The organism is Saccharopolyspora sp. NPDC049357, assembly GCF_040677225.1.
Lineage (GTDB): Bacteria > Actinomycetota > Actinomycetes > Mycobacteriales > Pseudonocardiaceae > Saccharopolyspora.
The window spans coordinates 1-227,396 of record NZ_JBFAQJ010000001.1; the positions used below are offsets into that span (position 1 = coordinate 1).

Below are 227,396 nucleotides of genomic sequence, written 5' to 3' on the forward strand. Positions count from 1 at the left end.
TCATGCGCCGCCTGCTGCGCGACGTCGCCGAGAACCGCGAAGTCGGCGACGTCTCCACCCTCGCCGACTCCTCGGTCATGGACCTCATCTCCAAGAACCTCCACACAGGAGACTGACCCCGCCACCGGGGGTGGCCGGGCGACCTTCGCCGCCCGGCCACCGGCCTTCTCGACCAGCCCGGCACCTGGTCGTGGTTGAAGAACGCGGCGGAGCCGCAGTTTTCAGGTGTGGGACTGAACTCGCACCGCCCTCCTCGTCGGTCGGTGCCGCGGGTGTGGAAGTTCGGGCGTGCGCTGAGTTCTCGTACCGCGGACGGCTCAGCGTGCGCACCGCCGAGGACAGCTCGCCCCGTGGTCGAGGTAGCATTCCTGCGATGATGCTCGCGCGCATCGCAGGACCAGTCTCCGCGATGCTTGTCAACCACCCGAACGGCGCTGGAGCCGCGCGGGGCCTCGATGGCTGTTGTGCCGAGGGAGCCGCAGTGGTGATGAGCGAGCACCTCGAGACCAGACCCGCGGCCCGAACCGACCGCCGCCTGCACCGATGATCAACGCGAACCGGCAGCTCTGGGCGCTGCTCGGCCACGCCGCGCTCACCCAGCTCATCACCTTCGTCCTGCGTCCCGCCACCACCTACCGGGCGCTCGAACTCGGCGTTCCGGCCTCGTGGCTCGGCGTGCTCTCCGGCAGCTTCGCACTCGTCCCGCTGGTGCTGGCGCTGCCGGCCGGGCACATCGTCGACCGGCTCGGCGAACGACGGGTGATGCTGGCCGGCAGCCTGCTGATGTGCGCCGCGGGCACGTTGCTGCTCGTGCTCGGCCACACCGTGCCCGGCCTGATCGCCGGGAGCATCGTGCTCGGCACCGCGCACCTGGGCGCGATCGTCGGGCAGCAGGCGCTGGTGGCCAACAGCACGACCACGGGCCGGATGGACTCCGCGTTCGGCTACTACACCTTCGCCGCCTCGCTCGGCCAGGCCGCCGGTCCGCTGATGATCGTGGCATTCGGCGGGACGAAGGCGATTCCGGACACCGCACCGATCTTCCAGGCGGGCATCGCCGTCGCGATCGCGCTGGTCGCCCTGACCTTCGCCATCGAGAGCACGCGGACCGAACGCGGCCCGGCCACCACCGAGGACGTCGGCGTGCGCCAACTGCTTCGGCTGCCGGGACTGGCCGGAGCGCTGCTGACGGCGTGCGCGGTGCTCGCCGCCGTCGACATCTCCCTGGTCTACCTGCCCGCGCTCGGAGCCGAGCGCGGGATCGCCTCGTCCCTGATCGGCACGCTGCTGGTGCTGCGCGCCGCCTCCTCGATGGCCTCGCGGTTCTTCCTCGGGCGGCTCTCGGAGGCGATCGGGCGCCGCCGCCTGCTGATCCTGAGCATCTTCGGCGCCGCCGCGGGCATCAGCGTCACCGCCGCCCCCGCACCGGTGTGGTTGCTGCTCCTGGCGGTCACCGTCGCCGGTTTCGGGCTCGGCGTCGGACAGCCGCTGACGATGTCCTGGCTCGCCGAGTCCGCCCCACCGGGCGCTCGCGGCCGCGCGATGTCGTTGCGGCTCACCGGAAACCGCGCGGGCCAGGTCATCATCCCCGGAGCCATCGGGATGGTCGCGGCCGGCCTCGGAGCGGCGGGCGTCCTCTGGGTCACCGCCGCCGGACTCGCCCTCACCGGCGTCCTCGCCCGCAACCTCCCGGTCAACCGCTCGTGACCGGCCCCAGATCAACCACCGGCTCCGGCCCTCGTCGATCCGCTGCGGCGGAGCGCGGTGCCACGCCCGCGTCATGAACACTTCACCGACTGGCCAACCGCAGGAACCCGAGAACGTTCCGCGGGCCGTCGAGCCTGGGCCCATGACCCCGACCTCCCGACGCACGCGCCGCTCGCCCGCTCTCGCGGCGGGACTCGCGATCGCGGCCGTCCTCCCGTTCCTCCCGACGAACAGCGCCGACGCCGAGGGCGACCGGCTCCCGCTCGGCGACCCCGATCTGGCCGAGACGCGATCGACGCGCGCGCTGGCCGAGGGCGTCGCACTGACGCGGATCGTCCGCGGAACCGAGCCCGCGCCGCCGGACCAGATCAACACCACCACCCGCGGCCCCTGGGTGGTCAACGTGCTCACCATCGATCCCACCAGGGCCCAGGGCCGCGTCGAAGCGACCTACGGTCCCGATCTCGCGCCGGTCGAGAAGACCACCGACCTGGTGCGCCTCTCGGGCGCCGTGGCCGGGGTCAACGCCTCCTTCTTCACCTTCTCCGCGAATCCGCAGTACCCCGGTGACCCGGTCGGCCTGGGCGTCTACGGCGGGAAGCTGCTCAGCGAGCCGACCACCGCCGAGGCCGAGGCGGATCTGATCGTCGACAGCAACAGCGACCAGGTCCTCATGGGCCGGACCGCCTGGTCCGGGTCGGTGCGGAACCGGCAGACCGAGGCCACCATGCCGCTGGAACACCTCAACCACCCGCCGGTGGTGCCGTCCGAATGCGCCGAGCTGCCCGACCAGACGCAGTGCGCCCAGCCGGGAGACGTGGTCCTGTTCAACCCCGAGTTCGGCCCCACCCCGTCCGGGGCCGGCACCGAAGTCGTGCTGGACCAGCGCGGATGCGTCGTGCGCAGCTCCGCGACGCGCGGCACGACGCTCGCGGCCGACCAGACCTCGCTGCAGGCGACCGGGCAGGACACCGCAGCACTGCTGGCGATCACCGAGCGGGGCTGCCTCGAGAAGTCCTCGACCTTGACCGACGAGAACGGCGACCAGGTCGACCTGCGACCGGGCCTGTTCGGCGTCAACGGCCGCTACCGGCTGACCGCCGACGGCGAGGTGGTCGTGCCACCGGGTTCCGGTGACTTCTTCGCGCGCAACCCGCGCACCATCGCCGGAACCACCCCGGACGGCACGATCGTGCTGGCCACCATCGACGGCAGGCAGACCACCAGCGTCGGCACCACGATGGACGAGACCGCCGCCGTCGCCCAGGCGCTGGGCCTGACCGACGCGGTCAACCTCGACGGCGGCGGCTCCACCACCATGTCGGTCGACGGCGCCCTCGCCAACAAGCCCAGCGGCAGCGAAGAACGAGCCGTCGGCGACGCCCTCGTCTACGTCGAGGACTAGGACGCCGCGTGGAATCGCCCGTCCCGTCGGACGGGCGATTCCACGCGATGAGTCCCGAGGCCAGAACCTCCGGCGGTCATCTCCCCGCGCGCTCGACCGCGATGCCGCGCACGGACTTGAGCTCCGAGACCAGCTCGGTGCACACGTTGACCGGCCACTGCGGCAGTTCCAGTCGCGTCTTGCCGAGGTGCACGTGCACGGGTGTGGTCCCCTTGTGCGCGGTCAACGTCTGCTTCAGCTCGCTGATCACCTCGGCGTTGAGCTTGCGGGAATCGGCCTTGAGCACCAGGGGCGGTTCGCTGCCGGGGTCGGTCTCGGCCGCGGTGATGTCGATCGGGACGGCGTCGGAGGCGAACACGCTGATCTCGCCCTCGCGCTCGTTGACCCGGCCCTTGACCGCCAGCGCGTTGTCCTCGACCAGGCAGTCGGCGAACATCTCGTAGGACTTCGGGAAGAACAGCACCTCGATGCTGGCTTCGAAGTCCTCCAGCGTGACGATCGCCCAGGGCTGACCGTTCTTGTTCAGCCGCCGCTGGATGCCGGAGATCATGCCGGCGATCTTGGGCTGCTGCTCCTTGCTGCCGTACCCGCTGGGCTCGCGTTCGCCGCCGACGAGCTCGGCGATGCTGGTGTCCTGGTACGGAGCCAGCAGCCTCTCGGCACCGTCGAGCGGGTGCGCGGAGACGTAGAGCCCCAGCATCTCGCGCTCGTAGGCCAGCAGCTGCTTGCGCGGCCACTCCTCGTCGGTGAACTGCAGGTGCGCCAACGGCGAGGTCTCCTCGCTGGGACCGGCGTCATCGCCCCCGAACAGGTCGAACTGCCCCATCGCCTGCTGGCGCTTGAGCCCGATCACCGCATCGACCCCGGCCTCGTGATGGGCGTTGAGCGACATCCGGGTGTGGCGCAGCGAGTCGAACGCACCGGCCTTGATCAACGACTCGATGACCCGCTTGTTGCACGCGGTGATCTCGATCTTGTCGAGGAAGTCGGAGAACGACGAGAACTTCCCCTTCTCGTCGCGGGAGGCGATGACCGATTCGACCACGTTGGCGCCGACGTTGCGAATCGCGCCCATGCCGAAGCGAATGCGCCCCTCGACCGCGGTGTGCTCGGTCATGGACTCGTTCACGTCCGGCGGCAGCACCTGGATGCTCATGCGCCGGCACTCCGACAGGTAGACGGCCGTCTTGTCCTTGTTGTTGCTGTTGGCGGTCAGCAACGCGGCCATGTACTCGGCCGGGTAGTGGGCCTTGAGGTAGGCGGTCCAGTAGGTCACCAGCCCGTAGGCGGCGGCGTGGGACTTGTTGAACGCGTACCCGGCGAAGGGAAGGACGGTCGCCCACAGCTGGTCGATCGCGGCCTTGGAGTAGCCGCGCTCCTTCATGCCGGCCTCGAACCGGGCGAACTGCTCGTCCATCACCTCCTTCTTCTTCTTGCCCATCGCGCGTCGGAGCAGGTCGGCTTGTCCGAGGGTGTACCCGGCGACCTTCTGGGCGATCGCCATGATCTGCTCCTGGTAGACGATCAGACCGTAGGTCTCGCCCAGGATGTCCTTCAGCGGCTCGTCGAGCTCCGGGTGGATCGGTTCGACCGGCTTCTTGCCGTTCTTGCGGTCGGCGTAGTCCAGGTGCGCGTTGACGTCCATCGGACCCGGCCGGTACAGCGCCACGCACGCGACGATGTCGCCGAACCGGGTGGGCTGCATGCGCTTGAGCAGCGACTGCATGCCACCACCTTCGAGCTGGAACACTCCCAGGCTCTCGCCCCGCCCGAGCATCTCGTAGGTCGCGTCGTCATCCAGCGGGATGTCGAGGGGTTCGACCTCGACGGCGTGGTTGTTCTTCACCATCCGCACGGTGTCGTCGATGGTGGTCATGTTGACCAGGCCCAGGATGTCGATCTTGAGCAGGCCGACGTCTTCGCACTGCGGGCCGTCCCAGCCGGTGATGATCTCGCCGTCGTCGCGCTTCCACAGCGGCAGCACGTCGAGCAGCGGCTCCCGCGAGATGATGTGCGCGCAGGCGTGCACACCCGCGTTGCGGATCAGGCCCTCCAGCCCGCGGGCGGTGTCGAAGATCTTGCCGATCTGCGGATCGGTCTCGATCAGCGAGCGGACCTCGGCGGCTTCCGGGTAGCGCTCGTGGTCGGGGTCGACGATGCCCGACAGCGGGATGTCCTTGGCCGCGATCGGCGCGGGCAGCGCCTTGGAGAACTGGTCGGCCAGCTGGAAACCCGCCTGGCCCATGTGCACCCGAGCGGCGTCCTTGAACGCGGCCTTGGTCTTAATCGTGCCGTAGGTGATGACCTTGGCGAAGAACTCCTCGCCGTACTTCTCCTTGGCGTACTGGATGACCCGCTCGCGCTGACGCTCGTCGAAGTCGATGTCGATGTCGGGCGGCGAGTCGCGCTCGGGGTTGAGGAACCGCTCGAACAGCAGCCCGTGCTGGAGCGGATCGATGTCGATGATGTGCAGCACGTACGACAGCAGCGCGCCCGCCGCCGAACCACGGCCCGGCCCCACCCGGATCCCGTTGTTCTTGGCCCACCGGATCATGTCGCCGACCACCAGGAAGTAGGAGCTGTACCCCTTCTCGGTGATGACCTTGAGCTCCCACTCGAGCTGGTCGCGGTACTCCTGGGTGAAGCTGTCGCCGGAGAAGCGACTCGGGATGAACGACTCGACCTCGTCGCGCAGCATCTCCACGTCGGTGCGGCCGGCCTCGACCTTCGCCTGCGGCATCCGGTTGTGCGCGGCGAACGCCTCCTCGTAGCCCTCCACCATCTCGGTGATCAGCAGCGTGCTGTCGGCCGCGCCCGGGACCTCGGTGTCCCAGTACTCGCGCATCTCCTCCGAGCTCTTGATGTGGTAGCCGTCGCCGTTGAACTTGAACCGGTCGGTATCGGCGATCATGGAGCGCGTCTGCAGGCACAGCAGCGCGTCGTGGTGCCCGGCCTGATCGGAGGTCACGTAGTGGCTGTCGTTGGTCGCCACCGTCCGCAGGTCCAGCTGCTGGGCGATGTCGAGCAGCTCACCGCGGATGTTGCGCTCCATCTGGATGCCGTGGTCCATGACCTCGATGAAGAACCGGTCGGCCCCGAAGATGTCCTTGTAGTCCGAGGCGGCCTGCAGCGCCTCCTGCTTCTGACCCAGCCGCAGCCGGGTGAGGATCTCCCCCGCCAGGCACCCGGAGGTGGCGATGATGCCCTCGGCGTGCTCGGCGATCAGCTCCTTGTCCATGCGCGGCTTGCGGAAGAACCCGTCCATGCTGGCCAGCGACGACAGCCGGAACAGGTTGCGCAGGCCGGTGGAGTTCTGAGCGAGCATCGTCATGTGCGTGTAGGCACCGGCGCCGGAGACGTCGCCGCTCTCGCCGTACTCGTCGACCTCCTTCTTCCCGGTGCGCGCACGCGCGCCCCAGAACACCGGCTTCTTGTGGAACCGGCTCTCCGGAGCGATGTAGGCCTCGATGCCGATGATCGGCGTCACCCCGGACTTGACGGCCTTCTTGTAGAAGGAGTGCGCGCCGTACATGTTGCCGTGGTCGGTCATCGCCACCGCGGGCTGTTCGAGCCGAGCGACCTCGGCGAACAGCGCATCGTGCTTGGCAGCACCGTCGAGCATCGAGAACTCGGTGTGCACGTGCAGGTGAACGAACTGATCAGACACGCGGGCGTCTCCGGCTGTGATTCGAGGACTGGACGGAGGAGAACTCTATCCGTCCAACGCGACGCTCCCTCGCATCACCACGCCTCGTGTTGCCATCCAGGCAGGACGCCCCTGACCAGGCAGTTCACGCATTTCCCCACGTCCGGGCGTGTTGCCCGCGTCACCGGACCCGGCTAGGCGGTGAGCATCCGCGCGGGCGGCGTGATCGCGGTGCAGGCCGCCAGGTGAGGTGCCCGGTCCAGGGCGAGGTCAGGACTGCCGGCGCGCACGGCGCGCTCGACCGCCGGTTGACCGGCGATGAGGACGATCCGCAGCCCTCGATGCGGGGCGTAGGTGTTCGCCGCGGAGAGCAGCTCCAGTCCGGCGACGCCGAGGAAGGTGACCGCCGTGAAGTCGAGGACGATCGAGGTGTGCTCGACGAGCAGAGCGGGCCAGAGCAGACCCGCCAACTCTCCAACGTTGCTGGAATCGATGTCGCCCGCTGCGGTCAGCACCGTCAGATCGGCACGCGGGCGGGTCAGCTGCACGTGCAGTCCAGGCGGTCCGGACACCTCCGTGGCCGGTGCGGTGCGTCGTTCGTCGAAGGTGACCAGCGCTGCGTCCTGGACGCGGGTTCGTGCTGCGGTCATGTGCTGCTCCCGGAGTTCGCGGAACCGGCAGGGCAGGCGTGGTCGTGGAGGCGAATCGACGAGGGGAGCAACCGCGAAACACCGACGCCGCGTCGCCTGAACGGTGAGCCTTCTGCTCAACCAGCTAGGCCAATGCTACTCCGCTCATTCGGGTTCGAAACCCGGTGGAAGCGCACCCGGTCCCATCTTGCCGAGATCAGCGGGCCGGAGCCGGTACAGCTGCATGGGCTGCCCGAAGTACTTTCCGGTCTCGCCCACCCACTCCATGCCGTTGCGGCGGATGGTCGACACCGCGCGGGTGTTCTCCGGCCGCACGACGGCGTAGAGCTCATCGGCGTCGTTGCTGAACGCCCACTGCGCCATCGCGTAGGTCGCCTCGCTGGCGTAGCCCTGCCCCCACGCCTCGGGATGCAGCTGCCACCCGATTTCGAGGTCCTCGCCGCCCGGCGGCAGCGGCAGCAGCGTCCCACCACCGATCACCACGGCATCCTCGCGTCGCTCAACGCACCACCGCCCGGTGGGAGGTTCCGCCCGCAGGTCCTCGACGATCCACTGCCGCAGCAGCACCCGCATCGCCGCCAGATCCGGGACTCGGTCCATGATCGGGCTCAGCCAGCGGGCGACATCGGCGTGCCCGAAGACCTCGAAGGCCGCGGGCACGTCCTCCATCTCCCAGCTCCGCAGGATTAGCCGGTCCGTGACCAGGCGTTCAGCCATGTGGCCAGCCTAGCGGCGCGCCCGTCAGCCGGAAGGGACATCAGTCCTACGACGGGGCACCCGTCGAGCCGGGCATCGAAGCCGCCAAGGCCCTGATCAAGGACTTCCGGCGTAGGCTGAGATCAACGAGGTTCTCGGCAACGTGAGCGGTCCAGCCCGCAGTCCCGGGGGTCAGCACCGGTCGTCGACCGACCGGGAAGGAGTTCCGCCATGGGACCCGACCAGCGTCCGGGAAGCGCCGCACGCCTCACCCTCAAGCCCGCGAGCAGCTCGCGGGGATTCGTCGACGGCGCCTGGTGGCCGCGTTCGACGGACCCGGCGACGGAGTTCACGTCGCTGCTCACCGCGCTCACCGCCACCTCGGGACCGATGACCCGGCTCGCCTACAACCTGACCGCGTGGAACCCGGCCCCCAGGAAGCTCCGCGTCCAGGGGCACCAGGTGCGCCTCGAAGGCTTCCGCACGCTCGACCGGCGCACGGTCAGCCTGACGGACCCGAGCGGGCACCACCTGGTCCTGCTGCTCATCCCCGCCGACACGACCGAACCCCGCGGGAACGCGGCCCTGGCGAGGGCGGCCGAGCACAACAGCGTCGCCTCCCCCGCCGAGCTGCTGGCCGATGATCCGACCTCGACGGAGGAGTCGTCGGAAGCAGTTTGGGAGAGCGAAGGAGGCCACCTGCTCCCGAGCTGACGGATCCACACCGGATCTCTGTCCACATAAGACTCCGTGGGCGGAGCCGCTGCTGCCGCGTCGTCCAGGAGTAGTAGACCGGAACTGTCCCAAAGTGCTAGTCGATCGGGCCTCGCGGCCGATCCGCGGACCCGACCGCGAGTGCGACTGTCTCGCACGTGAATTCGACGACGCAGATCATCACCAGCGAACACGATCCTCCGAAGCGGGCGCACCAGGTCAGGCTGGTCGGCCTGGACGTGGCGCGGGGGCTCGCGGTGTTCGGCATGTTCGCCGCGCACGTCATGCCACCCACCGCCTGGCCGTCCGCACTCGCGGCCGGCCGCGCGGCGGCACTGTTCGCGGTGCTCGCCGGGGTGTCGATCTCGCTGCTCAGCGGCGGATCTCAGCCCTTCGACCGGAACCGGATGCGCGGCGCCAGGGTGCGCATCGCCGTCCGCGCGGTCCTGCTGTTCCTGCTCGGCATCGCGCTGACCACGCTTCAGGTGCCCGCGATGGTGATCCTGGCGTTCTACGGGGTGCTGTTCCTGCTCTCGATCCCGCTGCTGCGGCTGCGCGCGGGTGCGCTGGCGATCCTGGCCGCGGTGCTGGCGATCGGCGCACCGCTGCTGTCGTTCGCGTTGCGGAGCGGGATCGACACCAACCAGCTCGGATACGCCCCGAACTTCGGCGACTTCGGTTCGGCGGAAGGACTGTGGACCGTCTTCCACGGCGTGCTGCTCACCGGGGCGTACCCGGTGCTGACCTGGCTGCCGTTCCTGCTCATCGGCATGACGTTGGGCAGGCTCGACCTGCTCGCGGTGCGCGGCAAGCTGATCGCCTCGGGCGTGGGCCTGGGAGCGCTCGGCTACGGCGGCTCGTGGGTCGCGATGAACCTCTTCGGTGGTGAGGAGAGCCTGCTGTCGACGCTTCCTGACGGGCTCCCGCCGGAGATCCTCGACGCGGTCATGTCGTCCAGCCTGGGGACCGCGCCGACCACGTCCGCCGTCTGGTTGCTCACCGCCGCCGCGCACAGCGGCACCCCGTTCGAGATCATCGGTGCCGGCGGGGTGGCCATCGCGGTGATCGGGCTGTGCCTGTTCGGTCAGCGACTGCGCGGGTTGCTGCTGCCGATCTCCTCGGTCGGGGCGCTCGCGCTGACCGCCTACGCCGGGCACCTGCTCGCCCTGACGGCGTTCGGAGCCGAGCAGCTGGGACGGCTGAGCGTCGAGAACCCCTACGCCCCCTGGCTGGTGCTGGTCGCCGCGACCGTGCTGATCACGACCGCCTGGCGGGCGCTGCTGCACCGCGGCCCGCTCGAATGGGCGCTCCACCACGCCTCCACCGCCCCAGCCCGCTTGATCGCGCGCTGACATCACGAACACCGGCCGGGGCGCGGGAACCACCTCCCGCGCCCCGGCTTGTGGGGGCGAACCCGAGTTGATTTCATTCACCACTGAAACCACAGATGCCCCAAATTGCATCGACCACCGCCCGGTTCGTGAGCCATGCCACTCGCGATCGCTTTTATGTCCTAGGACATTTAACGTCGTCGGGGTGGCGCGCAGAGAACATCCCGAGGCGATCGCCGGGTCCAGCGCTGCGGAGATCGTCGAGTCGATCCGCAGGCTGATCAACTCCGGCGGTTTGGCGAAAGGTGCCGCGCTGCCGCCGATCCGCGGGCTCGCCGCCGACCTGGGGGTCAACCGCAACACGGTCGCGGCCGCCTACGCGCAGCTGGCCGCGGCGGGGCTCGTCGAGACGCGGCGTCGGGGTGGAACCGTCGTGCTCGGAGTTCCCGCGCTGGACGGCGAGGGCCGCGGGGCCGCTCGTGAGCTGGTCAACCTCGCCGACGGCAACCCGGCGACCGAGCTGCTGCCCGATCCCCGGGCGGCCTTCGGCTCCGGGTACGTGCCGGCGTTGTACGGGCATCCGCCGATCAACGAGCGCCTGGCGGCGTGGGCCGACTCCGAGATGGCCCCCGAGGTCGGGGCCGTTCCGCGCGGGCTCGTGCTCACCCACGGCGCGGCCGATGCGGTGGAGCGCCTGCTCGGCGCGCACCTCACTCGCGGTGATGCGGTGGCGGTCGAGGATCCGTGCTTCCTGTCGAGCATCGGCACGATGCGGCTGAACGGCTACCGGAGCGTTCCGGTGGCCGTGGACGCGGACGGGATGACGCCGGAGGGGCTGTCCCGGGCGCTGGAGGTCGGCGTTCGGGCGGTCGTGTGCACGCCGCGGGCGCACAACCCGACCGGCGCGAGCCTCACCGGCGAACGCGCCGACGAGCTGCGAGAACTGCTGTCCCGGCACCCGGAGGTGCTGGTCATCGAGGACGACCACTTCTCGGCGATCTCGGCCCGGCCCTACCACCGCATCACCCCGGCGACCGCGCCGCGCTGGGCCCTGGTGCGGTCGATGTCGAAGTTCCTCGGACCAGACCTGCGACTGGCGTTCGTGCTGTCCGATGAGGACAGCGCGGCCCAGTTGAGCGCACGGCTGAGCTCGACGGCGGGCTGGATCAGCCACGCCCTGCAGCACATCGTGGCGACGATGCTGCACGACGAGGAGACCGCGCGGCTGCTGCGGCACGCCCGCGACACCTACGCCGAGCGCCTGCGCTCGCTGACCGGTGCGCTGCACGAGCACGGCATCCACCTGCCACCGGACCGCGACGGGCTCAACGCCTGGATCCCGGTGGGACGACGGGAAAAGCGGCTGATCGACGCGCTGGCCGCGCGCGGCTGGGCGGTGCGAGGCGGTTCCGACTTCGCGATCACCGAGCGCGGCGCGGGAGCGCTGCGGGTGACCACCTCGAACATCAGCCCGCAGCAGGCTCAGGCGTTCGCCGCCGACCTCGCCGCGGTCCTGCACTCGAAGAAGGGAACCTGAATGTCCGCTCCGGACGAGCACGCTCCCTTCCCACACCACCGACACCTGCTCCGCGCAGCGCTCCACACCGCGCTGCCGGCCTGACCTTCGGGAGGATTCATGTTCACCGGTCTCAGCGCGTTCCCGCTCACGCCCATCACCGAGCGCGGCATCGACGAGGAGTCCTTCGCCGGGCTCGTCGAGCGGCTCGCCGCTGCGCGCGTCGATTCGATCACCGCGCTCGGCTCGACCGGCTCGTACCCGTACCTGGACCGCGCCGAGCGCGCCCGCGCGGCGCGACTGGCCGTCGACCACGCGGGAACGATCCCGGTGATCGTCGGCATCGGGTCGCTGCGCACCCGCGACGTCCTCGAACTCGCCGAGGACGCCCAAGAGGCGGGCGCTTCGGGCGTGCTGCTGGCGCCGGTGTCCTACCAAGCGCTCACCGAGGACGAGGTGTTCGGGCTCTACGAGGACGTCACCGCCGAGCTCTCGGTTCCACTGGTGGTCTACGACAACCCCGGGACCACGCACTTCACCTTCACCGACGCCCTCTACGCCCGCATCGCCGAGCTCCCCCACGTCGCCTCCATCAAGATCCCCGGGGTGCCCACCGACCCCGGAGCAGCCGAGCAACGCGTCGCCGCCCTCCGCACGTCGCTGCCGTCGGTGACGGTCGGTGTCAGCGGGGATCCGCTGGCCGCAACCGGTCTCAACGCCGGGTGCCACACCTGGTACTCCGTCGTGGCCGGGACTCTGCCCGAACCCGCCCTGGCGATCACCCGCGCGGCCGAGGCCGGTGACGCGGCCTCGGCCGCCGCGGAGTCCCAACGGCTGCAACCGCTGTGGGAGCTGTTCGGCCGCCACGGCAGCCTCCGCGTGGTCTCCGCGATCGCCGAAATCCTCGGTCTCGTGGGGCATCCCAACCTGCCGCGACCGCTGCGCGAACTGCCCGACGACGATCGCGCCGCGGTCGCCCGAGTCGTCCGGCGACTCGAACTTCGCTGAGGGTGGTTCGGGAGGCGATGACCGAGGAGAGCACGACCACGCGAACCCGCAGCGGCGCCCTGCTGCGGTACGTCCTGGCCGCGACCCTGGCGCGCACGGCCGACGGTGGCGCGGTCGTGGCCATCGTCCTGCTCGTCACCACCAGCGGAGATGCGGGCTGGCTGGCCGGTGCGCTCGGCGCCTGCATCACCGCACCGCACCTGCTCGGCCCCTTCGTGGCTCGCAGTCTCGACACGGCACGAGACGGCCGCCGCGTGATCGCGCTGGCGAGCGTGGTCCACGGCGCCACGCTCGCCGCGGCAGTCCTGCTCTACCCCGTGGCGCACGCGCTCGTGCCCGCGGTGCTGCTCATCGCCTCCGGTCTGCTCGGCCCGCTGCTGACCGGAGGCATCAGCAGCCGGTTGCCCGCCATCGCCGGTCCCAGCCGCACCAGCCAGCGCCGGGCGCAAGGATGGGACGTCGCCACCTACGGCATCGGCGGCACGGTCGGGCCGAGCGTCGTGGCAGCGGTCTCCGCCTGGGCCTCACCGCTGACCGCAGCTCTCGTGCTGGCCGCGGGCACCTGCCTCGCAGCCGCTTTCGTGATGCTGCTGCCGCCCTCACCACCGGCTGCCGACGCCCGGGACGTGCCGCGTCCGGCGCGCACGCTCGCGGTGATGCTCTCCACCGGCCCGCTGCGCCGGACCCTCTACCTGACCATGATCGTCGCGTTCAGCGTGGCCGCCCTGCCGATCACCGCGGTCGCGAGCACGGGTCTGCTCGGCACCGGCGCCGCAGCCGCCGGAATGCTCACCGCCGCCTACGGTCTGGGCAACCTCGCCGGATCCGTCGGAGTCATGGCCCGCCCGCTCGAAGGCAACGCCGACCGGCTCATGACACGGCTGGCCGCCGTCGTGGCCGTCACCCTGGTCGCAGTCGTCCTCGCCCCCTCCTTCAGCCTCGCCACCGCCGCCTACGCGACCGCCGGCATCGCCAACGGCTACTTCTTCGCCTCGACCCTCGCAGCCCGCAACGAGTACGCCCCTCCCGAGATGCGCGGTCAGGTCTTCGTCTGGACCGGCGCGCTCAAGATCACCGCCGGCTCCGCGGGCACAGCGCTCGCCGGAACCATCATCGGCCCCGCCGTCCACCTGCCCCTCGCGCTCGCGATCGCACTGACCGCCGCAGCGGCCCTGGCCTCGACGACCGAGCGCCGATGCGCAGGATCGATCCGGTAACCCTGGATGCCTCGGTCACCGACGTGGCATACTCCGCTCCCCCGCTGGGAACCGATCGAGGAGAGGCGCGGTGGAGGAAGTTCCGAGTTGGGTTCCTTCGCAGATCGACTGGAACCAGCCGAGCGTGGCGCGGATCTACGACTACGCCCTCGGCGGCGCGCACAACTTCGAATCCGACCGACGGGCCCAGGACGCTGCGCTGGAAGTCTTCCCGTACCTCAGCGACGCGGCCAGGGCCAACCGCGCGTTCCTGCACCGCGCGCTCCGGTTCTGCCTCGACCAGGGCATCCGGCAGTTCTTGGACCTCGGCTCCGGAATCCCCACGGTCGGCAACGTGCACGAGGTGGTCCAGGAGGTCGATCCCGAGTCCCGCGTCGTCTACGTCGACCACGATCCCGTCGCCGTGGCGCACGCCCGCAGCATGCTCACCGCCAACCCGCGCGTCGTCATCCTCAGCGAGGACATCCGGGCACCGCACAAGATCCTCGAACACCCGGACACGCTGCGGCTCATCGACTTCCAGCAGCCCACGGCCCTGCTGATGGTCGGCATGCTCCACTACGTCAACGACGCGGCCGCACCCCAACGCCTCCTGCGCGACTACCAGGCCCCCATGGCACCCGGCTCGTACCTGATCGCCTCGCACCTCACCAGCGACCTGCCCGAGATGCGGGCCGCGGCCCCGTTCTTCGACGACAGCCGGAACCCGATGACGCTCCGCAGCAGAACCGAGATCGAGAGCCTGCTCGCCGACTTCGACCTCATCGACCCGGGCGTCGTCTACACCGTCGAGTGGCGCCCCGAGACCCCGCCGGGCGACCACCCGGAACGCTCCGCCTGCTACGCCGCAGTAGCCCGCCCACGCTGATCATCCCGGACTCCGAACTGCGCACTGCGCAGCCGCATGCCGTCACCCACCCAGGAGTCCCTACCCAGGTGACGATTCGACGACCTCACCGGCCTCGGCGTGGTTGATCGCCCGGGCCAACCCGAGCAGTCTCGGAGCCGAGAGCACAGCGATCGCTATGACGAGGACGGCCGCTCCGATGATGACCGCACGCAGTGAGGTCATCGAGGCGACCGGACCCGCGAGTGCCGCACCGAGTGGCATAAGTCCCCACGCCAGCACCCGGTGCGCACTGGTCACTCGCCCCATCAGCGATCGTGGCGTGAGCCGTTGACGATTGGCCGAGGAAAGCACGTTCCACGCGCCAGCACCGACGCCCATGACCAGGTACGCCACCCAGGCAACCCACTGAGATCCTCCGGCACCCAAGGTCGCGATGCCGACGGCCAGAACAACGAGAGCGCAGATCATCACCCGCCCACTGCCCCATCGCAGCGCCAGCCTGGACGCGAGCGGCGCTGCAGCGAGCGCTCCGACCGCGGTGCATACGAGCAAAGTAGCGACCGACGCCGCCGGAAGACGCAGCGAATCGATGGCATAGAGGAACGCCACGGCGTTGACTCCGCTGGTCACGAAGGCGGTCACCCCGACGACGCCGACCACCACCCGCAGCGTGCGCTGCCGCACGAGAAACCGCATGCCTTCGAGAACCTCAGTGCGCAGCGCTGTGATCTCCCTCTTCTCCGGTCGTTCGATGCGGACGCTCACCGTCGCGGTCAGAAGCCCCGCGACGACGAACGTGATTCCTACGGCAAGAAAGCAGAATTCCGGCCTCCACGCGAACAACCCCGCGGCGGCCAAGGGGCCCGCGATCTCCACCCCCGCGGTCTCTGCGCTGACCACGCGCCCGTTGGCACGCTCTAGTTCAGACCGACCGGCCAACGTCACCAACAGCGTCTGCCCGGCAGCGTCAGCGAAGGTCTCCGCGCTGCTCAGCATGAACGCGCATACTGCCAAGACGGCGACGTTCGCGCTTCCCAGCGTGATCAACGCGCCCAACGACAAGGTCAGACCGCTGCGGACAACGAGGCTGAGGATCAGTGTGGTCCGCGGAGGCCACCGATCTACAAGCGCCCCGGCGGGCAGGGCGACGACCAACCAGGGCAACACCGACGCCACCGCCACGATCGACACCGACAGCGGATCGCGAATGCTCACCGCGGTGAACAACGGCAACGCTGCCGTGAGCACCCCGTCTCCAATCGACGAGGCACCCCATGCCGCGAGGAGACGCCGGAACGCACGGCTACGGAGGCCCGTCGCCGATGCACCCATTTCGCTCACGCCTCGTTCCCCTCCACACGCTCACAGCTGTTCACCGCGGTCACAGAGCCATTGCCGGTACCGGCCAGCGGCGAAGGCGCGCCGGGGCCCACCACGCGAGGTCTCCGACCCGAACCACCAGGCCGTGTTCGATGAGAAGGGCGACCGCAGCGGGGTCACACTCGTTCGGGTTCAACCCGGCGGCGAGTTGGTGCACAACGTCTTGCAGGTAGGGCTCATCGATCGTGTAACAGTCGAGCACGCCGGATCGTCGATCACGGATCTGGATGAACCCAGGTCCCTGCCGCAAAACGCATTTCCCCGGATGGAACGCGGTGCACCACGCATCTACCTCAGCACTCGTTCCCGAAGGCGGAGGTAGATGCGCGAACCACTTCCACTCGAGCGGAATCGCGGCAGCCGTCCACTCGACCGGCATGCCCCAAGCTGCCAGTTCGCGAAGCAGATCGAGAGGCCGGCGGGCCGTGTCGTCGGTCAGCCCGATCGGCTCCGTGAACACGACTCGACGGATGCGGTCTGTGAACAACGCCTCCGCCTGCTCGGGCGCCGCAGTCGAAATTCGTTGACGCATCACCGGTTCGCGACCGAGGCGACCTCGGTGGTGCAAATGAGCTTCGATCTCCACGCGTTCACCCGACCCTCAGCTGCCGCTGATTGTTGGCTTCGGACACGACGTGCACGTAGTGCCCGTCATCGGTGAAGACCAGACCGAGTGCCAGCCAGGAGTTCAACGTGTCCTGGATTCCCGGGCCGAATTGCTTCTGGAGTGTTGACAAACCCCTAGGGCGATCAAGCAAATCGAACACGGCCACATCGGTGCCGGCCAGCACGAGTTCGTGCTGGCCGAACCCGGGACGGTCGTCCGTGATCACGATCTCGGCATCCATCCGCACACATTCCAGGGCGCTTGCCGGATGAGCAGCCCGCCAGGCATCCGCAGCATCCAACAAGTGCTTTTCGGCATCGGCCCCGATTCCTGCGGGCTCACTGGTGAACAAGTAGGCGATATCGGCGAGTTCTGCAGATGGCAGATCGTAGTTTCGTGCGTACTGGGGGTCAGGGCTGCGCTCCGAGAAACCCAGGTCCAGGCGGTCGAAATAGGGACTGAAACGCTCCAGGGCAATGCGATCCGCGCCGTCCATCGGCGGGAGATGGTGCAACGCAGTCATTTGATCGAGCACAGCAATGTAGTCCGACTCCGACTCGCCAGGGAATCCGTACAGGTAGTTCCACATCACGGTGAGGCCCAGCGAACTGGCGTCACGGAGAAACCGCACGTTCTGGCAGCCAGTCACGCCCTTGTCCATAATCCTGAGGACGCGAGTGCTGAGGTTCTCGATGCCTGGCTGCACCTGGACGATGCCGGCATCGACGAGCAGGCGCATCTGATCGAATCGGAGGTTAGACTTGACCTCGCATTGGATCCGCAGATCGCACCCGGATTCGACGAGTGCGGGCAAGACCGTGTTGAGGTAGCTCATGTCAAGGATGTTGTCCACGAGGTAGATATCGAGCACCTGGTGCTGAGCCACGAGTTCGAGCAACTCGTCGTAGAACCGCTTCGGGCTCTTGCTGCGAAACTCCATGAAAGCCCCGTTGAGACCGCAGAACGTGCAGTGGTGCTTTTCTCCCCACCAGCAACCACGGGATCCTTCGACGACCAACTTGGGTTCCACCTCGGTGGATGCAGAACAGGAAGAGTGCCGGTCGAAGTAATCACCGAAGTCAGGCGAAACGATGCTCCCCGGCGGTAACGGGGCAGCGCTCGGCGCATTCGCTCCGGCCTCCGACTTGTGACGCCAGCACAGCCCCGGAATCTCCGGAAAACCGTCACCGGAAGCGAGAGCGTCAAGCAAAGCTGGGAACGCAGCCTCACCTTCCCCGCGGATGACGAAGTCGACGAACTCGAAGTTCCGATGCCAGGCCGCGCCCTGCGGTCCTTCGCAGTTCGCCCCGCCCAGCACAGTCCGCAATGCAGGATCGATCCGCTTCAGCTCACGAGCCAACGCAAGCGAGGCCGCATTCTGCTGAAACGTCGTGGTGAGGCCCACGAGAGCGTTGGCGGACTCCGCCAGGTTCTTGGCATAGGTCGAGATCCAATCCGGCACGAGCTCGTGCAGTTGAACGCACAGCCGAAGCTGCGCCTCGTCGACGTCTGCGCGATGCGCCGCCCAAAACTCCTCGACACGCCATGCCCGATCGTCGTAGAGCGCAGACGTGAAGACCCAGTCACCACAGCCCTGGAAGTAGCTGTCAAGACTGAAGAAGTCGTACTCACGCAGGCTGGCGCCGAACTCTCCGTGCATCCAATCGAAGAAATCGAGGTTCGCATCCACGACAGTGACTCGATGATCCCCGCCGCGTTCGGCAGCCGCTTTAAGTATTCCGCATGCCAGTGACGGATACGAAACCGATGCCCACGGCATGTTGACCAACATCACGTCCACTCGATCACACCTCCGACTCGGACAGCGACGACTGCGAAACGGGGTGGAGCGGCGAGGCATGCGTGCATCCCACAGCCGCCCCACTTATCCGCTACTTCGAGATCCGCACGCCGGTGGTGCCGCCGCCGATCACGTGCGGGGAGTTGTGCACCGTCTTCTTCTTCATTCGCTCACCCCCTCAATATTTCGATCTTGGGCCGCAGGCATCGTTTACCACGCGGCCAAGCATTGAACCTGGGGAGATGGATCAGTTGCGAGGTTCGCGACTCTACCAGGGGTGACAGCGGACCCAATCCCAAAACGACCAATCTTCCGCGCGCACGGAACCTTGTTTTTCACTCATTTCCCAATAACCCGAAGGCCGTATCAAAACGAACAGATGGACTTGGCTAGAATTGCATCACAGCACCCGAAAAGAGCAGCATTGCTGCCACAAGATTTGAACGTTCAACGTCCGACGTCAACGCGATCCGCGCTGAAGACAGCACTGATCTCACACACCCATCTCACCTCAAGCAGGCGGATCACATTTTCTGGAGACGCAGCGGCCCTGGCCTCGACGATCGAACGATCACGCAGGCCACCGCCTCGAGAACAGCGCAGGCCACGAGATTCCTGCGCCGCGATCATGAAATAGACTGCCACGAAGACAGTTCGGCCGCTCGGCGCTCCCGTCAGCTCTTGTCGGTTTCGGCCGGGTCGAGGTCGGCGTGGTCCTGGGTGGCGGCCCAGCTGGCGAGCAGCTTCAGCGCATCCGCGGTCGGGCTGTCGGCCGGTGCCGTGTAGATGTTGAGCGTCAGGCCCGGTTCCGAGGGCAGTTCCATCGACTCGTAGTCCAGGTCGAGCTGCCCGACGACCGGGTGGCGCAGGCGCTTGCGGCCGCTGCGGTGCAGCTGCACGTCGTGCGAGGCCCACCGCTCGCGGAACAGCTCGCTCTGCGTCGACAGCTCCCCCACCAACTCGATCAGCGCGCGGTCGTGCGGATTGCGACCCGCCTGCAAGCGGAGCATCGCCGCGGCGTCGTTGGCGACCTTGTCCCAGTCCACGAAGAAGTCCCGGGCTGCCGGATCGAGGTAGACGAACCGCGTGGTGTTCGCCGGCCGCCGGGGATCGGCCAGCACCGGCGCGTACAGCGCACGAGCGAGGTCGTTCATCGCCACCACGTCGTGGCGGTCGTTCCGCACCCACGCCGGGGCGTCGCTGATCGCATCGAGGACCTGCTGCACGGTCGCACGCACGCTGGTCGGCACGCTGGTGCGCCGCCGACGACCAGGCCCGGCCGCACGAGCCAAGGCGAACAGGTGCTCTCGCTCGGCCTCGTCCAGCTGAAGCGCCCGCGCCACGTTGTCCAGCACGCTCTCGGACGCACCGGCCAGGCTGCCGCGCTCCATCCGGACGTAGTAGTCCACCGAGATGCCCGCGAGCATGGCGACCTCCTCGCGGCGCAGGCCCTTGACCCGCCGATTTCCGCCGTAGGCCGGGAGTCCTGCTTTCTCCGGTGTGATGCGCGCCCGCCGCGAGCTGAGGAACTCGCGGACCTCCGCGCGGTGGTCGGTCTTGCCCATGCACCCAACGTAAGCCGCTCACCGCAGCACAGCCAGGTACTGGCATTACCCGGGAGAACCCGGTGGGTTGCCCGGTACGAGGCACCGTGAGGCCTGGTGCGGCAGCTACCGCGTCCGATCGCGACGGAAGCCCGCTGAAGGCGATTGCGCTTCAACGGGCTTCCTCACCATCACGTGAGCGACGAGCCGGGTGCCGACGCCCCCGCGCAGGTCAGAGACCGACCATGGACATGCCCACGGGGTTGTAGCGGTCACCCCTGACCCCGGTCCGCGCAGCCAGGGCGTCGAGGTCGGCGACCTCATCGGCCGACAGGGCGACCCGAGTGGAACCGGCGTTCTCGTCGATGCGGCCGGGACGGCGCGTACCGGGGATCGGGACGATCCACGGCTGCTGAGCCAGCAACCAACCCAGAGCGATCTGACCTGGGGTGACGCCCTTGTCCTCGGCGAGCCTCCGGACCTGGTCGACCAGCGTCTGGTTGGCGTCGAGGTTGTCGGCGTCGAAGCGCGGGATGGTGTTGCGGATGTCGCCCTCGGCGAACTCCGAGGTGCTCACCGTGCCGGTCAGGAAGCCCTTGCCGAGCGGGCTGAACGGCACGAAACCGATGCCCAGCTCCGCGCAGGCGGGCAGCACCTCCGGCTCGGGATCGCGGGTCCACAGCGAGTACTCGCTCTGCACCGCGGTCACCGGGTGCACCGCGTGCGCGCGGCGGATCGTGCCCGCACCGGCCTCCGACAGCCCGAAGTGCCGGACCTTCCCCGCCTCCACCAGCTCGGCCACCGTCCCGGCGACGTCCTCGATCGGCACGTCCGGGTCCACCCGGTGCTGGTAGAACAGGTCGATCACGTCGATGCCCAGCCGCCCCAGCGACTCGTCGGCGACCCGGCGGATCTGCTCGGGCCGGGAGTTCGTGCCGACCATCTTCCCGTCCTGGATGTCCCAGCCGAACTTGGTGGCGATCACGACCCGGTCCCGCAGCGGCCGCAGCGCCTCGCCGACGAGCTCCTCGTTGACGTAGGGCCCGTAGACCTCGGCGGTGTCGAAGAAGTCGATGCCCGCTTCCTCGACGGCGTAGCGGATCACTCCGATCATCTCGTCGCGGTCACCCGGGTTGGGGCCGTAGCTCTGGGACATGCCCATGCAGCCCAGACCGATCGCCGAGACCTCCAGCCCCTGGCCAAGCGTGCGCGTGTGCATCGTGCGGTTCCTCCTCATGCTTCCGGGATCTCGATGCCGAAGTTCTCGCGGGTGATCTCCTCCGGCTCCGGTCCACCCCGGATTCCGGTGTCCAGATCGTCGATCGCCGCGAGTTGTTCAGCCGTGAGCTCGAAGTCGAAGATCTGGAAGTTCTCCGCGATGCGCGTCGGGGTGACCGACTTCGGAATCACCTGGCGGCCCTGCTGCAGGTGCCACCGCAGCATCACCTGCGCCGGAGTCTTGCCGTGCCCGTCGGCGATCTCGCCGATCACCGGATCCTCCAACGTGGACCCCTTTGAACCGTCGCGGTAGAAGGTGATCCCGCCGATCGGCGACCAAGCCTGGTTGAGGATGCCCCGTTCGGTGTCGTAAGCCAGCAGCTCGGACTGGCGGAAGTACGGGTGCACCTCGATCTGGTTCACCGCAGGCACCACGCTGGTCTCGCTCAGCAGCCGGTCCAGGTGGCCGGGCATGAAGTTCGAGACACCGATCGCCCGGACCTTGCCGTCGGCGTGCAGCTTCTCCAGCGCCCGGTACGCCTGGATCGTCAGGTCGAACTCACCGGGCAGCGCCTGGTGCAGGATCAGCAGGTCCAACTGCTCGACGCCGAGCTTGCCGACCGCCTTGTCGAAGGCGTGCAACGCCGCGTCGTAACCGTAATCGGAGATCCAGACCTTGGTCTCCAGGAACACCTCGTCCCGGGACAGACCCGAACGACGAACCGCCTCACCGACCTCGCGCTCGTTGCCGTACGCCGCAGCGGTGTCGATGTGCCGGTAACCGACCCGCAACGCCTCCTCGACCGCCGCGGTCGTCTCCTCCGGCGCCGACTGGAAAACGCCGAACCCGACCGACGGCATCACCACATCGTTGTTCAGCCTGAACGTCGAAATCGTCATGCCCTCGACGCTAAGCCCGCCGCGACCTGCCTGGGAGTGTCCACTGAGCCAGGTACTCCCAGTCCCCCCCGATCCGATGAAATCTTCACGGTCGCTTCATTCGGTCGACGTGCCGTCATGGTGCCGGGTGCAGAGCGCGGCGGAGCGCGTCGCGGGTTTCGGTGGCTTGGCGCTGGGACACCGCCGCACCCGTGAGCACCGTCGAGCGGTGGAAAGTGCCGGGGAACAGGTGCAGTTCGACGGACACGCCCGCGCGCAGCAGGCCGGAGGCGTAGGCCAAGCCCTCGTCGCGCAGCGGATCGTTCTCGTACACCGACACGTAGGCCGCGGGCAGGCCGGACAGGTCGTCCGCGCGGGCCGGGGCGGCGTACGCGGGGATGTCCCCGTTCCAGCCGCGCAGGTAGTGCCGCCAGCTCAGCACCGCGTCGTCGTGGTTCCACAGCGGTGTCGCGTCGAACGTGCGTGCCGAGAACGTCTCGACGCGGTCGTCGACCTCCGGGGCGTCGAGCACCTGGAAGCGCACCGGCGGGCCGCCCCGGTCCCGGACAAGCATGGTCAGGGCGGCGACGAGCCCGCCACCCGCGCTCATGCCGTACACCCCGATGCGCGCGGCGTCCACGCCCAGCGGCTCGGACTCCGACGCGATCCAGCCGAGCGCGGCCTCGCAGTCCCGCAACGCCGCCGGGTACGGATGCTCGGGGGCCAGGCGGTAGTCGACGGCGACGACGACCGCGGGCACGTGCGCGCACAGGTCCACCGCCTGCGCGGTGAGGGAATCCACGCCTCCCATCACGAACCCGCCCCCGTGCAGCAGGAGCACGGCGGGCAGCGGGCCGGGCGCGTCGGACGGGCGGAAGACCCGGACCGGCACCGGCACGCCCTCGGCACCCGCAACCTCGTGGTCGGTCGTGGTGACCTCGCCGGGCACCTCCTGCGGAACGTTCGCGGCCAGCTCCGCCATCCGCGCTCGAGCGCCGTCGAGGTCGTGGATGTGCAGGTCAGGCAACGCGGGCACGGCAGCGGCCAGTTCGGGATCGAGATGCACGGTGCGCCCCCAGGTGCGGGATGACGCCACGATCCCACCGAACCAGCCCGACCCGCCACCGCTGCCGCTCGCTCTAGCTCCCGCCGGAGAGGGCCGGGGACGTTGCGGCCTCGACGAGGACTCCGCGGAGGAAGTCGACGAGTTCCTCGTGGGCGTCGAGCGGGAGGACGTGGGCCACGTACTGGTCAGGACGGACGACCACGAGGGCGCCGCGTTCCCTGTCCAGACCGCGCAGGTCGAAGACGTCGGTGGCCGGGTCGGGGCAGAAGACCTTCTCGTAGTCGACGAGCTCGAACGGTCCCTTGCGCGGCAGGAGGACCGACGGCAGGTCGTCGACCGCGATGTCGCGATGTCCCTGCTGCAGCACCGCCCGGACGTCGATCACCGAGTCGGGGTCGGCACCGGGTGGGGTGAACCGGGCGATCGGCGAACCTCCGGAGGCCAGGAACCGGGCCAGATACCGCAGCCGGGAGTCGGCACTTCCCGGGTGGGCGCGGTCGGCGAACGCGTAGAGGCGCCAGGCGCCGTCGGCGCGGGCCGCGTGCCCGAGGTGCACCGGCTTGGCGTCGGCCAGGCGGATCACCGGCGCCGAGTGGAACCGCATTCCCAGCGGGAACCCCTCCGCCAGACCCTGATGAGGTGATGCCGCGGTGAGCGGGGAAGGCTGGTAGCGCACGGCGACCCCGGCGGTGAACCGGCCCTGCTCGCGGAAGTAGTGCTGGAACTTCTCCGGATCCGCGCCACCCTCATCGCCGTCCGAGCGGGCGCTGAACAGGCCCGCGAACTCGCGGTCGAAGTCGATGAGCTGCTGGGCGACGGCCTGCCGCTCCTCTGAGTAGGTGCGCAGCAGTTCGGGGCGCGACGTGCCGCGCAGCACCGTGCCCAGCTTCCACCCGAGGTTCCATGCGTCGGCCATCGAGACGTTCATGCCCTGCCCGGCCTTCGCGCTGTGGGTGTGGCAGGCGTCGCCGGCGATGAACACCCTCGGCTCACGCGCCTCGTCCGCGTCGTCGAAGCGGTCGCAGAGGCGCTGGCCGATCTCGTAGACCGCCCACCAGCCGACGTGCTTCACCTCGATCGAGTAGGGGTGCAGGATCCGGTTGGCGACCGCGGCGAGCTTCTCCGGCGTCGCGCTGCGGTCGCGCAGCATCTCGGCGTCGCGGTCGTTGTCGAGCTCGATGTAGAGCCGCACCAGGTACCCGCCTTCGCGCGGGATGATCAGGATGCTGCCCTGCTCGGAGTGGATGGCCGACTTGAGCCGGATGTCGGGGAAATCGGTCACGGCCAGGACGTCCAGCACACCCCACGAGCTGTTGGTCGCGTCCCCCTCCAGGCGGCGGCCGATGGCCTCCCGGGTCCCGCTGCGCGAACCGTCGCAGCCCACCACGTACTTGGCCCGGATCGTCGAGGTCTCGCCTGTGGGCTCGAAGTTCTCGACGTGCTGCAGCGTGACCGCGACCGGGTGCTCGCCGTCGGTGTCGACCTGGACGTCGGTGGCGTGCAACCCGTAGTACGGCTCGGCTCGACTCGCCGAGCGGCTCATGTGGTCGCGCAGGTAGGCCAGCATCCGGGCCTGGTTGACGATCATGTGCGGCATCTCCGAGATGCCCTCCTCCACGTCGTCGACGCGCCCGGCGCGCACGATCGCGCCGCTGCCCTCGGGGTCCGGCCGCCAGAAGCTCACCTCGTTGACCTGGTAGCCCTCGTGGATGAGCTGGTCGGCCAGGCCGAACGCCTCGAACATCTCCACGGTGCGGCAGGCGACCCCGTCGGCCTGGCCGACTTCCAGCGGTCCGTCCCGCCGGTCGACGATCACCGTGCGGAGCTCCGGGAACTGCGCGAGCTGGGCAGCCAGGACCAGGCCGGCCGGACCGCAGCCGATGATCACCACGTCAGCGGTGTCCGGCAGCCCGGGAGGCCGCTCCGCGACGGACGGGTGGGGCTCGTCCACGAACGGGTCGCCGGGCTTGTAACCGTCAAGGTAGAACTGCACTGGTCTGAACTCCTCTTCGCGTCGAACTCCGCGGGCCTGGGGCGCCCGCTGAGCTCCGCCCGGAGCACCGGGTAGCGCGTTCCACCCTGCGACGGACCTCGACTGAGGAACAGGTAGTTCTGCTGTGAAGAATTGCCCGGTTCCGCACGCGTGAGCAACCGGAGGCCGTGGTCAGCGCTCGTTCAGGTCCTTCTCCAGCGCGCTCGCGACCGAGGCGAGGATCGCGACGATCGGCCGCAGCCGCCCTCGGTCGTACCGCACGCTGGGCATCGAAACCGACAACCCAGCGATCGCAGCACCCTCCGGAGAACGGACGGGCACGCCGATGGCCACGACCCCGCGCTCCGAACGCCCCTGGTTGAGCGCGAATCCGTTGCGCCGGACCTTCGCCAACTCCCGGCGCAGCGCGTCCAGGTCGGGCAACTCGGTCTGAGCCGCACCGGCGTAGGTGGAGTCGAGCTCGTCGTCGGTGAGCTCGGAGAGCAGCAGCAGACCCGCGGTGGTCTGGTGCGCGGGGAAGACCATCCCCTCGCGGGAGCCCACCCGCAGCGCCTGCTGGCACTCCGCGCAGGCGATGAACCGGGTGGTGCTCCCGGTGCGCACCGTCAGGTTGACCGACTCCCCCAACTCGTCGACGAGCCGGTGCAGGTGCGGCAGAGCCGCCTGCCGCAGCCGGGAGGCCGTCGACCGCGAATGCGAGGCGAGCTCCAGGACAGGACCAGGGCGGTAGACCTTGCTGTCGTCCTGCGCGGCGAAATCCCGGTAGACGAGCATCGCCAGCAACCGGTGGGCGGTCGATCGCGCGACACCCAGGCGCGCAGCAGCGTCGGCGACGCTCAGACCGCCTTCGAGCTGCAGGATCGTCGCCAGCCGCAACGCGTGATCAACGCTGGCGATGGCGTACACCGGGGGCTGCTTCATCTCCGTCGCCATCAACCCTCCGCTTCCGATTCTGCCATGCAGAATACCCGATTCCAGAGCCGTGCAGCCGCTCCCGCGCAGGCCATGACCGACTGGCCGAAGGACTCCCTGCGCAACCGCGGCCCGGTGATCGCCCAGCGGTCAGACCGTGCACGGCAGGACCAGCCGGGACGGGTGCTGCGCGTCCCGGTAGACCTTGTGGGTCACCGGGTGCCCGACCGGCAGGTGGAAGGCGTCCGGCGGGAGCAGCGCGTTGTGCGCGTCGGCCAGCGGCTCGGCGTTGGATAGCTCGGCGACCAGCCGGTGCCCGGACAGGAACGTGGCGGCGAACGGGTAGAGCCGCAGCACGTACTCCTCGACCTCACCGGGTTCGACCGGCACGGCGCGGGTGCGCGGGTGGTGCGGGTCGCCGTCGGTGGTGCGCTCGTCGAGTTCGCGGTGCGATGCCACGAGGAACGCGAGCAGATGCTCGACGTCCTCACCGAGTCCTGGCACGGCACCATCGGCCGCCGCTGAGCACCGCAGCTGTCGGGACTCGCAACTCCGGTTATCCTTCGCCCCGTGGAGAGTGACGGCATGAAAAGATCGGGCAGGCGCCACGTTCGAGAGGAGTAGCGGTGGGCCTTCAGAACTCCGCAGACGACGTGGCCGTCAAAGCCGCTGTAGCTGCGTTCGCCGATGGATGGCACACCCCACATCCCCACGCCTGGGACGATCTGCTCGCCGACGAGGTGAAGCTGGTCCAGCCCTTGCTCCGAAACCGCGTGGGTCGGCACGCTCTGGCGGAGGAGTACGGGAGGCTGATCGAGCTGGTCCCGGACCTGAAGGGCCAGGTGACCCGGTGGACTGCCGACGGACGCACTGTGCGCATCAGCTTGCTTCTCACCGGAACTCTAGGCCGGTGGCCCCTCCACCTCGAAATCACAGATCAACTCACGCTCGACGACGATGGCCGCATCAGGTGCCGACGCGCGAAGTTCAACCCGTTCCCCGCGGTAGCGCTGCTCGCTCGCCAGCCGGCGTTGTGGAGGCACTGGTGGCATTCCGGGGTTGGGCCGATGCTGACCCGGCGCAAGTTCCTGCCGCACGATCTCGAACGCATCCCGACCGCCTCCCTCGTACGGGCACTGGCTCTGGGCGGGCTGTTCCTGGCGGCTTCGGCCTGGCTGGCGAGTTTCCTATCGGATGGCCCACGCGGCGAGTACCGCGAGTGACGGTAAGCAACTTCGCCACCAGACCGGGCTCTTCGTCGCGCTCTCTCAGCCCCCGCAGCGCATTCCAGCGAGACGTCGATGCGAGGCCGGTGATTTCGTCCATCGGCCACTCCATCGCCGGGACCGCACTAGCTCAGCACAGCGACCCCAACCGATCACACCACCGACCGTGATCGCGAACATCCGAGCCCGGTCGGCTAGCCGAGGCGGAACATCTTTCGGAGGAGTCTGCTCGCAGCTCCCGGTTTCGACGTGCAGTGGCATCGCTGGGACTTCGGCACTCCTCCGAGTACCTGCTCCACGTGCTGGCCGCAACCCGCGTAGGTCGGTTTGCCGCAGGTGCGGCAGTCCACACGACGACACATGATCATCACTTCTTTCTGGTTCGTGCCCCCGTTTTTCGGAAGCAGGCGGATCTCAGCCCAAGGCCGAGGGGTTGACGATCGCGGCCGCAGCGACGAACGCGGCGACGGCGAGGACGACGAAGGCGAAACCACGGCGCACCGCGGAGGCGTTGAGCCTCGTGGACAGCCGTGCCGCCACGAGGGAGACCACCAGGGCCGACGTGGCGAACAACAGCAGCACCCGGTGATCGATGCTGTCGACCGCGTCCAGGTGGGCGGTGAGCCCGGCCGCCGAGTTGATCAGGACGACGACCAGCGACGTGGCGACCGCTTGCTGAGCGCCCAAGCCCAGCAGCAGCGTCAGCACCGGGACGACGATGAAGCCGCCACCGACGCCGAAAAGTCCGGTCAGCACACCGACGGCCGCTCCGGCGAGCACTGATTTCGGCACGCAGGAACGCCAGTTCACGCGACCGTCTCGGGCACGGCAGGCACCGGAGTGGTTCTCGTCGCCGCGCAGCATCCGGACCGCGACGACGATCATCAGCGCTGCGAAGGCCAGGAGCAGCCAGCGCTGCGGGAAGAGCCTGCCGAGCGCGGCACCGCCGAAGGCGGCGGGCACCCCGGCCGCACCGAAGAGGAGCGCGACCGGCCACCGCACCGACGCGCGACGCTCACGCGGCAGCAGACTGCCCAGCGAGGACAGCGCGATCACCGCCAGCGAGGTCGGAACGGCCGTCTGCAGGGGTTGTCCGACGCCGTAGACCAGGGCCGGCACGGCGAGGATCGAACCTCCCGCCCCGAGCAAACCCAGCACCAGCCCGATCGCGGCACCGAACACCACCGCCAGGTACAACGAAACCACCTGTCCCGGGTGCCCGGGTCAGCTCTGGTCGGTCATCGGAACGCCCGCCTCGGCGGCGGCGCCGAACGCGTCGTCCACGAGCACGACAGCGAGATCGCGGGCCTCCAGCAGCGAAGCCGCAGCGGTGGCGCGGTAGCCGCTGCCGCAGTGCACCCACACCGCACCTGCCGGGATCTCGCTGATCCTGTCCTTGAGCTCGTAGAGCGGGATGTGCACCGCGCCGGTGACGTGCGAGGCCGCGAACTCGTTGTTGGTGCGCACGTCGAGCACCACCTCCGGCGCGGGCTTCCCGTCGGGATTGCCGTCCAGAGCCGCGGCCAGGTCCGCGAAGGTCGCGGTCGTGGTGCTGCGCAGTTGACCTGGATCGGCCGCGAGCTGCTCGGGGCTGCCCACCGCCGCCGCGGCGAACTTGTCGATGCCGATTCGGGCGAGCTCCCGCTGCGCTTCGGCGACCTGCTCGCGGGACTCACCGACGAGCGTGATCGGGGCTCCCCAGTCGATCATCCAGCCCAGCCAGGTCGCCATCGGCCCGTCCAGGCCGAGGCCGACCGTGCCCGCCAGGTGCGAGACGACGAAGGCCTTGCGGGAGCGAAGGTCCACGACCCACTCACCGTGCTGGAGGCGGCGCCGCAGCTCCTCCGGTTCGGCGCGCGCCGGCTCGCGCAGATCGAGCGGTTCCGGACCGGCCGTGTTCTGCGCACCCATGTGCGCGTAGTAGGCCGGGTAGGCGTCCAGTCCGGCCAACGTCTGCTCGACGAAATCGCCCTCGGCCAGCACCAGGGCCGGGTTGCTGCGCTTCTGCTCGCCCAAGGTCGCCGCATCACCGGACGCCTGCGTGGCCGAGCAGAAGCTGCCGAAGCCGTGGGTCGGCCAGATCTGCGCCCCGTCGGGCAGGATCGCCGCGAGCTTGCGCGCGGAAGCGTGCTGGTGGCGCGCCAACTCCTCGCTGTGCTGCGCTCCCAGCAGGTCGGTGCGCCCGGTCGTGCCGAACAGCAGCGAACCTCCGGTGAACACGCCCACCGGACCGTTCTCGCCCTCCAAGGCGTAGGACAGGTGGTGGAAGGTGTGCCCTGGCGTTGCCATCGCCCGCAGCCGCATGCGCGATGACAGCTCCACGACGTCCCCGTCGGACAGCGGGCGCCGCTCGAACGGCACCTCGTCGGCAGCGGCAACCCCGTACTCGGCACCGGTCAGCCGAGCCAGTTCCAGACCACCGGAAACGTAGTCGTTGTGCACGTGGGTCTCCACGACCAGCGCGATGCGGACACCGAGCCGTCCGGCCGCGGCGATCACCCGATCGACGTCGCGCTGCGGATCGACCACCACCGCCACCTGGCCGTCGGTGGCCAGGTAACTGCGATCGCCCAGCGAGGACGTCTCGATCACCTCGACCGCCAGGCCACCGGACGAGCGGTCCTCCTGCTTCACCGGGTTCCTCTCCGTCACCGCCATGCACCCTCTCGATCTCGTAGCCGGCGTCGGCCCGCGGCACCGACGCCGGAAGCGCGTTCGCATTCAATACCCACGGGGGTATCCATCGGTCACACATATCCGCATCCAGCGAAGACGGGCAGCCTCAGGCGAGCGCCAAGAACAGCCGCTCCAGCTCCTGCTCCGTCATCGGCGGTTCGTCGCCGTCGTCGCGAGCCTGCTGGCAGTAGCGCATCCCGCTGGCCACGATCTTGAACCCGGCGCGGTCCAGAGCACGCGAAACCGCCGCGAGCTGGGTGAGCACCTCAGCGCAGTCGCGCCCCTCCTCCATGGCCTCGATCACGCCGTTGAGCTGACCGCGCGCCCGGCGCAGCCGAGTCAGCGCATCACCCACCATCTCAGGCTTCATCTCCACGACAACCATCTCCCTTCGACACCTCCAACCTACATTACCCCCGGGGGTATTCCCACCGGGGCAGTGCCATCGAGGAGATCAGGCGTGCGGATTCACGGGAGATCGGCCAGCCGGCCAGGCGGCGGATCGAGTGGACGTCGCCGAGGTCCCGGCGGTCCTCGGCCTTGACGCCCGTCGCCCCAGATCGACCACGGGAGGTTCGCCGGCGTTCCACACGCCGGCGAACCTCCGGGTTCGGTTCACATCAGCCCTGCGGCCGGCTGGCGACGGCGCGGTTGTCGGCCGCGTCGTGCTCGGCTTCGATCTGCTCGAGTTCGGCCGGTCCTGCGCGCAGGACAGCGTTGGCCCTGTCGACGTCGAAGTCCTTCTCCCACTTGCCGATGACGATCGCGGCGACGGCGTTGCCGAGGACGTTGATGAACACGCGGCCCTCGTTGAGGATGCGATCGATGCCGACGATGAGGGCGAGGGCGGCCAGCGGCATGTGGCCGACCGCGGTGATCGTGCTGGCCAGCACGATGAACGCGCCGCCGGCGATCCCGGCGGTGCCCTTGCTGGTCAGCATCATGACGCCGACCATGACCAGCTGCTGCTGCCAGGACAGGTCGATGCCCAAGGCCTGGGCCAGGAACAACGACGCCATCGTCAAGTAGACCGCCGACCCGTCGAGGTTGAACGAGAACCCGGACGGGATGACGATGCCGACGACCGGCCGCCCGATTCCCATCATCTCCAGCTTCCGGACCAGCTGGGGCAGGACAGCTTCGCTGGAGCAGGTCGACAACGCGACGAGCAGTTCGGCCTTGAGGAACCGCATCAGGCCGAACAGGCTCAGCTTGCAGGCTCGCATGATCGCGCCGAGCACGACGATCACGTAGACCAGGCAGGTCGCCGTGAACAGCAGGATCAAGTAGCCGAGCTGCTGCAGACTGCCCGCGCCGTAGGTGGCCACGACGGTGGCCAGAGCGCCGAAGGTGCCGAGCGGCGCCAACCGCATGACCCAGCCGACGATGCGGAACACCACTCCCGACAGGGCCGAGATCCCCCGGGTCAGCGGCGCTGCCTGAGGACCGGCCATGTTCAGCGCGACGCCGAAGACGATCGAGACCACCAACGCCGAGAGGATCGCATCTCCGGTGATGGCGCCGAACAGGGAATCGGGGATGAGGCTGGAGACGAACCCCGTGAAACTCGCGTGCTCTTCGGTGACCTCCGCGGGGATGCTGCCCGCGTCCAGGGTCGCGGGGTCGACGTTCATCCCCTCGCCCGGCCGGAACACGTTGCCGACCACGAGACCGATCAACATGGACACCAGGGACAGCACCAGGAAGTAGCCGATCGCCTTGGCCCCGATGCGACCTGCCTTGCGCAGGTTGTCCATCGCGGCGATGCCCGTGGTGATCACGCAGAAGACCACCGGGACCACGATCATCTTGACCAGGGCGATGAACCAGTCGTTGAGCGGCTTGAGGTCATCTCCCACGGACGGGAACGCCAGGCCGACGGCCACACCCAGGACTGCGGCGACCACGACCTGGAACCAGAGTTCGCCCATCAGCTTGCGAAAACGGGATCGCTGCGGGCGATCCGGGACTGTCGTAGACGACATCGTTGTTGCTCCCTTGCACGACGTTGTGGGCGGGTGGAAACCGATCGGGAGGCCGGTGCCGGAGCACCTGGCCCGCGGAGCGGGACCGCAGGTGGCGGCCCCGCCGTGGCTCAGCTGTGCAGCGCGCGCAGGACTTCGTGGAAGGCGGCCTTGCGCTCGAATCCGATGCCGGGCGTTTCGGTCAGGCCGACGTAGCTGTTCTCGACCACCGCACCGTCGGCGAACCCGCCGGTCGGCTGGAACTCGCCCGGGTAGGACTCGTTTCCGCCGAGCTTGAGCGCTGCGGCGATGTGCAGGGAGAACTGGTGGCCTCCGTGCGGGATGCAGCGTCGCGAGGACCAACCGTGCTGCTTGAGCATCTCCTGGACCCGCAGGTACTCGGTGAGCCCGTAGCTCAACGCGGGATCGACCTGGATGTAGTCGCGATCCGGACGCAGACCCCCGTAGCGGATCAGGTTGCGCGCGTCCTGCAGCGAGAAGAGGTTCTCACCGGTCGCGACCGGGCCCGCGTAGTGCTCGCAGAGGGAGGCGTTGAGCTGGTAGTCCAGCGGGTCGCCGACCTCCTCGTACCAGAACAGGCCGTAGGGCTCGATGGCCTTGCCGTATTCGAGCGCAGTCGCCAGGTCGAATCGGCCGTTCACGTCGACGGCCAGGCGCGAGCCGTCACCGTCGAGGACCTGCAGCACGGCCTCGATGCGTTCGAGGTCTTCGGCGAGGCTCGCCCCGCCGATCTTCATCTTGACCACGCTGTAGCCCTGGTCGAGGAACCCCCGCATCTCGTCCTGCAGGTCGCGCAGGGTCTTTCCGGGTGCGTAGTAGCCGCCCGCGGCGTAGACGAACACCGAGTCATCGGGCTCACCGTCTCCGTAGCGGTCCGCGAGCCAGCGGTGGAGGGGCTGGTCGGCGAGCTTCGAGGCGAGGTCGAACAGCGCCATGTCGACCACGCCCACAGCCACCGAGCGCTCGCCGTGCCCGCCGGGCTTCTCGTTGCTCATCATGAAGTCCCACGCGCGGGTGGGATCGAGCTGACCATCCTCGGCGAGCAGCGCCTCCGGGTCGGCGTCCAGCAGCCGGGGAACGACCCTGCGGCGCAGGATCTCCCCGGCGCTGTAGCGGCCGTTGGAGTTGAACCCGTAGCCGACCACCGGTTCGCCGTCCCGCATCACGTCCGACACGACCGCGACGATGGAGCAGTCCATCGAGCTGAAGTCGATCCAGGCGTTGCGGATCGACGAGCTGATCGGGACGGTGCCCTCGTGCACTGCGGTGATCTTCATCGGACCACTCCTCGTTGTAATTTATAAATTGCACGCCGATGCTAGAGTCGGGACGAGTTCCAGCACAACCCCTGATTCAGCGCGGAGGAGAAGCGAGAGATGGGCGGCGCGCACGCGTTCTCCAGCAAGGGCGACGTCGCCTACGTCGAGCTCCGCGAGCGCATCCTCTCCGGAACGCTGCTGCCCGGATCCCGGCTCGCCCAGCACGAACTCGCCGCCGAACTCGACATGAGCCTCACCCCGCTGCGCGAAGCGGTCCGCAGGCTCAGCAGCGAAGGCCTGATCGACCTCGACTCCCAACGCGACGCCCGAGTGGCGAGCATGAGCGCCGGTGAGGCTCGCCAGCTGTTCGAGGTCCGCCTCTCCCTCGACCCCACGGCCGCCGAGCTGGCCGCTGAGCGGCGCAGCGACGACGACCTCGCCAAGCTGCGCGCAGCCGCAGCGCGCCTGCTACCCGTCACCCGCGCCTGGGGCGAGGAGGCGCTGACCGCGCACCGCGCGTTCCACCGGGCCCTCTACCTGGCCTCGCGCAACGACGTGCTGATCAGGATGCTCGACGACCTCTGGGACAAGTCCGATCGCTACCGCCGCATCGGCCTGGAGCTGCCGCCCGGCGAGGAACCTCGCACGCGGGACCACCGCGAACACCACGACCTGGTCGACCTCGTCGAAGCCGGCGATGGCGCCGGTGCGCGAGAGCTGATGCGCGCCCACATCGAGCGCAGCCTCACCGGCTCGGCGATCGACGCCCTCGAACAGCGCGAACGCCGCACCGCAGGGGAAACGACCTCCGAAGCCAGCTGACGGCACCGGTGGTTCGCGATCCTGAGATCGCGCGTGCGGCGGCGAATCCCGGCGCTCGTCGCGGTTTCCCTCTTGAACCCGTCCGGATTCCGCCAAGGTCAACCGTTCTCGTCGGTGACATCAAAGACCGCGGCGGGGCGACTCCAGATCGAGTCGCCCCGCCGCGGTGTCCCGCGGTCAGTGCCCGCCGACCGGCTCGACGTAGCCGCCGGTGAACACCGAGTCCGGCGGCGGATCCACCAGCGGGCCCGGCAGGGCGAAGTCGACGGCACCACCCACGGCATCGGCCGGGGCGCCGGCCCGCTGCTGCTCGAGGTAGCCGGCGAGCTGCACGCCCGGTGCGCCCTGAACGGTCATCGTCCGGCGGTGCTCGAGGAAGGGCAGGTCCACCGAGCCGCCGCGGACCGTGACGGTCTGACCGCTGGGTGCCGCCATGGCCCACCAGTCCTGGTTGTTGTCGGTGACGCGCACGCCGATGCGGTGACCGGCGGGCAGCTTCCAGTCGGCACCCCAGAGGCGCAGCGGAACGGTCGACTCACCCGCCTCGCGCACGAGGTGTCCCTGGCGCGTGATCAACGGTCCCGTGCCGTCCGGACCGAGGTCGTAGACGTCGACCACCAGGTTGGCGTTGGGCATCGACGTCGTCACGTCGATCGAGGCTGCCGGTGAGCCCGAGAGGTGCACGTCGTGCGGCAGCGGATTCGACACGGTCCACACCCCCGAGGTCACGGCCGGATCGGTGGGCTGTCCGGACGAGGAGTTGGCCGCGGTCGAGACCGACTGGGCGTGGTCGACGTAGGTGCCGCCCTTCAACGGCGTCCGGAACTCGCTCATGTCCGCCGCAGGCCACTGGGCCTCCGAGCGCCACGCGCCGTCGTTGGTCTGCACCGCGTGCGGCGGGTCCGGGACGGCCGGCGCCTGATCCTTGAGGAAGCGGTCGTAGAAGCGCATGACCTCGTCGAACCAGCCCTGACGCCCCATCTTCAGGCGACCGGTCTCGTCGACGTCGTTGCCGCGCACGTGCTCCCACGGGCCCAGCCAGCTCCGCTCGTAGCCCGGGTGGTTGTCCAGGTACTCCTGCATCCCGTCGGCGACCGTGTTGTTCTCGGTCAGGCCCTGGGTGAGGAACAGCGGCACGTTGGACCCCACGGCACCGGGGATCAGGTTGCGCTCCTGCCAGAAGGCCGAGTCGTGCCTGTCATCGCCTGCCTGCTGCGCGAAGTTCTGGGCGAGGCAGACCGGATCGCTGAGGCTCTGGAGGTTGTACCGAGGAGCATCGGTGATCGGGCCCGGTGTGGCGGCGATGCCGTCGTAGAGGGCGGGCGTCGCGACCGAGTTCAGCCGGCGCATCCCGTCGCCGTAGAGGTACCGGTAGTCGTCGTACACCGGTTCCTGGCTGACCACCGCGGCCAGGCCCGGAGGCCGTTCGTTGACCCCGACCAGCCCGGTCAACCCGTCGTAGGACTTGCCGTACATGCCGACCCGGCCCGTCGACCACGGCTGGCTCGCCGCCCACTGCACGGCGTTGACCACGTCCGCCTTCTCGCCCGGTCCCGACCAGTCCAGGCAGCCGGAGGAGCCGCCGAAGCCGCGCAGGTCCACCATGACGAACGTGTAGCCCTTCTCCAGCAGCCCGGAGCCCTCGACGAAGTCCCGGAACCGCTCCGATGGGCCGTCGTTGGGCCCGATCGGGTCGTACGGCGTGCCTTCGACAGCCCCGGCGGGCCCGGTCTGACCGGAGTGGTTGAAGTAGGGCCCGATCGAGAGGATCACCGGCGTCTTGTCGGTGGGCTTGGAGCCCTTGGGCCGCAGGACGTCCGCGTGCAGCGTCGCCTCGCCCGCGCTCGACGGGGAGGAGATCCACGCCTCGCTCCACTCCGCGTCCGGGTACGCCACGCCCGACGCCTGGGCCGGCGGCACCGCAGGCACCATCACCGCCGCGATCGCAACTGCGACCACCCCAGCGCCTCGACGGCGCCTCGACTTCCTGGTCAACGCCCGCTCTGTCATGCAGCGACCACCCTCCCGGCACTGGTGCGCACGGCACCTCGCCCGGATGAACTCAACGTCACCCGGCGGATTCGTCCGGGTGACGCTAGAGGATCGAACGCCGCGAGTCAGGAGCCTTTTTCACACCGTTACCGGTTTCGAACTCCCGGCGTTTCCTCCGATTCCAGGACAGGTGTCCGAGGGTGATGGCACAGTGTCGATCACTGATCGAGAGGCGGCGGATTTAATGGGCGACTACTTCGAGCGGATCGTCGATGTGGAGGTCACCGGCGAGGACGCCGGGCGGCTCGCGGAGCGGATGGTCGACTGGATGGTCTCCGAAGGCCTGATCACGCGTGAGATGTCCAGCGACCGGGTGTTCAGCCACCCCGTGGACAAGGGCTACGTGCGAGGCCCCAACTGGGCGCGAGCCGTTGACGACTCCTCGAACCCGGACTGGTTGCCGGGCCCGGTGGCCGTCATCGTCGGTCGGGCCCACTACGTCGGCGGTGAGGGGATCGACTCGGCCTCGAGCGCCTTCTGCCCGCGGTGCCAGAGCGAGACGGTGGTCATCAACTACCCGACGGAGTACGAGACGAACAGCGAGGTCTGGCAGCCGTTCGAGGACGCCATCGCCGCCTGGGAGGAGACCGGTGAGGGGGCCGCACCCTGCTCCGCCTGCGGCGCCTCCGTCCCGGTCACCGAGTGGCAGTGGAATCCCGCATTCGCCGTGGGCGCCCTGGCCTTCGACTTCTGGGACTGGCCATCGCTCTCCGAGAGCTTCTGCGCCGAGTTCAGCCGACAACTCGGACACCGCACCGTGGAGCACGGGGGCAAGATCTGACGGGAGACCCCCGCGACGAAGTTCCCGCGGAGTGCCGCACGGGACATCCGCCACCGCTACAGGGCGGAGCCGAACAGCAGCGGCACCAGCGTGTACATGACCAGCATGATCAGCACCAGCGAGAGCGCGTTGAGCCAGACGCCGGCCCGGACCATCTGCTTGATGGAGACCTCGCCCGAGCCGAAGGCCACGGCGTTCGACGGGGTGGCCACCGGCAGCATGTAGGCCGAGCACACCGCGAGGGTCACCGCGATGGTCATGAACAGCGGGTCCAGGCCCAGGCCGACGGCCACGGCACCGAAGATCGGGAAGAACGCGGCCGCGGTGGCCGTGTTCGACGTGAGCTCGGTCAGCGCGAGGCTGACGACGACGACAACGAGGAGCACCAGCCAGGACGGCACGCCGACGAGGCCGCCGACCTGCCGGCCGAGCCACTCGCTGAAGCCGGTGGCGGTGAACATCGCCGACAGCGACAAACCGCCACCGAACAGCAGCAGCAAGCCCCACGGGATCTCCTTGGCCGCGGACCAGCGCAGGAGCGGAGTGCCGTCACCGTTGGCGGAGCGCTTCTCCGCAGGAACCAGGAAGCAGGCGACGGCGGCGGCCATGGCGACCTGGGTGTCGGAGATCCTGCCGAGGAACGGCAAGGCCTGCGCCACGACCGGGATGTCAGCGATGAAGGGCACGAAGACCCAGAACGAGATCGCGAACAGGAAGATGGTGCCCACGCGGCGTTCCGGCGTGGTCATGCGTCCGAGCTTCGCCAGTTCGGACCGGATCATCTCGGCACCGCCGGGGATCTCGTCCACCTCGGCGCGGAAGACCAGCTTGGTCAGCACGAGCCAGGCCACGAAGAGCAGGACGATCGCCCACGGAACGCCCACCAGCATCCAGTGGCCGAACTGCAGGTCGAAGTCGTGGGCCTTGCCGAGGTAGGCCTTCATCAGGGCCATCGGAGGTTGCCCGATCAGGGTCGCGGTCGATCCGATGGTCACGCCGTAGGCGACGCCCAGCAGCATCGACGCGGCGAACTTCTTGCCCGCGGCCTGCTCGTCGACCGAGCGCACCAACCGCAGGATGGACACCGCGATCGGCACCATGATCACGGCCGTCGCGGTGTTGGACACCCAGGCCGAGATGAAGGCGGATGCGGCCATCAGACCGAACACGATCTGAGCAGGCCGGGTGCCCACGGCCCGGATGGTCAGCAACGCCACGCGCAGGTGCAGGTTGGCCTTCTCCGTGGCCAGGCCGAGGATGACGCCGCCCAGCACGAGGAAGACGACCGAGTCCGCGTAGGGAGCCGCGACCTCCTTCATGCTGGCCATGCCGAACATCGGGAACAGGACCAAGGGCAGCAACGAGGTCACCGGGATGGGGGCGGCCTCGGTCATCCACCAGATCGCCATCCAGAGCGCGCAACCGGCCACCGCACGGCCCTCGAAGGGCAACGAGGACGGCAGGACCAGAGCCAGCACCAGGCCGGCCACCGGTCCCAGGGCCAAGAGCCACCAGTGGCGCTTGCCAGCGGAGTCGAGAGCATCGCCCTTCTGCTCCGCAGCCGCGGCGGCGGAGTGCTCCGCGGTCCCGGTCCCCGCGGCCGATGGCCGCGAGTCCGACTCCCCACTCAGTGGGTTGCTCATTGCTTTGCCCTCGAATCCAAGCTGGAAGAGACGTTGGTGAGACCACGTGAATCTGAGATCTACCGAACCGTAAGCGCCTGAATCACGAAGGTGAAATACATGTTTCCGCCGGATTGATACATGCGGTGTCTCAATAGGTCAGATCCCCGCCCGAGCCGGGTTCGCCCGCAGTGCTTTTGAGCAACCTCGAACGGACAGTCTCCCCGACCTGTTGCGCCTCAGCACCTCGCAGGGGTCAGTCGCGGGGCCGGAGCGTGCTGATCCAGCGGCGGGTGTCGGCCGGGTCGATGACGTCGTCGAGCTCGAAGGTGGTGGCCGCGCGCAGCGCGCGGCCGCGCTCGTAGGCCTCGGCGACCAGGCTGTCGTAGAGCTGCTGCCGTGCGGCCTCGTCGGGTGCGGCTGCGAGCTCCTTGCTGTAGCCCAGCCGGACCGATCCCTCCAGACCCATCCCGCCGATCTCACCGGTCGGCCAGGCCACGGTGAACTGCGGGGCCCGGAAGGAGCCGCCGGTCATCGCCATCGCGCCCAGCCCGTAGCCCTTGCGGAGCACGACCGCGCCGAACGGCACCGTCAGGCGAGCGCCGAGCACGAACAGCTCGCCGAAGCGCTTGACCGTCGCGTCCTCCTCCGCCTGCGGTCCCACCATGAATCCCGGTGTGTCGCAGAGGGAGACGATCGGCAACCCGCCCGATTCGCAGAGCGTCAGGAAGTCGGCCAGCTTGTCCGCCGCCTCGGCGTCGATCGCGCCGCCCAGGTGGTGACTGCTGTTGGCCACCAGGCCGTGCGCCACGCCCTCCACCCGGACCAACGCCGTCACGATGCCCACGCCGTAGTCCGGGCGCAGCTCCAGCACCGAGTCCACGTCGACGATGGCGTCGATGGCGCTGCGGACGTCGTACGCGCGCAACCGGTTCTCGGGCACCACGTGCCGGGCCAGCCGCGGATCGGGCGCCTGCCACTCGACGCCCTCGCCCGGGGTCAGCGGGCTCTGGAAGTACGCCAGGTACCGGCGCGCCAGGTCGACGGCGTGCTCGTCGTCCCTGGCGACCAGGTCGACGACACCGTTGCGGCGCTGCACGTCGATGGGGCCGATGTCCTCGGGCCGGTACTCCCCCAGCCCACCGCCGGAAATCATCGCGGGCCCGCCCATGCCGATGTTCGCCTCGGGGGTCGCGATCACCACGTCGCAGGCACCGGCCAGGGCCGCGTTCCCGGCGAAGCAGCGACCGGAGGCGATCGCCACCGTCGGCGCAGCGCCGCGCAGCGAACCCAGCAGGCGGAACGTCGGAACGTCCAACCCCGCAACGACATCCACGTCGGTGTCGCCGGGTCGGCCACCACCACCCTCGGCGAACAGCACCACGGGAACCTCCCGATCCCGGGCCACCCCGAGGATCCGGTCGGTCTTGGCGTGGTTGCGCATCCCTTGCGTCCCGGCGAGCACCGTGTAGTCGTAGGAGATCACCACGGCCTCGGCCGCCGCCCGGCCGAACCGGTCCGCGCCGATGGTCGCGACGCCGCCGACCAGCCCGTCGGCCGGAGTGTTGGTGATCAGGTCCTGTTCGGACCGTCGGCTGCGCTGGGCCGCGAGCACCAGGGACCCGTACTCGACGAAGCTGCCCGGATCCACCAGATCGCTGATGTTCTCGCGCGCGGTCCGGCGACCGAGGCGGTGACGCTTGGCCACCGCCTCGGGGCGCGCCGAGTCCTGGGTGATGGCCTGCCGCTCGCGCAACTCGTCGAGGTCCGGCCGGGAGGAGTCCAGATCGAGCTCGAAGGCCGATTCGGCCTCCACCTCGTCGGTCCGCGCGAACACCAAGAGCGGATCGCCCGGAGCCACCGTGCGGCCCGGCGGCACCAACGGGCGCACCACTCGCGTCGCGTGTTCGGCGGACAGGACGTGCTCCATCTTCATTGCCTCCAGCACCGCCAGCTGGCCGCCCGCGGGAACCTCCTCGCCTTCATCGGCGGCCGAGACGACGGTGCCCGCCATCGGGGCGCGAACGACCTCCTCCCCCGGCCCCAGCTCCAACGCGGTGCCGGATGAGGGCGCGGAGGTGCTCGCGCCCGCTTCGGCCACCAGTCGTTCGACGTTGTCCGCCAGGAACGCGGTGCTCACGGGACCCGCGCGCAGCTCGTCGTCGGCGAGCAGGGCGCGCAGGAAGGGGATGTTCGTGGCGGCCCCGTCGATCGCGAACTCGCCCAAGGCCGCGTCGAGCTTGGCGAGCGCGGTGGTGCGGGTTCCCGCGCGCACGATCACCTTGGCCAGCAGGGAGTCGTACCGCGGGCTCACGACCAGGCCCGGCAGACCGAAGGTGTCCACGCGGACTCCCGGCCCGGTGGGCGGGGTGAACGTCGTGAGCGTGCCCGCGGTCGGCGCGGCGCCGCCGTCGGCGGTCATCGTCTCCAGGTTCACCCGGGCCTGCACCGCCGTGTTCGCGACGGCCGCGGGTTCGCCGCGAACACCGGACGCGTCCGCCACCACGCCGTCCGGGAGCGCGAGGTCGTGCAGCCCGGCTCCGTCCGCGAGGGCGAGCTGCGCGGCCACGAGATCCACGCCGGTGATCTCCTCGGTGATGGTGTGCTCCACCTGGATTCGGGGGTTGACCTCCAGGAACGCTAGCTCCTCGCCCCGCACCAGGAACTCCACCGTGGCCAGACCGCGGTACCCGAGGCTTCGGCACAACCGCACCGCGGCCTCGTGCGCACCACGACGCGCCGCCGGATCCAAGCCTGCTGCGGGAGCGATTTCGAGCAGCTTCTGGTGCCGCCGTTGCAGGCTGCAGTCCCGGTCACCGAGCGCCAGGGCCGCCGTGCCGTCCGCGACCACTTGGACCTCGACGTGCCGGGCACCGTCGAACAGGGCCTCCGCGAACACCTCTCGGTTCCCGAAGCCCAGTTCGGCCTCGTCCGCGCACGCCCGGTACGCCTCGTCCACCGCAGCGGCGTCGCGCACCACCCGCATGCCGCGCCCGCCACCACCGGCCAGCGCCTTGATCATGATGCCGCCCGGGTTCTCGGCGAGGAACGCGCGCACCTCCTCGACCGTCGCGGCACCGGCGGTGGCGGGCAGCACCGGCGCGTCCACGGCGACCGCGGCGGCGCGGGCCGACACCTTGTCGCCCAGGGTCTCCAGGACCGCCGGATCCGGTCCTGCGAAGCCGACCTGCGCCGCGGCGCAGGCTCGCGCGAATTCCGCGTTCTCCGAGAGGAACCCGTAGCCGGGGTGCACGGCGTCGGCGCCGGACCGCGCGGCGGCGGCCAGCACCGCCGCGTGATCGAGGTAGGCGGCCGGACCGGCTCCGGCCAGCGGAAACGCCTCGTCGGCGGCGTGCACGTGCGGCGTGTCCGCGTCGTCCTCCGCGTACAGGGCCACGGTGCTGACCCTCATCTCGCGCGCGGTGCGCACGACGCGCAGCGCGATCTCACCGCGATTGGCGATCAGGAGCTTCTTCATCGTCACGAACCCCTCGGTCTACGCGCGGTCACGGGCGGCGGGCAGTTCTGCGGCGCGGTCGAGCAGTTCGCCCTTGCGCACCTTGCCCGTGGCCGTCATCGGCAGCTGGTCGACGACGACGAATTCGGGCACCTTGTACCCGGCCATGTTGTCCTTCGCCCACGCGCGCAGGTCCTCGCTCGCGGCGCTGCTGTCCACCACCACGAAAGCCACCGCCACTTGGCCTTTCGCGCGGTCGGGACGAGGCACCACCGAGACCGACCGGATCGCCGGGTGCAGGCGCAGCAGGGCTTCGACCTCGGACGGGAACACGCTCATCCCGTTGGTCTTGATCATCTCCTTGGCGCGCGCCAGGTAGTGCAGGGCTCCCCACTCGTCGAGCCGTCCCACGTCGCCGGTGTGCAGCCAGCCGTCGCGGATCGTCTCCGCGGTCGCGTCGGGTCGGCCGTAGTAGCCGGTCAGGATCGACGGGCTCCGCACGATGATCTCCCCCGACGTGCCGACCGGCACGGGATCACCGGAGTCGTCGACGATCAGCACATCGGTGCCCGGCACGGGCAGCCCGCAGAACACCGGGTCCGCGTGCAGGTCCCGATCGCCGTCCTGGAACCCGAGCGTGAAGGTGTCGGCCGTGTGCGTCTCGGTCATGCCGTACGACGCCTCCCTCAGGACGCTGCCGGTGGCGTCCCGCCACCCCGCCCTGACCTCCGGGGTCAGCTTCAGCACGAACGAGACCGCGAGCGCGTTGCGCAGCGACGACAGCCGCTCGCCCTCGAAACCCGGCTCGTCCATCAGCTCCACGTAGTTGTCGACCGTGGCGACCAGGTCGGTCACGCCGTGGCGCTCGACCAGGGTGACGGCCGTGGCCGGGTCCCAGCGCGTCATCAGCACGACCTGCTGGCCGTTGACCAGCGGTTTGAGGACGCCGAAGTCCTCGCCGGCGATCCAGAACACCGGCAGGAAGTTCAGCGACACGACACCGGGATCGCCCACCTGCGTCCCGCCGGCCGCGCTGGCCGTCGCCGCCGTGTAGACCATGTGCCGCTGGGTGTGCTCGCAGCCCTTCGGCAGCCCGGTCGTCCCGCCGGTGTAGTTGAGCGCCGCCAGCGCGTCGGGATCGCTGGGCCGCGCTTCAGCGGGCGCCGAGGCGCTGATGTCGGCCCAGTCCGAGCGCTCGGCGGTGAGCTCGAACGGCACCGGCACGTCGGGTTCGGCCGTGAGCAGGTCGGCGAGACCGGTGTAGGCCACGTGCCGCACGGGCGTGTCGCCGCGCACCGATTCCACGAGGTCGGCGAACTCATCTTGCGCCAGCAGCACCGTCACACCGGCGTCGTCCAGCTCGTACCGCAGCTCGTGGCCCCGGAACATGGGGTTGATCGGCACGTGCACCGCGCCCGCCTTGAGAACGCCCACCATCGCGATGAGGAACTGGGGGCAGTTGCTCAGGAACACGCCGACCCGGTCCCCTGCCGCCACACCGCGTTCGCCGAGCCATCCGGCGAAGCGGTCGCTCAGCTCGTCGTATTCGGCGTAGGTGATGTCGCGGCCGTAGAACGAGATCGCGATGGTGTCCGGGCGGGTCTTGGCCCAGTGCCGGAGGTGTTCGGGCAGAGCGGGAACCTCGACGGGGTGCACGACGGTGCCCGGCACCTGCTCCGGCCAGTTGGCCGCCTGCAGGCGGCGGACCTCGGCTAAAGCCTCTTCACGGCGGGACGACGGCATTCGGGCCTCCTACGGTTCGGGCCGCGAGTCGGCGACGACGCCGACGGCGCGCTCGGTGAGCCGGATGTGATCGTTGATGAACTGCTCGCGGTCCTCGTCGGGAGCGTGACCGAGGCGGGCGGCGCCGCGGACGATCGAGTCGCTCAGCATCGACACCAGCTGCTGGGGTGGCACGCAGGGATCGATCGTGGCCGGGTCCAGCCCGGACAGGTAGTTGGTGAAGCGCCGCTCCAGCCGACGCCGCAGCGTGCTCCACAGCGCGTCCACGTCGGGGTCGACCCCGGCACGGCTGTCGATCTGCGCCACGAGCGACCCGTTGGCGAAGATCGCCTCGGCGAACGCGCGAGTGGTCGACCGCAGCACGGTGACCGGCGGGAGGGACTCGATCCCGTCTAGCTGCTGGGTGGATTCGAGCTGGGCGCAGACCTGCTCGGTGACCGCGAGGAACGCCTCGTCCTTGGACCGCAAGTAGGCGTAGAACGTCGGGCGCGAGGTCTGCGCCCGAGCCGCGATCAGCTCGACCGTGGTCGCCGTGTAGCCGAGGTCGTCGAAGCACGCGGCGGCGGCAGCGAGCAGCTCCTCGCGCCGAGGGCCCGACGTCTCCCGGCGATTGGCCCGCGCGCGCTCCTGGGCATCACTTGTCGTCACGACTCCATTGTCGTGACCTCGGTGCCGACCTTCGGCGCGCGCCCGGGAAGCGGACATCAGGGGGTTGACAAGCCTTGTCCGGGAACGGATTCCGGGTCGTCGCAGGCCGATGCCGGATGGCCGACCTCGGGGATGGATGTGGTCAAAGCAGCCCCTCCGGAACGAGTGACGGCACGTGATCCCGACCAACACTCGTTGACGTTGACGTCCATGTCAATACGCGAGCCGCACCGCACCCGGATCCGGCCGAGGAAGTTCGACAAGTGCCGAATTCGCGGTGCCGACGTCCATTCGCTTTACCGGGTTCATCGAACGTACCCGCCGACTGACGAGGCTGGCTGTTCCGATCGTTCTCACGTGGAGTCGCACATGGATCTCTCTCGCAGGCAGTTCGTCAACCGCTCGCTGCTGGGCGGCATCGGGATCGCCCTCGTCGGCAACGTCGGAGCAGTCACCGCCGCCGCCCCGGCCTCGGCCGAGAACGGCCAGCCCGCCGGTTACGGGCCGCTGGTACCCGATCCCGCGGGACTGCTGTCGCTTCCCGCCGGGTTCAGCTACAAGATCGTCACCGAAGCCGGCAAGACGAAGCTCGAATCCGGCGAAGCCACGCCGCAGAAGCACGACGGCATGGCCGCTTTCATCCGCCCGGACGGCGGCAGCGTGATCGTGTACAACCACGAGATCAAGGTCAGCCAGAACCCCGAGTTCCCGGTGCCCCGGCTCGACGGCCTCACCTACGACCCGGTCTCCCCCGGCGGCTGCACCGTGGTCGAGGTCGACGCCGAGGGCAACCGCGTCACCGAGTACGTCGCACTGGCCGGCACCTCCACCAACTGCGCGGGTGGCCGCACCCCGTGGAACACCTGGTTGAGCTGCGAGGAGACCGAGGACAAGGCCGGTGAGAGCGGTCAGCAGTTCGACCACGGCTACACCTTCGAGGTCGACCCCTACAACCGCGAGGCGAACCAGAACCCGAAGCCGATCAAGGCGCTCGGCCGGTTCTCCCACGAGGCAGCCGTCGTCGACCCGAACACCGGGCACATCTACCAGACCGAAGACGCGTCGGGCCCGAACGGCCTGTTCTACCGCTTCACCCCGCCTGCCTCCGCACTGCCGCTGGGCCCTGGCAAGCTCCGCGCGCTCGGCGACGACGACGGCACCTTCGAAGCGATGAAGGCCGCCGACAAGTCCGGTCAGCACGTCGACGACCTGTCCCGCGCGACCGAGGTCGGCACCACCTACGGCGTGACCTGGGTGGCCGTGGCGGACCGCGCCGCGGCCACGACCTCGATCCGCGAGCAGTTCACCGACGACCAGATCACCCGCGGGCGCAAGCTCGAAGGCGCCTGGTGGGGCGACGGTGGAGCCTACTTCGTCTGCAGCTACGCCCGCCTCGAAGACAGCCCGGGCACCCCGCACGACGGTCAGGTGTGGTTCTACAACCCGCGCAACCAGACCATCGAGCTCAAGCTGCGCTTCGAGTACGACCAGGACGACAGCGCCAGCTTCGACGGCCCCGACAACATCACCGTCTCCTCCCGCGGCAACGGCCTGATCCTCGCCGAGGACGGCGACGGGCAGCAGCACCTGTTCGGAGCGACCTTCGAAGGCCAGACCTACCCGCTGGCCCGCAACGAGATCAACACCGGCACCGACGCCGAGCCCGAGTACAGCGAGTTCTGCGGCCCCGTCTACTCCCCCGACGGCAACACCCTCTTCGCCAGCGTCCAGACCCCCGGCGTCCTCTACGCCATCACCGGCCCCTGGGACCGCCTGCACAACGCCTGACCCACCCCACCCCTGCACCGGTGACGCCCCGACCAGAACGTCCCTGGTCGGGGCGTCACCGCTGACGCAACAACCGCACTCACCCGGCGAACGCTGAACCACCGCACCGCCGCGTTCCACACCGGCTTCCCCGATCACCGCGGCAACCGGGGACCGGGGTCTCGGGTTTTCGGTGCAAGTGGTCGTGTCTCACCGCCGGCTAGGTTCCCCGATTTCAGTGGAAGTCCTCTCTCGGATTTCCATGGAACTCGGAACCCGGATTTCCTCTGAAATCCGGGAAGCCGGGTGACCACCACGGGCCTGGACGGCCCCACCCCGTGATCGGGGACCCGGATTACCGCCGTGATCGGGTGCCGGAAAACCGCGGTAATCGGGTTTCTGATTACCACGGTTTTCCCGGGTGCCGGGCGGGAGCCGGTTGTCAGGGTGCTGGGGTGGTGTTGCGGATCTCCTCGCGGAGGACGTCGGGTCGGTCGCTGATGATGCCGTCGACGCGGTTGGCGATCAGCGTCCGCATCAGGGCCGGGTCGTTGACCGTGTACGGGTTGATGCGCATGCCGTGCTCGTGAACAGCGGCGACGTACTCCGGGGTCGCGGCCGAGTGGTGCGGGTTGACCTGGTTGGAGTAGGTGGCCACCTCAGCGAGCTGGTCGGTGGTCGGCGCACCCAGCACACCCACCTGGACCGCCGGGAGCAGGCCGTGGAAGTGGCGGATGAAGTCCCAGTTGAAGCTCTGCACCACCAGGTGCTGCGCCATCGGGTCGGGCTGCATCCACTGAGGACGCTGCTGCAGCTCACCGGCGATCCGCTCGGCGATGCCCGGGTAGAGCTCCGGCGCCTTGGCCTCCAACAACAGGCCGGACGCGGTGAGCTCCAGCTCGTCGAGGACCTCGGCGAAGGTGGGCACGACGGCGCCGGCGTAGCGCGGGTCCTTCCAGGAGCCCGCGTCGAGCGTGCGGATCTCCTCCAGCGTGAAGTCCGAGACCCGCCACGGCGCCCGGTCGGGGAACTTCTGCTCGACGTCCGTGGTGCGCGACAGCGTGGTGTCGTGGATGACGACCAGCTGCTCGTCCTTGGTCTGCTGAACGTCGATCTCGACGAGGTCGGCCCGCATCTCGGCACCCAGCCGGACGGCCTCCAGGGTGTTCTCCGGCGCGTAGGCGGAAGCCCCGCGGTGGGCGATGTTGGTGACGGTGGCGGTCGGCTCCGCTGGAGCCGCGGTCACCGCCGTCGTCACCGTCATCGTCGTGAGCAGCGCGGCTGCGGCCACCGCCGCGACCCGGTGCAACATAGGTCGATCCCCTCGTCAGCGCCAGTTTTGTCCGGAAAGACGGGAGAATACTGCGGACATCCGGTATCGCGGACCTGATCGCCGCCTGGCCCACCGGTGTCGCGCGCCTGAACGTTGCACCGCAACCGCCGAAACCGCCACGCTCCAGACCCACCCCGGAACGCGACATCGGTTGATCGTGCTCAGCCCAGCAGACCGCGCGGCCGGGATTCAGCCGGCGAGCTGCGGGTACAGGGCGGTCAGGTCGGCGGACAGTCCTGCCTTGACCCGCCGCGAGAGGTCGTCGGCGAGCACCTCGTGCGCTCCCACCTGGATGCCCTCGACCGCCAGCCGGGCGACCTCGGCCGCACTGACCTTGGGGGCGTCGACCCCGGCGGCCATGTCGGTGTCCACGTACCCCATGTGCAGGCCGGTGACGGCGATGCCGCGCGAGTGCAGCTCCAGGCGCAGCGAGTTCGTCTGCGACCACAGGGCGGCCTTGGAAGCGCTGTAGGACCCGCCGTTGCCCAACCAGGACAGCACCGAGTGGGCGTTGAGGACGTGACCGCCGCCGTTGCGCTCGATGATCGGCACGAAGGCGCGGGAGACCAGCAGCGGGCCGTAGAAGTTCGTCTCGAACTCCCGCCGGATGTCCTCGATCGAGGAGCCCAGCATCGGAACACCGACGGAACCGCCCGCGTTGTTGATCAGAATCGTGACGTCCCCCGCCTGCTCGGCGACGGCGGCGACGGAGTCGGGGTCGGTGACCTCCAGCCGCACCGGCACGGCGTCAGGATGTGTCACGGTTCTCGGGTCGCGGGCCGTGGCGTAGACCTTGCTCGCACCGCGCGCGAACAGCTCCTCCACGAGCGCCTTGCCGATGCCGCGGCTGCCGCCCGTGACGAGTGCGACGGCACCTTTGATCTCGGTCATCTTCCAGCTCCAAACTGCGTGAGATCCAGCCCGGACGAGTCAGTCCAGGGTGACGACGACCTTGCCGTTGGCGCGTCCCCGCTCGACGTGCGCCATGGCTTCCAGGAGGTCGGCGAAGGGGAAGGTCCGGTCGAGCACGGGGCGCAACGTTGCGCTGCCGTAGAGGTCGGCCAGTTCCGCCAGCTGAGTCCCGTTGGCGCGCATGAAGAAGAACGAGTAGCGCACCCCGAGCTTCTTGGCCTGCTTGCGGATCTTGCGGCTCATCAGCGACAGGACCGGCTTCAGCACGGGGCGGCCCAGTTGCTCGGCGAAGGCGGGGTCGGGCGGGCCGACCACGCTGATCGCCAGCCCGCCCGGCTTGAGCACCGACAGCGACTTCTCCAGGTTGGCCCCACCCAGCGAATCGAGCACGACGTCGTAACCGGCGAGCACGTCGCTGAAGTCCGTCGTCCGGTAATCGATCACCTCGTCGGCGCCGAGTTCCCGCACGGCCGCGGCGTTCTCGGCGCGCGCGGTGGTGGCGACGTGGGCACCCAGGTGCTTGGCCACCTGAACGACGGTCGAACCCAAGCCGCCGGCCCCGGCGTGCACGAGGACCTTCTGCCCGGCCTCGACGTGGGCGAGGTCGACGAGGGCCTGCCAGGCCGCCAGCGCCACGAGCGGCACCGCGGCGGCCTCCTCGAACGACAACGACCGGGGCTTGTGCGCCACGTCGTCCTCGTCCATCGCGATGAACTCCGCGAACGCGCCGATCCGAAGATCGCGAGGCCGGGCGTAGACCTCGTCACCGACCTCGAACCGGCGGACCGAGGCGCCCACCTGCGTCACGACACCGGCGACGTCGTGACCGAGGACGAAGGGTCGCTCGTAGCGCAGCAGCTGCTTGAACTCGCCGTTGCGGACCATCTTGTCCAACGGGTTGATCCCGGCCGCCCGGACCTGGACGAGGACGTCCCGCTCTCCCGGCACCGGGTCGGGCACGTCCGCCGCGCGCAGACCGTCCGCACCGTAGGACTCGACGACGAACGCCTTCATCGCGACCTGCCTCCTGCGCTCACCCGGCGTCGAGATCACGCGCCATTGAATTACGACCGTACTCCATTTAAACTAGCACGGACCGCCAGCGGCGGACCAGCACGTGCGGAGGAGGAGCGGTGCGGTACGACAAGGAGCACAAGGACGCCACGCGGCGGAGGATCATCGAGACCTCCGGCCGCCGGTTCAAGCAGGACGGCCTCGACGGCTCCGGAGTCGCCACGCTCATGAAGGACGCGGGCCTGACCAACGGCGCCTTCTACAAGCACTTCACGTCCAAGGACGACCTCGTCACGACCGTCGTCGCGGAGCAGCTGACCGGGCAACGAGCGATGCTCGACGAACGCGCACCGGACAGGGCCGGCGTCGAGCGGTTCATCCGCGACTACCTCTCGCCCGGGCATCGCGACGCCCCCGAGCGCGGCTGCCCGTCCGCAGCCCTGCTCGACGAGATCGCGCGCTGCGACGACACCGTCAAGCAGGCCTACACCGACGGCCTGGTGACCATCGCCGACGACATCGCCGCGCGGATCGCGCCGGACGACCCGGACTCGGCGCGCACGCGAGTCCTCAGCCTCTTCGCCACGCTCTTCGGGACGCTGCAGCTCGCCCGCGCGATGGCCGACCCGAACCTCTCCGATGCGATCCTCGACCAGGGCATCACCAACGCCCTGGCCATCCTGGACGACGCGACCCGGAACTGACACGCACCACCAGCGAACGGATTCGACCATGACCACGACCACTTTCGCCGACGTCAGCCGGATCGACGAGATCTCACCGGGCGTGTACACCGCCGACGCCGATCCGGAGTGGACCATCGGCGGCAAACCCAACGGCGGCTACCTGCTCGCGATGCTCGGACGCGCGGCAACGCAGTCGGCGACGCACCAGCACGTGCTCGCCGCCAGCGCGCACTACCTGAGCTCCCCCAAACCCGGTCCCGTCCACCTCGCCACGGAGGTGCTGCGAACCGGGCGCTCGGCGAGCCAAGTGCGCGCCCGCATGACCCAGGACGACACCCCCTGCGTCGAAGCCACGTTCACCATCGGAGCACTCGCGTCGGACGCGACTCCGCAGTGGAGCGACGGCATGCCCGAACCGGCGTCCTTCGCGCAGCACGACTGCGAGCCGGTCAACGGGGCTCGCGGCGTGGCCATCATGGACCAGGTCGACCTGCGCATCCATCCGGACGACTTCGGTTTCAGCCGGGGCACCCCGACCGGCTCCGGCGTGCTGCGCGGATGGCTCGAGCTTCCCGAGGGGGAGCACTTCGACCCGATCTCACTGCTCTACGCCGTCGACTCCTTCCCACCCGCCACCATGAACATCGCGATCACCGGCTGGGTGCCCACCCTGGAACTCACCGCCTACGTTCGGGCGCTGCCCGCACCCGGCCCGGTGCGAATCCTGCACAAAGCGCAGCTCATCGACGACAACCGCGTCGACGAGTCCTGCTTCGTCTGGGACAGCCGCGACCGCCTCGTCGCCCAAGCCACCCAGCTCGCGGGCATCCGCCTCAACCCACCTGAATGACCACCACACCGGGACAGGAGGAAGTCATGCCCACTCGACCTCGCACGGTGGCGTTCGACGTCGTCGAAACGCTCATGTCCCTGGAACCGCTGCGGCCCCGGTTCGCAGACGCGGGACTCGCCCCCGAACTGGTCGAGCGCTGGTTCGACCGGCTCCTGCGCGACGGCATGGCCCTGACCCTCGCCGGTGACTACGAGCCCTTTCCCGCCGTCGCCGCGGCAGCGTTGAAGACGCTCTCCCGCGGCGACCTCGACGACGACACCATCGCCCACGTCCTGGCCGGGTTCCACGAACTCCCCGCGCACCCCGATGTCGAACCCGCCATGCGCACGCTCGCCGACGCGGGCATCTCCATGGTCTGCCTGAGCAACGGCACCACCGAGACCACGACCCGATTCCTCGAGCACAACGCACTCGATCACCACATCGACCAGGTCATCAGCGTGGCCGACGTCCACAGCTGGAAACCGCCGGTCCGCGTCTACGACCACGCCCTCAGCCAGATCGGCCGCGCCCCGCACGAGGTGGCCCTGGTGGCCGTGCACGCGTTCGACTGCCACGGCGCCAAACGAGCCGGACTCACCACCGGCTGGGCCGACCGCCTCGAAGGCGTCTACAGCGACGTGTTCATCCCGGCCGACGTCGTCGGACACGATCTCGTCGACGTCGCCCAGCGGATCGCCACGCTGCCCGAAGCCGGACAGGACTCGTGAAGGCGAGCGATCGTGCTGATCAACTGCTCAGCACGATCGCCACGACCGCGGCCAGCGCCACGATCGCGAACCCGGCCGTGAGCCCGATCAGGACCGGATGCCGCAGGTGCCACGGCACCAACCCCGGTCGCCGCCGCTCCAGCTCCTTGGCCGTGAGCTCACCGCGCAGCTCCACCACCGGGCGCCCGAGCCGTTCGAGCAGGCCGGCCAGCTCCGCGCCGTCGTAGGTCTCCTCGCGGATCGCCAAAAGCCGCCGCCGGTCCCGATCGACCAGGAAGAACCAGGTCTTGGCACCACCCTCCCCGGCGACCACGACCCGCACGCGCAGCACCTCGGCTACCTCCGCCAACGCCACCCGCCTCCGAGGCGCGCCGAACGCGGTCTGGCTGATCTCGTCCGCCGTGAGCAGCAACCGCGTCCGCAGCATCAGGACCCACACCAGCCCGAGCACGAGGACCGTCAACACCCCGCGGAACGCGTACCCCGCCCCGTCCGCCTGCGGCACGGGAAATCCGAAGAAGGTGAGGGCCCCGAGCACGGGGCTGAGGCACAGGGCCATGATCCGCCGCCACCGCGCCACCCGCACCGTCAGCCGCTCGACCTGCTCAGCAGTAGTCACGCGGGAAGACCTTAGCGGGCGCTCGCGATGCTGCTCCGACCGATGGTCGTGCTGCTCGACCCGGGATCCGAAGCGTGGACTGCGAACGATGACCTCCGACTCTGGTCGCTTCGCCGCGCCGGCGCTGGACTGAACCGCGACACCGAGAGACGGGGATGATCAGTCGTGGTGAGGTTCAACCAGAGGATGCCCGCCGGAACCGACGCGATGGCGGACCTAGCGGCCTTCCCGCTGGTGGAAGCGCTCTTCGGTCGCCGCTCCCGGCGCTTCGCCGTGGGCGCCGAGATCCCCGACGGCCCCCTCGCCTACCGCTCCCGGCACGAACCCCTTTCGCTCACGGAGCTCGAACGGATGCTCGTGCTCAGCGCGATGGGCGGCACGACGGGCTGGCACCACTCGATCACCCGGCACGCCCGCTACGCACCGCACGTCTCCAACTACGCCGGAGGAGCGGCCGGGCGCACCTTCCCCTCCGCGGCCGGGTTCCACACCGCCGAATTGTTCTTCACCGACGACTCGGGCCTCTACTACTTCCCCACCCGCGACGCGGGCGCACTGGTCGACCCGGCGGTCGAGGAGGTCACCCCCGAGCTGATGGTCGAGCGCCACCGCGCGCGGTCACAACAGCTTTCGACCGCGAGGCTGCACCTGCCCGCCGAGGAGCCCCACCTCGAGGGGCACAACACCTGGTGCGTCAACGTTCCCGGCTCGCTGCTGGTCATCCCGGTAGCCGACCTGGCACAACACCTCATCGCCGTGCTGTGCTTCTTCGTCCAGAACGGCTACGCGATCTACGACGACATCAACGACCGCACGATCCCCGGCCTCGACGAGTTCAGCGGACTGGTCGACGTCGACGAGCCGTTCCCGCTGACCTTCACCGAGCAGTACGCGCTCACCGAAGCCACGGCCGAGCTCGCGACCGCCTGCTACGCGGGTGTGCTGATGCTGCAGGCGATGGGACTCGGCGGCTGGATGTTCGACGGGATCGACCGATTCTCGATGCTCGGCGCCTCGGGCGATCCCGACGTGCCCGGCCTCGGATTCCGCTACGACGAGGACGAGCGCTGGTCGACGCCCAACCCCACCGGCCGCGAAGGGGTCTTCGAGGCCTACTGCCCACCTCACCACCCGGACATGAGGGCGGCGGTGGAGGCCTTCGCGGAACGCAAGTTCGGACCCGGCGGTCCGTTCCACCGCGACACGCCGGGCGCCTGGACCGACAGCCCCGGGTTCCGGGGGAGCGCCCAGGTCCACGACGATGCGTTCAAGGCCTGCGTGGCGCTCCAGGCCCAGTACCTCTTCGACACCTTCGGCAAGTTCCCCGCAACGGTGCCAACGGTGTTCATCCTCAACTACGTCCAAGCCCACCACCTCGACCTGGACTTCTACGACCACTTCTTCAAACCCGGCGCCTACCTGCGCACGCACGCCACGCACATGCGCGAGTGGCACGACCGAGGTCACGACGCCCAGTGAGGGGCGGAGCCCACGCTGACCCAGCCCGAATCCGCCCGGTCCACTTCGATTCGGACGCGCCCCCTCCGGTCGCAGCCGACCATCACCCTCATGGAGCACTCCCGGGTGGTGTGCCCGGTTGCGTAAGATCGCTGCCCGCGATCACGATCCACCAGGGGGGAACGATGCCAGAGCACCGGTTCGGCGAGCACCTCGATGCGTCCGCTGATCCGACCGGTTCCCGTGATGCCATCGGGCTTTCGAAGCACGAGGTCAACATCTCGCTGCCGAATCCGGCACGCATCTACGACTACGGCCTGGGCGGCGACCACAACTTCGCCTCCGACCGGGAGGCGTTCCACAAGCTGCTGGAGGTCGATCCCGACGCGCGGACCGTTGTCCGCTCCAACCGCGCATTCCTGCGTCGCGCCGTGCGCTTCTGCCTGGAACGCGGCATCACCCAGTTCCTCGACCTCGGTTCGGGCGTTCCGACCGTCGGCAACGTCCACGACGCCGCGCACGAGATGAACCCCGATGCCCGCGTGGTCTACGTGGACAACGAACCGATCGCCGCCGCGCACACCCGGCGCCTGCTCCAGGATCAGCCCAACACGGCGATCATCGAGGAGGACCTGCGCGATCCCGAAGCCGTGCTCAACGCACCGGAGACGGCGGGACTGCTCGACTTCTCGCAACCGGTCGCCTTGATGATGGCCGCGGTGCTGCACTGGGTCGGTGATGACGTCACCGACCTGCTCGCCCGGTACCGCCGGGGGCTCGTCCCCGGGAGCGCGCTCGCGATCAGCCACCTCACCGATGAGGACCTGCCGGAACAGATGCGCGAGGTCGAAGCGATCTTCGACGAGACGAGCGTTCCGGTCACCTACCGGCCCCGCGCCCAGGCCTCCGAGCTGTTCACCGGATTCGACATCGTCGAACCCGGAGCCGTGTACTGCTCGGAGTGGCGCTCAGAACCCCACGAAACCCTCGCGGAACCGGAGCGGACCAAGATCTGGGCCGCCGTCGGCATCAAGACCTGACTCCTCGCCAACCACGGGACCGTCGAGGCGCGACGTGCGGGCGGTCAGGTTTGGTCGGATGCTGGGGACGCTCACCCTCGGGGAGCGTCCCCGTTCTGTCGACACGGAAGGAACCGGAATGACCACCACGCGCACCGCACACACCACCTGGGAAGGCAACCTGGTGGAAGGAACCGGCACCGTGGCCCTGGACTCCTCCGAGATCGGGCAGTACCCGGTGTCCTGGCCGTCCCGCGCGGAGCAGCCCAACGGCAAGACGAGTCCCGAGGAGCTCATCGCCGCCGCCCATTCCAGCTGCTACTCCATGGCGCTCTCGAACGGACTCAGCCAAGCCGGCACGCCGCCCACCAAGCTCAACACCCGAGCGGAGGTCACCTTCACACCGGGCGAGGGCATCACCGGCATCCACCTCACGGTCCAGGCCGACGTGCCCGGTGTTGACGAGGACGCCTTCCGCAAAGCAGCCGAGGACGCCAAGGCCAACTGCCCCGTGAGCCAGGCCCTCGCGGGCACGACGATCTCCCTCACAGCCTCCCTGGCGTCGTGACCCCGCCGCCGGTGGCCGAGCGAGAAACGCCCTCGGGCCGGTGACTTCGGGCTGAACGTCAGAGTCGCCGTTGCCTCGACGCCACGGCAGCCGCCAACGCGGCCGCACCGACCGCCGCGAGGGCCAGGGCACCGTGGCGTTGCGACGCCCACAGCTGCCAACTGCGGGTCTTCGACTTGTCGTCGAACACACCCCGTGCTCCGTAGTCGCGGCCCGAATCTCCGTCGGCGGGTGCCCACAGGTTCGCGGTCCGATCAGGATCGGCGACCACGTCCGTCTGCTGGGCCGCGACACCGCAGCGGGCGAGGTAGCGGTCCAGAGCTCCCGGCGCGAGCGCGTTGGCGATCAAGGTGGCCACGGTGCTGCCCCCGCACCAGTACTCGCGACGCTGGGGGTGGTCGGCGGCGTGCACCACGGCCCGGGCGGCCACCTCCGGCTGGAAGATCGGTGGCAGCGGCTGCGGATGCTTCGGCAACCGCGACAGCACCCAGGAGAACTGCGGCGTGTTCACGGCGGGGAGCTGCACCATCGTCACCCGCACACCACTGCCCTCGTGCAGCAGCTCGCACCGCAGCGACTCGTGGAAGCCCTGCACGGCGTGCTTGGACGCGCAGTAGGCCGACTGCAACGGCACTCCCCGATAGGCCAGCGCTGAACCCACCTGCACGATCGTTCCTCGATCGCGCGGACGCATCCGTTCCAGCGCCGCGTGCGTCCCGTGGACGAATCCGAGCAGGTCCACTTCCACGACGCGGCGGAACTCCTCCGGAGCGATCTTCGAGAACGGTGCGAACACCGAGGTGAACGCCGCGTTCACCCAGACGTCGATCGGGCCCAGACGCTCCTCGACCTCGTCGGCGGCGTCGCTGACCTGCTCCTCATCGGCGACATCGACCTCCACGGGCAACGCTGCGCATCCGGCGGCACGGACCTCCTCAGCAGCCGCCTTCAACCCGGTGCCACCCCGAGCCAGCAAGGCCACGCCCCGAGCACGCCGAGCGTATTCGCGGGCCACGGCCCGCCCCACCCCACCGGTCGCACCTGTGATCACGACGACCTGTGACCGCGCTGCGGTTCGCACTCCCGCACCTGCCTTCCTGCCGCCGAAGGTGAAGTCACGATCTTTTCCATCGCGCAGCAGCACTCGCGCCGATCGCCTCCGGGCTACCCGCGAAACCGTCACCGCAACACCGGGCCGGCGGACGCGGGCTGGTTTGCGGCCATCGCCCCTTCGGGTAACTCGACGGGCGTTCGAGCAGCACGTGTTGGGAGGTAATCATGGCGCGCGGGACACGTGGCGAACACGAGCCGACTCCGGCAGAAGGTGAACCGGTGACGCAGATCCCCGCCGCAGGCACCGACGACGACACGTCCTACGACGAGGGCACCGGCGACCGGATCAGGCCGGACGCGGAGGAAGCACCGGAAACCGAACAGGGCGAGGGCAAGGCGACCCATCATCTCCCGGCCGACATCCCACCGGGCGAGATTCCGGAACGGTGAGCCCTGCCGCTCGAAGGCGGGGTTGATTTCAGTCATCGCTGACGCGACGACTCCCATCGAACGTGTGCCCTGAACGAGATGTTGACGCACCCGGAACGCCACCCGCACCATTGCGTCATTAGCACCGAGGTGCGCTATGGGCAACACGGATTCCCGCGTCTCCACCCCGCCGCGCGGTGCGCTGATCGTCTGGAGGGCCCGATGAGGATCCTGGTCGCCGACGCCTTCCCCGAGGAACACCGGAACCGACTCGCCGCAGCGCACGACTGCGTCTACGAGCCGGACATGACCGCCGACCAACTGCCCGCGGAGATCGCCGGGTACGAGTCGCTGGTCGTGCGCAGCACCCGCGTCACAGCTCAGGCGCTGGAATCCGCCCACGCGCTGCGGCTGGTGATCAGAGCCGGCTCGGGAACCAACACGATCGACAGCGACGCCGCCTCCCGCCTGGGCATCCACGTCTGCAACGTGCCCGGGCGCAACGCGATCGCCGTCGCCGAGCTCGCGTGCGCGCTGCTGCTGGCCATCGACCGGAACATCGCGGACGGCGTGGCCGACCTGCGCGCCGGCAGGTGGGACAAGAAGCGCTACTCGCACGCGCGCGGGATCTTCGGTCGTGACGTCGGCGTCGTCGGGCTCGGTCAGGTCGGCCTCGCGTTCGCCGAACGCGCCGCCGCGTTCGGAACGCGGGTGCACGCCGTGACCAAGCCCGACCGCGACCGGCAGACCCTGGAACGCGCCCAGGACATCGGGATCACCTTCGTCGACGACCTCCCCGAACTCGCGCGCACCTGCGACGTGCTGTCGCTGCACGTGCCCGCCACCGACACCACCAGGCGGCTCGTCGACCGGGAGCTGCTGGCGCAGGTGCGCCCCGGCACGATCATCCTCAACACCGCGCGCGGCGACCTGATCGACGAGGACGCGCTGATCGAGGCGATGGACACCAAAGGAGTGCGTGCCGGGATCGACGTCTACGCCGACGAACCCGCCACCGGCACGGGCACCTTCCGGTCGCGCCTCGCCGCACACCCGAACGTCTGCGGCACCCACCACATCGGAGCGTCGACCGAGCAAGCCCAGGCGGCCGTCGCCGCCGAGGCCGTGCACGTGATCGAGGAGTACGCGAAGGCGGGCACCGCCTTGCACTGCGTGAACCCGCAACCCCGGGAGTTCGCCCCGTCCCTCCCCGCGAACGACCGGTCATGAGCACCCCGCGCACCGAGGCGACCGACGCAGGAGTCATCGCGCGGCTGCCGCGCGGCCTCCGGGTGGACCGCCGTGGCGGCGAGAACCCGGCCGGTGCGACGCAGATCCGGGAAGCGCTCGACTCGGGTCGGTACCAGCGCATGCCCGGTCCGGCCGCGGTCGTCTACCGCATCGCGAACGAGAACCACCAGCAGACCGGTGTCGTCGTGGAGGTCTCGGTCGAGGAATACCGGGCCGGTCGGATCCGGCCGCACGAGGCCACCCAGCCCGACCGCGAACGGCTGCTGGAGGAGTTCACCGCGAAGTCCGGGATCGAGCGGACGCCCGTGACTCTCGCGCACTCCCCGGACCGAGTCCTGCGCTCGGTCACCGAGAGCGTCACCCGGACCGAGCCCGACGTGGACCTCACGGCCGCAGACGGCACGCGGCACACGGCATGGTTCTCCCGAGACGCCGTTCTCGCGCGGGCCACCGAGCTGGGCCTGCGCGGCCTCGACGCGCTCTACATCGCCGACGGCCACCACCGGATGGCCGCGGCCCAGCGCTGCGCCACGCGCCACCACGTCGACCCGGACCACCCGGCCGCGTTCACGCTGGCCGCGCTGTTCCCCGCCGACGAGATGCGGGTCTTCGGCTACCACCGCTGCCTTCCCGCGTCCGGTGAATCGGCTGCACGGGTGCTCGCGAAGCTGGGCTCCTCGGCGGTGCTGGAGAGGTGGGATGGGTCCTCGGCGGCGATCCCGGAGCCGGGTGTCGTGGTGGTGCGCTTCGCCGACGAGGTCTACCGGCTGAAGCTGCGGCCGCGCGGCCCGGACGGGCACGTGCGCACCTCGCTGGACATCGTCTCGCTCGACGAGGAAGTGCTGCCCGAGCTCGGGATCTCACCGACCTCGTGCGGCAACGGCCCGCCCGAGAGCTGCCGCCACCCCGCCGACGGGGCGGTGCTGTTCGCAGCCCGCCCGCCCAGCGTCGAGCAGATCATGGCGGTCTCCGACGCGGGCCTCCTGATGCCACCGAAATCGACGTGGTTCGCGCCCAAACCCGCCCCCGGCCTGTTCCTGCGCGACCTGACCGACCCGACGTGAACCGCCGATTTCCGCGTCGTTCCTCGGTCACCGATGCGTAGACCTTGATCTCGGTGGGTACGTCTGGAGGACGAGCACCCCACCGGGAAAGGACGAAGCCATGATCACGCTCGGAATCGTGCTCCTCATCGTCGGATACCTCACCGGTGTTCAGATCATCTGGATCCTCGGCATCGTCGCCGTCGTCCTCGGCGCCGTGCTCGCCATCGCCGGCCGCACGGGCCACGCCATCGGCGGCCGACCCCACTGGTTCTGAGCACGTGCAGCCCACCTCCGACCTCGAGAGGAGCGGCCGACGAAATCCGCTGCACACCCATCACTTCCGGCAGGCACATGACCGGAACGCGCAGAGATGCCCCGGCCCAGTGGTTCCTGACGCGCACCGAGCGCGGCAACCCGTGGTCGAGGCTCGACGGCCTCGGCCCGGGCAACGTCGCGTGGTCCGAGGGCAACCTCGCGCACCCCTTGATCGACGGTGCGGAGTACTTCCCCCGGCTCATCGCCGAACTGTCCGACGTCCACGCCGGTGACCAGGTCTACCTCTCGGCGTGGATCGTCGATCAGGACAAGCGGCTCGACGGGACCGGAACGACGATGCGGGCGCAGTTCGCGCGCGTGCTGCGCGAGGGCGCATCGGTCCACGCGCTGCTGTGGTGGCCCTACCTGGACCTCGACCACGACCTCGTTTCCGCCAACCGGGATTTCGCCTCCTCGTTGCGGGAGATGGGCGCCGGCGTGGTGCTGGACCAGCGAGTTCGCCCGGCGGGCTGTCACCACCAGAAGTTCCTCGTCATCCGGCGCCCGCGGCGTCCGGAGACCGACATCGCGTTCCTGGGCGGGATCGACCCGTGCCCGAGCCGGTTGGACGAGCACGAACATCGCGGTGACGGCGACGTCCAGCACTCCATCGACAACGAGCGCTACGGCGAGCGACCGGCCTGGCACGACGCGCACCTCCAGGTGCGGGGCCCCGCGGTCGACGACGTCGAGCACTGCTTCCGAGAACGCTGGCAGGACGCCGCGATCCGCCTGCGCGGGCCGCTCGCCCGGCTCCGGCGCCGCTTCGGCCCCGGCGAGCCCGAGGCCGAGGATCTTCCCGAACGGCTGCCCCGACCCGCTCGCAGCGGGCCGCACTCGGTGCAGCTGCTGCGCACCTACCCGACCAAACACCCTCCGTACCTGTTCGCCAGGAGCGGGGAACGCAGCGTCGCGAGGGGCTACGCCAAGGCCCTCCGGCGCGCCCGGCGACTCGTCTACGTCGAGGACCAGTTCCTCTGGTCACCGATGGTGGCTGAAGCCTTCGCCGCGGCACTGCGCCGCGAACCCGAGCTGCGCCTGGTCGCCGTGGTGCCCGCTCACCCCGAGAAGGGCGGCGCCGTGGAAGTCGCCACCTGCGATGCCGCGCAGGACAAGGCGCTGAAGCTGCTGTACGAGGCCGGTGGCGATCGGGTCGACGTCTTCGAGCTGGAGAACGACAGAGGACTCCCGACCTACCTGCACTCGAAGGTGTGCGTCATGGACGACAGCTGGGCGGCCGTGGGATCGGCGAACCTCAACCGCCGTTCCTGGACCTACGACACCGAGCTGACCGCAGCGGTGCTCGACGACCGGCGACCGGCGACCGGCTTCGCGCGCGAACTGCGCCTTCGGCTGTGGCGAGAGCACCTGGGACGGGAGTCCGGGGACGACTCGGGACTGACCGATCCCCAGAAAGGCGTTGAGGTGTTGCGCAGCGCCGCAGCAGAGCTCGACGCGTGGCACGAATCCGGGCGGAGCACACCTCGCCCACGTGGGCAATTGCGCAGCCACCCCCGGCGCGCGAAGTCCGCGGCAACGCGGTTGTGGGCGGTCCCCCTGGGCCGACTGATGATCGACCCCGATGGCCGTTCGTTGCGAGCGCGGCTGGCCGACTGGTCTCGCGGCCGGTTCGCATCGAGCCCGGCTCACACGTCCGACCACGCGCCGCCAAGCCCGGAACAGCCTCGTGAGCCGCCGGACGAAGCGGAGGTTGAGTCGCCCTCGCCACCCCAGGCCTCGGCCTCTCGACGAGTTCCTAGTCGGTGAGCGTCCGGGACGTGCCGGTCGGCTGGTGGATCAGTCCTGGTCCGACTCGTTCTCGCTCATCCGGGCGTGGACCGCGTTCCAGAGCGCTTCCACCTCGGCCTGGGCCGAGGCGACTTCCGAGAAGTCCTCGCCTGACCGCTCGTTCAGCGCATCGGCGAGACCGGCCAGCACCTGGGAACCCTTCATGCCCGCACTGGTGAGCGCCAGAGCGAGCCCGTCCGGAAAGCGCGGAGGCGAACCCGCCTCACCATCGCTGTCTTCGGAGGAATCCACCACGCTCCCCCAAGCCGCGTCGAGCTGCCCCAGAGCGTCGAGCACGTTGCGCCAGATCGTCAGCTGCTCGACATCGGGGTCCGGTGTCCGCTCGCTCATCGACCTCGTTCCTCTCGTGGAAGGACTGCGGACCGAGTCGCGAACCGGCTGCACGCGAGCACATCGGCCATCGCCATTCGTACCACGCTCAGCGACGTTGGCTCTGCCCGTCGACGGCTGCTCCACGTGCGGAGCGCGCTCGCCCCCGCTGTCAGGTGCTGTTCGGTTGCCGCTGCTGCGCTCGGGTACCCGAACGGGGTGCGCGGACACACCAGAACTGGAGGGACCCATGCCGCAGCGAGAAGCCGGCGCCGAGGCGTTCGTGCCCGCGACCGGTGGTCTGTCCGCGATGGAGAGCGCGGTCCAGGCCTGCCGGGGATGCGGCCTCCACGAGAACGCGACCCAAGCCGTTTTCGGTCAGGGCGCTGCTCGAGCTCGGGTCCTGCTGGTCGGTGAGCAGCCAGGTGCTTCCGAGGACGTGGAGGGCCACCCCTTCGTCGGCCCCGCCGGGCGCACGCTCGACCGGGCGTTCCGCGAAGCCGGTCTGCGCCGCGACGACGTGTACCTGACCAACGTGGTGAAGCACTTCAAGTTCGTCCCCGCGGAGAGGGGGAAGCGGCGCATCCACAAGAAGCCGAGCGTGGGCGAGGTGCGCGCGTGCCTGCCCTGGTTCGCCGCCGAACTGCGCCTGGTGAAGCCGGAACTCGTCGTCTGCCTGGGCGCGACCGCGGCCAAGGCGCTGTTCGGTGAGTCCTTCCGCGTCACCCGCAACCGCGGAGTCCTGCTCGACTTCCCGGAACGCTTCGAACTCGGCGAGCACGGCCCGGACTACGTCCTCGCGACGGTGCACCCCTCTTCGGTCCTGCGCGCCACGGACCGCGAGGCCGCGTACCTCGACTTCCGGAACGATCTCCGCACCGCCTCGGACGCGCTCCGGTGATGGTCGCGCGCCACCGCGGCCGGGCTCACCTGTCGGTGATCAGCGGGTACACGCCGTCCTCGTCGTGGACCTCCCTGCCCGTGAGCGGCGGGCTGAACACGCAGACCGCGCGCATCTCGGTCGTCGGGCGCAGCTGGTGGTGCTCGTGCCCGTCGAGCAGGTACACCGTTCCGGGACCGAGCTGGTAGATCTCGCCGGTCTCCTGGTCGGTGAGCTCACCTTCCCCGTGGGTGATGAACACGGCCTCGACGTGGTTGGCGTACCAGAAGTCGTTGACGGTGTTCGCCTGGAGCGTCGTCTCGTGCACCGAGAAGCCAGCGCCGTGCTTGGCGAGCACGAGGCGCTTGCTGCGCCAGTTCGGTGTCTCGACATCGTCTTCGGTGCCGGTGACGTCGTCGAGGTCGCGTACGAACACGGTGTCCTCCCAGGCCGAACGGTCTGGGCTCCCGCCCAGACCACGCAGCACGGTTCCTACCCCGGACGCGCCGTCTCGAAACCACGGCGGCTCAAGCGCGGCGGGGTTTGTGCCGCGCCGCAGCCGGGAATCACAGCGGTTGAAGTGGACCCGACGTTGGGGAGCGAGATCCGTGCCTGCAGGTCAACGCGAGACGGGTGAATGTCACGTGGTGCCGGACCAGCGCGCAGGTGGCTGGAAGGTCACCGGTGCCGGTGCTGAGTTCCACGTTCCACGGCAGTGCGACGCGATCGACGAGGCGTGTTCGCAGCTCCGCCACGGCGACGGCGGAGCGGTGATCATCCACGGACTTTCCGGTCAGGTGCAGGACCGGCGAACGATCTGAGAGGGGCGTCGGTGGTCGACCCCCGTGCTCAGGGCTGGGCGCGCCGGATCGAGATCCGACCGGCGCTCACCCGGGTCTCGTACCGCGGCTGCGGGAAGACGGCCGGGCCGTTGACGACCTCGCCGGTCTCCATCTCGAAGCAAGAGCCGTGCCAGGGGCACACCACCCGGTCACCATCCCGCTCGCCCTCCTCCAACGGGCCTCCGGCGTGGCTGCACACCGCCGCGATCGCGACCGGTGCGCCCGTGCGGGAGCGCGCGAGCAGCACGGACTCACCGTCGACCTCCAGCCGCATCAGCGCATCGGACGCCAGGTCTTCCTCCGCGAGGACGTCGGTGAACTCGGCAGGACCGGTGTGCGCCGCGTCGTGGTTGACCCGGACGCTCATGCCGTAGCTCAACTCGCCTCCGATGTGAGCCGCGATCGAGGACAGCGCGAAGGCTGCTCCGGAGCTCGCCTTGGCACATCGACGACTGCCCCGCACGCGTCCCACGAGGGACGCGATGTTCAGCACGAGGCCGCCAACGTTGAGCAGGGCGTGCGCACTCGCGACCCGCCTGGTCTCACCCATGAGGTCACGCCAGTCGGAGGTGCCGGTCAGCGCCGCGGGCAGGGTCGCCAACACCCCCACCGCAAGCGCGCCGTCCGCGGCCTCGCCGCATCGTTGCGAGCCCGTGAGCGACTCGGCGGCATCGAGGATCAGCGCCGTCGCCATCGCCCCCACCGGGACGTCGGTCAACGCGGGGTGCAGCGGAGCGCCCAGCCAGGTCCCGTCCAGGAGGTTCCTCAGCGGCATGGTCTTGCGAAGCGCGTCGCGCACCAGCGGCTGGAGCTTGTCCTCGACCGGGTCCAACCAGGTCAGTCGTCGCGCCAAGCGTCGTCCGACCATCTCCTGCTGAGGCATCGGCATCTCCTTGTTCGACATCCGCTCCGGGACTCATCACATCGAGGGCTCTGCCGGCGCAGGCGCTGCGGAGCGGGCGCCCACCCATGGTGGGTCGTAGGGCGCCGCGCCGCACTCGAAGAACCGGTGCGATCGACGCTGCAACACCCTTCAGAGCGTTGCGGCGTGGTCCGGCACGTAGGTGTAGTGCTCGCGAGACGGCCGCCGACGCCCGGACAGCGGCGGCAGAGCGGGCAGCTCGAACCGAGGACGCGGTACCTCGCTGTACGGCACGGTCGAAAGCAGGTGCGCGATCACGTTGAGCCGAGCGCGGCGCTTGTCCTCGCTCTCGACCAGGTACCAAGGGGATCGTGGAGTATCGGTTGCTTCCAGCATCTCGTCCCGAGCTTCGGAGTACTGCTCCCAGCGAGTCATCGACTCCAGGTCCATCCGGGACAGCTTCCACCGCCGCATCGGATCCGCGTTGCGCTTGCGCAGACGTCGTTGCTGTTCGGTCCTGCTCACGGAGAACCAGTACTTCCGCAGCAGGATCCCGTCCTCGATCAGCAGTTGCTCGAACACCGGGCACTGCCGCAGGAAGCGCCGATGTTCCTCATCCGTGCAGAAGCCCATGACGTGCTCCACACCCGCGCGGTTGTACCAACTGCGGTCGAACAGAGCGATCTCGCCCGCAGCGGGCAGGTGCGCGACGTAGCGCTGGAAGTACCACTCCCCGCGCTCCCGCTCCGTCGGAGTCGGCAGCGCGACGATGCGCGCCACGCGCGGGTTGAGGTGCTCGGCGACTCGTTTGATCGTGCTTCCCTTGCCAGCCGCGTCCCGTCCTTCGAACACGACCACCAGCCGGGCTCGCTCCTGCCGGACCCATACCTGCAGCTCGACCAACTCCGCTTGCAAGCGGAACAGCTCCCTCTCGTAGATCGCACGTGGCAACCGCTGCGGCCTGTCTTCCTGGTCACCACCGACCATGCCCATCACCTCCTCGTCAGAAACGCCGACCAGGCGCTGCCCAGGTCGGACTGCGGACGAAGACCACCGGACCGGAGTGGCAGTCGAACGTGTTGAGCGCCGTGTGCCGCCTCATGCGCTTACGCCTTGCCCGCGCGGTTGTCCGCGCTGGGACCGGCTGCTGCGTTTCTCTCTTGTCCCCTGCGCACGGCGTTGAGGACGGCCTGCAGGACGAGTCCGAGGAGGAGCAGGTCGGCGAGCATCTGGACGGCGACGACGAGGCGCAGGGGCTCAGCGACGGGGTGGATGTCGCCGAAACCCACGGTGGCGAACACGGTGATGGTGAAGTAGAGGGCGTCGCTGCGGGTCAGCGGTTCGGAGAACACCGCCGGGTTCGTCTGCGAGGCCAGGAAGTAGCCGGCGGAGAAGATCAGCAGGAAGGCCGGGATCACCAGGGTCAGCGTCTCGAGAGCCCGCAGCCCGGGATTGCGGGAGCGCACGATCGCGCGAATCTGCCACACGATCAGCCCGGTGATCGCCGCCAGCCCGACCAGCAGGCCCAGCAGCGTGTAACCACCGGGCCTGGCTGTGAGTGGCAACAGGTAGTAGACCGCGACGAGCAAGACCACGGTCAGCGTCGCTCGGATCGATACGACGATCACCCGTCGCCGCGGCGTTCGGGTGACAGGTGACGTCGGTGGCACGATGGTCGCGCCGCTCATGCCGGCGGGGTCGCCACGTCGGCGGGCTTGGGACGATGGGGGATGCGGAAGTGGCGGCGGGGTCGACGGCTCTGCCTGGCCTGCTTGTCCTTCTTGGTCTTGGGGGTCGCCGGTTCGGCGCCGAGCAGGGCCTCCACCCATTGCGCGCGGGGGTCGGCGTCGACCAGAACGGCCTTGACCAGCAGGGTGAGCGGGATGGCCAGCAGCGCGCCCAGCGGGCCGAGGATCCAGGCCCAGAACAACAACGCCAGGAACGTCACGGTAGCCGACAGACCGACGGAGTCGCCGATGAACCGCGGTTGAATCAGCGACTGGATGACCAGGTTGAGCACGCAGTAGACCACCACGACCGCGAGCGCGAGCTGCCAGCCGCCGGTGAGCAGGGCCAGCAGGGCCGGGGGCACGAGCCCGATGACGAACCCGATGTTCGGGATGAAGTTGGTGATGAACGCGAGCACGCCCCACAGCACGGCCAGCGGAATCCCCATGATCGCCAGCGCGGTGGTGTCGAGCACCGCGACGATCAGCCCGAACACCGCTGTGACCCCCAGGTAGCTGCGGGTGCCGTGGGCGAAACCCGCCAGTGCGGTGATCATGTGCGGGCGATCCTTCGCGATCATGCCTATTCGGCGGGCAGTGCCGCCGGACTCCGCGGTCAGGAACAGCAACAGGGCCAGGATGAACACCAGGCCGCTCAGGATCGAGCCAACGCTGGAGAACACTGCGCCGATCTGGTCGGCGAACTTGCTCAGATCCGCTGAGCCGGCCGTGTCCCGGGATTGGGCGGGATTGATACCCAGCTTGGTCAGCTGGGCGGACAGCGAGGCCACCAGCTGCTGTGCCTTCCCGGAATTCTCGGCCAGCAGTGCGCCGAGCTGGCTCACCGAGGCGGCCAGGAACGCCGTGAGCGCCAGCAACGACCCGAAGATGACCACGAGCAGTGACAAGACGGCTGCCCACGTCGGCCACCCCTTGCCCTCCAGCCAGGTCTTGATCGGGTACACCGCGATCACGATCACCAGCGCCAGCAGCAGTGGCCCGAGCAGCCACGACACCCAGTACATCCCGGCCACGGTGACCACCGCCGCAGCCGCCCCCAGCAGGATCACCACACCCCGCGGCAAAGCCGCACCCCCCGGACCCTGGCCGGGACCCGTTGGGCTCCCCGCCGATCCCTGCCCGCCGACGCCGGGTCGGCCACCGCTGTCCACCATCCCCGCTCGCTCCCTTGCTCCTCGAGTCGCGGAGCCACGCGACTCAGGCGACACACCGAACTCGGGTCTGATCGCCTAACCACGGCCGCAGGGCGGCGTGGGCGGCAGCGGCGGGATCCGTTCGGGATCTCGTGAGCTGCCGCCTGCCACTACTCGAGACGTCACCGCTCGGTCTGGGCGCTCCAGGTCGCGATCAGCGCGTAGATGATGAGCACGTCGATCACGAGCAGAAGGATCGACCAGATCGGGAAAGCCGGAAGCCAGGCCAGCTGCACGATCATGTTGACCGCCACCAGCCCGACCCCCACAGCGCGCGCCCAACCCGGGGCATTGCCCAGCAAGGACAACCCGGTCGCCAGCACGAGCGCGCCCATGATGATGTGCACGAATCCCCACGCGGCGAGGTCGACGGCCAAAACCGCGCCTCCGACGGAGACGAAATAGGTCGGGGAGAACAACGCGGCCAAACCTTCGATCACACCGAATCCGCCGAGCACCGCCATCATCACGCCGCCGAAGCGCACCCAGTCCATTCCCGCGCCCGAGCCCTGGATCGCCCCACCGTATTGCGAGCGCGGCTTGGGCACGGCCCCGCGGCCCTCCGCGGTCCGTGTCTGCTGCTCGGACATCGATACCTCCAGTTGTTCCCGACGGTCCGACTCCATCGCGGAACCGCACACCGCTAACGTGCGCTTGAACGATGAGTGCGGCCAGTGCCAGAAGTCCCAGCCAGACGGCCACCCCGGCCCCGCGACCACCTGCCCGGACAGACCTCAGCCGCAGGCTCTTCGCAGTCGGCTACGCGCTGGCTCGCTCATCACGCGCGGACGTGCCGACGGGCTTCAGCGCGCAACGATCACCGGGCAGGGCGAATGCTGCAGCAGTTGCTGGCTCGTCGATCCGAGCAGCAAGCCGGTGAACCCGCCACGCCCCCGCGCACCCACCACCACCAGTTGCGCATGCTGGGCGTGCTGGAGAAGCGCTCGGGCGGGTTTGTCGTGGGACACGTAGCGGTGGACCTCGACGTCGGGGAACTTCTCGCACCAGCCCGCCAGCTGCTCGGCCAGCCACCGTTCCTGGTCGGTCTGCGCGCTGTCCCAGCCCTCCCCCTCGGACCACCACGCCGCCTCCGCATCGATGGAGTTCCAGGTGCGCACCGCTCTCAACACCACACCGCGCCGCGCCGCGCATTCGAACGCCGTGGTCAACGCCGCTTCGCCGGTGGAGGACCCGTCCACTCCGACGACGACCGGGGCTTCGGGCACCGCTGTGCCGGGGCCGCGGACCATCGCGACCGGGCAGTGCCCGTGAGCGCTGAGCGCCACCGCCACCGACCCGACCACCAGCCCGGTGAACCCACCCAAACCCCGACTGCCCACCACGACCAATTGCGCCTCGTGCGACTCGTCGACCAGCACGGCCCCCGCCTGTCCAACATGGATCTCGGTCTCCACCCGCAGGCCGGCCACCTCCGACTTGGCGACATCGGCCGCCCGGTGGAGCCACTCCTTGCCCTGGCGCTGCGCGGCCTGGATGTACGGCACGGGAAGTGGGTAGCCCGGCAGATCGGGAAGGTAGACCAACGAGAGCACGTCGGCGTACACGATCCGCAGCCGCGCGTTCCTGCGATGCGCCTCAGCCGCAGCCCACCGCACCGCGTGGACGGCCGACGACGAGCCGTCGACGCCCACGACCACCGGTTTGAGACTCGGATTGCTCATTTCCACTCCCGAGAGGCGACGGTTGATGCGTCAGATCAGCCGATCTTCTTGGCCCAGGCGGCCATCCCTGTCCCGCAGTGCCTGAACGCCGAGTCGATCGACTGCTGACCGATCGGTCCACTGCCGAACAACCAGATGTGGCGTCCGAACTCGCTGCCGCGCACGGGTCAACCGAGAACGGGATCCACAGCTTCAGAAGCCCGTGTCCCTTCCGGACCGACTCCCCCGAGTTCGAAGCCGCTGGGGATGATCAGGACGGGACACCGCGCGTTGTGGATGCAGCGCAACGCCGTGCTTCCCAACATCGCACGGGTGCCGTGTCCTCTGTCGCCGAGGACGAGCATCGTGGCGTCTGCCGACTTCTCGGCCAGCACATCTTCCGGGTGCCCTTCCACGAGCTCTTCACGCAACTCGGGCGTGGACGCGCCCGCCAGGCACTCCTCGACGACGCGGTTCAGTTCCCGCCAGTGCCGATCACGAACCTCGTGGGGCGCCAGCCTGGGGTTCATCATCAGCGGGGCGGGGCCGGCCAGCACCGAGTGCGACTGCCACACCATGATCACGACGACCGAAGCGCCACGCGCGCGTGCCTCCCGCAACGCCCACTCCAGCGCACGACGACTCGCCTCCGAGCCATCCACGCCTACGACGAACTTGCTCGCGATCACAGCGATCTCCTCGCTCCGATGACCTCGCCCCGCGGAGAAGGGCCGCCCGCGGAGGGCTGCTTCCGACTCAAGAGTGGGCTTCGCACCGCACTCGGATAAGGGCATTTGGTCGTGGTGCGGACCTCACCGCGGGTCGTCAATCGTCAGCCCCGTCCCGGCCCGGTCCAATCGGACTCGACGTGCGCCCACTCCCACTCCCAGCGACGCCGGGCCCAACCGTCGGCGACCGCGCGAACGGTCTTCATGATCCCGGCGCAGCCGAGGAGGCCCAGAACGAGCACACCGACCGCGGTGCCCGTCGCTGATGCGCTGCTGGTGGCCTCCGTCGGCGGGGTCGGCGCCACGCGGTCAGCACCGTCGACCGACACCGGCACGCGACTGCCCACGTGGCTGCTGGAGGGCACCTCGGCACGCTCAGCGCGCGGGCGGCCGTCGTGGCCCGTCCACCGGACATCAGCGCGCACGCTCGCACCTCCGCCGGATTCGGAGCCGACCACCTCAGGGGCTGAGGTCACAACGGCGTCGACCATCCGGTGGTTGCTCATCGCAGCGGCGGCTTCCCGTCGTTGGGCGGCGTACTCGGACTCGCCGGAGGACAGGGCCAGCAGGGGCACGACGGTCAGCGCCGCGACGAGCAGCCCGAGCATGGCCACGGCCACGGCCACATCCACCGGACGCCGCACCGGGTTTCGCCGCATCCCCAGCGCGTGCACGAGCCAGCTGATGCCCGCGAACCGGTACCGCTCCTGCATTCCCCTCTGCTCCCCCATGACGAACTCCGGGTGCACGGCACACGGTGAGCACCATCGGACATCAACAACAGGGCATTTCTTCCCTTTCACCAGCGTGATCACGAAAAACGCTGCCACTTGATTACTTTCGACCATGCCGGGAAACCGGAGAAGCCCCACCATCACAGTGGGGCCGCCGTCCGAGCGCCCGTAGCGGCCCACGACCGGCACGCAGGATCGAACCGCTGTTCGCCGACGACACGAGCCGGGGCATCCGAGACACCCGGGAGGCTGCGATGGACCAACAGCACCAGTACACGATCGTGGTCGGCGTGGACGGCTCGCCCGCGTCGAAGTCAGCGCTGCGCTGGGCGGCTTGGCACGCCGACCAACTCGGCGGGACTCTCGCCACCCTCATGACCTGGGACGTCCCGCTGATCTACAACTGGGAAGTCCCCGACAGCGACGACATCTCCCGGCGCACCGCCGCAGCACTGGACCAGATCATCACTGACGTCCTCGACCCGGACTCCGACCTCGCGGTCAGCAAGAACGTCGCCAACGGTCACCCGGCGAGCGCTCTGCTGGACCTGGCCGAGGAGGTGGGTGCCGACCTGATCGCGGTCGGCCACCGCGGGCACGGCGGCTTCACCGAAGCCCTGCTGGGCTCGGTCAGCCAGCACGTCGTCCACCACGCGCGCTGCCCGGTGGTCGTGGTCCGCGACAACTCCCGATGACCGCGCGGCGCCACCACCACCTCGCCCGCGGGGACGACCTCAGCAGCGAGGGCGCAGAGCTGTTCCGAGATCGCCCGCGTGGTAGCGGCAGCGCGTTCTTCGAGGTCACGCACGAACCGGCCGAGAAAGGAAATGATCGTGGAGACACCACCGACTAGCATCTCACGGCGGAAGTTGCTGTCGATCTACCTCAACGACCACCTCGCCGGCGCCACCGGTGGCGTGGAGCTGGCCGCTCGTGCCGCGCGTGCCAACCGGGGACGAACACCCGACATCTCGGCGCGCGTCAGGGCGTTGAGCGAGGAAATACAGTCCGATCGCCGAAGTCTGCGGAACATCATGGCCGTGCTCGGCACCAGAACCGCGCACTACAAGGTCTTCGCGGCGTGGTTGGGCGAAAAGGCCGGTCGGTTCAAACCGAACGCAGGGGTGTTCCGGCGCTCGCCGCTCAGCGCGTTGATCGAGATCGAAGCCCTCTACTTGGGAGTGCAGGGGAAGACGACCGCTTGGCGGACCCTCCTCGCGGCTGCCGAGCAGGAACCCGACCTCGACGCGCAACACCTGCGAACGCTGCTCGATCGCGCCCAGCAGCAGCTCACCGAGCTCGAGGACCTGCACCACGAGATCGCCACGCAGGTGTACGGCGCGCGCGGACACCGGCCGTCGTGACCGGGTTTGGCCATCTCCGCTGCTGCCAACCCAATGGGTGCGAGCGGAAATCCGCGACTAGGAGGATCCCATGGCCGGCGAACCTGAAAGCCCGGTGAAGGACAAGAACTACAACCTCATCACCGTGTTGCAGCTGTCCTTGCACCACGCGTGGATGCTGGAGCAGTACGTCAAGGATGCCGAGTCGCAAGGCGACGAGGAACTCGCCAAATGGCTGCACCGGATTCAGGAGAACAACGTGAAGGCCGGTGAGCAGGGCAAGGAGATGCTGCTGAAGCGACTGCAGCACGAGAACGGTTGAGAGCAATCAGCCCCACAAGAAGCGCTGGACCGCGGTGCCCCGGAGAACCGGGGCACCACCTCTTCTCCGGGCGGATGACGAGAGGGCGGGCCCGCTGGCCAAATGCGGGCCCCCAGCCGCCCGTCAGGCCAGTTCAGGGTGACCGAAGAACGTGGCGAAACCGCTGGGCAGTTGGCTGAGAACGTGGTTGAGCTCGCCGCCATCGATGCTCTCGGTCACCGTGGTGAGCACGGCGCTGACGTCCCAACGGGCCGTCTCGGTGCTCGCTCCTCCCAAGCGCGCGGCGACTGCGCCGGCGAACTCGTCCGGTGACAGGTCGTGCATGGGGCGTTCCTCCGAGCGCACGGCGTCGGCCAGATCACCGGGGAGTTGCGCGGCGAGGTCCTCGGCCTCCTCAGCGGTGATGCGGGCACCCAGCACACCCAGAACACAACGCGTGACGTGGTCGGCGCGCTCGGTCGACTCGTACTCGCCGAGCCGGCGGACGTTCGCGATGAACTCGTCGTACTTCATGACGTACCTCCGCAACGCGGTCGTGCATTGCCACCTCGAGGGTTTCCACCAGCCGCCGGACGGGAAACAACCGGATTGACGACGGAGGATCAAGACGAGCCGGAGGCGAAGTCCAACCGCTGCGTGGAGCTGCATCGTCCGCACATGCTCGCCTAAGCTCCACCGCCCGGTACTGCGTCAATCCCTCAACGTGGATGTCGGCGAACGCGGCGGTGGCGGTACCGGCCGCCACCGCCGCATCTTCGAACTTCTCCTAATGGCGAGGGAACCGGCGAGATCATCGGTCCTCGGTCCGGGTCGGTTCCGCGCTCACCGCGGCGACCTCGACTTCCTGCGGGGGTTCCTCGGGCGCTGCGTGGGCACCGGAGACCGGCGCCCGGGCACTGGTGGGGCCGTGCTCGTCCCGGAGGGTCTTGTAGAAGGCCGCGCAGATGCCGACCAGGATGATCGCGAAGGGCGTCCCGGTGAGCACCGAGGCCTTCTGCAGCCCGTCGAGGCCACCGGAGACCAGCAGCACCGCCGCGACCCCGGCGAGCAGCACGCCCCACAGCTGCCGCACCCAGGTCTTGGGGTTCGGCTCGCCGCCCGTGGACAACTCGCCCAGCACCACCGTGCCCGCGTCGGCGCCCGCTACGAAGAACACCCACAGCACGATCAGCGTGATCACCGACATGATTCCGGCCATCGGGTACTGCTGGATGAACACGAACATCCCGGCCGCGGGGCTCTCCTGAACGGTCCGCGCGATATCACCGGCCAGACCGCTGCGCGCCAGCTGCAGCGCGGCGCCGCCGAACACCGCGATCCAGATCATGCTCACCAGGCTGGGCACCAGCACGGTGGCCGCGACGAACTCGCGGATCGTGCGACCGCGCGAGATGCGCGCCATGAACAGACCCACGTACGGGGCCCAGGCGATCCACCAGGACCAGTAGAAGACGGTCCAGCTGCCCATCCACCCGTTGTCCGGGCTGAAGGCGTCCAGCCGGAAGCTCATCGGCAGGATGTTGCCCAGGTAGTCGCCGAGGCCCTCGGTGAAGGCGTTGATCTGGGTGACGCTCGGGCCCACGACGACGTAGAAGATCAGCAGGACCGGGGCGATGAGCATGCTGATGTTCGACAGCCACTTGATGCCGTGCTCGATCCGCGTCGTCGCCGAACCCATGAACGCGGCCGTGGTCAGGGCCAGCACGATCAGCTGCACGACGATCCCGGTGGGCAACCCGAAGGTCTCGCCCAGTCCCGCGGTCATCTGCAGGCCTGCCTGACCCAGCGCCACGGCGATGCCGAACACCACCGCCAGCACCGCCAGCACGTCGATGACCTTGCCCAGCGGTCCGTCGACGCGATCGCCGAGCAGCGGCCGGAAGATCGCGCTGAGCAGCCCCCGCTCGTTCTTGCGGTGGGTGAAGTAGGCCACGGCCAGGCCGGCGACCGCGTAGATCGCCCACGGGTGCAGCGCCCAGTGGAAGAACGAGTACTGGATCGCCACCCCGGCGGCTTCGTCGCTGCCGGGCGGAGCGAGACCGAAGGGAACGTCGACGTAGTGCGACAGCGGTTCGGCCAGGCCCCAGAAGATGATCGCCGGACCCATCCCCGCCTGGAACATCATGGCGAACCAGGACAACCGGCCGAATTCCGGCTTGTCCCGATCCGCACCGAGCTTGATCCGCCCGTAGCCGCTCAGTCCGAGGTAGATGACGAACACGAGGAAAATGTTCGCGGTGAGCAGGAAGAACCAGCTCAAATCCGATACGACGTAGTCGAAGAGCTGAGTTGTCACGGTCCCGAACCCGTTGGGGTCCACCGCTCCCCACAAGACGACCAGCGCCGAAACGGCGATCGATACCGCGAAAACGGTATGATTCGTCGCACGTTTGTTTTGCGATGTTTTCATTTTGAAACCCTGATTCACCAGCTTGGAGAACTTCGGCACGAGCGGAATGCATCGCCACTCCCGCGTGGGGAACGACGAGTTTCGACGGGTGTGATGAACCTCCTCACAGGACGCCCGCACAGGGCGTCGCCGGCCGTCGATGCGCCGGCATCACGATTTCATCCTGCGCCGCTGACTCAAGCTCGGCGCGGCCCGCGCCGGAAGCGATGTGACACATCCTGCACCGTGGCAGCAGGACCTCTTTCGTTGTGTGCTTCCGCAGAGGTTCTCAGCTGTGCACCGCTCGATCAAACAGATCGGGGAAATCTGGCTAGACGAATTTTGAAAGGCTCCGATAAAGAGCCTCTATCAGCGCTGCAAGTCGGCGGTCCCATGCCGATTTCAGGCACCATGCGCTCGCCGCGCAGAACCGTCCCCCGCAACCCAGCACGAGCGACGAGCTCCCGGTGACGGACGCAACCGCTTCCGAGAGTTGCCGTTCACCGCCGAACGCGATTTGCTGGCGAGTTCGGTTCACCCGGTGGCCAGGACCTTTCGGCGATGTCGTCCTCAAAGGACACTCGACCGGTGATTGTGGTTCGGTGGTCGTGGAAGTTCGGCGCTCACGCGGCCCGAGCCGCTCCGGCGGGTCCTGCATGAGCCGAGAAGGACGTCAACCCGTCCGGCCGCTGGGCCACCTGCTCGACGGCGTAGTCGTTGAGCAGGTGGCCCGGTCAACCACCTTCGCGGTTTCGTGGATCGACTGAATTTCGTTCGGCAGCAAGTAAAGAGCAGTTCTTTCGATCCGGAACCCGTCCATGATGCGCCTGGTGGCGGAGAAGTGGCGGGTTGTCGGTGTTTCAGCTCGGCAGCCGGGCGCCCTGGCGGTCGAGTTCGCCTCGCACTGCGGTGTTCTCGACGTCACCGTCACGGGCGATGAAGGCCGCGGCGACGCCTGCGGCCTGCCCGGTGGCGAAAGCGGTTCCCATGACTCGCAGGGACGCTCCGGCGCCGCGGTCACCGTCGACGGTGCGCCCACCGGCGACCAGGTTCTGCGTGTTGCGGCTGCGCAGCACGCCGAGCGGGATCCCGTAGTAGCCGGGGTCGGCGATGTAGTTCCACTCCACGGGCAGTCCCGGGCCGGGGTGGGACTCGATCGGCCAGGCGCCCACCGCCACTGCCTCCTCCACCGGTCCGGGCTGCAGGACGTCCTTCTCGGTCAGCTGCTCCCGGCCCACGAGGTGGCGGGACTCCCGGGTGCCCAGTTCGGGCCCGGTGCTGACTATGTAGGCGTTGCCGCAGCCCGGCAGACCGCGGACGACTGCGAGGTACGCCTGCGCCTGCTGCCGGGCGCTGCGCTCCGCGCGACTCGTCTCAGCGGCATCGCGCGCGTCGTACCCCTCATCGGCGAGATAGGTGATCAGGTCCCCGGACACCGGCATCCGCGCGATGAGGCCCGTCTCACCGGTGAGGCCCTGGGCGCCGTCCTCCTTGGCCGCCCGCACAGCCGCGGCGAGCGCGTCGCGCGTGACCGGCGCATCGGCGGGAATGCCGCCGAAGCGAACGCCGAGCGTGCCGTTGAGAACCCACCCGTCGTTGCCGTAGCGGACCTCCGCGCCGCCGTGGTGGGCCAGGTCCGCCTCGCCGGTGGCGTCGACGAACGCCGCGGCCGCGTGCTCGTGCACCCCGGAGTGGTCGGCCACCCGCACCGCGGTGATCCGGTCGTCCTCCCGCTCGGCTTCGAGGAGGTGGGAGTGCAGCAGCACGTCGACGCCCGCGTCGTGGCACAGCTGGTCCGCGACGCGCTTGACGGCTTCCGGGTCGAATACGACCGCGACCGCCTTGAACCGCTGCGGCTCGGTCACCGCGCCCAGTTCTCTCAGCCCGGCGAGCATCTCCTCGGCAACTCCGAACGTGACCTGCCTGCGGTCTTCGGTGTGCAGTCCGCAGTAGGTCACCACGTTCCGCAGCGTGGCCGCTCCGCCGAGGCAGGGGCCGCGGTCGATCAGCAGCGTGCGCGACCCCGCGCGGGAGGCTCCGATCGCGGCCGCGATGCCCGCGGAACCGCCTCCTGCGACGATGACGTCGTAGTTCTCGATCACCCTTGGATTTCCTTTCCTACCGGGCGGCGGCTTCGGTCTTGACCGCGGACATCGGTTCGGTCGACCGGTTTTCCCGGACGCCGAGCATGAGCACCATGCCAAGCAGCGGACCGGCGGCTAGGGTGGCGAAGGCCAGGAAGAACGACTGCGTCGCCTGGAACACCGCACCGAGCACGACCGGAACGATCGTGCTGCCCAGCTGCCAGAACGCGTTCGTGGCCCCGGCGGCGGAGCCCGCGAGCCGCACTCCGGCGAGCTTGGGGATCAGCGCGACCATCAGCGGGCTGTAGCCGTAGGCCGCGACTCCGAGCAGCGGTGCCATCCAGAGGAATCCGGTCAGGCTATCTCGGGTTCCGAAGCCCAGCAGCGCCACGACGAAGGCGCCGAGCACGATGGCGGTGGGGATTCTCCGTCTGTCGCCGAATACGTCGGAGACCAGGCCCATGAGGGGTTTGGCGACGCTCGCCGCGATTCCGAAGATCACGACCACGATTCCGGCCTGCACCGCGGAGATGTGACTTCCCTTGACCATCAACGCGTTGGACCACGTGATGAACCCGTACGTGCCCCACAGGCCACCGAAACCGGCCAGTCCGAGCAACCACAGGTCGCGGTTGCGGGCCAGCGGACGCAGGTTCGGCACCTCCCGCGGTGCGCTGGTGGCCTGCGTGCCGTTGCGGAGCAGCGCGAAGCACAGAACCGCGACGACCATCGATGCGGCACCGAACACGTGGTAGGAGGTGCGCCACCCGGAGGCGGCGATGAGGCTCGGCACGACCGCGTTGGCGATCACGGCACCCAGCGAGGTGGCCGTCATGAACACGCCCATGGCGAATCCGCGGTCCTGGGACGGGAACCACTGCGAGATCAGCTTGACCCCGGCGGAGTAGTCGCATCCCGCGAACACGCCGACCGCGGCTTGGAAGGCGATACCCGTGGCCATCGAGTCGGTTTCGCCGAACAGGACCATGAAACCGCCTGCGGCGAACAGCGAGCAGCCGATCACCACGCGGGGTCCGAGCCAGTCGGTCAGCACCCCGCCCGCGGCGTTGGAGATGACGTAGCCGACGTAGTACCCGGTGGCGAAGACACCGAGTCCGGCGAGGGAGACACCCAGGTGTTCGCCGACCGACACCGAGGCCGGCCCCCAGGTCGACCGATCCACCGCGGTCATGGTGAACGCCGCCCAGGACAGGGCGAGCACCACCCAGCGGTACGGCCGCCGGTCGATGACCGGCTCCGAGGTGAGACTCATCGTTGAGGCCCCTTCTTCGACACTGCGACACCTGCCTGTCAGACATGCCCGGTGCCGCGTGCGGCGATTGGTCACGCGGCCCGTCCGCACGCCGGGACTGCGTAAGATCGAGGTAGAACTCCGACTGCAGATGAGTAGACCGCGTTCGCGCGGAGCCGTCCAATACCCGTTGTCAAGACATGCCATGCCTGCCAGGCATGGCATGGAGAGTGAGGAGACCGATGGAGCTGCGCCACCTCCGGTACTTCGTCGCGGTCGCGGCGGAAGGGTCCCTCACCCAGGCGGCGGAGCGGCTGCACCTCACCCAGCCGTCGCTGAGCCGGCAGATCCGCCAGCTCGAGAGCGACATCGGCGCGGCCTTGTTCGAGCGCAACGCGGCAGGCACGTCGCTGACCCCTGCCGGGGTGGCGCTGCACCGGCACGCGTTGCTGCTGCTGCGCCTCGCCGACGCCGCGCCCGACATGGCGCGCTCCGCGACGAGCCACACCCGCGAAGTCGTGCACATCGGCGTCCCACCGGGCTTGCCGGAGAGGTGGCTGCTCGACGTCCTGGCCGCGCTGGAGACCGAGGTCCCGCACGCCTCGATCACGTTGATCGAGGCCGGCAGCTCCGAGCAGCTGCGGATGATCCGCGAGGGCCACCTCGACATCGGGATGGTCCGCGAACAACCGGCCGGCAAACTGCGCGGCACAGTGCTGTTCGAGGTGCCCTTCGGCGTCGCCGCGCGCCCCGGGCACCCCCTCGCCTCGGGAACGACCTGCAGGATGCAGGACTTGGACAACCTGCGCGTCCTCGCCCACGGCCGGCAGCAGGTCCCCGTCGTCGACGACCGGCTCGTCATGGCGGCGCACGCCGCGGGCGCGGTGCCGCTCTGGCAGTTCACCCAGTTCTCCGAACACGCCCTGGCCTGCGCCGAAGCGGTCAAGGCCGATGCGGTGCTGCTGGTCGAGCACTCCGCACACCGGCTGCTGCCGGACTGGCCCTGGCTACCGCTCACCGAGCCGGAGCTGCCCCTGGTCACGTGGCTGGCCTGGCCCGCCGAGACCCGCGCCGTCGTCCGCGACATCGCCCGCGTCATCCCTCAGCGGAACTGAAGCCCGCTGCGCGAACCCATGCCCCTTTGAGCCCCAGCTGCGTCCGCGAGAGACGCCCGTGCATGAAATCGCAGCAACTGCAACGTATCGCGGTCTCGGAGTTGCATTTCGTCGCCGCTGCGGAAGCCCGCGCTTCACGCCTGCTCCAGATCCACACCAGACCAGGACACGCGCGGAGAACGGCGCCGGCATCTCGAAGCCCCGCACAGACCACGCACTGACTATAGTCGGATATAGTCAGCCTTGCCCACATCCCCTGGCACTGTGAGACGAGGCGTCATGACCGCCAGCACCGGCACGTCGTCGCGAATCGCGGAGCGCCCCGGAGTGGTCCTGTTCGTGGCGTCCGCGGCGGTGTTCCTGGCGAGCCTGGACCTGTTCATCGTCAACATCGCGTTCCCGGACATCCGGCTGGCGTTTCCCGGCAGCAGCCTGGCCACCTTGTCCTGGGTCCTCAACGGCTACACCGTCGCGTTCGCCGCCCTGCTCGCGCCGGCGGGTCGCCTGGCCGACCGGTACGGCCGCCGGCTCGTCTTCCTCATCGGCCTCGCGGTGTTCACCGTCGGCTCCGCCGCATGCGCCTTCGCTCCTTCGATCCCGCTGCTCGTGGCCTTCCGGGTGCTGCAGGCCGTAGGCGCGGCGCTGGTCATGCCGACCTCGCTGGCGCTGTTGCTGTCCGCGTTCCCACCGGCACGCCGCGCAACCGCGGTGAGCACCTGGGCCGCGGTCGGCGGCGTGGCCGCAGCGCTGGGGCCACCGCTGGGCGGTCTGCTCCTGGAACTCTCGTGGCGCTGGGTGTTCCTGGTCAACATCCCGGTCGGGCTGCTCGCCCTGCTCATCGGTCCCCGCGTGCTCAAGGAGAGCCGCGACACCGGCTCCGGGGTGCCGGATCTGCTCGGCGCGGTCGGCCTGGCGGCCGGCGTGGGTGCGCTGGCGTGGGCTCTGGTCTCGGGCACCGACCACGGTTGGAACAACCCCAGCGTGATCATCGGTTTCGCGGTGGCGGCGCTCAGCCTGCTGTCGGTGACGCTGAGGTCGAAGCGGCACCCCGTTCCGGTTCTGGACCTGCCCTCGCTGCGCGTGCCGACCCTGTGTTTGGCGTGCCTGGCGATGCTGCTCTTCACGGCGGCGTTCGCGAGCATGCTGTTCGGCAACGTGCTGTTCCTGACCGGGCTGTGGGGCGAACCCGCGATCATCGCCGGGCTCTGGCTCTCCCCCGGCCCCGTGATGATGGTGCTGGTGTCGCTGACCCTCGGCGGTCGCCTCACCAGCCGACTGGGGCCGGGGGCGACGGCAGCGCTCGGCAGCCTGCTGTTCGCCATCGGCGCCGCGATCTGGCTGTCCAGGCTCGGCCCGTCGCCGGACTACGCAGGCGGCTTGCTGCCCGGGCAGCTGTTCACCGGCGCGGGAGTCGGGCTGGTCATGCCCAGCCTCTCCGGCGTGGTCGGTCAGGTGCTGGCGCCGGAACGATGGGGCGCAGGCTCCTCGATGATCAACACCGCGCGGCAGATCGGCGCGGTGCTCGGCACGGCGGTGCTGGTCGTCCTCTACGACGGGACCCCCGACCTCGACGCCTTCCGCCGCGGCTGGCTCTTCCTCATCGCCGCGACGCTGGCCAGCGCCGCGGCAGGATGCGCGATCGCCGCCCGCCGGAACTCCCACGACAACTACGAGCCCTCCGAGGAACACGTGCCGACCACCTCCGCGGGCACTCGCTCCCCCACGCAGCGATGACCCTGCAACGCCGGGAGCCATCCAGGACGTCGTGCCCTCGTCGGCTGGCTCTACCGTCGCAGAGCCAGCGGTAACCTGGAGGCATGGCGATGAAGTTGGGCGGGCCGCTCGCGGACCGCGACGAGTGGCGGGCCACGCACTGTTCGGTCGACCTCGCCCTGTCCGTGGTCGGCACGCGAACGGCCATGCTGCTGCTGCGCGAGGCCTTCTACGGCACCACCCGGTTCCACGACTTCGCCAACCGGGTCGGCATCACCGACGCGGCGGCGGCCGGCAGGCTCAAGGAGCTGGCCGACATCGGCGTGTTCGAGAAGCGGCCCTACCGCGAGGAAGGTCAGCGCACCCGCTACGAGTACCTCCTCACCGACATGGGACGGGCGCTGCTGCCCACCCTGCTGGCGCTGATGCAGTGGGGCGACACCTACCTGCAGGACGACGGAGGTCCGCTGCGGGTGGTCGAGGAGAGCACCGGCGAACCCGTGCGCGTCCAGGTGTGCGGCCCGGACGGTTCTGAGGTCCCGCCCGAGGACTTGTGCGTCCTGCCGGCCCGACGTTCCCGCAGCCGCACGCGTTAGCTCCTCCGGTGCTGCTGAAGCTCGACCCCGGCGGAGCCGACCGGCTCACGCGATGACCTCCCCGACCGGCAGTACTCAGAGGTCGGCCAGTGCGGAGATCGGGTCTTCGATGGCGTCGGCGACGAAGCGGAGGAAACCTCCTGCGGTGCCGCCGTCGCAGACCCGGTGGTCGAAGACGAGTGAGAGCTGGACGATCTGCCGCGGGACGAGATCCCCGTTCACCACCCACGGCCGCGGCAGGATGCGTCCCACGCCCAGGATCGCGACCTCGGGGTGGTTGATGATCGCCGCGCTGCCGTCCACGCCGAGCACCCCGTAGTTGTTCAACGTGAACGAGCCACAGCTGAGCTCGGTCGGCGTGGCCGACCCGTCCCGAGCCGCCGCGGTGATCCGGCGGATCTCGCCGTCCAGTCCGCGCATGCCGAAGAGGTGAGCTCGACGCACCGCGGGGACGACGAGACCGCGCTCGGTCTGCGCCGCGATTCCCAGGTTGACCCCCTCGATGTGCACGATCTCGCCGCGGTCGGTGTCAACCCGGGCGTTCAGCTCGGGGAAGCGGGTCAGACCGGCGACGACGAATCGGGCCACCATCGCCAAGATGCCCGGAGCTTCGGCGGATTCGCCGAGCGAGGATCGCAACTCCAGCAGGGCGGTGGCGTCGACGTCGACCCAGGTCGTGGCTTCGGGGATCTCGGTACGGCTGCGGGTGAGCGTGTCGGCCACCGACTTGCGCAGTCCCGTCAGCGGCACCCGATTCCCGATCGTCAGGCCGGTGCGCGGGTCGCTTCCGGTGTCGTCCGCAGGAGCCTCCCGCACCTGCGCGGCAGGGCGCTGCGCGAGGGATTCGACGTCGCGCCGGGTGATGAGACCGCCGGGCCCGGTTCCGGTCAGCTCAGCGAGGTTCACGCCGCGCTGGCGTGCCAGCCGCCGGACGATCGGAGACTGCACGGCCGGACGGTGCGGTTCCTGCGCGGCAGGGGCCGGTGCGGGTTTGCGCCGACGGCGGCGGCCGGAAGGCCGGTTCCCGGTGGTGCCGTAGCCGATGAGCACGTTGCCCGAGCCCGCGCGCTCCTCGTCCACGTAGGCCTCAGCTTCCGGCGAAACCCGTGCGGTGTCACCACCATCATCGGAGCGCACGGTGATCAGCGGTTCGCCCACGTTCACGACGTCGCCTTCGGAGCCGTGCAGGACTGCGACGACTCCGGCGTGCGGGGACGGGACCTCGACGCCGGCCTTGGCGGTTTCCACCTCGGCCACGGGTGCGTCGACGGCGATCACGTCGCCGACCTTCACCAACCAGCGCAGCAGCGCGGCTTCGGTGAGCCCTTCCCCCAGATCGGGCAGGTTGAAGACGTTCTCGCTCACGCGGTCTCCTCCCACTGCAGGTCCTCGACGGCATCGAGGACGCGGTCGACGCCGGGCAGGTGGTGCTGCTCGAGCTTCGGCGCCGGGTACGGGATGTCGAACCCGGTCACCCGGCGCACCGGCGCCTCCAGGTGGTGGAAGCACCGTTCCCCGACGCGGGCGGCGATCTCCGAGGCCACCGAGGCGAATCCCGCGGCCTCGGCGATGACGACGGCACGTCCGGTGCGACGCACCTCGGCGCACACGGTCTCGTCGTCGAACGGCACGATCGAGCGCAGGTCGACCACGCCCAGGTCGAACCCCTCTGCCCTGGCCTGCTCGGCAGCGGCGAGCGCCACCGGCACCGAGGGGCCGTAGGCGATCAGCGTGGCGTGACGACCGGGACGGCGAACGACCGCTCGACCGATCGGCGGCACCATTGCGGTGAAGTCGACCTCCTCCTTGCTGAAGTAGTGCTTCTTCGGTTCCAGGAACACCACCGGATCCGGGCTCTCGATCGCCGCGCGCAGCAGACCGTAGGAATCGGCGTTGGTCGCCGGGGCGACGACCGTGAGACCCGCCGTGTGCGCGTAGTAGGCCTCCGAGGAATCGCAGTGGTGCTCGACCCCGCCGATGCCGCCCGCGTAGGGAACGCGGATCACCATCGGCAGCCGCAGCCTCCCCTTCGTTCGGTTCCCGAGCTTGGCCACGTGGCTGACGATCTGCTCGAAGGCGGGATAGGCGAAGGCGTCGAACTGCATCTCCACCACGGGCCGCAGCCCGTTCATGGCCATCCCGACCGCCGTGCCGACGATGCCCGACTCGGCCAGCGGGGTGTCGAAGCACCGCTGGTCGCCGAAATCCCGCGTGAGCCCGTCGGTCACGCGGAAGACGCCGCCGAGCGGGCCGACGTCCTCACCGAACACGACCACCGACTCGTCGGCACTCATCGCGTCCCGCAACGCGGTGTTGATGGCCGCGGCCATCGTGATCTTGTCGGCCATCACGCCTCCTGTCCCTCGAGTTCGGCGCGCAGCAGCGCGTGCTGCTCCCGCAGCTGAGGCGTCGGGGTCGCGTAGACGTGAGCGAACAGCTCGTCGGGATCCACCTCCGACTCCGCCGAGACACCCGACCGGACCCGCGCGGCCATCTCCTCGACCGCCTCGGCGATCTCGGCCTCCCGCACCTCGTCCAGCGCTCCGGTCCCGACCAGGTGGGAACGCAGCCTCGTCAGGGGGTCACGACGCTCCCAGTCCGACACCTCGTCGTCGCTGCGGTACCGGGTCGCGTCATCGGCGTTGGTGTGCGGCTCCATCCGGTAGGTGTCGGCTTCGACCAGCACCGGCCCCTCCCCCTCCCGGGCCCGGCGCACGGCAGCGCGCAGCACCGCCATCACCGCGGGGAGATCGTTGCCGTCCACCCGCACTCCCGGCATGCCGTAGCCGACCGCCTTGGCCGCCAGCGAGGGCGCCACCGACTGCCGGGCGAGCGGCACGGAGATCGCGTACTTGTTGTTCTGCACGAAGAACACGACCGGTGCGCGGAACACGGCGGCGAAGTTGCACGCCTCGTGGAAGTCGCCCTCGCTGGTCGCCCCGTCCCCGCACAGCGCCATCACCACGGTGTCCTCGCCCTTGAACCGGGCGGCGTGGCCCACGCCCACCGCGTGCAGCAGCTGCGTCGCCAGCGGCGTGGCCTGCGGAGCCACCCGGGTCTCGACCGGGTCGTACCCGCAGTGCCAGTCGCCGCGCAGCATCGTCAGGACCTCGACCGGGTCCACTCCGCGCGCGGCGATGGCCGCCGTGTCCCGATAGGTCGGGAACAACCAATCCTGTTCGGCCAGCACCGAGGCGCAGGCGACCTGGGAGGCCTCTTGGCCGCGCGAGGACGGGTACACCGCCAGCGCGCCCTGGCGGACCAGTGCGCTCGCCTGCTCGTTGAGCCGACGGGCGAACACCAGCGCGCGGTAGCCGGTGAGCAGCTCGTCAGCGGTCGGCAGCCCGCCCGGGACGATCGGCTCACCACGCTCGTCGAGGACCCGGAACACCTCGTCGACCGGGCCCGAGAGGAGATCTGTGTCAGCGATGGACGACATGCGCAGAAGTCTTCCAACCAACCGAACGGTCGGGTAGTTTTCAGCGTGGATCGGAGACGTCCGGCCCAGATCGGACGAGAAGCCGGACATGTGGTCAGGCCGGCCGCCCTCTCGCAGCGGGAAGGAGACGAATGGCCAAGTTCGACGACGTGGACGGTCGCATCGTGGCCGCTCTGGAACGAGACAGCAGGCTCTCCATCCGCGCCCTGGCCGAGCAGGTCAACATCTCCCGCGCGAACGCCTACAAGCGCCTGCAGCAACTCGCCGAGTCCGGCACCATCACCGGGTTCACCATCACAGTGGAGCCGACGCGGATCGGCCTGAGCACCTCGGCCTACGTCGCGCTGTCCATCCGCCAGAACTCGTGGCGCACCATCCGCGAGCACCTGCGCCGAATCCCCGAGGTCTGGCACATGGCGTTGCTGGCCGCCGAATTCGACGTCCTGCTGCTGGTCCGAGCGGCCGACAACGACGCCCTGCGCACCCTCGTCCTCGAACGCCTGCAGGAAATCCCCGGCGTCCTGTCCACGCGAACCTGGCTGATCTTCGACGATGCCGCCAACACCGAGAGCCAGGAGTTCACAGGACTGCGGGAGACAACGGCTCCGCGCTGGACCGGCGGGCCCCCGGACCCCTGAGCACCAGATTCCGAAAGTGCTCGTCAGTCGGCGAAAAGGCACCGCGCACGTTGATTCCGCTGCACCCCGATGATCGGTTCAGATGTAGTGATCCACACCGAGCCCGTGTCACCCGTTCCCGATCTCCCCGTGCCCCACACCTAGCGCGGGGTCATCCGGATGGCCCCGTCGAGGCGGATGGTTTCGCCGTTGAGGTAGCCGTTCTCGAGGATGGTGCAGGCGAGGTGGCCGAACTCGTCGGTGCGGCCGAGGCGGGACGGGTTGGGCACGGTGCTCTCGAGCGACGCGCGCACGTCATCGCGCAACCGGGCCAGCAGCGGGGTGTCCATCACCCCCGGCGCGATGGTGCACACGCGGATCGACTTGCTCGCGAGATCGCGCGCTGCGGTCAGGGTCATGCCCACGATCCCCGCCTTCGACGCCGTGTACGGGATCTGACCGATCTGCCCCTCGTAGGCGGCCACTGACGCGGTCAACACGATCGCGCCGCGTTCGCCGTCGACCACGTCATGGCGGGCCATCCGCGCGGCCCCGAGGCGCAAGGCGTTGAACGAACCGATCAGGTTGAGCTTGATCACCCACTCGAAGTCCTCCAGCGATCCGGGATTCCCGTCCCGGTCCAGCAGTCGGACCTTGCGGCTCGCACCGGCGCAGTGCACGATCCCGCGCAGCGCACCGTGCTCGTCGGCGGCGTCGAGCGCGGCGGCGAACTGCTCGGTGTCGGTGACGTCCGCCGCGACGAACCGGGCCGCCTCCCCGAGTTCCTTCGCGATCTCCGGTCCGTCGGAGATCGGCAGGTCGATGATCGTCACCTTGCCACCGGCTTCGACCAACCGGCGAGCCGTGGCCAGCCCCAGCCCCGACGCGCCGCCCGTGACGGCGGTGGACGTTCCTTCCAGGCGCATGCGGAAATCCCCTTCTCGTGCGCTGCTCACAGCCCCAACGACTTGCTGATGATCGTCTTGAGCACCTCGGTCGTTCCGCCGTAGATCCGGCTGACCCGGGCGTCGGCGTACAGTCGGCCGATCGGGTACTCCCGGATGTATCCGTAGCCGCCGTGCAGTTGCAGGCACCGGTCGATCACCCGTCCCTGCAGTTCGGTGCAGAAGATCTTCACCTTCGCCGCGTCGGCGGCCGACAGCTCCCCGGCGTCGTGCTCGGCCAGCGCCCGGTCCAGCATCGAACGTCCGGCCTCGATGTCCGTCGCGCAGGAGGCGAGTTCGAACTTGGTGTTCTGGAAGGAGGACACGGTGATGCCGAACGCCGAGCGCTCCTGCACGTACTCCAGCGTCGTCGTCAGCGCGGCCTCGGCCGCTGCTTGGGCGCCCACCGCGATGCCCAGGCGCTCCTGGGGGAGGTTGCCCGTGAGGTAGTCGAAGGCCTTGCCCTCCTCGCCGAGCAGGTTGCCCACCGGAACGCGGACGTCGTCGAAGAACAGTTCCGCCGTGTCCTGCGTTCTCAGCCCGATCTTGTCGAGGTTGCGACCCCGCGTGAACCCGGGCATGTCACGTTCGACGACGAGCAGCGAAAGGCCGCCCCGGCGGTTCTCCGCGGTACTCGTGCGGGCGACGACGATCACCAGATCGGCGTTGATGCCGCCGGTGATGAAGGTCTTCGCTCCGTTCAGCACGAAGTGGTCGCCGTCCTTCTCGGCAGCGGTCGCCATCGCCGCCAGGTCGGATCCGGTGCCGGGCTCGGTCATCGCGATCGAGGCCATCAGCTCGCCGCCGGCAAGGCCGGGAAGCCAGCGCCGCTTCTGCTCCTCGTCGCAGTAGGCGAGGAAGTACGGCAGCACGACGTTCAAGTGCACGCTCAGACCGCCGAGGTTGACGTAGGCCCTGGCGGTCTCCTCCGCCCACACCGCGGAGTACAGGAAGCTGTCGATTCCTGCCCCGCCGTACTCCTCCGGCACCTGGATCCCCAGAACGCCGAGCTCGCCGATCCTGGTGAAGATCTCCCGCGGCACGAGGCCGGCCGCTTCCCAGTCGGGGAACTGCGGCACGACCTCCTTGGTGAGGAACTCGCGCGCCGTCTCGCGGAAGGCGTCGTGCTCCGCGCCGTAGATCGTCCTTCTCATGGTGGAGCCCCTCGTGGATGACCGGAGGTTCAGAGCAGTTCGAGAACTGTGGCGTTGGCCATGCCACCCGCTTCGCACATCGTCTGCAGGCCGTACCGCAGGCCCTGGTTGTTCATGTGGTGCAGCAGCCGGGTCATCAGCACCGCACCCGAGCCACCCAGCGGATGCCCCACCGCGATGGCACCGCCGAGCGGGTTGAGCCGTTCGGCAGGTGCCCCGGTTTCCGCTCGCCAAGCCAGGGGAACGGGCGCGAAGGCCTCGTTCACCTCGAACGCGCCGATGTCGTCGATGCTCAGGCCGGACTTCTTCAGCGCTTTGGCGGTGGCCGCGATCGGTGCGGTGAGCATCATGACCGGGTCGTCGCCGGCCAGCGCGACGGTGTGCACCCGCGCGATCGGCCGAAGTCCGCGGGATGCGGCCGTCTCCGATGAGGTGATCAGCAGGGCGCCCGCGCCGTCGGAGATCTGGGACGAGTTGCCCGCCGTGATCACGCCGTCCTCGCGGAAGGCCGTCCGCAGCCCGGCCAGCGTTTCGACCGACGAGCCGCGCCGGATCCCCTCGTCGCTCCGAAGCCCACCGGCGACGGGCACCAGCTGCCCGTCGAGCACCCCGGAGTCGACCGCCGCGGCCGCTCTCGCGTGCGACCGGCACGCGTACTCGTCGAGCTGCTGCCGCGACAACCCCCACTTGGCGGCCATCATCTCCGCGCCGATGCCCTGGTTGAAGCCACCCACGCCGTAGCGCTCGAGGACGGAGGCCGGATGTGGTTCGCCGCCTTGCGCTGCGGATCCCATCGGCACCCGGCTCATCGATTCCACGCCACCGGCGATCGCGAACTCGTAGTGCCCAGCGGCGATACCCGCGGCGGCGAAGTGCACGGCCTGCTGGCTGGAGCCGCAGCGGCGGTCGACCACCGTGCTGGGAACGGATTCGGGCCACCCCGCGGCGAGCACGGCGAGACGGCCGACGCTGCCGGCCTGGTCACCGACCTGGCTGACGCAACCCCAGATGACGTCGTCGATCTCGGCCGGCTCCACCTCGGTCCGCTCGACGAGCGAGGTGAGCACCCGGGCCGACAGGTCGACCGGATGAATGTCCGCGAGCGCTCCGTTGCGCTTGCCGACCGGTGTGCGAACAGCATCGACGATGACCGCATCCCTCATGCGAGTGCCTCCTTCGCTCCCCGTGAATCCTTCTCGCCGCTCACCATCCGCACAAAGACCGAGTGCGGAACGGCCCGATAGCCGCGACCTATGGGTGCCCGGTCCGGGAACGCGTCGCGGGCGCTGAACGCCCGGCGCCACGCGGCGAACCGCGCCGAGGCGTCCATCCCGCTCCCGCCGTCAGTCGACGTTCGTCGCAGCGGCCCGCTCACCCATCAGGCGGGCCTTGTCCCGCTCCGGGTTGACCGCCAGGAGCGCGATCGTTCCGCCGATGAGAGCGATGATCCCGAAGATCTGGAAGGCGAGCGCGTAGCCGTCCGCAGCGGACGCGGCGCCGTCGACGATCAGCCCGGTCAGGTAGGGACCGAGCAGCCCGCCCGTCGACATGATCGCCATGAAGACGCCGAGGGTGCCCGCGAGCTGCTGCGGCGGGACGATTTCCGAGATCGCCGAGTTGAACAACGGGAAGATGCTGGCGCCGAACGCGTATCCGACCGACACGACCGCTACCGCGACCCAGGGGGTGTCGAGGAGGGGCAACGTGGTCATCGCCGCACCGCAGATCACCAGACCGGCCGAGGGGAGCAGGCCGCGCAGCACCCGCGAGGTCGCACCGCGGGCGATCAGCCGATCACTGGTGAACGACAGGGCGAACATCAGCACCAGGCTCGCGATGCTGGGAAAGCCGAACATCGACCCGGCCTGCACCGCTGAGTAGCCGAGGCCGACCTCGAAGTAGGACGGGAGCCAGGTCAGCACGACGGTCACCAGCGCGTACATCGCGAAGATCGCAGCAGCCCCACCGAGGAAGCTCGGGGTCAGGATGATCCGCCGCCAGGGGACGTCGGGCGTTCCACCACCGGGCTGCTTGCTCGCCTTCTCCTCGCCGTACGGGCCGACCTTCCAGGACGGCAGCCAGATCGCGCACCACGCCACTCCGGCGACGGCCAGGGCGAGGAACGCCGCCCGCCAGCCGAATTCGGCGACCACGAGGGCCAGGACGGGTGCCACCGCGATCTTCGCGATGGAGGCCGCGCCGGTGATGCAGGCCGAGGGCAGCCCGCGCTTCTCACGGGGGTGCCACGAGTACGTGCCGGTGTGGATCAGCGCCGAGGACGGCCCCTCGGTGAAGCCGAGGAACATGCGGCTGAACAGCAGCACGGCGAAGGTCGCTGCGAAGACCGTCGGGAGCATCGCCACAGCCCAGCCGAGGGAGAGCAGCACCATCGACCACTTGAGGGTCGTGTACTTGTCCAGCAGTCCCGCGAAGAACCCGCCGACGGTGAAGGTCAGGAAGAACGCGCTGCCGACCAGGCCGATCTGCGACGCCGACAGTCCGAGCTCCTTGGCCAGCGGCTGCGCGACGATGCCCAGGACCGCCTTGTCCGCCCAGTTGACGACGTAGAGCAGGACCAGGAGCCCCGTGAGCCCCCAAGCCTTTCCCCTGGTTCCTCCACCTGGGTCCGACACCTCGGCGGTCAGAGCTGATGGGCTGGGTGTTGACATGTCTCGGTCCCTTCGAGGCAGCGATCTCGCAGGTGGCGGAGGATTGCGCACCCGGGGGTGCGTGTTTTCGGCGAAACGCCCGTTGTCCTGTGCAGCACGCTGAGTGACCTGGGTCACCAGGTCAAAGACCGGTGGTGGAACCGTGGGAGTGGCACTGCCTATATCCGCAGGTCGGTCGCACCGAACTCCGTCGCGGTTAGGGTGAGATCGTGCACCTGCAACAGGTCGAGTACTTCCTCGCGGTCGTGGACAACGACGGCCTCAACGCAGCTTCGACCTCGCTCGGCGTGGCTCAGCCCACGGTTTCGCAGGCCATCCGCGGGCTCGAGCGCGAGCTCGACGTCGAACTGTTCCACCGGATCGGTCGCGGCATGGTGCTGACCTCAGCGGGCCACGCCCTGGTCGGGCCGGCTCGCAGGATGCTGCGCACCGTCGTCACCGCGGAGGGATCGCTGGCCGACTCCTCCGGGAAGCCGCGCGGGCGGCTGGACATCCTCGCGCTGGCCGCCCTCTCGGTAGAACCCGTGGCAACGCTGGTCGCTTCGTTCCGGCAGAGGTTCCCCGGGATCTCGGTGCGCATCGGAACCCTGCACGACGAGACCTCGGCACCGTCGCTGGTCCGAGACGGCCACTGCGAGATCGTGGTGACCCACCTGCCGGTCCTCGACAACGCTGATCTCACCGTGGATGAACTCGGCGTGCAGGACTGGTGGCTGGTCTGCCCGCCCGGCTCCGACGTACCGCCCGACGACCCGCTGCCGCTGTCAGCGCTGCCCGACGTTCCGCACGTGATCGTCCCGCGCGGCGGCTCCCACGCCGGGCACATCGAATCCGCGGTCGTCCGGGCGGGCGGAGTGATCCGGCCGACGGTGATCATCCAGCATCGGGAGGCGCGGCTTCCGCTCGTCTTCAACGGGGTGGGGGCGACTTTCCTCGAACGATCGATGGCCGAAGACGCAGCGCGACGGGGAGCCGTCGTGCGTCAGACCGAACCGGGCCTCAGCGGCGCTTACGGTCTCGTGTACGAACCTTCGGGCCTGTCTCCTGCCGGCCGGGCGTTCGTGGAACTCGCTCGCGAGAACGCTCCACTCGGATGATCTCGGCGACGTCGAGGAAGGCCGCGGCGGCCGGGGAGAGCGGACCTCGGCGGAACAGCAACCCGATGGTGCGCTCGATCGACGGTGTCAAGGAGCGCACCACCACGCCGTGCAGCTGGGTTTCAGCGATCTGGCGGGGAAGGAACGTCGCGCCGGCTCCGCGCATGACCAGATCCCAGATCGCCTGCCGATGCGCGCATTCGACCGCGACGTTGCCGACCGCCTGCGCCAACCGGTGATCGATGAGCGGAACGCCGCCCGCGTCGGACACCTCGAGCACCAGCGGGATCGCGGCGATCGCTTCGATCGGCACCGGATCGGGAAGGTCGGCTGCCAGCGCGGGCGGGAGAACGAGGGTGATCTCCTGCTCCAGCAGTTCGCGGGAGCGCAGCGCCTCATCGCCCTTCACCGGAAGCTCCACCAGGCCGAACTCGGCCTTCCCCCGCCGGACCTGGCTCACGACCCCGGCAGGGCTCCCGGGATCCAGGACGTTGACCAGGACGTCGGGATGACGGCTCAGCAGCCCGCTGGTCAGCTCCGCCAACGGGTCCACCGCCAGCGTCGAGACGGTGGCGATCTCCAACCGGCCGGCGGCGAGGTCGTGCACGGACCGAACTTTGGCCTTGGCGCCCTCCGCAGCGATCAGGATGTTGCGCGCGGGCCCCGCGAAAGCCTCCCCGTCCGAGCTCAAGGTGAGCTGGCGGCCGGATCGGTCGAAGAGCTCCACACCGAGCTCCCGTTCGAGCGTGCGGATCGCCTGGGACAGCGAAGGCTGCGCGATGTACAGCGCCTGAGCGGCCCTGGTGATCCCGCCGTGGTCGACCACGGCGAGGAAGTACCTGACGAGGCGCAGATCCACTCGACGGACGATACGCTCGCTCAACGGGCTTGTCACCTGCGCATATAGGTTTCGATGATGGAACCGTGCGGGGCTTTGTCTTTGCCCCTGGCCGAGTCGCGGTGGTGGAATCCGATTCTTGCTGCGCCAGAACCGAACCGAGGCGCCCGACTCGGAGAACTGGTCACTCGCGGGCAGAAATCAGCCGGCATCGACACGTGGGCCGCAGAGGGGATCACCGATGAACGCGTACTGGCCGGAGGGAATGCCGACCTCGATCGACTACCCGGACCTGACGCTGCCGGACCTCAACGCCGCCGCGGCGAAGCTCTACGGCGACCGGGTCGCCGTGATCGACGGGGATGAACGGCTCACGTTCGCGCAGCTGCACGAGCGGGCGGCCGCGCTCGCCAACGCCCTGCGGGCCGCGGGCGTCGCCGAAGGCGACGTGGTCCAGCTGCACCTGGCGAACAGCATCTGGTTCCCCATCGGCTACTTCGGTGCGCTGCTCGCCGGCGCGGCCGTGTCCCTCTCGAACCCGCTGGAGCCGGCTCCGGGTCTGCGCAGGCAGCTTCGCGACACCGGCGCCACGGCCGTCGTGACCCACCCGGCACACGCGGCGGTCCTGCGCGAGGCCCGAACCGGCACTTCCGTCCGGACGGTCCTGGTGGCACCACCGACCGCTTGCGCCCCCTCGGACGAGCCGATGCCGGTGGGAGAGGGGATCGTTCCGGTACCGGAGTTCGTGGCCGGGCACTCCGCGGTACCGCCCGCGGTCGCGGTGACCGGGGAAGACGTCGCCCACCTCGCCTACACCGGCGGCACGACCGGCGTCGCCAAGGGCGTCCGCGTGCTGCACCGCAACGTCGTGGCCAACGCCGCCCAGATGACCGCTTGGCGCGCAGCGCACCTGGTCACCGCCGATGGCCGGGAGTGCGAACTGCGCGCGATCGACGGCGTTCCCGAGGGCGGCGTGCGACCGGGCGAGGGTGTTTCCATCGTGGTGTCACCGCTTTTCCACGCGCACGCCCTGATCAACATGAACTTCCTGCTCCTGTGCGGCACCACCCTCGTGCTGACCGGACGCTTCTCACCGGAGCGGCTGCTCGAGTCCATCGAGCGGCACCGCGCCACCTACATCACCGGCAGCCCCGCGATGTGGCACCAGATCCTGGACTGCCCCGCTCTGGAGAAGTACGACCTGTCCTCCACCGCGGCGCTCTCGTCCGGCGCTGCACCGATCGATCAGGCCACGCTGGAAGGTCTGCAAGCCGCGTTCCCCTCCGCTGTGGTCTCGGAGGGGTACGGCCTCACCGAGGCGACCTGCTTGGTTACCGCGTCCCCGCTGCTGCGCGACGCCGAGCGCAAGCACGGCAGCGTCGGCCTGCCCGTGGTGGACACGGAGGTGGAGGTGCGCGCTCCCGGTGAGGGCACCAGCGTGCTGCCACCGAACGAGGTCGGCGAGCTGTGGGTGCGCGGACCGCAGGTGACCGGCGGCTACCTCGATCACCCCGAGGCGACCGCCGAGCAATTCGTCGGCGGATGGCTCCGCACCGGTGATCTCGGCTACCGGGACGAGGACGGGTTCGTCTTCATCGCCGGCCGGGCCAAGGAGATGCTGATCTACAAGGGCTACAACGTCTATCCCCGCGAACTCGAAGAGCTGCTGCACACCCATCCCGACATCAGCGCGGCCGCGGTCGTGGGTCGATCAGATCCCTCGGTCGGCGAGGAACCCGTCGCCTTCGTCGTCCCGCGCAACGGCGCGGTGCTCGACACCGATCAGGTCAAGGCGTTCGTCGCCGAACGAGTCCTCCCCTACAAGAAGATCCGCGACATCGAAGTCGTCGACGCGCTGCCCACCTCCGCCGCGGGAAAGATCAAGAAGGCGGAGCTGCGCAAGCTGCTGACATGACGCCTCGACCTCAGGCGTTCCGGAAGTCCGGGGGGCGGCGTTCGAGGAAGGCCGCTCGCCCCTCGGCGAACTGCGGTCCGCCCAGCAGGTCGACCTGCGTGTCCGCTTCGGCCGCCAGCAGGCCTTCGAGGCTCTGGTCGGGCTGCGCCAGCAGGCGGCGCACCCCGGCGATCATGGGCGCCGACGAGTCCGCCAGCGCGGTCGCGGTGACGGTCGCCGCTTCGAGCGCGGCACCGTTGTCGACGAGCGTCTCCACCAAGCCGATGCGTTCGGCTTCCGCCGCGTCGAAGGTGCGCGCGGTCAGCAGCAGTTCCCGGGTCCTGCCCCGCCCCACTCGCAGCGGCAGCGTGTAGGACAGCCCGGTGTCGGGGGCCAGCCCGATCTTCGCGAAGGACGTCGAGAAGGTCGCCGAGCGGCCCGCGACGACGACGTCGCAGGCAGCAGCCAGGGCGAGGCCGAGGCCGAAGGCACCGCCCTCGACTGCGGCGACGATGGGACGCTCGCCGGTGACCATCTGGCGCGCCACGGCGTTGACGACTTCGAGCCGCCTGCGTGCGATCTCCCGGTCCTGTGACATCGACCGGATGTCCCCGCCGGCGCAGAAGACCGTTCCCGCGCCGGTGAGCACGATGGCCCGGGCCTCGCGGTCGGCGGCCTTGAGCGCGTCGAGCAGTTCGAGCCGGTCGTCGAGGTCGAGCGCGTTGCGGCGCGCGGGCCGGTCGATGGTGAGGACGCGGACGGGCCCGCGGTCCTCGACGACGACGGCGCTCATGCCTCGAACCCCTTGATCATCTGCTTGGCGATGATCAGTTTCTGGATCTCGCTGGTCCCCTCGTAGAGCCGGAACAGCCGTGCGTCGCGGTAGAACCGCTCGACCGGCACCTCGCGCATGTAACCGAGGCCGCCGTGGACCTGCACGGCGCGATCGGCGATCCGGTCGACCGCCTCGGCGCAGAAGAGCTTGCACATCGAGGGAGCCAGCCGGCGATCGCTGCCGTCGTCCCAGCTGCGGGCCGCCTCGAGCACCATCGCCCGCCCCGCGTAGGCCTCGGTGCGGCTGTCCGCGAGCATCGCCTGGACCAGCTGGAACTCGGCGAGCTTCTGCCCGCCCTGGCCGTTCGTCGTGGCGTGGCGCAGGCTCTCATCGATGAGCCGGTCCGCCAGACCGACGGTGAGAGCGGCGATGTGCAGCCGTCCCTTCGCCAGGGAGCGCATCGCGGCCGAAAAGCCCTCGCCCTCGACCTCGCCGATGAGGTTCTCGGCCGGGACCCGGACGTCGTCGAAGAAGATCTCGGACGTCACGGCACCGCGCTGCCCCATCTTGTGGTCCTTCGGGCCGATCCTGACTCCGTCGGCACCGGTCGGCACGACGAAGACCGAGATGTTGCGCGCCCCCTCGCTCACGTCGCCGGTGCGGGCGAAGACCATCAGCAGGTCGGCCCAGATCGCGTTGGTGATGAACCGCTTCTGGCCGTTGATCACGTAGTCGTCACCATCGCGCGCGGCGCGGGTGGTCAGCCCGCTCGGGTCCGAGCCGGCCTCCGGTTCGGTGAGCGCGAACGACGCGATCTGCTCACCGCCGGCCAGCGCCGGCAGGTAGGCGTCCTTCTGGCGCTCCGTACCGCAGTTGACCAGCACCTGACCCGCGATGCCGTTGTTGGTGCCGAACATCGAGCGGAACGAGGGCGTCGTCCACCCCAGCTCCATCGCCAGCCGCACCTCCTCCGACATGCTGAAGCCGAGTCCGCCGTACTCCTCGGGGATGGCGTAGCCGAACAGCCCCATCTCCGCGGCCTTCCGGCGCAGCCGTTCCGGGATCTTGTCGGTCTCCTCGATCTCGTCCTCCGCGGCGACGACCTCCTTGCGGACGAACGCGCGAACGGCCTCGAGGACCGAGGTGAACTCGTCGGGTTCCATGGCAGAAGCTCCTAGGGCGGTGGGTGGTCGGCGGATCGGCGAGGTCACGAGGTGGGGTCGGGTCCGGCGGCCGGACGGCCGACCACGCCGGAGCCGGCGAGCCGGTCGCGGGTGTCGAGGTCGATGCCGAGCTCGCCGAGCACCCCGTCCGTGTGCTCGCCGAGCTCGGGGATGTCACCCATCTTCAGCTCGACGTCGCGGAAAGTCATCGGGGGCAGCACGGCTCGCACCGGACCCGCCGGCGTCGCCACCTCGCGCCACCGGTCGCGGGACGCGAGCTGGGCGTGGTCGACCAACCCGGCCATGTCGTTGACCTGGGCGGCCGGGACCCCGGCCGCGGCGAGCCGGGTGTCGAGCTCGGCCGTGGTGAAGCGCCGGGTCTGCTCCGCCACGACGGCGTCGCACTCCTGCCGGTGCCGGACCCGCAGCGGGTTGGTGACCAGCCGCGGATGTCCGGCGAGGTCCGGCCGTTCGAAGACCTCGGTGACCAGCGCCCGCCAGCCCCGGTCGTTCTGGACGCCGATCAGGATCTCACCGTCGAGGGTCGGGTACGCGTCGTACGGCGCGATGGAGGCGTGGCTGAGCCCCATCCGCGGGATCTGCCGACCGCCGTACATCTGCATGTACATCGGGTGGCCGAGCCACTCGACGGTGGCGTCGAACATGGAGATGTCGACGACGCCACCGCGTCCGGTGCGCTCACGCCGGAACAGCGCCGCCACGACGGCCTGAGCGGTGTAGAGACCCGCGGCGATGTCGGCGGAGGGAACACCGGTCTTGGTCGCGGTTTCCGGCGTGCCCGTGACCGAGATCAGGCCGGACTCGGCCTGGATCAGCATGTCGTAGGCCTTCCGGTCGCTCAGCGGCCCGTCGGTGCCGTAGCCGGAGATTCCCGCGACCACCAGGCGCGGGTGCCGGGCCGCGAGCTCGTCGGCGCCCAGGCCGAGGCGCTCGGCCGCGCCGGGTGCCGCGTTCTGCAGGAACACGTCCGCCTCCGCCACCAGACGGCGCGCGATGTCGGCGCCCTCCGCGGACTTGAGGTCCAGGGCCACGGACTCCTTGCCGCGGTTGAGCCACACGAAGTGCGACGCCAGGCCGTGCACGGCGTGGTCGTAGTTGCGGGCGAAGTCGCCTTCCCCGACCCGTTCCAGCTTGATGATCCGCGCTCCGAGGTCGGCGAGGTGACGAGTCGCGAGCGGCGCCGCGACGGCCTGCTCCAGGGCGACCACGGTGATGCCCTCGAGCGGGAGGAGGTCGGTGCTCATGACCGCAAGCATGGCCTCGGCCGCTTATGCCCGTCCAATACCTAATGCTTGCGACATTGTTGCCTCGTGCGCAAAAGTGCTCGCCATGGACCTGCACCACCTCCAGGCGTTCCTCGCCGTCGCCGAGGAGCTCCACTTCGGTCGCGCCGCCGATCGGCTGCACATCGCCCAGCCGCCGCTGAGCCGCACGATCAAGCAGCTCGAGCGGGACCTCGGTGCGCAGCTGTTCGACCGCACCACCCGCAGCGTCCGGTTGACCAGCGCCGGAGAGGCGCTCGTCGAGCCTGCCCGCCAGATCGTCGACGGCTTCCGGGTGGCCCGGCGGGCGGTGCAGTCCGCGGGCCGGGGCAAGACCGGCCGCGTGCGGATGGGCTTCGCCGGTCCGTCGTCGTACCTGCTCGTCGGCCAGCTCGGCCGCAGCGTGCGGGAGAAGCACCCCGGCATCGAACTCAGCCTGCGCAGCAGGACCTTCAACGACGCGGCCCTGCGCGCGGTCATGGACGGCGACCTCGACCTCGCGATCGTGCGGTGGACGGTCGAGCCACCGGGCATCGATCACCGGATCCTGACGGTCGAGCACCACGTGATCGTGGTCCCCGAGGAGCACCCGCTGGCGGGTCGCGAGCGGGTCAGCATGGCCGACCTGCGCTACGAACCCTTCGTGATGCTGCCCGCGGACCCGGGTTCGAGCGTGCGCGACGGGTTCATCCGGAAAGCCCACGCCGCCGGCTACGCACCCAACATCGTGCAGACCGCGCCGGACTCGTGGACGGCGATGGCACTGGTCGCCGCCGGGGTCGGCATCACCTTCTCGATCGACGTGGCGGTCAAGAACGTGGTCCAGGAAGGCATCCGCGCGATCCCGCTCGAGGAGGGGATGGCGGCCACCTACTCCCGGCTCATCTGGCGCCACGGCGACACCAACCCGGCCCTCAAAGCGGTCCTGGAGGCCTCCGAGGAGGCGATCCCCACACCGAGCCTCCCGCCGAACGCGACCTGAGCCCTCGTTCCGCGTGGCGGTGCGGGTACCGAAAAACCCCTGCAAGAGGAAGGCGCACTGGCCCTCTGCGACCAGCCCCACTCCCGATGCAACGGCGTCCGGATTCAAATTTCGCGCGAAATTTGAAGTCACCCTGGTGGCCTCAAACTTCGCGCGAAATTTGAACGGAAACGCGCCGGGCGGAGGTCGTCAGCGGACGACCTTGAGCAGGCCGACCTGCGCGGCCGTGGCGACGTGGCGGCCCGACGGGTCGAAGAGTTCGCCGACGCCGTGCGCCCGCCCGTTCGCCACCGACTCCACCCGGCAGTCGAACTGGTGCCACGCGCCCAGGTCGGGCTGGGCGTGGAAGGTCAGCGCGTGCGTCAGGCTGAGGATCCGGGCGCCGGGGGCGTGGCGAGCCGCGCGGAGCGCCACGAACGCGGGCTCGAGCACGCTCATGTCGGTCACGTAGGCCACCAGCGCCGCCCGCAGGGCGTGGTCCTCCGGCAGCGGTCCCGTGGCGCGCAGGAACGTGGTCCGCCGGTCGCCCTCCCCGGTCGGGGCGAGGTACGGCGGCTCCACGACGTGGCGCAAGTGCACCGGCCGCGCCATCCGCCACCACGGCGGGATGCGCTCGTCGTCGGCGAAGCGGTCGGCGAGGTCCGGCAGCCCCTCGGGGTCGGGGGCTTCGACCGGCCGCGCCGAGGAGTACGACGGCTGGTCCTCGCGGATGCGCGCCCACCTGGACACCGCGCCGAAGAGCTCGTTGCCCGAGTCGTCGACCAGGCGCGACCGGCGCGTGCACAGCGACGGCGCCTCGGAAACCCGCTCCACCTCCCACCGCAGCTCTCCCCCGGTGGGGACACCGGCCACGAAGTCGGCTTGCAGGCTCACCACCCGCTGCTCGGGGTCGGCGGTGCGTCCGGCCGCCACCAGCGACTGCGCCAGCAGCAGCCCACCGAAGAGTCGGTCCTCGGGTAGTGGCTGGGGCCGGCCGATCCAGGTGCTCACCCGGTTCCGCGGGTCGTCGGAGCAGGCGAGCTCGAACAGGCCGATGAGGTCGGGCAACGTCAGCGAGGCGGCGTGCGCGGGGGCGGTGAGATCGGTGTCCACCCGGGCATCATGCCGCGACTCCTCCGCGTTCTCGATATCTGTCGCATCCCATTGATGCGCAGTCGTCAACAATGGGTGGCGCAAGAAGTATTGGAGTTCCTCGCACGAACGGCGGCAGATTGGGGCCGTCCGACCCTGCGACGCGAGGAGCCCCGATGCCAGCCCCAGACAAGGTCACCGACCTGCCGTCGGCCGTGGCCGCGCACGTCGACAACGGGATGACCGTCGCGTTGGAGGGCTTCGGGCACCTCATCCCCTTCGCGGCCGGCCACGAGATCATCCGCCAGGGCATCGCGGACCTCACCTTCTGCCGGATGACCCCGGACCTGCTGGCCGACCAGATGATCGCCGCCGGATGCGTCCGCCGGCTGATCGCGTCGTTCTTCGCGAGCGGTTCGGCCGGGTCGTTGCACGAGGTGCGCCGACGCGTCGAGCGCTCCGACCCGGCGCCGCTCGAGGTCGAGGAGTACAGCCACTACGGCATGGTGTGCCGCTACCAGGCCGGCGCAGCCGGGCTGCCGTTCCTCCCGCTCCGCTCCTACGCGGGCAGCGACCTCCCCCGGCTCAACCCGATGATCCGCAAGGTCACCGACCCGTACGGCGGCCCCGACATCTACGTCGTCCCCGCCCTGCGGCCGGACGTGACGATCGTGCACGCCCAGCGCGCCGACCGCTCCGGCAACGTCCAGATGTGGGGCATCACCGGGGCGCAGCAGGAGGCCGCCTACGCCGCGCGAGCGGTGATCGCCACGGTCGAGGAGATCGTCGACGAGGACGTGGTCCGCTCCGACCCCAACCGCACCGTCCTGCCCTCGCACGCCGTGTCTGCCGTGGTCGAGTGCCCCGGTGGCGCCCACCCGTCGTACGCGCAGGGCCACTACGACCGCGACAACGCCTTCTACCGCGAGTGGACGCCGATCAGCAGGGACCGCGACGCGCTTGTGAGTGGCTCGACGAGTGGGTGCACCAGGTGCCCGACCGGGCGGCGTACCTGGCGAAGCTGGGCTCCGAGCGCTGGGAGAGCGTGCGCGTCGCCCCGCGACCCTCGCAGCCCGTGGACTTCGGCCGCCGGCAGGTGATCGCATGAGCAGTCGCGCCGAATCCGTTCCCACCGAGGTGCTCTCGGACGTCGCTCCGTCCACCACCGAGTTCCTCGCCGCCGTCGCGGCGCGGCAACTCGTCGGCAGGCACCGCGTCTTCGCCGGGGTCGGCCTGCCGACGCTCGCGGTCGAGCTGGCCCGCCGGACCACCAACCCGGACGTCGAGCTGGTCTACGAATCCGGCATCTGCGGCGCCCAGCCGGAGGGCCTGGCCGAGGGCATCGCCGATTCGGTGCTCGTCTCCGGGGCGGCGGCCGCACTCGGCATGCCGGCGCTGTTCGGCTACGTCCTCCAGGGCGGCCACGTCGACGTCGGCTTCCTCGGCGCGGCGCAGGTCGACCGGTGGGGCAGCCTCAACACCAGCTTCATCGGCGACTGGGACCAGCCCACCGTGCGGCTGCCCGGAGCCGGCGGAGCCGCCGAGATCATGCCCAACGCCGCCGAGTGCATCGTGGTGCTCCGCCGCCACGACCCCGGCTCGCTCCCGGCGCAGCTGGACTTCTGCACCTCCCCCAGCCCCGCCCGAGCGCACGCCGAGGATCCTCGGATGGTGCCGCCGGGGCACGGCGTCTCGACGGTCATCACTCCGATGGCCGTGCTGCACCGCCCCGACAAGCTCGGCGAACTGGTCATCAGCGAGGTCCACCCCGGCCACACCGCGGAGGAAGTGCGCGAGGCCACCGGCTGGAACATCCCGGTCGCCGACGACGTGCGGGAGACCCGGCGCCCCACGGCCGAGGAGGTCCGGCTCCTGCGGGAAGAGATCGACACGGTCCGGCTCTACCTGCGATGAACCACGTCGCTGCTGCTCCCGACCCGCCGCGCGCGGCGTACGCCGCGCTGCTCGCGTGCACGACGCTGGGCACGTTGGCGAGCACGATCATCAGCGCACCGATCAACGTCATCGCCCACGCGATCGGCGCCTCGCCGCGCGGGATCGTCCTCGCGGTCAGCGCATTCACGCTCGCGATGGTGCTCTGCGCACCGCTGTCGGGGTGGATGTGCCAGCGGTTCGGCTCGCGGCAGGTGCTGGGCTGGTCGCTGTTGCTGATGGTGGCCGCCCAGGCGGGCGCGGCGTTCAGCCAGGACTTGGCGTTCCTCGTCGTGATGCGCGCCCTGCAGGGCGTCGCCTGCTCCGCGGTCCCGCCCGCGGTGCAGCAGGTGCTCGGTCGCCACTGGGCTCGGCACCGGGCCCGGGCGATGGCGGGCTGGGCCGCCGCCATGGGGGTGGGCCAGTCCCTCGGCCCGCCGCTCGGCGGGCTGGTCGCCGACGCGCTCGGGTGGCGATGGGTCTTCCTCACCCACGCGGCGCTCAGCCTCGTGCTGCTGGTGCTCTGCCTGACGGTCGTGCCGGCGGTCGCCGGCGCTTCGGCACCGCTGCACGCGTCGGGCATGGCCACCTTGACGATCGGCATCGGCGCACTCGTGGGCGCCGTGAGCTGGCTCGGCCAGCACGGATCCCCCTGGGCCGCGGTCGGTTTCGCCGCCGTGGGCGTGCTCGCGCTGGTGTGGCACCGCCGACTCGGCCGCACCGAAGCCGGTCCGTTCATCCCCGCCGGTCTGGTCGCCGAGCGCCGGTACGTCGCCAGCACCGCCGCCGCCTGCGCGGTCATGAGCTGCCTGGGCGTGGCCATCGTGGCCACTCCGCTGCACCTCGGCCGCGACCTGGGTCTGGGGCCGGGCCCGATCGGTGCGGTCATGCTGACGCTCGCCCTGGCCATGACCCTGGCCGCGCCCCTGTCCTCCCGGATCACCGAGCGGTTCTCGGCCGAGCGCAGTCTGCTCGGCGGATTGCTGCTCCTCGGAGCCGGTTTCGTGGCCCTCCTCCTCGTCGTCGAAGCGGTGCCGCACGACCTCGCCGTACCGGCCGCGGTCGTCGCGCTGGCCCTGACCGGCTCGGCGATCGGAGTCGTGCAGGCGGCGGCCGGGCACGGCCTGATGACCTCCCCCGCCGCCGAGAGCGGCGTCGCGCTCGGCTTGCACAACACGCTCCGGTTCGCCGGCCTGGCCGTCGGCTACTCCTGGGTGGCGATCGCCTACCCGACCGGGCTGCTCGCCCTCGTCTACGGCGTGCCGGTCGTCCTCGTCGCCGGGACCTCGCTCGTGGCCCGCAATCGCATTCGGGCCGCGTCCGCCGAACCCGTTCCGCCCACTTCCGAAAGGCTGATTCCATGACCCCTGCTGAGGCGTCCTCGCCGTCGACCGCGCCGGGGACCGGCCCGCTGGCCGGGCTCCGGGTGGTCGAGGTTTCGAGCTTCGTCGCCACTCCCCTGTGCGGCACCGTGCTGGCGCAGCTGGGCGCCGAGGTCATCCGCGTCGAGCCCGTCGAAGGCGCTCCGGACCGGACCCGTTGGCCGCTCACCGACGAGGGCGTCAGCCTCTACTGGAACGGCCTCAACCCGGGCAAGAAGGCGATCGCCGTCGACCTCACCCGGCCCGAGGGGCGCGAGCTCGTGTCCGATCTGGTCGTCTCGGGCGGCTCTTCGGGCGGCATCCTCGTCACCAACAGCGAGCGCTGGCCGGAGTTCGGGTACCGGGCGTTGCGGACGCGTCGCTCCGACGTCATCCACGCGCTGCTCACCGGACGGCACGACGGCGGCACCGCCGTCGACTACACCGTCCAGGCGGCCAGCGGTTTTCCCCTGGTCACCGGCCCCGAGGACCACGACGGCCCGGTCAACAGCCTGGTCCCCGCCTGGGATCTCACCGCTGGTTTCCACCTCGCCACGGGCCTGCTCGCCGCCGAACGACGGCGGATGCTCACCGGTGCGGGCTCCGAGGTCCGAGTCGCCCTCGAAGACGTCGCCCTCGCAGGCGCGGGGAACCTGGGCTACCTCGCCGAGGCGCAGCTCCGGCCGTCCGTGCGGCGCGAACCGACCGGCAACTACGTCTACGGCACGTTCGGCCGCGACTTCACCACCGCCGACGGCGACCGGTTCATGATCGTGGCCCTGACCCCGCGCCAGTGGCACGACCTGCTCCGGATCACCGGTCTCGAAGACGCCGTGTCAGCGCTCGCCCGGGCGCTGGGGGCGGACTTCTCCGACGAAGGGCAGCGCTACCGGCACCGCACCGTGCTCGCGGGCCTGGTCGCCGCGTGGTTCGAGCAGCATCCGACGGCGCACGTGGCCGAGGCCCTCGCCGACACCCGCATCCTGTGGTCGCCGTACCGCACCTTCAACGACCTGGCCGCCGACGACGCCCGGTTGCTGCGCGAGCACCCGCTCTTCTCCGCTGTGGACCAGCCGGGGGTCGGCCGCCTCGTCGCACCCGGATCGCCCCTGGTCGTCGACGGTCGGCGGACCACTCCGGAACCGGCACCCCTCGTCGGGCAGGACACCGGCTCAGTGCTCGCCGACGCTCTCGGCCTCGACGCGGACGCGCTCACCGACCTCGCCGAACGCGGCGTGATCGCCACTGGCGGCGAACGGACGGTGCAACGATGAGCGCGCTCGCGACCGCCGAAACCGCGGCAACCTGGCTCTTCGCTCCCGGGGACCGCCCGGAGCGCTTCTCGAAGGCCGCTGCCGCCAAAGCCGACCTGGTCGTGCTCGACCTCGAGGACGCCGTCGCACCCACCCGCAAACCGGAAGCACGCCGCAACGTCGTCGACTGGTTGTCCGGTCACGACGCACCCTGCGCCGTCCGGGTCAACGCGGTCGGCACACCCTGGCACGAGGACGACATCGCGGCCCTCGCCACAGCCCGGCCCGTCGTCGTCATGGCGCCCAAGTCCGAGAACACCGGCGCCACGACCGAACTCGTCCGCGCACTGCCGGTCGGGACGGCCGTCGTCGCGCTCATCGAGTCGGCTCTCGGCGTCAACCGCGCTCAGGACCTCGCCGAGATCGACGGCGTCGTGCGGCTCGCCCTCGGTACCTACGATCTCGCGGCCCAGCTCGGTGTGGACCCCGATCACGCGCCGGCGCTGGCCGCGGCGCGCGCCTCGCTGGTGCTGGCCTCAGCGGCCGCGGGGCTGCCCGGTCCGGTGGACGGCGTCACCGGCGATGTCCACGACACGCAGCGGTTGTCCGACGACGTGACGGCAGCGGCCGCTGTCGGCTTCACCGGCAAGCTCTGCATCCATCCCGCCCAGGTCGTGCCCGCGGCAGCGGCTCTGGCGCCCACGCCCACCGAGATCGACTGGTCGCACCGGGTCCTCGCCGCCGCAGCCGAGGCGGATGCGGCCGGCGAAGGAGTCGTCCTCGTGGACGGCCGCATGGTCGACGCACCTGTCATCGCCCGCGCCCGACGAATCACGTCTTGCGCCTCCGCGAGTCTCAGGAGCACCCCATGAACGGCCTCGCGCTCGATGAACAGGACGTGGTCGTCGGCGAGGGCGCCAACGAAATCCAGAAGAACGTGATCGCAAGTCAGATGGTGGCCCGCGACCGGACCGCGACGAGCAACGATCGGAGCAGCTGATGGCACTTCTCGACGACAAGACGGCATTGATCACCGGCGGAGCCCAGGGCATCGGCCTGGCCATCGCGGAGCGCTTCGCGGCCGAGGGCGCCCGCGTCGTGATCGCCGACCTGGACGGGGGCGCCGCCGACGCGGCGGCCAAGGGGCTCGACCCGGACAACGCCCTCGGCGTGGCATGCGATGTGGTGTCGGCCGCCGACGTGGAACGGGCGTTGGAAACGGCCCGCAGCACCTTCGGCTCCTTGGACGTCGTCGTCAACAACGCGGGCATCACGCGCGACGCGACCATGCGCACGATGAGCGAGGAGCAGTTCGACCAGGTGATCGCCGTGCACCTGAAGGGTTGCTGGAACGGCACCCGGCTGGCCGCGGCCCGGATGCGGGAGCAGAAGTCCGGCGCGATCGTCAACATCTCGTCCCTGTCCGGCAAGGTCGGCATGGTCGGCCAGACCAACTACTCGGCCGCCAAGGCGGGGATCGTCGGCATGACCAAGGCGGCCGCCAAGGAGATGGCCCACCACGGCGTCCGCGTCAACGCCATCCAGCCCGGCCTGATCCGCTCGGCGATGACCGAGGCCATGCCCGCGAAGGCGTGGGACCAGAAGATGGCCGAGATCCCGATGGCCCGCCCTGGTGAACCGGCCGAAGTGGCGAACGTGGCTCTCTTCTACGCCTCGTCGCTGTCGTCCTACATGACCGGCACCGTGGCCGAGGTGACCGGCGGGCGGTTCATGTGAGCGAGGAGCACGAGCCCGTGGTCTACCGGGGCTGGACCGCGCACGAGACGACCGCGGTTGAAACGCTGGACCCGTCACCGGTGGCCGCTCTCGGGGTGCTGCTGAACAGCGACGCACCCGTGCCCGGTACCGGTGATGTGCTCCCTCCGCTGTGGCACTGGGTGGCGCTTCCGCGATGGCCCTCCTCGTCGACCATCGGCGCGGACGGGCACCCGCTGCGCGGAGATTTCCTGCCACCGGTCGACCTCCCGCGCCGGATGTTCGCCGGCGGGGAGGTCACGCTGCACGGCGATCTTCGAGTCGGCACGCAGGTGATCCGGGAGGCGCGGGTCGACTCGGTCGAGGAGAAAGCCGGCAAGAGCGGGCCCCTGGTGATCGTCCGGGTCGGAATCCGCCTCCGCGATCCCGGCGGCGAGCTGCTGCTCGAGGAACGGCAGAACCTCGTTTACCGCGAGGCCGCCCCCGCACCCGCGCCGGGCGACCTTCCCGATCCCACCGCCCCGGCCAACGCCGAGCCGGTCGGCGCACCGCTCGTCCCCGAAGACGGGGGCTGGCGCTTCCGGACCGACCCGACCCTGCTGATGCGGTTCAGCGCCGCAACCGCCAACCCGCACCGGATCCACTACGACTGGCCCTACACCACCCGCGTCGAGGGCTATCCCGGCCTCGTCGTGCACGGCCCGCTCTCGACCCTCGTGCTCGCCGAGTGCCTCCGCCTGGAGCACCCGGACCGCTCGGTGCGGCACCTGGCCCACCGCAACTCAGCCCCGTTGTTCTGCGGCGAGAACGCCCACGCGAACGTGGCGCTCGCCGCCGATGACCGCGCCGAGGTCCGCCTGCGCAAGGGCGACAGCACGCTCGTCGTCCTGTCGGCCGACCTCGCACTCGACACCCCGAAAGGCGCCCGACGATGAACCACACCACGCGCGAAGTCGTGATCTGCGAGCCCGTCCGAACCCCGATCGGACGCTACGGCGGCATGTTCAAGGACGTCAGCCCCGTGGACCTGGGCGTGGCCGCGCTGAAAGGGCTGCTGTCGCGCACCGGCGTCGAACCCGACCGCATCGACGACGTCATCCTGGGGCACTGCTACCCGACCGCCGAGGCACCCGCCATCGGACGCGTCGTCGGCCTCGACGCCGGGCTCCCGGTGACCGTCGGCGGTCAGCAGGTGGACCGCCGCTGCGGCTCCGGTCTCCAGGCCGTCATCAACGCCGTCATGCAGGTCGCCGGCGGCGCGAGCGAGGTCGTCGTCGCCGGCGGCGCCGAGTCGATGAGCAACGTGCCCTTCTACTCCCTCGACATGCGGTGGGGCGGTGCGCGGACCGGAGTGCGGATCCACGACGGCCTCACCCGCGGCCGGCAGACCCCCGGCGGCCGCTTCCACCCGGTTCCCGGCGGCATGCTGGAGACCGCGGAGAACCTGCGCAGGGAGCACGCGATCAGCCGCGAGGAGCAGGACCGCCTCGCGGTCAGCTCCCACCAGCGCGCGGTGGCCGCCCAGGAATCGGGCATCCTCGCCGAGGAGATCGTCCCGGTGACCGTGCCCTCCAGGAAGGGCGAGGTGGTCGTCGACACCGACGAACATCCCCGCGCCGACACCTCGCTGGAGTCGCTGGCACGGTTGCGCCCGATCCTGTCCGCAGACGACCCCGAGGCCACGGTCACCGCGGGCAACGCCAGCGGCCAGAACGACGCTGCGGCGATGTGCCTGGTCACGACCGCGGACACGGCCGAGGAATTGGGGCTGCGACCGCTGGTGCGGCTGGTGAGCTGGTCGTCCGCCGGTGTGCGCCCGGACGTCATGGGGATCGGACCGGTCCCGGCGACCGAGGCGGCTCTGGCCCGCGCCGGGCTCTCCCTGGCCGACATGGGGGTGATCGAGCTCAACGAGGCGTTCGCCGCCCAGGCCCTGGCCGTGATGCGGGAGTGGAAGTTCACCGACGCCGACCACGAACGCACCAACGTGCACGGCTCCGGAATCTCGCTCGGCCACCCCGTGGGCGCCACGGGCGTGCGGATGCTCGGAACCCTCGCGCGTGAGCTCCACCGCCGCGAGGCGCGCTACGGCCTCGAGACCATGTGCATCGGAGGCGGTCAGGGCCTGGCCGCCGTCTTCGAGCGGATCGCCTGATGCCGCCGCGCGTGTTCGCCGACGTCGCCGCGATCGAGGCGGCCATCGGGGAAGACCTGGGCACCACGGAATGGACGGAGATCACTCAGTCCACTGTGGATCTGTTCGCGGACGTCACCGGGGACCACCAGTGGATCCACGTCGACGTCGAGAAAGCGGCGACGTCTGCGTTCGGCGGCACCATCGCCCACGGCTACCTCACGCTGGCCATGCTGCCCGCGTTCGCCGCCCGGCTCTACGCGATCGAGACCGGCTCCGCCCGCCTGAACTACGGGCTCGGCAAGGTGCGGTTCCCCGCCCCCGTGCCCGTGGGGTCGAAGGTCCGCGCCACGCCCCGCATCCACGAGGTCCGGCACGTTCCCGCCGGCAGCCAGGTGGTCGTGAGGTGGACCGTCGAAGCGGACGGCGTCGAGCGTCCCGTCTGCGTGGCGGAAAGCATCACGTTCGTCGTTCCCTGACCGGAGAACCGTCCGACCTCGGCGCCGCCGACGCGAAACACGCGCTCGGCGGCGCCTTTTCGACTGCCCTCAGGCAGCACCGACTATTGCCGGTTCGGATATCAATCACGTCCACATTCGGTCTTGGACAGGCAACAAGGGCGCCTTTAGCGTGAGTGCGGTCACAAGCCGCCCACGCCGCGCAGAGGCATCCCCCTGATCCATCCTGAGGAGCAGCCCCCATGTCCACAGCACCCCAGCTCGATGAGCGGATGGCGCGAAAAGCCGGTATCGCCGCCTTCGTCGGCACCACCATCGAGTGGTACGACTTCTACATCTACGGCACGGCCTCCGCTCTCGTGTTCGGTCCGCTGTTCTTCAGCAACGCCGACCCCGCCGTCGCGGTGCTGCTCTCGTTCGGCACCTTCGCCGTCGGCTTCCTGACCCGGCCCCTCGGTGGCGCCGTGTTCGGCCACCTCGGCGACCGCATCGGCCGCAAGCGCGCGCTGATCTCCACCCTCCTGCTCATGGGCATCACCACCGTCGGGGTGGGCCTGCTCCCGACCTACGCCACCATCGGTGCCGCGGCGCCCGTCCTGCTGATCGTGCTCCGCATGCTGCAAGGCCTGGCCGTCGGCGGCGAGTGGGGTGGCGCAGTGCTGATCGCCACCGAGCACACCCGATCCGATCGCGGATTCCTATTCGGTGCCTTCGCGCAGCAGGGTTCGCCGGCCGGGCGGATCCTCGCCACCCTGGGATTCCTGGCGGTGACCGGCCTGCTGCCGGAAGATGCGCTGCTGGAGTGGGCGTGGCGCCTGCCCTTCCTCGCCTCCGCGCTGCTGGTCGTCGTCGGCCTGATCATCCGGCTCAAGCTCGAGGAATCGCCCGCGATCAAACAGCTGCACGAGCGCAACGAGGTCGTCAAGGTCCCGGTCGTCGAGGTCTTCCGCAGCAACTTCCGCGAGCTCGTGCTCGGCATCTTCGGCATCCTGTGCGTCTTCGTCGTCGTCTACGCCCGAGACACCTTCGCCCTCGCGTGGGCCACGAAGTCCCTCGACTTCTCCAAGGACTCCTTCCTCAGCATCATCCTGATCGCCAGCGTGGTGCAGTTCTTCGTCCAGCCCTTCGGCGCCATCCTCACGACCCGCTGGAGCCCTCGCGCGCTGGTCACACTGCTGCTCGGCCTCGAAATCCCGGCACTGGCCCTGATGTTCGTGCTGATCGGCACCGGCAACTGGACGCTCGCGATGATCGGCGCCGTTCTGGCGACGATCCCCGACGTGATGTTCTACGCGATCATGGCGGGCATGTTGGCCCAGAGCTTCCCCGCCCGGGTCCGCTACACCGGAATCTCGCTGACCTACGGCCTCTCGGGCGCCCTGTGCGGCACCACCCCGCTGATCCTGCAGTGGCTGCACAGCGGCTCCGGCAGCATGGTGCTCCCGGTGGCCTTCGGCATCGTGACCACCGCGATCTCGTTGGTGTGCTCCCGCGCCCTGCTCGGTCGACCCGCGGCCGAGGAGACACCGACCTCCGATCAGGCGGCCGCTCCCGGGGACACCACCACTCCCACTCGCTGAATCGCTTTGCCCGGCACCTGCTCGCGGTGCCGGGCGAGGTTCCTCGATCGCTCGGGCGGCGGCCACCCGGCAGGTGACCGCCGCCCGGGCCCCGCTCTCACTGCTCGTACTCCTCCAACAAGCGCCGACCGATGATCATCTTCTGGATGTCCGACGTTCCCTCACCGATCAGCATGAACGCGGACTCGCGGTAGAGGCGCTCGATCTCGTACTCCTTGGCGTAGCCGTAGCCGCCGTGGATCCGGAACGACGCCTCGACGACCTCGTTGCAGTACTCCGAGGCGAGCATCTTGGCCATGCCGGCCTCGACGTCCATCCGCCGGCCGGAGTCCTTCATCCGAGCCGCGCGCACCATCATGGTGTGGGCGGCCTCGACCTTGGTGGCCATCTCGGCCAGGCGGAAGAGCACGGCCTGGTGCTGAGCGATCGGCTTGCCGAACGTCTCGCGCTGCTGCGAGTAGGCGATCCCGAGCTCGAAGGCGCGGTGGGCGATGCCGCAGGCGCGAGCCGCGACGTTGACGCGACCGACCTCGACGCCGTCCATCATCTGGTAGAAGCCGTTGCCGGGCTCTCCGCCGAGGACCTGCTCGGCCGAGATCTGGTGACCCTCGAACACCATCTCGGTGGTGTCGATGCCCTTGTAGCCCATCTTGTCGATCTTGCCGGGCACCGTGATGCCCTGCGCCACCTCGCCGAAACCGGGCTCCTTCTCGACCAGGAAGGTCGTCATGTTCCTGTAGACCGACTCGGCCCCCTCGTCGGTCTTGCACAGCACCGCGACCAGGCTGGACGAGCCGCCATTGGTCAACCACATCTTCTGGCCGGTGATCTCGTACCCGGCACCGCTGCGGGTGGCCTTGGTCTTGACCGCGGAAACGTCCGAGCCCAGTCCCGGCTCCGACATCGAGAACGCGCCGCGCAGCTCGCCTGCCGCCATCCGGGGCAGGTACCTGCGCTTCTGCTCCTCGGTGCCGTGCTTCATCAGCATGTGGGCCACGATGAAGTGGGTGTTGATGACGCCGGAGACGCTCATCCAGCCGCGCGCGATCTCCTCCACGCACAACGCGTACGTCAGCAGCGACTCACCCAGCCCGTCGTACTCCTCGGGGATCGTCAGGCCGAAGACGCCCAACTCCTTGAGCCCCTCGACGATCTCGGTCGGGTACTCGTCGGCGTGCTCGAGCTCAGTGGCAACCGGGAGGATCTTCTCCTCCACGAACCTGCGCACCGCCTTGAGGATCTCGCTCTGCTCCTCGCTCAAGCCCTCGGTCTCGCACAGCCGACTCATAGCCATCCTTCCTCTGGTCCGGCCTTGGATTCCCCGGGCTTCACTCATCGCACCTGAGGCCGACCGGTCATCCCCCAGCATCACCCGGCCTTTCTCCACCGTCCAATACCTGATCCCGGCAGCATTGATGACCCGTCGCGCAATAGTCGCCCGCAGACCCCGGGGACATCGATCAGTTCAGGATGACCGGAGGAAGTTTCCCGAACCCCGTCGTGCCAGGAACAATTCCGGGCCGCACCCGCGAATCGACCAACGACCACTGTGGACTCCACGGATGCTGACACACATTCATTCATCACTAAAGGCGTTGGGCCAACGTCATCAGGCCGTCACAGCAGCGGAAATCAGCAACTGATGTGCAGTTGTCGCGGTGCGAGGACTTCGGGAGCGGCTCATCCCGCGAGGCCGCGGTCTGGGCGTTGCAGGGCTACGGGTTCCGGGCTGTGATCGCTCCGCGCTTCGGCGACATCTTCCGCGGCAACGCGCTGCAGCGCGGACTGCTGGCGGTCGTGCTGCCGATGGAGTCCGTCGAAGCCCTGTGGGACCTCGTGGAGCGCGCGCCGGGCATCGTGAGCAGCACCATTCGATGAAGTCCGCTCCAGGTCCCGGCCGTGCACCTCCGAGAACTCGACGGGCATTCAGGTGCGGACTCGGCGCGGAGACGTGCCTGCGCGCCTGAGGACTGACATCGTGAGCCTTGTCGTCCCGTTCTCCCCAGCCGAGGAGGCATGATGTCCGATATCGAGCGTCGCTCCCGCCAGGTCACCGACGGCATCGAACGCACCGCCGCCCGCGGCATGCTCCGCGCCGTCGGGATGCGCGATGCCGACCTGGTCAAGCCGCAGATCGGCATCGCGTCGAGCTGGAACGAGATCACCCCCTGCAACCTGTCCCTGCAGCGCTTGGCGCAGGCGGCGAAGGAGGGCGTGCACCACGCGGGCGGGTTCCCGATGGAGTTCGGCACGATCTCGGTCTCCGACGGCATCTCCATGGGTCACGTCGGCATGCACTACTCGCTGGTCAGCCGCGAAATCATCGCCGACTCGGTGGAGACGGTCGTCGAGGCCGAGCGGCTCGACGGCACCATCCTGCTCGCCGGCTGCGACAAGTCCCTGCCCGGCATGCTCATGGCCGCGGCCCGACTCGACCTGGCCGGAGTCTTCGTCTACGCCGGGACGATCCTTCCCGGGCACGTCGACGGCCGCGAGGTCAACATCGCCGATGCGTTCGAGGCCGTCGGGGCCTGCAACCGCGGGCTGATCACCCGCGAGGAGCTCACCGAGATCGAGCGCGCCATCTGCCCGGGCGAGGGCGCGTGCGCCGGCATGTACACGGCGAACACGATGGCCAGCGCCGCCGAGGCGCTGGGCATGGCCCTGCCGGGTTCGGCTAGCCCACCCGCCGTCGACCGGCGGCGCGACGGCATCGCCCGCGCCTCGGGCGAGGCGGTGATCGGGATGCTGGAAAAGCGGATCACCGCGCGGCAGATCCTGACCCGGGAGGCGTTCGAGAACGCGATCGCCGTCGTCCTGGCCTTCGGCGGGTCGACCAACGCCGTCCTGCACCTGCTCGCGATCGCCAACGAGGCGCAGGTGCCGCTGACCCTCGACGACTTCAACCGCATCGGCGAGCGCGTCCCGCACCTGGCCGACGTCAAGCCCTTCGGCGCGCACGTGATGAGCACCGTCGACCAGGTCGGCGGAGTGCCCGTGGTGATGAAGGCCCTGCTCGACGCAGGCCTCCTGCACGGCGACGCCCTCACCTGCACCGGCCGCACCGTCGCGGAGAACCTCGCCGAGATCGACCCGCCAGACCTCGACGGGACCGTGATCCACGCGATGAGCGACCCCATCCACCCGACGGGCGGGATCACCATCCTGCGCGGCTCGCTGGCCCCGGAGGGTGCCGTGGTCAAGTCCGCGGGCTTCGACGCCGCCGAATTCCGCGGGCGCGCCAGGGTGTTCGACGGCGAGCAAGGCGCCCTCGACGCCGTCACCGACGAGACCATCGTCGCCGGCGACGTCGTGGTGATCCGGTACGAGGGCCCGCGCGGTGGACCCGGAATGCGGGAGATGCTCGCCGTGACCGGGATGATCAAGGGCGCCGGGCTGGGCAAAGAGGTGCTGCTGATCACCGACGGCCGCTTCTCCGGAGCGACGACCGGCTTGTGCATCGGCCACGTCGCGCCGGAAGCGGCCGACGGCGGCACCATCGCGCTGGTGCAGGACGGCGACCCGATCGTGCTCAACATGGCCACCAAGACCCTCGACCTCGACGTCCCGCAGGAAGAACTGGAAAAGCGGCGCAACGACTGGACCCCGCGCACCCCGCCCCACCGCACGGGCGTGCTGGCGAAGTACTCGAAGCTGGTCGGCTCCGCGGCCAACGGAGCGATCTGCACCTGAGCAGTCATCCGCAACGACATGCCATCAGAGTGGCGTCAGTCGCGTGGTCGCCGGGCCATGACGCTGCCCGCCGCTCCGAGCAGGAGTGCCGCGTTCGCCCAGAAGACACCGACCACGCCGACCGGGCCGAGAACGGCACCGACCAGCAACGGCAGCGTCACCTGCGCCAACCGGTTGAAGGTCAGGCGCAGCCCGAGAGCCGCACCGTGTGACGACGGCGGGGTCAGCGACGTCACCCACGCCATCGTCAGCGGTTGCGGCAGGCCCAGCGCGATACCCAGACCGACCATCACCGGAACCGCACCCCACGCCCCCACCAGCGGCAGGCCACCCAGTGCGGCGGCGCCGGCGAGTACCGAAGCGGCGATCAGCGGCAGCCGCCCGAAGCGGACCACCAGCCGGGACAGACCTATCCGGGTGACGAGCGAGACCGCCGCGCGCAGAGCGAGGAGCAACCCAACGGCCCGGGGATCCACGCCCTGCTCGACCGCCCAGACCGGGATGAACGCGTAGAGCAGGTCGAGCGTGACCAGCACCGCGCCGCTCACCACGAGCGACCGCCACATGCCCGGGAGGAGCAGCAGCCCCCTCGTCCCGGGTCGCTCGCCCGCCGAAGAGGGACGCCGCGACCGCAGTGCGCGGTCGGTGCGCAGCAGCTGCGGCGTCAACGGCAGCGCCAACACGAGGAACAGCAGACACGCCACCAGCCCGCCGCCGGTTCCGGTGGCCGCACCGGTTTCCACGGTCAGCACCGCCGTCACCACCGGTGGCCCGATCATCTGCCCGATCGAGGACGCAGCCGTCAAGGTTCCGAACGCGGCGTCGCTACCGGCGCCGACGTGGGCGATGAACGTCTGCTGCCCCACCATGAGTAGTTGCTGGCCCAGGCCCATCACGACCGCACCGGCCAGCAGCGTCGCCAGCCCGTCATCGAGCAGGGCCACGATCGCTCCGGTCCCGCTCAGCAGCAGCCCGACGGCTGCGACGCCGGCGCCTCCGAGGCGGTCCGTCATCTTCCCCGCCGGGATCGAAGCCACCAACGCGGGCGCCGCGAACGCCGTCGCGAGCAGGCCCAGGAACTCCGGGCCGCCACCGGCCTCCAGCGCGCGGTAGCCGACGACGACCCGGATGCCGAGCCAGAACGCCTGCCCGCACGTCGCCTGCACGACGAGTGCGACGGGCCAGGCGGTCACGAGCGGAGCTCGAACCCGCCCACGGGCGTCCGCAACGCCTCACGCATGGTCGGTTCCCTTGACGCAGCGGACGAGGGCGTCGAGGGCGACGACGCCGTCGGTGCGAACGCGCACCGGGTTGGCCTCGGCCTCGATCACGGACGGCTGCTCGACGGCGAGCCGGGACAAGGCGACGATGGCGTCGGCGAGCGCGTCCAGATCGCCTGGACTCGCGCCCCGGTACCCGGTGAGGACCTTCAAGCCGGTCACTTCGCCGATCATCGCGTGCGCGGTCTCGCGATCGACGGGAGCGAGCCGCACGGCGCTGTCGTCGTAGATCTCCGCTGTGACTCCGCCGGTCGACAGCACCACGACAGGGCCGACGTCGGCGCTGCGACGATACCCGATCAGCACCTCACCGACGCCGGGGTCGGCCATCGGCTGCACCAGCACGCGGTCGACGTTGATACCGGCCTTCTGCGCGACGTCCTCGACGATCGTGCGGGCCGCGTCGCGCAGCCCCTCGGCGTCGGTCACGCCGAGCACGACTCCACCGGCGTCGGTCTTGTGCGCGAGCTGGTCGGACAGAGCCTTGACCACGACCGGGTAGGCGAACGGCAGCGCGACCTCCTCGCCCAGCGAGGCGGTTTTCAGCGCCATCGCGGGCAGCGTCGGCATGCCGATGGAGGCCAGGAGCTCGGCGGAATCCTGCTCGTCGAGCAGCTCGGGCGTGCCGACCGGTAGCCCGCTGACCGACTCCGGCACGATCCTCGCCGACTGCCGCGAGAACGCGGCTGCGATCGCGTCCGCGCAGGATTCCGGGGTGCGAAACGCCGGCACCCCGGAGGAAGCGAGGATGGTGGCGGCCTCCGGGGCCTCGGGCAGGGCGAACCCGACAACCGGGACCGCGTGCCCACCGCGCTCGGCGAGCGCCTGCACCGCCAGCTCAGGGTTCAGCCGCGCGGAAGAACCGATCACGAACAGCACGAGGTCGAACTCGCCGGAGTCCTGCAACTCCCGCAGCGCGGCCGAAACCACGTCGTGCCTGGCGCCGGCGAGGCCGAGATCGGCGATCAGGCTGTGCGGGATCGGTGCTCCGGCATCAGCCATGCGCTCGACCAGCTCGTGGCTGGGACCGCGCACGGACAGACCGCGCAACGCGAGTTGATCCACCATGATCGCGGCACCACCACCCGTGGTCGTGACGACGCCGACCCGGGGCCTGGCCGGACCGTCGGCCGGGACCCGTTCGAGCAGGGCGGGTGCCTCGCAGAGTCCTTCGAAGGTCGAGACCCGGGCGAAACCGCATGCGCGGAAGAATGCTTCGGCCTCGCTGTCCTCACCTGCCAAAGCTCCGGTGTGCGAGACCGTGAGGGCGCGCGCCTCGTCGGAGCGGCCGAGCTTGTAGACAGCGACGGGCTTGCCCGCGCGGTGCGCTGCGGCCGCGAATTCGGCGAGGTCCCCGGCGTGCCGCAGGGATTCCAGGAACAGCGCGTAGGAGGTGATCGCCGGGTCGTCCAGCGTTGCCGAGCAGATCTCCCCCAGGGACAGGTCTGCCTCTCCTCCGGTGGAGACCAGGCCGGCGAATCCGATCCCGCGTTCGCGCGCCCGGGACACGAGCGCGCCGATCACGCTGCCGGACTGCGAGGCGACGAAGATCCCGCCGGTGGGCGTGTCCGGCTCGCCGAACGCGGCGTTTCCGGTGAGCATCACCCCGCTGCGCGGATTGACCACGCCGAGGCTGGACGGGCCGACCACCCGGGTCGGGCCCTGCGCCGCGGCGGCGCGCAAACGATCCTCACGGGCCTGGCCCTGCTCCCCTTCCTCGGCGAACCCGGACGACAACACGGTCACGACCGGCACACCGAGACGAGATGCCTCGGCCACGGCGTCCACAGCCGCCTCGGCACCGGTCATCACGTAGACGTGGTCGGGCACGCCGGGCAGCGCGGACAGGCTCGGGTATGCCTTCTCGCCCTGCACCGTCTCCCGGCTGGGGTTGATGAACCAGGCGGTTCCCGTGAACCCCGCCGCGGCGAGGAAGCGCTGGGGACGGCCAGTGGTCTTCCTCGGGTCGTCGGAGGCCCCCACGATCGCGACCGATTCGGGGTGCAGCAGCGGTGCGGCCAGCGCCGTCACGTTCGGGTTCTGAGGCATCGGCTCTCCTGACTGAATGCGGAACGTTCCAACCGGACGGGTCAACTTCACTTCTGACCTACTCGATACTCTATAGAGTATTCCCTGTAGTGTCTGCGTCGTGGACCACATCAACACCGAATTCGCCGACGGGCCCCGCCACGGTGACGAGACCTCTCTGCCCGGCGTGGTCAACCGGACCCCACTCGCCGATCGGATCAAGCTCCGCTCGGAGGGCGCGCGATTCGTCGGTCTCCCCACCGCCGGGTTCGACCAACGCGTCTTCGGCGGTCATCTGCTCGCCCAACTCGTGCTCGCCGCCGCGCAGGCGTCCGCAGACCGGCACGTCGAATCCCTGCACGTCCAGTTCCTCCGCCCGGGACGTCCCCGCGAGCCGATCTCCTATCCGGTCCGAACGATCCGCACAGGCCGCAGCCGCACGGTGCTCGCAGTCAGCGCCGAGCAGGCCGGGCGCGAGCTCGTCACCGGATTCGTCTCGATGGGTCCTGGCGAACCGAGTCCTCCCACCGGTTCGATCCGGCCGCCGCAGGTGCCCGACCCCGAATCCCTTCCCTCGCTGCCGCAGCGCAGGGCGGCCGGCCTGCCCGCGGACAGCGTGCGGCTTCCTCCGCACGGCGATTGGCGCACCGCCTCCCGCCCACTGGACGTGCGCCCGGTGGACGAGCCTTCCGACGACACGAGCTCGCCGCGCTGCTTGTGGCTGCGCGCCGAAGCGGTCCCGGGCGCCGACGACAACCTGCAGCGCGCGGTGCTCGCGTTCGCCTCGGACCGCTCACTGGTGCCGGTGATCGCCCGCGCCCGCGGTGAACGGGCCGACCTGCACCGGCCCGCGGTCAGCGCGGACCACGCGATGTGGTTCCACGCCGACCTCGAACCAGGCGCCTGGATCCTCTACGTGCAGGACTGCCCGGCCGCCGGTGAGCGCAGCGGGCTGGCCCGGGGATCGCTGTTCGATCGAGACGGCCGAATCGTGGCGTCGGTCGCCCAGCACGCGGTGCTGCTCTGACGGCCGGGCACCTGGCACGTCCTCCTCACCGCAGCAGATCCCGGTCACCGCGACGGAATCCCCACCCCACAGCGTCTTTCAGGCGGGTGAGGGCCGCCGCGTGATCCGCCGCTGGACGGGTGCTCGCCCAGTAGCACGGTCCTCCGAGGCTTTCCGGGAAGCCGTAGCCCAACGTCATCAGGGCATCGATGTCCCCGGGTCTGGCCGCGATCCCCTCCGCGAGCACGAGCGCCGCCTCGTTCGCCGCCGCCGTGAGCACCCTCTCGACGATCTCGGCCACGCCGATCTCCCGAGGCGTGATCCCGTTGGCCGCGCGAGCGTCGGCGATCAACACCGCGGTTTCCGGGTCGTCGTGAGGAGCTGCGCCGTGCTCGCGTTCACCGGCGGGTTGTCGAGCACGAAGACGGCCACCTCTCCGTCGCGCTCGACGCGCACCCGTCCCGATTCGTCGGTCACGACGTCGCCCGCTGCGGGAACCGCCGACCGAAGATCTCCTCCGCGATGCGGTTCTTCATCATCTCCAACGACCCGCCCGCGATCATCCAACCGCGGGTCCGGCGCTGGCAGTACTCCACGAGCGACTCAGTGCTGTAGCCGAGCGCCCCCATCATCTGCATCGCCGCATCCGCCGCCTTGAAACCGGCGGTGTTGGCGGCGTACTTCGCGACGGTGGTCTCGTACGCGGAGGGAAGACCGTCCTCAGCATTGGCCACCGCCCGGGCGAGCAGCGCGTCGGCCGAGTCCAAAGCAACCGCGGCTTCGGCGAAAGCCCACTGCACACCTTGGAACTCGTTGAGCGTGCGACCGAACTGGGTGCGCTGGGAGACGTGCTCGCGGGCGAGGTTGAACGCGAGCCTGCCCAACGCCAGCGATCGGGAGGCGTTGCCGATTCGCTCGACGTTGAAGCCGCTCATCTGCTTCTTGAAACCACCCGGGCCCAGCAGGATCCGCGACTCCGGGATCCGGCAGTCCTCGAAGTAGAGCTGGGCCCAGGTCTCGCCGCTCATGTAAGCCGACGGCGTACCGACCTCGAAACCGGGATCGCCGCGTTCCACCAGCACCGAACCGATGTTGCGGGTACCGGGTCCGAAGCGGACGTAGACCAGGTACAACGTCGCATCCACGCTGTGGGTGCCCCAGATCTTGGTGCCGTTGACGATGAGGTCGTCACCGTCCTCGACGGCACTGGTGATCAGCTCGGTCGCCGCCGAGCCGGCTTCGGGCTCGCTCATGCCGAGCGAGAGGAGACCTCGACCGGCGAGAAGGTCCGGGAGGTACGCCGCCTTCTGCTCCGGCGTGCCGAACTGGGCGAAGGTGCGGATGGCGCCGAAGTTGCCCGCCTGCAGGATGTCCGCGCTCTTCGGGCAGTGCTGGGCCACCGCTTGGATCACCGCCACCGCGGTGGCCAACCCGGCTCCCTGCCCGCCGTCGTGCTCGGAGATCGTCAGTCCCAACAGGCCCTGCTCCCCCAGCTGGGCTGCGATGTCCCAGGGGTAGCTCGGGTCGTGAGCCCGTTCCAGCGCGCCTGGAGCCAGGTGTCGTGCGGCGAACGCGTTGACCGATTCGAGCAGTTCGTTGCGTGCGAGGTCGTCATCGGCCGAGCGGTCGAGGGTCGAAGTCATGCGGAGGTTTCCTTATCTCTTCGAACGGTACTTCAGCCGATGAAGTTGAACTTCTGCTTCCACAGCGCCTGGTCGGCCTTCGCGTGGCGGGCGAAGCCCTCCTCGTCCAGCAAGTGGAAGCGTGGCGAGTCGGCGGTCGGCAGCTCGTACTCCCCGGCGCGAACCGGGCCGACGTCGGTGCGGACCGGGACGAAACCCTGAGAACCGACGAACCGCTGACCGGACTTGGACAACGACCAGTTGGCGAAGACCTGGGCGGCCGGGTTGTCCGCCCCCTTCGGGGTCAAGCCCAGCGGACCTTCCGAGGCCGACACGCCTTCCTTCGGGACGACAAGCCGGATCGGCGCACCGTTGGTCTGCGCGCCGAACGCGTTGTTGAAACTGACGGTCGCGATGGAGATCTCGCCGCGCGCGAGGGCATCCACCTCCGTCGAGGTGGAGTTGAACACCCGAGGATCCTGCGCGGCCAAGCGGTCGAGGAATCCGACCCCGAACTGCTCGATCTGGAACCGCGTGAGCGCGCTCAACGTGCCACCCGTGGTGATCGCCACGATGCCGAGCTCGCCCTGGTACTTCGGATCGGTGAGGTCTTCCCAACCGTTCGGCGGGTTCTCGGTGTGGATGGCCGAGTTGTAGGCCATCGCGTTCACGAAGTAGTAGCCCGGGAACCAGTTGGCATCGACCGTGGCCCCGGCTGCTGCCAGCTTGTCGTGGAAGGGCGTCCGGTACGGCACGTAGAGCCCCGCCTCACCGAAGTCACGCGCCGTTCGGGGGTCGGTCAGCCGGATCACGTCGGCGCCGAGACGACCTGCCCCGTGCTCGGACAACGCCCGCTCGGCGAGCTTGTTGTTCGGCAAGCGGGTCAATTCGACCGGGATGCCGGTCTCAGCGGTGAACCGCGCCACGGTGAGGTCCTCGGCCTCCTTGCCCGCTGCCGAGTACAGCACGACCTTCTTGCCCTTCGCGGCGTCGTAGAGCGCCTTGTCGGCGATCTGCTCACCATCGATGGTCAAACCGTTGCTGGTGTCCACCTGCGCCGGTGCGAGCAGCTTGGCCGCACGAGCGGTCGGTGTGTTGTGCACCGAGCCTCCGCAGGCCGAGACGAGCAGGATCGCGGCGGTGATCAAGGCCAACATCGCGGTACCGCGCCGCTGACCGGAGCAGACGTGGGGAAACTGGGTCGTCTCAGGCACCGTGGCCTCCCGAGCCCGCACCGAACCGGCGGGGCAGGTAGCTGAGCAGGAACATGATCGCGCAGTAGATGAGCGCGGTAGCGGAGGCTTCGTTGAGCGCACCGCCGTTCTCGAACTGGTCGTAGATGGCGATCGACAGGATTTCGGTGTCGGTGGTGTAGAGGAACAACGGCACGGTCAGCTCGCGCATGCTCAGCATGAGCAGCAGGAGGAACGTCGACAGCACGGACACCCGAAGCAGCGGCACGGTGATCACGGCGATCGCCCGGCTGCGGTGAGCACCGAGCATCACGGCGCTGTCCTCGAGGTCGCGGTCGGTGGCGCGGATCGAGGCGGCGATCCCCCGGAATCCCTGGGGCATCTGAACAGCGACGAACCCGATGATCAGCACCCAGAGCGTGCCGTAGACCGGCAACGGCATGACCAGCCAGGTCCAGAGCAAACCGATCCCGAGCACGACGTGGGGAATGGCCAGCGGGACCATCGACACGTTCTCCAGCGCACCGCGACCCCACGATTTCGTCCGGTAGACCACGTAACCGACGACGAAGGCCAATGCCGTGCCGGCGGAGGCGGCGGCGAGCGAGACCACGACGCTGTTGGTGGCCGCGCCGAGGAAACCTTCGGACGACACCGCCTCGGAGAACGAGCTGACATCGACAGCACCCGGCTCGGTCAACGAGACGAACGAGCTCATGTACGGGGAACTTCGAACCGCCGACAACAGCAGAGCCGACAACGGCAGCACGATCGACAGAACGAAGTAGACGACAGCGGCGACCAGGGCCGGAGTGCGCCACCGGCCGAGCGCGATCTTCCGAGCTTTCACGCCCTTGCCCGACACCGTCGTGAAGGACCTCTTGGCCAGGTAGCGGCGCTGCATCCACGTCACCGCCAGCACCACCGCGACGAGCACGATCGCGATCACCGCCGCCTCGTTGCCCCGCGACGGAGTGGAGTTCATCAGCTTGTAGATGAAGGTCGGCAGCGTGTCGATCCCACCTGGCGTCGCCAACACCTGGGAGACCGGGAAGTTCTCGAAGACCAGCACGAAGATCAGCAACCCGGAGCCCATGATCGCGGGCAGCGACAGCGGCACGGTGACCGAGCGGATCGTCCGCCAGGGCGCGCTGCCGTGCACGCCGGCGGCGTCTTCGAGGTCCGGGTTCATCAGCGACATCGAGCTGTGGATCATCAGGAAGGCGTAGGGCGCGTAGTACATCGCCATCACGACGACGACCCCGACGATCGTGTAGACGTTGACGACCGGCCCGGTCCCACCTAAGTCGCGGACCGCCACGTTGATCAGGCCGGCCCCCGGGCTGGCCAGGATCGACCAGGCCAACGCGCCCACGTAGGACGGCAGGAACAGCGGCATCAGGCCGATCAAGTAGAGGAACCCGCGAGCTCGGACGTTGGTCCGCGCCGCCAGGAAGGCCAGCGAACCGCCGATCAGCAGCGCGAGCACCGTCGCGCCGGCCGCGATGAGCAGCGAGTTCAGCGCGGCGGTGAGCACCCCTTCAGCTGCGAGGACCCGCAGGTTGGCCAGCGTGAACGACAGGTCGGCACTTCCCGGCCGCGGCACGTCGGTGGCGAAGGCCGCCACCACGATCAGCAGGGCCGGAACGAGGACCAGGAAGGACACGAAGGCCAGCAACGGCAGCCCGAGGACTCGGGTACGCAGCGGCACAGGACTGCGGCGTCTGCGACCCATCGGGGCTTCAGGGCGCGCGGGCCTGGTCGGTGTGGTGGTCATACCGCGACGACCTCCTGCGCCTGCTGGACCTCGGTCACATCTTCGGGCAGCAGCCGGACAGCACGCGGATCGACATCGATCGACACCGCGGATCCGGTGGTGAGCGTCCCGGTGGCCGGCGGAGGGCAGATCGCCTCGATCGCCAGGCCTGAGCCGGTGCGCACGGTGCAGCGGATCGAAGAGCCTTGGAACACAGCGACTTCCACGGTCCCGCTCATCCGGTTCGACGGACGTGCACTGCCCTCCTCGGCCGTGGCCGCCGGAGTGACGCGGACGTGCTCGGGTCTGATGCAGGCGAAGCGCGTGCCCGCCTGACCGGCCTCGGCCTCGTCGACCACGAGCCGGCCGCCCTGACCTGATAGTTCCGCGCTGTTCCCGTTGAGGCTGGCGACCTCGAAGACGTTGGTGACGCCGAGGAAGCTCGCGATCGACGCGCTGGACGGAGCCGCGTAGATCTCCTCGGGCGTCCCGAGCTGGGTGATCCGACCGCCCTGCATGATGGCGATGCGGTCGGCCAACGCGAGGGCCTCCTGCTGGTCGTGGGTCACGTAGAGGCTGGTCAGCCCGCGCTCGAGCTGGATCCTGCGCAGTTCGACCCGCAGCTCGTCGCGCAACCGCGCATCGAGGTTGGACAACGGTTCGTCCAGCAGCAGCACCGCGGGCTCCATGGCCATCGAGCGCGCCAGCGCGACCCGCTGCATCTGGCCGCCGGACAACATGCTCGCTCCGCGTTCGCCCAGGTGCTCCAGGCCGACAACCTCGAGCACGCGGATCGCTTGGCGGCGGGCTTCGGCTCTGCCAACACCCTTCATCTTCAAGGGGAACGCGACGTTGTCGAGGACGGTCATGTGCGGCCACACGGCGTAGGACTGGAAGACCATGCCGACGTTGCGCTTGTGCGACGGGATCGACGTGCCTCTCGTGCCGTCGTACACGGTCCGGTCGCCGATGGTGATCCGACCGCCGGATGGGGATTCGAGACCGGCGATGCACCGCATGGTGCTCGTCTTCCCGCACCCGGACTGTCCCAAGAGGACGACGGAACTGCCGTCGGGGATCGTCAGGTCCAAGTTCTTCACCGCTCGGTGCTCCCCGTAGGTGAGCTCCAGCGCTTCGACACCAACCTTCATTGGATGGCTCCTCGCAAGTGGTCCGGTGGTCGGTCGTGGTGGGGGCGCGCTGGTCAGCCGACGACGAGTGCGCTGGACCGGATCGCCCGGTCGATGTCGGCCAGGAAGCCCAGATCGCCGAAGGCCTGGACAGCGGTGATGAGGTCGGTGGTCGCCGCCGGACCCACCACCGGTTCGCACAATCCGCGCACCTTGTCCTCGAGCGCTTCATCGGACAGCGGGTTCGCCGGTTCTCCGTACGGGTGCTGCACCCAGGTGGTGTGCGTGCGCCCGTCGCCGAGCTCGAGGGTCGTCCGGGCGGGGCGGCCCGACCGGGGGTAAGCGGCATCGGCATCTGGATCAACAGTCACCGAGATGCGCTCCATCAGGTCCCGCACAGCGGTGTCGGCGCGCGCTGCGGGATCGAAATCAGTCAGGGTCACCGCGCCGCGGAGGAGAGCGGTGGCGACCGTGTAAGGCAGGCTCAGCTGCGCCTGCAGCGTGGTGCTCATGTCAGTTCCGGCGTGCCGAGCGGCGATCGGGAACGTCTCGACCTTCACCGCGGTGATGTCAACGGGATCGATCGCGTGCTCGCGCCGCAGCTGCAGCGCACCGTCGATGGCACCGTGGAGGTGGCGGCAGCAGGGGTAGGGCTTGACGTAGGTCTTCAGCAGGACCCACTCCTGACCGAGCCCGTCGGTGATGCGCTCTGGGAACCACGCCTCGCCGACCGCACCAGCATAGGCCGCGAAGTAGCCGTCGGTCCCTTCCAAGACAGTGGTCGGCCCGGTCAGTCCCGCGGCGGCGAGATCCGCCGCGGCGATGCCATCGCGCGCCGCCTTCCCGGGGTGGAAGCGCTTCACCTCTGCCGAGCCGCTGAGGAACTCGAACAACCCGCCCGCGTGCGAACCGGCGATGCCGAGCGCGTTCGCGGTCTCGTCCTCCGACAGTCCGCGGAGCACGGATGCCGCAGCGGTCGCACCGAAAACGCCTGCCAGCGGGGTGTTGTGGAAGTGCCGGTTTCGGGTGGCGGGATGGCCGGCAGCGGCGATCCGGCACGCCAGCTCCATGCCGATGGCAGCAGCGATCCGCACGCGCTCCGCATCGGCGCCAATGCTCTGCCCGAGGCCGAACACCGTGGGCAGCACCACCGAGGTGGGGTGCATGCTGCCCGGTGTGTACCCCTCATCGGACTCGATGCCGTGGCCACTGGTGCCGTTGACCAGCGCCGCACCGAGCACCGACGACGTCCCGTGCCCGATCGAGGTCGCCTCGTCGCCGGGATACAGGGCCGTGGCGTGGCGTGCGACTGCGACGGACACCGGCCTCACCGAGCTGGCGACCATGCCGGCGACGGCATCGAGGGTCAACCGGCGCAGGTGACGGTCCAGGTCTGCGGGAAGCGGCTGCGTCTGTTGCTCGACGATCCACTGCGCGACGTGCCTGGTCAGTCCCGTCTGTGCGTCCATGGACTTCTCCCGCTAGGTGATCGGGCCGCCCTCGTTGGCGGCAGCCAAGAAGCTACATACTCTATAGAGTGTTGTCCATGGATTAGACTCGGTTACCGTGGGTAAGTCGATAGGCAATAGACTGTTGACCGCTTGGGTCACGGGCGCACGAACAGAAGGGCGACACATGAGCTTCGGCAACGCGGACTCCCCTCCTCAGAGCCGCACCGCCTGGGTCGCCGACCGGATCCGCGAGGACGTCGCGGCCGGGACGCTCAGGCCCGGTGAGCTCATCAAGCAGACGGTCCTGGCCAAGCGGTACGGGGTCAGCCCCACACCGGTCCGCGAAGCGCTGCGCATCCTGGAAGCCGACGGCATGATCGTCTACTCCACCCACAAGGGCGCCTCGGTCCGTGAGATGACCCCGGACACCGCGGCGGACCTCTACCGGCTGCGTGCGGCCGTGGAATCCGTGGCCTCGGAGATGGCGGTCGAGCGGATGACTCCGGAGAAGCTGCAGGAGATCGAGCAACAGCACGCCGAGATCGACCGCGCGCTCCGTGACGGAGCCGCTCCCGCCGAGCTGTCACGCCTCAACAAGCAGTTCCACTTCACGATCTACGAGCAGGCATCGCCGCTGGTCCTGCAATACGTCGAGACGCTGTGGGTCCGCTTCACCCCGCCTGCCACCATCTGGGGAAGCAAGGACGCCGCCGAGGCGCTGCAACGCGACCATGACGCGATCCTGAAAGCCTTGCGGGAAGGCGATGCCGCCTCGGCCGCCAGGCTGGCCGCCGAACACGTCGAGCACGCCGCCGCCATTCGCGCGGCGAACCCGGACCTGCGTGCCGCCGGCGGGCAGGATCGCGAAGACGTCACCAGCATCTGACCGCGGCTCGCACCTCGTCCTGCTGGTTCTCCGCCGCTCATCGCGCACACCGCCCCGGAGATGACGGCTCTCGGCGGCACCCCTGTCTGACACCGAACGTGAAGACGACAAGGACTACGAGCCCATGGCCCGCCTGGACTACGCCAGTTCCGACACCCCGGCAGGCCCGGACGGGCCCATCGTCGACCGGATCCGCGCTCGCCGTGGTGGCACGCTGCGGCCCCTGGACTTGATGCTGCTCCACAGCCCACTGCTGGCCGACGGCTGGAACGACTTCCTCGGCGCCGTCCGGACCGGCACGACTCTGGCCGACGACGTGCGCGAGCTCGCGATCCTGCGGGTCGCCGCGCTCAACCACGCCCAGTACGAGTGGGACGCCCACGAGCCGCTGGGTCGAGCCGTTGGCCTGACCGATTCCGACCTCGCAGTGCTGCGCGGCGAACCGGGTTCGGACCGGCTGGAACCGCGACTGGTCGCCGCGCTCGCCTACACCGATGCGATGACAGCTGAAGTCTCGGTTCCGGACGACGTTTTCGATTCCCTCCGCCGGCACTTCAACGAGCGCGAGGTCGTGGAGCTCACCGTCACGGTCGGCGCCTACAACCTCGTGTCGCGGTTCCTCGTGGCGCTGGAGGTGGGACAGGAGGAGCCCCCGGGCAACCCCACCGACGGAGAAGATCAGGAGAGGGCGTGATGGGCGGCAGGTTGGACGGCAAGATCGCGATCGTCACCGGCGCGGGCAGCGTGGGTGATGGCTGGGGAAACGGGCGTGCGACCGCCTACGTCTTCGCCCGCGAAGGTGCCCAGGTGCTCGCGGTTGATCGCGACCCGGAGCCGCTCGGGGCGACGTTGGAACTCATCGCCGAGGAAGGTGGCATCGCGCAGGAACACACCTGCGATGTCACCGATTCCGATCAGGTGGCAGGGATGGTGCGCGCAGCGGTCGACACGTTCGGAGGACTCGACGTACTGGTCAACAACGTCGGCGGCTCGAAGCACGGAGGCCCGACCGAGCTCGACGAGGAGGGCTGGCGTGCACAGCTGGAGTTGAACCTGACCAGTGCCTACCTCGGCTGCCGGCACGCGATCCCGGTGATGCGCGAACGCGGCTCCGGGTCGATCGTGAACGTCGCGTCGACCTCAGGGCTGCGGTTCACGGGGTCTCCACAAGTCGCCTACGCGTCCTCCAAGGCAGCGGTGATCCAGCTGTCCAAGGTCACCGCCGTCGAACACGCACCGGACCGAATTCGCGTCAACACGGTGGTTCCGGGCCAGCTGCACACCCCGATGGTCGAGACCCGATTGGCCGGGCAACGCACCGGGGGCAACGTCGACGAGCTCTTGGCCCAGCGACTGTCCCGGATCCCGCTCGGATTCATGGGCGACGGCCTCGACACCGCGCACGCCGCGCTGTTCCTGGCCTCCGACGAGGCGAGGTTCGTCACCGGCACCGAGATCGTCGTCGATGGCGGCATGACCGCGCGCTGCGACTGAGCGGCCGAAAGTCCTCGATCGACGAGAGCCGCACCAGCGCGCACCATTTCGGACCGCGAGCGGAAACAGGTGTTCGCGACCGATACGGCGGCACGCGGTCCAGCCCGACATCGATCGAGAAGTCCAGGTGCAACAGGATTTCCGCCAGTCAACCGACGATCGCCCGCTCACGGCGGCCGGAAAGCGGACCTCGCAGGAGCGGCGTAGCCTCGCACTCGGCGCCCCCGAAGCGCCCAGCGCGGGGCCGCGCCGCTCACACGAGGGGGAACCATGACGGATGTTCAGTCGATCCCGCAGAACTTTCCGCGGGTCACACCGTACCTGTGCGTCGACGACGCCAATGCCGCGATCGATTTCTACTGTCGGGTGCTCGGCGCGACCGAGCGCATGCGAATGCCGATGCAGAACGGCAAGATCGCGCACGCTGAGATCGCCATCGGCGACGCGGTGATCATGCTCGCCGATGAAGCACCTGACATGGGCGCCCGCAGTCCGAAATCCATCGGCGGGTCGCCCGTGATGCTCTACGTGTACGTCGAAGACGTCGACCGGGTGTTCAACGAGGCCGTCCAGTCCGGGGCCACGGTGCTCAACTCGGTGGAGGACAAGTTCTACGGCGATCGAAGCGGCGAGTTCGAAGATCCCTTCGGGCACTGCTGGAGCATCGCCACGCACGTCGAGGACGTGTCCGCCGAGGAGATGTCTCGGCGCATGGCTCAAGCCATGAGCGGCTGAGCCGCTTCATCCTGAGCTACCCACCGCGGTCAAGCGGACCCACTGTCGAGAAGACGATCGACTCACCGCTGATCCACGGCGAGACCAAGCCCAGCGACCCGACGATGCGCAGCTACGCGCTCTCGGGTTGCGGGTGGAGCTGCTCGATCCGGTCGCGTGTGGTGTACATGTCTCAGTACTGCTCAGAGAGGTCGTCAGGAACGGCGACCGGGAAGCCCTGGGAAGCATCCAAAACACGGCTAAGAACAGGCGCCTCCCAATCGCGGGTGCGCGCGCATCGCCCCACCCAAGCCCTGAGGTGGACAGGCGAAATCCGCTTCGCCTCGGCTGTCTCAAACTGAGACAACCGAACCCTGACCTGGGCGAGCCTCCCTGCCTAGCCTCGCTGGTGATGTGAACGGGACCACACGTCGGGCTCGCGAGCCCGACATCGGTTCCGGCAAGTCTCACGCCCGGACACCGCCCCACGACGGCGCTCGGGCATGAACCGCCACGAGGAAGTGGAGAACTCCATGGCTGCTCACAACAAGTCGCGCGTCGTGCTCGTCACCGGCGCCGCCCGGGGCATCGGCAAGGGGATCGCGCTGCGGCTCGCCGCCGACGGCCACGACGTCGCCGTCAACGACATCGAGGCCAACAGCGACCAGCTCAAGGCCGTCGCCGACGAGATCACCGCGCTGGGCAGGCGCTCGGCCGTCGCGATCGCCGACGTGGCCAACCCGGAGGCCGTGCAGCGCATGGTGGACGGCGTGGCCGATGAGCTCGGCAGGCTCGACGTGATGATCGCCAACGCCGGTGTCGCCCAGGTCAAGCCGCTGCTGGAGGTGACGCCGGAGGAGTTCGACGAGCTCATGTCGATCAACCTGCGCGGTGTCTACCTCTGCTACAACGCCGCGGCCAAGCAGATGATCAAGCAGGGCGGGGGCGGCAAGATCATCGGTGCCGCCTCGATCGTCGGTTACCGCCCGTTCCCGCTGCTGGCGCACTACTCCGCCTCGAAGTGGGCGGTGCGCGGGCTGACCCAGGCCGCCGCGATGGAGTGGGCGCAGTACGGCATCACCGTCAACGCCTACTGCCCGGGCATCGTGGGAACCGCGATGTGGGACCACATCGACGAGAAGCTCGCCGAGCACGAAGGCCTCCGCAAGGGCGCGGCCATCGACAAGTACTCGGAACTGATCCACCTCGGCCGCGTCTCCGTCCCCGAGGACGTCGCGTCGTTCGTGTCGTACCTCGCCTCCAGCGATTCGGACTACATGACCGGCCAGTCGGTGATGATCGACGGCGGCATCCAGTTCTCCTGACCGAGACGCGCAGGACTCCCTCCCATCGGACCGGCAACCGCCCCGGTCCGATGGGACATCCGCGCCGCGTGGATTTGACTTCTACACCGAGATCGCCCAACTCCCCCGGCAGGACTAGACGCTGGGCGCTACCGGTCGAGGAATTCGACGGCTGTGCGGGCGAATTCGTCGTGGTGCTGGAACACCCCGCCATGCCCGGAGTCCGGGTAGATGATCAGCTCGGACCCGGGGATCCGGTGCTGGAGGTCGTGGGACAGCGCCGAGGGAACCATCCGGTCGTTGTCGCCGTTGGCGATCAGCGTCGGCTGGGTGATCTTCGACAGGTCGGTCGGTGTTGCGAGCCCCCAGCGGGTGATCGCCTTGAGCTGGTTCACGAAGGCCCGCACCGAGATCGGGTCATCGCGGTCGACCGTGCGATCCCCGAGGCGCTCGATGAACGCCCGACCGGCGCGCTTGCCTTCGGGGTTGCGGTTGAAGAACAGGAACTCCTTGGGATCGGACCGGGTGAGGGTGGCGCGGATCGTGTCGTAGAAGGTCACCGCCGGGACCTTGGCGATGCCCTTGCCGCCCCGCGGTCCGGTCCCGGTCATGATGAGCCTGCGGATGAGGTCGGGATGCCGCTCGACGAGCACCTGGGCCACGAACCCGCCCAGGGAGAACGACAGGACGTCGATCTTCTCCAGGCCCAGGGCGGTCAGGAAGGCGTAGGCGTCGTCGGCCATCGCCTCGACCGTGGTGGGTGCGGTGCCGGTGGAGGCTCCCACGCCGCGCTGGTCGAAGGCGATGACGTGGTGGCCCCGCGCCACGGCGTCGACCACGCGGGGGTCCCAGTTGTCCAGCGTCGCGGCCAGGTGGACGAACAGCACGACCGGAACGCCGCCCTTCGGACCGAGCTCGCGGTAGGCGAAGGTGACATCCCCTGTGGTGATCGTGCGGGATGGGGCGTCGGCGTAGGAGGTGATCACCGAGTCGTCGTCGGAAGTGGCCATGGGGTTTTCCCTCGTTCGCTGTAGGACGTTCTCACTTCTCGTGCGCGATCAACGAGCGCCTCTGCGCTGAGGGCGCAACGAGGCGCGGCCGTTGCGGCGGACCAGGGCGAGCACCGTGGCGAGGCGACCTCGATCCAGGTCGGGCGCACGACCGGCGCCCATGCGGTGAAGCTGGTCGGCGTGCCAACCCAGGTCCAGCATTCCGTCGAGCGACTTGAGATCAGCGACCCTGCCCAGGACACCGCGCATGCCGAAGCGCAGGCTGCGCGTGCTGAGCGCATCAGCTCGATTCGCGAGGATCACGTCTGCGGCGTCAGGTGTGGTCGCCGTGGGGCGGCCGAGGCCGACGACGTCGCACTCTCCGGTGTGGACCGCCGTCTGCATGCCGTCCCTGGACCGGAAACCGCCGGTGACGGCCAGCGGGATGTCACCTGCGAGTCCGCGAACCGTGCGGGCGTACTCCAGGAAGTAGGCCTCGCGAGCACGCGTGCTGGCCGCTGCCGTGCCCATCATGGCCGGTTGCTCGTAGCTCCCACCGCTGATCTCGATCAGGTCGAGGCCTTCACCCGCCAACGCGGCCACGACATCGCGGGACTCCTCCTCGGTGAACCCCCCGCGCTGGAAGTCCGCCGAGTTGAGCTTGATCCCCAGCGCGAAACCCGGCGACACCCGAGACCGGATCCGGCGCACGACCTCCAGCACGAAACGCATCCGCCGCTGCGGATCGCCACCCCAGTCGTCGTCGCGCTGGTTCGACAACGGCGACAGGAACTGCGCGACCAGGTAACCGTGGGCCGCGTGCACCTGCACACCGTCGAATCCCGCCGCCTCGCACACCGCCGCGGAATTGGCGAAGCGCTCGATGATGTCCTCGATCTCCCCCTGCGTCAGCTCACGAGGCGTGGTCGCACCGGGAAGGTTGACCGGGATCGCACTGGGCGCCACCGGGGTGTGCCCGAGCGCCAGCGGATTCGCCTGCCGCCCCGGGTGGTTGAGCTGAACCCAGATCGGAACACCCGCATCGTGGGTGGTTTTTGCCCAGCGGGTCAGGGCTGCGAGATCGCGTTCGTCCTCGATCACCACGTTGCCCGGTTCCCCGAGCTGGGCCCGGTCGATCATGACGTTGCCGGTGATCAGAAGTCCGTAGCCGCCCTGGCTCCAGGTCGTGTACAGCCGTTCCAGCCGCTCGTCCGGAGCGTTCTGCTTGGTGCCGAGTGCTTCGCTCAACGCGGCCTTCATGATCCGGTTGGGCAGCACCTGGCCGCACGGCAAGGTCAGCGGGTCGCGCAATGAGGTCACGAGCAAGTCCTTTCCACAGGTCTTCAGCGGCACGATCAGTCGGCGAGGAAGTCCGCCACCTGGCGGGCGAATGCCTTGGCGTGCTGGAACAAGAAGGCGTGCCCGGCATCGCTGTAGAGCACGAGCACCGCGGAGTCGAGGTGTTCGACGGCGAGGTAGGACGCCTGGGCCGGAACCATCACGTCGTGCATGCCGTTGGCGTAGAGGACGGGCTGCTCGATCGTCTCCAGGTTGGCCCGCACCTGCTCCCACGGAACCGACCACGCCTTGCCGATCGCCTCCAGCTGGCGGTTCGCCGCGATCTCCGACACCGCCGGGCCACCTGCGGCCAGTCGCTTCGACACCTTCGCCAAGTGCTCTGCGCCCGCGGCGCGAGCCGCGTCGGTCTCGGGGTAGAACAGGTAGAGCAGATCGTCCTCGTCGGCATCGGGCTTGGCCATGATCTCCAGAACCCGGCTGGCCATCTCGGGCATGTCGGGCGTCATGCCCGAACCGCTGCCCGCCACGACGAACCTGCGGACGAGTTCCGGCCGACGCAGCGCCACGTGCTGGGCCACCACGCCACCCAGGGACCAGCCGAGCAGGTCGACCTGCGACAGTCCCAGCGCCTCGACGAAATCGACAGCGCCGTCGGCGAATTCCTCGACGGAGTCCCGCGGCTCGCCGGTGGTGTAGCCGATGCCGACGTTGTCGAACATGATCACGTCATGCCCGTCGGCCAGGCGGTCCACGAACTCCGGGTCCCACCAGTCGATGGTGCCGCGGAACCGGTTCAACAGGACCAGCGGGACACCGCCCCGCGGACCCAACCGCCGGTAGGTGAAGCGCGCCGAGCGACCCTCCACCACGAGGTCTTCAGCTCCGTCCGCCAAGTACGTGCTCATGACATCCCTCTCCTCGCGGTTGCGCACTCTCAGGTGCGTTGGTGCGGCCCGGCCAGCATTGGATTACGATCGTAATGTCACCAAGCTAGCACGGACCGTCGGCAGCGGGCCACAGGTCATGGAGCGCGCGGAGGAGCACGGGGTGCGGTACGGAAAAGAGCACAAGGAAGCCACGCGGCGCAGGATCATCGAAGCCTCCGGCCGCCGGTTCAAGCAGGACGGCATCGACGGCGCCGGCGTCGCCACGCTCATGAAGGACGCGGGACTGACCAACGGCGCCTTCTACACCCACTTCGCGTCCAAGGACGAACTCGTCGCGGCCGCCGTCACCGAACAGCTGGCGCAACAGCGAACCCAGCTCCGCGAGCAGGCGCCGGACAGGGCCGGGATCGAGCAGTTCATCCGCGACTACCTCTCGCCCGGGCATCGCGACGCCCCCGAGCAGGGCTGCCCGTCCGCAGCCCTGCTCGACGAGATCGCGCGCTGCGACGACACCGTCAAGCAGGCCTACACCGACGGCCTGCTGGACATCGCCGACGACATCGCCGCGCGCCTCGCACCGGACGACCCGCACTCCGCACGCGTGAAGACGCTCAACGCCTTCGCCACGCTCATCGGAACGCTCCAGCTCGCCCGCACCCTGGCCGACCGGGAGCTCTCCGACGCCATCCTCGAACAGGGCGTTCGGAACGCCCTCGCAGCACTGACCCAAACGGACTCGAACTGACGCCCCTGATTCAGCACTCGGAAAACGCAGCTAAGCGTTCGCTCGCGGCGGTGAGGGTCTGAGGCCGCCATCGCCCCCGCTGCCGCTTGCCACCGGATCAAAGCATTGATCATGGCGTCGCCGATCGAGCCGACCTGGCGTCCGTCGCAAGGCTGCGCGACTACGTCCCCCCGGCGCCCGCCCGTGCCCCGAACGGGCCAAAACATTCGCATTGCCGCGTCGACCGAGCAGCAGCTACGCCGTTCGGAGTAAAATCCCGGTGGTTTGCACCACTGGGACGTTGGGCGGGCGGATGGCGATGGAGCGAGGTCGCACTCGCTGGCGGAGGTTCGCGCTGGCGCTTCTGGTGGGGCTGGCGTGCGTGGCGTTGCTGCTGGTCGGGCTCGTGCAAGGGGCGTTGGCGGCGACCTTCACGGTTGCCGGGCTGCCGTTCGACGGCACGGTCAACCGGCTCCAGTCCCAGTCAGCGGTGCTGTTCGGCACGGCCGACCAGAGCCGGGACGCCGCTTTCCCCGTCCTCGACATCGGCTTCGGCGACGCCAGGATCAACGACCTCTGCCTGTCGTTCGTGGCCACCGGGCTCCCGGTCGTCGGCGAAGCCAACTTCGCCATCACCTCGGGAGAGGTGAACGCGCAGAACCTGCTGATCGCGGTGGAGAACGCCAACGGCCAATCGCTGACGCTGACCGACGCCGAGATCGGGCGGGACGCCGGCACCCTGGACCGATTGCCCGGCCTGGCCGGGCCGGCCGGTGCGTTCGGCATCCAGTCCGGCACCATCGCGCTCGAACAGGTGCGGCTGACCGGCCGCTCGATCACCGCCGGGACGCTCCAGCTCGGGCAGTTCGCGATCAACACGGAGGTGGGGCGTGAAGGCTGCGCCTGACGATCCGGGGGACACGACAGCGCGAGCGGACGGCCCCGACGGGCAGCAGCGCGCGATCGCCCGGTTCCGGGAGTGGCGGTACACCAGGCCGTTCTGGGCGGGTGTGCTCACCGAGCTGGCCGGCATCGCCATCATGACCCCGCCCTACGGCACCCTGAGGTTCGGGGACGCGGTGGTGGCCCTCAAGACGCTCGGCGGCGTCTCGGCGACAGTGCTCGGGGTCGTGTTGGTCATGTGCGGGCTGGCTCACTGGCTGCGCCCGGCGACCCGCATTCCCGTCAGCGTCCTCGTGATGGTGGTGTCGCTGCTGGCGCTCGTCGCCGCGAACCTGGGCGGGTTCCTCATCGGCACCCTGCTCGGGGTGGCCGGTGGCGCCCTGGGGCTTTCCTGGCAACCGGCCGCCCGCCAGGAGGACGATCGGTGACGCACTTCCCCCGCGGGAGTGGGGGCTCGCGCGCACTGCGCACGGCTATCGCCTTGGTCACGACCGTTCTGCTGCTCGGGGCCACGACCCGCCCGCAGCCCCCGGACGACTCGGGCGGATTGCTCTCGGAGGTGGCTGGGCTGCTGCTGGGCACGCCGGAGCAGCCACCACCGCCGCCGCCCAGCTCGTCGACGACGCCCCCGCCGACGCACACCCCACCACCCCAGACGTCGTCACCCCCGACCTCGTCGGCACCGACGACCGAACCGCCCCCCTCGACACCGCCGCAACCCCCGCCACCGGCTGCGCCGCCGGACCAAGACCGGGGCCTGCTCGACACGGCGCTGTCCCTGCTCGGGCCACTGCTGTCGGGCTCGCCGCTGCCGATCGTGCTGCCCGGCGAGGAGCCCAGCGTCGAGCCCGGCCCGGCACGGGTCTGGACGCTGACGTCGAGCGAACTGACGTTGCGCGGCATCCACTACCGAGGACACGCCGAGCGGGAAGTCCGGGGGCGGCAGGTCACCACCCTGCACTTCACCATCGACAAGGCCCGCATCGACGATCTCGTCCTGCGCGGCGCGCTCGGCAACGGTCGCAACCTGCTCCTCCGCGCGGGCCCGGACGGCCAGTCCGAAGTGGACGAATTCGACATCTACATCGTCGAGCTCGTCGGCACGTTGACGATCGCAGGGCTACCGCTCGTCCGCGTTCGGCTCAACCCGCAGACGCTGCCCGACATCGACCTCGGCCTCATCGGAATCCCGGAGCTGACGTTCCGCGACGCGGTGCTGCGCAACACCGACCTGATCGACCAGCGGCTCTTCATCCCGCGGCCGGAGATCACGCTCGTCGAACCATGTTCTGCAACCCCGATCGGGCAGCCGGGGTGTCAGCCCGGACCGAGGTAGCGGGCTGGCTGAACTTCGCTCATCACGGCGGTCTCCGTGACCGCTCAACGCTTCTGGTGACGCTGAGCCTTGGCGCGGTTGCCGCAGGTCGCCATGGAGCACCAGCGCCGCCGGCGGGTGGGTGACGGATCGAGGAACAGCCACGAGCACCGGCCGCAGACGTTGAGCTCCGCACGCCGATCGCTGGCCAGAAGTCTCGCGGCGGCCAGCGCCAACCGTCGCGACAGCAGCCGCGCACCGGCGGCGGTGATGTCGACGACCCACGCCGGTTGAGCGAGGAAGCGCTCGGACAGTTCGGCCTCGCGGTGAGCCGCCGTGATGTCCGAGTGGACCCGCTGCCGGACCGCTGCGTCGCACTCGACGCCCTCGACACCGGCGAGCAGGAAGGCGTGCAGCGCCTCCCTCTGCTCGCGCAGCTCGTCGAGCGCACGCTCCGACTCGACCGGGTCCCGGTCAGCTCGCGCGACCAGCTGGTCCCGCTCCGCCCGGTCGAGCACACCGCACGCGTGCGCCCACTCGAGAGCGTCCGCGAACCGGTTCAAGCGCTCGGCGTCGCGCGCCTTCGTGCGACCACCGGCGGTGTTGACGAAGTCGAGCACGGGATCGCCGCCGACGAAGCACGCCTCCGGCCACGTCGTCATCGTTCCCTCCTCGGATCGGCAACAGGGTTGACAGTGCGCCGCACAGCCCCAATCCTAATGCACTAACCAGACTTCGACAAAAAGGGGTTAGTTGCTGTGAGGGCATCCGAATCCACCGACTGGGACCTGACCGGGAAGTTCGACTTCCGCGACCAGGAAGTCCGCTACGGAACAATGGGCGCAGGCGAGCCGCTGGTCCTGCTGCACGGCACACCGTTCTCCTCGGTGGTGTGGCGGCGCATCGCGCCACATCTCGCGTCTCACCGCCGGGTTTACTACTTCGACCTGCTCGGCTACGGCCGCTCCCACAAGCAGCACGGCCAGGACGTCTCCCTGGCCGTGCAGAACCAGCTGTTCACCGCCCTGCTCGATCACTGGGGTCTCGACCGGCCCGACGTCGTCGCCCACGACTTCGGTGGCACCACCGCTTTGCGCACCCACCTGCTCGACGACCGGGACTACCGCACCTTGACGCTGATCGACCCCGTTGCGCTGAGCCCTCACGGCTCCGCGCTGGTGCAGACCGCACGTGAGCACACCGACGCGTTCGTCGAGCTGCCCGGCTACATCCACGAAGCGGTCGTGCGCGCCTACATCTCCGGCGCTGTGCACCGCACGCTCTCCGAGCACGAGATGAGCCGCTACCTCCAGCCATGGCTCGGCGAGGTGGGCCAGCCCGCGTTCTACCGCCAAATCGCCCAGATGGACGACCGGCACACCGACGAGATCCAAGACCGCTACGCCGAGATCCGCTGCCCCGTGACGATCCTCTGGGGCGAGCACGACACCTGGATCCCCATCGAGAGGGGCCGCGACCTGGCCGATCGCATTCCCCACGCGACCTTCCACGCCGTGCCCGAGGCCAGCCACCTGCTCCCCGAAGACAGCCCCGAAACCGTCGTCGCCGCGGTTTTCGACCTCATCGACCACCCGGCATCCGCCTCAGCGGCGTGACCACCTCGTGGAGGTCCTGGTCGATCGAATGACCGGGAATGGTTGGCGTGGGCGCGGAACCGAGGTCGACCTCGTTCACCGCTGCGACGCACGGTGGCACCGAGTTCGGGTTGAGAGGGTTCCGCAGGCCCTTACCTGCGGAAACCCTCTCACCAGACGGGACGGCGGGACACCCTGCGTCACCAGACCTCGGTCAGCTGCCCATTCCCAGCCGGGCGCCGCCGGCGACGTCGAGCGTCAGACCGGTCAGGTACCGGTTCGCCGGGGCGCTGAGGAAGGCGATGGTTTCCGCCACTTCCGCAGGCTCGGCGAACCGGCCCATCGGGATCTGCGCGGCCCGGGCTTGGCGGGCTCGTTGGTCCCCGTCGGGTTCGCCTTCGCCAGCGCGGGTGGCGAGCTGGTCCCACATGGCGGTGTTGACCGGTCCGGGGCACACGCAGTTGACCGAGACGTTGTCGGGGCCGAGCGTCAGGGCCAGTGACCAGCACACGTTGAGCACGGCCGCTTTGCTGGCGTTGTACGGCACGTAGGCGTGACGCGCCTCCTTCGCGGCGATCGAGGCCACTGCGACGATGGATCCGGAGCGCTGCTCGCGCATGACTAGACCGACTTCGCGCAGCACGGAGAAGGCTCCCGTGGCGTTGATCGCCATCACCCGGGCGAACTCGGAGCTCGGCGTCGTGAGCAGGTCCGGCTCGTCGCCGAGGATTCCGGCGGCGTGCACCAGGACGTCGATCGACCCGTAGTCCTCCCGGATCCCGGCCACGGTGGCTCGCACGGCCTGTTCGTCGGTGATGTCGAGCTCGCGGAAGTCGGCGAGCCACTGTGGACGGCTGACCGGTGCTGCGCGGTCGCAGCCGATCACCACTGCGCCCGATGCGTGCAGGCGTTCGGCGGTGGCCGCTCCGATACCTCCGCTGGAGCCGGTGACCAGCGCGACCCGGGACGGAGTGGTCACGGGGTGTCCTCCTTCGACGTGGAATCCTGCGTCCTGGCGGTGCCCGTTTCCGGCAATGTCACGTACACGACGAGGCAAAGCAGGACCACAACGGTCATGTACACCGCCACGCCCAGCGGGTGTCCCGCGTCGACGAAGGCACTGGCGATGAGCGGGGCGGTGCCGCCGAGGACGGCGATCACGAGCTGGTGGGCCACACCGATGCCGGACACGCGCACTTCAGCGGGGAACAGATCGGCCTGGATCGTCGGGTACACGGCCTGCCAGATCGCCAGCACCACCCAACCGGAGGCGGTCACCAGCACGTACACGCCGAATCCGGGCTGTTGCAACAGCGTCAGCATCGGGTAGAAGAGCACGACCATGCCGGCGGCTCCGATGATCGGGAAGGGCTTGCGCCGTCCGATCTTGTCGGACAGAGCTCCGCACAGCGGGACGATGATGACCAGCAGGCCCAAGCCGATGACGTTTCCGGTCAAGGTGGAGCCCAGCTCGCGCCCTGAGGTCAGGTTCGCGTAGGTGGGCAGGAAGGTCGCCCAGGTGTAGTAGGCGACGGCCGGTGCCGACAGGGCCGCGGTTTGCAGCAGAGCCTTGGGGTGATTGCGCAGCAGTTCTCGCAGCCGCGACCGGGCCGGTTTGTTTCCGGCCGGGGATCCCTCGACAGCGGCTTCGAACTCCGGGGATTCGTCGGCCTTCGATCGCAGCAGCAGACCGACCAGACCGAGAGCGCCGCCGATGGCGAACGGGATGCGCCAGCCCCACGTCTGCAGGTCATGACTGTCCAGCGTCGTGGTCACGATCGCAGCGACGCCGGTGGCGGCCAGCGTCGCCATACCGCTGGCCATGTTGGACAAGGACCCGAACAGCCCACGCCGATCGGTTGAGCCGTTCTCCACCATGTAGGCGATGGCGCTCTGGATCTCGCTGCCTGCCGAGATCCCTTGCAGGACGCGGGCGAACAGGAACAGCAGCGGGGCGAAGTAGCCGATGACGGCGAACGGCGGCGTGACCGCGATGATCAGGCTGCCGAGGGCCATGCCCCCGATGGTGGTAGCCAGGACCGCGCGTCGGCCGTAGCGGTCTGCCAGCGGCGAGATGATGATGCCGCTCAGCGGCCGCACCACGAACCCGACCGCATAGGTGATCAGGGCGCTCACCAGTGACGTGAGTGCCGTGCCGCCGGGGAAGATCTGGCTCGCGAAGACGGCGGCCAGAAGGCCGTAGATGTACCAGTCGTACCACTCGACGAAGTGGCCGATGGTGCCCGCCAACACGTTGAACGGCCTACGGCGAGGCGTGCCGCCCGGCTTGCTGGTGTTCAACGGGGGCTCCTGTGAGGTCATTCTTCGTGCGTTCGCCATTGAGCGCTCCTCGGTCAGATGAGGGATAGGTCTGCAAACGGTCGGCGGTCAGTGCGGGACGGACCGCGGCGAGATCTGATGTCGAGGGGTTTCTGCACCCCTGTCCGGAAACCGACCTCCTAGCGTCGACCACTGCGACGAGGAAGCAGGGCAAGGTTCCTGGGGTTCAGCGAGTCGCATGGCTGGACCACGTCCGGCCCTCCTGCTCTTCCGTGGGAAGCCCGGCGGAGTGCAGGATGCGGTCGAGCAGCGCCTGCGTGCGCGCGGCCTCGCGTCCCGAGGTCAGCGGTGCGGCACGGTCGCGCACCCGGTCGAGGAAGTGGTGGACGGCGGCGGCGAATCCGAAGGTGTTCGTGGCCGTGGCCCAGCCGAAGGCCTCCGGGCTCATCGAGCGCCGGGTGCTCACGCCGTCCTCGGTCAGGGTGACCGTGTCCGGCGCCACCACCTCGGCGGTGCGCTCCGCGCCGTAGGCATCGAGCTTCTCCGCCCACGAACCCGCGTTCCGAGCCGCCATCAGGACACCCGTGCCGCCACCGGCGAACCGCACCAAGGCGGAAACGCCGTCCTCCTGCCACGGGTCGTCACCGGCGGCGTGGGCGGAGACGTCGACCGGTTCGCCCGGGCAGAACCAGCGCAGGAGATCAACCATGTGAATGGCGTTCTCGAAGGTCGCGCGGTATTCGCTGCCACGACGGTTCTTCTGCGCCACGCAGAAGGAGGCGCCGGTGTCCCCGAACTGCTGACGGGCGGCGACGTAGGTCGGCGCGAACCGGCGGTTGAGCCCGACCATCAGCACGCGCTCGCGCTCGTCGGCGAGGTCGGCGAGGCGTTCCGCCTCCTTGGTCTCGGTGGCGAGAGGTTTCTCGCAGAAGACGTCGACACCGGCCTCCAACGCGCGGCTGACTCCGTGCACGTGCTCCGAGCGCGGGGTCAGGACGAACAACGCGTCCAAGTCGCGTTCGAGCGCTTGCTCCACCGCGGGAACCGCCGTGGTGAATCCCCATCGGCGGACCAGTTCGGACGGATCCTCGCGCCGAGACACCAAGGCGTCGAGCACGACGTCGTCTCGCTCCACCAGGGTGGGCAACTGCGCGATGTGGGCGATGTTGCCGGCACCGACCACACCGACGCGCAAGGGCGTCCGACTCATCGCGGCTCCTCCGCTCCTACGAGCCCGGACGCCTCGTCAGCGAGTGAACGCAGCGCGCGTGCCGAGCGGGCGAATCCCTCCGCGGGATCGGGGAGGTCCTGGGGGTGCCAGCGGTACTCGTACTCCAGGCTCAGGACGTCGCCGTAGCCCTGCTGCTCGAGGGCGTGCAGGATGTGCGCCCAGGGCAGAATCCCCTCACCCACGACGCGGGAGCGCACTGCTCGCTCGTCGGCCTTCACCCGGGCGGTCTCGGAAGCGACGAAGGGCGCGTTCGGATCGGTGAAGACGAGGTCCTTGACGTGGACGTGCCCGATCAGGTCGCCCTGCTCTCGCAGCGCCTCGGGCCAGGCTTCGTCGTGGGTGAAGGTGAGGTTGGCCTGGTCGTAGAGCACCCGGACCGCGGGCGAGTTCACCTCACGCACCAGCCGGGCTGTCTCCCTGGCCGATTGCGTCATGGTTCCGAAGTGGTTCTCCACGCACAAGGCCACTCCGGCGTCGGCGGCACGAGGCGCCAGTTCCAACAGCGCCGAGCGCAGGCGCTCCCAATGCCCGGCGTGATCGCTCCGATCGGGCGCCCAGGAGCCTGCGTACACCCGGATCCGGGTCGCGCCCACTCGATGAGCGCAGTCCACCGCCGCTCGCAGCTCATCGATCGCGGCGCGGCGTTGCGCTGGATCCGCGTGGTTGATCCCCGTGGTGTAGGGGGCCAGGCCCACCACCGGTACGCCGAGATCGTCCGCCACCCGTGCTACCTCGGCCGCGGCGCCATCGTCCCCGACCGGTAGCCCACTGCGGTAGCCGTCTTGATAGATGACCTCCGCGCCATCCAAACCCGCGGCGGCGAAGAGTGCGAGTGCCTCGGGCACGGATTGCTCGGGTGTGCCCAGGGTATGGCCAGCGATGCGCACTACAAGTCCTTTCCAGTCAGAGATGGGTCGGTCCAGTCAGCGGGCCCCACCAAAGGCGGCGAGTTCTGCACGCGGGAGCGGTCGACCAGTTCGAGGAGCAGACCCCACGGAGCCTGCAGGTAGGTCCACCGGTTTCCAGCGACGACAGGGCTGTCCGGACCGACCTCCTTGGTGCCGCCCAACACGCGGGCACCGTGGGCCTCGAGATGCGTGATGGCTTCGTCCACGTCCTCCACCGCGAAACACAGGTGGTGGCCGCCGAAATCGCAGTGCCGCGGGAATTCCCGCCGTTGTTCTTCGCTGTGCCACTGGAACAGCTCCACGTTGAGGTTCGGCGGCATGCGCAACATGACCAGTTCCAGACGAGCATCGGCTGGAACCTCGAAGTGCTCGGGCATGAAGTCGGGATCCGGCCCTCGCGCCGAACGGTAGAGCTCCTCGGCGCCGAGCGCCTCCACGAAGAAGGTGACCGCCTCAGCGAGGTCGGGCACCGTGAAACCGACGTGGTCGGCGTACCGGAACCCGTGGGGAAGGCTCATCGAGGTACCTCCGCAGTAGACGCGCGGATCAGCAGATCCGGTGTGAGCACGACATGTCGCGCTTCCCCGTCGTTGAGGAGCTGTTCGGCCAGGTCGATCGCGATGGCGCCCATGTCGGCGATGGGCTGGCGCACCGTGGTCAACCGCGGGTTGGACCGCGAGCCGAGTTCCAGGCCGTCGAAGCCCATCACCGACACGTCGTCCGGGACGGACACGCCTCGTGCGCCCAGGGAGGAGATGAGCGCGAACGCGACCATGTCGTTGGCCGCGATCACCGCCGTCGGACGCTCCTCGTGCGCCATGTCCACGAAGAGCTCAGCGGCCCGCTCCCCCACCTCGGGACCCGTACCCGCGTCCAGGATCATCGCCGGCATCTCCAGCTTCGCGGCCAGCCCTTCGTAGGCAGCCAACCTGTCCCTGGACGTGTAGGTCCCGGAGATGCCGGAGACGTAGGCGATGCGCCGGTGACCCAAGCCGCGCAGGTGGTCCACGGCGAGGGCGATCCCTTCCGCGCTGTCGACCGTCACGGTCGGCACATCGGCCTTGTCGACGCGGTCGACGACCACGACTCTGCTGCCGAGCGCGACGCTTCGCAGCTCGTCCAAGTCCACACTGGTCGACGGTGCGACGATCCCGAAAGGCGCGTACATCCCTTGCAGCGCCGTCAGGTACGCGTTCGTCTGCGCCACCTCGCCGCCGGTCACGCACAACACCAACTGGTAGCCCTTCTCGGCCGCGGCCGTCGCCATGGTCTTGGCCAGCTCGCCGTAGAAGGGATTGGTGATGTCCGGGACGATCAGCGGAACCAGGTTGCTCGTCTTGCGGCGCAGTGCTTGGGCCAACGGGCTCATCCGGTAACCCAGGCTCTCAGCGACTTCCAGGATGCGCTGCCGAGTCGTCGGGTTCACCGCTTCCGGCCGGGAGAACGCGCGGGAAACCGTGGAACGGTGGACCCCCGCTCGCGCGGCCACGTCGTCAATGCTCATCTCAGCCAAGGCTGACCTCCTCGGACGGAACGGAGGACCGCCGATAAGCGGCCCAGATGAGCTCCATTGTGTCGCCGAGGTCGGCCAAGCTCGGCAGCCCGGCGAAGTCGTCTTCCCAGGTGTCGGCCACTCGCCGGACGAACGAGTCGTACAGCGGGTCGCTGTCGACGTCGATGACGCTCGGCTCGCTGACACCGTCGGAGGCGCGCGTGAAGGAGACGTGACCTGAGGTGGCCACCTCGACGAATCCCCCGGTGCCGACGCTGGTGTAGGAGCAGTACCGCTTGGCGGGGCTCGCCGGGAAGGCGTAGCCGACCTCGATGATCGCCTCGCTGCCGTCGTCACCTGCCAGCAGCAGGGTGGCGTGGTCCTCGACGTCGGCACCGTGCAGGCTCGCCGAAAGACGAGCCTCCACGAGCTCAACGTGCCGGGCGCCACTGCGCTTGAGGAAGAGATCGACGAAGTGCGGCGCGAGATTGACCAGGCACCCACCACCGGACCGGCCGGGCTGGAGCATCCACGAACAGCCCGCCTCCCGATAACGCTCAGGCGGGCCGGCCACGAAGCTCGCGCGGTAGTACGTCGGGGTGCCGGCCAGAGACAGGGCGTGATCCACCGGGCCGCCACGTTGAACGAACGGAACGGTCGCCGCGACACCTGCTGAGGCCGCCGCTTCCCGGACCCGCTTCAGATCGTCAGAGCCCAAGCCGCCCGGCTTCTCGACCACGAACGCCACGCCGCGCTCGATCAACGCCATGCACGTGTCGACCATGCGGTCGTGCGGGCCGAAGACATAAGCCACATCCAGCGGCCCCGCGTCGAGAGCGGCCTCGATCTCCCGGTGCACCGGTGCGTCGAGACCCCGGGCGAGATCCATGATCTGGTCCGGCTCCTCGTCCTGGACCGCCACCACGTCGTGCGTGTCGCCCCAGGCGTCGAGGTACAGGGGCACGTGCCAGTGGCGAGCACCCAGAACTGCAGTTCGCGGACGTCTCACCGCGCGCCTCCCCACTTCACCGTGGATACGTTACCGCTGCTCATCGGACTGAGATCGATTGCTGCAATCGGTTGCTGCAATCGGTTGCATTACGCAAGCAGAAGGTCCTAAGGTCTGTCAACACCGACCACAACCCAGCGAGGTGACTCGATGCGCAAGATGCGCACCCTGACCGCCGTGCACGACACCGGCACCGTGTTGATCGTGCGTCTCCCGACCGCCGAGGAGTCCTACGAGGTGGCCCGCGAGGCCATCGCCGGCGGGATTCGAGCGGTCGAAGTGACGCTCACGACGCCAGGTGCCTTGGACGTGATTCGAAGGCTGAGCTCGGAGCACCCGGAGGCCGAAGTCGGCGCCGGCAGCGTGCTCGACTCCACCTCGGCCTACGCCAGCATCCAGGCCGGCGCGCGCTTCCTGGTCAGCCCCCACCTCGACCGCGGAATGCTCGAGACCGCCGGCCGCTACCAGGTCGTGAGCATCTGCGGAGCGGCAACACCCACCGAGATCGTCCAAGCCGCCACGGCGGGGGCTGATCTGGTCAAGCTGTTCCCCTCGTCGGTGCTCAACCGCGACTACGCCCGCGCCGTGCTCGAGCCGCTCGGACACATCCCCCTGGTCCCGGCCGGTGGTGTATCCCCGGACAACGTGGCCGACTGGTTCGATGCCGGAGTCGCGGCCGTCGGCGTCGGAAGCTTCATCACCAAGGCCGGACGGCGGGAAACCACCGAGCAACACCCGGTGCGTGCGGCGGCCCGGTCATTCCTCGGAGCGGTGGCCGATGCCCGCGCCTGAAACGAATCCCGAACTGCCACCGGCTTTCGTCACGATCGGACCTGCGGGTTCGGGAAAGTCCCACGTCGCCCGAGAACTCGCACGCAAGCTCCGCGCGGTCTACCTCGACAAGGACTCCATCGCCGGCGAGATCGTGGACGCAGCGCTCGAACTCGCCGGCCGACGAGCCGGAGGACGCGAAGACGACCCGACCTACGTCGAACAGCTCATGCCGGCCGAATACGCAGCCCTGTTCACCACCGCAGCGGACAACCTCCGACTAGGACTCCCGGTCGTCCTCGACGCCCCATTCGCGGCTTACCTCGGCGACCCGGATTTCTTGACCACCTCAGCAGGCCGAGTTCCCTGGCCCGAGGCAACACCCATCATCGTGATCGAAGTGCGGACCTCCGCCGAGACCGTCCGAGCGCGCCTCACTCAACGAGCCCTGGCACGCGACAAGGCCAAGCTCGCCGCCTGGCCGGCCTTCTGGCAACGACTGGGAGCCCAACACTGCGCCTGGACCGGCGCTCGACACGTCGTCGTCGACAACGACGACGAGCCCGACCTCGACGCCGTCGTGAGGCTCGGGGATGGCGTCGTCGCGTGAGGACGAGCGTTCATGGAAGCAGCGCGCGGGGATCGAGAAGCCGCTGGAGCTCTTGTCGAGAACGGGTTCACGGAACCAGGCGGTGCGGCACTGGGACGTCGAGAACTCCGAGCAAGACGGCCAGTTTGGCGTCCAATTCCAGGCCGACCTCCGCGATGTCCGCATTCCCGAAGCTGGCGAACCGGGTGCTCGGCTGATCGACGGAGAACCAGGCCGCGCCCTGGCGGTCTTCGTGAAGCGCGGTGCGCAGTGGTGCGTACAGCATCACCGCCGGGTCGTGCGTGTACATCCGCTGAGCGATCGTGTGATTGCCCATCAGGTAGGACGCGCAGGAACCGGCGTCCCCGGCCAACCGCATCAGGCTGGCGACATCCGAGCTCCAGTACCGGATGAATCCGTGCGGCGCGTTCTCGGCCGTGGCGGCAACGATGTCGTCCCAGCCGTTCTGCCCGGACACCAGGCTCGTGAACCGATCGACGTCCAACGACGGCACAGCCTGCTCGTACCGCTCGCGGAAGGCGCCGAAGGGCATACCGGTGTCGATCGACAAACGCACGACCTCGTGCGCGACCTCGGTGACCGTTGCAGCCGACGCTCGGCTCATATTCATCACTCCCCCTGCTGCATGGGCCAGAATGCTGCGATCAGGGATGGGCCGGTGTCAGTGGTGGTGGGGTGCGGGAAGCGATGGGGTCCGCAGCGCCACGCTTCCCGCACCCAGGGCCGCTTTCGGCCCCGTCCCAAGCCCCCGACCGCTCTCACAACGCCTGCGAGACCGACGCTCTCATTCGAGTCCGTGGGCCAGCTCGATCGCCTTGCCCAAGGTGGTCAACCGGTCTTCGAGGGTGTCTCCGGCCGGGTAGAAGCGGACGGTGTCCACGCCTGCGTCGCGCCACACCCGCAGCCGGTCGCGGACCATGTCCTCGGTGCCGAGCAGGGTGGTGCCCAGCACCATCTCGTCGGTGACGAGTTCAGCGGCGCCGTCGCGGTCCCCGGCCTGCCACTTCTGATAGACCTCGGCAGCAACGTCCGCCCAGCCCTGCCGGCTGTAGGCGCTGTTGTAGAAGTTGGTGCTGGCCGAGCCCATGCCGCCCAGGCTGAACGCCAGCTTCTGCTTGCGCTCCCCCAGCATCCCGCGCAACTCGTCCTCGTCTCGGGCGAACGCGACTTCGGCTCCCTGGCAGACGTCGAGATCGGCACGCGACCGTCCGGACTCGGCGAGCCCGGCATCCAGGTGCGTGAAGTACGCCGCATCGGCACCTTCGGGCACGAAGCTGGTGCCGAGCCACCCGTCGGCGATCTTGCCGGTCAGCTTCAGCATGGCCGGCGACAACGTGGCCAGGTAGATCGGGATGTCGTGCTCGGCGCGCATCGACAGGCGCATCGGCTTGCCTTCCCCACCCGGAAGCGGGATCGCGAAGTGCTTGCCCTCGAAGGAGATCTTCTCCCCGGCAGCCGCCTGGCGGACGACCTCGACGGTTTCGCGCATGCGCACCAGCGGACGAGCGAACGGCACGCCGTGCAGACCCTCGATCACCTGCGGACCCGACGGCCCCAAACCGAGCAGGAAGCGGCCCTCCGAGAGCTGCGACAAGGTGATCGCCGCCTGCGCGATCCCCACCGGAGTCCTCGTGCCCAGCTGCATGATCCCCGAGCCCAGCAGCATCCGCTCCGTGCGCGCCGCCAAGAACCCCAAGGGTGACGGGGCATCGGAGCCCCACGCCTCGGCCACCCAGCAGATGTCCAGCCCGAGCTTCTCGGCCTCCACCACGTACTCGACCACCTCCGGCCAAGCACCGCCCGAGCCTTCGATCGTCGTCGCTGTCCGCATCAGGAACCTGCCTTCCCCGTGCCCTCGGCCAGATCCTTGATCGCCGCAAGCGTGCCGGTCATGTTGGTCTCGAACTCCCGCAGCCGCACGAACACGATCTTCTGCTCCTTGTCCGGCATCCGCTCGATCGCCAGCGAAAGCCCGGAGGGCGCGGGCCCCATCTGCATCCACTGCCGCAGCAGCGTGCCGTCACCTTCGGGCAGAACCGTGAATCGCCAGATCGCGGTCGGGTTGTCCGGATCCTCCACCGCCCAGCCGAAGGACCTCGGCGGGTCGAAGTCAACGATGTGCGAGGTCGTCTGCCATTGGCCCAGCGCATCGTGCTCGCTGCGTCCGATGAACCGCGCTCCCAGGGCCGGCCCGGTCGCCCCGTCCTGCCATTCCACCGATTGGAGCTCCGGGCTCAACTCGGGCATCAGCTCGATGTCTGACACGAGCCCCCACACCCGCTCCGGCGAGGCGTTGATCCAGGTCTCCACCTGCACCGTCGGTTTGTCCGCATACCGCGCACCTGTCCACTCCATCGCCCGCCGAGCTCCTCTCCACCACCGAAGATCCGTCAAAAGCACTCTGAACAGAACAGTTGCTCATTTGGACTATGGTGTCAAGACCGCCGCGAGCCACCGGGCATGTCGTGAGCGCAGTCCACAGCAGAAACGCGGACACAACCGCACCTCATCAGTGCAGCGCGGCGAACCGACCAGCCCGCCCTCGCCACCGTTGCACGGCCTTCTGCCCTGCCTGCACGGCCCTTGACAGCTAAGTCTCTTTAAACAACTATCGGCGTGTTCGCTCCGCGATGCGCACGTCTGGTCAAGCGGGACGCGGATCGACCCGACAGCGGGGCCCCTTCGCAATCATGGAGTAGCAAGCCGTGACGACTTCGCCCAGTTCCTCCGCACCGGCGCCGTCCGCCATCCGGCGCGCCCTGCGACGTGCGTCGGACGGCGCCACCTTGGACGTCGGCGAAGCCTCAACGCTGCTGCACGCGCGAGGCGACGACCTCGAGAGACTCCTGGACGTGGCAGGTCGGGTCCGCGATCAGCACCTCGCCGATCAAGGACGTTCCGGCATCGTCACCTACAGCCGGAAGGTCTTCATCCCCCTGACGCGGCTGTGCCGCGACCGCTGCCACTACTGCACGTTCGCAACAGTCCCCGGCAAGCTCGACGCCCACTACCTCGAGCGCGACGAAGTCGTCAGCATCGCCCGCGCCGGGGCCGCAGCCGGGTGCAAGGAAGCGCTGTTCACACTCGGTGACCGACCTGAGGACCGCTGGCCGCAGGCCCAGCAGTGGCTGGCCGAGCGCGGTTACGACTCCACCGTCGACTACGTGCGGGCGTGCGCGATCGCCGTGCTCGAGGAAACCGGGCTGCTCCCCCACCTCAACCCGGGCGTGCTGAGCTGGGAGGAACTCCAGCGGCTCAAGCCGGTCACACCCAGCATGGGGATGATGTTGGAGACCACGGCCGACCGGTTGTGGTCGGAGAAGTCCGGCCCGCACTACGCGAGCCCGGACAAGGAACCCGCCGTGCGGTTGCGAGTGCTCGACGACGCCGGCCGCGTGGGCGTCCCGTTCACCACCGGCATCCTGATCGGCATCGGTGAAACGCGGACGGAGCGCGCCGAATCGCTGCACGCGATCCGGCAGCGCGCCAAGCAGTACCGCAACGTCCAAGAGATCATCGTGCAGAACTTCCGGTCCAAACCGGACACGGCGATGCGCGCGAGCCCCGATGCGAGCATCGAGGACCTGGCGGCGACCACCGCGGTGGCGCGGCTGCTCATGCCGCCCGGCGTGAGCGTGCAGGCACCGCCGAACCTCATCGGCGATCAGCACGCGCTGCTCCTCAAAGCCGGGATCGATGATTGGGGCGGGGTTTCCCCGATCACGGCCGACCACGTGAACCCCGAGCGCCCGTGGCCGCAGATCGACGCCCTCGCCGCGTGGACCGACGCTGCCGGGTACCGGCTTCACGAACGTCTGACGGCCTACCCCAGATACGTCCGCGATGCGGACAAGTGGATCGACCCCCGCATCCACCCCCACGTGGCGGCCCTGGCGACCGACGACGGTCTCGGCGAGCACGACGCCGTCGTCGCGGGCCGACCCTGGCAAGAACCTGACGGCGGGCTCGAGAACACCGGCCGGGCGGATCTGCACTCCGCCATCGATGACGAAGGGCGTCTCTCCGGTCGCCGCAGCGACTTCGACACCGTCTACGGCGACTGGGACATGCTGCACGACCAGGCCCGACCGTCACCGGCTGCGCAGTCCGCACCGGAAAGGCTCACGCCCGAGGCTCGCGAGGGACTCCGGATCGCCGCCGAGGACCCGGCCGCGCTGCTGCACGAGTCCAACACCACCTCTGCGATGGCCCTGCTCACGGCCGACGGTGCGGAGCTGGACGCGCTGACCCGGCTCGCCGACGAGCTGCGCGCCGGCGTCGTCGGCGACGACGTCACCTACGTCATCAACCGCAACATCAACTTCTCCAACGTCTGCTACGTCGGGTGCCGCTTCTGCGCCTTCGCTCAGCGCGAGCGGGACGCGGACGCCTACCGGCTCTCGACCGAGGAAGTCGCCGCGCGCGCGGTCGAGGCTGCGGCGGCAGGGGCGACCGAGGTGTGCATCCAGGGCGGTATCGATCCGAAGCTCCCCGTCGACTACTACGCGGGCATCGTCCGGGCGATCAAGAAGGCCGTACCGGACATGCACGTGCACGCCTTCTCCCCGATGGAGATCGTCTCCGCAGCGTCCAAGGCCGGTGTCAGCGTCGAGGACTGGTTGACCGAACTCCGCGACGCCGGACTCGGCTCGATCCCCGGCACGGCCGCGGAAATCCTCGACGACGACGTGCGGTGGGTGCTCACCAAGGGCAAGCTCCCGGCGCAGACGTGGATCGACGTGGTCACCACAGCGCATCGCCTGGGCATCCCGTCGTCCAGCACGATGATGTACGGGCACGTCGACCACCCCGGTCACTGGCTGACCCACCTGCGGGTGCTGGCGCGAATCGCCGCCGACACCGGCGGATTCACCGAGTTCGTCGGGTTGCCGTTCGTGCACCACAGCTCCCCGATCTACCTCGCCGGTATCGCGCGGCCCGGACCGACGATGCGCGACAACCTCGCCGTGCACGCCTTCGCCCGACTGGCCCTGCACGGACGCATCGACAACGTGCAGTGCTCCTGGGTCAAGCTCGGAGACGCCGACACCGCACGAATCCTGCGCGCCGGCGCGAACGACATCGGCGGCAGCCTCATGGAAGAAACGATCTCCCGCATGGCCGGCTCGGAGCACGGTTCGGCACGCACCCCCGCAGAACTCAACGCGCTGGCAGCGCGCGTGGGACGACCTGCCCGGCAGCGCACGACGACCTACGGCCGACTCCCCGCTGCCCGCTCAGGCAGCCGCCGAGCATGAGCAACCACTCACAACCCCAGTCCGCCCGGTGGCACGTGGTGATTCCGCTCAAGGCACTCGCGCGCGCCAAGTCCCGGCTGGAAATCGGTGCGGCACGCCCCCGACTCGCGTTGGCCATGTCGCGCGACACCGTTGACGCGGTCGCGGCCTGCGAAGCCGTGGGCCGCATCGTCATCGTCACCAGCGACACCCACATCTGGCGCTCGCATCCAGCACGCGATCTGGCAGTCCTCGGCGACCCCGGTGGCGGCCTCCAGCAGGCCGTCCGAACAGGGATGGCCGAGGCCGAACGCGCATCGGCGCGGGCGGGAACCGCCGTGGTGACAGGGGACCTCCCGGCCGCGCGAAGCTCCGAGCTGGACACGGCGTTCCGATTGGCGGGCCGACATCCGGTGAGCTTCGTCGCCGACGCCGCAGGCACCGGTACGACCGCGTTCTTCAGGCGCTACGACGCGTCGGACCTGCCCCGGTTCGGCGATCGATCACGACTGGCGCACCTGGACATGGGAGCCGCTGAACTCTCCCACCCGTCCTTCCTGACCGTCCACCGGGATGTCGACACGCAGGATGACCTGCGGGAAGCGCTACCGCTGGGCGTTGGCCCGAACACCCGAGCTCTCATGGGGGAACTCCATGACCTACCGCTCTAGCGAACACGCGTCGGGCTGGACCTTCCTCTCGTTCTGCACGTGCGCATGTTGGCAGGTCGGGCATGGTGAGATCTGCCAAGGAACACCCGATCCCACCGTCCCGGCCCGCCAACCCGGCTTGGCCAGGCTGATCCCGGAGGGACCGATGTGTCGCGCGTGCTTCTCCCGGCAGATGCGCCGACAAGGCCTCGCCTAATGCCTTCGAACACGAACGCGGCCTCCGCCTGACTCGTTCGTCGGCGGAGACCGCGTCGGTGCGCGAGTCGGTGCCGTGGTCTCACACTCCGGCGAGTTCTGCGGCTTCGACGACCGTGCGCAGCATCGTCAGCCGCTCCTCCAAGCCCGGCCCCCTGCCACCGGGGGCGAAACCGCCGGGTGCGACGGTCAGCGTGGTCACTCCCGCCTCGGCGTAGGCCTTGAGCCTGTCGGCCATTCGCTCCTTGGTGCCCAGCAGCGTTGTCGAGTCGATGAGGTCCTGCGGTACAGCAGCCGCGGCACCGGCCGGATCGCCTGCGAGGTACTTGTCCTGGATCTCCTGCGCCGCTGACTCGAAGCCCATCCGGCAGGCGAGCTGGTTGTAGAAGTTCTTGTCCTTGCTGCCCATGCCGCCCACGTAGAGCGCGGTGTAGGCGCGCTGGGCGTCCGCGGCGGTGCGGATGTCGGCTTCGCTGTTGCTCGGCGTCACCTGGGCCGGGACCAGGGCGCCGACGTCGAAGCCGTCCAGGCTGCCGCCCCTGCCTGCCCGCAAGGGAGCGAGGGAGACCTCGGCCTGCTCGGGTGCGAAGAAGATGCCGAGCCACCCGTCGGCGATCCGTCCGGTCTGCTCCAGGTTCTTCGGGCCGATCGCTGCGATGTAGATCGGGATGCGGTCGCGGACGGGGTGGATGGTCAGCTTCAACGCTTTCCCGGGCCCGTCCGGTAGTGGCAGCGTCCAGTGCGTTCCGTCGTAGGCGAGCCGCTCCCGCGACAAGGCGGTGCGGACGATCTCCACGTATTCGCGGGTGCGGGCCAGGGGCTTGTCGAACTTGACGCCGTACCAGCCTTCCGAGACCTGCGGACCGGACACGCCCAGACCGAGCCGGAACCGCCCGCCGGAGAGGGTGTCCAGGGTCGCCGCCGTCATCGCGGTCATCGCCGGCGTGCGGGCGGGGATCTGGAAGATGGCTGATCCCACGTCGATCCGTTCCGTGTGGGCCGCGATGTAGGCCAGGACGGTGGCGGCGTCCGAGCCGTACACCTCGGCGGCCCAGCAGACCGAGTAGCCGAGCCGATCGGCTTCCTGAGCGACGGCGATGTTGTCGCGCTCACCGCCGAGGCCCCAATAGCCGAGGTTGACACCGAGTTTCATGATCTTGGGTTCCTCCAGGTCAGTGGGTGTTGAGGACGTGGTCGGCGATCGCGTCCCATTGCCGGGACGAGGAGCCCAGCAGCGAGCGGCGCGCACGCGCCCGCTTCAGGTACACGTGCGAGGGGTGCTCCCAGGTGAATCCGATGCCGCCGTGCACCTGCAGCGCGTCTCCGCTCGCCGACGTCGCCGCATCGCAGGCCGCGACGAGCGCGGTGCGCGCTGCGGACTCGGTCTCCGGCAGCCCGTCATCGATGGCCGCGGCGGCGCGCTGGACGAGCATGCGGGCCGCGTCGAGCTGGACGTAGCGATCGGCCAGCATGTGCTTGAGGGACTGGAACGATCCGATGGCGCGGCCGAACTGGTGGCGCTGGCCGGCGTAGTCCACGGCACCGTCGAGGGCGCGCTGCCCGGTGCCCACCAGTTCAGCTGCGAACACCGTGCGCAGGAGGTCATCGACCGCGCACGGGCCCAGTGGTACCGCCGTGACGCCGCTGAGCTCGACGGTCGCCAACGGCTCGGTCAGGTCCAACACGGCCGCTGCAGCGGTCCGACGCACCCCCGTGCTCGAAAGGTCGATCAGCATCGCCTCGTTGTCGTCGCCGAACGCCACCAGGAGATCGGCGTCGAGCCCGAACGGCACCGCTGAGACCGTTCCCTCCACCTGAGATGCCGACTGGCGCAGGTCGCCGCTCCCGCGGCCGGGCTCGATCACCGCCGGGAAGGTTCCCCACGCTGCTGTTGCGACCCTCGAACCGGCGACGACGTCGCCGAGCACTTTCCTGGCGGGGCTGTCTTCTGGCTGTGCGGCCAGCATGGCGGCCACCACTGCCGATCCGGCGAACGGGATCGACGGCAGTGCCGAGCCGACCTGCTCGGCGAGCACGCACAACTCCCTCGCGCCGCCGCCGGAGCCACCGAGCTCCTCGGCAACGCCGATCCCCAGCAGGCCGAGCTCGCCCAGCGACGACCACAAGTCGCGATCGAGACGGCTGGGAACCGCGTCCCATGAAGGTGGCAGCGGGTTCTTCCGCTCGGCGTCACCGAACACCTTCCCGGAAGTTCGCCGCAGCTCGAGCTGCTCATCTGTCAGGGCGAAACTCATCGACTTCTCCTCCAACCAGGGAAGCAAGACTGCCACGTAGCATTGACTATCGGGTCTCTCTACGCAACTGTTGTGTTCACGCGCTCAAAGTCGAACGCCAGGAGGCAGCAGTGAACGTGCCGGGAACCCCGGTCGGCGACGCGGGGATCGACGACTTCCGTGAATCAGTCAGGTCTTTCGTCGCAGACCTCGTCCCGCCTGGGTGGCGTGGCATCGGAGCGCTCGGGGAATCCGAGCGCACGGAGTTCCACATTCAGACTCGAGCGGCCTTGGCCGAACGAGGATGGGTCGCGCCGACCTGGCCGGTGGAGCACGGCGGTGCCGGACTCGGCGCCTCTGAGCTGATCGTGCTGGTCGAGGAGCTGACCGGGGCAGGCATCCCGTTCGGCTCCGACAACGACGCCTTCGGCATCAACATGCTCGGCAACACCATGCTGCGCTGGTCCGAACCCGCCCTGCTCCAGCGGTTCCTGCCGAAGATCGTCTCCGGCGAGTACGTCTTCGCTCAGGGCTTCTCCGAGCCCGGAGCCGGGTCCGACCTGGCGTCGCTGTCGCTGCGCGCCCGGCCCGACGGCGACTCCTGGGTGCTCGACGGGCAGAAGCTGTGGTCCTCCGGCGCCCATCGGGCGAACTGGATGTTCGTGCTGGCCCGCACCAACCCCGAAGCGGCACCGCATCGAGGGATCAGCATGCTGCTCGTCCCGCTGGACCAGCCCGGCGTGGAGATCCGGCCGATCCGCAACATCACCGGTGACGCGGACTTCAACGAAGTGTTCTTCGACGCAGCGACGACCGAGCGCGGTCTGGTCGTCGGGCCGGTCGACAGCGGCTGGCAGGTCGCGATGACGCTGCTCGGCTTCGAGCGCGGGGAGACCGCACTCCACGCGCCCATCCGCTTCCGCAACGAGCTCAGCCGACTCGTGGACATGGTCCGAGAGCGCGGGCTGGAGCACGACCCCGACATCCGTCGCCGCATCGCCTGGTGCCACGTGCAAGTGGAGCAGCTGCGCTGCCACGGCCTGCGCACCGCCAGCGGCCTGATCGCTGGTGAGGAGCCCGGCCCGAACGCGGCGGCCTTCAAGCTGCTCTGGAGCGAATACCACCGAGTGGCCACAGAACTCGCGCTCGACGTGCTCGGCGCCGACGCGCTCACGCCCACCGGACGCCCCTCGCCGAACTGGTACCAGACCGACGACCCGGGGGCTCCCAATTCCACTGCATCGTGGACCAGCGTCTATCTCAACGCGCGCGCCGGAACGATCTACGCCGGCTCCTCCCAAGTCCAGCGCGGCATCATCGGCGAGCTCTTGCTCGGACTGCCGAAGGAACCCAAGCCCGCACGCACCAAGTCCTGACTTCCGCGCGTCACGAGGAGAGACGATGAGCTTTCGCAGCACCTACCCCGACTTCGACATCCCGGACGTCGACCTCCACAGCTTCATCTTCGGTTCGCGCGATGGCGACCGCGACGGTGATCCGGCCATCGTGGACACCGCATCCGCCCAGACCTACAGCTACGGGCAGCTGGCGGATGCCGTTGACCGGGTGGCCGCCGGACTTGCCGAGCGCGGACTCGGCCGCGGCGACGTAGCCGCCCTGTTCTCCCCGAACTGCGCCGACTACCCGGCGGCGTTCCACGGCATCCTCCGCGCAGGCGCCGTGGTCTCCCCCGTGAACGCCCTCTACACCGAGGACGAGCTCGCTCATCAGCTGCGGGACGCCGGAGCACGGATCCTGTTCACCTCGTCGGCAGGACTGGGCTGCGCCCGCGCGGCGGTCGCCCACGAAGGAGTCCGGGTCGAGGAGATCATCGTTCTCGGCCCACCTCAGCAGGGCGCGAGCGCCGTACCGGAAACGACGTTCGCCGATCTGCTGACGATGTCGGCGCACACGCCCACCGTCAGGGTCGCAGGCGACGACTTGGCGGCCCTGCCGTACTCATCGGGCACTACCGGCCTGCCGAAGGGGGTGATGCTCACGCACCGCAACCTCGTCGCGAACCTGCTGCAGACGATCCCCCTCAGCAGGACTCAGCCCGGTTCCCAGTCGCTGGTCGTGCTCCCGCTGTCCCACATCTACGCGATGGGCCTGATGAATCAAGGGCTCCACCGGGGCGCTACGACCGTGGTCATGCCGCGGTTCGATCTCGCAACGTTCCTGGGCGCGATCGCTGAACATCGCATCGATCACGTGTACATCGTCCCGCCGATCGCACTGGCGCTGGCCACCAGTCCGCTCGTCGACGACTACGACCTCAGCGGCCTCGACGTCGTCATGTCGGCTGCCGCGCCACTCGACGCCAGGCTCGCGCGAACCGTCAGCGACCGACTCGGCGCCGCGGTCGTGCAGGGATACGGCCTCACAGAATGCAGCCCCTGCACCCACGGCATCCCGCCGGACCGGACCGACATCGACCGAGGCTCGATAGGAATCCTGATGCCCAACGTCGAAGCACGAGTCGTCGACCCCACCACGGGAGAAGACGCGGCGCTGGGACAACGCGGTGAATTGTGGTGCCGCGGCCCGAACATCATGCGCGGCTACCTGAACAACCCCGAAGCCACGAGCGCCACCGTCGACGCCGACGGTTACCTGCACACCGGCGACATCGTCACCGTCGACGAAAGCGGTGTCTTCCGCGTCGTGGACAGGGTCAAAGAGCTGATCAAGTACAACGGCTACCAGATCGCCCCCGCCGAACTGGAAGCCGTTCTCCTCGCCCACGAGGGCATCGCCGACGCTGCGGTGATCGGCGCACCCGGCCCAGGCGGCGGGGAGATCCCCAAAGCGTTCATCACGCGCAAGACGACACATCCCGACCTCACCGCGGAGGACGTGCTGACCTTCACCGCAGCGCGCCTCGCGCCCTACAAGAAGATCCGAGAGGTCGCTTTCCTCGACCACATCCCCAAATCCGCGACCGGGAAGATCCTCCGCAAGGAGCTGCGCCAGCGGAGCTCAGGACTCGATCGCGCACCCGACACCGATCAGGCGCCCGCGTAACCGGGTCTCACACGGAGAAGCGCCGCTGCACATCCGGCCGTTCAGCAAGACGAGGTGGGTAGCCCGGGCCCATCCGCTTGCTGACCTCCTCCGACCTCAGCGGTTCCTTGCACATGGCGCAGACGACCTCGGGGCTGGTGTCGTGCCCGCACCGGTCGTGGTGGATCACCACGGGCACGCCCTTCTCGCCCGCCAGCCACCGATCGCCCCAGCGGTTCATCGCAGCGAGCACACCGTAGAAGTCACGCCCCTTCTCGGTCAGCACGTAGTCGTACCGCACCGGGACGTCCTGGTAGGCCTGCTTCTCCATCAGGCCCTCGTCCACCAGCCGGCGCAACCGATCGGCCAGGGTGTTGCGCGCGATGCCCAGTGACTCCTGGAACTCGTCGAAGCGCCGAATCCCGTAGAACGCCTCCCGCAACACCAGGGGCGTCCACCAATCCCCCAACAAGTCCATCGTCCGAGCGATCGAACACGGCCAATTCGCGAAAGACGTCCGCCTCATACCAGCGACAATACACCGTCTTAAAGAGAGACTCACGTGGCAGGCAAGGAGTTGGGGCTCACTCCCGCGACGGGGCCGCGCAGTGGTCTAGCGAGTTCCAGCGCGGCCGGTCCGACTCGTGCGGGTCTGCCGCTGGGTGATCGCACCGACGGCGAGAACGGTGCGCCTGCGGGTCGCGAAGCGCGAGATCAGCGTGCCCAGCCAGTTCACCGCGCCGGAGACGACGCTGGGCGGCGGATTGCGCCGGTCGAGCGCGTCCAGCGCGGTGGCGACCACCTGACCGGGAGTCTGCATCCGAGCACCGCGAGCCATGTCCTCCGAGCCGACCACGTCGAAGAACTCGGTACGAGTCGGGCCCGGGCTCAGCGCGAGCACGCGCAGCCCGGAGCCTCGCGACTCCTGCCACAAGGCCTCGGTGAAGCTCAGAACGAAGGCCTTGCTCGCCCCGTAGACGGCAGCGTTGGGCCACGGTTGATACCCGAGAGTGCTGGCCACGTTGACCAGAACGCCGGTCAGCTGGTCGATGAACGCCTTGGTGACGTCGACCAGACCGGCCACGTTCAGGCTGATCTCCTTCTGGATGCGGTCGGGATCCTCCTGGCGGAACGGGGCATGGGTGCCGAAGCCCGCGTTGTTGACGAGGCTGGTGACGGTGATCCCCCGGCGCGCCAACTCCTCGGCCAACGCCTCACCCGGCGCCGGCATGGTGAGGTCGAAGGGCACCGCCGTGGCGGTGATCTGGTGCTTCGACGACAGTTCCTCGGCCAGGGCCTCCAGCAGGTCCGCGCGGCGCGCGACCAGCACGAGGTTCGATCCCCGCTCAGCGAGCCGCCGGGCGAACTCCGCGCCGAGGCCGGAACTCGCGCCGGTGATCAATGTGGTGTGGGTGCGGTAATCGATCCGGGTCATGGGCTGTCGGGGTCGCGACCCCTGCGGGCCGTCGTCCCCGCCCCCTTTCCAAGCTCGTGGGAGTGGGTGGGTCACCACGGCTCCGCTCCTGACGCACGCACAGAGCCTGGGGGTCAAGCTTTCGCCCGCATGAGTGGTGATGGGACCTACCATATACGAAACGACAGCCTTTCGTTTCGATACTGGGGTAGGATCGCGCCGTGACTCCACCCACCTCCCCTGAGCAACGGCTCGCGCCCTCCGAACCCGGCACTCCGCGCACCTCGCTCCAGGAGTCCTCGGAGGCGGGCCGATGACCGGGACCGCAGCAGGCCGGGGACGCCCCCGCGATGCCACCCGCGACCGCGCACTGCTCGAGGCGACGCTGGCCGTTCTCACCGAAAGTGGTTACAGCGCACTCACAACCGCCGCCGTGGCAGCCCGCGCCGGAGCCTCCACCGCCACCCTCTACCGGCGCTGGCCGTCCAAGGAGACCCTGGTCGTCGCAGCCGCCGCCGCGTACGCGAAGGAACTCGAAGCGCAGCCCGACACCGGCACGCTCGAAGGCGACCTGCGCACCCTGCTCCGAGACAAGGCGGCTTCCCTGACCGGGAAGGAAGGAGGTGTGCTGCGAACCCTCATCGGCGAGGCCGCGTTCAACACCGCCCTGGCCGAAGCCCTCACCAACACCTTCGTGCTTCCCATGCGTCAACGCATGGAAGAGGCGGTTCGACGTGCGGTGCACCGAGGCGAGATCCCCCCGGTGGAGAACTCAGACCTGCTCGGTGATCTGGTGATCGGCCCCATGATGTGCAGGTTCTTCCTCACCCCGCTGCCGCCGGACCAGGTCGACGCCGCCACCGCAACGGAGACCGCCGACCGCATGCTGCCCTTCCTCCTGCGCGCCCTCGGGCACGCGCCGAGCTGATCGCCGCGCCATCGGGCAGGCCCAGCCCGCCGCGCACCGTGCCCGCACCCTTCGGGTTTCCCGTCCCAAGCCGAAGGCGTCGGTCGACCTGATCCATGACGGTCGGCACCGGACCGCCGCGCTGTCCGCGCTGAAGTCCACTTCGCCTGCCCCACACGAGAAGCGCTCGCCGACCTGCTTCCAGCCGCCGCCAGCGGGTTCGATGCGGCGCCACCCGGCCATGCGGTGTGGGGGCTATCGGCTCTGGCTATAAGCCTGACTCGGGATCCGGCCTTGTTGCCGCCGCCGATCACCGGTGGAGTTATCGCAGCGCAGCGCCTGTCAACGACGTCAAGGCCACGACGGAGGCTCACATGGCATCAGCCGACATCGGGACACCGGTGGTGTCACCGCCGCTCCCCCATCGGGACCGCAAGGCCTGGGGCGTCGTCGTCCTGCTCTTCGCCTTCTTCACCCTGAACTTCGCGGACAAGGCCGCAGTCGGGTTGGCGTCGCAGCAGATTCGCCATGACCTCGGGCTGAGCGCCGGGGACTTCGGTCTCATCGGCAGCGCGTTCTTCTGGCTGTTCGCCGTCGGCGCGGTGGGGTTGTCCGCAGCCATGCGCTGGATCTCAGCGAAGTGGGCGGCCGCCATCCTCATGTTCACCTGGGTGGCGAGCATGCTGCCGCTCGCGGTGCCCACGACGTTCGGCGTGCTGCTGGTGTCGCGGATCGTGCTGGGCTTCTTCGAGGGCCCGGCGCACGCGCTGTGCCAGAGCGTCGTCGCCGACCGGTTCCCGAAGGAGAAGCGCGCGTTCGCCGGATCGATCGTGAACGCGGGGTCCTCGGTCGGTCCGCTGATCTCCGCGCCGGCGCTGACCTGGGTGATCGTCACTCACTCCTGGCACGCCGCATTCCTCGTGCTGATCGTGGTCGGCATCCTCTGGCTGGCGGTCTGGCTCTGCTACGTCGAGCGCCAGCCGCTGCGCAGGCGCCCGGTGGCCGCAGAGGTCGAAGCGGACCCGAACGGCCACATCGACGTGCCGTTCCTGCGGTTGCTGCGGCTGCCCAGCTTCTGGGGGCTCAGCCTGATGTCGTTCGCGGGCTACCTCATCACGTCGCTGAAGGTCTCCTGGTTGCCCGCGTTCCTCGGCGAAGGTCTCGGCTACTCGCCGACCACCGTCGGATGGCTGGTCACCCTGCCCTACGCGACCGCGATCGTCGTCCTCCTCACCAGCGGTTACCTGTCCGGCCGGCTCCTCGCTCGGGGCTGGAGCTCACGGGCCGCTCGCGGCTACTTCAGCGGCGCGCTCATCGTCTTCGCGGGACTGAGCATGATCACGTTCGCGTTGGTGGGGCCGGGAACGCTCCAGCTGGTGCTGGTGATCTGCACCTTCTCCATCAACAGCGTCGCCTTCTCCGTCGCCTTCGCAGGCGCGTCCGACTTCCTCCCACAACGCCAGCGCGCCGCGTTCTTCGGGTGCGTGATCGGGTTCTACAGCATCGCCGGAATCATCGCGCCCTACGCGCTGGGGCTCATCGTCCAAGCCGGACCGACGCCTTCCGCGGGCTACGCGAACGGGTTCCTCGTCGTCGGCATCGCCATCTGCGCCTGCGCCGTGGTCGGCGCACGCCTGCTGAACCCGGAGGCCGCCCGCCAGGCGCTGGAGACCGAGACCGCGATGAGGAAGGCGTCATGACGCAGGCACCGCTGACCGGGATCCGGGTCGTGGACCTGGGCCAGTACATCGCCGCTCCCGGGGCCGGACAGCAGCTGGCCGACTTGGGCGCCGAGGTGATCAAGGTGGAGAGCCTCGCCGGCGACCAAGCGCGCTCCGTCGGTTCGTTCGGTGAGGCGATGCTGCACGCGAACAACCGCGGCAAGCGCAGCATCGCGGTCGACCTGCGTCGACCTGAGGGCTTCCGGATCCTCGACGAGCTGTGCGCGGGATCGGACGTGCTGCTGCACAACTTCCGGCACGGCTCGGCCGAACGCCTCGGCATCGGGCCAGAGCAGGCGCGCTCCCGCCACCCGCACCTGGTCTACGGGTTCGTCACCGGATTCGGAACCCGCGGCCCCTCGGCGGGACGAGCGGGCCTGGACATCGCCGCCCAGGCCGAGTTCGGGGTCATGCACACCACCGGCGACGCCGGCGGTGAACCGCAGCGCGTCGGCTTCACCATCGCCGACGTGCTCGCCGCGAACGCCCTCACAGCCGGGGTGCTCGCCGCGCTGGTTCGCCGCGGCCGAACCGGCAACGGCGCGCTCGTCGAGACGTCTCTGATGGAAGCGGTGGTGGCGGCTCAGTCCACGCAATGGATGAGCTACCGCCTCACCGGTGACGCGCCCCGGCGGACGGGAAACGGCCAGCCCGCGGTGGCACCCGCGGCGGATCTCGTGCAGACCGTCGACGGCGCCATCGTGGTGTCGGCCTACACCGCGACCAAGTGGGCCGCGCTGTGCTCGGCGATCGGCAGGCCCGAACTCGCCGCCGACCCGCGCTTCACCGACAACGAGTCGAGGGTCACCAACCGCCCGGCGCTCAAAGAGGTCTTGAGTTCAGCTCTCGGTCACCTCACCCGTGCCGACGCCATCGCGCTGCTGGCTGCGCGGGGGATCGTGTGCGGCTCGGTGCGGTCGTTCGACGAGCTCGTGAAGGACGCGGACCTGGCCGCATCGGGCCTGGTCGTCCAGCTGGACGAGCTCGGGATCGACGCCCCGGCCGCGCCCTTCCAGGTCGACGCGACGGTGCGCGGCCGGACTTCGGCCGCGCCCCGGCTCGGTGAGCACACCCGCGACGTGCTGCGCGAACTCGGGCGCAGCGAGGACGAGATCGACCGGCTCGCCGACGACGGCATCGTCGGCAAGCCGGAGCAACCACGAGGGATGGAGACCCGATGAGCGGCACGCCCGACTTCGACGCGTACTTGCGCACGATCGCCGAGTTCACCGACGACGAGCTGATCCCGTCCGAGCCCGACATGGTCGCCGCGGGTCAGGTCCCGGATCGGATCGTGGGGCGCATGGCCGAGCTGGGGCTGTTCGGCATCTCGATCCCACCCGGCTATGGCGGGTTCGGCTGGACGATGGAGCAGCAGGTGCTGCTGACGTTCGAGTTCACCCGGGCGTCGTGCGTCTACCGCTCGCGCTTCTCGACCGTGATCGGGCTCTGCTCGCAGGCGATCCTCGATCACGGCACCGAGGAGCAGCGCCGCGAGATGCTGCCCGACATGGCAGCCGGCCGGCAGGTCACGTCGTTCGCGCTGTCCGAACCGGAGGCCGGCTCGGACGCCACCAACGTGCAGACCACTGCCCGGCGCACCGGCGACGGGTGGGTCCTCGACGGGTCGAAGCGCTACATCACCAATGCGCACTGGGCGGACACGCTGCTGGTCTTCGCACGCACCGACGACGCCGAGGTGTCCGCGTTCCTCGTGGACCGCACCGCGCCCGGTGTGTCGACCCGCATTCCCGACCTCATGAACGGCCACGCCGAAGGCCCCGTCGGCGAGATCGACCTGGACTCGGTGGTCGTCGCCGAGGACCGGCTGCTCGGCGGGGTGCTGGGCACCGGGCTCGCGGCGGCGATGCGCGGGATCAACCACGCCCGGCTGCACGTCGCCGCCACCTGCGTCGGCCAGGCGACCCGGATGCTCGAGGAGACCACTCGCCACGTCCAGAACAGGCACCAGTTCGGAGCGCCCCTTTCCGAGCTCGGCGTCGTGCAGGCCCAGCTGGGCCGGTGCTACTCGGAGATGGAAGCCGGGCGCGCGCTCACCCTCGACGCAGCACGCTCGTTCGACGCCGGAACCATTCCCCGGCACCGGATTTCGGCGGCCAAGCTGTTCTGCTCGGAGATGGTCGGCAGGGTCGCCGACCAGTGCGTGCAGTTGCTCGGCGGGGAGGGCATCGTCGGACCGCACCCGGTGCCCCGGATGTGGCGCGACGTCCGCACCCTGCGGATCTACGAGGGTGCCTCCGCCATCCACGAGCGCAACCTCGGCCGGGCGATGACCCGGTCTGTCGCGTCGGAGGGAGTGCTGCCGGACAGCTACCGCGTACGTTAGGGCTGGACCGGAGGAGGGACGATGGAACTGCGCCAGATCGAGTACTTCCTGGCCGTGGTCGAGCACGAGGGGCTGAACCGCGCCGCCCAGCACCTCTACGTCTCCCAACCGGCGCTGTCCCAAGCGATCCAGGCGCTCGAACGCGAGCTCGGCGTGGAGCTGTTCCAGCGCGTGGCGCGGCGCAGCCTGGCCCTGACCCCGGCGGGGACGCTGCTGGTTCCCAAGGCGCGGGCGATCCTCGACGACGTCGTCGCCGCCCGCGACGCGCTGAGCTCGGCCCGGGACCTCGAGGCGGGGTCGGTCTCCATCGGCACGATGCCGGAGATGTCCAGCGATGCGGTCGCCTCCTGGATCACGTCGTTCCGGTCCCGCTACCCGGACGTGCGGCTGAACATCTCCGAGGTCGCCGGCGTCCGGGACCTGTGCGGTGAGGTGACCACCGGACGCTACGAGCTCGGGTTCACCACCCGTCCGGTCCCCACCAAGAGCCTCGAATTCGTCGAGCTCGGGGTGCAGCGGCTGCTGCTGGTGATGCCGCCGGGTTCTCCGGCACCGTCGAGCGGGACGCTTCCGCTCGACGCCCTCAGCGACCTGCCGCTGACGATCTGCTCGCTCGCGCAGCGCGAGAACGACCGGGTCGCGACCGCCCTGCGGAACGTGGGGGTGGAACCGCGGCTGATCGCGAGCATGCCCAACCGCCACGCTCAGCTCACCCTCGTCCTCGGCGGCGGGGTGCACGCGTTCCTGCCGCTGCGGATGGCCGTCCAGGCACGACGGCTCGGTGCCGTCGTGATCGAAACCGATCCGCTGGTGTCGGTGCCCTTCGGCGTCGCGCACCGGCGCGATGCGCTGAGCCCGGCGGCGCAGGAGTTGGTCCGCCACTGCAAAGCCACCCTCGACACCTGGTACGCGGCCATCGCCGACGCTCAGACCGACGGGGCGAGTCTGATCGACGCGGCCGACGCCGCCTACGACGACGTGCACCTCCCGATGAACCCCTGATCGTCGGCGTCGGCGCTGTCGGCCCGTCGTCGGACCGCGGCCGTCAGGGACCTCGTCAAGGGTGCGGCCGGGTCGGTGTCACCGCGGCTTCCTCGCACCCACGTCGGCGGGCTCGCCGTGGTGGGCAGCGGTGGGGCCGCGTGCTCCCAGTCGAGGATCACGGTCCGTTCGGCGATCAGCCACCGGCCCGCGCGTCGTTCGAAGATGTCGAAGTAGCGCAGGCCTTGGAACACCGCCGCCGATGCACCGCCGTCGACCGGCTGTCGCCGGTACAGGCAGCAGGTCTCCACCTCCGCGCGTTCCCCGTCCAACGCGATGGTGGGTGGGCTCAGGAAGTGGAACGTGCTCTCCAGCGTTGCGCCGTAGGTCTCGAAGAACGCGAAGAGCTCGTCGACGGTTCCGCTGAAGCGCCCGTGGTCGTCCGTGGCGTCGGGGTGGTAGCAGGTTCTGGCGAGTTCGCGGTCTCCGCGGTCGATCGCGTGCGCGTAGCGTCCGAGCACATCGGTGATCTCGGTCCGCGCGATCAGCTCGTCAAGAGTGGGCATGTGGTCTCCTCGCAGCAGGTTCTTCACACCGCCGTGTAGCCGCCGTCGATGACCAGCTCGGCGCCCGTGATGTACTTCGACTCGTCCGAGGCCAGGAACAGCACGCCGTGGGCGACGTCGGCCGGTTCGCCTCGGGCGCCCAGCGGTATCGCGGCGAGCGTGCGCGCGTTGTACTCGCGCGCCGCCGGCGACTCGTCCTGGCGCACCGAGCCGGCCGAGCCCGTGTCGATCGAGCCCGGGTGGACCGAGTTCACCCGGATCGCGTGCTGGGCGTAGGTGGCCGCGTCGGCTTTCGTCATCAACCGCACGGCCCCTTTCGTCGCGTGGTAGAGCGGCACCATCGCATTGCCGACCAGCCCGTACATCGACGACATGTTGATGATGCTGCCGCCGCCTGCGGCGATCATCCGCGGCACCACGTGCTTGGTGCACAACCAGGTGCCGCGCACGTTGACGGCGAAGAGCTCGTCGAACTCCGCGATCTCGACCTCGTGAGCTGGTTTGCGCGGTCCGCCGACGCCGGCGTTGTTGACCAGCACGTCGATCCCGCCGTGCTCCTGCGCGATCCGCTGGATCGCCTGCGCGACCGAGCGCTCGTCGCGGATGTCGACCTGCAGCAGGTCGGAGTCGGGTGCCGCCACCAGGTCCAGTCCGATCGCCACGCCGCCCTCGCGGCCGATGGCCCGGCAGATCTCGGCGCCGAGTCCACCGGCCGCGCCCGTGACCACGCACGTCTTCCCGGCGAGGCGACCGCCGCCGGAGCTCATGACGGCCGCCCTGAGATCGCGGACCTGCCGCCGTCGACGCGGATCGCTTGGCCGGTGACGTAGCCGGCGCCGGGTGAGGCCAGGAAGGACGCCACCGCGGCGACCTCCTCCGGCCGGCCCATCCGTCCCAGCGGGATGGTGCGTTCCCACTGGGCTCTGGCGTCGTCGTCGCGCCACGCGTCGTCGTTGATGGCGGTGCGGATGAATCCCGGGTTGATCGCGTTGACCGTGACCCCCTCGGGTGCCAGTTCCGCGGCGAGCTGCCGGGTCAGCGCGACGATCCCGCCCTTGGAGGCCGTGTAGGCCGGGTAGGCGTAGCCGCGGTCGGCGGCACCCGAGCCGATGTTGATCACGCGCTTGGCGTCGGTGTCGTCCCCTGCCGTGAGGTGGGGCATCGCGGCCTGGACGACGCGGAAGGTGCCGACGAGGTTGATGTCGAGCACCGTCCGCCAGATCTCGGGAGTGGTGGCGCGCGCGTCGGCGCGCACGAGGACTCCGGCTGCGTTGACCACGACGTCGATGCGGGACCGCCAGTCCACGATCTCGTCGATGGCCGCTGCGACCTGCGCGTCCTCGCGCACGTCGCAGGCCACGGCCAGGCGGTCCCGGTCACCGCGCCCGGCGGCCAAGCCCGCCTCGTCGCGGTCGAGGGCGGCGAGGTGGAGTCCGTCCCGGCGCAGCTGCTCGGCGATCGCCGCACCGATCCCCGACGCCGCACCGGTGACGACGGCGACCCTCGGTGTCGGCCCGGTCATGACGCCGCCGCCGCTGCGCCGGTGCCGACCTCCGCTTCGTCGTCCGCGGTGCTGTTGTTGCGGATCCGGATGACCGCGATCGTCGAGATCAGCGACAGCAGGCTCATCGCCAGCAGGTACCAGCCCAGCGAGTTGATGCCGAACGTGGCGACTAGGCTGGCCGCCACCATCGGGGCGATCGCGCTGCCGCCGATCATGCCGATGGTGTAGCCGATCGACAGCCCGGAGTAGCGCACGTTGACCGGGAACGCCTCCGCGTAGAACACCCCTGCCACACCTTGGCCCGCGGCGTGCGGAATGCACATGAGCACGTAGCCGAGGAAGATCAACCACACGTCGCCGCTGCTGACCAGCCAGATCCACGGGAATGCCAGCACCGCCTTGCCGATCACCCCGGCCAGGATCATCCTGCCGCGGCCGACCCGGTCCGACAGCGTGCCGGAGGCGACCACGAACACGCAGTCCAGGATCATCGCGACCAGAACGATCAGCAGGATGGTGCCGCGGCTGATGCCCAGCGACGTCGTGGCGTAGGAGAGCCCGAACACCGACATCAGGTAGAACACCACGCCACCGCTGAGCGTGGTGCCGGCCACCAGCAACGTCCGCACCGGGTAGGTGCGCAGAATCGTCAGCGCCGGGGCCCGGTCGGTGGCGCCGCGCTGCTTGATCTTCTCGAACGTCGGGCTCTCGTCGATGGTGCGCCGCAGCACGTAACCCAGGATGATGAGGATCGCGCTGAGCAGGAACGGCACGCGCCAACCCCAGCTCAGGAACGCCTCCTGCGGCAACGCGTTGAGCGGCAGGAAGACCAGGGTGGCCAGCACCAGACCGAGCGGACCGCCGATCTGCACGAAACTGCCGAAGTAGCCCTGCTTCTCCGGCCTGCTGTGCTCCATCGTCAGCAGCACGGCGCCGCCGAGCTCGCCGCCCATCGCGAATCCCTGCACGATGCGCAGCAGGATCAGCAGCACCGGGGCGGCCACGCCCAGGGTGGTGTAGCCCGGCAGGAGTCCGATGAGGAGGGTCGCGCCGCCCATGAGGGTCAACGTCAGCACGAGCATCGGGCGCCGACCGACCTTGTCACCGAGGTGACCGATCACCACACCGCCGATGGGGCGGACGAGGAAGGCGACCGCGAAGGTCGACAGCGACACCAGCGTGCCGGCCAAGCCCTGCAGCGCGGGGAAGAACACCGTGTTGAACACCAGCGCCGCGGCGGTCGCGTAGATGAAGAAGTCGTAGTACTCGATGGTCGTTCCGATCACGCTCGCCGCAGCGGCGCGTCTGGACTGCAATGTGGCCATGATGTCTCTCTTCGTTGAGAGCGAATGGTTTTCGATGCGCCGCTATTTCCGGCGATCGCTGATTGCATCGGAATGCGGCCGTGCTCGGCCCGTGCCGCGAACGCGAAGAATGCGCACGCGGCATCAACTGCTGTGAACGTCGTGATTTCCCGGAGGGATCAGTTCACGCGGTCGTGCTCGGTTGATCCAGATAGGTACCGCGGTGGAACAGCAACGGACGGCGGTCTGCGGTGCCGGCCAGTTCGTGCACCTCACCGATGACGATGGTGTGATCACCACCGTCGTACTCGTGCCACAGCTCGCACTCGATCCAGGCGACCACGCCGTCCAAGACGGGGGCGCCCAGCGGGCTCGGCAACCACTCGACCCCGGCGAACTTGTCCGCGCCGGAGCGGGAGAACTGCTGGCTGAGCTCCCGCTGATCGGCCGCCAGGATGTTGACGCAGAACGAGCCGACGTCGCGGATGCGCGGCCAGGTCCGCGAGGTCCGGGCGACCGCGAAGGTCACCAGCGGTGGGTCCAGCGACAGCGAGGCGAACGACTGGCAGGTCAGCCCGACCGGTCCCTCGGCACCCACCGCCGAGACCACGACGACACCGGAGCAGAAGGAACCCACCACATCACGCATGCGCTGCGGCGGAATCGAGCCGCGGAAATCGTTCCGCGTCGATTCGGCGATGTCACCGCTCGTTTCCATGTTTCACCACCTTCATCATTTTCAGTGGAATTCAGAGCAAGGCCACGGCGTTGCCCGGTGAGCCGAGCCCACCGACGAGTGCCAGCGGTACCGACACGAACATGAACTCGTGGCGGCCGAGGTCTCGCAGCCGCGCGGCGAGCTCGTCGAAGTCGAACAGTTCGCCGAGCGGAATGCCGAGCAGTCCGAGCAACCGGCGGTGCAGGCTGCCCACGGCAGGGTCACCGGGGGTCACCTCGACCGCCGGGTTGTCCGCGCCGATCGCTGCGATGTGCCAGTCCCACAGCAGTTCCGCCGTCGCCTCGTCGGCGCTCAGTCCGGCCGAATCCAGTCCGCTCTTGCGGGCCGAGATCTCCTCCCGGGCCGCGGGTTCCAGCGCGCGGTAGGCCTCCAGCCAGCCGGTGCGCACGCACAGCACGTCACCGGGGCGGATCGTCACGTCCTGCGCACGCGCGACGGCGCGCAGTTCGTCGGCGGTGATGCTGCGCTCGGCGAGCGGATCGTAGTCGCTGCCGCTGAAATGCGTTGCGACGTCGAGCAGGACTCCGCGTCCGATGATGCCGCTGCGGGCCCAGTGGTGGATGCTCAGCCTCGGGTTCCCGGTCACCGGATCGTCCACGACTCCGCCGTAGAAGCCGTGCTCGCGCACCCGGTGGTGCCGGAACCCGTCCCACTGGGTCGATCCCTGCGGGAAGAAGGAGTCCAGCCGGTCGTCCCACATGCTGCCGATCCGCTTGATCGTGTGCTGGAACGGTTCTCGCCGGAACAGCGGCGGATCCGGTTGGTCCAGCGGAAGGCTCAGCCCGATCCGTTCGCCGGTGCGCACCAGTCCGGTGGCCGCGCGGACCGCGTCGGCGTCGAGCAGGTTGAGAGTGCCGAGCTCGTCATCGGGCCCGAACACGCCCCACGAGCAGTTCGCGCCGATGTCGTCCAGCCGCGGCAGCTCCGCGTACTTGGGCAGCGATGTCGCGTCGATGTCCACTGCTCACCTCTCAGATCGGCGACTACAGCTCGTGGTCGCCGGCGAGCAGGCGCCCGGCGATCGTGCGGCGCTGGATCTCCGATGTGCCGTCGGGGATCCGCAGCGTGCGCGCGTGCCGCCACGCTTCCTGCAGCCGCAGCTCGTTGGTCAGGCCCATCGCTCCGTGCACCTGCATGGCCGCGTCGCTGACCCGACCCAGCATCTCGGTGCACAGGGCCTTGGTCATCGAGGTCTCCTTGACCGCGCGATGGCGCTGTTCGACCAGCCACGCGGTGCGCCCCACCACCGATTTGGCGGCGTAGACGTCCATCGCCATCTCCGCCAGCTTGATCTGGATCGCCTGGTGATCACCGATGGCGGAGTCGAAGGTCTCGCGCTGCTGGGCGTACTCCACGGACATCTCCAGGGCCCAGCGGGCCAGGCCGACGCACATCGCCGACATCGACAGCCGTCCCTTGCTGATCCCCAGCAGCGCCAGCGCCAGCCCCTTGTGCAGGTTTCCGATGATGTGGTCCTCGGGCACCCGCAGGTCCTCGACGGTGACGATCCCGATGTGCGATCCGGCGTGACCCAGGATCGGGATGACGCTGGTGCACTCGAACCCCTCCGACCGGGTGTCGACGAAGAACGCGGTGATGCCGCCGCGCCGGTCCTTGTTCGCCTCGGGGTCGGTGACGGCGAACAGGATGCAGTAATCGGCGTAGGGCGCGTTGGTGATCCACTGCTTGGAGCCGTTGATCACCCACTCATCGCCGTCCCGGACCGCCCGGGTGCGGATGCGCTGCACGTCGGAGCCGGCACCGGGTTCGGAGAGCCCGAAGCACAGCGTCTTCTCCCCCGACGCGATGCCGTCGAGGTACTGCGCCCGCACGTCGGGCTTGAGCTCGCACAGGATCGGGCTCAGCCCGTTGGTGAACACCGACGGGATCACGTTCTCGTGGATCAGCGGCCGGGCGGGCCCGCAGATCCGGTTGAGCTCCTCCTGGATGTGCACCAGCGCGATCTCGCCGAGCCCACCCCCGCCGAGCGCCTCGTCGCCGAACATCGTGTAGAAACCGGCCTCCGCCGAGGCCATCCTGACCTGCTTCTTCAGGTCCTGAACGGCGGGCACCAGCAGCCCGTTGTCGTCGTAGCGCTTGCGTTCGTCCTCGAGCAGCGCGGCGTGTTCGCGTTCGATCGGTTCCACGTGGCGCTCGATGAAGCTGAGCACCGCCTTCGCCGTCTCCGCAGCGTCTTCCGGAACGGTGAATTCCATGCGCGTCAGGTCTTTCTCTTCCGGGGCGCTTCCCTGGGGTCGTTGGCCTCCGCCTTCTCGACGTCCAGCGCCAAGGCACGCGCCCAAATGTTGGTGAGTGTCTGGACCACTTCTTCGATGTCGAGGTCTTCTCGTTCACCGATGACCAGGTTGATGTAGGCGAAGTTGTTGATCATCGCCACGATCGCCTCCGCGGTGAGCTCGGCGGAGACCTCGGGATCGGCCGCGCCCTGCCGTTGCAGCCGTTCGATGCCGTGCTGCACGCGCCGCCGGAAGTCGCGCCGGATCTGCATGCGGTTCTCCCGCATGCGCTCGTCGAACGTGGCGACCTGCTCGACGATCCGGCTGAACCGCCGGGAGTGCTCCATCTCGGCGAAGTACTGCCGCAACGTGTAGGCGAACCTGTCGGCAACGGTTCCGGTGAAGTCGTCCGGCACGGCCGTCAGGAGGTACCGATCGGCGATGACCGAGTCGACGAGGTTGTAGAAGACGTCTTCCTTGGACTGGAAGTAGATGTAGAAGGTGCCCTGCGCCAGGCCGGCCTCGTCGCAGATGTCACCGACGCGGGTGTCCAGGAAACCTCGGGTCTCGAACACGACGCGCGCAGCGGCCAGCAGCCGGTCGCGCGTGCGGCGACCGCGCGCGGTGCGCGGTTCCGGGCTCTGCTGCGAAACCTTCGGCGGACTCTTCCTGCGGCCTTCACCGGAGCTGCCGTTCGCCATCATGTCTCCGTTCTCGGACGTGCGGCGTGCCAGCGGCTGCTGAGTCCGCCGCCACGCTCACAGTTGCGGACGCACCTTCTCAGCGAACATTGTCATCGATCGCAGCACCCGGTCCTGCGGTTGACTGCCCGCGTCGAACCAGGCGACCAAGCCGCCGAGGCCGGTGTGGCTGTGGAAGGAGGCGAGCTCCTCGGCGACGTCATCGGGCGAACCGAGCACCAGCGTTTTGCGCTCGATGTACTCGTCGTAGCTGAGCTCGTCGATGCCGAGCCCGACCTTCGCGCGATTGGTCAGGACCCCGACGTACCACATGTATCCCTCGCGGTACTCCTCCTTGGCCTGCTCGCGGCTCTCCGCCACGTGCACGGCCTTGAGCTGGGAAGCGCGGGCGATGTTCTCGTCGATCGCGTCGAAGGAGTGCCCGGCCGCGCGTGCCTCCTCCCGGTACACCCCGACCAGGTGCTTCACGTCGTTGCGGGTGGGGCGTTGACCGAGGACGAACGAGAAGCCACGCCGGGCCGCCGACCGCAGCGACTCCTCGCTGGAGGACACCATCACGAACACCGGGGGCGTCGGCTTCTGCACCACTTCGGGGAACAGCTCGACCTCGTCGACCACCTCACCCTCGGCGGGCACCTGGTAGTGCTCGCCCCGGTAGTTCACCTTCCCGTCGCGCCACGCCTGCATGACGATGTCGAAGACCTCTTCGTAGCGGGCGTCGCGCTCGGCTTCCGGAATCCCGTAGGCCTGGAACTCCAAGCGGTCGTAGGCTTTTCCGATCCCGAAGTTCAACCTCCCGTTGCTGAGCTGGTCGACGTAGGCGTAGTCCTCGGCCAGTCGCAGCGGGTGGTGCATCGGCAGCCGCGACACCCCGGATCCGAGGCGGATCCGCTCGGTGGCCGCTGCGGCCGCGGCCAGCAGGAGCTGCGCGGAGGCCACGATCCCGTACCGGCGGCCGTTGTGCTCGGCCACCCAGGCTTCCTCGAAGCCGAGCCGGTCGGCGTGCTTGATCTGCTCGACGGCCTTGTGCACGACCTCGTTGTGGGTGTTCCACGGGGGCACGTTCGAGAGGCTGAAGATCCCGTAATGCGGGGTGGCGACGTTGCTCATTGCTCTCCTCAAAGACCCATGACGGGGTGGTCCGGCAGCCCGCATCGAAGGCGGCGCCGCCGGGCGAAACCGCTGCTCAACCCGGGGTGAAGACGGGCTTGACTAAACATGACACGCGCGTCATTGTCAACAGCCAGAGACGCCTTACGCAGTCACCTCCACTCCCGCATCTGCACTTCCACCGCAGGCGAAAACGCTTGCCCCCACCCCTGTTTCCGAGGGAGATGTGCACCCCATGAGTTCGGTCCAGACCATCACCGGCGGCATCGACAGCGACCAGCTCGGCCGCGTGCTGATGCACGAGCACGTGTTCGTGTTCAACCACGAGTACGCGGCCAACTACCCCGAGACCTGGGACGACGCCCAGCGCACCGACGACGCGGTGGCCAAGCTGGCCGATCTCAAGGCCAACGGCATCGACACGATCGTCGATCTGACCGTGCTCGGGCTGGGCAGGGACATCCGCAGGGTGCGCGCCGTCGCGGAGCGCTCGCCGGTCACCATCATCGCCGCGACCGGCTACTACACCTTCAACGAACTGCCCACCTACCTGCGGCTCCGGGGACCCGGACGGCTCATCGGCGGCGAGGAGCCGATGGTGGACATGTTCGTGCGCGACATCTGCGAAGGCATCGCGGGAACCGGCATCCGCGCCGGAATCCTCAAGTGCGCGACCGACGTTCCGGGAGTCACCCCCGACGTCGAGCGGGTGCTGCGCTCGGTGGCGCGCGCTCACCTGCGCACCGGCGTGCCGATCTCCACCCACACCGACGTGGCCACCGAGCGCGGGCTCGAGCAGCAGAAGATCTTCGCCGAGGAAGGCGTCGACCTCGGCAACGTGATCATCGGGCACAGCGGCGACTCCGAGGACCTGGACTACCTCCAGCGGCTGCTCGACAACGGTTCCTACCTCGGCATGGACCGGTTCGGGCTGGACAACCGGCTACCGTTCGACAAGCGCATCCGAACGGTCGTCGAACTCGTCCGTCGCGGCTACGCCACGCGCCTGGTGCTCTCGCACGACGCGTCGTGCCACAGCCACAACTTCCCCGACGCCTACCGGGCCGAACACCTGCCCAACTGGAACTACACGCACATCACCCGCGACGTCATCCCCGCGCTGCTCCAGGCGGGCGTGAGCCAGCACGACATCGACACCATGCTCGTGGACAACCCGCGCGCCATCTTCTCCGGCGCGTCGTCGTGAACGGGATCGACGAAATGGTCGTCACCGCGGAAACTCCCCAACTCGACGACGTCGTGGCCCTGGGCGGTCCACACCAGACGGACGCGGTCGACGACGCGATTGCCGCACTGCGAGCGGGAAAACCGATCGTGCTGGTGGACGACACCGGGCCACACCCCTGCGGTGAGCTCGTGTTCGCGGCGAGCCTGGCGACCACCGCTCTGGTCTCCTTCGCCGTCCGGCACACCTCGGGCCTGCTGCAGGTCGCGCTGCCCCGGCACGACGCCGACCGGCTGGAACTGCCCCCGATCAGCCGCGACCACAGCACACCGAACGCCCCCGAGTACGGCGTCGCCGTGGACACCGCGGAGAGCACCGGCACCGGTATCTCCGCCACCGACCGCGCCCGCACGATCGCCCTGCTCGGCGACCCCACCACCACGGCCGAGGCGTTCGCACGCCCCGGGCACGTGCTGACCTACCGAGCCCACGACGCAGGAGTGCTGGGCCGGCTCGATGCCGGTGAGGCCGCACTCGACCTGGTCAGGCTCGCCGGTGCCGGAACCGGTGCCGCCCGCGCCTGCCTGGTCTCCGACACCGACCCGACCACCATCCAGCGGCTCCCGGAAGCACGCGTCTGGGCACACCGACACGGCCTGCCGGCGGTGACCACCTCCGCCGTGCTCGCCCACCGACTGGCACGCGGCGACCGGCGTGCGAGCGCGTTCCAGCTGACCATCCGCGGCACGGCCTTCGACGTGGTCCGGTGGCGCGACGGGTCCGCCGAGATCACGGCGCTCGTTCTCGGCGGCGACGTCACCGAGCCGCCGATCATCCACGACGAATGCCTGCGGTGCCTCTTCGACCCCGACGCCTGCCGATGCCGGGCCGAGCTCGCCGAAACCCTGCACTCGATCGCCGATCGGGGCCACGGCCTCGTCCTGCACCGCCATCGGATCGCGCTGCCGGACACCACCACCGGCTCTCCCCTAGCAGAAAGGCTCGTGCCATGAGTCTCGTCCGCATCGAACGGAACGAGAAGGTCGCCGAACTCGTGCTGGACCGCGAGGACAAGCTCAACGCGTTCAACGACGCGTTGTTCGAGGACTACGAGAACGCGCTGCACGAGCTCGGGGCCGACTCCTCGGTCTCGGTGATCATCGTGCGCGGCGCCGGCCGCGCGTTCAGCGTCGGCTGGGACGTCGCCCGCCCCGCACCCAGCACGAACGGCGATGCGCCCGCGCACCGCACGGCCCACGAGGACTGGCTGCGCCTGCGCGGCCACATCCGCGCCTTCAGCGCGGTCTTCGACCTGCCGAAACCCGTCGTGGCCGGCGTGCACGGCTACTGCATGGGCGGGGCCACGCTGATCCCGGCCTGCGCCGATCTGGCGGTGGTCGGCGAGGACACCAAGATCGGATGGCCGGTGCTGCCCATCGGCGGCGGCATGCTCGGACCCGTCGCGATGTCGCACCTCGGTCCGAAGAAGGCCAAGGAACTCTCCTACACCGCCGGCTCCCACATCTCCGGCGCCGAAGCCGCCTCCCGGGGCTGGGCGAACTACGCCGTGCCCGCCGATGACGTGCTGGACAAGACGCGGGAAGTCGCCCGCGAGGTGTCCAAGACCCCGCTGGACATGCTCGAGATCAAGAAGCGGGCGGCCAACGACGTGCTGATCCGCCAGGGGTTCCGGGAAACCCTGGACGCCTGCGCCGGCTGGGACGCGCTGATCCACACCGCCGAGGGCAACCGGCGCATGGTCGCCAAGCTCGGTGAGCTGGGCATCTCCGCCGCGCGCACCTGGTACGCCGAGGGCGGTTCGCTCGCCTTCTGATCACCGCACCCGCCCGAGCCCGAAGGAGCCACACCGCCGTGTCCCGATCCACCATCGCCGTCGTCGGCGCCTCGCCCCGCAACTTCTGGACCCAGTGCGCCATCCACAACCTGCGCACGCTGAACCCGGACCTCGACGTCGTCCCGGTGACCCCGACCCACACCGAGGTCGCCGGTCTGCCCACCGTCCCCGGCGTCGGGGCGCTACCGGAAGCACCGCGCGCCGCCGTGGTCGCCATCCGGCGGGAGGCCAGCGTCGAGGCCGTCCGCGAACTCACCGAACTGGGAACGCCCGACGTCGTGCTGGTCTCCGACGGCTTCGGGGAACGCGGCGATGACCTGGGCCGCCAACTGCACGCCGAGCTCATCGACATCGTCTCCGGCACCGGAACCCGCTTGTGGGGTCCCAACTGCGTCGGTTTCGCCGACTTCCACGAGCGGGTCTGCGCCGTCGCCGAACCGGTCTGGCTCGACGCCGCGGCGGGCCCGGTCTCGATCATCTCGCAGAGCGGCGCCCTGCTGTCCGCGCTGGTCGCGGCGGCCACCGAGGAACACCTGGGCGTGGACTTCTGCGCCTCGACCGGCAACGGCGCGCTGCTCGGGGTCGCCGAGGCGATCTCGCTGGCCATCAGCAGAGCCACCACCGAGGTCATCTGCGTCTACCTGGAAGGCATCTCCGCCGAGCAGCTCCCCGTGTTCGTCGATGCCTTCGAACGCGCCCGCGAGGCGGGCAAGCAGATCATCGTGCTGAAGTCCGGGGTGTCCGAACGCGGTGGCCGGGTCGTGCTCTCCCACACCGCCAGCATCTCCGGCAGCGACGCGGTGCTCTCCGAGCTGCTGCGCGAGCACGGCGTGCTGCGCGCCGACGGCATCGACGAACTGATGCGCCTGGCCACGCTGAGCCTGTCCGGCGTCAAACCCGGTCGGCCGCGCGCGGTCTCGATCCTGGGCGGTTCCGGCGGCGCAGCAGCCCTGTGCAGCGACCTGGCCGAACGCCACGGCGTGAACCTCACCGTGTTCGCCGACGAGACGATCGCGCGGATCCGCGAACTCGCCGGGCCCGGTTCGTTCGTCGACAACCCGCTCGACGTCATCGGCGTCAAGCGCCGCGAAGGCGACGAGAGCGTCAACAGCAGGGTCTTCGCCGACCCCAACACCGGACTCGTCCTGATGCCGTGGAGCGTCCAGCTTCCTTCGGACTCACCGGAGCAGGCCGTCCACACCTGGAACTGGGACGACCTGGCGAGGTTGTCCACCGAGCACGAGATGCCGCTGGTCATCACCTCGATGGCACCGGTCCCGGTCACCGACTGGGTCCGCGACTACCAGGCTCGGCACCCGCACGTCTCGGTGGTGCACAACCTCCGGCTGACCTTCACCGCCCTCGCCAAGCTCTTCCCCGCTCTGCCGAACGACGAGCACACCACCGGCCCCGAGACCAGTGACCGCGTGCTCAGCGAAGCCGACTCCCGCGACCTGGTCGAAGCTGCCGGAACACCCGTGGTGCGCGGCGTCCGAGTCGATCGCGGTGACGACCCGGCAGCGGTGGCCGCCGACCTGCGTCCGCCGTTCGCGGTGAAGATCATCGCCCCGATCAGCCACAAGTCCCGTCTCGGCGGCGTGGCGCTGGGCATCTGCAGCCCCGAGGAGCTCCCCGCCACGACGAAGCAGATCGAAGCGAGCGTCACCGCCGCCGGAGTCGACCCCGGCACCATCGAGGGCTACCTCGTCGAGGAGATGGTCTTCGGCAAGGAGATCCTCATCGGCCTCAACACCGATCCGGTGCTCGGCAAGCACGTCGTGGTCGGCCTGGGCGGCACGGCCACCGAACTCGCCAACCGCTCCACCACCCGTCGACTCCCGCTGCACCCCGACGACGCCGAACACCTGCTGCGCACAGCCGGAGTCACCGAGCACCCGGCCGCCCGCAAGGCCCTCACCCAGCTCTGCGAAGCCTTCGAGCGCGGCGGACTGGCCGACTACGAGACCGTGGAGATCAACCCGCTGATCGTGACCCCAACCGAGTGCTGGGCAGCAGACGCAGTAGTAACCCGCTTCGACTGAGCAGCGGCCCATCCGATGGGCCTACGGCCCCTCAGCGGGGGTACCAGGATAAGAACACAAAAGGAGGGTTTCCACAGGCTTTCACCTGTGGAAACCCTCACTTCGTGAACCTGTCCGCGCTCACAGACCGGAGAAAGGAAACGTAGGCCTCACGCTTAACGCTCAGGACCGGTGACGCCTCGCCGAGCTTCGAGTCCCGGATCAGGGGTGTCCCTAAGTTGAGGGCGACCTCAACACAGTTGCCGCCCTGGTTGCTGCGGCTGGACTTCCGCCACTCGGGTTGGGCGTTCACGTCTACTCCTTCATGCGTGCCGCGTAGTCGCCTCCAATCCTACGTAGCACCTTCCTCGAATCCGCCGTCGGGAGCGACTGGGATTCCAGGGACGCAAACAGCCGGCTCAGCTCCGCGACGTCCCGCAGATCATCGATCACATGGCCACCCAACGGCGTGTCGCTGTAGGCGATGTCCGCATGACCCGCGTCGGGAAACCTCAGTACCGTGATCGGACCGACCATGCCGATGTGAACCCCGGCCTCGAAGGGCAGCACCCGGATGTTGACAGTCGGCTGCTTCGACACTCTCACCAGGTGTTCCAGCTGTTCTGCCATCACAGCTGGCGAGCCCACGACGCGGTGCAGAGCCTCCTCGGCGACGACGGCGTGCAACGTCAGTCCATTGCCGGGCTGAAGTCGCTCTTGACGCTTCAGCCGGACCTCCACCCATTCCTGCAGCTGCTCGTCCGTCAGAGTCAACCGCCCAACTTCGTGGATCTCCCTGGCGTAGGACTGCGTTTGCAGCAGGCCCGGCACCAGGCCAAGCTCGAAGTGGAAGATCTCGGATGCTTCGGCCTCGAATCCGACGAAGGGCGCGAGATGCGCGGGGAGCTTGTAGCTCTGCCACCACCCGCGCTTGCCGGCCTCTCTCCGAAGCTGCTGAAGCTGTTCACCCAGTTCCTCGGACGCTCCGTAAAGCTTCAGAACTTCCCGCAGGTCATTGGGCCCAACGCGGGAATGACCAGATTCCCAGTGCCCCACCGTGGACCGTGACCGTTCCAGATGAGCGGCCACATCGTCCAGTGAAAGCCCCTGCGCGGCCCGGAGCTTCTTCAACTCGCGCCCGAGGTGCACCTGCCGTGCGGTACCTGCCATGCGCTCAGCCTCTCACGGAAGATCTCCACGAGGAGATCACCCAATATGGCTCATATATTTGCCGACGTCTTGATCTTAGCGTCTAATTTTCACCATCTCGACTTGATCGTGCCCGCAAGGCAACGAATTGGAGGGAACATGCGGGACAGCCGCAAGAACGGGACCACCGCCGGAGCACAGCGAGATGGGACCGCACCGCCGCAGCACTACTGGCTGCCTTCCAGTGATCAGATCCGGCACGCGTTCCGGGGACGCCGTTGGAGGAACCAAGACACGGACACATCAATCTGCGGCGAGAACGTCTCCATGCGCCTGCCCACCGAGGCCGAGTGGTTCACCGCGCCAACGTGCCCGGAGTGCAACCGATCGCTCAAGGCGGAAGTCGCGCCATGAACTGCTCGTTCACCGCCACCCGACCCACGTCCACCACGTTCCACTCCCACTCGACCACGCGAGGCGCGGAGTGATCAGCTTCTACGTCCTGCTCGCACTCCTCGGGGTCATGCCGTGGGCCGCCGTCATCACTGACCTCCAGCTCGTTCGGCAGTGGCGGGCAACGCGCCGTGCGCGGCGCACGACTCGTCAGATCTGGGCGCGACACCCCGAAGCGCGACCGACCTGCACGAACGAGCACCTGCCCGCCCCGGAACAACTTCCCCTCGACCGGGGCGGGCAGGCCATGTCCTCCACAGCCGGTACCGACACATCTCACGAGGCGGGTCGATGAACCGCCCAACCGCATTCGTCATGCCCCACGGCTCAGGCACCCCGTGCAAGTCCTGCGCGAATCTCCTCGAACCGCTCCCTTAATCGAGATTAAAACAGTTGTTTCCGAAACTCCGCAGTCAAGGTACCCATGAGCGGTGTTTCCGCTGGTCAGGGCGAGCACTGGGGTACGACAGGATCCCCGCACGCTCGCGCCGAGGGTGTGCGATCCGCTCTTGACATCCGATGTCGAAGTGGTCGGCTCCCGCGACCGATCAGAGTTGCCGAGCTATCGTTGGGATGGGGCCGAACGGCTTGCCAAATCGTCCGTTCCGGCACGACGACGTCTCCTCCGGAACACCAGTTCGGGTGCGAGCATGCACGAACGACACCCCAGGCACCTGACGGCGCTCAGCATGACCGCCGTCAACCTCGCGGCGGGTGCGGTCGTCATTGCTGCTGCCGTCGCGCTGGTGCTCTCGGGCGTGCTGGGGACTGCGGCCAGCCAGTTCGTCGCCGACTTGACCGGCGTGCTGGCCGCCGTTGCCGCAGCCACGACCTTCGCCTGGACCGGGTGGCGCCGGACAGGTGACGAGCGACGCTGGCGATGGTTGATGGCTTCGGCACTCGCCTGCTTCGCCACAGCTCATGCGCTGTGGACCTGGTACCGCAGCATCGATCCGATGACCTTCCCGAACGCTGCGAACGCGCTTTATCTCGGGCTTCCGCTGTTCTCCTTCCTGGCCCTGCTCGTCCTGACGAAGAAGGATCGGGGGGCGGTTGAAGAGCACGAAGTGGTCCCGTCGCACGTGGTCGTCGTGCTCGACGGACTGATCATCGCGGGAAGTGTGTTGGCGCTGAGCTGGAAAATCGCTTACAGCGTGGTTCGGCAAGCCGACACCGCCCGTGCGGGCAGGCTCCTCGTAGTCGCTTCCTACACTCTCGCCGACCTGGTCCTGATCACCATTGTGGTTCTGTTCGCGATCGCGTTGTACGGGACCTTGCGTTTTCCACTGGTGTGGCTGGTGGCCGGCCTTGTTGCCATTGATGTGTCGGATTCGGTGTACCTCTACAACATCGCCAATTATTCGACACCTCCACTCGTGGCGGATGTCGGCTACATGGTGGGCCCGGTGCTGCTCCTGCTGGCTGCGCCGTCGCGCAACCGGCGGGTTTCGCACCCGGTTCCGCGGACACCCTTGTTGTTCGTTCCGTACATACCCTTCGCCGTCGTGTGCGGATGGACGCTTTTCACGACGATCTCCACCGGTGATCCGCACGTCGGCGAGGTGTACGCGCTCATCGGCGTTGTAGCGCTGGTCGTCGTGCGACAGCTCATCACACTTCGTCAGCTCTACGCAGCCCGGCGGCAATTGAGCTACCAGGCCAACCACGATCCTCTCACCGGGGCGTCCACGCGGAACGTTCTGCTGCTCCGCCTCGACAAGGCCATGTCCCAGGATCAGCAGCCTCGGCGCCTTGGCCTCCTGTACGCCGACTTGGATCACTTCAAAGAAATCAACGACGTCCTGGGGCACGAGGCGGGAGATACCGTGCTGCGCACGGTCGTAGCTCGCGTTCGCGCCTGCATTCGGCGGACGGACACGCTCGCACGCATGGGCGGCGATGAATTCGTGATCCTTCTCGACCCCGCCCCTGAGAACCCTCAAGAGTTCAGCAGGCGAATTCAAGAGGCATTCGACGGACCTGTCCGCCTGAACGACTCCTCCTGCACGGTCAGCGCGAGCCTGGGATACGTGGGATTGAACAACAACGACAGTCCGGACGAGGCTCTCGCTCGCGCTGATGAGGCCATGTACCACGCAAAGGCCGCTGGGCGCAACGGAATGATAATCGACCCTTGAACGCGGTGACGCTCCCTCCGCGCACCTAGCGATGCGACCGAGCCGCCGCGGGTCCGGCCGCACCGTTCCAGATCGCCGGTGGCTCTCGACGATCCCCCAGATGCGGCGGTTTACCGGATTTCAGTGGAACTCGGGGTTCCGATTTCCACTGAAATCGCGCAGGACGGATGAGCACCCGCCACCGAACGGAAGGAAGCCTCGGGCGGCCACTTTTCGGGAATACCGCGCCCATCCCCGTGCCGAAGCCCGCGAGCCGCCTCCGTCGCCACGCATCGTCCGGATTCGCAGAGCCGACGTCAAGCCCCGGGCATCCCTTCCGGACTCCTGATCGCCGATTGATATATCAATCTCAGATCCCAATTGATCTATATTTACGCAGGTCAAAGCGTTGATTCGCGCTGATCAAAGCGCGCTTCGGGCCGTTGTCGCCCTTGACAAGGCCATCGAGCGAGGCAAGGCTGTTGCATTCAGCGAGCCAAGTTCCCCATTGCGCAACAAACGAAAGTTCGGCGTGAGCCGCGGCGGCACAGCCGGTGCTGACGAGGCGGATACGTCCACGGCCGGATGCGAGCCGAGGGCGCAAAGCGCGAGATCGGCCCTTCAAGCGGCCTTTCTCGGCCTTTCCAACGCCAGTTTCGCCTGACCGGCCCCAATGGCCTTTCAGGAACCCGTCGTTGAAAGGAGGCGGCACCGCGCCAGGTGCCGAACACCATGTCAGCGGAAGTTCCAACGGAAAAACCCACAACGCATTCCTCTTCCACAGTCGTCGCTCCATCACTGGTCAAGCGCGCGGTCACCGCAGCAGCGGTCGGCAACGTCACCGAGTGGTTCGACTTCGGTGTCTTCGCCTACATGGCGATCACCATCGGCAAGGTCTTCTACCCCGATTCGAGCCCGACCGCGCAGCTGCTGGCGACCTTCGGCACCTTCGCGGCGGCCTTCCTCGTACGGCCGCTGGGCGGGATGTTCTTCGGACTGCTGGGCGATCGGATCGGACGAACCCGCGTTCTGTCCACGACGATGATCCTGATGGCGGTCGGCACCTTCTGCATCGGGATCATCCCCAGCTACAGCGCGATCGGCATCGCCGCGCCGATGCTGCTGCTGATCGCCCGGCTCGTGCAGGGCTTCTCCACCGGTGGCGAGTACGGCGGAGCGATGACGTTCATCGCCGAATACGCACCTGACAGGCGCCGTGGCTTCCTGGGCAGTTGGCTGGAGTTCGGCACTCTGGTCGGCTACATCCTGGGCGCGGTCGTCGTCATGGTCCTCCACGCGACGCTTTCCGAAGCAGATCTGCTGTCGTGGGGATGGCGGATCCCGTTCCTGATCTCCGGACCGCTGGGAATCGTGGGCCTGTACCTGCGCATGAAGTTGGAGGAGACCCCCGCATTCGCGAAACTCGTCGAAGAAGCCGACCAGAAGGAGCAGCACGCCAAGAAGGCGATCCGAACGATCTTCGCGCAGCACTGGCCGGCCATGCTCCAGTGCGGTGGGCTGGTCCTGGTTTTCAACGTCACCAACTACATGCTGACCTCCTACATGCCCACCTACCTCTCCGACGTGCTGCCACCGAGCATCGGCGAGACCGAGTCCTACCTGCTGCAGATCGCTGTCATGGGCATCATGCTGATCGTCATCACCTCCATCGGGCGATTGTCGGACCGCATCGGCCGCAAGCCCGTGGTTCTCAGCGGATGCATCGCCCTGGCGGTGCTCTCGGTACCCTCCGTGCTGCTCATCCAGCACAACACCACCGGCACCGTCTTCACCGGCCTCCTGCTCATGGGCCTCATGCTCGTGATGTTCAGCGCCACCATGCCATCGACCCTGCCTGCCCTGTTCCCGACCGGCGTCCGTCAGGGAGCGCTGTCCATCTCCTTCAACACCTCCGTGTCCCTGTTCGGCGGCACCGTCGCCTCGGCCATGACCGCACTGATCGCCACCACCGGTGACGTCATGTGGCCCGCCTGGTACCTCATGGGGGCCGGCGCCATCGGCGCGATCTCGGTGTGGTTCACCAAGGAGTCCGCCAACCAACCACTTCCGGGATCCCCCGCCGCGGTCGAAGAGCCGGCTGAGAGATCTGGGAGGTACTGACGAATCCCGGTCCTCTCACTGCCGCGACGAGGTGCCTCGCTCCGCGCGAGGCACCTCGTCGATCGCCGGGGTTCAGCACACCTCCACGTCCGGAAAACCGGATAAGCGCCCGAATTCCAGTGGAAGCCGGGCCGGTGGTCCTCCACGTGGAGCGATCTCCTGGGCCTATCGCGGAGCTCCCTCGATCCCGGGCGAGGAGGCTCGCGCGTGACCGCGGCGACGGAGGATCTCAGCTTTGACGAGCAACTCACGATGCTCCGCGTCCGCATCGGAGCTCCACGTGATCCCACCACCAGTGCCGTACTGGACTCGGCCGGCTTCACGATCGACGACCGCCGTGCGAATGGCGACGTTGAACCGCGCTCTGACCGAGGCCGACGGCGGTGCGAACCAGCCGACGGCACCGCAGTACACCCCACGCGGATCGGGCTCGACCTCGCGGATGAGGCGCATCGTGCTGACCTTCGGTGCACCGGTGACCGAGCCGCAGGGAAACAGGGCCCGGAAGAGCTCGCGCAGACCAGCATCAGGACGCAGCCGCGCGGTCACGTCCGAGGTGAGCTGGAGGACGGTGGGATACCGCTCCACCGACAACAACGACGGCACCCTGACGCTGCCCGGCACCGCGACCCGCGCGACGTCGTTGCGCATCAAGTCAACGATCATCACGTTCTCAGCCCGTTCTTTCGCGCTTCCGCGCAACGCGCGTTCCAGGGCCAGATCTTCCTCCTGATCGCGGCCGCGGGGCGCGGTTCCCTTCATGGGCCGCAACAACACCTCGTCGCTTCGCAGTTCGAAGAACAACTCCGGGCTCGCACTGGCGATCGCGAACCGCCCGAGGTCGAGGTACGCGTTGTACGCACCGCATTGGGCGGTCGCCAGGTCCCGGTACAACCCAGCCGGGTCACCGGCGAACCTGCCGCGCATCCGCACGGTGAGGTTCGTCTGGTAGGTCTCCCCCGCCGCGATCCTCTCACGAACCCGATCCACCAGGACCCGATGCTCCACCGGCGACCAGTTCGGCTCCCATCCGACGTCGAAGTCACCCGCCTCGGCACGACCGCACACCGCGGGGATCGGCGTTGGCGGCCCGGTGATACCAAACCAGGCCAGCGGCAACCCTTCCTGCGCAGAGTGGACCGCGAGATCGGGATCCAGTCCTGCCGCGGCCTCGTACGCCAGAAACCCGAAGACCCACCGACCGTTCGACGTCGCCCGGTCCACCAGGTCGAGAACCGGTGCCACCTCCTCCGGCTGGTGCGTGATCAGCACACCGGACGGTGCCGGGAACCGAAGCGCGGTGCCCGCGCGGAGATCGTCGAAACGAGCGGTCATGGGAAGACGACCGCGCTGTGGCCGTTGAGCGGCACGCGACGCTCGCAGTGCCAGCGCACCGCGCGGGACAGCGCCTGCGCGTCACGTCCCACGGTTCGCAGCGCGCGGGGGTCGTGGTCGATGCGGATGACCTCCTGCTCGATGATCGGTCCCTCGTCCAGGTCTGAGGTGACGTAGTGCGCGGTGGCGCCGACCAGCTTCACACCGCGATCGTAGGCCTGGTGGTAGGGCTTGGCGCCCTTGATGAACCCCGCGGGGAAGGAGTGGTGGATGTTGATGGCGCGGCCGTGCAGGGCCTTGCTCGTCTCGTCGGAGACGATTCGCCTGTAGCACGCTGGGACCAGTTAATATATCAGTATGGATACAAAAGATACATCAAGGGTAGGATGCATGGACCAGCGGATTCCCGCCCCTACGATGTCTTTCGTGACCACCGCCCCGCACGAGCTCGAACCAGCCCCCACCTCGATGGCCGAACGCGCGTACGCCGCCATCCAGGACCAGCTGATCATGCTGGACATCCCGCCGATGTCGCCCATCGACGACCTGGCACTGAGCGAAGCCCTCGGCATCGGCCGCACACCCGTCCGCGAGGCGCTCAAGCGACTCGAAGTCGACCGGCTGGTGGTCTCCTACCCGCGCCGCGGCACTTTCGCCTCCGGTGTCGACATCACCGACCTCGCCTCCATCTCCGACATCCGCGTGCACCTCGAGCCGCTGGCCGCCCGCCGCGCCTCCGAGAACGCTTCGGAGGTCATGCGCGCCGAGCTGACCGAGCTGGCCGAGGTCATTCAGGACGACGACGTCGTGCTGAAGTCCCGCCCTGAGCTGATGCAGTGGGATCTGCGGGTGCACCGCTCGATCTACCGCGCCGCCGGCAACCCCCACCTGGAAGACACCCTGGTGCGGTACAACAACCTCGCCACGCGGATCTTCTGCGTGTTCTTGGATCGGGTCACCCATTTCGACCGGCACGTCGACGAGCACGTCGGCCTGCTGCGAGCAGTCGCAGACGGTGAGAGCCGGGAAGCCGAGAAGATCGCCGAAGACCACGTCGCCGGATTCGAGAAGGCGATCCGGGCGATCATGTGACCGCCCGGCACGCCCACTCATCCCTCGACGGCGCCGAGCACCTTGAGCACGTCGACCGTGGCCGCCACGTCGTGCACCCTGAGCACCTTCGCCCCGCGCTGCGCCGCCAGCACGGCGGCGGCGACCGACGCCGCCTCCCGGTCCCCGACCGGCCGTGCTGTGATCTGGCCGAGCATCGCCTTGCGGGACAGACCGGCCATCACAGGTGCGTCGAGCTCGGTGAACGAACTCAGCGAGCGCAACAACGCCAGGTTGTGCTCGAGGGTCTTGCCGAACCCGAACCCCGGGTCGATCACGATGTGCTCGCGCGGGATCCCCGCGCTCACGCACGCATCGATCCGCTCCCGGAGGAACGAGGCCACGTCGACGAGCACGTCCTCGTAGCTCGGATCGTGCTGCATCAGGTTCGGTGGCCTGAGCATGTGCGACAAGCACACGGGCACGCCCAGGTCCGACGCCATCTCCAGCGCACCGGGATGGCGGAGCGCACGCACGTCGTTGATCAACGTCGCACCCGCGGCCACGGCTTCCCGCATCACCTCCGGTCGTGAGGTGTCGACCGACAGCGGAACGTCCGTCTGCGCCGCCAGCTTCTCGACGACCCCCACCACGCGGTCGAGCTCCTCAGCGACACTGGGCGGGGACGCACCCGGCCGAGTGGATTCACCGCCGATGTCGAGGATGTCGGCACCCTCTTCGACCAAGCGGAGTCCACGCCACGCGGCAGCGCCGCTGTGCCAGTAGGCCCCGCCGTCGGAGAACGAATCCGGCGTGACGTTGAGGATTCCGCACACCAACGTGCGCGGACCGCGGAGCAGTCGCAGCAACTCCTCGACAGCAGCCGCAGGCGCCCGCGGAGCTGCGGTGGCGGCGGGCGGGCCTGTCATGTTCGGCTCCGCGAAGCCGACTCGATCGTGTGCCGGAGCAGCAGCGCTGTCGTCACCGGCCCCACTCCGCCGGGAACCGGAGTCAACCCGGCCACCGAACCCGCCACGCCCGCCTCGTCGACGTCGCCGGTCAAACCGCCGTCAGCTGTCGGATTGGTTCCCACATCGATCACGACAGCACCGGCGTCGACGTGCTCAGCGCCGATCAAGCCGACCCGGCCGACGGCCACCACCAGGACCTCAGCGGGGCGAGTGTGCGCGGCGAGATCACGAGTGTGGCGGTGGCACACGGTCACGGTCGCATCGCGCTGCAGCAGCAGTTGCGCTGCCGGCTTGCCGACCACGTTGGAGCGTCCGACGACGACGGCCCGACGGCCTGCCAGCGGAACCGCGTAGTGGTCCAGCAATTCCATCACCGCTGCGGCGGTGGCCGGCACGAACGCGGGCATGCCGGCGCTAAGTCGCCCCAACGACACCGGATTGGCACCGTCGACGTCCTTGTCCGGGACGATCGAAGCCGCCAGGTCTTCGACGGACGCTCCGCCGGGCAGCGGGGTCTGCAGCATGATTCCGTGCACTGACGCGTCCTCGCTCAGCTCGGTGAGCCGGTCGCGGATCTCATCGGGTGTCGCTTCGGAGCCCAGATCGACTATGTCGCAACGGATTCCCGTTTTCGACGCGGCCTTGGCGATCGAGCGGACGTACCAGGCGGTGGATTCGTCGTCGGTGGCCACGACGACCGCCAAGCGCGGCGGTGTGCCGGCTCTCGCGAGCGTCTCCGCTGCCGCTGTCACCCCGGCACGGATCTCCTTGGCCAGGGCCGCTCCGCTGAGCACTGCCGTGGCCGGTTCATCGGAAACCAGTTGTCCTGTCATCGTCCGATTACCTCCCGTACTGCGGCGGTGACCTTGTCCGCGCGCGCGGTGATGTCGTCGACTTCGGCGATCGAGGTGATCAGCTCGGTGCGCTCCTCGGCGCCGCTGATCCCGTTGAGGTTGACCTCCACGTTCACGCGCGCGGTGGTCGCCGCCGCGCGGGCGGCTTCCGCAGCAGCGGCGATATCGCTGATCACGTTGCGATTTCCGATCGGCAGCAGCTCTTCGGCCAAGCCGACGACCTGCTCGGCAACGGCAACCACCCTCGCGGGAACCCGACCGGCCTCGACCAGGGCAGCCGCGATCGCTCGCGACCGGGCCTCCTTCTGCTCGTCGGTGGAGCGCGGGAGCGCGTAGGCCGCACCGACCGCGCCGAAAGCGGAGGCGTCGTCTTCGGCCAACGTCAGCGCGAGCTCGCGGAGCTGATCGGTGTCGTTCCGCACCGCCGTGATCGTCGCGGCGTGTTCGGAGTACTTCTCGCCGTCGCTGTAGCGGGCGACCATCGCGACCAGCGCGGCGGCCTGAGCAGCGTGCAACCCGGCGCTCGCCCCACCTCCCGGGGCTGCCACCCGGTCTGAGAGCGAGCCCAGAAAACGTTCGAGGGTTTCCATGCGCATGGCATCGGTCCTTCTTCTCTGCGTGCTGGGAATGTGATCGCAGGACTCGTGCGGCAGTCCGGTTGCGCTTCCGGGACCGACGAGGGATGGGGTGGGGTGCGCGGCCACCGACCCTTTTCAGACCGCGCACCCCGGCTTGGGGTCAACGGCGAATGCGGGTCATCTCCGGATCGACCAGCGGCTCGACGGCGACGGTGGCGCGCACCTTCCGGTCGAAGTACTGGATTTCCACCGAAGTCCCCGGCGTGGCCGAGGCAGGCAGCCATGCGTACGCGATCGGCTTGCCGATGGTGTGGCCGAAGGCCGCCGACGTCACGTAGCCGGCAGGCTCGCCGCCGACGAAGACGGGTTCGCTGCCGAGCACCACGCTGCGGCCATCGTCGATGGTCAGGCACGAAAGGCGTCGGGTGACGGTGTCAGCGCTGAGGTCGGCGACCGCGTCGTAGCCCACGTAGTCGGTCTTCTTCTTGTTCAAGGCGAACCCGAGGCCGGCCTCGTAGGGGTTGTGCTCGGTGGTCATGTCACCGCCCCACGAGCGGTATCCCTTCTCGAGGCGGAGGCTGTTGAACGCGGCACGTCCCGCGGCGATGACGCCCAGCGGCCGTCCGGCCTCCCACAGCGCGTCCCAGAGCCGCTGTCCGTACTCGGCGCTGGTGTAGATCTCCCAGCCGAGCTCACCCACGTAGGACAGCCGCATCGCGGTGACCGGGAGACCGGCGATGTGCGCGTGCTTGAGGCGGAAGTACTTCAGCGCCGCGTGGGAGAAGTCGTCACCGCTCAAGGACTGCACCAGGTCCCGGGCCAGAGGACCCCACACACCGATGCAGCACGTACCGCCGGTGATGTCGCGGATCTGGACGCTGCCGTCGTCCGGGGCCTCGCGCAGGAAGTGATCCATGTCCAGGTTGCTGTTGGCCCCGACCTGGAACAGCTGCTCACCCAGCCTGGCAACGGTGACATCGGAACGAACACCGCCGGCCTCGTCGAGCATCAGGGCATAGGTCACCGAGCCGACCGACTTGTCCATCTTGCCGGTGGTCAGGCGCTGCAGGAACGCCACGGCCCCAGAGCCGCTGACCTCGATGCGCTTGAGCGAGGTCATGTCGTACATGGCGACCGCCGTGCGGGTCTTCCACGCCTCGGCCGCCGCGATCGGCGAGTGGAACATCGCCGACCACGCATCGCGCGACGGCGGCTGCCACTCGGTCGGCAGCTCGGTCACCAGGCGCGCGTTGGCCTCGTACCAGTGCGGCCGTTCCCAACCGTGCGATTCCAGGAAGAACGCGCCCAGTTCCTTCTGCCGCGCGTGGAACGGACTCACCCGCAGGTCCCGCGGTGAGAACCTCGGCTGCAACGGGTGCCGGACGTCGTAGATCTCCACGAAGTTCTGCTGCGAGGTCTCGTCGACGTAGGCATCGGTGGTTTGAATCTCGTCGAACCTGTTGACATCGCAGCCGTGGAGCTCGGTCTCACTGCGGCCGTGCACCAGCAGCTGGGCGACGGCACGGGCGACGCCGGCGGAGTGGGTCACCCACACCGCTTCAGCGACCCAGAACCCGGCCACGTCCGGCGACTCGCCGACCAGCGGACCGCCGTCGGGCGTGAAGGAGAAGACGCCGTTGAACCCGGAGTCGATCTTCGCACTCCGCAACGACGGGAGCAGCTCCTTGCTGTGCTCCCACGCGGCGGCGAAGTCCTCCTCGGTGAACGGCAGCATCGAGGGCATCGCCGCCTCGCTGACGCCATCGCCGTCGACCTCGGGCAGCTCCGACAGCTGCGCCGGCATCGGGCGGTGGGCGTAGCTGCCGATGCCGAGGCAGTCGTCGTACTCCCGGAAGTAGAGATCGCGGTCCTGGTGGCGCAGCGCCGGCAGACTCGCCTCGGTCTGCTCGTCGTTGCGCCCGACCAACTCCGCGATCTGCCCGGTGCGGGCGAACTGGTGGGCCAGCGGGAGCAGCGGCACCTTCATGCCGACGAGCTCGCCGACTGCCTTGCCCCAGAAACCGGCGCAGGAGACCACGACGTCCGCGGCGATCTCCTCGCCGCCGTCCGTGCGCACTCCGGCGACGCGGCCGCTGCGCTGCACGACCTCGGTCACGCGGGTCGAACCGCGGAACACCGCTCCACGCGCCTCAGCGCGGCCGATGAGAGCAGCGACGGCTCGGGGCGACTTGGCCAGTCCGTCCGTGGGCGTGTGGAGACCGCCGAGCACGCGCTCGCGGTCCAGAAGCGGGTGCAGCTCCGCGCACCGCTCCGGCCCGACGACCTCGCTGGGAACGCCCCAGGACGTCGCCCAGCCCTGCTTGCGGTGCAGGTCGGCGAGCCGTTCCGGGGTGGTCGCGACTTCGAGGCCACCGACCTGGTTGAAGCACCGGGCGCCGTCCACCTCGATGCTGCTGAACTTCTCGACCGTGTAAGTCGCGAACTCGGTCATGGTCTTGGAGGGGCTGGTCTGGAAGACGACGCCGGGTGCGTGCGAGGTCGAGCCACCGGTGAGCGGCAGCGGTCCCTGGTCGAGGACGGTGACCTCGGTCCAGCCGCGCTCGGTGAGCTCGTCGGCGAGATTGGCGCCGACGATCCCGGCGCCGATGATGACGACACGAGGGGTGGTGCTCATGGCGGGGGGCGCTCCTTAACTGGGGGTCTGGCGTGACCGCGCGGAGGATGCTCTGGGGGGGAGGTCGGCCGTGCCCACGGTCACGGCCGACCCCGTGCTACTCGGTGGTGCGCAATTCCTCGGCCGTGTCGAGGAGCCAGTCCGCGAGATAACCCGCGAACGACGGCCGGACGAAGAGCCGGAAGTCATCACCGTCGCCCAGGGCGAGGATCAGCACCCCGGCCTGCCCGATGCTGGTCTGCGCGCTCGAGCCCTTCGGGAACGCGGCGGGTCGCAGGTCGAGCGAGCACCCGAACGAGAGCAGTTCGCGCGCCTGTCCGCCGCTCACGCGGATCCCGGTGCGCTGCGCGGACACGTCCACGGCCGCGCCACCGTGCGCGGACACGACCCTGACGAGTGAGCCCTCCAGTTCGTGCGGCCGGAAGACCTTGCTCGTCACGAGCCATTCGTCCGGACCGAGCCAGACGATCTGCCCCTCACGGGTGGAGGTCCAGGTGTTGGGTTTGACCGGGAGCGCCGAGCCCAACGCGTGCTCGACCGCCGCGGAACCTGGACCGGCGGGATCGATGCGCAGATCCACCGCGGACACGAGTTCCTCGGGTTTGACCGCCAGGCCGTCGATCGACCAGGTCAGCGCGGCCAGGGCGTGCTTCCAGTCGTCCAGGGGGTGCGTAGCGCGAAGCGCATTAGCCATCTCGGCGCGCTCCTTCCGGGTCCACGAGCACGGTTTCGCCGATCTCCGCCTCGACGAGCGCACCGTCCACCGGGACGTGCACCAGATCGCCGACGCGGGCACGGCCGTTCTTCACCAGCGCCAGCGCGAACGGCCGGCCGAGCTCGGCGCTGTGATAGCTGGACGTGACATGTCCGAGCATCGGGACCGGTGGCTCGGGAAGAGTTCCGTCCGCTCGGAATTCCACGATCTGCGAGCCCTCGCGCAACTTGGTGCGCCGATCCGTCGGGAGCAGCGAGACGAGTTGCTTCCGCAGCGGATTCAGGTTCTCGGCACGGGAGAACGAGCGCTTGCCGATGAAGTCTTCCTTCTTCTTCGACACCACCCAGTTCATGCCCAGGTCGTGCGGGGCGACCGTGCCGTCGGTGTCCTGTCCGATGATCGGGTAGCCCTTCTCGGCGCGCAGCACGTGCATCGTCTCGGTGCCGTACGGCGTGATGCCGTAGCGCTTGCCCGCTCCCAGCAACCGCTTCCACAGCGAAAGTCCGTACCAGGAGTTGACGTTGACCTCGTACGCCAGCTCGCCGGAGAACGAGATCCGGGCGACTCGGACGGGAACGCCGTCGAGATTCGTGTCCTTCCACGACATGAACGGGAACGCGTCGTTCGACACGTCCAGGTCGCGGAACACCTCGCCGAGCACCTCACGCGAACGCGGCCCGACGACCGGGAAGACCGCCCACTGCTCGGTGACCGACGCGAGGTGCACCTGCAGCTCGGGCCATTCCGTCTGGAGCCACTCCTCCATCCAGTCCAAGACCTTCGCCGCTCCGCCGGTGGTCGTGGTGACCAGGAAGCGGTTCTCCGCGATGCGCAGGACCGTGCCGTCGTCGATGATCATGCCGTCGTTGCCGCACATGACGCCGTAGCGCACCCGGCCGACCTTGAGGGTGCTCATCATGTTCGTGTAGATCCGGTCCAGGAAGGCACCTGAATCCGGCCCTTGGACATCGATCTTGCCCAGCGTGGAGCCGTCGAGGATGCCGACGCCTGACCGGGTTGCCGCGCACTCCCGCAGCACGGCGGTGTCCATGTCCTCGCCGGGCTCCGGGTAGTAGCGGGCTCGCTTCCACTGACCCACGTCCTCGAACACCGCACCGGCGTCGACGTGCCAAGGATGCACCGCGGTGATCCGCTCGGGGTCGAACAGGCCGCCGCGTTCGCGCCCGGCCAGGGCCGCGAAGGCCACCGGTGTGTACGGCGGCCGGAACGTCGTGGTGCCCAGGTCCTCGATCGGACGGCCCAGCAGTTCGGCGGTGATGCCGGAGGCGATCACGCCCGAGGTCTTGCCCTGGTCATGCGCCGTGCCGATCGTGGTGTAGCGCTTGACGTGCTCCACCGAGTGCAACCCGGCGCCGACCGCGCGGGCGATGTCGCTCACCGTGGCGTCGCGCTGGATGTCGACGAACTGCTGGGCCGCGTCTCCGTCGGTCCGCCAGATCACCTTCGTCGGTGTGCGCGGCGGCTCCGCATCGACCGCCGGCGCCTCCGCACCGGCTCCGGCCCGCACGACGCCGTCCAGGTCGAGGGTGCCGTTGGCCGCACCGATCACCGTGATGCCGGGCAGGCTTCCGGCCGGCCGGAACGAACCGAGCGCGGCGTCGTAGGTCAGCGCGCCCTTGACGTGGCTGAACAGGTGCACCGCCGGGTTCCAACCACCCGAGACGAGCAGCAGGTCAGCCGCGATTCGCACCTCCCCACCAGGCTTGCGCGCGACCACCGCGCCGACGTGTTCCTCGCCTTCCGCGCGGATGACCACCGTGGACGCGGAAACCTCGACACCGCTGGCCGCCGCCCGCTCCGCCCAGTCCGGCGGCAGTTCGTCCCGGGCGTCGAGGACCGTCACGGCCGCACCGGCGGTGGAGAGGTCGATCGCCGCGGAGTAGGCGGCGTCATCGCTGGTGAACACGACGACCTGCCGCCCTGCGAGCACGCCGTAGCGGTGCAGGTAGTCGCGCGCTGCCGATGCGAGCATGATTCCGGGGAGGTCGTTGTTGTCGAACACGATCGGACGCTCGTGGGCACCGGCTGCGACGACGACCTTCAGCGCGCGGATCCGATGCACGCGTTGACGACTGCGGTTCGACGGAGCTGCGGAACCGGGGTGATCGGTGCGGCGTTCCAGCGCGAGCACGAACCCGTCGTCGTACTGGCCGAACGCAGTGGTGCGCTGCAGGTGCAGGACCTCCGGGTTCGCGGTCAGCTCGTCGACGACCTCCGCCACGAACTCCAGCGCCGACCGCCCACCGATCCGCTCAGCACCGGTCAGACTGCCACCTGCGGTGGCGCGATCGTCGACCAGGACGACGCTCTCCCCGGCGCGGGCGGCGCTGCGCGCGGCGAGCAGCCCGGCCGGGCCTGCGCCGATCACGAGGGTGTCGACGTGGGTGTGCTTGCGGTCGTAGCGGGCGGGATCGGGACGCTCGGCCAGACGCCCCTGCCCGTTGACGCCGCGAGCCACGAGGCCGTCGGTGAGCTCGACCGCGGCAGCCTGCAGCATCGGTTCCGGGAAGGGCTTCTCGATCTGCACCAGGCCCGTGGCGTCCTCGGTCCACGCTGCGCCGATACCGCGCGGCCGTCCCAGCTTCACGCTGGTGCCGACGTGGTGGACGTCGTTGGCCAGCAGGGCGGAGGCCAAGGTGTCGCCCGGGTGGCCGGTGTAGGAGCGCCCGTCGAAGGTGAAGGTGAGCGTGCGACCGCGGTCGATGCGGCCATACCCGTCGACCCGGCTCATGCCCGCACCTCCGGCTTCGTCGATTCCACGCCGGGAACGTCGGGCACCGGTTCACCGACTCGGTAGATGGCCAGGAACTCGTACGTGCGCGTGTCCCGGACGGCGTTGAACCAGCGCCGGCAGCCCGTGCTGTGGCACCAACGCTCGGGGAACGGCCCCTTGTCGTTGTCGCGGTAGAACACGAACTCGGCCCATTCCCGGTCCGACAGATCAGCAGGGCTCTGCGGGTAGGGGACGTCGGCCTGGCCGCCGTAGTGGAACTCGACTTCCTCGCGGGGGCCGCACCAAGGGCAGTGGATCAGTTGCATGGCTAGCAGTCCTCGGTTTCAGTGGGCGACGGCAGCGGCGCCGTGTTCGTCGACGAGCGCTCCGGTCGTGAAGCGGTCGAGGCTGAACGGCGCGATGTGCGGATGCGGTTCGCCGTGGGCGATGGTGTGCGCGTAGCACGTCCCGAGCCCCGGCGTGACCTTGAACCCTCCGGTCCCCCAGCCGGAGTTGACGTAGACGTTCTCGAACGGTGTGCGCCCCACGATCGGGCTCGCGTCCGGGGTGACGTCGACGATTCCCGCCCAGCTGCGCAGCAGGTGTGCGCGGGCGAAGACCGGGAACAGTTCCACGGCAGCGGCCATCTGCCGCTCGATGATGTGGAACGCGCCGCGCTGCCCGTAGCCGTTGTAGGAGTCCACGCCTGCGCCCATCACCAGCTCGCCCTTGTGCGCCTGGGAGACGTACACGTGCACGGCGTTGGACATCACGATCGTCGGGTGCACCGGCTCCAGCAGCTCCGACACCAGCGCCTGCAACGGGTGCGACTGCAAGGGAGCGCGAACACCGAGCTTGTCCAGCAGGACGGAGGTGTGCCCGGAGGAGCACAGCGCGACGGTCCCGCAGGCGATGTCACCGCGACTGGTGCGCACGCCGGTCACCCGTTCACCGTCCACGGTGAACCCGGTGACCTCGCAGTCCTGGATCAGGTCGATCCCGGCCTCGTCCGCACTCCGGGCGAACCCCCACGCGACGTAGTCGTGCTTGGCGATCCCCGCCCGGGGCTGGTAGGTCGCGCCCTGCACCGGGTAGCGGATGTCGTCGGAGACGTTGACGATCGGGCAGACCTGCTTGACCTCGTCCGGGCCCAGCCACTCAGCGTCGATGCCGTTGAGCTTGTTGGCCTCGACCCGGCGCACCGAATCCCGGATGTCCTGCTCGGTGTGGGCGAGGTTGAGCACACCGCGCTGGGAGAACAGGATCGGGTAGCCGAGTTCGTCCTCGAGCCCTTCCCACAGCTTCAAGGCGTGCTCGTAGATCGCGGCCGATTCGTCCCACAGGTAGTTGGAGCGGATCAGCGTGGTGTTGCGGGCCATGTTGCCGCCCGCGAGCCAACCCTTCTCCAGCACGGCGACGTTGGTGATGCCGTGGTTCTTCGCCAGGTAGTGCGCGGTTGCCAGACCGTGCCCGCCGCCACCGATGATGACCACGTCGTAGGACTTCTTCGGCTCCGGGTTGCGCCAGAGGAAATCAGGGTGTTCGGGCAGGTCCGCGCCGGGAGGCGTGGAGTTCGTGTTCATGCCTGCAGCTCCGGGTACAGAGAACGGCTCTGGGCGAGTTTCGCGACGCGCTCGGTGAGGGCGTCGAGACCGGCTTGCGGTGTCTCGGGGCGCAGCGTCAGCGCGATGATGTCCGCGACCTCGCGGAAGTCCTCGTCGTCGAAGCCACGCGCGGCCAGCGCGGGAGTTCCGATGCGGACGCCGGAGGAGACCATCGGCGGTCGCGGGTCGAACGGGACCGCGTTGCGGTTCACCGTGATGCCCACCTGGTGCAGCCGATCTTCGGCTTGCTTCCCGTCCATCTCGGAATCGCGGAGATCGACCAGCACCAGGTGGACGTCGGTTCCACCGGACACCACGCCGACGCTCTCCTCCAGCGACAGACGGTCGGCCAGGATTCTCGCCCCGGCCAGGGTGCGCTCCTGCCGCTCGCGGAAGGCGGCCTCGCCGGCGAGCTTGAACGCCACCGCCTTGCCCGCGATCACGTGCTCGAGCGGACCGCCTTGCAGGCCCGGGAAGACGCTGGAGTTCAGCTTCTTCGCCAAGCTCCCCTCAGCGAGCACCACACCGCCTCGCGGTCCTCCCAACGTCTTGTGGGTGGTCGAGGTGACCACGTGCGCGTGCGGCACGGGTGACGGGTGCAGACCGGCTGCCACCAGTCCGGCGAAGTGGGCCATGTCCACCATCAGGTAGGCACCGGCCTCGTCGGCGATCCGCCGGAACTCCGCGAAGTCCAGGTGCCGCGGGTAGGCCGACCAGCCCGCGATGATCAGCTTGGGCCGCCGTTCCTTCGCCAGCCGCTCCAGCTCGTCCATGTCCACGAGGTGGTCGTCCTCGCGCACGTGGTACGAAGCGGCGTCGAAGTACTTCCCCGAGAACGTCAAGCGCATTCCGTGCGTCAGGTGCCCGCCGTGCGCGAGGTCCAGGCCGAGGAAGGTGTCGCCCGGCTCCAGCAACGCGGCCATCACCGCGGAGTTCGCCTGAGCTCCGGAGTGCGGCTGCACGTTCGCGTAGTCGGCTCCGAAAAGCGCTTTGACCCGGTCGATGGCCAGCTGCTCGATCTCGTCGACGTTCTCGCAACCACCGTAGTAGCGACGCCCCGGGTACCCCTCGGCGTACTTGTTGGTCAGCACCGAGCCCTGGGCCTGCATCACGCTCAGCGGCGCGAAGTTCTCGCTCGCGATCATCTCCAACGTGTCGCGCTGCCGAGCCAATTCCCGGTTGACGGCCGCATGGACCTCCGGGTCCGTCTCCGCCAAGGGAAGACCGAGCGCGTTCTCGACGCTCGCCACCCCGTGACGATCAACCGTTGCGGACATGCGGCCACCTCCTGGTGTATCTGTGTTCCGTGATTGATATATCAGTTACATGTCAAAGTAAGGGCCGTCGCGAACTCGGTCAAGAGTCCGCGACGACCTCTCGCGAATACCCCGGGGTCAGTACCCCCGAGCTCTCCACTCCTCCAGATGCGGAGCCTCGGCCCCGATGGTGGTGGAGCCTCCGTGCCCGGTGTGGACAGTCGTCTCCCCCGGCAGGGCGAGCAAATCGCGGCTGATCGAGCTGATGATCGTGTCGAAGCTGGAGTAGGACCGTCCCGTGGCCCCGGGCCCGCCTTGAAACAGGGTGTCCCCGGTGAAGATCGTCCTCAGCTCAGGCGCGTGGAGGCAGACCGAGCCCGGCGAGTGCCCCGGCGTCGACAGGACGCGCAACTCGATACCAGCCACCGTGATGACCTGCCCGTGCGACAGCTCCCGGTCCGGTTGCCGGTCGGGGTGCGCCAGCTTCCACAGCGGAGCTTCGGCCGGGTCGAGCAGGATCGGCGCATCGAAGCTGTCCGACAGAACCGGCGCCTGGTTGACGTGGTCATCGTGGGCGTGGGTGCACACGATCGCCGTCAACCGACGATCGCCGATCCGCTCCGCGACCGCATCCGCGTCGTGCGCGGGGTCGATGACCAGGACCTCACGTTCGTCGCCGATGAGCCAGACGTTGTTGTCGACCTCCCAGGTGCCCCCGTCCAAGGAAAAAGTACCCGAGGTGACCAAGTGCTCGATCGGGCTCACACGACCACCACCGAACGCAGCACGTCACCGCGGTGCATCTTCTCGAAGGCGTCCTCGACCCCGTCGAGGGAGATCTCCTCGGTCACGAACTTCTCCAGCGGCAACCGACCCTGCAGGTGCAAGTCGACCAGCGCGGGGAAATCACGTGAGGGCAGGCAATCGCCGTACCACGAGGACTTGAGCGCACCGCCGCGGCCGAAGTACTCGATCAACGGCAGTTCCGGCGCCATCATGTCCGGCGTGGGCACACCGACGAGCACGACCGTGCCGGCCAGGTCGCGGGCCTCGAACGCCTGCTTCCAAGTCTCCGGGCGCCCCACGGCATCGACCACCACGTCGGCGCCGTATCCGCCGGTGTGACTCCGGATGGCCTCGACGACGTCGGCTTCTCGGGCGTCGACGACATGCGTGGCGCCGAACTCCCTGGCTTGGTCGAGCTTCCGCGGGTCTCGGTCCACCGCCACGATCGTGCTCGCTCCTGCGAGCTCCGCACCCGCGATCGCCGCATCACCCACGCCTCCGCAGCCGATGACCGCGACCGAATCACCGCGGCCCACGCCCCCGGTGTTGATCGCGGCGCCGATGCCTGCCATCACGCCGCATCCGAGCAAACCCGCCACTTGCGGCTTCACCCGCGGGTTGACCTTGGTGCACTGCCCGGCGGCCACGAGGGTCTTCTCCGCGAACGCTCCGATCCCCAGTGCCGGGCTCAGCTCCTCACCCGATGCCAGCGTCATCTTCTGCGTCGCGTTGTGCGTGTCGAAGCAGTACTGCGGCTTGCCCTTGCTGCAGGCACGGCACTGCCCGCAGACCGCGCGCCAGTTCAGGATCACGTAATCACCCGGGGCGACGTTGACGACGCCCTCGCCGACCGATTCCACGATGCCTGCGGCCTCGTGCCCGAGCAGGAACGGGAACTCGTCGTTGATCCCGCCCTCCCGGTAGTGCAGGTCCGTGTGGCACACCCCGCACGCCTGCACCTGCACGACGGCCTCACCGGGACCGGGGTCGGGGATCACGATCGTCTCGACCGTGACGGGTTTGCCCTGCGCGAGCGAGACGACTCCGCGGACCTCTTGTGGCATAACGCCTTTCTCCTTCTTCGCGATTGCTCCTCGACCACGGACGCGCCTTCCGACGTTCGACCGCAACCCGTGTTCCGGTTGCGAGGCCGCAGACCGAGGGCGACAACGCAGTTCCGGCGCCCACTGTGACATGCGACTGGTATATCAGTCCAGAGCGCAGTGCGGGCTTTTCACGACACTTTCCCGGCGCCTCGCGGGCCTCAGCCTGCGACAGCGGAGGCCACCCAATCCCGGAACTCCCCGATGTGGTGCTCGCTGGGGACCAGCACGCCACCCGAGGCATAAGCCCGCGAGGACATCGCCGGCTGGCAGCGCTCGCACGCGTCGAAGTCCTGCTGGTTCACCCGGTGGAAGAGCTCCACCGAACCGGAGAGATCGACACCGCTGTCGATGACCTCCTGGGTGTACAGCCAGTCGCACTCGACGATCGTCCGGTCCACGGCCACCGGGTACATCCGGTGGAAGATCACGTGGTCCGGGACGAGGTTGATGAACACCTGCGGGTTGATGGTGATCGCGTAGTAGCGCCGGTCGTGGTCCTCGTCGACGCCGGAGAGGGTGCCGAACCCGCCCTGGCCGTCGACGGTGAAACCGGTGACCTCCTCGCCGAACTCCGCCCCGTGCCCCACGAAGTACTGCGCGGCGTATCCGTCGGCGAATTCGGGCAGCACTTCGGTCAGCTCGGGGTGGATCGTCGCGCAGTGGTAGCACTCCATGAAGTTCTCGACGATGAGCTTCCAGTTCGCCTTCACGTCGTAAGTGATCCGCTTGCCGACGACGAGTTCGTCGATTCCCCAACCGTCGATGGCGGAGGGATCACCCATCCTGGCCGTGACCGCTCCCCGCACGGTGTCCTCGAAGGAAGGCGGCTCGTCGGCGAGGCAGACCCAGACGGTTCCGAGCCACTCCTTCAAGGTGACGCCGATCAGGCCGTACTCGTCGCGGTTGACGTCGTTCATGGAATTCAGGTTCGGTGCCGCGATGAGCGAACCATCGAGGCCGTAGGTCCACGCGTGGTACGGACACTGCAAGGACTTGCGCACCGATCCGGTCTCCTCGGTGCACAGGCGCGCACCGCGGTGGCGGCAGACGTTGAGGAAGGCTCTCAGCGCACCGTCGCGACCGCGCACGATCAGGACGCTCTCCCCTCCGACGTCGACGTTGCGGAAACTGCCCGGCGAGGGGATGTCACTGCTGCGGGCCGCGGCGAACCAGTTGCTCTGGAAGATCCGCGACTTCTCGAGCTCGAAGACCGCTGCGTCGGTGTAATGCGATCCCGGCAAAGTCGCGATCAGACTGGACGTGGATTCCAGCTTCCCCTGGCCGTGGGCGTCGACAGAGCTCACGAAAGATCCTTTCCTCCTACTGCGATGCGGTCATGAGCAGTCGGCGCGGTTCCGAAGGTGCGAAGGGTTCGAGGAACCCTGCGAGCCCGATGAGCACCCGAGAGCCGCAGCCCTGGCAGGACGAACCGACTGCGCGAATGCGTCACCGCCCGGCCGACTGGAAACCAGCAAGCTGGCGGCGCCACCTCCCGAACGAGCGGGCGCGATCGATCCCGAGAACCCCCTCCGGGTTGCCGTCTTGATCGCGGTAGAGCACGAGGAAGTCGAGCGATTCGAGGCTCCCCTCGATCACTTCGACCTTGGAGCTCTCGGTGCGGCGACCGGCGAACTGGATCTTGTGGCCGTACTGGTCCGACCAGAAGTACGGCACCTCGTGGTGAGCCGGCGGCACGTAGTCCCGGCCGAGGAGGGCGGACACCGCGACGACGGGCTGCTGCAGAGCATTGGTCCAGTGCTCCAGGCGGCGCGACGCACCGAGGAAGTTGCGGTGGGAGTTGGCGCAGTCCCCCACCGCGACGACGCCGGGGACGTTGGTCAGGCCTCGCGCCTCGGTCACGACGCCGTCGTCGAGGTCGACGCCGGACCCGCGCAGCCATTCCACGCACGGTTCCGCGCCGATCCCGACCACCACCACGTCGGCGGGCAGCTCGCGACCGTCGGACAAGCGGACGGCCCTCACCTGCTCACGACCGACCAGTTCGGCCAGAGCAGCGCCGGTGTGCAGCCGCACGCCCTTCGTCGCGTGCAACCCGGCGCAGACCTCGCCCATCTCCGCACCGAGCGGCTTCAGCAGCGGCACCGGCGCGGATTCGACGACATCGACTTCAACGCCCAAGCCCACCGCCGTCGAGGCGATTTCGGAACCGATGAACCCCGCCCCGATCACGACCAGGCGGGCTCCCACGACCAGCTCGTCGCGCAGCGCCCGCGCGTCGTCGAGCGCGCGAAGGGTGTGCACGCCCTTCGGCAGGTTCCAGGGCAGGTTCTTGGCCCGGGCGCCAGTCGCCAGCACCACGCCGTCGGCCACGATCCGGTCGCCGTCGCCGAGCACCACCGCCCGATCACCGGTGTCGAGAGCGGTCGCCGGGTTCCCGAGGCGCCACTCCGCGCGCAGCTCGTCGTCCTCGGGCGTCGCCAGTGTCAGGTCCTCTTCCGAAACCGTCCCGGCCAAGAAGTCCTTCGACAGGGGCGGGCGATCGTAAGGCGCGTGGGCCTCGTCGCCGACCACGACGATGCGCCCCTCGAATCCCTGATCGCGCAGGGATCGGGTAGCGGTCACCCCGGCGAGGGACGCACCGACAACGGCAATGGTCTGCATCAACGAACCCCTTCGCCAAGCACTCCGGCAACGTCCGCATCAGCATCCGCGCCAACCTCGATCGTTTCGCGCACGAACACCTGCCCGTCGACGATGACCACCTCATGCGTTCGCACGGGTTTCCGCGCGGGCGGGCCGCTGGGTTTTCCGGTGCGGAGGTCGAAGCAGGCGGCGTGCAAGGGGCACTCGACCGCGCAGTCCTCGAGCCAACCGTCCGAAAGCGACGCATCCTGGTGGGTGCACGTGTCGTCGATCGCGTAGAAGGTGCCGTCCGCGTTGAAGACCGCGATCGCCACGCTGCCCTGCACACGTACTGACTCTCCGACCGGGATATCGGCCGCCGCGCCAACTAAGATCATCGTAGCTCCTGTTGCTGATTGCGGAACACGACGTGCGATTCGCAACAGAGCATCCGGCACGTATCGTTTGCCGTCAATTAACCGACCCCAAATCAACCCGCGCTGATTTCGGAGTTGCAGGATGCACAACAAGAGCGAGGTCACGGGGACCGCAGAACCCCGGACCGCCACCCAGGCCGTGGAGCGAGCCCTGTCCATGCTCGTCCTGCTGGGGCAGCGCGGACCCTCCGGCGCCACCGAGCTGGCGCGCGAGCTGGGCGTGCACAAGTCGACCGTGTCCCGCTTGATGACGACCATGGAGAAGTTCCGGTTCGTCGAACAAGTGGGTTCTCGCGGCAAGTTCCAGCTCGGCTTCGGCATCGTCCGGCTCGCCGGCGCCACCGCGGCACAGCTGGACATCGCGAGGGAGGGCAAATCCGTCTGCACCCGACTGGCCTCCGAACTGCGCGGGACCGTGAGTCTCAGCGTCCTCGACGGCGGAGGCGCCACCACCGTCACCCAGGAGCCGAGCACGGAGCGCAACTGGATCGGGCTCCGACTACCGCTGCACGCGACCGCGAGCGGGAAGGTGCTGCTGGCGCACTTCGGTTTCGAGCAGCTCGAGGAAGTCCTGCGGCAACCGCTGCCCCGCTTCACCGAACGCACCATCGTGTCGCGCGGCGCCCTGACGGCCGACCTCAACCGGGTGCGCGATCGCGGTTGGGCGACCGCGTGCGGGGAGTTCGAGGCCGAGCTCCTCTCCGTCGCCGTCCCCGTGCGAGGGCCGGGCGGGCGCGTGGCTGGAGCGCTGAGCGTCACCGCCGACAGCGATCACCTCCGCGCGACCGATTTCCCCGCCATAGCGCGAGCTCTCGGCGAGGCCGCCGAGGAGATCCTCGACCGCTTGCAGCAGCTCGCAGGCCCGTAGCCGCATGGGAGAACCTTGACCGCCTTAGACACATCTATTACTTTGCACAGATATATCAGCTGCGTGCACCGAAGGTGACCATGCGTCGAGCTCCTCGAACGTCCCGATCGGACGTCCCGCCGAACGGACCGGCAGGGTGAACGGCACGCCCGTGCCATCGGGGGCGGGCGGCAAGTTGGCCATCGAGGACGCGCAGACGATTCGTCGCGCGACGACGGCTGCGGCCTTGAGCAACGTCGCCACGTGGTACGACTTCGGCACCTATTCCTACATCGCCATCGCCCTCGACCGGGTCTTCTTCCCCGATGCCGGCGAGTGGGCACCGGTGCTCACCCTGGGCACCTTCGCCGCCGCGTTCCTGGTCCGCCCACTCGGCGGAATCATCCTAGGACCGCTGGGGGACCGCTTCGGCCGAACCAGAGTTCTGTCCGCCACGGTCTTCCTGATGACATTTGCGACCGCGCTGCTCGGGCTCGTCCCCAGCTACGGTTCGATCGGCATCGCAGCGCCGCTGATCGTGCTGTTCATCCGCATGCTGCAGGGCTTTTCGGTGGGCGGCGAGTACATCGGAGCCCTGACGCTCGTCGCCGAGTACGCCCCGGATCGGAGGCGAGGCACCCTCGGGAGCCTGCTGGAATTCGGCACGCTCATCGGGTACATGTTCGGCGCTGGTATCACCTCGATCCTGGTGGCCGCACTGCCGGAAGACGATCTGCTGACGTGGGGTTGGCGGCTTCCCTTCATGCTCGCCCTCCCGCTGGGCGTCACCGGGCTCTACCTCCGGATGGACCTCGAGGAGACCCCGGCGTTCCGGCAGCAGATGGAGCGCTCGCCGGCGATGGCCACCATGGCGCTTCGCCGCGTCTTCCAGATCTTGGCGAAGCACTACCGCTCTGCGGTTCTGATCGCAGGTGGGCTGATCGTCGCCTGGAACGTCACCAACTACGTGCTGACGAACTACGTGCCGACCTACCTGACGACGACCCTGCCCGCCCACGGCGAGAGCGGAACCAGCGGCGCGTTGTCGGCCACGCTGCAGGTTGCCGTCATGCTCGCGATGCTGATCGCCATCGTCTTCGTCGGCAAGCTCAGCGACCGGATCGGCAGGAAACCCATCCTGCTCACGGGAAGCGTGTCGCTGATCCTGTTCGGCCTTCCTTCGGTGTGGCTGCTGCGGACAGGCCTTCCCGGTCAGGTCTGCGGCCTGCTGATCATGGGTTTTGCGCTGCTCTGCTTCGCAGCAGTAACACCGTCCACCCTGCCCACGCTCTTTCCCACGTTCATTCGCTACGGCAGCCTCGCCATCATCTTCAACGTCTTCGTGTCAGCCTTCGCCGGGACCGCACCCACGGTCATCGGAGTCGCGGTCACCACGACCGAGAACCTCGACTGGCCCGGCTACTACCTCATCGGCGCAGGAGCGATCGGGCTGGCGAGCACTCTCCTCCTCAAAGAAACGGCCGGAAGGCCCTTGACCGGAGCGGCACCACTCACCTCGAGCGCAGACCTGCCCTCTCCCCCGCTCTCCGAAGACGGCGTGCCCATGGAAAACCCGCTCAAGGACCGGCCGGAGTGACAACACCTCAGCCCCAGCGACCGAGCACCTCCTCCCTCCTCAGCAGTCGGCAGAAGCGGAGAGAGCACCGCCTTTCGTCACCGTGACCAAAGGCCTGCTGCCCCGGGGCCAAGTATTTTCCGGTGTTCGTTCGGGTCGAAAGGCCCGAACGAACATCCACCACACGTCGGATACTGCAGTGAGCAACCGCAGCTAAGGGGCATCGATGACCGAGATCATCGGGCGGTGGCAAGCGGGGCATTCCGACTGGCTTCCTATCCCACCGTACGAGATCATCCTCGAACTGATTCCGCCGAAGTGGCTCCTCACCTACCTGGTCTTCGGCGAGCGGAAGGCGCTCATCGGGTTCGACACCGAAGAAGAAGCACGCCGAAACGTGGTCTGGCTGAAGACTCGGTGCCCTGTGTACGACGACGACTGGATCGACTTGACGCCGCAAGTTCACGACCCGTAGCCGTCGGCCGTAGCGGGACGACGGTCGAAAGACGAAGCCTCCGCCACTGGCGGGCAGTGCTCAGGGGGATTTGGACCCTGCACCGCCCGGGGTCCCGGGTCGTAGCGTTCGTAGTCATGTTGCGGCGGACCGAGGTCACCATCGAAGCTCAGACCTGGGTGTTCACCACAGCGCAGATCGGTGTCGATCCGGTGACCGGCGAAGAGGAGTACGAGACGACCATCGCCGCGCCCTGCACCGAAGTCGCCAAGCCGGCCCGGCGCTGCCTCACGCAGCAACGGGCGCACCAAGTCCATCAGATGTTCGTGGATGAGTTCGTCGCGACCGCACACGGCTACGCGGACATCAACTCCTATCCGTAACGATGACTCACGATCTTGATTTCCGTCCACACGGGGATCACTCCGGTCGGTTCCCGGTGGGGATGACGATCTTCGTCTCCTCCCCCTTGGTGAGGTAGAAGTAGATGTACTGGCGGGCGGCTTCGTCGAGCGCCCAGGCGGCTTCGGGGACCGCGGGAGCAGTGATGAGCCCCTCTCGGAACTTGACCACGAAGGGCCACGCTTCCGGGATCACCCTGTCCCACACGGGTTCTCGCGGGATGCCGTCCCAGTCGGCGGCCTGGTCACCGACGAGGTAGCGAGCGAGGGCGTTGCACATCGGGCGACTCACGCTGCCGGGGCTGGTCTGCTCCGCGAGCTGGCCGAGCAGGACGTCGGTGAGCCTGACGCCCTCCGGCGTCGGCCCCATGTTGCGGGCCAGGACCTGATCGGACTGGGCGTAGGCCGCGTCCCAGGTGGCGGGGATGTACTGGTCGGCGATGCCGAGCATGTGCGCGGTCACCTGCCAGACGTGCAGGTAGGCCTCGGCCTCGTCGTCGGTGATCGGCACCTCCCACTCGCGCATCGTGCGCATCGCGAAGGTCGGCAGCGTGTGCCAGGTGACCAGCATGTCCTCCTGGCTGATGGGGATCTCCTCGTCGGCTCCCGCGCCGTTTCGCCAGTGCGGCGACTGCGGCAGCAGATGCCGCACGCCGGCGTGCACCAGCCTCGTCTTCACGCACTCGATCACGCACGTGCCATCAGGTCGGTAGGCGTTGAGCGCGCCGACCGAGAACCCGAAACGGCTCGTCTTGGCGACCCGATCCTCCATGTCGGCGCCGCCTGCGGAGTGGTAGACCGCGCGCGCTTCCTTGGGGATCGCCGTCGCGAGGATGCCACCGCCGGGCCCGTTGCACAGGTTGAGGTAGATCCCGCGCGCCTTGTTGAACTCGGCCGCGGCTTCGAGCTTGTCGCGATCGGCCCACGACGGCAGCTGCCGGGCGCGTTCCAGGAAGTCCCGCACATCCGCGGGAAGCCCATCGGGCAACGCCTGGTCATTGCGCTCCCAATCCCACAGCAGCTCGTTGACCCTCGGGATCAGACCGCGCTCGAACAGCGACGCCAGCAACGGATCACCCTCGGCGTCCCACACCCAGTGCGGATCCGCCCCGGATCCCGACCCGGCCACCGACCCGGTCGGTGACCAGTTCCACCCGACCAGCGCCCGCGCCTGCGCCGGGGACGCCGCCACCAACGCGCCCAGCGCCGTCGCGCCACCAGCCAGCAACGCCGCGCGTCTGCTCAACTCCGCCATGCTGCACGCTCCTCTTCGAACCGGGGATGACCGGGCCCCCCAGAACACCGGTCGTGGTCATGGGCCCGTCCTGCTCGTTTCAGGACGGGCGGTTGCTCTGCGGGATCTCGATGCTGATCTGCTCGCCTTCGGAGAGGTAGAACAGCATCGACTGCCGCAGGAACTCGTCGAACATCCAGTACGTCTCGGGCGCTCCGGGGAAGTGGACGCCCAGCTCGCGGGCGGCGATGAACGGCGGCCAGAGCGTCTGCAGCATCGGGTCGTAGACGGGTTCGCGGGCGATCTCCAGCCAGTCCGCGATGCGGTCCCCGAGCACGTAGCGGGTGAACGCGCCGATGAGCGCCTTGCTGAACGCGCCGCTGTCCGGCCCCATGTTCATCAGGATCTGGGCGAGGTTGTTGCCCTCGGGCGTCGGTTCCAGAACCGGGTCCAGCACCTGCTCGGCCTGGGCATCGGCCTCGGCCCACGACGCCGGGATGTACTCGTCGTCGACGCCGAGCATGTGCGCCGTGACCTGCCAGGAATGCAGGTACGCCTCGGAATCGACCGGCGGGATCGGCACCTGCCACTTCTCCAGGTTCTGCCGCACCGTGGTCGCGAGGCTGTGCCAGGTGACCATGATGTCGGCCTGGCTGATCGGGATGTCCTCCGGCGCGACCTCGTTCCAGTGCGGCGATCGCGGCAGCAGATGCCGCACGCCGGCGTGCACCAGACGGGTCTTCACGCAGGTCACGATCATCTCGCCGTCGGGGCGGTAGGCGTTGCGGGTGCCGATGTCGTAGCCGAGCTTGGCGGTCTTGGAGATGCGGTCCTTCATGTTCGCACCGCCGTAGGAGTGGTAGACCGCGCGCGCTTCCTTCGGGATGACCGTGCTCATCATCCCGCTGGCCATCCCGTACAACACCCCGAGGTACAAGCCCCGCCGCTCGGTGAAGTCGTAGGCCTGATCGAGCTTCGCCTGCTCCGCCCACGACGGCAGCGCGCGGGCCCGCTCCAGGAAATCGCGCAGGTCAGCGGGCAGTCCATCCGGCAGCGGCTGGCTGTTCTTGGTCCACGTCCGCAGCAGTTCGTTGACCCGCGGCACGTCACCCCGGTCGAGCAGCGAGGCGACCAGGTCATCCGCCTCGGGGTCCCACACCCACTTCGGGTCGACACCCGCACCGGTACCGGCGACCGACCCGCCCGGCGACCACGTCCACAAAGGACGAGCATGCGCGGAGCCCGCTGCGCTCAGCGCCCCGAGCGCGCCCAGCACTCCGCCGATCTTCAACGCGTTTCGCCTGTTGTGCTCTTCCATGGCCGAACTCCTCCTCGAGTTCCCGACACCCTGGTTGGCATCCTGATACGCAATGTGCTTCTCTGTATCAGAGAGAAGCACAACCTGATCCGAAACACCAGACCTCGGTCGAAAGAAGGACTTCGTGGAACCCATCCTGTCCGGCCTGATCACTCCCGGGACCGACCACGAGGAGTCGTTGCTGGAGCGCGCGTTCGCCGAGGCCATCGACCGTGCCGAGACCACCGACGAGACCACCGAGCGCGTCCTGGAAGCCGCCTACGAGCAGTTCCGCCGCATCGGCATCCGACGATCAACGATGGAGGACGTCGCCAAACGAGCCGGGGTCTCGCGGATCACCGTCTACCGCCGGTTCAGCACCAAGGACGCCCTGGTCCAACAGGTCATCCGCCGCGAGTTCCGCCGCTACTTCGACCAATTCCTGCTCGACATCCAAGGCGCCGAGACCGTCGCCGAACGGGTCGAGGTCGGTTTCGCCAGCTCGCTGCGAGCGATCCGCAACAACCCCCTCATCGGCGGGCTCATGGACACCGAACCCGAGATCGTCGTGCCGTCGATGATCGGCGACGGCGGCAGGACCATGACCACCGTCAGCCGGTTCGTCGCCGAGCGGCTCAGCAAAGAACAACGCGCGGGAACCGTCGCCGAGGACATCGACGTCGAGGTCGTCGCCGAGATGATGGTCCGCATCTCAACATCGTTCCTGGTCACCCCGAGCCATCGCATCGACCTCGACGACGACCAGCAGGTGCGCGCCATCGCGCGCCGGTTCCTCGTGCCCATGCTCGAACCGTCATCCCACTGACCACCGCCGTTCGCGATGAAGGGAACAGGCCGTGTCCACAGCAGACGCCATCCGCCACGAGGTCGACGCCACGACGATTCCCGGGCTGCTGCGCCGCAACGCGCGGCGCTACCCCGAACACCCGGCGCTGACCAGCGGCATCGACGCCGACGTGAGCACCTGGACGTGGTCGCGGCTGCGTGCCGAGGTCGCCGCCCTGACCAAGGGTTTGTCGGCGCTCGGACTCCGTTCCGGTGAGCGGATGCTCATCGCGATGTCCCGCCGGCGCGAGCACTGGGTCGCCGACCTCGCCGCGATCCACCTCGGCGCACTGCCCTGCACGACCTACGACACGCTCAGCACCGAACAGATCCGCTTCATCGCCCGGCACAGCGCGGCCGCCCTGATCGTGCTGGAGGACGCCGAGCAACTGGGCCGATGGCGGCCGGTCCTCCACGAATTGCCGGGGCTGCGCGCCATCGTCGTCCTGGACCCCACCGGCACGCCGTCCTCGGACCCGCTGTTCGTGAGCTACGCGGAACTGCGGGGAGCGGCGGGCGTCGACGCGGCGTTCGAGGATCTCACCGACGCGGCGACGCCCGAGCAACCGCTGACCGTCGTCTACACCTCCGGCACCACGGGCGAGCCCAAGGGCGTGGTGCTCTCGCACCGCAACGTCATCCACGAATCGACGATGCAGGACCACCTCATCCCCGTCCCGGACCATCCGCGGTCGGTGTCCTACCTGCCGCTGGCGCACATCGCCGAACGCGTGCTCGAGATCTACATGCCGATCTGCAACGCCGGCCACGTCACCCTCTGCCCCGATCAATCCCAGCTGCTACCCACGCTGATCGCGGTGCGCCCACACGGATTCTTCGGGGTCCCCAGGGTCTGGGAGAAGCTGGCCGACGGACTTTCGGCACGACTCGGCACGCTCGACGGAGACGCAGCCGCCGCAGTCCAGAGCGCCCGCGAAGCCGCGCTGGAGGTGTTCCGCCTGCGCTCCGCCGACGAGGAGGTCCCGGCGGACCTGCTGACCCGCTACGACGAACTCGACCAGGCCGTGCTGCGACCGATCCGCGCCGCCATCGGCCTCGACGAGTGCCACCGCGCCGTGAGCGGGGCGGCACCGATCCCCACCTCGGTCCTGGAGTTTCTGGCCGGCCTGGGACTCGTGGTCTACGAGGTGTGGGGCTTGAGCGAGACCACGGGCGCGGCGACGGTGAGCACCCCTGAAGCCTTCGCGCTCGGCAGCGTCGGCCGACCGGCGCCGGGTGTCGAGGTGTCCGTGGCCCCCGACGGCGAACTGCTCGTGCGCGGCCCCGTGGTGTTCCCCGGCTACCTCGACGCCGACGGCGGCATCGAACCGGCGACCGACGCCGAGGGGTGGCTGGCCACCGGCGACATCGGAGTCGTCGACGAACGCGGCATGGTCACGATCACCGACCGCAAGAAGGACCTCATCATCACCGCAGGCGGCAAGAACATCGCCCCGAGCGGGATCGAATCGCTGCTGCGAGCCCATCCTCTCGTCGCGCACGCCGTCGCGATCGGCGACCGGCGCCGCTACGTCACCGCCCTGCTCGTCCTCGACGAGGACGGCGCCCCCGCCTGGGCGAAGGCACGCGGGCTGGACATCACCGACCTGGCAGAACTGGCGCTCCACCCACTCGTGCGCGCCGAACTCGACGAGCTCGTCGCCCGCACCAACGCGCACCTGGCCCGGGTCGAGCAGGTCAAGGAGCACCGGGTGATCGCCGGCCCGTGGACGGCGGAGTCCGGCGAACTGACCCCGAAGCTCAGCCTGCGCCGCGCGGTCATCCACGACACCTACGCCGACCTCATCGATGAGATGTACCGCTGACCGATCCACACGAGAGGACATCCCTCATGCCCCGGGTTCTGACCGAACAACGCCGTGATTTCGTCGACGCCGTGGCCGACTTCTGCCGGCGCGAGTGCGGCACCCAACAACAACGAGACGCGCTGACCCAACCGCACGACGAGGGGATCTACGCCAAGCTCGCCGACGCCGGCTGGCTGGGCATCTCGTTGCCCGAGGAGTTCGGCGGTGCCGGTCAGGGCATGACCGAGCTGTGCCTGCTCCTGGAGGAGACCGCCTACGGGCGCGTCCCGATGGGCGGTTTCGCCACCTCGATCATCTCGGCCGCCGCGTACGAGAAGTTCGCAGCCGACGAGCAGAAGAAGCTCGTGCTCGAAGGCGTCATCCGCGGCCGGGTCGAGGCGATCTCGATGTCCGAGCCCGGCGCGGGATCCGACGTCGGCGCGCTGACGTGCCGAGCGGACGAGGTCGACGGCGGCTGGCGGATCAACGGGCAGAAGACGTGGTGCTCCAACGCCCACATCGCCGATCACATCCTGCTCATCGCCCGCACCTCGAAGGAATCCTCGAAGCACGAGGGCCTCACGCAGTTCATGGTGCCCACGTCAGCCGAGGGCCTGCGGATCAGCGGCATCGACACGATGGGCGGACGCGAGGTCAACGACCTGTACTTCACGGACTGCTTCGTACCCGACGAGTCCGTCGTCGGCACCGTCGGCCGAGCCTGGCACCAGCTCATGGCCGGCCTGAACCTCGAGCGCATGATCCTCGGCGCGAGCATGCTCGGGGCCGCCCGGCGCGCGTTCGACGACACCCTCGACTACGTCAGGCAGCGCGAGCAGTTCGGGCGTCCGATCGGCTCGTTCCAAGCGCTCAAGCACCGCATCGCCGACATGGCCACCGAGCTCGAATGCGCGCAACTGCTGGTCTACAGCGTGGCCGCGCAGATCGACGCCGAACCTGACAGGGTCTTCGCACGCGAGGCGTCGATGGTCAAGCTCAAGTGCACCGAACTCGCCAAACACGTGTCGCTGGAAGGCATGCAGATGCTCGGCGGCTACGGCTACACCACCGAGTACGGCATGGAATCGATGCTGCGCTCCACCGTGGTCTCCACCGTCTACGGCGGCACCAGCGAGATCCAGCGCGACATCATCGTGCAAGACCTACGGACTCTGAACCAACCAACTCGCTTCGCCCCGGGCCCGGAAGCCGAGAGAAGGCTCGACAACAGTCTTCCCCGGGCTTGTTGACATGCCGTCAACGAAGCGTCCGCCCGGCACTGCTTGGAGGCCGGGCGGACGCTTCGTGCGGGTGTGCCGTTACAGGCGCACGGTGGTGGTGGCGACGATGTCGAGCGCGCTCGTCCCGATGTGCAGGGTGTACTCGCCCGGCTCGTGCTGCCAGCCGTCGTCCCAGTGGGCCAGGTCGCGCACGTGCACCGGGACGCGCACGTCCACGACTTCCCCGGCCTCAGCGCGCACGGTGGCGAAGCCGACCAGCCAGCGGACGGGCCGATCGACCGCGGAGTCGGGGCGCGAGGCGTAGACCTGCACGACGTGCTTGCCCGCTCGGCCACCCGTGTTGCGCGCGGTCAGTCCGACCGTGGTGACGCCGTCGGTGACCGGAGTCGTGGTCACATCGGTCAGGCTCCAGGTCGTGTAGCCGAGTCCGTGCCCGAACGGGTAGGCCGGTGCCGCTCCGGCGCGCAGCCAGGCGCGGTAACCGATGTGGATGTCCTCGTCGTAGGCGAGCGTCCCGTCCACGGGCGTCACGTCGAGCACCGGGACGTCGTCGAGGGCGGCCGGCCACGTGGTGGGCAGCCTGCCGCCGGGCTCGCGTGCGCCGGTGAGGAGGTCACCGACGGCCGCGCCGTACTCCTGCCCTGCGAAGTAGTTGAGCACGATCGCCGCGGCCTGCTCCCGCCACGGCAGCAGCACCGGGGCACCCGAGTTGACCAGCACGACCGTGCGCGGGTTCGCCGCGAGCACCGCCTGCACCAGATCGTCCTGGCGTCCGGGCAGGCTCAGGTCGGTGCGGTCGTAGCCTTCCGACTCGACGCGGGAGTTCGTGCCCACCACGACCACCGCGACATCGGCCCCGGCGGCAGCCCGGGCCGCATCGGCGATCAGCTCATCGGCATCCACGTCCGCCGGTTCGGTGCCGATGGTGATGCTCAACGCGTTGCTCAGGCCACCGTCCACGCGCTGCGGACTGAATTCCACGCGCAGTCGCACGCTGCACCCGGATCGGAACTGCACCGGCGCCGACACCGCGGGCGGCGACAAGAACGCGGCGCCGAGGTCGGTCCCGACGGCCTCGGTGGTGCGCTCGGCAACCAGCTCGCCATCGGTGAAGATGCGGCCGGTGCCCACCGACGCGAAGCCGAAGCGCTGCGGGCCGGATTCGGCCGGTGTGTAGTCGGTTTCGAAGACCAAGGTCGCCAGCTCGCCGATGGGCGCGTCCCCGCCGAAGTAGACCAGCCCGCTGGCCAGCCGATCCTCGGTGAACAGCAGTGAACCCTGGGCGTCGAGCATCTCGACGCGCGCCCCGAGCTCGCCGGTGACGGGGTTGCGCATCGCGTCGCGGTCGAGCTCGGCGAGCCCTTCCTGCACGATCGCGCCCAACGAGTAGGACACCTCGGCGTCCGGGAACGCCGCACGCACGCCGTCCAGCGGGGACACGACCCGTTCGGGCAGGACGGTGGCGCTCCCGCCGCCCTGGCTGCGAGCGTGCAGCGCGTTGTGACCGATCACGGCGATGCGGGCCGGTTCGACCAGCGGCAGGATGCCGTCGTTGGCCAGCAGCACGGAGCCCTCCACGGCGGCCTCCCGGGCGAAGGCGGCGCCGTCCTCCGAGCGCGGCGGTTCGACCGGTTCGAAGCCCTCCAGCGCACCGACGCGTGCCGCCAGGTGCAGGATGCGGCGCACCTTGCGGTCGATGACGGCTTCGTCGATGGCACCGCTGCGCACCGCCTCGACCAGCGCGTCTCCCCACGGTCCCCGCGGACCGGGCATCACCAGGTCCTGCGCGTGCTTCGCGCTCCGAACGCTGCGCACGGCGGTCCAGTCGCTGATCACCACGCCGTCGAAGCCCCACTCGCTGTTCAGCGGTGTCTCCAGCAGCTCGTTCTCCGTGGCCGTGGCGCCGTTGATCGAGTTGTAGGCGCTCATCACCAGCCACGCCCGCTCCTGCACCACGGCGTCCTCGAACGCCCGCAGGTAGACCTCCCGCAGGGCGCGTTCGCTCACCCGCACGTCGACGGTGAACCGGTCGGTCTCGAAGTCGTTGGCCACGTAGTGCTTCGGGGTGGCCCCGACGCCGTTGTCCTGCAACCCCCGCACGTAGGCGGCAGCGAGCCGGGCGGTGAGCAGCGGGTCCTCGCTGAACGCCTCGAAATGCCTGCCGCCCAGCGGAGAGCGATGCAGGTTGATCGTCGGCCCCAGCACCACGTCGACACCCTTGCGGCGTGCCTCCACGGCCGCGACCGCACCGTATCGGGCTGCGATGCCGGTGTCCCAGGACGAGGACAACGAGGTCGCCGACGGCAGGTTCAGCGACGGCGAACGCTCGTCCCACACCTCACCACGCACCCCGCTCGGGCCGTCCGAGACGACCATCCGCCGCAAGCCGATCTCCTCGATCGGCCACGTCGTCCAGAAGTCGCGGCCGGTCAGCAGCCGGACCTTCTCCTCCAGTCCGAGCTTGCCGACGAGGTCATCGATGCGGTCGTCGGTGGCAGTCATGCGCAGGTTTCCCCTCTGTTGAACGTCAGCTCGTCGCACGAATGCCTGCGACGTACTTCTCGACCCTGGCCAGCATGTCGGCGTCGTGCGGTCCCCACTGCGGCTGCGGCGTGCCGGGCCCGGTGTAGGGGGCGTCGGCGTAGTGCCGCTGGTATTCGGCCAGCTTCGCCTCGAGCTCGCGGCGGATCTCGGCGTGCGCGGGGTCGTCGGCGACGTTGTTCAGCTCTGCCGGGTCGTCGCGGAGGTCGTAGAGCTCCCACTCCGGTTCGAAGATCCGCTCCGAGGCTCCGGGCACGCCGAGTCCGGCTCCGTAGTAGTGGATGAGCTTGTGGTCGGCGGTGCGGATGCCGTAGTGGGCGGGGGCGTTGTGGATGGGATCGTCGTGCTCCCAGTACCGGTAGTAGACGGCGTCCGGCCAGTCATCGACCTGCTCGCCGCGCAGCAGCGGGAGGAAGCTGCGTCCTTGCGCGGCCGGCAGCACCTCGGCGGCGTCGAGCCCGCACGCGTCGAGGAACGTCGGCGCGAAGTCGGCGTTGGTGATGATCTCCTCGCACCGGCTTCCCGGGGCGATGTGCGCGGGCCACCGGATGAGCATGGGCATCTGCAGCGACTGGTCGAACATCAGCCGCTTGTCGAACCAGCCGTGGTCGCCCAGGAAGAACCCCTGGTCGGAGGTGTAGACGACGAGCGTGTTCTCGGCGAGCCCGGTGTCGTCGAGGTGGTCGAGCAGGCGTCCGACGTTGTCGTCGATGGACTGGATGCACTGCAGGTAGTCGCGCATGTAGATCTGGTACTTCCAGCGCATCCGCGCCTCGCGGTTCTCCGGCCCGCGCAGGTGTGCGGGGACGTCGGACTTGAGGTCCTCGGCGCCCAGGTCGTCGGCGATGGTCATGTGCACCCCGCGCACGGCCTTGCTGCGGGTGCCGTGGTCGTCGAAGAACGTCGCGGGCTCCGGGATGGCGCCGTCGGCGTAGAGGTGCCGGTGCTTCTCATCCGGGACCCACGGGCGGTGCGGTGCCTTGTGGTGCACCATCATGCAGAACGGCTTGTCCTGGTCGCGGTTGTCGAGCCAGTCGATGGCCTGGTCGGTGACGATGTCGGTGGCGTAGCCCGGCACCGTCGAGGCACCGGTGGCGTCGATCATCTCGGGGTCGACGTAGTCACCTTGGCCGGGGAAGATCGTCCACTCGTCGAACCCGCGCGGTAGTGACCGCCCGTGCTCTCCGAGGTGCCACTTGCCGAACAGCGCTGTGGCGTAACCGCTGTCGCGCAGCGCCTCGACGAACGTCGGTACCCGGTAGTCCATTTCGGTCCAGATGGACGACACTCCGTTGATGTGGCTGTAGGTCCCGGTGAGGATCGTCGCGCGGGACGGACTGCAGATCGCGTTGGTGCAGTACGTCGCGTCCATCCGCATGCCCTCATCGGCGATCCGGTCCAGGTGCGGGGTCGTGTTGACCCGGCTGCCGTAGGCCGAGATCGCGTGCGCCGCGTGGTCGTCGGACATGATGAAGACGATGTTCGTGCGTGTCACCGGTTCCTGCTTTCGCTGATCGGTCATCGTGCTGTCAGGAGGCGTCGAGCTCGGGGTCCAGCACGAGGTGCTCGTGGGGACCACCGCGGACCTCCTGCATCAGCAGCCGTGCGCTCTCCGCCCCGGCCCGTTCGAGAGGCAGGCGCGAATAGGCGAGGTTGGGCCAGATGCGCGTCGAGGGCGTTCCACCTGCCATCGCGCCGACGAAGATTCCGTCAGCGCGCACCCGCGGGGTCGACATCACCGCCTCCACGTCGGCTCCCCACGAGCACACCACGGCAACCGCCTCGGGCTTCTCGTGCGTCGCCTCGATGGCGGTGCCGACTCGCGCGGCGACCTCGCGCGCGTGGTCGTCGGTGCGAGCCGGGGACGCTTCGAACTCCCGCAACCGCTCGCTGGTCAGCCCGGTCGAGACGACCCCGAGGGACAGCGACGGGTGCTCGGCGAGTGCGCGCAGCATCGCCTGCTCCCGCTGCCGGTTCGCGCGCGAGGCAACCTCGGGCTGGACGTGCAGCACGACGCGGAAACCGCGGTCGGCGACGTGCTCGATCATCTGTCGCGCACCGCGCGCATAATCGAAGTCCACCGTGGAATACGAGGCGTCGTCCGCGGGCTCGCCGCAGTCGAGCGCGACGAGCGGCAGTCCTTCGAGCCGTGAGGCGTCGGCGAAGGCCTGGGGCACCGCTTCGTCGTCGTGGCCGACGAACACGATGCCGTCGAGCCTGCCGCTCCGGTAGTCCTCGAGATAGGCCCCGCTGGCGGGGTCGGAGAGGATGGTGAGGTGCATCCGCTTCTCGGCGAGCGCGACGCTGGCCCCCTGCACGATCGCCGCGAAACGCGGATTGGTGAGCGGTTTGGTCACCAGCATGCCGACGATGTGGCTCGAGCGGGAGCGCAGCGACCGGGCGACGCTGTTGGGGATGTAGCCGAGCTCCTTGGCGATGCGCCGCACGCGCGCCCGGGTCTCGGCCGACAGCACCACCTTCGACGAGTCGTTGAGGACGTAGGACACCGTCGAAACCGACACGCCGGCGCGCTCCGCGACGTCCTTCAGGGTCGGTCGCATCATGCCTCCCGGGTCCGCGCGCCGTGTCGGGCGTCGAGCTCGGCGGCCTGCGCGGCCACGCGGGCTCTGCTGAGCGGGAACAGCGTCAGCACGGCAGCCGCAACGGCGAAGAGGACTCCGGGCACCAGTGTCGCCAGCGCGTAGATCCCCTCGACCGTGGAGTCGCTCTGGACGGGTTTGCCGCTCTGGAACCCGACGAACGCCAGGGCGTAGCCACCGATACCACCGGAGACGGCTTGGCCCACCTTGCGAGCCCAGGTGTTGATCGAGTAGATCGACCCGTCGTCGCGCTCACCGCTGCGCAGTTCCTCGGAGTCGATGACGTCGGCGATGACCGCCCAGACGAGCAGGTTGTAGAACCCGATCCCGAAGCCCGCCAGCAGGTTCAGCGTGACGAAGACCCACGGATCGCTGACCCGCAGCGCGAAGAGCAGGAGGTAGACGGCCGCCGCGCCGAGCAGCGCGACGATGAGCACTTCCTTCTTGCCGAACCGCGACGCGAAGCGCGCGGCGATCGGGGCGAGGAGGAGACCGGGCACGTACATCGCCAGTTGCGCGGGACCGGACATCGCGCCGTTGTTGAAGTGGTAGAGCCACAGGTAGGCGGCCATCGTCGACAGGAACAGGCTCGCCAGCATGATGATGATGTTCGACGCGATCACCACGAGCAGCGGTCGGCTACCGGCCAGGACGCGGAGCAGGCGGCCCAAGCCGCGGCGCTCGGCCGGCTCCGGCGCCTCGACGCGCTCGCGCACCCCGGCGTGGCACAGGAAGTAGAACAACGCCGCGCACGCCGAGAACACCAGCGCGGTGGCGAAGAACCGGAACGGCACGATCTGCGACCTGCCGTCGACCATCCCGTAGATGAGCAGTGGCGGCACCAAGGACACGATCAGTCCGGCGCTGTTGGCCCCGAGCCCGCGGAACACCGACAGCGACGCGCGGTGGCTCGAGTCCTCGCTGATGACCGAGACCATCGAGCCGTACGAGATGTTCGTGGTCGTGTAGAAGATCGATCCCCACACGAGGTAGGTCACCGCCGCGTAGCCGAGCTTGACCGGGTAGTCCCAGTCGGCGATGAACGGCGCGTACATGAACGTGCTGGCCACCGCCACGGGAATCGCCATACGAGCGATCCACGGCCGGAAACGACCACCCCGGCCGGGCGTGTGCCGGTCGAGGAAGCGGCCCCAGCCGACATCGGTGAACGCGTCGATCAGCCTGGCGATCAGGAACACCGTGCCCACGTGCGCCGCGTTGAGCCCGGCGACGTTGGTGTAGTACACGGTCAGGTAAGCCGAGGCGAAGATGAAGGTGAAGTCGTTGCCGAGGTCGCCGAACAGGTAGCCGACCCGGTCGCGCCACCCGAAGGCGCGCACCACCGGGCGCTGTTGTGCGGCGTGCACGTTGGTCATCTGCGGAGCCCTCTCCATTGAGTCAGCTCCACTGAAGCTAAGTACTCAAACGTTTGAGCTCAAAGCTCAATCGGTTAATCCCAGCATCCGGGAGAAAATTGCTGTGCAGCGGCGTTGGACGGCCTCGCTCGACGGGTCGCGAACTCGTTCACCCCACGGGTCTGCTGGCTCCCTCATCGGCGGCAGCGCGTGCTCGCATGCCCAGCAGTGCGTCCACGCAGAGGAAGGCGAGCAGCGAGATTCCCAGCAGTGGCACCGCGCAGCCGACACCGATGACCACCAGCACGCCGCCGAGCAGCACGGGTTCGGGCAGTCCGCGCCAGGCGCCGCGCGCCGGTGGGTTGCCGAACCCGCGGGTGGGGCGGCGCAGCCACCACATCCTGCAGCCCCAGATGATCACGCTGATGACCGCGATCATCAGCACGGCGAGGACGACCTGGTTCAGCCAGCCGAACAGCAGACCCATGTGCGCGTCGACGCCCCATCGGGACAGCTTGGCCATCAGGGGATAGTCGGCGAACCGGACGCTGTCGGTGATCTGCCCCGTCACGGGGTGAATCGCCACGGAATCCTGCTGGGTGGGCCAGCTGCGCCCCATCTCCTGCACGGTGTAGGCGGCACCGATGTGCTCCGACGGGCTGATCTCCACCCGCCCGGTCAACCCGTGGTTGATGGCGACCTGCCGAACCTGGTCGTAACCGATGTCGATCCGCCTGCTCGACTGCTCGAACGAGACGCGCATCGGAAGCCCCTCGGCAACCGTCGGTGTCTCCCAGGACAGCGCCTCGCGCAGCTTCGCGATGTTGCCCCCGGCGAAGGACGACCAGGTCAGCCCGGTCGCGGAGAGGAACAGCAAGCCGAGCCCGATGCCGGCACCGGTCAAGCCGTGCCACGACAGCACACGCGTCCGGCCAGGCGGCCGGATCCGAAACTTCCGGGTCGCGCGCCGCCGACCGAACCACAGGGCGAAGCCGCCGAGCACCACCACCCACAACCAGCTCGCCGCCAGCTCGCTGTAGATCCGCCCGAGGTCGCCGAGGTGCAGGCCGCGGTGCAGTTCCGATACCCACGCGCGCAGGGGCAGGGCCTGGTTGCTGCCGTAGGTGTCCAGCACACCGCGGATCTCGGCGTCGTGCGGATCGACGAACACCGTGCGGTAGTAGCTCTCCGGCAAATCCTCAGCCGTGAAGATCACCTGCGTGGTGTCGGTGGGACTCGCGGCCGGACGCACCGCCTTGAGTTCAGCCTCGGGCAGTGCGTTTCGCGCGACGTTGACCTGGGTCGACAGCAGCACCTGAGCCTCGGAGGCAGGCACGTGCAGCTGCTGTCCGTACATCGCCTCCTCCAGCTGCGGTGTGAGCACGTACAGCAGGCCGGTGATCGCGGCGGTCAGGATGAAGGGCGCGACGAGCACACCGGCGTAGAAGTGCAGGCGCAGCAGCAGCGGTCGCAGCGCGGCCCACCGGGTGGTGCGATCCTCAGGAGCAGCCTTGTCGATGACCTCGATCGTTTTGGGTTCACCTACGACCACGGCGTGGGCCTTCCTGTTTCAACGAGTGCTTCAGAACGAGGAAAGGGAGCTTCTCCACCTGGGGCCGGCTCATTTCCGTCTCCAGACATGAACAACGCTATGCACGAGCGCTTCTCAGGAAACCTTAACAGTATCTTGGGTCAATTCTCATGTGCTCGGTGTTACCTCGTGATTCCAGCCGTCGACAACGGAATCGGAACGCACCCTAGGCCGCGAGGTGTTGCACCGATGTCGATCGCCGGTAAAAACCATGTTCGCGCCTTCTCATCCGATTGCGGAGAATCTGCGGAACCAATTCGAATCTCAGGAATGAATCGCGAAATTAGTGACACCGAGACGCCGGTCGGGTGTGGCGCAAAAGCGGCCGCCACCAGCACGTTCTGCGACGGCAGCGGGGCCGCTGGATGTCACGAATTTGCCCGGCGGACCACCGATCGCTCGTCGACCTTCCGCGAACAGCGCTCGCACACCGGCTCGCGGTGGCTCGGCATCAATGAGCGGGTTTAGCACGGGCGTCACACTTCGGACACCGGCGGACGATGACGCGGTTGTTTAAATGGCTTCGAACAGAACCTATTTTCCGCGGCCACCGAGCCCGGCAGGAGGAACATGACAGGCACCGGAGGCCATTTCACCGCCGACGACATCGCGCATCAGGAGCACGCCGTGGTCCCGGAACAGCCCGCACCCGGCGACGAGGCCGACCTGTCCGAACTCGTCGAGCTGCTGTCCACCGACCTGGAGGACGCGATCGCAGCGACGCTCGACCAGCGCTCGGCCGAGCCGGCGCGCCGGTTCGCCCGACGAGTCGCGGAGACCGACCTCCTCGTGGCCCTCGGCGAACCGGAGCCGGACGAGATCGCGGAAACCCTCGGCAGCACGGTGCTGTTCGTGCTGGTGGTCAACCGGTTGACCCGAGCACTGCACGCCTCGCCGGACGAAGGCCTGGCCGGTGCGGCAGTGGCCGCGCTGCGCGAGCACATCGGAACCGAGTGCGCCGCACTGGCCCACGAGGCGATCGGTCTGCTGGACGGTCCAGAACCTCAGGAGCATGAGATCGATCTGGGCGACGACCTGCTGTTGTCGCTCGTCCTATTGGCCGCGGGGTTCGCGCTGCGCGACTGCCAGAACAGCCCTGAACTCCTCCGCCCCCGCGAACAGTGCCGGCACGACGAGGACAGCACCGTGAGCTGAGGCAGCATTCCGGGCAACGAACACCGAACGTCACAAAGCCGTCACTCGGCAAATACGCATCTGACATCCACCTTCCCCAGAGTGCTCCTCGTGCGGTTGACGAAGTTCACGGACCTGTCCCTGCGAATCGTTCTGCGGCTCGCTCAAGGAGATGACATCAGGCGCATCACCGCCAAAGAGGTGGCCATGGCGGTGGGTGCGCCGCACACCCATGTCGCGAAGGCGGTCAGCAAGCTCCAGCACCTGGAGGTCGTGGACGCGCGCCGCGGTCGCGGCGGTGGCCTCACGCTCACTCCGCTGGGCAGGAAGGCGTCGGTGGGCTGGATCGTCCGCGAGATCGAGGGTTCCGGCGACGTGGTCGGCTGCGTTGACGACCCGCCGTGCCCGTTGCTGCGCGCTTGCGCACTGCGTGGGGCGCTGCGGGTGGCGCAGGAGGCGTTCTACGCATCGCTGGATCCGCTCACGGTTCGAGACCTGGTGACAGGACGCGAGACGTGGCTCGGGCAACCCTCGTATTCCGACGCGGGCTGAGCCGATTTCGTCCGCATTCGAGGAATTCACAGTGGAGGTCGGGGATGACACCAGGCACGACAGCTTTCGAGCAGACCACGAAGCCCTCTCGGCCGGCGCTCGCCGCCTTCCCCACCGCACCTCGCCGCAGCGCAGCGCCTGCGGATTCTAGTGTCCTGGCCGCGCTCTCATCCCCGGCACTCCGCGCGTGGATGCGAACCTACCGAGGCAGCACCGAGGCTCGCTGAGCCGGGCGTCGACGGGTGCGTCGCCTGCACCTGATCAGGCGACGCACCCGTCCTCGCTCGGCGATTGCTGACCTACACCGTTCGGGGTTTGCCGGGATCCGAGAGCGCTTCCCGCAACTCCGCGACCTCCGGCGGCCAGGCCCTGATGAAGAGATCCACCGCCCGCCCCAACTGCATGCGCAGCCGCCGTCGGAAATCAGTCAGTTGCGATCGGTCGAACGGCCGGGTGCTCAACTCGAAGAAGAGCAGTCCGCGACCGGTCACGGCCAGCAGCGCGTGGACGGGACCGGAATCCGCCATCGGCTGCGTGCACACCCAGGCGACTGCCAGCCGCTGCACCCCGGCTGACGGTTCGGGCAGTTCGCCCGGGTCTATCGGCGGGAGCGACTTGGTGGTCAGTCCCCAGCGAACGAGGTACTGGTCGATGGTGGCCGGGCCGAGGCTGGTGCCGAACCGGTCGCGGATCAACTCCGCGACCGCCCGTCGCGTCCACAGCAGGTACGGCAAACCCGCGCGCTCCGGAGGGCCGGCGGAGATCGTCTGGACCACCCACCCCTGCTGCGACGGGAGCAACGCCATCCGCGACCCGGCGCGCCTGCCCTTCTTCCGGACGACGAACGCCTGCTCGCCGTTCGAGCGGTACTCGCGCACCCAGTTGCCGACGGATTTGCGGGAGATCCCGTGGTTCTGGGCGACGCAGCTCATCGACAGGCCGGCTTCGACCTCGGCGACGACCTGCCGTCGCAACTTCTGCAACGCGTCCGCGGACAGGCTTCGGGCGCCGCCGTGCAACCGGTTCTCGCATTCCACTCGTAGCTCCCTCCTGGGAATTCGTCGCTGCGTTCTCGCGCCCCGCCCGGCGATGCCGCGCACGCGACCTGCCCGCGGCAGCCGGCACTGCGCCGACCGCTGCCGCGCGGAACGGTCGGCGCAGTGGCCTCAGCCGATGGTCTGACCGATCCACTCGCGGTACGCGGTGGCATCGGTGTAGATCGACGGGGCGGTGCCGCAGACGGGGACCACGCTGCCGAGTCGGCTCGTGACCCCGGTCAAGCGCCAGTCGCCGGGAGAACCTTCCAACTGCGGGCCGCCCGAGTCACCGAAGCAGGCGTTGTCGAGCAGGAGTTCCTGACTGCCGGTGCAGATCTCAGTCGGGCCGTCGACACCGCCCAGCGCGCATCCCGCATCGGCCGCGACTTGCGTTCCGATCTGCTGCAACTGCTCGGGCGGCTGCCCGCAACCCCGCAACGGGCAGGTCAGACCCCAGCCGATGATCCTGGACGGGGTGCCGGTGGCACCCGAGCTGTCGGCGACCCGGATCGGTGTCTGCGAGGTCGCTCGATCCAGCCTGAGCAACGCGATGTCGCCGTTCGGGCCGTTCGTGGCGTAGTCCGGGTGCACGACGATCTGGGACACACCGCGCTCGGTCCCGCCCCGGGTGTGGTCCGGGCTTCCGATGCGGAGCCCGAGATCGGCCGGGCTCGCCTCCTGCACGCAATGCGCGGCGGTGAGCACCCACTGGTCGGCGACGAGCGAGCCGCCGCAGCTGTGTTGGCCCTGCCGCTGCAGCGATGCCATCCAGGGGTACTGCTCGGTGGCGGTGTGACCGCCCGTGACCAGCGTTCCCGGACTGCTGTTGATCAGCTCTCCCGATGCGCCGGCCACCGCCGGTGCGACACCGTGGCCCAGCAGCGCGGCCGTCAGGACGGCCAGCAGTGCGGAGGTTCTTCTCATGGGACTCCTCTCCCGCCGCGTCCTCCAGGAAGCGGGCGCGATCGCCGTGCGCTGGAGGACGGAGCGGTTCACTGGGGTTGGAAACGAGATCCGTGCTGAGACGCGCGTGTCAGACCGCGTGGACGTTGCCTTGCTCGTCGATGTGGACGTTCACCGTTGCCAGCGGTGCTTTCGCCGGGCCTGCAACGGGAGCTCCGCTGGCGGGATCGAACTCGGCGCCGTGGCACGGGCACTGGAGTTTCGACTCACCGGCGTTGACGGTGCAGCCCTTGTGGGTGCAGGTCGAGTCGAAGGCCTTGACGGTGCCGGGTTCCGGCTGCGAGACCAGCACCGGCTTGCCGTCGGGCCCGGGAACGGAAACCACGCCACCGACCGGGACCTGCGACACGGTGGTGAGCGTGAACATCTGCCCGGGTTGTGCCGGCTGTTCCGGAGCGGCCGCGGGCTCGGCGTCATCGGCGCAGGACGTCAGCGCCCACGCTCCCGCCACGGCTCCGGTGCCTGCGATCAGCGTGCGGCGGCCCACGTGAATTCCGGTTTCGTGCTCCACGATGTGTTCCCTCCTCATCGGACTACTTCATTCCCGGCGAACCGGACTGCGGCGGCGTCGGTCCACACCGACCGCGCCCCCGAATCGCCGATCCGCACCACCTGCACCGTCGACCCGGCGCTGAACACGATCGCGCCGGTGATCAACACGACGGCCACGAGCCGCCTCGGCATTCCTGCGATTCCGGTTCCGCCTCGCACGCGAAGCCCCCACAGGTGGACGGCCACCGACCACAGGGCCAGTCCGGCGACCCAGGGCAGCAGCCCCTCAGCGAGTTCGGCATGGGTTGCGGTCTGCGCGGAGACCTGAACTTCCTCGATCAGCGATTCACCGGAGCTCTCCGCGATCGGCACGCTGATCGCCGCTGATAGCGCCAGTCCCGGCGTGATCCAGCCCAATCGCTCGCGAGCCGCCGGCCAGATCACTGAAACGAGCACGGTGAACGCGGCCGCAGGTACGAGCACGACGACGAGGTGAACCACGAGCGGGTGCAGCGGAATTCCATCGATCCCCGTGGGAAGCAGGCTCGGAACCACGCTCTTCTCCTTTCGACACACCACATTGGACTGAGCGTTCATCACTGCGGTTTCGGCATCTCCAGGGACGGCGCGGTGGGCCGGGTGGGCACGAGAGCGCCCACCCCGTCGGTGATGTCGCCGATCATCGTCCCCACCGGGCACAGCACCGGCGCCTTCTCCAGAGCCGGGCCGCACTCGGCCGGTGGTTCGGGAGGTGGCGCGGTCGGTGGGGCCGGTGCGGTCGGTCCTTCCGGTGGGACGGGCTCGGGGGCAGGGGCCGGCCCAGCGGGATCGGCTCCGGGACCTGGGTTGCTGTCGAATCCGGCGGACTCCGCCACCAAGTCGACTCCGGCGCCGTCCCGCACCGGATGGACACCGGTTTCGTACCTCCGGATCCATCCGATCACGATGTCCACGTAGGTGTTCGAATGGTTGTAGCGCAGCAGAGCTCCACGCAGTCCGTCCATCGTGGACATGTCGGTGCCGTTCGCGCACAGGTACCGCCCTGCCGACAGCGTCGCGTCGAAGACGTTCTGCACGTCCGCCCGCCCATCAGCCGATCCGTCGACGGCCCAACCCGCCCAGGTCGATGCGATGAACTGCATGGGGCCTGCCGCGCGGTCCCACCCACCACCGTTGCGGATGGCGGCGTTGCCGCTGGTCCCGTTGAGCGGAGGCCCGTAGATGGGCGTGCGCATCGTGCCGTCGAGCGTCACGTCTCCGTTGCGCGCGTGGTGCGACTCGACCCGTCCGATCCCGGCCAGCACCGCCCACGTGAGCCCGCAGCTCGAGTCGGTGACAGCTTGGACGGCGGCGGCACGTTCGTACGCGCTCAGCACGGTCGCCGGAATCCCCAACGCTCCTTCCCGAACCGGTGCGGGCGAGGGCGGTACGGCCGGCAGAGGCGGTGGTGGATCGAGGAACAGCGGCGTTCCCCCGTCCACGGCCGCACGCGTCGGTGGTGCCGCGCCGGCGCCGGGTCGGGAAGCCGTTTCCGTCCCCGGCACCATCCCGTCCACCGCGGCCAGCGCGAACAGCCCCGCCAACAACGCCGTGGCGGTGCGGGCCCGCGTGCGGTGCTCGGCGCGATCGAGCAGGAACCCGGTGGGCACGTCACTCACCTCCCACGGCGGTCGCGCGTCGCCGCCGGAGGGTGTTGATCGCCCCGTCGGCCAGCACGAACAGCACGAGGCTCGCCCCCAAGACCGGCAGCGCCCACGTCAGCACGACCACTGCGAGCACGACGAGAACCAGCCAGCGCCGGGAGAGCTGTCTCCACACCGGCGGCGGCAGTGAGGCCCACCGTCCGCGATACGGGTTGTGCACCCACCACATCCGGTATCCGAGTGCCACCAGGGCGAACAGCCCGACGGCCAGCACCGCGAGCACGATCTGGTTGGCGAGACCGAACAGCGTTCCGGTGTGGAACTCGACGGCGACCGCCGAGAACTTGGCGCCGAACGAGTAGTCCTCCCAGCCGGTCTTCTCGACCACCCGCCCGGTGGCGGCCTCGATCACGAGGCTGTCCCGCTGCAGCGGCAGTCCCGGCGAGTGCTCGACGACCGCGTAGCCGCCGCTGGCGTGCGGTGGTCGCACGATCAGCTCGCCCCGCAGTCCCTGGGCCGCGGCGATCTCGACTGCGCGGTCCACTCCGATGTCCGCGGCAACGGTCTGAGCGTCAGGTCCGGTCGCCGCGCTCTGCGTCGTCCGTGCGGGCTCCGGGCTCGCGGCCAGCGGTGATCCCGGAATCTCGGGCAGAACTCCCGGCAGGAGGTCGGACGGGTCGGGCAACGGCAGTCCGGGAATCAGCGGAAGCAGCGGCTCTGACGGAGGCGGCGGTTCCGGCGCGGGTTGCGGCGGCGGGACCGGGCTCGGCTCCGGTTCCGGCGGCGCCGGCCGCTCATGGGACGGCGTTCCGGGATCGCTGGGCGGCGTCTCCGGCGCGCTCGCCCCCTCCCCTGGCGCGCTCGGCTCCCACGAGTTCCCGCCCGACGGATCCGGTTCGGTGGTCCGGGGTGGGGCCGCGGCCGGGGGTGCAGCGGGAACCTCCAGCGGCGGAGGCGGCGGTACCGGGAGCGCACCGGGCAGCGGCGGTCCGGGAGGCGAGCCGGTCGCGGGCAGCGCTGCGACGCTCGGGGCGCCCATCGACACCGGATCGGTGCGCTGGTCGGCGCGCCCACCCGCGTGTTCGGACATCACCAGCCCCGACACCGACAGCGCGAGCACACCGAGGGTGAGCCACACGCCGAGCGGACCGTGCCACGCCCGCAGCCGCCACCACGGTTCCCGCACTCCCCGCGCGCCGACCGGGAGCAGGAGTTCCCGCCAGCTCGGCCGGTTGCGCCTGCGCGGTTGCGCGAGCCACACGACCAACCCGCCGATCGTGATCACCGGAAGCCAGCTCGCGGCCAGTTCCGCGTAGACCCGGCCCGGTTCGCCGAGCCGCAGGTTGCTGTGCAGTTCCCGCAGCCACACGTTCGCGGGCAACCGATGTCCAACGGTCGTGAGCTCCCCGTTGATGAAGTTCGTGTACGGGTCCACGAACACGGTCCGCCCCTCCTCCGGCCCGGTCAGATCCGGCACCGAGAGCACCACCCGCGTCGTTCGGCCGGGCTCCGGTGGCGTGATCACCTCGCGGACGGTGCCCTCGGGGTGTGCGGTGAGCGCCGCCTGAACCTGCTCGGAGACCGGTCGCGGGGTGCTGATCGGCGCGTTCGCGTACAGCTGCCGGTGGTAGAGGTTGTCGTGGATCTGCGGGCTGAAGACGTAGATCAGCCCCGTCACGCACAGCACCAGCACGAACGGCGCGACCACGATTCCCGCCAGGAAGTGCACCCGGCGAGCCACCAGGCGCAGCCCGGTCATCGGGTTGGCCGTCGGGCGGCGCTTCGCCGAGGTGGGAGGGCGATCGGTTTCCGCCATGGACACGGCAGGCTCCTTCCAGGGAGGCCGGGCGCCCGTCGGGTGGGGCGCCCGGCCTGGTCTCAGTGCACGTCGAGCGGCTGGGCGACCGTCTGCGCGCCGCCGTCGGGGGTGCGCACGTTGAGCACGACCGCCCACTTGCCCGGTTCGGGCAGCGACGCCGCGCCGACCGCGTGCCCGGGGCCGCCGCCGGAGCGCAGCGCGAGCGGAGCCGAGGCACCCTTCTCCCTGGCGAGCAGGCCGGCGACGCGGACCGCGTCGGTCGGGCGACCGGCTTCGTCGAGGACGGTGATGTGGGTGTCGAGCCGGATGCGGCCGTTCTCCTCGGCGGGAATCAGCGCCAGGTCGATCGAGCCCTGGCCACCGGGTTTGCCGGTGTCGTAGGCGAGCCGGAACGGGCCGGGCTGCTGCCGGATCGAGGCGGGTGTGGGGCTGTCGTTCCGCGCGTGGGCGGTGTCCGGTGCTTGCGCGAGCACGAGCGCCGAGGTCGCGCCGACGAGGACCGCCGCGACGCCGATCCCGACGCCGGCCATGGTGCGCAGCGTCCGGGGCTCGGCCGATCCCCGTTCCACGGATTCGACGGCGAGAGCGCGCTGC

The 227,396-nt window shown here is 69.0% G+C and carries 208 protein-coding genes and 1 pseudogene (1 of these 209 running past the window's edge); 87 read left to right on the forward strand and 122 right to left on the reverse strand.

The genetic code is table 11. The annotated features are described in order from the left end of the window. The first annotated feature begins 543 nt into the window (after positions 1 to 543). Both AB0J91_RS00005 and AB0J91_RS00010 read left to right on the forward strand, forming a co-directional pair. On the forward strand, positions 544 to 1,707 hold the full coding sequence (locus AB0J91_RS00005) for an MFS transporter (RefSeq protein ID WP_363862087.1): 1,164 nt from the start codon (positions 544 to 546) through the stop codon (positions 1,705 to 1,707). Positions 1,708 to 1,849: 142 nt separating this feature from the next. Continuing rightward, complete coding sequence (locus AB0J91_RS00010; protein WP_363862090.1) at positions 1,850 to 3,112, forward strand: phosphodiester glycosidase family protein; 1,263 nt, start codon at positions 1,850 to 1,852, stop codon at positions 3,110 to 3,112. 76 nt (positions 3,113 to 3,188) lie between these two features. On the opposite strand, the gene dnaE is transcribed toward AB0J91_RS00010, so the two are convergent. From dnaE to AB0J91_RS00025, 3 genes are all read right to left on the reverse strand, one after another. Further along, positions 3,189 to 6,779, reverse strand: a complete 3,591-nt coding sequence (gene dnaE / locus AB0J91_RS00015) for a DNA polymerase III subunit alpha (RefSeq protein WP_363862093.1) — start codon at positions 6,777 to 6,779, stop codon at positions 3,189 to 3,191. 173 nt (positions 6,780 to 6,952) lie between these two features. Continuing rightward, positions 6,953 to 7,408, reverse strand: coding sequence for an STAS domain-containing protein (locus AB0J91_RS00020; RefSeq protein WP_363862096.1), 456 nt, complete (start codon positions 7,406 to 7,408; stop codon positions 6,953 to 6,955). Between the two features lie 144 nt (positions 7,409 to 7,552). Further along, entirely contained in the window at positions 7,553 to 8,125 is a 573-nt protein-coding gene (locus tag AB0J91_RS00025) for a GNAT family N-acetyltransferase (protein ID WP_363862099.1), read from the reverse strand. 210 nt (positions 8,126 to 8,335) lie between these two features. Here AB0J91_RS00025 and AB0J91_RS00030 point away from each other — a divergent pair, with 210 nt between their 5' ends. The 6 genes from AB0J91_RS00030 to AB0J91_RS00055 all read left to right on the forward strand — a co-directional run bounded on the left by AB0J91_RS00030 (position 8,336) and on the right by AB0J91_RS00055 (position 14,758). Continuing rightward, positions 8,336 to 8,818, forward strand: coding sequence for a DUF5994 family protein (locus AB0J91_RS00030; protein ID WP_363862102.1), 483 nt, complete (start codon positions 8,336 to 8,338; stop codon positions 8,816 to 8,818). A gap of 158 nt (positions 8,819 to 8,976) precedes the next feature. Next, positions 8,977 to 10,170, forward strand: coding sequence for a DUF418 domain-containing protein (locus tag AB0J91_RS00035; protein WP_363862105.1), 1,194 nt, complete (start codon positions 8,977 to 8,979; stop codon positions 10,168 to 10,170). 184 nt (positions 10,171 to 10,354) lie between these two features. After that, positions 10,355 to 11,686, forward strand: coding sequence for an aminotransferase class I/II-fold pyridoxal phosphate-dependent enzyme (locus tag AB0J91_RS00040; protein WP_363862108.1), 1,332 nt, complete (start codon positions 10,355 to 10,357; stop codon positions 11,684 to 11,686). A gap of 99 nt (positions 11,687 to 11,785) precedes the next feature. Beyond that, entirely contained in the window at positions 11,786 to 12,673 is an 888-nt protein-coding gene (locus tag AB0J91_RS00045) for a dihydrodipicolinate synthase family protein (protein ID WP_363862111.1), read from the forward strand. A 17-nt stretch (positions 12,674 to 12,690) separates the two neighbouring features. Then, positions 12,691 to 13,890: an MFS transporter gene (locus tag AB0J91_RS00050; RefSeq protein WP_363862114.1), complete on the forward strand. Its 1,200-nt coding sequence runs from the start codon at positions 12,691 to 12,693 to the stop codon at positions 13,888 to 13,890. 70 nt (positions 13,891 to 13,960) lie between these two features. Continuing rightward, positions 13,961 to 14,758 carry an SAM-dependent methyltransferase gene (locus AB0J91_RS00055; protein WP_363862117.1) on the forward strand — a complete coding sequence of 266 codons (798 nt, stop codon included), beginning with the start codon at positions 13,961 to 13,963 and terminating at the stop codon, positions 14,756 to 14,758. A 60-nt stretch (positions 14,759 to 14,818) separates the two neighbouring features. Here AB0J91_RS00055 and AB0J91_RS00060 read toward each other — a convergent pair whose 3' ends face one another. The 10 genes from AB0J91_RS00060 to AB0J91_RS00105 form a co-directional block, all read right to left on the reverse strand. Beyond that, on the reverse strand, positions 14,819 to 16,072 hold the full coding sequence (locus AB0J91_RS00060) for an MFS transporter (protein WP_363862989.1): 1,254 nt from the start codon (positions 16,070 to 16,072) through the stop codon (positions 14,819 to 14,821). Between the two features lie 49 nt (positions 16,073 to 16,121). Then, positions 16,122 to 16,706 (reverse strand): DUF5825 family protein, encoded by a 585-nt coding sequence (locus tag AB0J91_RS00065; protein ID WP_363862120.1) that lies wholly within the window; start codon positions 16,704 to 16,706, stop codon positions 16,122 to 16,124. 4 nt (positions 16,707 to 16,710) lie between these two features. Next, positions 16,711 to 18,519, reverse strand: a complete 1,809-nt coding sequence (locus AB0J91_RS00070) for a RiPP maturation radical SAM C-methyltransferase (RefSeq protein ID WP_363862992.1) — start codon at positions 18,517 to 18,519, stop codon at positions 16,711 to 16,713. A gap of 683 nt (positions 18,520 to 19,202) precedes the next feature. Then, positions 19,203 to 20,093 carry a helix-turn-helix transcriptional regulator gene (locus tag AB0J91_RS00075; protein WP_363862122.1) on the reverse strand — a complete coding sequence of 297 codons (891 nt, stop codon included), beginning with the start codon at positions 20,091 to 20,093 and terminating at the stop codon, positions 19,203 to 19,205. A 211-nt stretch (positions 20,094 to 20,304) separates the two neighbouring features. Further along, positions 20,305 to 21,291, reverse strand: a complete 987-nt coding sequence (locus tag AB0J91_RS00080; RefSeq protein WP_363862125.1) for an aldo/keto reductase — start codon at positions 21,289 to 21,291, stop codon at positions 20,305 to 20,307. Positions 21,292 to 21,305: 14 nt separating this feature from the next. Continuing rightward, a complete protein-coding gene (locus tag AB0J91_RS00085; protein ID WP_363862128.1) occupies positions 21,306 to 22,190 on the reverse strand; it encodes an aldo/keto reductase in 885 nt (294 codons plus the stop codon). A gap of 115 nt (positions 22,191 to 22,305) precedes the next feature. After that, positions 22,306 to 23,265: an alpha/beta hydrolase gene (locus AB0J91_RS00090; protein WP_363862131.1), complete on the reverse strand. Its 960-nt coding sequence runs from the start codon at positions 23,263 to 23,265 to the stop codon at positions 22,306 to 22,308. 43 nt (positions 23,266 to 23,308) lie between these two features. Then, positions 23,309 to 25,228: an FAD-dependent monooxygenase gene (locus AB0J91_RS00095; RefSeq protein WP_363862134.1), complete on the reverse strand. Its 1,920-nt coding sequence runs from the start codon at positions 25,226 to 25,228 to the stop codon at positions 23,309 to 23,311. Positions 25,229 to 25,399: 171 nt separating this feature from the next. Then, on the reverse strand, positions 25,400 to 26,161 hold the full coding sequence (locus tag AB0J91_RS00100; protein WP_363862137.1) for an IclR family transcriptional regulator: 762 nt from the start codon (positions 26,159 to 26,161) through the stop codon (positions 25,400 to 25,402). Positions 26,162 to 26,290: 129 nt separating this feature from the next. Beyond that, positions 26,291 to 26,644, reverse strand: coding sequence for a CocE/NonD family hydrolase C-terminal non-catalytic domain-containing protein (locus tag AB0J91_RS00105; protein WP_363862139.1), 354 nt, complete (start codon positions 26,642 to 26,644; stop codon positions 26,291 to 26,293). Between the two features lie 122 nt (positions 26,645 to 26,766). Between AB0J91_RS00105 and AB0J91_RS00110 the strand changes: the two genes are divergently transcribed. Beyond that, on the forward strand, positions 26,767 to 27,363 hold the full coding sequence (locus AB0J91_RS00110) for a nuclear transport factor 2 family protein (RefSeq protein ID WP_363862142.1): 597 nt from the start codon (positions 26,767 to 26,769) through the stop codon (positions 27,361 to 27,363). A 417-nt stretch (positions 27,364 to 27,780) separates the two neighbouring features. Here the strand turns inward: AB0J91_RS00110 and AB0J91_RS00115 are convergent, their stop codons facing one another. From AB0J91_RS00115 to AB0J91_RS00135, 5 genes are all read right to left on the reverse strand, one after another. Further along, positions 27,781 to 28,563, reverse strand: a complete 783-nt coding sequence (locus AB0J91_RS00115; RefSeq protein ID WP_363862995.1) for a sulfite exporter TauE/SafE family protein — start codon at positions 28,561 to 28,563, stop codon at positions 27,781 to 27,783. A gap of 27 nt (positions 28,564 to 28,590) precedes the next feature. After that, positions 28,591 to 30,018 carry an MBL fold metallo-hydrolase gene (locus AB0J91_RS00120; RefSeq protein WP_363862145.1) on the reverse strand — a complete coding sequence of 476 codons (1,428 nt, stop codon included), beginning with the start codon at positions 30,016 to 30,018 and terminating at the stop codon, positions 28,591 to 28,593. Between the two features lie 130 nt (positions 30,019 to 30,148). Next, entirely contained in the window at positions 30,149 to 30,412 is a 264-nt protein-coding gene (locus tag AB0J91_RS00125; RefSeq protein WP_207918546.1) for a metal-sensitive transcriptional regulator, read from the reverse strand. 250 nt (positions 30,413 to 30,662) lie between these two features. Next, the gene (locus tag AB0J91_RS00130) at positions 30,663 to 32,027 is read right to left on the reverse strand and encodes a cation:dicarboxylase symporter family transporter (RefSeq protein ID WP_363862148.1); all 1,365 of its coding nucleotides are present in this window, start codon (positions 32,025 to 32,027) and stop codon (positions 30,663 to 30,665) included. 110 nt (positions 32,028 to 32,137) lie between these two features. Further along, a complete protein-coding gene (locus AB0J91_RS00135) occupies positions 32,138 to 33,304 on the reverse strand; it encodes a mandelate racemase/muconate lactonizing enzyme family protein (RefSeq protein ID WP_363862151.1) in 1,167 nt (388 codons plus the stop codon). A 99-nt stretch (positions 33,305 to 33,403) separates the two neighbouring features. Here AB0J91_RS00135 and AB0J91_RS00140 point away from each other — a divergent pair, with 99 nt between their 5' ends. After that, positions 33,404 to 34,108 carry a GntR family transcriptional regulator gene (locus AB0J91_RS00140; protein WP_363787575.1) on the forward strand — a complete coding sequence of 235 codons (705 nt, stop codon included), beginning with the start codon at positions 33,404 to 33,406 and terminating at the stop codon, positions 34,106 to 34,108. 177 nt (positions 34,109 to 34,285) lie between these two features. Here the strand turns inward: AB0J91_RS00140 and AB0J91_RS00145 are convergent, their stop codons facing one another. After that, positions 34,286 to 36,067 (reverse strand): CocE/NonD family hydrolase, encoded by a 1,782-nt coding sequence (locus AB0J91_RS00145; protein ID WP_363862154.1) that lies wholly within the window; start codon positions 36,065 to 36,067, stop codon positions 34,286 to 34,288. A gap of 244 nt (positions 36,068 to 36,311) precedes the next feature. On the opposite strand from AB0J91_RS00145, the gene AB0J91_RS00150 reads away from it, so the two are divergent. After that, a complete protein-coding gene (locus AB0J91_RS00150; RefSeq protein ID WP_363862157.1) occupies positions 36,312 to 36,941 on the forward strand; it encodes a hypothetical protein in 630 nt (209 codons plus the stop codon). A gap of 56 nt (positions 36,942 to 36,997) precedes the next feature. Here AB0J91_RS00150 and AB0J91_RS00155 read toward each other — a convergent pair whose 3' ends face one another. The 4 genes from AB0J91_RS00155 to AB0J91_RS00170 all read right to left on the reverse strand — a co-directional run bounded on the left by AB0J91_RS00155 (position 36,998) and on the right by AB0J91_RS00170 (position 44,411). After that, positions 36,998 to 38,584, reverse strand: coding sequence for an SLC13 family permease (locus AB0J91_RS00155; RefSeq protein ID WP_363862160.1), 1,587 nt, complete (start codon positions 38,582 to 38,584; stop codon positions 36,998 to 37,000). A gap of 235 nt (positions 38,585 to 38,819) precedes the next feature. Next, positions 38,820 to 42,041 carry a carboxyl transferase domain-containing protein gene (locus tag AB0J91_RS00160; protein ID WP_363862164.1) on the reverse strand — a complete coding sequence of 1,074 codons (3,222 nt, stop codon included), beginning with the start codon at positions 42,039 to 42,041 and terminating at the stop codon, positions 38,820 to 38,822. An 18-nt stretch (positions 42,042 to 42,059) separates the two neighbouring features. Next, a complete protein-coding gene (locus AB0J91_RS00165) occupies positions 42,060 to 43,763 on the reverse strand; it encodes an AMP-binding protein (protein WP_363862167.1) in 1,704 nt (567 codons plus the stop codon). A gap of 9 nt (positions 43,764 to 43,772) precedes the next feature. Next, positions 43,773 to 44,411 (reverse strand): helix-turn-helix domain-containing protein, encoded by a 639-nt coding sequence (locus AB0J91_RS00170; RefSeq protein WP_363862170.1) that lies wholly within the window; start codon positions 44,409 to 44,411, stop codon positions 43,773 to 43,775. A 369-nt stretch (positions 44,412 to 44,780) separates the two neighbouring features. On the opposite strand from AB0J91_RS00170, the gene AB0J91_RS00175 reads away from it, so the two are divergent. Further along, positions 44,781 to 46,199 carry an alkaline phosphatase PhoX gene (locus tag AB0J91_RS00175; RefSeq protein ID WP_363862173.1) on the forward strand — a complete coding sequence of 473 codons (1,419 nt, stop codon included), beginning with the start codon at positions 44,781 to 44,783 and terminating at the stop codon, positions 46,197 to 46,199. A gap of 421 nt (positions 46,200 to 46,620) precedes the next feature. On the opposite strand, the gene AB0J91_RS00180 is transcribed toward AB0J91_RS00175, so the two are convergent. The 3 genes from AB0J91_RS00180 to AB0J91_RS00190 form a co-directional block, all read right to left on the reverse strand. Continuing rightward, entirely contained in the window at positions 46,621 to 47,490 is an 870-nt protein-coding gene (locus AB0J91_RS00180; protein WP_363862176.1) for a glycerophosphodiester phosphodiesterase family protein, read from the reverse strand. A 210-nt stretch (positions 47,491 to 47,700) separates the two neighbouring features. Continuing rightward, the gene (locus AB0J91_RS00185; protein WP_363862179.1) at positions 47,701 to 48,402 is read right to left on the reverse strand and encodes an SDR family oxidoreductase; all 702 of its coding nucleotides are present in this window, start codon (positions 48,400 to 48,402) and stop codon (positions 47,701 to 47,703) included. Positions 48,403 to 48,441: 39 nt separating this feature from the next. After that, entirely contained in the window at positions 48,442 to 49,476 is a 1,035-nt protein-coding gene (locus tag AB0J91_RS00190; RefSeq protein WP_363862182.1) for an NADP-dependent oxidoreductase, read from the reverse strand. Between the two features lie 80 nt (positions 49,477 to 49,556). On the opposite strand from AB0J91_RS00190, the gene AB0J91_RS00195 reads away from it, so the two are divergent. From AB0J91_RS00195 to AB0J91_RS00205, 3 genes are read left to right on the forward strand one after another with little or no spacing between them, the layout of a single operon-like run. Continuing rightward, positions 49,557 to 50,141: a TetR/AcrR family transcriptional regulator gene (locus AB0J91_RS00195; protein WP_363862185.1), complete on the forward strand. Its 585-nt coding sequence runs from the start codon at positions 49,557 to 49,559 to the stop codon at positions 50,139 to 50,141. A gap of 28 nt (positions 50,142 to 50,169) precedes the next feature. After that, positions 50,170 to 50,973, forward strand: coding sequence for a thioesterase family protein (locus tag AB0J91_RS00200; protein WP_363862188.1), 804 nt, complete (start codon positions 50,170 to 50,172; stop codon positions 50,971 to 50,973). A 26-nt stretch (positions 50,974 to 50,999) separates the two neighbouring features. Beyond that, entirely contained in the window at positions 51,000 to 51,686 is a 687-nt protein-coding gene (locus AB0J91_RS00205; protein ID WP_363862191.1) for a haloacid dehalogenase type II, read from the forward strand. 19 nt (positions 51,687 to 51,705) lie between these two features. Here the strand turns inward: AB0J91_RS00205 and AB0J91_RS00210 are convergent, their stop codons facing one another. Then, on the reverse strand, positions 51,706 to 52,305 hold the full coding sequence (locus AB0J91_RS00210) for a hypothetical protein (protein WP_363862194.1): 600 nt from the start codon (positions 52,303 to 52,305) through the stop codon (positions 51,706 to 51,708). A gap of 186 nt (positions 52,306 to 52,491) precedes the next feature. Between AB0J91_RS00210 and AB0J91_RS00215 the strand changes: the two genes are divergently transcribed. The 3 genes from AB0J91_RS00215 to AB0J91_RS00225 all read left to right on the forward strand — a co-directional run bounded on the left by AB0J91_RS00215 (position 52,492) and on the right by AB0J91_RS00225 (position 55,350). Continuing rightward, positions 52,492 to 53,784 (forward strand): hypothetical protein, encoded by a 1,293-nt coding sequence (locus AB0J91_RS00215; RefSeq protein ID WP_363862197.1) that lies wholly within the window; start codon positions 52,492 to 52,494, stop codon positions 53,782 to 53,784. A 164-nt stretch (positions 53,785 to 53,948) separates the two neighbouring features. Next, positions 53,949 to 54,803, forward strand: coding sequence for an SAM-dependent methyltransferase (locus AB0J91_RS00220; protein ID WP_363862200.1), 855 nt, complete (start codon positions 53,949 to 53,951; stop codon positions 54,801 to 54,803). Between the two features lie 118 nt (positions 54,804 to 54,921). Next, complete coding sequence (locus AB0J91_RS00225) at positions 54,922 to 55,350, forward strand: OsmC family protein (RefSeq protein ID WP_363862203.1); 429 nt, start codon at positions 54,922 to 54,924, stop codon at positions 55,348 to 55,350. Positions 55,351 to 55,408: 58 nt separating this feature from the next. Here the strand turns inward: AB0J91_RS00225 and AB0J91_RS00230 are convergent, their stop codons facing one another. Beyond that, complete coding sequence (locus tag AB0J91_RS00230; protein ID WP_363862206.1) at positions 55,409 to 56,431, reverse strand: SDR family oxidoreductase; 1,023 nt, start codon at positions 56,429 to 56,431, stop codon at positions 55,409 to 55,411. A 251-nt stretch (positions 56,432 to 56,682) separates the two neighbouring features. Between AB0J91_RS00230 and AB0J91_RS00235 the strand changes: the two genes are divergently transcribed. From AB0J91_RS00235 to AB0J91_RS00255, 5 genes are all read left to right on the forward strand, one after another. Continuing rightward, entirely contained in the window at positions 56,683 to 56,853 is a 171-nt protein-coding gene (locus AB0J91_RS00235; protein ID WP_363862208.1) for a hypothetical protein, read from the forward strand. 201 nt (positions 56,854 to 57,054) lie between these two features. After that, entirely contained in the window at positions 57,055 to 58,062 is a 1,008-nt protein-coding gene (locus AB0J91_RS00240) for an NAD(P)-dependent oxidoreductase (RefSeq protein ID WP_363862211.1), read from the forward strand. Beyond that, entirely contained in the window at positions 58,059 to 59,147 is a 1,089-nt protein-coding gene (locus AB0J91_RS00245; protein ID WP_363862213.1) for a DUF1015 family protein, read from the forward strand. The genes AB0J91_RS00240 and AB0J91_RS00245 overlap by 4 nt, the downstream gene beginning before the upstream one ends. Before the next feature lie 100 nt (positions 59,148 to 59,247). Beyond that, positions 59,248 to 59,403: a hypothetical protein gene (locus tag AB0J91_RS00250; protein ID WP_363862216.1), complete on the forward strand. Its 156-nt coding sequence runs from the start codon at positions 59,248 to 59,250 to the stop codon at positions 59,401 to 59,403. 77 nt (positions 59,404 to 59,480) lie between these two features. Beyond that, on the forward strand, positions 59,481 to 61,211 hold the full coding sequence (locus AB0J91_RS00255) for a phospholipase D family protein (protein ID WP_363862219.1): 1,731 nt from the start codon (positions 59,481 to 59,483) through the stop codon (positions 61,209 to 61,211). Between the two features lie 30 nt (positions 61,212 to 61,241). Here the strand turns inward: AB0J91_RS00255 and AB0J91_RS00260 are convergent, their stop codons facing one another. Continuing rightward, positions 61,242 to 61,583, reverse strand: a complete 342-nt coding sequence (locus tag AB0J91_RS00260) for a hypothetical protein (protein ID WP_363862222.1) — start codon at positions 61,581 to 61,583, stop codon at positions 61,242 to 61,244. Between the two features lie 229 nt (positions 61,584 to 61,812). On the opposite strand from AB0J91_RS00260, the gene AB0J91_RS00265 reads away from it, so the two are divergent. Further along, on the forward strand, positions 61,813 to 62,463 hold the full coding sequence (locus AB0J91_RS00265) for a UdgX family uracil-DNA binding protein (protein ID WP_363862225.1): 651 nt from the start codon (positions 61,813 to 61,815) through the stop codon (positions 62,461 to 62,463). Positions 62,464 to 62,488: 25 nt separating this feature from the next. Here the strand turns inward: AB0J91_RS00265 and AB0J91_RS00270 are convergent, their stop codons facing one another. Beyond that, positions 62,489 to 62,878: an ectoine synthase gene (locus AB0J91_RS00270; RefSeq protein ID WP_363862228.1), complete on the reverse strand. Its 390-nt coding sequence runs from the start codon at positions 62,876 to 62,878 to the stop codon at positions 62,489 to 62,491. A 172-nt stretch (positions 62,879 to 63,050) separates the two neighbouring features. Here AB0J91_RS00270 and AB0J91_RS00275 point away from each other — a divergent pair, with 172 nt between their 5' ends. Beyond that, positions 63,051 to 63,263 carry a DUF2188 domain-containing protein gene (locus AB0J91_RS00275; RefSeq protein WP_363862231.1) on the forward strand — a complete coding sequence of 71 codons (213 nt, stop codon included), beginning with the start codon at positions 63,051 to 63,053 and terminating at the stop codon, positions 63,261 to 63,263. Between the two features lie 28 nt (positions 63,264 to 63,291). Here the strand turns inward: AB0J91_RS00275 and AB0J91_RS00280 are convergent, their stop codons facing one another. The 8 genes from AB0J91_RS00280 to AB0J91_RS00315 all read right to left on the reverse strand — a co-directional run bounded on the left by AB0J91_RS00280 (position 63,292) and on the right by AB0J91_RS00315 (position 70,207). Further along, positions 63,292 to 64,167, reverse strand: a complete 876-nt coding sequence (locus AB0J91_RS00280; protein ID WP_363862234.1) for a Rieske 2Fe-2S domain-containing protein — start codon at positions 64,165 to 64,167, stop codon at positions 63,292 to 63,294. A 150-nt stretch (positions 64,168 to 64,317) separates the two neighbouring features. Next, a complete protein-coding gene (gene ppk2 / locus AB0J91_RS00285) occupies positions 64,318 to 65,133 on the reverse strand; it encodes a polyphosphate kinase 2 (RefSeq protein WP_363862237.1) in 816 nt (271 codons plus the stop codon). A 119-nt stretch (positions 65,134 to 65,252) separates the two neighbouring features. Then, the gene (locus tag AB0J91_RS00290; protein ID WP_363862240.1) at positions 65,253 to 65,834 is read right to left on the reverse strand and encodes a potassium channel family protein; all 582 of its coding nucleotides are present in this window, start codon (positions 65,832 to 65,834) and stop codon (positions 65,253 to 65,255) included. After that, complete coding sequence (locus AB0J91_RS00295; protein ID WP_363862243.1) at positions 65,831 to 66,958, reverse strand: AI-2E family transporter; 1,128 nt, start codon at positions 66,956 to 66,958, stop codon at positions 65,831 to 65,833. Before AB0J91_RS00295 ends, AB0J91_RS00290 begins: the two co-directional genes overlap by 4 nt. A 251-nt stretch (positions 66,959 to 67,209) precedes the next feature. Next, positions 67,210 to 67,677, reverse strand: a complete 468-nt coding sequence (locus AB0J91_RS00300; protein WP_363862246.1) for a hypothetical protein — start codon at positions 67,675 to 67,677, stop codon at positions 67,210 to 67,212. Positions 67,678 to 67,890: 213 nt separating this feature from the next. Continuing rightward, the gene (locus tag AB0J91_RS00305; RefSeq protein WP_363862249.1) at positions 67,891 to 68,769 is read right to left on the reverse strand and encodes a universal stress protein; all 879 of its coding nucleotides are present in this window, start codon (positions 68,767 to 68,769) and stop codon (positions 67,891 to 67,893) included. Between the two features lie 167 nt (positions 68,770 to 68,936). After that, complete coding sequence (locus AB0J91_RS00310) at positions 68,937 to 69,437, reverse strand: universal stress protein (protein ID WP_363862252.1); 501 nt, start codon at positions 69,435 to 69,437, stop codon at positions 68,937 to 68,939. 143 nt (positions 69,438 to 69,580) lie between these two features. Further along, positions 69,581 to 70,207: a hypothetical protein gene (locus AB0J91_RS00315; protein ID WP_363862255.1), complete on the reverse strand. Its 627-nt coding sequence runs from the start codon at positions 70,205 to 70,207 to the stop codon at positions 69,581 to 69,583. 257 nt (positions 70,208 to 70,464) lie between these two features. Between AB0J91_RS00315 and AB0J91_RS00320 the strand changes: the two genes are divergently transcribed. The 3 genes from AB0J91_RS00320 to AB0J91_RS00330 all read left to right on the forward strand — a co-directional run bounded on the left by AB0J91_RS00320 (position 70,465) and on the right by AB0J91_RS00330 (position 71,875). Further along, positions 70,465 to 70,905: a universal stress protein gene (locus tag AB0J91_RS00320; protein WP_363862258.1), complete on the forward strand. Its 441-nt coding sequence runs from the start codon at positions 70,465 to 70,467 to the stop codon at positions 70,903 to 70,905. Positions 70,906 to 71,079: 174 nt separating this feature from the next. Next, on the forward strand, positions 71,080 to 71,574 hold the full coding sequence (locus AB0J91_RS00325) for a hypothetical protein (protein ID WP_363862261.1): 495 nt from the start codon (positions 71,080 to 71,082) through the stop codon (positions 71,572 to 71,574). Between the two features lie 70 nt (positions 71,575 to 71,644). Then, on the forward strand, positions 71,645 to 71,875 hold the full coding sequence (locus tag AB0J91_RS00330; RefSeq protein WP_363862264.1) for a hypothetical protein: 231 nt from the start codon (positions 71,645 to 71,647) through the stop codon (positions 71,873 to 71,875). A 123-nt stretch (positions 71,876 to 71,998) separates the two neighbouring features. Here the strand turns inward: AB0J91_RS00330 and AB0J91_RS00335 are convergent, their stop codons facing one another. The 4 genes from AB0J91_RS00335 to AB0J91_RS00350 form a co-directional block, all read right to left on the reverse strand. Beyond that, positions 71,999 to 72,388: a DUF2267 domain-containing protein gene (locus AB0J91_RS00335; protein WP_363862267.1), complete on the reverse strand. Its 390-nt coding sequence runs from the start codon at positions 72,386 to 72,388 to the stop codon at positions 71,999 to 72,001. A 277-nt stretch (positions 72,389 to 72,665) separates the two neighbouring features. After that, on the reverse strand, positions 72,666 to 74,285 hold the full coding sequence (locus AB0J91_RS00340; protein ID WP_363862270.1) for a BCCT family transporter: 1,620 nt from the start codon (positions 74,283 to 74,285) through the stop codon (positions 72,666 to 72,668). Positions 74,286 to 75,124: 839 nt separating this feature from the next. Then, complete coding sequence (locus tag AB0J91_RS00345; RefSeq protein ID WP_363862273.1) at positions 75,125 to 76,366, reverse strand: FAD-dependent oxidoreductase; 1,242 nt, start codon at positions 76,364 to 76,366, stop codon at positions 75,125 to 75,127. A 16-nt stretch (positions 76,367 to 76,382) separates the two neighbouring features. Beyond that, complete coding sequence (locus AB0J91_RS00350; protein ID WP_363862276.1) at positions 76,383 to 77,621, reverse strand: MFS transporter; 1,239 nt, start codon at positions 77,619 to 77,621, stop codon at positions 76,383 to 76,385. Between the two features lie 221 nt (positions 77,622 to 77,842). On the opposite strand from AB0J91_RS00350, the gene AB0J91_RS00355 reads away from it, so the two are divergent. The 3 genes from AB0J91_RS00355 (at position 77,843) to AB0J91_RS00365 (ending at position 81,024) form a co-directional block, all read left to right on the forward strand. Then, complete coding sequence (locus AB0J91_RS00355) at positions 77,843 to 78,715, forward strand: LysR family transcriptional regulator (RefSeq protein WP_363862279.1); 873 nt, start codon at positions 77,843 to 77,845, stop codon at positions 78,713 to 78,715. A 279-nt stretch (positions 78,716 to 78,994) separates the two neighbouring features. Then, entirely contained in the window at positions 78,995 to 80,449 is a 1,455-nt protein-coding gene (locus AB0J91_RS00360) for an MFS transporter (RefSeq protein ID WP_363862282.1), read from the forward strand. Between the two features lie 83 nt (positions 80,450 to 80,532). Beyond that, on the forward strand, positions 80,533 to 81,024 hold the full coding sequence (locus AB0J91_RS00365; RefSeq protein WP_363862285.1) for a helix-turn-helix domain-containing protein: 492 nt from the start codon (positions 80,533 to 80,535) through the stop codon (positions 81,022 to 81,024). Positions 81,025 to 81,099: 75 nt separating this feature from the next. On the opposite strand, the gene AB0J91_RS00370 is transcribed toward AB0J91_RS00365, so the two are convergent. Genes AB0J91_RS00370 through pdhA form a run of 3 tightly spaced genes read right to left on the reverse strand, consistent with a single transcriptional unit; the run spans position 81,100 to position 84,463 of the window. Then, positions 81,100 to 82,389, reverse strand: a complete 1,290-nt coding sequence (locus AB0J91_RS00370; RefSeq protein WP_363862287.1) for a dihydrolipoamide acetyltransferase family protein — start codon at positions 82,387 to 82,389, stop codon at positions 81,100 to 81,102. Further along, entirely contained in the window at positions 82,386 to 83,372 is a 987-nt protein-coding gene (locus AB0J91_RS00375; protein WP_363862289.1) for an alpha-ketoacid dehydrogenase subunit beta, read from the reverse strand. The genes AB0J91_RS00370 and AB0J91_RS00375 overlap by 4 nt, the downstream gene beginning before the upstream one ends. Beyond that, on the reverse strand, positions 83,372 to 84,463 hold the full coding sequence (pdhA, locus tag AB0J91_RS00380) for a pyruvate dehydrogenase (acetyl-transferring) E1 component subunit alpha (protein WP_363862292.1): 1,092 nt from the start codon (positions 84,461 to 84,463) through the stop codon (positions 83,372 to 83,374). The genes AB0J91_RS00375 and pdhA overlap by 1 nt, the downstream gene beginning before the upstream one ends. 131 nt (positions 84,464 to 84,594) lie before the next feature. Here pdhA and AB0J91_RS00385 point away from each other — a divergent pair, with 131 nt between their 5' ends. Continuing rightward, entirely contained in the window at positions 84,595 to 85,101 is a 507-nt protein-coding gene (locus tag AB0J91_RS00385) for an Lrp/AsnC family transcriptional regulator (RefSeq protein ID WP_363862295.1), read from the forward strand. A 140-nt stretch (positions 85,102 to 85,241) separates the two neighbouring features. Here AB0J91_RS00385 and AB0J91_RS00390 read toward each other — a convergent pair whose 3' ends face one another. The 4 genes from AB0J91_RS00390 to AB0J91_RS00405 all read right to left on the reverse strand — a co-directional run bounded on the left by AB0J91_RS00390 (position 85,242) and on the right by AB0J91_RS00405 (position 89,847). Beyond that, positions 85,242 to 86,006: an SDR family NAD(P)-dependent oxidoreductase gene (locus AB0J91_RS00390; RefSeq protein WP_363862298.1), complete on the reverse strand. Its 765-nt coding sequence runs from the start codon at positions 86,004 to 86,006 to the stop codon at positions 85,242 to 85,244. Between the two features lie 26 nt (positions 86,007 to 86,032). Then, a complete protein-coding gene (locus AB0J91_RS00395; protein WP_363862301.1) occupies positions 86,033 to 87,178 on the reverse strand; it encodes an acyl-CoA dehydrogenase family protein in 1,146 nt (381 codons plus the stop codon). Positions 87,179 to 87,207: 29 nt separating this feature from the next. Then, on the reverse strand, positions 87,208 to 88,341 hold the full coding sequence (locus AB0J91_RS00400) for an acetyl-CoA C-acyltransferase (protein WP_363862304.1): 1,134 nt from the start codon (positions 88,339 to 88,341) through the stop codon (positions 87,208 to 87,210). 180 nt (positions 88,342 to 88,521) lie between these two features. Then, positions 88,522 to 89,847, reverse strand: coding sequence for an MFS transporter (locus AB0J91_RS00405; RefSeq protein ID WP_363862307.1), 1,326 nt, complete (start codon positions 89,845 to 89,847; stop codon positions 88,522 to 88,524). A gap of 209 nt (positions 89,848 to 90,056) precedes the next feature. Here AB0J91_RS00405 and AB0J91_RS00410 point away from each other — a divergent pair, with 209 nt between their 5' ends. Then, positions 90,057 to 90,944, forward strand: a complete 888-nt coding sequence (locus tag AB0J91_RS00410) for a LysR family transcriptional regulator (protein WP_363862310.1) — start codon at positions 90,057 to 90,059, stop codon at positions 90,942 to 90,944. Here the strand turns inward: AB0J91_RS00410 and AB0J91_RS00415 are convergent. After that, on the reverse strand, positions 90,847 to 91,803 hold the full coding sequence (locus tag AB0J91_RS00415; protein ID WP_363862313.1) for a LysR family transcriptional regulator: 957 nt from the start codon (positions 91,801 to 91,803) through the stop codon (positions 90,847 to 90,849). The two genes, AB0J91_RS00410 and AB0J91_RS00415, sit on opposite strands and share 98 nt — an antisense overlap. 220 nt (positions 91,804 to 92,023) lie before the next feature. Between AB0J91_RS00415 and AB0J91_RS00420 the strand changes: the two genes are divergently transcribed. Continuing rightward, positions 92,024 to 93,697: an AMP-binding protein gene (locus tag AB0J91_RS00420; protein WP_363862316.1), complete on the forward strand. Its 1,674-nt coding sequence runs from the start codon at positions 92,024 to 92,026 to the stop codon at positions 93,695 to 93,697. A 10-nt stretch (positions 93,698 to 93,707) separates the two neighbouring features. On the opposite strand, the gene AB0J91_RS00425 is transcribed toward AB0J91_RS00420, so the two are convergent. Genes AB0J91_RS00425 through AB0J91_RS00435 form a run of 3 tightly spaced genes read right to left on the reverse strand, consistent with a single transcriptional unit; the run spans position 93,708 to position 96,879 of the window. Next, positions 93,708 to 94,469, reverse strand: a complete 762-nt coding sequence (locus AB0J91_RS00425) for an enoyl-CoA hydratase-related protein (protein WP_363862319.1) — start codon at positions 94,467 to 94,469, stop codon at positions 93,708 to 93,710. Beyond that, on the reverse strand, positions 94,466 to 95,614 hold the full coding sequence (locus tag AB0J91_RS00430) for an acyl-CoA dehydrogenase family protein (protein WP_363862322.1): 1,149 nt from the start codon (positions 95,612 to 95,614) through the stop codon (positions 94,466 to 94,468). The genes AB0J91_RS00425 and AB0J91_RS00430 overlap by 4 nt, the downstream gene beginning before the upstream one ends. Before the next feature lie 44 nt (positions 95,615 to 95,658). Continuing rightward, positions 95,659 to 96,879: a CaiB/BaiF CoA-transferase family protein gene (locus AB0J91_RS00435; protein WP_363862325.1), complete on the reverse strand. Its 1,221-nt coding sequence runs from the start codon at positions 96,877 to 96,879 to the stop codon at positions 95,659 to 95,661. 85 nt (positions 96,880 to 96,964) lie between these two features. Here AB0J91_RS00435 and AB0J91_RS00440 point away from each other — a divergent pair, with 85 nt between their 5' ends. Further along, entirely contained in the window at positions 96,965 to 97,879 is a 915-nt protein-coding gene (locus tag AB0J91_RS00440; protein WP_363862328.1) for a LysR substrate-binding domain-containing protein, read from the forward strand. 189 nt (positions 97,880 to 98,068) lie between these two features. Here the strand turns inward: AB0J91_RS00440 and AB0J91_RS00445 are convergent, their stop codons facing one another. Continuing rightward, the gene (locus AB0J91_RS00445) at positions 98,069 to 98,971 is read right to left on the reverse strand and encodes an acyl-CoA thioesterase domain-containing protein (RefSeq protein WP_363862331.1); all 903 of its coding nucleotides are present in this window, start codon (positions 98,969 to 98,971) and stop codon (positions 98,069 to 98,071) included. Between the two features lie 155 nt (positions 98,972 to 99,126). Between AB0J91_RS00445 and AB0J91_RS00450 the strand changes: the two genes are divergently transcribed. From AB0J91_RS00450 to AB0J91_RS00500, 11 genes are all read left to right on the forward strand, one after another. Beyond that, a complete protein-coding gene (locus AB0J91_RS00450; protein ID WP_363862334.1) occupies positions 99,127 to 100,050 on the forward strand; it encodes a CoA-transferase in 924 nt (307 codons plus the stop codon). 4 nt (positions 100,051 to 100,054) lie between these two features. Next, positions 100,055 to 100,864, forward strand: a complete 810-nt coding sequence (locus tag AB0J91_RS00455; protein ID WP_363862337.1) for a CoA-transferase — start codon at positions 100,055 to 100,057, stop codon at positions 100,862 to 100,864. After that, positions 100,861 to 102,246 carry an MFS transporter gene (locus AB0J91_RS00460; protein WP_363862340.1) on the forward strand — a complete coding sequence of 462 codons (1,386 nt, stop codon included), beginning with the start codon at positions 100,861 to 100,863 and terminating at the stop codon, positions 102,244 to 102,246. The genes AB0J91_RS00455 and AB0J91_RS00460 overlap by 4 nt, the downstream gene beginning before the upstream one ends. Further along, the gene (locus AB0J91_RS00465; protein ID WP_363862343.1) at positions 102,243 to 103,517 is read left to right on the forward strand and encodes a CoA transferase; all 1,275 of its coding nucleotides are present in this window, start codon (positions 102,243 to 102,245) and stop codon (positions 103,515 to 103,517) included. Before AB0J91_RS00460 ends, AB0J91_RS00465 begins: the two co-directional genes overlap by 4 nt. Beyond that, positions 103,514 to 104,368, forward strand: coding sequence for a CoA ester lyase (locus tag AB0J91_RS00470; RefSeq protein ID WP_363862346.1), 855 nt, complete (start codon positions 103,514 to 103,516; stop codon positions 104,366 to 104,368). Before AB0J91_RS00465 ends, AB0J91_RS00470 begins: the two co-directional genes overlap by 4 nt. Beyond that, entirely contained in the window at positions 104,365 to 104,496 is a 132-nt protein-coding gene (locus tag AB0J91_RS00475; RefSeq protein ID WP_363862349.1) for a hypothetical protein, read from the forward strand. Before AB0J91_RS00470 ends, AB0J91_RS00475 begins: the two co-directional genes overlap by 4 nt. Beyond that, positions 104,496 to 105,233, forward strand: a complete 738-nt coding sequence (gene fabG / locus AB0J91_RS00480) for a 3-oxoacyl-ACP reductase FabG (protein ID WP_363862352.1) — start codon at positions 104,496 to 104,498, stop codon at positions 105,231 to 105,233. The genes AB0J91_RS00475 and fabG overlap by 1 nt, the downstream gene beginning before the upstream one ends. Continuing rightward, positions 105,230 to 106,147 carry a MaoC family dehydratase N-terminal domain-containing protein gene (locus AB0J91_RS00485; protein ID WP_363862355.1) on the forward strand — a complete coding sequence of 306 codons (918 nt, stop codon included), beginning with the start codon at positions 105,230 to 105,232 and terminating at the stop codon, positions 106,145 to 106,147. The genes fabG and AB0J91_RS00485 overlap by 4 nt, the downstream gene beginning before the upstream one ends. Then, the gene (locus AB0J91_RS00490) at positions 106,144 to 107,367 is read left to right on the forward strand and encodes an acetyl-CoA C-acetyltransferase (protein WP_363862358.1); all 1,224 of its coding nucleotides are present in this window, start codon (positions 106,144 to 106,146) and stop codon (positions 107,365 to 107,367) included. Before AB0J91_RS00485 ends, AB0J91_RS00490 begins: the two co-directional genes overlap by 4 nt. Next, positions 107,367 to 107,825: a MaoC family dehydratase gene (locus tag AB0J91_RS00495; RefSeq protein WP_363862361.1), complete on the forward strand. Its 459-nt coding sequence runs from the start codon at positions 107,367 to 107,369 to the stop codon at positions 107,823 to 107,825. Before AB0J91_RS00490 ends, AB0J91_RS00495 begins: the two co-directional genes overlap by 1 nt. 221 nt (positions 107,826 to 108,046) lie before the next feature. Continuing rightward, positions 108,047 to 109,384 carry an MFS transporter gene (locus AB0J91_RS00500; protein ID WP_363862364.1) on the forward strand — a complete coding sequence of 446 codons (1,338 nt, stop codon included), beginning with the start codon at positions 108,047 to 108,049 and terminating at the stop codon, positions 109,382 to 109,384. Positions 109,385 to 109,481: 97 nt separating this feature from the next. On the opposite strand, the gene AB0J91_RS00505 is transcribed toward AB0J91_RS00500, so the two are convergent. Further along, positions 109,482 to 110,672, reverse strand: a complete 1,191-nt coding sequence (locus AB0J91_RS00505) for an acyl-CoA dehydrogenase family protein (RefSeq protein WP_363862367.1) — start codon at positions 110,670 to 110,672, stop codon at positions 109,482 to 109,484. Between the two features lie 320 nt (positions 110,673 to 110,992). Here AB0J91_RS00505 and AB0J91_RS00510 point away from each other — a divergent pair, with 320 nt between their 5' ends. Both AB0J91_RS00510 and ilvD read left to right on the forward strand, forming a co-directional pair. Beyond that, positions 110,993 to 111,262 carry a hypothetical protein gene (locus AB0J91_RS00510; RefSeq protein WP_363862998.1) on the forward strand — a complete coding sequence of 90 codons (270 nt, stop codon included), beginning with the start codon at positions 110,993 to 110,995 and terminating at the stop codon, positions 111,260 to 111,262. Between the two features lie 141 nt (positions 111,263 to 111,403). Next, on the forward strand, positions 111,404 to 113,077 hold the full coding sequence (gene ilvD, locus AB0J91_RS00515; RefSeq protein ID WP_363862370.1) for a dihydroxy-acid dehydratase: 1,674 nt from the start codon (positions 111,404 to 111,406) through the stop codon (positions 113,075 to 113,077). A 35-nt stretch (positions 113,078 to 113,112) separates the two neighbouring features. On the opposite strand, the gene AB0J91_RS00520 is transcribed toward ilvD, so the two are convergent. Both AB0J91_RS00520 and AB0J91_RS00525 read right to left on the reverse strand, forming a co-directional pair. Then, the gene (locus AB0J91_RS00520) at positions 113,113 to 114,270 is read right to left on the reverse strand and encodes an MFS transporter (protein ID WP_363862373.1); all 1,158 of its coding nucleotides are present in this window, start codon (positions 114,268 to 114,270) and stop codon (positions 113,113 to 113,115) included. A 39-nt stretch (positions 114,271 to 114,309) separates the two neighbouring features. Beyond that, positions 114,310 to 116,406, reverse strand: a complete 2,097-nt coding sequence (locus AB0J91_RS00525) for an acetate--CoA ligase family protein (protein ID WP_363862376.1) — start codon at positions 116,404 to 116,406, stop codon at positions 114,310 to 114,312. Positions 116,407 to 116,506: 100 nt separating this feature from the next. On the opposite strand from AB0J91_RS00525, the gene AB0J91_RS00530 reads away from it, so the two are divergent. Beyond that, complete coding sequence (locus AB0J91_RS00530) at positions 116,507 to 117,412, forward strand: acyl-CoA thioesterase domain-containing protein (RefSeq protein WP_363862379.1); 906 nt, start codon at positions 116,507 to 116,509, stop codon at positions 117,410 to 117,412. Between the two features lie 25 nt (positions 117,413 to 117,437). On the opposite strand, the gene AB0J91_RS00535 is transcribed toward AB0J91_RS00530, so the two are convergent. The 6 genes from AB0J91_RS00535 to AB0J91_RS00560 form a co-directional block, all read right to left on the reverse strand. Next, positions 117,438 to 117,692, reverse strand: coding sequence for a 3-hydroxyacyl-CoA dehydrogenase family protein (locus AB0J91_RS00535; RefSeq protein ID WP_363862382.1), 255 nt, complete (start codon positions 117,690 to 117,692; stop codon positions 117,438 to 117,440). 172 nt (positions 117,693 to 117,864) lie between these two features. Beyond that, positions 117,865 to 119,034: an acyl-CoA dehydrogenase gene (locus AB0J91_RS00540; protein ID WP_363862385.1), complete on the reverse strand. Its 1,170-nt coding sequence runs from the start codon at positions 119,032 to 119,034 to the stop codon at positions 117,865 to 117,867. Between the two features lie 32 nt (positions 119,035 to 119,066). Continuing rightward, positions 119,067 to 120,227, reverse strand: coding sequence for an extracellular solute-binding protein (locus AB0J91_RS00545; protein ID WP_363862388.1), 1,161 nt, complete (start codon positions 120,225 to 120,227; stop codon positions 119,067 to 119,069). Then, positions 120,220 to 121,983: an iron ABC transporter permease gene (locus tag AB0J91_RS00550; protein WP_363787701.1), complete on the reverse strand. Its 1,764-nt coding sequence runs from the start codon at positions 121,981 to 121,983 to the stop codon at positions 120,220 to 120,222. The genes AB0J91_RS00545 and AB0J91_RS00550 overlap by 8 nt, the downstream gene beginning before the upstream one ends. Then, positions 121,980 to 123,113 carry an ABC transporter ATP-binding protein gene (locus AB0J91_RS00555; RefSeq protein ID WP_363787702.1) on the reverse strand — a complete coding sequence of 378 codons (1,134 nt, stop codon included), beginning with the start codon at positions 123,111 to 123,113 and terminating at the stop codon, positions 121,980 to 121,982. The genes AB0J91_RS00550 and AB0J91_RS00555 overlap by 4 nt, the downstream gene beginning before the upstream one ends. Positions 123,114 to 123,166: 53 nt before the next feature. Next, positions 123,167 to 124,561, reverse strand: coding sequence for an MmgE/PrpD family protein (locus AB0J91_RS00560; RefSeq protein ID WP_363862391.1), 1,395 nt, complete (start codon positions 124,559 to 124,561; stop codon positions 123,167 to 123,169). 166 nt (positions 124,562 to 124,727) lie between these two features. Here AB0J91_RS00560 and AB0J91_RS00565 point away from each other — a divergent pair, with 166 nt between their 5' ends. The 5 genes from AB0J91_RS00565 (at position 124,728) to AB0J91_RS00585 (ending at position 128,962) form a co-directional block, all read left to right on the forward strand. Continuing rightward, positions 124,728 to 125,429, forward strand: coding sequence for a GntR family transcriptional regulator (locus AB0J91_RS00565; protein ID WP_363862394.1), 702 nt, complete (start codon positions 124,728 to 124,730; stop codon positions 125,427 to 125,429). 124 nt (positions 125,430 to 125,553) lie between these two features. Continuing rightward, positions 125,554 to 126,123: a carboxymuconolactone decarboxylase family protein gene (locus tag AB0J91_RS00570; protein WP_363862397.1), complete on the forward strand. Its 570-nt coding sequence runs from the start codon at positions 125,554 to 125,556 to the stop codon at positions 126,121 to 126,123. Continuing rightward, entirely contained in the window at positions 126,123 to 126,923 is an 801-nt protein-coding gene (locus tag AB0J91_RS00575; protein ID WP_363862400.1) for an SDR family oxidoreductase, read from the forward strand. Before AB0J91_RS00570 ends, AB0J91_RS00575 begins: the two co-directional genes overlap by 1 nt. 270 nt (positions 126,924 to 127,193) lie before the next feature. Next, a complete protein-coding gene (locus tag AB0J91_RS00580) occupies positions 127,194 to 127,658 on the forward strand; it encodes a VOC family protein (RefSeq protein ID WP_363862403.1) in 465 nt (154 codons plus the stop codon). 512 nt (positions 127,659 to 128,170) lie between these two features. Further along, positions 128,171 to 128,962, forward strand: a complete 792-nt coding sequence (locus AB0J91_RS00585; RefSeq protein WP_363862406.1) for an acetoin reductase — start codon at positions 128,171 to 128,173, stop codon at positions 128,960 to 128,962. A gap of 128 nt (positions 128,963 to 129,090) precedes the next feature. Here the strand turns inward: AB0J91_RS00585 and AB0J91_RS00590 are convergent, their stop codons facing one another. Genes AB0J91_RS00590 through AB0J91_RS00600 form a run of 3 tightly spaced genes read right to left on the reverse strand, consistent with a single transcriptional unit; the run spans position 129,091 to position 132,134 of the window. Then, on the reverse strand, positions 129,091 to 129,951 hold the full coding sequence (locus tag AB0J91_RS00590; RefSeq protein ID WP_363862408.1) for an alpha/beta hydrolase: 861 nt from the start codon (positions 129,949 to 129,951) through the stop codon (positions 129,091 to 129,093). 48 nt (positions 129,952 to 129,999) lie between these two features. Then, the gene (locus tag AB0J91_RS00595; protein WP_363862411.1) at positions 130,000 to 131,250 is read right to left on the reverse strand and encodes an NADH:flavin oxidoreductase/NADH oxidase family protein; all 1,251 of its coding nucleotides are present in this window, start codon (positions 131,248 to 131,250) and stop codon (positions 130,000 to 130,002) included. 35 nt (positions 131,251 to 131,285) lie between these two features. Next, positions 131,286 to 132,134 (reverse strand): alpha/beta hydrolase, encoded by an 849-nt coding sequence (locus AB0J91_RS00600; protein WP_363862414.1) that lies wholly within the window; start codon positions 132,132 to 132,134, stop codon positions 131,286 to 131,288. A 142-nt stretch (positions 132,135 to 132,276) separates the two neighbouring features. On the opposite strand from AB0J91_RS00600, the gene AB0J91_RS00605 reads away from it, so the two are divergent. The 4 genes from AB0J91_RS00605 (at position 132,277) to AB0J91_RS00620 (ending at position 135,079) form a co-directional block, all read left to right on the forward strand. Beyond that, positions 132,277 to 132,861, forward strand: coding sequence for a TetR/AcrR family transcriptional regulator (locus AB0J91_RS00605; RefSeq protein ID WP_363862417.1), 585 nt, complete (start codon positions 132,277 to 132,279; stop codon positions 132,859 to 132,861). Between the two features lie 298 nt (positions 132,862 to 133,159). Then, positions 133,160 to 133,747, forward strand: coding sequence for a DUF6230 family protein (locus AB0J91_RS00610; protein ID WP_363862420.1), 588 nt, complete (start codon positions 133,160 to 133,162; stop codon positions 133,745 to 133,747). Next, a complete protein-coding gene (locus AB0J91_RS00615) occupies positions 133,731 to 134,171 on the forward strand; it encodes a DUF6114 domain-containing protein (protein WP_363862423.1) in 441 nt (146 codons plus the stop codon). The genes AB0J91_RS00610 and AB0J91_RS00615 overlap by 17 nt, the downstream gene beginning before the upstream one ends. Positions 134,172 to 134,224: 53 nt before the next feature. Next, positions 134,225 to 135,079, forward strand: a complete 855-nt coding sequence (locus tag AB0J91_RS00620) for a hypothetical protein (protein WP_363862426.1) — start codon at positions 134,225 to 134,227, stop codon at positions 135,077 to 135,079. A 44-nt stretch (positions 135,080 to 135,123) separates the two neighbouring features. Here the strand turns inward: AB0J91_RS00620 and AB0J91_RS00625 are convergent, their stop codons facing one another. Then, positions 135,124 to 135,720 carry a CGNR zinc finger domain-containing protein gene (locus AB0J91_RS00625; RefSeq protein WP_363862429.1) on the reverse strand — a complete coding sequence of 199 codons (597 nt, stop codon included), beginning with the start codon at positions 135,718 to 135,720 and terminating at the stop codon, positions 135,124 to 135,126. Positions 135,721 to 135,816: 96 nt separating this feature from the next. On the opposite strand from AB0J91_RS00625, the gene AB0J91_RS00630 reads away from it, so the two are divergent. Continuing rightward, positions 135,817 to 136,674, forward strand: a complete 858-nt coding sequence (locus tag AB0J91_RS00630; protein ID WP_363862432.1) for an alpha/beta hydrolase — start codon at positions 135,817 to 135,819, stop codon at positions 136,672 to 136,674. Between the two features lie 193 nt (positions 136,675 to 136,867). Here the strand turns inward: AB0J91_RS00630 and AB0J91_RS00635 are convergent, their stop codons facing one another. The 7 genes from AB0J91_RS00635 to AB0J91_RS00665 form a co-directional block, all read right to left on the reverse strand. Then, positions 136,868 to 137,632, reverse strand: coding sequence for an SDR family oxidoreductase (locus AB0J91_RS00635; RefSeq protein WP_363862435.1), 765 nt, complete (start codon positions 137,630 to 137,632; stop codon positions 136,868 to 136,870). After that, positions 137,629 to 138,954 (reverse strand): MFS transporter, encoded by a 1,326-nt coding sequence (locus AB0J91_RS00640; RefSeq protein WP_363862438.1) that lies wholly within the window; start codon positions 138,952 to 138,954, stop codon positions 137,629 to 137,631. The genes AB0J91_RS00635 and AB0J91_RS00640 overlap by 4 nt, the downstream gene beginning before the upstream one ends. Before the next feature lie 205 nt (positions 138,955 to 139,159). Next, complete coding sequence (locus AB0J91_RS00645; RefSeq protein ID WP_363862440.1) at positions 139,160 to 140,143, reverse strand: Gfo/Idh/MocA family oxidoreductase; 984 nt, start codon at positions 140,141 to 140,143, stop codon at positions 139,160 to 139,162. Continuing rightward, positions 140,140 to 141,051 carry a sugar phosphate isomerase/epimerase family protein gene (locus AB0J91_RS00650; RefSeq protein ID WP_363862443.1) on the reverse strand — a complete coding sequence of 304 codons (912 nt, stop codon included), beginning with the start codon at positions 141,049 to 141,051 and terminating at the stop codon, positions 140,140 to 140,142. Before AB0J91_RS00650 ends, AB0J91_RS00645 begins: the two co-directional genes overlap by 4 nt. Further along, on the reverse strand, positions 141,051 to 141,590 hold the full coding sequence (locus AB0J91_RS00655; protein WP_363862446.1) for a VOC family protein: 540 nt from the start codon (positions 141,588 to 141,590) through the stop codon (positions 141,051 to 141,053). Before AB0J91_RS00655 ends, AB0J91_RS00650 begins: the two co-directional genes overlap by 1 nt. After that, complete coding sequence (locus AB0J91_RS00660; protein WP_363862449.1) at positions 141,587 to 142,576, reverse strand: LacI family DNA-binding transcriptional regulator; 990 nt, start codon at positions 142,574 to 142,576, stop codon at positions 141,587 to 141,589. The genes AB0J91_RS00655 and AB0J91_RS00660 overlap by 4 nt, the downstream gene beginning before the upstream one ends. 1 nt (position 142,577) lies before the next feature. Next, complete coding sequence (locus AB0J91_RS00665; RefSeq protein WP_363862452.1) at positions 142,578 to 143,573, reverse strand: Gfo/Idh/MocA family oxidoreductase; 996 nt, start codon at positions 143,571 to 143,573, stop codon at positions 142,578 to 142,580. A 150-nt stretch (positions 143,574 to 143,723) separates the two neighbouring features. Here AB0J91_RS00665 and AB0J91_RS00670 point away from each other — a divergent pair, with 150 nt between their 5' ends. Then, the gene (locus tag AB0J91_RS00670; RefSeq protein ID WP_363862455.1) at positions 143,724 to 144,365 is read left to right on the forward strand and encodes a bifunctional 4-hydroxy-2-oxoglutarate aldolase/2-dehydro-3-deoxy-phosphogluconate aldolase; all 642 of its coding nucleotides are present in this window, start codon (positions 143,724 to 143,726) and stop codon (positions 144,363 to 144,365) included. Beyond that, the gene (locus AB0J91_RS00675; protein ID WP_363862458.1) at positions 144,352 to 144,954 is read left to right on the forward strand and encodes an ATP-binding protein; all 603 of its coding nucleotides are present in this window, start codon (positions 144,352 to 144,354) and stop codon (positions 144,952 to 144,954) included. The genes AB0J91_RS00670 and AB0J91_RS00675 overlap by 14 nt, the downstream gene beginning before the upstream one ends. 67 nt (positions 144,955 to 145,021) lie before the next feature. Here the strand turns inward: AB0J91_RS00675 and AB0J91_RS00680 are convergent, their stop codons facing one another. The 3 genes from AB0J91_RS00680 to AB0J91_RS00690 all read right to left on the reverse strand — a co-directional run bounded on the left by AB0J91_RS00680 (position 145,022) and on the right by AB0J91_RS00690 (position 147,309). Further along, positions 145,022 to 145,558 (reverse strand): DUF302 domain-containing protein, encoded by a 537-nt coding sequence (locus AB0J91_RS00680; RefSeq protein WP_363862461.1) that lies wholly within the window; start codon positions 145,556 to 145,558, stop codon positions 145,022 to 145,024. A 180-nt stretch (positions 145,559 to 145,738) separates the two neighbouring features. Beyond that, positions 145,739 to 146,785: an LLM class flavin-dependent oxidoreductase gene (locus AB0J91_RS00685; RefSeq protein WP_363862464.1), complete on the reverse strand. Its 1,047-nt coding sequence runs from the start codon at positions 146,783 to 146,785 to the stop codon at positions 145,739 to 145,741. Further along, on the reverse strand, positions 146,785 to 147,309 hold the full coding sequence (locus AB0J91_RS00690) for an SRPBCC family protein (protein ID WP_363862467.1): 525 nt from the start codon (positions 147,307 to 147,309) through the stop codon (positions 146,785 to 146,787). The genes AB0J91_RS00685 and AB0J91_RS00690 overlap by 1 nt, the downstream gene beginning before the upstream one ends. A 350-nt stretch (positions 147,310 to 147,659) precedes the next feature. Between AB0J91_RS00690 and AB0J91_RS00695 the strand changes: the two genes are divergently transcribed. Further along, positions 147,660 to 150,212, forward strand: coding sequence for a bifunctional FO biosynthesis protein CofGH (locus AB0J91_RS00695; protein WP_363862470.1), 2,553 nt, complete (start codon positions 147,660 to 147,662; stop codon positions 150,210 to 150,212). Beyond that, a complete protein-coding gene (cofC, locus tag AB0J91_RS00700; protein ID WP_363862473.1) occupies positions 150,209 to 150,862 on the forward strand; it encodes a 2-phospho-L-lactate guanylyltransferase in 654 nt (217 codons plus the stop codon). The genes AB0J91_RS00695 and cofC overlap by 4 nt, the downstream gene beginning before the upstream one ends. Positions 150,863 to 151,139: 277 nt before the next feature. Here cofC and AB0J91_RS00705 read toward each other — a convergent pair whose 3' ends face one another. Both AB0J91_RS00705 and AB0J91_RS00710 read right to left on the reverse strand, forming a co-directional pair. Continuing rightward, on the reverse strand, positions 151,140 to 152,210 hold the full coding sequence (locus AB0J91_RS00705) for an LLM class F420-dependent oxidoreductase (RefSeq protein WP_363862476.1): 1,071 nt from the start codon (positions 152,208 to 152,210) through the stop codon (positions 151,140 to 151,142). A gap of 19 nt (positions 152,211 to 152,229) precedes the next feature. After that, positions 152,230 to 153,312, reverse strand: coding sequence for an acyl-CoA dehydrogenase family protein (locus AB0J91_RS00710; RefSeq protein WP_363862479.1), 1,083 nt, complete (start codon positions 153,310 to 153,312; stop codon positions 152,230 to 152,232). Positions 153,313 to 153,428: 116 nt separating this feature from the next. On the opposite strand from AB0J91_RS00710, the gene AB0J91_RS00715 reads away from it, so the two are divergent. Both AB0J91_RS00715 and AB0J91_RS00720 read left to right on the forward strand, forming a co-directional pair. Continuing rightward, on the forward strand, positions 153,429 to 154,667 hold the full coding sequence (locus tag AB0J91_RS00715; protein ID WP_363863001.1) for an acyl-CoA dehydrogenase family protein: 1,239 nt from the start codon (positions 153,429 to 153,431) through the stop codon (positions 154,665 to 154,667). A 25-nt stretch (positions 154,668 to 154,692) separates the two neighbouring features. After that, positions 154,693 to 156,315, forward strand: coding sequence for an AMP-binding protein (locus tag AB0J91_RS00720; protein ID WP_363862482.1), 1,623 nt, complete (start codon positions 154,693 to 154,695; stop codon positions 156,313 to 156,315). A 7-nt stretch (positions 156,316 to 156,322) separates the two neighbouring features. Here AB0J91_RS00720 and AB0J91_RS00725 read toward each other — a convergent pair whose 3' ends face one another. After that, positions 156,323 to 156,820 (reverse strand): helix-turn-helix domain-containing protein, encoded by a 498-nt coding sequence (locus tag AB0J91_RS00725; RefSeq protein ID WP_363787731.1) that lies wholly within the window; start codon positions 156,818 to 156,820, stop codon positions 156,323 to 156,325. Between the two features lie 87 nt (positions 156,821 to 156,907). Beyond that, complete coding sequence (locus AB0J91_RS00730; RefSeq protein WP_363862485.1) at positions 156,908 to 157,729, reverse strand: SDR family oxidoreductase; 822 nt, start codon at positions 157,727 to 157,729, stop codon at positions 156,908 to 156,910. Between the two features lie 292 nt (positions 157,730 to 158,021). Between AB0J91_RS00730 and AB0J91_RS00735 the strand changes: the two genes are divergently transcribed. From AB0J91_RS00735 to AB0J91_RS00755, 5 genes are all read left to right on the forward strand, one after another. Continuing rightward, on the forward strand, positions 158,022 to 158,636 hold the full coding sequence (locus AB0J91_RS00735) for a TetR-like C-terminal domain-containing protein (RefSeq protein WP_363862488.1): 615 nt from the start codon (positions 158,022 to 158,024) through the stop codon (positions 158,634 to 158,636). Between the two features lie 353 nt (positions 158,637 to 158,989). Continuing rightward, the gene (locus tag AB0J91_RS00740) at positions 158,990 to 160,315 is read left to right on the forward strand and encodes an MFS transporter (RefSeq protein WP_363862491.1); all 1,326 of its coding nucleotides are present in this window, start codon (positions 158,990 to 158,992) and stop codon (positions 160,313 to 160,315) included. After that, entirely contained in the window at positions 160,312 to 161,517 is a 1,206-nt protein-coding gene (locus AB0J91_RS00745) for a CoA transferase (RefSeq protein WP_363862494.1), read from the forward strand. Before AB0J91_RS00740 ends, AB0J91_RS00745 begins: the two co-directional genes overlap by 4 nt. After that, complete coding sequence (locus tag AB0J91_RS00750) at positions 161,514 to 162,683, forward strand: acyl-CoA dehydrogenase family protein (protein WP_363862497.1); 1,170 nt, start codon at positions 161,514 to 161,516, stop codon at positions 162,681 to 162,683. The genes AB0J91_RS00745 and AB0J91_RS00750 overlap by 4 nt, the downstream gene beginning before the upstream one ends. Positions 162,684 to 162,704: 21 nt before the next feature. Further along, a complete protein-coding gene (locus AB0J91_RS00755) occupies positions 162,705 to 163,685 on the forward strand; it encodes a LysR family transcriptional regulator (protein WP_363862500.1) in 981 nt (326 codons plus the stop codon). Here the strand turns inward: AB0J91_RS00755 and AB0J91_RS00760 are convergent. The 9 genes from AB0J91_RS00760 to AB0J91_RS00800 form a co-directional block, all read right to left on the reverse strand. After that, positions 163,652 to 164,230 (reverse strand): nuclear transport factor 2 family protein, encoded by a 579-nt coding sequence (locus AB0J91_RS00760; protein ID WP_363862503.1) that lies wholly within the window; start codon positions 164,228 to 164,230, stop codon positions 163,652 to 163,654. The genes AB0J91_RS00755 and AB0J91_RS00760 overlap by 34 nt on opposite strands. 23 nt (positions 164,231 to 164,253) lie before the next feature. Continuing rightward, a complete protein-coding gene (locus AB0J91_RS00765; protein ID WP_363862506.1) occupies positions 164,254 to 164,997 on the reverse strand; it encodes an SDR family oxidoreductase in 744 nt (247 codons plus the stop codon). Then, positions 164,994 to 165,752, reverse strand: a complete 759-nt coding sequence (locus AB0J91_RS00770; protein WP_363862509.1) for an SDR family oxidoreductase — start codon at positions 165,750 to 165,752, stop codon at positions 164,994 to 164,996. The genes AB0J91_RS00765 and AB0J91_RS00770 overlap by 4 nt, the downstream gene beginning before the upstream one ends. After that, positions 165,749 to 167,059 carry an MFS transporter gene (locus AB0J91_RS00775; RefSeq protein WP_363862512.1) on the reverse strand — a complete coding sequence of 437 codons (1,311 nt, stop codon included), beginning with the start codon at positions 167,057 to 167,059 and terminating at the stop codon, positions 165,749 to 165,751. The genes AB0J91_RS00770 and AB0J91_RS00775 overlap by 4 nt, the downstream gene beginning before the upstream one ends. A 163-nt stretch (positions 167,060 to 167,222) precedes the next feature. After that, positions 167,223 to 167,756, reverse strand: coding sequence for a flavin reductase family protein (locus AB0J91_RS00780; protein ID WP_363862515.1), 534 nt, complete (start codon positions 167,754 to 167,756; stop codon positions 167,223 to 167,225). A gap of 31 nt (positions 167,757 to 167,787) precedes the next feature. Further along, complete coding sequence (locus AB0J91_RS00785) at positions 167,788 to 168,738, reverse strand: cyclase family protein (RefSeq protein WP_363862518.1); 951 nt, start codon at positions 168,736 to 168,738, stop codon at positions 167,788 to 167,790. A 22-nt stretch (positions 168,739 to 168,760) separates the two neighbouring features. Beyond that, a complete protein-coding gene (locus AB0J91_RS00790) occupies positions 168,761 to 169,993 on the reverse strand; it encodes an acyl-CoA dehydrogenase (protein ID WP_363862521.1) in 1,233 nt (410 codons plus the stop codon). A 5-nt stretch (positions 169,994 to 169,998) separates the two neighbouring features. After that, positions 169,999 to 170,715, reverse strand: a complete 717-nt coding sequence (locus AB0J91_RS00795) for a TetR/AcrR family transcriptional regulator (RefSeq protein ID WP_363787744.1) — start codon at positions 170,713 to 170,715, stop codon at positions 169,999 to 170,001. A 57-nt stretch (positions 170,716 to 170,772) separates the two neighbouring features. Continuing rightward, on the reverse strand, positions 170,773 to 171,825 hold the full coding sequence (locus tag AB0J91_RS00800; RefSeq protein WP_363862524.1) for an LLM class flavin-dependent oxidoreductase: 1,053 nt from the start codon (positions 171,823 to 171,825) through the stop codon (positions 170,773 to 170,775). 235 nt (positions 171,826 to 172,060) lie between these two features. Here AB0J91_RS00800 and AB0J91_RS00805 point away from each other — a divergent pair, with 235 nt between their 5' ends. From AB0J91_RS00805 to AB0J91_RS00820, 4 genes are read left to right on the forward strand one after another with little or no spacing between them, the layout of a single operon-like run. Beyond that, the gene (locus AB0J91_RS00805) at positions 172,061 to 173,032 is read left to right on the forward strand and encodes a phosphotriesterase-related protein (RefSeq protein WP_363862527.1); all 972 of its coding nucleotides are present in this window, start codon (positions 172,061 to 172,063) and stop codon (positions 173,030 to 173,032) included. A gap of 14 nt (positions 173,033 to 173,046) precedes the next feature. Continuing rightward, positions 173,047 to 174,024 carry a 3,4-dihydroxy-2-butanone-4-phosphate synthase gene (locus AB0J91_RS00810; RefSeq protein WP_363862530.1) on the forward strand — a complete coding sequence of 326 codons (978 nt, stop codon included), beginning with the start codon at positions 173,047 to 173,049 and terminating at the stop codon, positions 174,022 to 174,024. Further along, a complete protein-coding gene (locus AB0J91_RS00815; RefSeq protein ID WP_363862533.1) occupies positions 174,021 to 174,845 on the forward strand; it encodes an enoyl-CoA hydratase/isomerase family protein in 825 nt (274 codons plus the stop codon). Before AB0J91_RS00810 ends, AB0J91_RS00815 begins: the two co-directional genes overlap by 4 nt. A gap of 38 nt (positions 174,846 to 174,883) precedes the next feature. Further along, positions 174,884 to 176,908 (forward strand): acetate--CoA ligase family protein, encoded by a 2,025-nt coding sequence (locus AB0J91_RS00820; RefSeq protein WP_363862536.1) that lies wholly within the window; start codon positions 174,884 to 174,886, stop codon positions 176,906 to 176,908. Positions 176,909 to 177,005: 97 nt separating this feature from the next. On the opposite strand, the gene AB0J91_RS00825 is transcribed toward AB0J91_RS00820, so the two are convergent. Further along, positions 177,006 to 177,200 carry a DUF397 domain-containing protein gene (locus AB0J91_RS00825; protein ID WP_363862539.1) on the reverse strand — a complete coding sequence of 65 codons (195 nt, stop codon included), beginning with the start codon at positions 177,198 to 177,200 and terminating at the stop codon, positions 177,006 to 177,008. Between the two features lie 2 nt (positions 177,201 to 177,202). Next, on the reverse strand, positions 177,203 to 178,057 hold the full coding sequence (locus AB0J91_RS00830; protein ID WP_363862542.1) for a helix-turn-helix transcriptional regulator: 855 nt from the start codon (positions 178,055 to 178,057) through the stop codon (positions 177,203 to 177,205). A 1,121-nt stretch (positions 178,058 to 179,178) separates the two neighbouring features. Between AB0J91_RS00830 and AB0J91_RS00835 the strand changes: the two genes are divergently transcribed. Together AB0J91_RS00835 and AB0J91_RS00840 are read left to right on the forward strand one after the other, a co-directional pair. Continuing rightward, entirely contained in the window at positions 179,179 to 180,627 is a 1,449-nt protein-coding gene (locus AB0J91_RS00835; protein ID WP_363862545.1) for a GGDEF domain-containing protein, read from the forward strand. Between the two features lie 711 nt (positions 180,628 to 181,338). Then, entirely contained in the window at positions 181,339 to 182,727 is a 1,389-nt protein-coding gene (locus tag AB0J91_RS00840) for an MFS transporter (RefSeq protein WP_363862548.1), read from the forward strand. Positions 182,728 to 182,892: 165 nt separating this feature from the next. Here the strand turns inward: AB0J91_RS00840 and pabB are convergent, their stop codons facing one another. Both pabB and AB0J91_RS00850 read right to left on the reverse strand, forming a co-directional pair. Next, a complete protein-coding gene (gene pabB, locus AB0J91_RS00845; protein ID WP_363862551.1) occupies positions 182,893 to 184,062 on the reverse strand; it encodes an aminodeoxychorismate synthase component I in 1,170 nt (389 codons plus the stop codon). Beyond that, positions 184,059 to 184,406: pseudogene (locus tag AB0J91_RS00850) on the reverse strand (formyltransferase family protein); the annotation flags it as partial. The pseudogene AB0J91_RS00850 and the gene pabB, both read right to left, overlap by 4 nt. 73 nt (positions 184,407 to 184,479) lie before the next feature. Here AB0J91_RS00850 and AB0J91_RS00855 point away from each other — a divergent pair. After that, complete coding sequence (locus AB0J91_RS00855) at positions 184,480 to 185,154, forward strand: GntR family transcriptional regulator (protein WP_363862553.1); 675 nt, start codon at positions 184,480 to 184,482, stop codon at positions 185,152 to 185,154. Positions 185,155 to 185,171: 17 nt separating this feature from the next. Here AB0J91_RS00855 and folP read toward each other — a convergent pair whose 3' ends face one another. From folP to AB0J91_RS00925, 14 genes are all read right to left on the reverse strand, one after another. Continuing rightward, on the reverse strand, positions 185,172 to 186,041 hold the full coding sequence (gene folP, locus AB0J91_RS00860; protein ID WP_363862556.1) for a dihydropteroate synthase: 870 nt from the start codon (positions 186,039 to 186,041) through the stop codon (positions 185,172 to 185,174). Next, entirely contained in the window at positions 186,038 to 186,916 is an 879-nt protein-coding gene (locus tag AB0J91_RS00865; protein ID WP_363862559.1) for a bifunctional 5,10-methylenetetrahydrofolate dehydrogenase/5,10-methenyltetrahydrofolate cyclohydrolase, read from the reverse strand. Before AB0J91_RS00865 ends, folP begins: the two co-directional genes overlap by 4 nt. Further along, positions 186,913 to 187,533: a cyclodeaminase/cyclohydrolase family protein gene (locus AB0J91_RS00870; protein ID WP_363862562.1), complete on the reverse strand. Its 621-nt coding sequence runs from the start codon at positions 187,531 to 187,533 to the stop codon at positions 186,913 to 186,915. The genes AB0J91_RS00865 and AB0J91_RS00870 overlap by 4 nt, the downstream gene beginning before the upstream one ends. A 142-nt stretch (positions 187,534 to 187,675) precedes the next feature. Beyond that, on the reverse strand, positions 187,676 to 190,150 hold the full coding sequence (locus AB0J91_RS00875) for an FAD-dependent oxidoreductase (RefSeq protein WP_363862565.1): 2,475 nt from the start codon (positions 190,148 to 190,150) through the stop codon (positions 187,676 to 187,678). Between the two features lie 97 nt (positions 190,151 to 190,247). Further along, positions 190,248 to 190,844 (reverse strand): sarcosine oxidase subunit gamma family protein, encoded by a 597-nt coding sequence (locus AB0J91_RS00880; RefSeq protein WP_363862568.1) that lies wholly within the window; start codon positions 190,842 to 190,844, stop codon positions 190,248 to 190,250. After that, positions 190,837 to 193,617, reverse strand: coding sequence for a 2Fe-2S iron-sulfur cluster-binding protein (locus AB0J91_RS00885; protein WP_363862571.1), 2,781 nt, complete (start codon positions 193,615 to 193,617; stop codon positions 190,837 to 190,839). The genes AB0J91_RS00880 and AB0J91_RS00885 overlap by 8 nt, the downstream gene beginning before the upstream one ends. Continuing rightward, positions 193,614 to 193,925, reverse strand: a complete 312-nt coding sequence (locus AB0J91_RS00890) for a sarcosine oxidase subunit delta (protein ID WP_363862574.1) — start codon at positions 193,923 to 193,925, stop codon at positions 193,614 to 193,616. Before AB0J91_RS00890 ends, AB0J91_RS00885 begins: the two co-directional genes overlap by 4 nt. Before the next feature lie 18 nt (positions 193,926 to 193,943). After that, complete coding sequence (locus AB0J91_RS00895) at positions 193,944 to 195,182, reverse strand: sarcosine oxidase subunit beta family protein (protein ID WP_363862577.1); 1,239 nt, start codon at positions 195,180 to 195,182, stop codon at positions 193,944 to 193,946. Then, entirely contained in the window at positions 195,179 to 196,480 is a 1,302-nt protein-coding gene (gene glyA, locus AB0J91_RS00900) for a serine hydroxymethyltransferase (RefSeq protein WP_363862580.1), read from the reverse strand. Before glyA ends, AB0J91_RS00895 begins: the two co-directional genes overlap by 4 nt. A 117-nt stretch (positions 196,481 to 196,597) precedes the next feature. Next, positions 196,598 to 197,224 (reverse strand): MBL fold metallo-hydrolase, encoded by a 627-nt coding sequence (locus tag AB0J91_RS00905; RefSeq protein ID WP_363862583.1) that lies wholly within the window; start codon positions 197,222 to 197,224, stop codon positions 196,598 to 196,600. After that, positions 197,221 to 198,309 (reverse strand): S-(hydroxymethyl)mycothiol dehydrogenase, encoded by a 1,089-nt coding sequence (locus AB0J91_RS00910; protein WP_363787770.1) that lies wholly within the window; start codon positions 198,307 to 198,309, stop codon positions 197,221 to 197,223. The genes AB0J91_RS00905 and AB0J91_RS00910 overlap by 4 nt, the downstream gene beginning before the upstream one ends. A gap of 200 nt (positions 198,310 to 198,509) precedes the next feature. After that, the gene (locus AB0J91_RS00915; RefSeq protein ID WP_363862586.1) at positions 198,510 to 199,655 is read right to left on the reverse strand and encodes an aromatic ring-hydroxylating dioxygenase subunit alpha; all 1,146 of its coding nucleotides are present in this window, start codon (positions 199,653 to 199,655) and stop codon (positions 198,510 to 198,512) included. 142 nt (positions 199,656 to 199,797) lie between these two features. After that, positions 199,798 to 200,973, reverse strand: coding sequence for an FAD-dependent oxidoreductase (locus AB0J91_RS00920; RefSeq protein WP_363862589.1), 1,176 nt, complete (start codon positions 200,971 to 200,973; stop codon positions 199,798 to 199,800). Continuing rightward, the gene (locus AB0J91_RS00925) at positions 200,973 to 201,332 is read right to left on the reverse strand and encodes a bifunctional 3-phenylpropionate/cinnamic acid dioxygenase ferredoxin subunit (protein WP_363862592.1); all 360 of its coding nucleotides are present in this window, start codon (positions 201,330 to 201,332) and stop codon (positions 200,973 to 200,975) included. Before AB0J91_RS00925 ends, AB0J91_RS00920 begins: the two co-directional genes overlap by 1 nt. A 121-nt stretch (positions 201,333 to 201,453) precedes the next feature. Here AB0J91_RS00925 and AB0J91_RS00930 point away from each other — a divergent pair, with 121 nt between their 5' ends. The 4 genes from AB0J91_RS00930 to AB0J91_RS00945 all read left to right on the forward strand — a co-directional run bounded on the left by AB0J91_RS00930 (position 201,454) and on the right by AB0J91_RS00945 (position 204,631). Further along, on the forward strand, positions 201,454 to 202,239 hold the full coding sequence (locus AB0J91_RS00930) for an IclR family transcriptional regulator (RefSeq protein WP_363862595.1): 786 nt from the start codon (positions 201,454 to 201,456) through the stop codon (positions 202,237 to 202,239). Between the two features lie 136 nt (positions 202,240 to 202,375). Continuing rightward, positions 202,376 to 203,815, forward strand: a complete 1,440-nt coding sequence (locus AB0J91_RS00935; protein ID WP_363862598.1) for an MFS transporter — start codon at positions 202,376 to 202,378, stop codon at positions 203,813 to 203,815. Between the two features lie 205 nt (positions 203,816 to 204,020). Next, positions 204,021 to 204,269, forward strand: coding sequence for a hypothetical protein (locus AB0J91_RS00940; protein ID WP_363862601.1), 249 nt, complete (start codon positions 204,021 to 204,023; stop codon positions 204,267 to 204,269). A gap of 116 nt (positions 204,270 to 204,385) precedes the next feature. Then, positions 204,386 to 204,631 carry a hypothetical protein gene (locus AB0J91_RS00945; RefSeq protein ID WP_363862604.1) on the forward strand — a complete coding sequence of 82 codons (246 nt, stop codon included), beginning with the start codon at positions 204,386 to 204,388 and terminating at the stop codon, positions 204,629 to 204,631. Between the two features lie 37 nt (positions 204,632 to 204,668). Here the strand turns inward: AB0J91_RS00945 and AB0J91_RS00950 are convergent, their stop codons facing one another. Together AB0J91_RS00950 and AB0J91_RS00955 are read right to left on the reverse strand one after the other, a co-directional pair. Next, positions 204,669 to 205,904 (reverse strand): oxygenase MpaB family protein, encoded by a 1,236-nt coding sequence (locus tag AB0J91_RS00950; RefSeq protein ID WP_363862607.1) that lies wholly within the window; start codon positions 205,902 to 205,904, stop codon positions 204,669 to 204,671. A 79-nt stretch (positions 205,905 to 205,983) separates the two neighbouring features. Continuing rightward, on the reverse strand, positions 205,984 to 207,201 hold the full coding sequence (locus AB0J91_RS00955) for an oxygenase MpaB family protein (RefSeq protein WP_363862610.1): 1,218 nt from the start codon (positions 207,199 to 207,201) through the stop codon (positions 205,984 to 205,986). A 124-nt stretch (positions 207,202 to 207,325) separates the two neighbouring features. Here AB0J91_RS00955 and AB0J91_RS00960 point away from each other — a divergent pair, with 124 nt between their 5' ends. From AB0J91_RS00960 to AB0J91_RS00970, 3 genes are read left to right on the forward strand one after another with little or no spacing between them, the layout of a single operon-like run. Further along, positions 207,326 to 208,006, forward strand: coding sequence for a TetR/AcrR family transcriptional regulator (locus AB0J91_RS00960; RefSeq protein ID WP_363862613.1), 681 nt, complete (start codon positions 207,326 to 207,328; stop codon positions 208,004 to 208,006). 31 nt (positions 208,007 to 208,037) lie between these two features. Beyond that, the gene (locus AB0J91_RS00965; protein WP_363862616.1) at positions 208,038 to 209,852 is read left to right on the forward strand and encodes an AMP-dependent synthetase/ligase; all 1,815 of its coding nucleotides are present in this window, start codon (positions 208,038 to 208,040) and stop codon (positions 209,850 to 209,852) included. A gap of 26 nt (positions 209,853 to 209,878) precedes the next feature. Beyond that, entirely contained in the window at positions 209,879 to 211,084 is a 1,206-nt protein-coding gene (locus AB0J91_RS00970; RefSeq protein ID WP_363862619.1) for an acyl-CoA dehydrogenase family protein, read from the forward strand. A 69-nt stretch (positions 211,085 to 211,153) separates the two neighbouring features. Here the strand turns inward: AB0J91_RS00970 and AB0J91_RS00975 are convergent, their stop codons facing one another. The 5 genes from AB0J91_RS00975 to AB0J91_RS00995 all read right to left on the reverse strand — a co-directional run bounded on the left by AB0J91_RS00975 (position 211,154) and on the right by AB0J91_RS00995 (position 219,123). Next, entirely contained in the window at positions 211,154 to 213,577 is a 2,424-nt protein-coding gene (locus AB0J91_RS00975; RefSeq protein WP_363862622.1) for a glycoside hydrolase family 3 C-terminal domain-containing protein, read from the reverse strand. Between the two features lie 25 nt (positions 213,578 to 213,602). Further along, positions 213,603 to 215,111, reverse strand: coding sequence for a sulfatase (locus AB0J91_RS00980; RefSeq protein WP_363862625.1), 1,509 nt, complete (start codon positions 215,109 to 215,111; stop codon positions 213,603 to 213,605). Between the two features lie 34 nt (positions 215,112 to 215,145). After that, positions 215,146 to 216,177: a LacI family DNA-binding transcriptional regulator gene (locus tag AB0J91_RS00985; RefSeq protein WP_363862628.1), complete on the reverse strand. Its 1,032-nt coding sequence runs from the start codon at positions 216,175 to 216,177 to the stop codon at positions 215,146 to 215,148. Beyond that, positions 216,177 to 217,592: a glycoside-pentoside-hexuronide (GPH):cation symporter gene (locus tag AB0J91_RS00990; protein WP_363862631.1), complete on the reverse strand. Its 1,416-nt coding sequence runs from the start codon at positions 217,590 to 217,592 to the stop codon at positions 216,177 to 216,179. The genes AB0J91_RS00985 and AB0J91_RS00990 overlap by 1 nt, the downstream gene beginning before the upstream one ends. Before the next feature lie 148 nt (positions 217,593 to 217,740). Next, a complete protein-coding gene (locus AB0J91_RS00995; protein WP_363862634.1) occupies positions 217,741 to 219,123 on the reverse strand; it encodes a PepSY-associated TM helix domain-containing protein in 1,383 nt (460 codons plus the stop codon). 228 nt (positions 219,124 to 219,351) lie between these two features. On the opposite strand from AB0J91_RS00995, the gene AB0J91_RS01000 reads away from it, so the two are divergent. From AB0J91_RS01000 to AB0J91_RS01010, 3 genes are all read left to right on the forward strand, one after another. Further along, a complete protein-coding gene (locus AB0J91_RS01000; RefSeq protein WP_363862637.1) occupies positions 219,352 to 219,630 on the forward strand; it encodes a hypothetical protein in 279 nt (92 codons plus the stop codon). 102 nt (positions 219,631 to 219,732) lie between these two features. Further along, on the forward strand, positions 219,733 to 220,317 hold the full coding sequence (locus tag AB0J91_RS01005) for a hypothetical protein (RefSeq protein WP_363862640.1): 585 nt from the start codon (positions 219,733 to 219,735) through the stop codon (positions 220,315 to 220,317). A gap of 81 nt (positions 220,318 to 220,398) precedes the next feature. Then, positions 220,399 to 220,848, forward strand: a complete 450-nt coding sequence (locus AB0J91_RS01010; RefSeq protein WP_363862643.1) for an Rrf2 family transcriptional regulator — start codon at positions 220,399 to 220,401, stop codon at positions 220,846 to 220,848. A gap of 299 nt (positions 220,849 to 221,147) precedes the next feature. Here the strand turns inward: AB0J91_RS01010 and AB0J91_RS01015 are convergent, their stop codons facing one another. From AB0J91_RS01015 to AB0J91_RS01045, 7 genes are all read right to left on the reverse strand, one after another. Next, entirely contained in the window at positions 221,148 to 221,885 is a 738-nt protein-coding gene (locus AB0J91_RS01015; protein WP_363862646.1) for a winged helix-turn-helix domain-containing protein, read from the reverse strand. Positions 221,886 to 222,014: 129 nt separating this feature from the next. After that, complete coding sequence (locus AB0J91_RS01020; RefSeq protein WP_363862649.1) at positions 222,015 to 222,809, reverse strand: serine protease; 795 nt, start codon at positions 222,807 to 222,809, stop codon at positions 222,015 to 222,017. A 109-nt stretch (positions 222,810 to 222,918) separates the two neighbouring features. Continuing rightward, positions 222,919 to 223,359, reverse strand: a complete 441-nt coding sequence (locus AB0J91_RS01025) for a Rieske (2Fe-2S) protein (protein ID WP_363862652.1) — start codon at positions 223,357 to 223,359, stop codon at positions 222,919 to 222,921. 14 nt (positions 223,360 to 223,373) lie between these two features. Continuing rightward, positions 223,374 to 223,895 carry a DUF2231 domain-containing protein gene (locus AB0J91_RS01030; protein WP_363862655.1) on the reverse strand — a complete coding sequence of 174 codons (522 nt, stop codon included), beginning with the start codon at positions 223,893 to 223,895 and terminating at the stop codon, positions 223,374 to 223,376. A gap of 41 nt (positions 223,896 to 223,936) precedes the next feature. Further along, entirely contained in the window at positions 223,937 to 224,989 is a 1,053-nt protein-coding gene (locus AB0J91_RS01035; protein WP_363862658.1) for a lytic transglycosylase domain-containing protein, read from the reverse strand. A gap of 1 nt (position 224,990) precedes the next feature. Next, on the reverse strand, positions 224,991 to 226,799 hold the full coding sequence (locus tag AB0J91_RS01040) for a PepSY domain-containing protein (protein ID WP_363863004.1): 1,809 nt from the start codon (positions 226,797 to 226,799) through the stop codon (positions 224,991 to 224,993). A gap of 62 nt (positions 226,800 to 226,861) precedes the next feature. Beyond that, positions 226,862 to 227,396: the end of a copper resistance protein CopC gene (locus AB0J91_RS01045; protein WP_363862661.1), read on the reverse strand. Its footprint extends 1,226 nt past the window's final position; 535 of the gene's 1,761 nt are visible here — the last part of the coding sequence; the start codon falls outside the window, past its right edge; the stop codon is at positions 226,862 to 226,864.

What these genes read in the sequence shown, in the direction of transcription:
- AB0J91_RS00005 (WP_363862087.1), top strand. Translation starts at nt 544, where the DNA reads ATGATCAACGCGAACCGGCAGCTCTGGGCGCTGCTCGGCCACGCCGCG.
- AB0J91_RS00010 (WP_363862090.1), top strand. Translation starts at nt 1,850, where the DNA reads ATGACCCCGACCTCCCGACGCACGCGCCGCTCGCCCGCTCTCGCGGCG.
- AB0J91_RS00020 (WP_363862096.1), bottom strand. Translation starts at nt 7,408, where the DNA reads ATGACCGCAGCACGAACCCGCGTCCAGGACGCAGCGCTGGTCACCTTC.
- AB0J91_RS00025 (WP_363862099.1), bottom strand. Translation starts at nt 8,125, where the DNA reads ATGGCTGAACGCCTGGTCACGGACCGGCTAATCCTGCGGAGCTGGGAG.
- AB0J91_RS00030 (WP_363862102.1), top strand. Translation starts at nt 8,336, where the DNA reads ATGGGACCCGACCAGCGTCCGGGAAGCGCCGCACGCCTCACCCTCAAG.
- AB0J91_RS00045 (WP_363862111.1), top strand. Translation starts at nt 11,786, where the DNA reads ATGTTCACCGGTCTCAGCGCGTTCCCGCTCACGCCCATCACCGAGCGC.
- AB0J91_RS00050 (WP_363862114.1), top strand. Translation starts at nt 12,691, where the DNA reads ATGACCGAGGAGAGCACGACCACGCGAACCCGCAGCGGCGCCCTGCTG.
- AB0J91_RS00060 (WP_363862989.1), bottom strand. Translation starts at nt 16,072, where the DNA reads ATGGGTGCATCGGCGACGGGCCTCCGTAGCCGTGCGTTCCGGCGTCTC.
- AB0J91_RS00070 (WP_363862992.1), bottom strand. Translation starts at nt 18,519, where the DNA reads ATGTTGGTCAACATGCCGTGGGCATCGGTTTCGTATCCGTCACTGGCA.
- AB0J91_RS00075 (WP_363862122.1), bottom strand. Translation starts at nt 20,093, where the DNA reads ATGGGCAAGACCGACCACCGCGCGGAGGTCCGCGAGTTCCTCAGCTCG.
- AB0J91_RS00080 (WP_363862125.1), bottom strand. Translation starts at nt 21,291, where the DNA reads ATGCACACGCGCACGCTTGGCCAGGGGCTGGAGGTCTCGGCGATCGGT.
- AB0J91_RS00085 (WP_363862128.1), bottom strand. Translation starts at nt 22,190, where the DNA reads ATGACGATTTCGACGTTCAGGCTGAACAACGATGTGGTGATGCCGTCG.
- AB0J91_RS00100 (WP_363862137.1), bottom strand. Translation starts at nt 26,161, where the DNA reads ATGGCGACGGAGATGAAGCAGCCCCCGGTGTACGCCATCGCCAGCGTT.
- AB0J91_RS00125 (WP_207918546.1), bottom strand. Translation starts at nt 30,412, where the DNA reads ATGAAGCCTGAGATGGTGGGTGATGCGCTGACTCGGCTGCGCCGGGCG.
- AB0J91_RS00130 (WP_363862148.1), bottom strand. Translation starts at nt 32,027, where the DNA reads ATGTCGTCTACGACAGTCCCGGATCGCCCGCAGCGATCCCGTTTTCGC.
- AB0J91_RS00135 (WP_363862151.1), bottom strand. Translation starts at nt 33,304, where the DNA reads ATGAAGATCACCGCAGTGCACGAGGGCACCGTCCCGATCAGCTCGTCG.
- AB0J91_RS00140 (WP_363787575.1), top strand. Translation starts at nt 33,404, where the DNA reads ATGGGCGGCGCGCACGCGTTCTCCAGCAAGGGCGACGTCGCCTACGTC.
- AB0J91_RS00155 (WP_363862160.1), bottom strand. Translation starts at nt 38,584, where the DNA reads ATGAGCAACCCACTGAGTGGGGAGTCGGACTCGCGGCCATCGGCCGCG.
- AB0J91_RS00160 (WP_363862164.1), bottom strand. Translation starts at nt 42,041, where the DNA reads ATGAAGAAGCTCCTGATCGCCAATCGCGGTGAGATCGCGCTGCGCGTC.
- AB0J91_RS00165 (WP_363862167.1), bottom strand. Translation starts at nt 43,763, where the DNA reads ATGCCGTCGTCCCGCCGTGAAGAGGCTTTAGCCGAGGTCCGCCGCCTG.
- AB0J91_RS00175 (WP_363862173.1), top strand. Translation starts at nt 44,781, where the DNA reads ATGGATCTCTCTCGCAGGCAGTTCGTCAACCGCTCGCTGCTGGGCGGC.
- AB0J91_RS00180 (WP_363862176.1), bottom strand. Translation starts at nt 47,490, where the DNA reads ATGTTGCACCGGGTCGCGGCGGTGGCCGCAGCCGCGCTGCTCACGACG.
- AB0J91_RS00185 (WP_363862179.1), bottom strand. Translation starts at nt 48,402, where the DNA reads ATGACCGAGATCAAAGGTGCCGTCGCACTCGTCACGGGCGGCAGCCGC.
- AB0J91_RS00200 (WP_363862188.1), top strand. Translation starts at nt 50,170, where the DNA reads ATGACCACGACCACTTTCGCCGACGTCAGCCGGATCGACGAGATCTCA.
- AB0J91_RS00205 (WP_363862191.1), top strand. Translation starts at nt 51,000, where the DNA reads ATGCCCACTCGACCTCGCACGGTGGCGTTCGACGTCGTCGAAACGCTC.
- AB0J91_RS00215 (WP_363862197.1), top strand. Translation starts at nt 52,492, where the DNA reads ATGCCCGCCGGAACCGACGCGATGGCGGACCTAGCGGCCTTCCCGCTG.
- AB0J91_RS00220 (WP_363862200.1), top strand. Translation starts at nt 53,949, where the DNA reads ATGCCAGAGCACCGGTTCGGCGAGCACCTCGATGCGTCCGCTGATCCG.
- AB0J91_RS00225 (WP_363862203.1), top strand. Translation starts at nt 54,922, where the DNA reads ATGACCACCACGCGCACCGCACACACCACCTGGGAAGGCAACCTGGTG.
- AB0J91_RS00240 (WP_363862211.1), top strand. Translation starts at nt 57,055, where the DNA reads ATGAGGATCCTGGTCGCCGACGCCTTCCCCGAGGAACACCGGAACCGA.
- AB0J91_RS00245 (WP_363862213.1), top strand. Translation starts at nt 58,059, where the DNA reads ATGAGCACCCCGCGCACCGAGGCGACCGACGCAGGAGTCATCGCGCGG.
- AB0J91_RS00250 (WP_363862216.1), top strand. Translation starts at nt 59,248, where the DNA reads ATGATCACGCTCGGAATCGTGCTCCTCATCGTCGGATACCTCACCGGT.
- AB0J91_RS00255 (WP_363862219.1), top strand. Translation starts at nt 59,481, where the DNA reads ATGACCGGAACGCGCAGAGATGCCCCGGCCCAGTGGTTCCTGACGCGC.
- AB0J91_RS00260 (WP_363862222.1), bottom strand. Translation starts at nt 61,583, where the DNA reads ATGAGCGAGCGGACACCGGACCCCGATGTCGAGCAGCTGACGATCTGG.
- AB0J91_RS00265 (WP_363862225.1), top strand. Translation starts at nt 61,813, where the DNA reads ATGCCGCAGCGAGAAGCCGGCGCCGAGGCGTTCGTGCCCGCGACCGGT.
- AB0J91_RS00280 (WP_363862234.1), bottom strand. Translation starts at nt 64,167, where the DNA reads ATGCCTCAGCAGGAGATGGTCGGACGACGCTTGGCGCGACGACTGACC.
- ppk2 (WP_363862237.1), bottom strand. Translation starts at nt 65,133, where the DNA reads ATGGTCGGTGGTGACCAGGAAGACAGGCCGCAGCGGTTGCCACGTGCG.
- AB0J91_RS00290 (WP_363862240.1), bottom strand. Translation starts at nt 65,834, where the DNA reads ATGAGCGGCGCGACCATCGTGCCACCGACGTCACCTGTCACCCGAACG.
- AB0J91_RS00300 (WP_363862246.1), bottom strand. Translation starts at nt 67,677, where the DNA reads ATGTCCGAGCAGCAGACACGGACCGCGGAGGGCCGCGGGGCCGTGCCC.
- AB0J91_RS00305 (WP_363862249.1), bottom strand. Translation starts at nt 68,769, where the DNA reads ATGAGCAATCCGAGTCTCAAACCGGTGGTCGTGGGCGTCGACGGCTCG.
- AB0J91_RS00315 (WP_363862255.1), bottom strand. Translation starts at nt 70,207, where the DNA reads ATGGGGGAGCAGAGGGGAATGCAGGAGCGGTACCGGTTCGCGGGCATC.
- AB0J91_RS00320 (WP_363862258.1), top strand. Translation starts at nt 70,465, where the DNA reads ATGGACCAACAGCACCAGTACACGATCGTGGTCGGCGTGGACGGCTCG.
- AB0J91_RS00330 (WP_363862264.1), top strand. Translation starts at nt 71,645, where the DNA reads ATGGCCGGCGAACCTGAAAGCCCGGTGAAGGACAAGAACTACAACCTC.
- AB0J91_RS00335 (WP_363862267.1), bottom strand. Translation starts at nt 72,388, where the DNA reads ATGAAGTACGACGAGTTCATCGCGAACGTCCGCCGGCTCGGCGAGTAC.
- AB0J91_RS00340 (WP_363862270.1), bottom strand. Translation starts at nt 74,285, where the DNA reads ATGAAAACATCGCAAAACAAACGTGCGACGAATCATACCGTTTTCGCG.
- AB0J91_RS00350 (WP_363862276.1), bottom strand. Translation starts at nt 77,621, where the DNA reads ATGAGTCTCACCTCGGAGCCGGTCATCGACCGGCGGCCGTACCGCTGG.
- AB0J91_RS00355 (WP_363862279.1), top strand. Translation starts at nt 77,843, where the DNA reads ATGGAGCTGCGCCACCTCCGGTACTTCGTCGCGGTCGCGGCGGAAGGG.
- AB0J91_RS00360 (WP_363862282.1), top strand. Translation starts at nt 78,995, where the DNA reads ATGACCGCCAGCACCGGCACGTCGTCGCGAATCGCGGAGCGCCCCGGA.
- AB0J91_RS00365 (WP_363862285.1), top strand. Translation starts at nt 80,533, where the DNA reads ATGGCGATGAAGTTGGGCGGGCCGCTCGCGGACCGCGACGAGTGGCGG.
- AB0J91_RS00375 (WP_363862289.1), bottom strand. Translation starts at nt 83,372, where the DNA reads ATGGCCGACAAGATCACGATGGCCGCGGCCATCAACACCGCGTTGCGG.
- pdhA (WP_363862292.1), bottom strand. Translation starts at nt 84,463, where the DNA reads ATGTCGTCCATCGCTGACACAGATCTCCTCTCGGGCCCGGTCGACGAG.
- AB0J91_RS00385 (WP_363862295.1), top strand. Translation starts at nt 84,595, where the DNA reads ATGGCCAAGTTCGACGACGTGGACGGTCGCATCGTGGCCGCTCTGGAA.
- AB0J91_RS00390 (WP_363862298.1), bottom strand. Translation starts at nt 86,006, where the DNA reads ATGCGCCTGGAAGGAACGTCCACCGCCGTCACGGGCGGCGCGTCGGGG.
- AB0J91_RS00395 (WP_363862301.1), bottom strand. Translation starts at nt 87,178, where the DNA reads ATGAGAAGGACGATCTACGGCGCGGAGCACGACGCCTTCCGCGAGACG.
- AB0J91_RS00400 (WP_363862304.1), bottom strand. Translation starts at nt 88,341, where the DNA reads ATGAGGGATGCGGTCATCGTCGATGCTGTTCGCACACCGGTCGGCAAG.
- AB0J91_RS00405 (WP_363862307.1), bottom strand. Translation starts at nt 89,847, where the DNA reads ATGTCAACACCCAGCCCATCAGCTCTGACCGCCGAGGTGTCGGACCCA.
- AB0J91_RS00420 (WP_363862316.1), top strand. Translation starts at nt 92,024, where the DNA reads ATGAACGCGTACTGGCCGGAGGGAATGCCGACCTCGATCGACTACCCG.
- AB0J91_RS00425 (WP_363862319.1), bottom strand. Translation starts at nt 94,469, where the DNA reads ATGAGCGCCGTCGTCGTCGAGGACCGCGGGCCCGTCCGCGTCCTCACC.
- AB0J91_RS00430 (WP_363862322.1), bottom strand. Translation starts at nt 95,614, where the DNA reads ATGGAACCCGACGAGTTCACCTCGGTCCTCGAGGCCGTTCGCGCGTTC.
- AB0J91_RS00435 (WP_363862325.1), bottom strand. Translation starts at nt 96,879, where the DNA reads ATGAGCACCGACCTCCTCCCGCTCGAGGGCATCACCGTGGTCGCCCTG.
- AB0J91_RS00440 (WP_363862328.1), top strand. Translation starts at nt 96,965, where the DNA reads ATGGACCTGCACCACCTCCAGGCGTTCCTCGCCGTCGCCGAGGAGCTC.
- AB0J91_RS00450 (WP_363862334.1), top strand. Translation starts at nt 99,127, where the DNA reads ATGCCAGCCCCAGACAAGGTCACCGACCTGCCGTCGGCCGTGGCCGCG.
- AB0J91_RS00455 (WP_363862337.1), top strand. Translation starts at nt 100,055, where the DNA reads ATGAGCAGTCGCGCCGAATCCGTTCCCACCGAGGTGCTCTCGGACGTC.
- AB0J91_RS00460 (WP_363862340.1), top strand. Translation starts at nt 100,861, where the DNA reads ATGAACCACGTCGCTGCTGCTCCCGACCCGCCGCGCGCGGCGTACGCC.
- AB0J91_RS00465 (WP_363862343.1), top strand. Translation starts at nt 102,243, where the DNA reads ATGACCCCTGCTGAGGCGTCCTCGCCGTCGACCGCGCCGGGGACCGGC.
- AB0J91_RS00470 (WP_363862346.1), top strand. Translation starts at nt 103,514, where the DNA reads ATGAGCGCGCTCGCGACCGCCGAAACCGCGGCAACCTGGCTCTTCGCT.
- AB0J91_RS00475 (WP_363862349.1), top strand. Translation starts at nt 104,365, where the DNA reads ATGAACGGCCTCGCGCTCGATGAACAGGACGTGGTCGTCGGCGAGGGC.
- fabG (WP_363862352.1), top strand. Translation starts at nt 104,496, where the DNA reads ATGGCACTTCTCGACGACAAGACGGCATTGATCACCGGCGGAGCCCAG.
- AB0J91_RS00490 (WP_363862358.1), top strand. Translation starts at nt 106,144, where the DNA reads ATGAACCACACCACGCGCGAAGTCGTGATCTGCGAGCCCGTCCGAACC.
- AB0J91_RS00495 (WP_363862361.1), top strand. Translation starts at nt 107,367, where the DNA reads ATGCCGCCGCGCGTGTTCGCCGACGTCGCCGCGATCGAGGCGGCCATC.
- AB0J91_RS00500 (WP_363862364.1), top strand. Translation starts at nt 108,047, where the DNA reads ATGTCCACAGCACCCCAGCTCGATGAGCGGATGGCGCGAAAAGCCGGT.
- AB0J91_RS00505 (WP_363862367.1), bottom strand. Translation starts at nt 110,672, where the DNA reads ATGAGTCGGCTGTGCGAGACCGAGGGCTTGAGCGAGGAGCAGAGCGAG.
- ilvD (WP_363862370.1), top strand. Translation starts at nt 111,404, where the DNA reads ATGTCCGATATCGAGCGTCGCTCCCGCCAGGTCACCGACGGCATCGAA.
- AB0J91_RS00525 (WP_363862376.1), bottom strand. Translation starts at nt 116,406, where the DNA reads ATGCCTCAGAACCCGAACGTGACGGCGCTGGCCGCACCGCTGCTGCAC.
- AB0J91_RS00540 (WP_363862385.1), bottom strand. Translation starts at nt 119,034, where the DNA reads ATGACTTCGACCCTCGACCGCTCGGCCGATGACGACCTCGCACGCAAC.
- AB0J91_RS00550 (WP_363787701.1), bottom strand. Translation starts at nt 121,983, where the DNA reads ATGACCACCACACCGACCAGGCCCGCGCGCCCTGAAGCCCCGATGGGT.
- AB0J91_RS00555 (WP_363787702.1), bottom strand. Translation starts at nt 123,113, where the DNA reads ATGAAGGTTGGTGTCGAAGCGCTGGAGCTCACCTACGGGGAGCACCGA.
- AB0J91_RS00560 (WP_363862391.1), bottom strand. Translation starts at nt 124,561, where the DNA reads ATGGACGCACAGACGGGACTGACCAGGCACGTCGCGCAGTGGATCGTC.
- AB0J91_RS00565 (WP_363862394.1), top strand. Translation starts at nt 124,728, where the DNA reads ATGAGCTTCGGCAACGCGGACTCCCCTCCTCAGAGCCGCACCGCCTGG.
- AB0J91_RS00570 (WP_363862397.1), top strand. Translation starts at nt 125,554, where the DNA reads ATGGCCCGCCTGGACTACGCCAGTTCCGACACCCCGGCAGGCCCGGAC.
- AB0J91_RS00575 (WP_363862400.1), top strand. Translation starts at nt 126,123, where the DNA reads ATGGGCGGCAGGTTGGACGGCAAGATCGCGATCGTCACCGGCGCGGGC.
- AB0J91_RS00580 (WP_363862403.1), top strand. Translation starts at nt 127,194, where the DNA reads ATGACGGATGTTCAGTCGATCCCGCAGAACTTTCCGCGGGTCACACCG.
- AB0J91_RS00585 (WP_363862406.1), top strand. Translation starts at nt 128,171, where the DNA reads ATGGCTGCTCACAACAAGTCGCGCGTCGTGCTCGTCACCGGCGCCGCC.
- AB0J91_RS00590 (WP_363862408.1), bottom strand. Translation starts at nt 129,951, where the DNA reads ATGGCCACTTCCGACGACGACTCGGTGATCACCTCCTACGCCGACGCC.
- AB0J91_RS00600 (WP_363862414.1), bottom strand. Translation starts at nt 132,134, where the DNA reads ATGAGCACGTACTTGGCGGACGGAGCTGAAGACCTCGTGGTGGAGGGT.
- AB0J91_RS00610 (WP_363862420.1), top strand. Translation starts at nt 133,160, where the DNA reads ATGGAGCGAGGTCGCACTCGCTGGCGGAGGTTCGCGCTGGCGCTTCTG.
- AB0J91_RS00625 (WP_363862429.1), bottom strand. Translation starts at nt 135,720, where the DNA reads ATGACGACGTGGCCGGAGGCGTGCTTCGTCGGCGGCGATCCCGTGCTC.
- AB0J91_RS00645 (WP_363862440.1), bottom strand. Translation starts at nt 140,143, where the DNA reads ATGAGTCGGACGCCCTTGCGCGTCGGTGTGGTCGGTGCCGGCAACATC.
- AB0J91_RS00655 (WP_363862446.1), bottom strand. Translation starts at nt 141,590, where the DNA reads ATGAGCCTTCCCCACGGGTTCCGGTACGCCGACCACGTCGGTTTCACG.
- AB0J91_RS00660 (WP_363862449.1), bottom strand. Translation starts at nt 142,576, where the DNA reads ATGAGCATTGACGACGTGGCCGCGCGAGCGGGGGTCCACCGTTCCACG.
- AB0J91_RS00670 (WP_363862455.1), top strand. Translation starts at nt 143,724, where the DNA reads ATGCGCAAGATGCGCACCCTGACCGCCGTGCACGACACCGGCACCGTG.
- AB0J91_RS00675 (WP_363862458.1), top strand. Translation starts at nt 144,352, where the DNA reads ATGCCCGCGCCTGAAACGAATCCCGAACTGCCACCGGCTTTCGTCACG.
- AB0J91_RS00680 (WP_363862461.1), bottom strand. Translation starts at nt 145,558, where the DNA reads ATGAGCCGAGCGTCGGCTGCAACGGTCACCGAGGTCGCGCACGAGGTC.
- AB0J91_RS00685 (WP_363862464.1), bottom strand. Translation starts at nt 146,785, where the DNA reads ATGCGGACAGCGACGACGATCGAAGGCTCGGGCGGTGCTTGGCCGGAG.
- AB0J91_RS00690 (WP_363862467.1), bottom strand. Translation starts at nt 147,309, where the DNA reads ATGGAGTGGACAGGTGCGCGGTATGCGGACAAACCGACGGTGCAGGTG.
- cofC (WP_363862473.1), top strand. Translation starts at nt 150,209, where the DNA reads ATGAGCAACCACTCACAACCCCAGTCCGCCCGGTGGCACGTGGTGATT.
- AB0J91_RS00705 (WP_363862476.1), bottom strand. Translation starts at nt 152,210, where the DNA reads ATGAAACTCGGTGTCAACCTCGGCTATTGGGGCCTCGGCGGTGAGCGC.
- AB0J91_RS00710 (WP_363862479.1), bottom strand. Translation starts at nt 153,312, where the DNA reads ATGAGTTTCGCCCTGACAGATGAGCAGCTCGAGCTGCGGCGAACTTCC.
- AB0J91_RS00720 (WP_363862482.1), top strand. Translation starts at nt 154,693, where the DNA reads ATGAGCTTTCGCAGCACCTACCCCGACTTCGACATCCCGGACGTCGAC.
- AB0J91_RS00725 (WP_363787731.1), bottom strand. Translation starts at nt 156,820, where the DNA reads ATGAGGCGGACGTCTTTCGCGAATTGGCCGTGTTCGATCGCTCGGACG.
- AB0J91_RS00730 (WP_363862485.1), bottom strand. Translation starts at nt 157,729, where the DNA reads ATGACCCGGATCGATTACCGCACCCACACCACATTGATCACCGGCGCG.
- AB0J91_RS00735 (WP_363862488.1), top strand. Translation starts at nt 158,022, where the DNA reads ATGACCGGGACCGCAGCAGGCCGGGGACGCCCCCGCGATGCCACCCGC.
- AB0J91_RS00740 (WP_363862491.1), top strand. Translation starts at nt 158,990, where the DNA reads ATGGCATCAGCCGACATCGGGACACCGGTGGTGTCACCGCCGCTCCCC.
- AB0J91_RS00745 (WP_363862494.1), top strand. Translation starts at nt 160,312, where the DNA reads ATGACGCAGGCACCGCTGACCGGGATCCGGGTCGTGGACCTGGGCCAG.
- AB0J91_RS00750 (WP_363862497.1), top strand. Translation starts at nt 161,514, where the DNA reads ATGAGCGGCACGCCCGACTTCGACGCGTACTTGCGCACGATCGCCGAG.
- AB0J91_RS00755 (WP_363862500.1), top strand. Translation starts at nt 162,705, where the DNA reads ATGGAACTGCGCCAGATCGAGTACTTCCTGGCCGTGGTCGAGCACGAG.
- AB0J91_RS00760 (WP_363862503.1), bottom strand. Translation starts at nt 164,230, where the DNA reads ATGCCCACTCTTGACGAGCTGATCGCGCGGACCGAGATCACCGATGTG.
- AB0J91_RS00765 (WP_363862506.1), bottom strand. Translation starts at nt 164,997, where the DNA reads ATGAGCTCCGGCGGCGGTCGCCTCGCCGGGAAGACGTGCGTGGTCACG.
- AB0J91_RS00770 (WP_363862509.1), bottom strand. Translation starts at nt 165,752, where the DNA reads ATGACCGGGCCGACACCGAGGGTCGCCGTCGTCACCGGTGCGGCGTCG.
- AB0J91_RS00775 (WP_363862512.1), bottom strand. Translation starts at nt 167,059, where the DNA reads ATGGCCACATTGCAGTCCAGACGCGCCGCTGCGGCGAGCGTGATCGGA.
- AB0J91_RS00780 (WP_363862515.1), bottom strand. Translation starts at nt 167,756, where the DNA reads ATGGAAACGAGCGGTGACATCGCCGAATCGACGCGGAACGATTTCCGC.
- AB0J91_RS00790 (WP_363862521.1), bottom strand. Translation starts at nt 169,993, where the DNA reads ATGGAATTCACCGTTCCGGAAGACGCTGCGGAGACGGCGAAGGCGGTG.
- AB0J91_RS00795 (WP_363787744.1), bottom strand. Translation starts at nt 170,715, where the DNA reads ATGGCGAACGGCAGCTCCGGTGAAGGCCGCAGGAAGAGTCCGCCGAAG.
- AB0J91_RS00800 (WP_363862524.1), bottom strand. Translation starts at nt 171,825, where the DNA reads ATGAGCAACGTCGCCACCCCGCATTACGGGATCTTCAGCCTCTCGAAC.
- AB0J91_RS00805 (WP_363862527.1), top strand. Translation starts at nt 172,061, where the DNA reads ATGAGTTCGGTCCAGACCATCACCGGCGGCATCGACAGCGACCAGCTC.
- AB0J91_RS00810 (WP_363862530.1), top strand. Translation starts at nt 173,047, where the DNA reads ATGGTCGTCACCGCGGAAACTCCCCAACTCGACGACGTCGTGGCCCTG.
- AB0J91_RS00815 (WP_363862533.1), top strand. Translation starts at nt 174,021, where the DNA reads ATGAGTCTCGTCCGCATCGAACGGAACGAGAAGGTCGCCGAACTCGTG.
- AB0J91_RS00830 (WP_363862542.1), bottom strand. Translation starts at nt 178,057, where the DNA reads ATGGCAGGTACCGCACGGCAGGTGCACCTCGGGCGCGAGTTGAAGAAG.
- AB0J91_RS00835 (WP_363862545.1), top strand. Translation starts at nt 179,179, where the DNA reads ATGACCGCCGTCAACCTCGCGGCGGGTGCGGTCGTCATTGCTGCTGCC.
- AB0J91_RS00840 (WP_363862548.1), top strand. Translation starts at nt 181,339, where the DNA reads ATGTCAGCGGAAGTTCCAACGGAAAAACCCACAACGCATTCCTCTTCC.
- pabB (WP_363862551.1), bottom strand. Translation starts at nt 184,062, where the DNA reads ATGACCGCTCGTTTCGACGATCTCCGCGCGGGCACCGCGCTTCGGTTC.
- AB0J91_RS00855 (WP_363862553.1), top strand. Translation starts at nt 184,480, where the DNA reads ATGTCTTTCGTGACCACCGCCCCGCACGAGCTCGAACCAGCCCCCACC.
- folP (WP_363862556.1), bottom strand. Translation starts at nt 186,041, where the DNA reads ATGACAGGCCCGCCCGCCGCCACCGCAGCTCCGCGGGCGCCTGCGGCT.
- AB0J91_RS00865 (WP_363862559.1), bottom strand. Translation starts at nt 186,916, where the DNA reads ATGACAGGACAACTGGTTTCCGATGAACCGGCCACGGCAGTGCTCAGC.
- AB0J91_RS00870 (WP_363862562.1), bottom strand. Translation starts at nt 187,533, where the DNA reads ATGCGCATGGAAACCCTCGAACGTTTTCTGGGCTCGCTCTCAGACCGG.
- AB0J91_RS00875 (WP_363862565.1), bottom strand. Translation starts at nt 190,150, where the DNA reads ATGAGCACCACCCCTCGTGTCGTCATCATCGGCGCCGGGATCGTCGGC.
- AB0J91_RS00880 (WP_363862568.1), bottom strand. Translation starts at nt 190,844, where the DNA reads ATGGCTAATGCGCTTCGCGCTACGCACCCCCTGGACGACTGGAAGCAC.
- AB0J91_RS00885 (WP_363862571.1), bottom strand. Translation starts at nt 193,617, where the DNA reads ATGAGCCGGGTCGACGGGTATGGCCGCATCGACCGCGGTCGCACGCTC.
- AB0J91_RS00890 (WP_363862574.1), bottom strand. Translation starts at nt 193,925, where the DNA reads ATGCAACTGATCCACTGCCCTTGGTGCGGCCCCCGCGAGGAAGTCGAG.
- AB0J91_RS00895 (WP_363862577.1), bottom strand. Translation starts at nt 195,182, where the DNA reads ATGAACACGAACTCCACGCCTCCCGGCGCGGACCTGCCCGAACACCCT.
- glyA (WP_363862580.1), bottom strand. Translation starts at nt 196,480, where the DNA reads ATGTCCGCAACGGTTGATCGTCACGGGGTGGCGAGCGTCGAGAACGCG.
- AB0J91_RS00910 (WP_363787770.1), bottom strand. Translation starts at nt 198,309, where the DNA reads ATGCCACAAGAGGTCCGCGGAGTCGTCTCGCTCGCGCAGGGCAAACCC.
- AB0J91_RS00920 (WP_363862589.1), bottom strand. Translation starts at nt 200,973, where the DNA reads ATGCAGACCATTGCCGTTGTCGGTGCGTCCCTCGCCGGGGTGACCGCT.
- AB0J91_RS00925 (WP_363862592.1), bottom strand. Translation starts at nt 201,332, where the DNA reads ATGATCTTAGTTGGCGCGGCGGCCGATATCCCGGTCGGAGAGTCAGTA.
- AB0J91_RS00930 (WP_363862595.1), top strand. Translation starts at nt 201,454, where the DNA reads ATGCACAACAAGAGCGAGGTCACGGGGACCGCAGAACCCCGGACCGCC.
- AB0J91_RS00940 (WP_363862601.1), top strand. Translation starts at nt 204,021, where the DNA reads ATGACCGAGATCATCGGGCGGTGGCAAGCGGGGCATTCCGACTGGCTT.
- AB0J91_RS00945 (WP_363862604.1), top strand. Translation starts at nt 204,386, where the DNA reads ATGTTGCGGCGGACCGAGGTCACCATCGAAGCTCAGACCTGGGTGTTC.
- AB0J91_RS00950 (WP_363862607.1), bottom strand. Translation starts at nt 205,904, where the DNA reads ATGGCGGAGTTGAGCAGACGCGCGGCGTTGCTGGCTGGTGGCGCGACG.
- AB0J91_RS00955 (WP_363862610.1), bottom strand. Translation starts at nt 207,201, where the DNA reads ATGGAAGAGCACAACAGGCGAAACGCGTTGAAGATCGGCGGAGTGCTG.
- AB0J91_RS00970 (WP_363862619.1), top strand. Translation starts at nt 209,879, where the DNA reads ATGCCCCGGGTTCTGACCGAACAACGCCGTGATTTCGTCGACGCCGTG.
- AB0J91_RS00975 (WP_363862622.1), bottom strand. Translation starts at nt 213,577, where the DNA reads ATGACTGCCACCGACGACCGCATCGATGACCTCGTCGGCAAGCTCGGA.
- AB0J91_RS00985 (WP_363862628.1), bottom strand. Translation starts at nt 216,177, where the DNA reads ATGCGACCGACCCTGAAGGACGTCGCGGAGCGCGCCGGCGTGTCGGTT.
- AB0J91_RS00990 (WP_363862631.1), bottom strand. Translation starts at nt 217,592, where the DNA reads ATGACCAACGTGCACGCCGCACAACAGCGCCCGGTGGTGCGCGCCTTC.
- AB0J91_RS01000 (WP_363862637.1), top strand. Translation starts at nt 219,352, where the DNA reads ATGTCGATCGCCGGTAAAAACCATGTTCGCGCCTTCTCATCCGATTGC.
- AB0J91_RS01005 (WP_363862640.1), top strand. Translation starts at nt 219,733, where the DNA reads ATGACAGGCACCGGAGGCCATTTCACCGCCGACGACATCGCGCATCAG.
- AB0J91_RS01020 (WP_363862649.1), bottom strand. Translation starts at nt 222,809, where the DNA reads ATGAGAAGAACCTCCGCACTGCTGGCCGTCCTGACGGCCGCGCTGCTG.
- AB0J91_RS01040 (WP_363863004.1), bottom strand. Translation starts at nt 226,799, where the DNA reads ATGGCGGAAACCGATCGCCCTCCCACCTCGGCGAAGCGCCGCCCGACG.